Source organism: Pannonibacter sp. I15F10I1 (assembly GCF_900185665.1).
Lineage (GTDB): Bacteria > Pseudomonadota > Alphaproteobacteria > Rhizobiales > Stappiaceae > Pannonibacter > Pannonibacter indicus.
On record NZ_FYAN01000004.1, the window covers coordinates 54,391 to 285,076 of the forward strand.

Below are 230,686 nucleotides of genomic sequence, written 5' to 3' on the forward strand. Positions count from 1 at the left end.
ATGGCCGCCTGCCTTGATGTGCGCGTGCACCTGATCGAGCCGGCCGGCTTTCCCCTGTCCGGCAGCGCGCTCAAGCGGGCCGGGATGGATTATCTGGAGCGGGCCGCCCTCATCCGCCACCTCGATTGGGCCGCTTTCGAGGAGGCACGCAAGGCTGCCGGGCGGCGGCTGGTGCTGCTGACAACTAAAAGCACCCTGCCCTACACGGACTTCACCTTCGGGCCGGACGACATGCTGCTGCTGGGCCGCGAAAGCGCGGGCGTGCCCGATGCCCTGCATGACAGCGCCGATGCGCGGATCACCATCCCGATGGCTGCAGGCATGCGCTCGCTGAATGTCGCGGTTTCCACCGCCATGGTGCTGGGAGAGGCCCTGCGCCAGACCGGAACCTTTCCAATCCCGTCCCGTTGACCTCCGGCAGGACAGATCACCGCTTTGCAAATCGCGGCAGGGGCTTGATAAGAAGAGCCAGAATCAGCCGCCCCGGCTCAAGCGCATGGCGGCAACAGAAATGACGAAGGAGCGCCCATGACCAAGGCAGCCGAGCCCACACGCGGCGGACCCGTGCCCGCAGATATCGAGACCAAGAAGACTGTTGCGCCAGAGTGGTTTGCCAGCCTGCGCGACCGGATCTGTCAGGCTTTCGAGGATCTGGAGGACGAGATCGGCGCGAAGGGCGGACCGCTGGCGGATCAGCCGGCCGGCCGTTTCGTCCGCACCCCATGGGAGCGCACCGACAGCAGCGGCGCCAAGGGCGGCGGCGGCGTCATGTCGATGATGCACGGCCGGGTGTTCGAGAAGGTGGGCGTGCATGTTTCCACCGTCCATGGTGAATTCTCGCCCGAATTCCGGGGCCAGATCCCCGGCGCTTCGGAAGACCCGCGTTTCTGGGCGTCGGGCATCAGCCTGATCGCCCACCCGCAGAACCCGCATGTGCCGGCGGTGCACATGAACACCCGCATGGTGGTGACGACGCGCCAGTGGTTCGGCGGCGGCGCCGACCTGACGCCGGTGCTCGATGCCCGCCGCACCCAGACGGACCCGGATTCCATCGCCTTCCACAAAGCCATGGAAGAAGCCTGCGCCCCGCACAAGAATGCGGATTATCCGCGCTACAAGGACTGGTGCGACGAGTATTTCTTCCTCAAGCACCGCAACGAGCCGCGCGGCATTGGCGGCATTTTCTACGACTATCTGAACTCCGGCGACTGGGACGCGGATTTTGCCTTCACCAAGGACGCCGGCCTTGCCTTCCTCGGCATCTATCCCGAGCTGGTGCGGGCGAACTTCGAAAAGCCCTGGTCAGAGGCAGAGCGCGAGGAACAGCTGATCCGGCGCGGACGATATGTGGAGTACAATCTTCTCTACGACCGCGGCACGATCTTCGGCCTCAAGACCGGCGGCAACGTCGCCTCGATCCTGTCCTCCATGCCGCCCGTGGTGAAGTGGCCGTAAGCCTTCATTTTGCGGCAACCGCGGCAAGAAGCTCGTCGCGGGCTGCCCGGTAGTCCGAGGCGGCCCAGAGGCGGCGCAGGTGCTCCATCGCAGAGCCAAGCGCCGGGCCTTTCGGCACGCCTGCGGTGATGAGATCATGCCCCGTCAGCGGAAACACCGGAATGTCCCAGCTTCGGGCCAGCTCATGCAGGCCAACAAAACCCGCTTCATCCCGGGCGGCCGAACGGGTGCGGGCGTGGGCAAGAATGAGGGCTTCTTGCGCCGTCTCCCGCCCCCAGGCCAGCATCTGCGCCTTCAGCACGGCTGCAGGATCTGACGCCTGCCGCAGGGAAGCGGACCCTTCGACGGCGCGGAACATCACACTCCGCTCCTGATTGGACAGGCGCCAGCGGCGGGCGATGCGCCCGGCGTCTTCGCCGACGAAACCGGTAAGGCAGGCAAGTGCCAGAATGGGCGAGCGAGCTTCCGGCAGTTCATCACTGAGAGACTTCAGCGCGGCAAGGCTGGCAAGACGGGCCACACCACCCGTCAGCAGCGGCAGAATGCCCGTCCCTTCCATGACCGCGATCACCGGCGGGCAGGCTCCGACGGCAAGGATCTTCTTCATCTCCGCGCCGATCCGCTCCGCCGAAAGCTGCGTCAGCCCGTCACGCAGGCGCACGGAAGCGGACAGGCCCTCATCATCCGTCGGGCCGGCGCCATAGGTGGCATGAAAGCGGAAGAAGCGCAGGATGCGCAGATAATCCTCGCGGATACGGTCCTCCGCCCGGCCGATGAAACGCACCCGGCGGGCAAGGCAATCCTCCAGCCCGCCACCGAGCGGATCATGGATCGTGCCGTCAGCGCCGCAATAGAGCGCATTCATGGTGAAATCACGCCGGGCCGCGTCATGCGCCCAGTCCCGGCCGAAACGCACCACCGCGTGGCGGCCGAAGGTTTCCACATCCTCGCGCAGGGTGGTCACCTCAAAGGGCTCGCCGGAACTGATCACCGTCACAGTGCCATGGTCTATGCCGGTGGGCACAGCCTTCAGTCCGGCAGCTTCCGCCCGCTCCATCACCTGCTGCGGCAGGGCGGTGGTGCACATGTCCACGTCACGGATCGGCTCGCCCAGCAGCGCATTGCGCACCGCCCCGCCCACGGCCCGCACTTCGTCGCCATCCTTCTGCAAGGCATGGAAGACGCGCTGGATCGCAGCGCCGCGCAGCCATGGCACGGCAGAATCGGGGAGCTTGCGGGGCAAGGTCATGATGTCAGTCGCTTTCGGCGTCCGCGTTTCAGGCCCTATTCATAGCGGCCCGGCACCAGAACACCATCGCGGAATTCCACCGGGCGGTAGGTCTGGCCCTCATGGCCTTCCTTGAAGCTGGCCATCACCACGAAGCTGACAATGACCAGCAGCCCGCCCGCAACGGTCAACCAGAAGATATGGCCCCGGCTCCAGGCCTTGGCCGTCTCCGTTTTCTTCGAGAGCCACAGCCACAGGGCATAGACCGCGAAAGGCAGAAGGAAGAAACCGACCTGGGTGAGTGTAATGCGGAACATCAGGCATAGACCGTTTCATAAAGCGAGCGCACGATGCCGGCCGTGACACCCCAGATGTACCGGGTCTCATAAGGCATGGCATAGAAGTAGCGCGGGCGGCCCTGCCATTCACGGCTTTGGCGCTGGTGGTTTTCAGGCCGCATCAGAAATCCGAGCGGCACGTCGAAGATATCCGCCACTTCGCCCGGATTGGCCGTCAGTGGCGGCAGTTCATGCACGAGGCCCACGACCGGCGTAATCCGGTAGCCGGACCCAGTCAGATAGGGCGATAGGCGGGCGAAGGGCTCGACGGCCGACGGATCTAGCCCGATTTCCTCCTGCGCCTCGCGCAGGGCAGCGGCTTCCGGGCTGCCGTCTTCCGGATCGATCTTGCCGCCGGGAAAGGCGATCTGCCCGCCATGGGCATTGAGATGCGGCGTGCGCAGCGTGAAAAGCACCGAGGCCTCTCCCGGTTCCAGCCCCTGCAGCAGCGGCCTGGCGAGAACCGGGATCAGCACAGCCGCTTCGCGCGGATCCCCCGTCCACTTGGCATAAGGCCCAAGGTCCGGATTGAGAATATGGTCGCCCGTGTCCCGCTCGGCGGCAAAAGGCAGGCGCCGCAGCGCGCGGGAGCGGAAACCTTCAAGAGAAAACAGATCGTCTGCCGCGCCTGGCGTCCGTCCGGTCCGGGACCCGATTGCGTCCATCACGCTCATGACTGGTCTGCGCCTCCCCGTTCCGTCCCGCCCAATGCCCCCTCCGGCAGAGGGAAAAACGCGCCGCCGCTCCACACACCCGGCACCCCGTCCTTTTCCTCGATCAGCTCCGCCAGATCATAGAGCAGCGGACGTGTCAGCCGTGCTTCCAGCCGCCCTCGCACCAGAACATAGGGCACAAGACCATCATTTTCTTCATCCAGCCGGAAACGCAGCGGATTTTCCGGCCCCGCGGCCACCACATCGCCAACATTTGACCGGAACGTGAGCGTCCGTGAGTCGCCTTGTCCGAGGCTGTGCATCTCGACAGCGAGGAACGGCGCATCTGCGACGCGGATGCGGACCTTTTCCACAGGGGTCACAAGATAGTGACACCCGTCCTCGTCCTTCCGCAGCACCGAGGCAAACAGCTTGACCAGCGCCTCGCGGCCAATGGGGGAGCCCATGTAGGACCAGGAGCCATCTTCGTGGATCGCCATGTCGATGTCGCCGCAGAATGGCGGATTCCAGCGCTCTACCGGCGGTTTCTTGCCATCACCGCCGCCCGCACGGGCAATCAGCGCCGCCAGCGCGTCAGCCGGCCGGGCCGGGCCTGCAGAAGTGGAAAGCCGGGTTTCGTCTGTCATCAATCGGGCCGCTGCATCCGCCTTGCTGTTTCTGCCATGGTTCCGCCACCGGGGCACTGTGTGATCCACACTGATCTGGAGCATCGTAGGCCTGTGCACAACCCGGCGCACGGAAAAAAGGCTTATACCGGCCCGGATAAACTGTCAGAGTGAACGGATGCAGCAGCGATCTGCCTGCCGCATCAGGCCGCCGCAAGGATGGCCGGTATATGAAAGACGGAACGCCCTCCCTTTCCCGCCGGGCAAGGACACGGACAACGGCTTGAAGAGGTTTCCATGAGCGCAATCACCACCACGCCCGCCAGCTCCGTCAACATTGTTGAGCAGGCCGAAAAGGCCGTCGCCCGCATTGGTGCGGCGCGCGCCGATGTGGCCCGGGTGATCTTCGGCCAGGAAGCCGTGGTGGACCGCGCGCTCGTCACCATTCTCGCCGGCGGCCACGGGCTGCTGGTCGGCGTGCCCGGCCTTGCCAAGACCAAGCTGGTGGAAACGCTGGGCACGGTGCTTGGCCTCAACGCCCGGCGCATCCAGTTCACCCCCGACCTGATGCCCTCCGACATTCTCGGCGCGGAAGTGATGGAACAGGCCGCCGATGGCACGCGCGGCTTCCGCTTCATCCCCGGCCCGGTTTTCGCCCAGCTGCTGATGGCCGACGAAATCAACCGCGCCAGCCCGCGCACCCAGTCTGCCCTGCTGCAGGCCATGCAGGAATATCACGTGACGGTGGCCGGCCAGCCGCATGATCTGCCGCGCCCCTTCCACGTGCTTGCCACCCAAAACCCGCTGGAGCAGGAAGGTACCTATCCCCTGCCGGAAGCCCAGCTGGACCGCTTCCTGATGCAGATCGACGTGCATTACCCGACGCTGGAAGCCGAGCGCCGCATCCTGCTGGAAACGACCGGCTCCGCCGAGGCCAAGCCCACCGCCGTTCTGAACGGGGAAGAATTGATCGCCCTGCAGGCGCTGGTGCGCCAGATGCCGGTGGGCGAAAGCGTGGTCGATGCCATCCTGAAGCTGGTCCGCTCCGCCCGCCCGGCAGAACAGGGTGAAGGCGATGATCTGTCCCGGCTGATCGCCTGGGGCCCCGGCCCGCGCGCCAGTCAGGCGCTGATGCTGACCGTGCGCGCCCGCGCCCTGATCGAGGGCCGCCTTGCGCCTTCCATTGATGATGTGCTGGCACTGGCCGAACCGGTGCTGCAGCATCGCATGGCGCTGACCTTTGCCGCCCGCGCCGATGGCCACACCGTGCGCGAGGTGATTTCCCGCCTCAAGACCCGTATCGGCTGAGCCGGGAGGACCTGAATGGCAGGCACCAGCACGGCACCGGCAGCAGACACATCACAGACCAGCGGGCTGGGGCCGGGCATGCTCGCCTCCGCCCGCACCGTGGCCGAAGCCTTGCCCGAGCTGCTCGTGGAAGCGCGCCAGGTGAGCAATACGGTTGCCACCGGCTGGCATGGCCGCCGCCGTGCAGGTCCGGGCGAAACCTTCTGGCAGTTCCGCCCCTTTTCCATGGGTGAGCCCGCGCGCCGCATCGACTGGCGCCGCTCCGCCCGTGACGAGCATCTTTATGTGCGCGAACGCGAATGGGAGGCGGCCCACACCGTCTGGCTCTGGGCCGACCTGTCGCCCTCCATGAATTTCGGCTCGAAGCTTGCTCCGGTGGTCAAGCGTGACCGGGCACTGGTGCTGATGCTGGCTCTCGCCAGCATGCTCTCCGGCAGCGGCGAGCGTGTCGGCCTGCCCGGCCTCACCCGCCCCCTCACCAGCCGCGATGCACCGGAACGCATGGCAGCAACCCTTGCCCACGCCCCCCGCACCGATGCCCTGCCGGACACCACCGCCGTGCGCCGCTTCTCCGATGTGGTGCTGATCGCCGATTTCCTTGACCCCATTGCATCAATCACCGAATGGGTGGGCCGTGTGGCCTCGACCGGCGCACGCGGGCACCTGGTGCAGATCCTCGATCCCATCGAGGAGAGCTTTCCCTTCGACGGGCGTGTGGAATTCCGCGATCCCGAAGGCGGGCTGCGGCTGACCACGGGCCGGGCCGAAGGCTGGCGCGAGGCCTATCAGGCGCGGCTTGCCGCCCGCAAGGCGCAGCTGCGAGAGATTGCCGGGCGTGCCGGGTGGAGCCACATTCTGCACCACACCGACAGGCCCGCCACCGAGCCGCTGCTGGCGCTGCATGGCCGCCTGTCCGGCCAGCCGGGCGTGATGGCCTCCGGCATGGGAGGGCGGTGATCCATGTTCGGCCTTCCCATCGGCTTTGCCTCACCGCTGATCCTCTCCGCCCTCGCCCTGCTGCCGGTGATCTGGTGGCTGCTGCGGCTCACCCCGCCGCGCCCGCGTGAGGTCACCTTCCCGCCCACCCGGCTGCTGCTGGAGATCGAGAAGCACGAGGAAACCCCGCAGAAGAGCCCCTGGTGGCTGACCGCGCTGCGTCTGCTGCTCGCCGCCCTGCTGATTTTCGCCCTCGCCGGCCCGGTCTGGCGTCCCGCAGAACGGTTGGCGCTTGAGGGCGGGCCGCTGCTGCTGGTCATCGACAATGGCTGGACCTCCGCCCGGGACTGGGAGCGGCAGACCGCCACGGCGCAGCAAATCCTTGATACGGCGACGGAATCCGGCACGCCGGTGATGCTGCTCGCCACCGCCGAAGGCCCCAGTCAGACGCTCACGCCCTCCACCGCGGCTGCCGCAGGTGAGCGGCTGCGGGCGCTGGAGCCCCGCGCCTACGCCCACCAGCGCGCTGAACTGATCACCGCCCTGCGCAAGGCCCTGCAGGACAATCCGGTCGAGCAGGCAGTGTGGATCTCGGACGGGCTGGAAGATGACGCGCCGGGTGCTTTCCAGCGCGACCTCGGGTCAATGCTGGGAGCCAAACCGCTCACCGTCTACACCGGCCTCAGGACCCCCATGGGCCTTGCAGGCCTCAGCAGCAATGCCGACGCGCTGACCGTGACCGTGATCCGCAAGCCCGGCGAAGGCCCGGCAACCGTGCGCGTGCGTGCCGCCGACATGCGCGGCCTGACGATTGGCGAGACGGATGCCGCCTTTGCGGATGGCGCGACGGAGACAACGGCCTCCTTCTCCCTGCCGAGCGAATTGCGCAATGACATTGCCCGGCTGGAAGTCAGCGGCGAACGCGCTTCGGGCGCAGTCAAGCTGCTGGATGACAGCTGGCGGCGGCGCACGGTTGCGCTGATTTCCGGTGCGGGTGCCGACCAGTCGCAGCCGCTGCTCTCGCCGCTCTACTACCTGCAGCGCGCCCTTGCGCCCTTTGCCGATCTCAAGACGCCGCGCACGGCAGACCTCAGCGAAGCCATTCCGGATCTGCTCGCCGAAGGCGTCTCGGTGGTGATGCTGGCCGATGTCGGCCGCCTGCCGGACAATGCCGCCGCCGAGCTTGGCCGCTGGGTGGAAGGCGGCGGGCTGCTGGTGCGCTTTGCCGGGCCCAGAACCGCAGGCGGCACGGATGGCCTGCTGCCGGTGCGCCTGCGCGCCGGAGACCGCACGCTGGGCGGAAGCCTCTCCTGGGAGCAGCCGCAGAAGCTGGCGCCCTTCCCGCAGCAGTCGCCCTTTGCCGGGCTCACGATCCCTGAAGAGGTGGAAGTGACGCGGCAGGTGCTGGCCGAGCCCACCGCCGATCTGCCGGACCACAGCTGGGCCATGCTCAGCGACGGCACGCCGCTGGTCACCGCCCAGTCGCGCGGCACCGGCGCCATCGTGCTGTTCCACGTCACGGCCGACACCGGCTGGTCCAACCTGCCGCTCTCCGGCGTCTATGTGGAGATGCTGCGGCGGATCGTGGCCCTGTCCAACCCGGCAGCCGCAGCGCCCTCTGCAGAAGCGGAAGAAACCGGCACCAGCGCCGCGCTTGAAACCGACACCGCCGTGCGCAACGTTCTGCCGCCGCTGCGCCTGCTGGATGGCTATGGCGTTCTCTCCAGCCCGCGTGCCGATGTCTCCCCCATTGCCGTGGCCGACTTTGCCCGCACGAAAGCCAGCCGCGCCACGCCGCCGGGCCTTTATGGCGCAGATGACGGCTTCCGGGCGCTCAACCTTCTGGATCAGGGGGCCAAGCTCGTGCCGCTCGACATGTCCCTCTCCCCCAACGCGGAACCTCGCCCCTATGCGGACAGCGAACCGGCGGACCTGCGGGCGCCGCTGTTCCTTTCCGCCTTCGGCCTGATGGCACTGGACGCACTGATCGTGCTGCTGCTGGCCGGTCTCATCAGCCGCCTGCGCCTGCGCCGGATGGTCCGCACGGCAGGCGCGCTGCTGCTGGGTCCCGCCCTCGCCCTTTCGCTTGTGGCACAGCCGTCACCGGCCGGGGCGCAGGACAGCGCTGACGATGTAAAGGCGCTGGAAGCAACGCTGGAAACACGGCTCGCCTATGTGGTGACCGGCAATGCAGAAATTGATGCGGCATCCGCTGCCGGGCTGGAAGGCCTGTCGCGCTATCTTGCCGACCGGACCGCACTGGAGCCCGGCACGCCGATGGCCGTCGATATTTCCAGGGACGAGCTGGCCTTCTACGCCCTGCTCTACTGGCCGGTCGATCCTTCCACTGCCAAGCCCGATGAGCGCACGATGGCGCGGATCGACAGTTTCATGCGCAATGGCGGCAGCATCCTGTTCGACACGCGCGACAATCTGGCGAGTTCCGCCAGCGGCTTCGGCACGACGCCAGCGACGGCCAAGCTGCGCGAGATCCTTGATGGCCTCGACGTGCCTCCGCTCGAGCCCGTGCCCTTCGACCACGTGCTGACCAAGACCTTCTTCCTGCTGGAAACCTTCCCCGGCCGCTATGCCACAAGCCCGCTCTGGGTGGAGGCCAGCGAAGACGCCCCGGCAGATGACGGGCGCCCGGTGCGTGCGGGCGACGGCGTTTCGCCCATCCTCATCACCGGCAATGACATGGCCGCCGCCTGGGCCGTGGATGCCAATGGCACCTATCTTTACCCCACCGTGCCGGATGATCCGCTGCAGCGCGAATATGCCTTCCGCGCCGGGGTCAACATCGTCATGTACAGCCTGACCGGCAACTACAAGGCCGATCAGGTGCACGTTCCGGCGCTGCTGGAACGGCTGGGACAGTGAGGGGAACGCGGCGATGAACTGGTCCCTTTCCTTTGCTCCCTTCCTGCCCTGGCCGGTGCTGGGCGGCGCTGCCGTGCTGGTGCTGGGCTTCCTGGTGGCAGGCCTTCTGATGCGGGTGCGCGGCACATGGCTGCGAGCACTGGCGATGGCGCTCGCTCTTGCCGCCCTCACCAATCCGGCACTGGACCGGGAAGACCGGGAGCCGCTTTCAAGCGTCGTTGCGCTGGTGGTGGACAAGAGCCAGAGCCAGGCTTTGGAAAACCGCGCAGAGGTCACAGATCAGGCCGCCCGCGAACTGGAAGAGCGGCTGGCCGCCCTCCCCGGCTTCGAGCTGCGCCGCATCGAGGTCAATCCCGGCACGCAGGATGACGGCACGGCGCTGTTCAGCGCCCTTTCCGGCGGCCTTTCGGATGTGCCGCCCGACCGGGTGGCCGGGGCCATCATGATCACCGATGGTCAGGTGCACGACATTCCCGCCACGGCCGATGCGCTCGGCTTCAAGGCGCCACTGCATGCGCTGGTGACCGGACGGCCCGATGAGGGCGACCGGCGGCTGGCGCTGGTCCGCGCCCCGCGCTTCGGCCTTGTCGGCTCCGAACAGACCGTCCGCGTGGAAGTGCGCGACACGGGCGCGCTGGAAGGTGCCGGACAGCCGGCCACCATCCGCGTGCGCCGCGACGGGCAGCCCTTGGCCGAACTGCGGGTGCAGCCCGGCCAGACGGCTGACATTCCCGTGCAGATCACCCATGGCGGGCAGAACATCTTTGAATTCGAGACGGATACGCTTTCCGGCGAACTGACGCCTGTGAACAACCGGCTCGTGGTGACCGTTGACGGCATCCGCGAGAATCTGCGCGTGCTGCTGGTTTCCGGTTCCCCCCATGCCGGAGAGCGCACCTGGCGCAACCTGCTGAAATCCGATGCCTCGGTCGATCTCGTCCATTTCACCATCCTGCGCCCGCCGGAGAAGCAGGATGGCACGCCGGTCAACGAGCTGTCGCTGATCGCCTTTCCGGTGCGCGAGCTGTTCTCCGAAAAGATCGACGAATTCGACCTGATCATCTTCGACCGCTACGTGAACCGTGGCGTGCTGCCGATGCTCTATTTCGACAACATCGCCCGCTATGTGCAGGCAGGCGGCGCGCTGCTGATCGCCGGCGGTCCCGATTATGCGGAAGCGGCCACCATCTACCGCACGCCCATGGCCCCGGTCCTGCCGGCGCGGCCCACCGGCAACGTCATTGAAGGCCCGTTCTATCCGGAGGTTTCCGAGCTTGGCAGCCGTCACCCGGTGACCCGTGGCCTGCCCGGCGCCGGCACCGAGCCGCCGCAGTGGAGCCGCTGGTTCCGCGCTGTCGAGGCGGAAGTCGATGCGGGCGAACAGCTGATGACCGGCCCGAGCGATCTGCCGCTGCTGGTCCTCAGCCGTCAGGGCGAGGGCCGCGTGGCGACGCTGCTGTCCGACCACGTCTGGCTCTGGGCGCGCGGTTATGAAGGCGGCGGCCCCTATGTGCCGCTGCTGCGCCGCCTCGGTCACTGGCTGATGAAGGAGCCGGATCTGGAGGAAGAGGCGCTGCGCCTCTCCCTGCGCGGCCCGATGCTGCGGATCGAACGTCAAACACTTGGCGAAAGCGTTTCCCCCGTCACGCTGACGGACCCATCCGGCGCGCAGCAGCAGCTTGAGCTGGCGCAGGAAGAGCCTGGCCTGTGGACCAGCGGCCAGCGTGTCACCGGCCTTGGGCTCTACACCGTCACGGATGGCGAGCGCACTGCCCTCATCCACGTCGGACCGCAGAACCCGCGCGAGTTTGCCGATGTCATCTCCACGACGGCCAAACTCGCGCCCCTTGCTTCCCAGACAGGCGGCACGGCGGTGCGGCTGGCGGATGCGGGCGGCGACGTAAACCTGCCGCGCATCGTGCCCATGAACCGGGCCGACGGCTTCTCCGGCAGCGGCTGGATGGGGCTGAAGACATCCGAGGCAAGCGTGCTGAAGGGGATCGACCGCTACCCGGTCTTCAACGGCCTCTTCGGCCTCGCCCTTCTCCTCGGCGCCCTGTCCCTCGCCTGGTACCGCGAAGGCAGGTAAGGGGCTTGATACCAAGGCTTTAGATGCTGATGCATCACGCCTTGAAATTGCTCAGGCGCCACACAGGCTTATCCAACTCTCGATGAGCTTCACTCACCGGGAGTTGGCTTACGTCAGACTGAAGGTCAGCTTGCGGCCGACGGCGGCAGCGGCCTTCAGCAAGGTGTCGAGCTGCACCCTGTCATTCGACGGATCAAGGATACGCTCCAGCTGCGAGGCACTGGTGCGCATCCGGCGGGCCATCTCGGACTTGGTGATCTTCTGTGTCTTCATGGCGTGCAGAAGCTGGAGCGCCAGCGTGCGCTTGATTGCAACCGCCGTCACCTCTTCCAGCAGACCGTCTTCTTCGAGCAGACTGTTGAGGCTTGAACCTACATGCAGATCGAGCGCTGCACCGCTTTCAGATACCGTCATGATCTGAACTCTCCTGTTCAGCCAGCCGCTGCGGCAAGTCCGCGCGTGCTGTCTGTCTATCAAGATGAAAAGAGAAGCCCCTCACCGGGGCAGCGCTTACCTGCCGCCGCGCACTGCGCCGGAGGGCATGGGAGCATCTGTCAGGCAAGCCACCAGCAGGCGGGCCGGATCGACCGGTCCCGGCAGGGTGATCTGCCCGAAGGGCACCGGGGCAAAGCCGAGCGGGCCGTAATAGGGAGGATCGCCCACCAGCAGCACTGCCGTTTCACCCAGCCGCCGGGCTTCATCCAGCGCCGTGCGCAGCAGCAGCTTGCCAAGGCCCCGGTTCTTGTACTCGGGCGCAACGGTGAGCGGCCCCAGCAGCATGGCGGGCGTTTCGCCAATGCGGATCGGCGTCAGCCGCACGGACCCGGCGATGGACCCGTCAGCAGTGCCGACATAGCTCAGATCCGCGGAATGGGGCACGCCCTCGCGGATGCGGAAGGCCGTCCGGGCGAAACGCCCCGGACCAAAGGCTTCGGCTTGCAGGGCTTCAACGGCGGCCTCGTCGGAGGGCGCTTCAAGACGGACGAACCAGTTCTCAGTCTTCATGGCAGATGACATCTCAGGTGCATGGTATGGCGTTCTGGCGCCCTGCCCTGAAGATGCCAACGGACGGACCGGTCAGCAGCCAGATACAAGACGCGCGCGTGCGATCGGGAAAAAGTCCCGTGCGCTCCGTCGTCGTCGCTGTTCGTGGCTCGAAATCATCGTGTCTCGTCCCGTCTCCGGCGCAACTGCAGCCGGAATGGATCGCGAGTATCATGAAGCTAGCGGGGTGGTCCAGCAGTTTTTGCAAGAGCTGCCGGGAGCTGCCGGCTCACCAGTAGGCGCTGGGATGCAGCCGCCCGGAAATCTCGTCCACACGCCGCTGAGTCGCCCCGGTTATGTCCACCGGCAGCGCATTGGGCGAAAAGAACCGCGCTTCCTGGATTTCCTTGTTGGGGACGGGTGAGGAGACAGGCGGCTGCCAGACAGGGATCTCGAACAGGGCCACGTGGTCGCGGCTGGAGCCCTCACGGTTGTGATAAATCCCGAGCAGGTGCGGTTCAGCCTGGGCCACGATCCCGGTCTCCTCGAAGACCTCACGCACGGCCGCCTGCTGCAAGGTTTCGCCCACATCCACACTGCCCCCCGGCAGATACCAGCCGGGCAGATAGGTGTGCTTGACCAGCAGCACATAGCCATTGGCATCGCGGATGACCACGCGGACGCCGAGCGTATGAGCACTGCGGAAAAGATTGGCGGAATGGATGACGCGGCGCAGCAGAACTGGCGGCAAAATACGCAGAACCTTGTACATGCGCGGCAGTATGCTGAACATTGTGGTCAGGGCAAGCCCTTCCCGGAAAACGCGGTAAAAACCTGTTCACCTGTCATGCAGGAAACGCAGGGCAGCCCGCCACTTCCATGAGTTGTGCGCCCGCGAAGAGTGACTATATTCAGGTCATTCCGATGAAGAAATAGGCAGCCACTTGCGCAATGTCTGTGCGAGGCTCCCGCCGGAAAACCAGATGAGACCGACATGTTTACCGCCCTGTTCGCGCGCCGCACTCGCAACCGCCGCTTCGCATGGAAGCCCGCAGTTGACATGAGCAACCCGCGCATCCGCGCTGCTCTGACCACCTTCGCTGCCAACTGATACTGGCAATCTGGACGCTGCGCAGCAGGCCCTTTCAGCGGCCCGGACGCGGCACAGACCTGAAGCGAAGCCGCCGAAAGCGCCCCACCGGGGCGCTTTTTGCTTGACGGGTCAAGGCACACGGGGGAAGGAAAGGCATGTTCCGTCTTGCCCATCTTTCCGATCCGCACCTCGGCCCACTCCCCGAGCCAGAGCTGCTGCAGCTCCTGTCCAAGCGTATTCTTGGCTATGTGAACTGGCGGCGGAACCGGAACAAGGCCATGGGCGGCGGCTATCTGGCTGGCCTTGTCGAAGACATGCTGGCCGGGGCGCCCGATCACATTGCCCTGACCGGTGATCTCGTCAACATCGCCCTCCCCCTGGAAATCGAAGCCGCAAAAGTCTGGCTGGATGCGGTGGCGCCGCCGGAGTTGATGTCGCTGGTGCCGGGCAATCACGATGCCTATGTGCCGGGCGCGCTGAAGGCCGCCTTCAAGGCCTGGCGCCCTTACATGACCGGTGACCATCCCGCAGAACCAGACGACCGCAACAGCATCAAGGCACATTTCCCGTATTTGCGCCGCCGCGGGCAACTGGCCCTTATCGGTGTCTCGACCGCCCGCGCCAGCGCACCGGGCCTTGCCACCGGCCGCATCGGCGTGCCGCAGTCGCGCCGGCTGCAGGAGATGCTGGAGGAAACGGGCAAAGAAGGCCTGTTCCGTGTGGTGATGATTCACCACCCCCCGTTCAAGGGTGCCACACGCTGGCACAAGCGCCTGGAGGATGCCTCGCGCCTGCGCGCCGCCGTCAAGCGCAGCGGGGCAGAACTCGTGCTGCATGGCCACACCCATATCGACAGCCTGACCTCCATTGACGGCCTGAACGGCCCGGTCCCGGTCATTGGCGTGCCATCCGCCAGCCACGCTCCCGGCGGCCGCCATCCCGGCGCCCGCTACAATCTCTTCAGCATCACCCGGGAAAACGGCAGCTGGCGCTGCCTCATGCAGGAACGCGGCTTTCTGCACGCCGGCGAAGGCATCAGCACGATAGCAGAGCGGGAAATCGCGATTCCGGCGGGGCGGTAGTGCCGCCTTCAGACTGCGGACAAACCTGCGGCCTCTCCATCAGCCGGGCACGGCGCCTGCATGTGGTTTTGCCCCGCCCTTCAACCTCACTCAGGCGGTCGCCCCGGACGAGAGCGAAGCGGAGATCCGGGGACCACTCGTTTCCAGAGCGGTAAAAACGAGACCCGGAAAAGCTGCTTGCACGAGAAAAAATCACGCCTCTGGACCGCACCGGACAATGGCTGCTCTCTGCGAACGAGTGGGCCCCGGCTCGCGCTCCGCTTGGCCGGGGCGACGCCCCTGCGCAAAACTGGCCCCAGTCACAGCAGCAGACCGCCCCTCACAGCATCGGATAGGCAAACCAGGCGAAGGCGATCAGGCCTGCGGCTCCGGCGAGAGATCCCACGAGGAACGACAAGGCAACAGGCGCCCAGACGGATGCACCGGCAGGACGGGCTGAATTGCCTGCGATCGCTGCCTTCATGCGCTTGTCGAGCCAGTCGCCTTCCAGCGCCCGCTCCCGCTCGATGATGCGTTCCGCGATATATTCCGTCACGCAGTCCGCCATGTCGTCGATATCGGCCGTCTCCAGAATGACGAGACGTCCGAGACGAGTGTCCTTCAGGAAGCGGTAGGTCTTCAGGTCGCCGGCAACAACGATATGGCTCGTCACATCGATCCAGAGGCGCGGCGTCGAGCCTGGAATGATCTGGAAGGAAAACTGGTCGTCATCCTCCGGAACTTCCTTGAAGACATCCTGCAGTTCCTCGGCCAGCATCTTCAGGCGGACACGTTCGGTGTCCTGCAGATCGATGACCACATCGGCCCGCTCGGCCTCGCCAAGGCGCACCTTGCGCAGGGTTTCGCGCAGGCTGCGGACCTTGGAATGGGGCACCACGGTCGCGGCCGGTCTTGTGGTCTTCTGATCTGCCATGTGTTGTCCCGAGTCGTTTGCTGCTTTTGCCTTAAGCGGACTTTTACGGATCAGCGCCCTACTGGAAACCGGGGCAACCGGCCGGGAACCGCTCTTCCACTGGCAATGTCGCAGCTGTGGTTAACAAGTATTAATATATTCAGGTCCGCACGGCCAGACGCCGCGCTGCAAAAAACCGGAACAGCAGGATTTCACCCATGAAAGTCAATGGCATCCCCTACCGGACCATCTGGCGGAGCAAATCCGGCAAGAGTGTAACCATTCTGGACCAGACCATGTTCCCGCATGCGTTCGAAACGCGGGAACTCACCAGCGTGACGGAGGCCGCCGAAGCGATTCGCACCATGCGCGTGCGCGGCGCTCCCCTCATCGGCGCAACGGCCGCCTATGGCATGTGGCTGGCGATGCAGGCAGATCCGGGCGATGCGTCACTCGACGGGGCCGCCTCCATGCTGGTCGATACGCGGCCGACGGCCGTCAACCTCGCCTGGGCGGTTGATATCTCCCGCCGGTCTCTCATCCATCTGGCGCCGGAGTTGCGCGCCGAGAAGGCCCTGCAGGTGGCCGAGCGGATCTGCGACGAGGATGTGGCCACCAACATGGCCATCGGCCTGCATGGGCTGGACCTGATCAAGACGGCGCTCGCCCGTAAAAGCTTCGGCGAACCGGTGAACATCCTCACCCATTGCAATGCCGGCTGGCTGGCGACGGTGGACTGGGGCACGGCAACAGCCCCCATCTACATGGCGCATGATGCGGGCATTCCCGTCCATGTCTGGGTGGACGAAACCCGCCCGCGCAATCAGGGCGCCTTTCTCACCGCCTGGGAGCTGGGCAAGCATGGCGTGCCGCACACCGTCATCTGCGACAATGCAGGCGGACACCTGATGCAGCACGGCGCCGTGGACATGGTGATCGTCGGCAGCGACCGGACCACGGCCAATGGAGATGTCTGCAACAAGATCGGCACCTATCTGAAGGCGCTGGCAGCGAAGGACTGCAATGTGCCCTTTTACGTCGCCCTGCCCTCCTCCACCCTCGATTTCTCCATCAGCAACGGCCTGACGGGCATTCCCATCGAGGAACGGGATGGCAGAGAAGTGTCCACCATCGCAGGGCTTGCACTCGACGGCACCATCCGCCGCGTCTCCATCGTGGCGGAAGGCTCCGAAGTTGCAAATCCCGCCTTTGACGTTACGCCGGCGCGCCTGGTGACGGGGCTCATCACCGAGCGCGGCGTGATCGAAGCCTCGCGCCCGGCACTGGCCGCCGCCTTCTCTGACAAGATCCGGCACTGAAGCCGGCGTCAGTCCGCCAGGCGCCCCAGCACCGGCACATGCGGAGCGGCGGTTTCGGGCAGGTGACCGGCAAGACGCGGATCATCAATCACCTCAACCGCCCGCTTGTACGGCCGGAAGCCGCTCGCCTGATAGAAGCCCAGCGCCACCGGGCTGTCGCCGGTGCAGGTGTGGACGAAGAAGCGCTTCGTCTGCGGCCGCGACCAGGCGCGCCACAGCGCTTCCTGCATCAGCCAGCGGCCAAGCCCCTGCCCCGTGACCTCCCGCGTCAGCCCGAAGAAGGACAGTTCAACGTCCTGCGGATCGGCAAAGTCCAGTTCCAGCAGCCCGGCATCCACCCCGTCCTTGCGGACAATCCAGACCTCACGCGAGGGTTCGCAGAGAATTGCGGCCAGCTTCTCGCGCGGCATGATGAGCCGGGAGAACCAGAGCCATTCCTCGCCCACCTTGCGGAAGAGCTTGAGGAAACCATCCAGATCGGCCGCCTGAAACCGCTCCAGCGACACACCGGCAGGCGCCTTTGGTGCGGCGAGCCCTGCAGGCGCTCCGGTCATCTCCAGAAAGGTGACCACCAGCGCGATCTTGCTTTCGGGCAGGTCGGTGTAGCCGTTCATGTTGAGTGGGGTCATCAGAAGGTCCTTGTCGCGGCAGGCATCATGGCCCCCCGTGCCAGCTGGTGCAGCGCTGCATCAGCCGGCACGGGGGAGAGAAGCGGCATGGTGTCGGGGAAAAACGAGCCGGATGCAAGACCTGCCTGCGCTCTGTTCGCAGCTGTCATAACGGTATTGTGAAAGGACGGAAATCAGGCAATTCGCGGCAGGTTTACCTTTCGTTAACCATATGCGCCAAGACTGTTCCCATGTCTAAGATCGGAAACAACCCCAACCGCAACGACAAAAAGCCCAGTCTCAAAGACTACAATGACGCATGGGCAACAGTGCGCAGGCGCGCCGTTCAACGGACAATCAATCTCAACGCCCAGCTCAATCAGGCCTTCTTTGAGATCAACACCGGTGTCGTGCAGCAACAGGCGTCCAACGCCATTCGCGGCAACAACGTCAGCGCTGCCACAGCCATGTCACGGCTGAATATTCTGGTGTGATGACACGCACAAAGCCGGAGACTTTCACCTCTCCGGCTTTGCATCAGATTGACCCGACTGTCTTCAGCTTCGCCCGGGGATGAACCTCGTTCTGGCTCATCACCGTTGTATGCGCCCGGAAGCGTTCAACGATGGAACGCACAAAGGGCCGTGTCTGCGGTGAGGTCAGCAGAACCGGGACCTCGCCCTGGGTGGCCGCCTGCTCAAAGGCATCACGCACGAGGGTCACGAACTCCTGCAGCTTCGAGGGCTGCATGGCGAGCTGACGGTCTTCACCTTCCCCGACGATCGCTTCCAGGAACGACTGCTCCCACCGCGGGCTCAGCGCAATCAGCGGCAGATAGCCGCCGGGCGCCATGTTGGCCGCGCAGAGCTGGCGCGCCAGACGGCTGCGCACGTGCTCGGCAATCGTGTTGGTGTTGCGGGTAAAGCCAACCGCCTCCGCAATGCCTTCCAGAATGGTGCCCAGATCGCGCACGGAAACACGCTCGCCCAGCAGGGTCTGCAGCACGCGCTGCACGCCCGACACGTTGATCTGCGACGGGATGAGATCGTCCACCAGCTTGGCCTGATCGCCCTTCATCTCCTTCAGAAGCTTCTGCACATCGGCATAGGTCAGCAGTTCCGCCACATTGCCCTTGATCGTCTCGGTCAGATGGGTCGAGAGCACGGTTGCCGGATCCACCACCGTATAGCCGCGCAGCGAGGCATCCTCACGGTAGGCAGCCTCCACCCAGGTGGCTGGCAGACCAAAGGTCGGTTCGATCGTGTGCGTGCCCGGCAGCTTCACCTGACCACCGGCCGGATCCATGACCATGTAGCGGTTGGGATAGAGCGAGCCCTTGCCCGCATCCACTTCCTTGACCTTGATGACATAATCATTCGCGCCGAGCTGAATGTTGTCGAGGATGCGCACGGGCGGCATGATGATGCCCATGTCCGCCGCAATCTGACGGCGCAGAGCCTTGATCTGCTCGGTCAGCTGATCGCCGCCGCCGGTTTCCTTGCCATTGATCAGGGGCAGCAGGGCGTAGCCCAGCTCGATACGCAGCTCATCCATCTTGAGGGCATCGGTGATCGGCGGCTCCGGAGGCGGCTTCGGCGCTTCCTCGATCACCTTCTTCGCGACTTCCGCCGCCGCTTTCTGCTGTTTCACATTTCCGGTCTTGAAGGCCAGCCAGCCAGCTAGCGCCGCCAGCGAGACGAAGGGGATCATCGGCATGCCCGGCAGGAAGGCCAGCGTCAGCATGACGGCAGAGGACATGCCCAGCGCCTTCGGATAGCCGGTAAACTGGGCCACCATGGCCTTGTCGGCCGAACCGACCACACCCGCCTTGGACACCAGAATACCGGCAGCGGTCGAGACGATCAGCGCCGGGATCTGCGATACCAGCCCGTCGCCCACCGTCAGCAGGGTGTAGTTCTGCGCAGCCTCGCCGAAACTCAGCTTCATCTGCGCCACGCCGATGATGATCCCGGCAATCACGTTGATGAAGGTGATCAGCAGACCGGCGATCGCATCACCGCGCACGAATTTGGACGCACCGTCCATGGCACCGAAGAAGGTGGATTCTTCTTCCAGCTGCTTGCGGCGGCGGCGGGCCTCGCCCTCGTCGATCAGACCGGCCGACAGGTCGGCATCGATCGCCATCTGCTTGCCGGGCATGGCATCCAGGGTGAAACGCGCCGCCACTTCCGCGATACGGCCCGAACCCTTGGTGATGACGATGAAGTTCACGATCACCAGAATGGCAAAGACGATGATGCCGATGACGAAATTGCCGCCCATCACGAAGTTGCCGAAGGACTGAATCACATGTCCGGCCGCAGCTGTGCCCTCATGGCCGTTGGCGAGGATCAGGCGCGTTGAGGCAAGGTTGAGCGCCAGCCGCAGCATGGTGGCGATCAGCAGAACCGTCGGAAAGGACGAGAATTCCAGCGGCTGCTGGATAAACAGGCCGGTCATCAGGATCATCACCGAAAAGATGATCGAGATGGCCAGGAACATGTCCAGCATGACCGAGGGCATCGGCACGATGAGCAGGACGAGAATGACCATCACGCCGATGGCAAGGCCCAGATCGCCCTGCCTCAGCGCACGCCAGATATCGCCCATACTCGGCATCGCGGCGCCAGTCCCCGGTCCGCGCCCTCCGGGCGGCGGCGGCGTGCCGGTGCCATTTGCTGATGCTTCACTCATGCAGCGTCCTCAAAAATCTGCAAGCGCCTCAAACCCGCGCTTCGCCCGGTCCTGGCACATGGATGCCCTCATCCGTGTACTGGTTCAGCTTGTTGCGCAGGGTCCGGATCGAAATGCCGAGGATCTTGGCCGCGTGGGTGCGGTTTCCAAGGCAGTGGTCCAGCGTATCGAGAATGAGATCCCGCTCCACATCGGCGACCGTCCGCCCGACGAGCGAGCGGTTGACGGCCTCGGCCGCCTGCGCTGCCCGCTCCACCGGCCCGCGCGGTGCCGAAGCCAGCGGTGTCCCGTCGGGCATGCGGATCGCATCAACCCCGATTTCCGGCCCGATGGCGAGCAGCACCGCGCGGTGAATGGTGTTTTCCAGCTCGCGCACATTGCCCGGCCAGGGGCTGGTGGTCAGCGCCCGGCGCGCATCCGGGCTGATGGGCCGCACCGGGGCACCGTTCACCTGCGCATAATGGCGGGCGAAATAGTCGGCGAGTTCCAGAATGTCAGCCGGGCGCTGGCGCAGCGGCGGCAGCTTCAGGTTCACCACATTCAGGCGGAAGAGCAGATCCTCACGGAAGGTCCCCTGCCGCACGCTTTCCGCCAGATCCCGGTTCGACGTGGCGATGATACGGATATCCACCGGCACAGGCCGTGTGCCACCCACCCGGTCGATCACCCGCTCCTGAATGGCGCGCAGAAGCTTGGCCTGCAGGCGCACGTCCATTTCGGAAATCTCGTCCAGCAGCAGCGTGCCACCATCGGCTTCCTCGAACTTGCCGACACGGCGGGCAACGGCCCCGGTGAAGGCGCCCTTCTCATGGCCGAAGAGTTCGGATTCCAGCAGATGCTCGGGGATTGCCGCACAGTTGATGGAGATGAACGGCTTGCCCGAACGCGAAGAGCTGCGGTGCACGTGGCGGGCAATGACTTCCTTGCCCGTGCCGGATTCGCCGGTAATCAGGATCGAAGCATCGGAAGGAGCCACCTGTTCAGCCAGCTTCACCACGGCAGCCATGGCTTCGTCGCGGTAGATCAGGTCGCCGCGCTCTTCCGAAACGGCAGACAGAACCGCCGCGATCATATCCGGATCAGGCGGCAACGGGATATATTCCTTGGCGCCGGCCCGGATGGCCGCCACAGCCGCGCGGGCATCCGTATCCGTGCCGCAGGCAACGATCGGCACATGAATGCGCTCGTCCGTCAGCCGTGCAATCAGCGAGCCGATATCCAGTTTCACCTCGACCATCAGCAGATCGGCGCCACGGCCGGAGCGCAGCACCTTCAGCGCCCCCTCGATGTCATCCGCATGGGTGACCTGAGCGCCGCGCTGCATCGCGATTTTCGAGGCTGTCGTAAGCTGGCCGCCAAGCGTCCCAACAATCAGCAAGCGCATCTTCGTCTCCTGCCCGCTCTCAGCGGTCGGTCTTGATAATCTCGGTCATGGTCACGCCCAGCTTGTTCTCGACCACCACGACTTCCCCGCGGGCGACCAGCCGGTCATTCACATAGATATCGATGGCCTCGCCGACCTTGCGGTCCAGTTCCAGCACCGTTCCAGATGCCAGCTTCAACAAGTCCGCAACATGCATCTTGGAATGGCCCAGCACGGCCGAGATGCGCACCGGCACATCGAAAACAGCTTCCAGATCGGCGGCCGATGAAGCGTGGCCGATGTCGCCCCGGTCTTCCCGGCGCCGGCCTGGGCTTTCAAGTTCATCCAGCGGAATTCCGCCATCACCTGTGTTGCTCATGCCTCAGTCTCCCCGGTTGCGGCTGTCTCACGCGCCTGAGGCCGCGCACGGGCAGCAGCCTTGGCCTGGAAATAGCCGCGAATGATCTGGTCAATCTGTTTCTCAATGGCCTTTCGGTCCCGCAGGATGCCGCCATCGGCCCATTCAATCCGGCAATCGCCGCGCTCGACCTCGGGTTCTCCGAGGATGACGAGACGCCCCTCGAACCCCTTTTCCTCAATCAGCGGATCCATACGCTTCTTCAACGCATCGACATCCTTGGCCGCCACGCGGATGACCAGATGCGGAGCTTCCCGCAAGGGGCCGAGACATTCGGACACCAGCGCCACGATCTCTCCCAGCGGGCTGCGCGCGATCAGATGCGCGCAAAGCCGCCGCGCGACGAGAAAGGCGAGTGAAATCGCGTCCCGCTCGATCTCTTCCCGGAAGCCATCGATTTCGTCGAAAACCTGCTGAGCCACACTCACAAGACGGGCCGCCTCATCCGCAAGGCGGCGCTCCTCGCCGGCACGCGCCTCTTCCATGCCTTCAGCCCGGCCCTTGCTGCGTGCATCGGCAATGGCGGCCGCCAGCAGAGCTTCATGCTGGGCAACCGGCATCATCGGCACGACCGGCTCCTGCGGCAATTCGGCGGCCGGAGCCTCCGGAGCCGCAAAGTCCGTGCTGAACAGGAATTTCGACGGTGTCGTGAAGCGTGACATGCTTCCGCTCTAGACCTCGCTTGTCATCAGTAGATGATCTCGTCGTCGCTCTTCGACTTCGCGATCATGATTTCGCCGCGCGCAGCCAGATCCTTTGCTGTCGCAACCATGGCGGATTGGGCCTCATCCACATCGCGCAGGCGCACCGGCCCAAGAGCTTCCATGTCATCCCGGAGCATTTTTGCCGCCCGCGAGGACATGTTGGAGAAGAAGAAGTCGCGCACCTGATCGGTAGACCCCTTCAGCGCGATGGTCAGACGGTCCTTCTCCACGTTGCGTAGCAGGGTCTGGCAGCTGGCCGCATCGAGCTTCATCAGATCGTCGAAGGTGAACATCAGGTTCTTGATGCGCTCCGCCGATTCCCGGTTCTCTTCTTCAAGCGCCGCGAGGAAGCGGGCTTCGGTCTGCCGGTCGAAGTTGTTGAAGATATCCGCCATCATCTCATGGCTGTCACGGCGGCTGGTGTTGGTCAGGTTCGACATGAACTCCTTGCGAAGCGTCAGCTCGACCTTCTCCAGAACCTCCTTCTGGACCGCCTCCATGCGCAGCATGCGGTTGATCACCTCAAGCGCCAGATCTTCCGGCAGGATCGACAGCACCCGCGCGGCATGGTCCGAGTTGATCTTGGACAGCACCACGGCAACGGTCTGCGGGTATTCGTTCTTCAGATAGTTGGCGAGAACGTTCTCCTGCACGTTGGAGAGCTTTTCCCACATGTTGCGGCCGGCAGGACCACGGATTTCCTCCATGATCACCGACACCTTGTCCTGCGGCAGGAAGGCCGCCAGCAGGCGCTCGGTTGCATCCACGTTACCCATCAGAGAACCGCGCGAACTCAGGCGGCGCACGAAATCGGCAAAGAGCTCCTGCAGCATGTTCGGCGTGACAGGCCCCAGCTTGGCCATGGCCGCAGAAATCTGGCGCACCTCGATCTCGTCGAGACGGGCCCAGATCTGCCGTCCATGGACTTCGCCAAGGGCCAGCATGAGAACCGCAGCACGCTCGGCCCCCTTGAGCTCCCGCTCAATGCCGTCGTCACTGACGGTCAGCTGGTTCTGCAATTGACTTTGCGCCATGAGTTACGCTGCCTCTTCCAGCCAGCCGCGCACGATCGTGACGGCTTCAGACGGATAATCCTCGATCATTGCGCCCACCTTGGCGATGGACGAGGCCTGCATGGCACCTTCACGCTTGGCCTCTTCAAGCCATTCGATGACCACACCATCATCCTCGTCGTCCTGCTGCTGCGGCAGTTCGCTCTCCGCCACCAGCGTGCCATCCGGCGCAATGACCAGTTCCTGGGGCTGCTTTTCGTCCGGCGTCACAATGCGGCGCAGAAGCGGGCGCACCACGAAGAGGAGCAGCAGCAGCGCGATCAGCATCAGCACGCCCAGCTCGGCAAAGCGCATGATGTCATCGCGGGTGAAGTCGAACATGCTGGTTGATGCAGGCTCGAAGTCAGCTTCCGGCGCCTGGGCAAAGCGCAGATTGACGACCTCGACCACGTCACCGCGGGCAGCGTCGAAGCCCACGGCCGAGCGGACCAGCACGGCGATCCGGTCGAGCACTTCCTGCGTGCGCGGCTCATACTGGAGCACACCATCCGCATTCGGCGTGTAGACGCCGTCCACCAGAACAGCGACCGACAGCCGCTTGATGCTGCCCGCCTCGACCACTTCGGTCCGGGTCGCCTTGGAAATCTCGTAGTTGACGATTTCCTCGTTGAGGTTCGACGCTTCGACATCGCCGGTCCCCGCCCCGCCCTGATCCGCATTCGGGAGCTGGTTCCCGACAGTCACGGCATTCTGGCCAGCTCCGCGGGAGCTCGCTTCTTCCTTGGTCTGGGTCGAACGTACGACCTGACCCTCGGGATCAAAGCGCTCCTGCGTTTCCGTGACACGGTTATGATCGATCTGAGCGGCGACACGCACGCGGGCCCGCCCCGGCCCGACGACACTGTTGAGGATTTCCTCCACCTGATTGCGCAGCCGGTGCTCCACCTCGAAGGTGCGCTCCTGCAGCTGGGTGGAGAGCATCGCCTGCGCATTGTCGTCCGAACTGGAGGCCAGCAGCCGCCCGGCGTCATCGACGATGGAGACGCGTTCCGGCGTCAGTCCGTCGACAGCCGCAGCCACCAGATGCTGGATGGCCCGGATCTCGCCTGCCCCAAGCGAACCGCGGACCTTGACGGCGATTGAGGCCGAAGGCGGACGGGCATCACGCTGAAACAGCTGGCGTTCAGGGATCACGAGATGAACACGGGCGGAGACGATGCGGTCGATGGAGCGGATCGTGCGGGCCAGTTCCCCTTCCATCGCGCGCAGGTGATTGATGTTCTGGATGAAGCTGGTGGCGCCCAGCGTATCCGAACGGTCGAAGATCTCATAACCGATGGAACCGCCGGTCGGCAGGCCGTTCTCGGCAAGCCGCATGCGGACCCGGGCGATCTGCTCCTGCGGGATCATGATCGTCGACCCTTCGCGCCGCAGCTCGAAGGGAATCGCCTGCTGCTCCAGCGAGTTGATGATGGCCGACGAATCCTCCAGCGACAGGTCCGAATAGAGCTGTGCCATCTGCGGTGCCGTCACCCGCAGAATGATGAAGGCGAAAACACCAATGAGGATCGCCGCAACCGCCCCCATGGCGGCCACGCGCGCTGCACCCAGTGTTCTGATGAATTCGATCAATCCGTTCACGTTTGCCCGCTCGCGTTCGTTGGCCCTACCCGGCAGTTGAGGGAATCACGGCCCACTCTGACCCGAACCCCATTGTCCGATAGGCAAAATTTGCCCGCCAGAAGGTAAACAAGTTATTAACGAGTATTGACGTCAGCCGGAAAACCGGCGGAATTCCGCCACCAATTATTACCGCCATCGCTTGCAAATAGCGAAATTCTGCCGGTTTCTGTTAATCAGTGGGTAACTTTTGACGAGGCGGGCCATCTGGAGCGCGCCAGCTGAATCCGCTTCTAGCGGCCGGCAGCAGCATCGCGCCACCGGGAATCAGCGTCAGACCGGTTTGACCACAGATGGTTGCGGCCCCGCCTCCGCTGCCGGTCCGGGCAAGGGCAAAAACAGAAAGGCCGGCCCCTTTCGAGGCCGGCCAGTTTTTTGGAGGTACAGACCGTGCGTGCGGCAAGCCGCGCGCCGAACCGTCAGTTTCTATACTGCTGGATTCGGGTCGCTCTCAGACCCGCCAGCCCATGGCGCTCAATCGAGCTCTGCCATGACAGGAACTCTTCGACCGTCAGCGTGTAACGCTGGCAAGCCTCTTCCAGAGAAAGGAGTCCGCCGCGCACTGCTGCAACGACTTCGGCCTTACGCCGGATGACCCACCGCTTTGTACTAGGCGGCGGCAGATCGGCGATGGTGAGGGGGCTTCCATCCGGCCCAATCACATATTTCACACGCGAACGAATTTGCTCGGTCATTTTACTCTCACACAAACCATGACCAGGTCTTGAAGAGAGAATAGACAGCGGAGTTTAAAATTTACCTAAGCGCCCGGTTACATTGTATTAACTATGAAATTGCGATTTCTTGAGGTGGTGCTTAAGAAAGCACTTCAAAATAGTTCGCCTTTGTTTAGCCAAATTGAGAATTTGTTTACCATACGGTAATCTGTGGGCCACCCCTGCCCTCCCCGCTCTCTCTGACGGCAAACAAAAAAGCGCAGGAGAAAACTCCCGCGCTTCATATCAACACAGATTGCGCCTGCCCCCCCCGGAGCAGCCCGGTCCTGCAGCAAGGCTCCGGGATGCTGATGCATCATGCCCTTGAACTTACTCAGGCACCGCATGGGCTTGCGCTGCTGCCGATGCGCCATACCCATCGGCAGCTGGTCTTAACTCGCCTTGGAAACCGACGTGACAGAGCTGACCGGAATCGAGACGCCGCCAATCTCGAGATAGGGCGTGCCGCTCGACAGGTCGACACGGTCAACCTTGCCGGAGATCTGCGTGGTCGGCGTCACCTTGTTGCCTGCAGCATTGGTGAGCTGGAACGAGGCCGTGTAGGCACCATCAGGCAGGTTGACGCCGGTCGAGGTCTTTCCGTCCCAGACAAACGTGTTGTTGCCTCTCGAGAAGTCCACCTTGCCCTCGTAAACCTTGGCACCGGCGGAGTTCCGGATCTCGACGAGGCCCGTTGCAGCCTCGGAAACATTGGCCTTCCAGGAAGCTTCTCCGCCTGCCAGCACCGTGCTGGCACCGGAAGCAGTCACCTGCGCGCCAAGATAATTCACATAGGACGATGCCTGCCCCGCCTGCATCATGGTGAGCAGGCTCTCAAGATGCTGGTTGCTCTTGATGGCCTGTTCAACGCTGGAATATTGCACCAGCTGCTGGGTGTATTGCGAGGCATCCAGAGGCTCGAGCGGGTCCTGATTCTTGATCTGCGTGGTCAGCAGCGTCAGGAACAGGTCATAGCTGCCGAGCAGGGTCTGCTTGCTGGCTGCGCTGGAGCCCTGGGCCGCAGCAGCTGCGTTGTTCGTGGAAACCGTCGCCATTCTCTTCACTCCTGACACCGGCGGCCTTCAGCCAAGCCGGAGTTTGCACGCATACTAGATCCGGATATCGACGCCGCTGCGCCCGTTCTGGCGGTAAAGCTGCACCACGCGTTCGCTGATGCCGCGCTCTGCTGCCTGCCCGTCCTGTCCCTGCTGCTGATCCTGACGGCCGGACTGGCCGGAGCCATTGCCCTGCCCGTCCCCGGAGAAGGCAAACTGGCGGCCATTGCCTTCATCGCGCAGCGAAAACTGCAGGCCGCCCTGCTCGGCCTTCAGACCGATCTGTTCCAGCGCCCGTTCCAGGCCTTTCTGGTCGCGCATGAACATGTCCAGCGTTTCGGACTTGTCGACGATCAGATGGGCCTCGACTTCACCACCGGCCTTGACCCTCATATGCACCTCGATCCGGCCCAGCTCAGGCGGATCAAGCCGCATCTGGAAGCGGCTCTGCCCGGCGCGGGACTGCAGCTGGATCTGACCGGCGATCTGGCTGGCGGCAGCCTGGGCCTGCGCCTGCGTGGGCACTTGCCCGGAGACGGAGGCCTGCGAAGCGCTCGTGGCCGTTTGACCGTCAGCCCGGCCAAAGCCGGTAAAGTCCATCCGTCCGGCGCGGGCGTCCAGCGCCACCACCGGGTCGGTTCCCTTGTCCGCCTCGTCTCCATCCGGCGCAGCAGCATTTGCTGCAGCCTGACCCGCATTCACGGCAGCAGAAGCCCCCGCCAGATCAGCCGCCTGCGTGCCTTTCGTGGCCACAGGCTGTGTCACCGGCTTTTCAGACGAAGCCTCTCCTGCAGAGGCATACCGGCTGCCGGCGCCGTCCTTGTCCGCAGCCTGCTTCTGGGCCGCGAGCTGCATGGCCTCGTCAGCCTGGGCGGCCTGTTCCGCGGTTCCGGTAACAGCTGCCTCGGTCAGGCTGGCCGCAACAGAACCGGTCACTGAGGTGGCAACAGCCTGCTGGGCCACGACTTCCGGCCGGGCAGCGGGAGCACCGGCAACATCATCCGCACTGGCGGCGATGGCAAAGCGCAGTGTCTCCACCCCATCCGGCTGAGCATCAACCACAGGGGCAGATGCCGCTGCCAGCGGCTGAGACGGGGCGCTCTCAGCGGCCAGAGGCACGCCAGCTGCAGAAACCGGCTGCTGACGCACCAGCGGCTCAATCTGAGACTGAAGCTGAGGCGCGGCTGCCTGCTGCTGAGACTGAGACTGAGATTGGGCATCAGCCGAAGCAGCGGAGCCTGCCTTGGCGGCGGCTTCTGCCTGGGCGGCACTTGCAGAGCGAGCAAGCGCGGCCAGAACGTCCGGCTCCAGAGCTTCAGCCTCGTCCGGGGTCAGCCCAGCTGCGGCAAGCGCCGTTTCAAGACCGGCGCCAGCCTGCGGCAAGGCCGCTGTCAGTTGCGGCAAGACCTGAGGCGCGGCACCCGAAGCGGGAGCAGATGCTGAATCGGCAAAGGCAGGAGCTGCAGGAACACCCGGCTGCGCAACCACAGGCGCCTTGCCAGCGTCAGCGGAGGGCATATCCCCGCCAGCCGGCGCAAAGGGCGCGGACAGGGAGGCATCAACCTGCGGCTGGGTCATGCCGGGCGCGGCAGGCTGCGGCTGTCCGCCCGGCTGCGGCAGATCCGGCAAAGCCGGAGTGATGCTGCCGCGCAGGCCATCCACGCCATTCAGCGCCCCATCCTGAAGGCCATTCTGCACGGGAGCAGAGACAACCGGCTGCGGCGCCGGCAGAGGGGCAGGCATGACGAATGCCACCACCATTGCAGCCGCTTCAGCACCGTCTTCGCCATCCAGGCCCGGCGCATCCACAACCGGCAGCCCATCAGGTGCAGTTTCACCGGCCGCAGTGCCGGGAACCTGGGACGGCAGCTCACCGGGAGCTGCAACCGGCACCTGAGGCAGGGGCACAGGCAGCGCCGCATCCGCATCAATGGCCACCGGCTCCACCACGGCGCCGGGCTGCAGCACCTGCAGGCCCTGCGCATCAATGGCCTTCTGCACCGGAAGGCTGCCGGAAGCAGACGCATTCACCGGCGCAGGCTGCGCAGCCGGAAGCGGCGTTCCAGCGTCTTCCAGGCCCGCATTTGCCAGAACACCGGCGAAGACACCCTCCGCCGCCTGACCGCCAGCCAAAGGCCCGGCGCTTGCCCCAGCAGGCGCGCCCATGCCACCAAGATCGATCCGAAGCTGAAATGCCTGCACGGCAACCCTCGACGCTTGCCCACAAGGGGCGGATTTGTCCTTGCCAGTCAAAAGCAAGGACGGGGCCAGTTTCAGCACCCGCAAATTGTTGTTTTGAATCAAGAAAATGCCAGCCAAGAGCCATTTTCGCAGCGCGGCCAACCCGGCAAATCTTGCCCGGCGCGGCAAGGCTTGCCCGGTCACTTGCACCTTTTGCCGGGCCGATTGGCAGCAGCGCGCCTTGCCTGTATACTCCCCTCATCTCCCGGACGGCCTGACCGCAGTTCCGCCGGGCTGCCTGCGGCACATGCGGGACAGCCTGACTTGCGGCATTTCCGCTGTCATACCCTTCCGGCCAACGCCCATCCCGCCCCCGGCCCTTGACCCCGGCGGAACGAGAGGACGCAAAATGCTGAATACCCTTCATCTGCCGAAGCCCCCGGCAGAAACCCGTGTCGTTGTCGCCATGTCCGGCGGCGTCGACTCGTCCGTCGTCGCCGGCCTGATGAAGCGCGAGGGCTATGATGTCATCGGCATCACCCTGCAGCTTTATGACCATGGCGCGGCCGTGCACCGGGCCGGTTCCTGCTGCGCCGGGCAGGACATTCACGATGCCCGCCGCGTGGCCGAGCGCCTCGGCATCCCCCATTACGTGCTGGATTATGAGCGCCGCTTCAAGGAGCAGGTGATCGACCGTTTTGCCGACAGCTATCTCAACGGCGAAACGCCGGTGCCTTGCGTGGCCTGCAACCAGACGGTCAAGTTCTCCGACCTGCTGGCCACCGCCCGTACGCTGGGCGCCGATGTGCTGGCCACCGGCCATTACGTGCGCACCGCGCCCGGCGCTGACGGCCACCACCAGATGTTCCGCCCCGCCGACCTTGACCGGGACCAGAGCTACTTCCTCTTTGCGACCACGCAGGAGCAGCTCGACTTCCTGCGCTTCCCGCTCGGCGGCATGCCGAAGGCGGACGTGCGCGAGCTGGCCCGCGAATTCGGCTTGTCCGTCGCCGACAAGCAGGACAGCCAGGACATCTGTTTCGTGCCCAAGGGCAAGTATTCCGACGTGATCCAGAAGCTGCGCCCCGATGCGCTGGAGCCGGGCGACATCGTGCATCTGGACGGGCGCGTGCTGGGCCGGCACGAGGGCATCATCCACTACACCATCGGCCAGCGGCGCGGCATTGGCGTTGCCACCGGCGATCCGCTCTATGTGGTGCATCTGGATGCGGCGCAGAAGCGTGTACTTGTCGGCCCCAAGGAGGCGCTCGCCACCCGCACGCTGGAGCTGCGCGACCTCAACTGGCTGGGCACAACGCCTGCCACGGAAGGCATGCGCGCCGAAGTCTTCGCCAAGGTCCGCTCCACCCGCCCGCCAACCCCGGCGGTGCTGACCATCACCGATGGCATCACCAAGGTGGAACTGACTGACGGGGAAACCGGCGTTGCGCCGGGGCAGGCCTGCGTCTTCTATGACAGCGACGACAGCAGCGCGCAGGTTCTGGGCGGCGGCTGGATCGCCCGCGCCAGGCCCCTCGGCCTCACCAGCCCCGCCTTCACCCGCGAAGAAAACCGGACGCTGCCGGCAGCGTGAGACTATTTTCCTCTCCGTCCGCTGCGGACGGAGAGGAAAACCCCGGAAGCATCAGGCGGGTTCGCACACCTGCATCTCGATGCGCAAGCCCGCTGCGGCTGCCATATTCACCAGCGCATCAAGACCGAACAGATTGATCTTGCCGCGCATCAGGTCAGACACACGCGGCTGCGTCACGCCAAACATCTGCGCGGCCTGCGCCTGATTCAGTCCGGCACGCTCGATATGGCTCTTCAACGCCATCATCAGCATAGAGCGAAGCTTCATGTTCTCCGCTTCTTCCGGCGTGTCTTCGATGGCGTCCCAGACACTGGCAAACCGCTCATTGGCAAACTGCGGCTCATTCATCGGCCCTGTTCCTTCAGCAAGTCGCGGTAACGCTTCGCCGCGAGATCAAGATCGGACTTTGCCGTTTTTTCCGTCTTCTTCTGAAAGCAATGAAGCACGTAAACAGCATCAGCAAACCTGGCGGCATAGATGACGCGGAACGCACCGGACGCATCGCGGATCCGGATTTCCTTCACCCCTTGCCCCACCGTGTTCATCGGCTTCCAGTCATCCGGCTCATGACCGCTTTGTACCCGATCAAGCTGATACCCCGCGTCCCGCCGCACCTGTGGCGGAAAGGCGCGCAGGTCATCAAGAGAGCTGCCGCAGAAAGCGACTGGTTTGGATCCCGCCATAATCCGAATATACAAAATCTTGTATAAAAGACAAGCTGCAACAAGGTCTCTGTCAGCTCATCCGCAAACCGCGCCACACCCACCGCGCCGTCCCGGCCTCCGTGCCGGGACCTGTTGTGGGCGCAAAGCCCTCGCCCGCCGCACCATCCGCGCCGGAGGGTCATCCATACAATAAACTGAGTAAATCATGCATATGGTGCCACATCGCGCCTGCTGCATCAAAAGCCAGGCAACGCCATCAGCCCCCGCCCCAAGGCGCCAGAAATCCGCCATTTTCCCCGCATTTGCCGGACAGCCTCACCGCCGTCGTCCACAGGCCGGACAGCCACTTGTGCCGCCTGTCAAAATCCCGTCAAACCCCGCTTGACAGGAGCCCCCGCCCCTTCCTATAAGCTCCCCACACCGGCGCCACCGCGCCGCGCTCAAGCCTCTGCCCGCCGGACAGCCCAACCGCTCCGGCCTCATGAAACGGCAGACGGACGGATGGCGGAGTAGCTCAGTTGGTTAGAGCAGCGGAATCATAATCCGCGTGTCGGGGGTTCGAGTCCCTCCTCCGCTACCAAACTTTCCAAAAAAGTCAGATAGTGATTGACTGACGCAGTGTGTGCCAGATCTTGAGCTTTGCCAATTTGGCAATTTGTACCGACCCTGTACCGGCCGAACGGGCCATTGAACACGCAGCCAGTGGCGGCGGCGCGGGCTTCTGGACACAAAAACAGACAACCCATTAACTGCGGGGGAAAGCTGAGCCCTTCCCTCCCCTCTGGCTGACCGCCGGCGGGCTTCAGGCCTGAGGCCGGTGCTGACCCGTGCTTCCCTCTGCCCGGCAGGTCCGGGCTTTCAGCAACCCGGGTGCTAGCAGATGCGCGGCAGCTGTTCGCCGACCAGCATGTCTACGATGCGCATTCCGCCGAAGGGCGTGGTCATGCGCACCTGGCCCGGATGGGCGGCGCTCGCCCGGCCGATGGCCGCCGCGCCACGCCCCTCGGGCCGCGCGCGCATGGCCGCCAGGGCCGCGGCGGCCTCCTCCTGCGGAACGAACAGGACAAGCGTCCCCTCATTGGCGAGATAGAGCGGGTCAAGCCCGAGGATTTCGCACATGCCGCGTACTTCCTCGCGCAGCGGCAGGGCGGTTTCCTCGATGACAATGCCGACGCCGGCCGCTGCCGCCATCTCGTTGAGAGCGGAGGCAAGGCCGCCACGGGTGCAGTCGCGGGCCGCGCGCGTTCCCGGCGCGGCAGCGATCACCGCCTCCATGAGATGGCCAAGGCCGGCACAGTCGGAGCGGATGCCGGAGGACAGGGCAAGATCGCCGCGCGCCGCCAGGATCGCGGCGCCATGGTCGCCGAGGACGCCGTTGACGATGGCGACATCGCCGGGCTGCAGGAGGCTTGCGGCCAGTTCCCGCCCCGGCGGGATGATCCCGACCCCGGCCGTGGTGACGAAGACCCCGTCGGCCGCGCCGCGCCCCACGACCTTGGTGTCGCCGGTGACGATGCGCACGCCGGCCTTGTCCGCCTCCCCGGCCATCGCGGCAACGATGCGGCGCAGCAAGGCCACTTCCGTTCCCTCCTCGATGACGAAGGCGGCCGAAAGCCAGAGCGGCCGCGCACCGCCGACCGCAAGATCATTGACTGTGCCGCAGACCGCCAGATGGCCGATGTTGCCGCCGGGAAACTCCAGCGGCGTGACGACGAAACTGTCCGTCGTGAAGGCGAGACGGGCACCCGGCTCGGCAAGGGCCGCATGAGCAAGGCGGGCCTGGTCCTCCATCCCCGGTGGATCGAACACGCCGGTGAACACATCCTCGATCAGATCGCGCATGGCCCGGCCACCGCCGCCATGGGCCAGGGTCACATGCGTATCGCGAAGCGCCATTGCTGCTCCCGCCTTTCTGTCACTTTCTTGTCTGCACGCCGTCAGCCTCAGGAGGCCAGCGCCCGCGCCCCGCCATATTGCCAATAGGCGGCGCAGGCGCCTTCCGAACTGACCATCAGGGCGCCGAGCGGCGTCTCCGGCGTGCATTGGGTGCCGTAATGAGGGCAGGCCGTCGGCTTGATGCGACCGGTCATGACCGCCCCGCAGGCACAGCCTTCCGGCTCGGCGGTGCGGCGGCTCACTGCGCCATATCCGACGCCGAACTTCGCCTCCGCGTCATAGGCCGCATAGGCCGGGCGGATACGCAGGCCCGAGGCCTCGATCTCGCCGAGACCCCGCCACTCGAAACTCGGGCGCCGCTCGTAAACATCAGCGATGGCGGCGAGGCTGGCGGGATTGCCCTCCCGCGGGACGACGCGGGCATACTGGTTCTCCACCTCGGCCCGCCCTTCGGCGATCTGCCTCAGCACCATCAGCACGGACTGCAGCAGGTCGAGCGGCTCGAAGCCGGCGACGACGATCGGCTTGCCGAACTCCTGCGCGATGAACGCATAGGGCTCCAGCCCGATCACCATGCTGACGTGGCCGGGGCCGACAAAGCCGTCGAGCCGCATGTCGGGGTCCTGCAGCAGGACGCGAATGGGTTCCGGCACGGTGATGTGATTGCAGAAGACCGAGAAGTTCTCCAGCCGCTCCCGCGCCGCCTGCTGCAACGCCAGCGCCGTCGAGGGGGTGGTCGTCTCGAAGCCGAGGCCGAAGAAGACGACCTCCCGGTCCGGGTTGCGGCGGGCAAGCTCCAGGGCATCGAGCGGCGAATAGACCATGCGGATATCGGCGCCGCGCGCCTTGGCCTGCAACAGGCTGCCACGGGAGCCCGGCACCCGCATCGCATCGCCGAAGGTGGTGAAGATCACATTCGGCCGCTCGGCAATCTCGATACATTCATCGACACGGGTCATCGGCAGCACGCAGACCGGACAGCCGGGCCCATGGATGAATTCGATCCCCTCATGCACCAGCTTGTCGAGGCCATAGCGAAAGATCGCATGGGTGTGACCACCGCAGATCTCCATGATGTGCAACGGCTTTTCCCGCGTGGCGCCGATCCGGCCGGCAAGCCGGGCGATTTCGGCGAGCACGGCTCGCGCCGCCAGGGGATCGCGAAACTCCGAGGCAAACTTCATGTCCGTTCCTCCAGGGCACGCTGGCCCTCCGCCATCGCATCAAGAGCTTCCTGCACCTCGCCAAGATCGCGCAGAGCCGCAAGGGTCCGGGCCGCCTCGTCCTCGTCGATCAGGGCCATGGCGAAGCCGACATGGATGAGCACCCACTTGCCCACCAGGCTGTCGAGTGAGGTGCCCATGACGCAGGTGACATTGACCTCGCGCCGGACACCGGACACTTCGGCAAGCGCCATCAGCCTCTCGGGATCGGTGATCGCAACGATTTGTCCGGGAATGCCGAGACACATGGTCTAGTCCTCCTCTTCTTCGCCGCGCCCGCTCGGGTCGGCGATGCCGTAGCGGTCGAGCTTGGCCCTGAGGCCAACCCGGCTGAGGCCGAGTTCCGCCGCCGCCCGGCTCTTGTTCCAGCGATGGCGGGTGAGGGTTTCGCGCAGGATGCGCGTCTCCACCTCCTCCACCCGCTCCTTCAGCGTCGTGTCGCCGGTCAGGAGCATGTCGAGCGCTGCGTCGCGCTCGGCCTGAAGCCCGCCGGGCATCGCCTGCAGGATATGCCGGGAGATCAGGTCCGCCCCCAGCACATCGTCCTGGGCAAACACCAGCATGCGGGTGACCTCGCCGGTCAATTCACGCAGATTGCCGGGCCAGTCATAGGTTTCCAGAAATTCCAGCGCCGCATCGGTGAAGCCGCGGACCGGCTTGCCATGGGCGATGGAGAGATCGGCGGCGATCTGCTGCGCCAGGATGGCGATGTCGCAGCGGCGCTGGCGCAGCGGCGGAACGATGATGCGTCCGACGGCGAGCGCATGATAGAGGCCCGGCAGGAACTGGCCTTCCGCCACCCGTGCCGCCAGTTCGTTGGTCGCCCCTGAGATAAGGCGGACATTGGTGTCGATGAGTTCCTGCCCGCCGAGCGGCGTGAACGTGCCTTCGGAGACGACCCGCATCAGCGCCAGCTGGATCTCGGGCGAGGCCGTCTCCAGCCCGCTCAGATAGAGCGTGCCGCGATCGGCCCGCTGCATCAGCCCGACGCGATAGGTGCCCCCCGGCAGCACGCCGCGTTTGGCCCCGAACAGATGCAGCGCCGCCAGTTCCGACGGCACGCCGGTCAGGTCGAACGTGTAGAACGGCTTGTCCGACCGCAGCGAGCCCAGATGCATCGCCCGCGCGATCCGGCTCTTGCCGGTGCCGGCTTCGCCGGTCAGCAGCACCGGCAGGTCGAAGCTGGCATAGCGCCGCGCGTGATCGATCACCTGGTTCATCGGCGAGGCCGGAGCGCAGCTTATGGTCTCGAACCCCGCCCCCTCGCGCAGCGCCTTGCGCCGCCGTTCCAGCCGCTCCTTCGCGGTGTTGGTGAGGTAGCGCATTTCCAGCACCAGCCGCTCGTTCTCGCGGGCAAGCTGGAACAGGCGCACCGCATTGCGCGCGGCGATCATCAGATGGTCGGGATGCCAGGGCTTGGTCAGGAACTGGTGGATGCCCGCGTCGTTGATCGCCGCCATCATGGCACCGGGATCGGTATAGCCGGTGATGATGACGCGCACCGTCTCCGGCCAGCGCTCCCGCACATCCGCCAGGAACTCCACGCCGGAGCGGCCGGGCATGCGCTGGTCGCAGAAGATCGCGTGCACCCATTCCTTCTCCAGCGTCTGCAGCGCCTCCTCGGCGCCCGGCGCCGTCAGGATGTCGAACTCGTCCTCAAGCGCCATGCGCATCGCGGTCAGCGAATGCGGCTCGTCGTCGACGAGAAGCAGGGTTGGACGGGATGAGGGAGCTTTCATCTCGCGCGGCCTTTCACGAGGCCCTGGCCAGGCGCTTTTCGGCGCGGCGCGCGGCGAGCCAGGCAAGCCAGGCCTCCATTCCCTCGCCGGTGCGGGCCGAGACGAACAGCACCTCGATCAGCGGGTTCACCCGTTTCAGGTTCGCCTCATAGGCCTCAAGCGAGACGTCGCAATGCGGCGCAAGATCCGTCTTGTTGACCAGAGCAAGGCGCGCGGCAGTGAACATGTCGGGATATTTCAGCGGCTTGTCCTCGCCCTCGGTCACCGAGAGGATCGCCACCTTGGCATCCTCGCCGAGATCGAAAGCCGCCGGGCAGACAAGGTTCCCGACATTCTCGATGAACAGCAGGCTGTCGGGCGCGAGCGGCAGGTCGTCCATCGCATGACCCACCATATGGGCATCGAGATGACAGCCCTTGCCGGTGTTGATCTGGATCGCCCGCGCGCCGGTCTCCCGGATGCGGTCGGCGTCGTTCGAGGTCTGCTGGTCGCCCTCGATCACGGCGAGCGGCGTTGTTCCGAGTTCGCGGATGGTGCGGCACAGCAGCGCCGTCTTGCCGGAACCGGGCGACGACACGAGATTGACCGCGTAGACGCCGAGCGCTTTCAGCACCCGCCGGTTGCCGGCGGCATGGCTGTCGTTCTTCGACAGGATTGCGGTCTCCACCGCGATCAGCCGCTCCTGCGACAGGCCGGGCACGGAAACGCCTGCCGGCCCCGTGCCGTAGTGATGGTGGTCATGATCGTGATGGCCATGGTGGTGATGGTCATGAGAATGGTGATGATGATCGTGATGGTGGTGACCATGACCATGATCGTGAGGATGGTCGTGAGGATGATGCTCGCCGATCGGCACGCCGTCCTTCGTCACGCTGTCGCCGCAGCCGCAAACCGTGCACATTAGTTCACCTCCAGGTCTTTGATCCGCATTTCATCCCCGCCCACGGGCAACAGCCGCCCGCCGCCACAGCGCGGACAGGGCGCCAGCCGGTCGTCGAGATCGACCTCGGCGGCGCAATCGAAGCAGGTCGCCCGGCCGGGCAGGTCGATGATCTCCAGCCGGGCGCCGTCGGCAACCCCGCCCCGCATCACCACGTCGAAGGCGAAGTCGAGCGCGGCCCGCTCGACGCCGGCGAAGCGCCCGATTTCCAGCCGCACCACGGCGACCCGGGAAAAGCCATGCGCCTCGGCCTGTCCTTCGATCACCTGGCGGATGCCTTCGCAAAGCGACATCTCATGCATGGGCCACCTCCTCCACCTCGAACCGCTCGCACGGATTGAGCAGCCTGACCACCACCGGCGCAAGACAATGGCGCGACGGCGCGAGGCGCGCCAGGGCGCGTTCGATCGCCCCGCCGGGCGCGGCAAGATCATCCGTCGGCGTCAGCCGGTCGAGCCGGGTCAGCAGACCGCCGCTCGCGGTCGCGGTCAAGGCATAGGTGCCACGCGCGGCCGGGACCAATGCGCAGGACGGGGCGGCCAGTCCGGCGGCAAGATGTCCGGACACAGTCAGCGCCAGCAGGTCGGCCACAAGGCCGAGAGCCTGCCAGAGAGGCCCGTAACCGTAGCACCGGGCGGCTTCGGCCAGCACCGGATGCGTTGCCACCCGCGCCGCCGGCACATTCAGCGCCTCGCCGGGGCGCGGCGCCGCGCTGCGGCCGAGCGGCGGCAGGCCCGGATCCGCCTCCCCCGGTGGAAAGGCTTCGGCGATGCGCCGCATGAGTGGCGACACGCCCTCGCCCAAGGCCAGCCATCCCGGCAGGTCGCCTGCGGCAAAGCGCTCCGCCGCCCCGCCAAGCAGGGCGGTTTCGAGATCGGCGCGCGGCGGCGCCTGCGGCGCAAGCCCCAGCAGCGGCGGCAGATGGACGAAGAGCTGGGCGAGGTGATCGGTCCGGATCTCGGCCGCAAGACCGGCTTGATCTGGCGCACCGAGCCCGAGAGCGAGGTCCAGCGCGCCCAGATGGGCACAGCGGCACAGGCCGAACAGGCGGCCAAGGAGCTGGCGCGCCTCGGCCACCGGGCGGCCGAGCAGCAGGGCTTCCACCGGCATGGCGGGCGCGCGGGCAAGGCGGGCTTCAAGCCCGTCCCCCCGCCGCCTCAGCAAGATGGTCAAGCCCTGCCCGCTCATCATCAGTCGCGCTCCCCCGTTTCGGGCGCCGCGGCAACGGGCGCGGGCTCGCTGGCAAGGCCGGCAGTGATCAGCCGGCGCCGGCTTGGCGCCGTCTCCGTCACGCCCTGTTCACCGGCGGGATCCTCCTCACTGCCCGCCTCGGGCATCCCGGGCGGCGGCGCCAGTTCGGCCTCACGCGCCGCCCGGATATCGGCCGCGCGGTTGGTCTCGTCCCGGTTCGCCGGATCGAACAGCGCCATCATCACCGCCCGCGCAACGTCCTGCGCCTGCATCTGGCTGTTGAAGTCGCCCATGGGCGAGAACAGCGAACAGGCCTTGTAGCCGCCGGTGAGATCGCGCCGGTTATGCAGGAATTCGTAGTCGCCCGACGGGAAGCCGACGACCTCCTTCGTGCCCTGCACCAGTTCGCTCCAGTCGTCGCCGGGCCCCGGCAGCAGCACGAGGTTCATGAACCAGGGCGTGATCAGCACGCCGAGCGGGCGCCCTTCATGCAGGCGGAAGCCGATCGCCTCGACATGCAGCGCCTGATTGATCAGCGGCACGTCGCGCATCTTCGACAGCCAGACGTCCTTGAAGTCGGCGACCAGCATCGACGTGCGTCCGGCAATGTCCTGTTCGGCCATCAAGGCCGGCGAGCCCGGATCCTCCCGCACCATGAACTGGTGCTTGGGGGCATCGCAGCCGGGACATTTCCAGTCCTCCGGCAGCGCCTGGAACGGGGTGCCCGGCAGCACCTGCCGCGTGTCGTCCCCTTCCGCCGGATCGTAGGGCGTCCAGCAGATCTTGCATTCCATGATCGCCAGCGGACTGATCCGGTCGTTGGCGCCGAGATAGGATCCCTCGAACCGGGTCATCGGATCGCCTCCAGAACCTCACGGATGCGCTCGCCGCTGTCGGCAAGATCCTCCGGGGCGGCCAGCGCCACTTCGGGAATGGCCGTCACCTCGAATGTGTCGAGGATCAGCGTGTCCATCGAATTGAAGAACTGCACCCGCCAGACCTGCGGCAGGGCGCAGGCGCTGATCCGGCAGTTGCCGTAGCCGCGCGACAGGATGGTCACGGCCCCTTTGCCGAGCGCCGCATCCAGCCACAGGAGATCCTCCTCCGTATGCGGCAGCAGCGAGAGATTGACCACATGCGGCATCCCGCCAGACCGCCAGTTCGCGGACTGGTCCGCCAGTTCCGCCAGCAGGGCGGGCGCGTTGACGACGCCGGCCGGGCGCGGCGCGGAGAGCATCGGCGCCGGGGCTCCGCCGCCATGGGCGCGCCGGACCGCCTCGGCCGGGACAGGGCCGACCTCGATGCGGTCGATGCCCGCCCCCGCCAGCATCCAGACCCCGGCGAACACGCTTTCCTGAACCATCAGGGCCGGCACGCCCCTCAGCTTCATGGACACTTCGCCCTGTCCGAGCGTCTCGGCCATCAGGGCCCGGCTCGCCGGGTCCATAGCCGACAGGTCGAACTCGGCGCGCTCACCGCCGGCGGTGGCGGCGATCTCGCAGGCCCCGGCGATATCGGCCAGCGTCTTCAGGGCCGGCGTGACCTGCGAGGGATCTCCCACCTCGGGCAGATGCGGCACATAGGTGCGCATGCCCGACGGCAGCGCCATGTAGGACAGTTCCTCGTCGTCGAGAGGCTGCGAACCCGGCCCGAACCCGGCCGGAGGAAACAAGAATCCGTTGCTCATTGCATCCGCTCCGGAGTTCTGAGGCCAAGCAGGCGCGGCAGGTGCACCATGTAGTCGTCCCAATCGCGGATCTTCTGGATCGATCCGAGATAAGTCCCTTCTGCAAAGAACAGGAAACCCGGCGTCTTCAGGGCCTTGAAGATCTCGCGCACCTCCGCCTCCACCGCGTCATCGACGAGCGCGCAGTCGAACACGCCCTGAAACGCCATGCGCAGTTCCGGCAGGATCACCGCAGCATCGGCGGTCTCCAGATTGCGAACCGGATTGCCCGGGACGAGAAGGCAGTGGGTTCCGGGCCGGGCCGTGAAGGCTGAGACCTCATCAAGGCTTGCCAGCAGCGGCCAGCCCAGATCGTCGACGAGACGGCGCAGAAGCGGATGAGAGAGAGAGGCGCCGGAGGCAAGAGCGGCACCGGATGGATCGTGCATGAGGATCATCCCTGGCTGTGACCGGCCGCAAGAGCGGCCTGAAGATGGGGTGGCAGTTCAGGTTCCCGCGCATCCAGGTCGGCAAAGGCCGCGCCCGGATCCTGTCCGGCCATGACCCGCCGCAGCCCCTCCAGCGCGGCGGCGATCACCGCCGCCTCTTCCGGCTCCAGGATCTCACGTGCCGTGCCGAGAAAGCAGAGAAGCCAGTCCCCCGTCTTCGCATCGGGCGTCAGCGAGAGGTCGATCAGGGTCTCCCGGCCGTCGATCATTGCCACACCGGCAATCCCGCAGCGCGAGACGAGCCGCGCCGGCTCGCCGATGCACATCACAGGCTCCCGGGGAAGAAGCGGGCGTCGCCGGTGCGGCAGGCCTCCTCCGCCGAGGGGCGCCCCTGCTCATAGGCGGTGCGGCGGATCGACGGATCAGCAAGGTCTGCAGCGCTGCGGCCGGCAGCGATCTCCACGCCCCAGGCAGCCAGTTCGGCACGGGCAAGGTCCAGCGCGCCGGGAATCGCCGCGGCGACCTGCGGCCGCAGACCGCCGCCGTAATCCTCCAGCTCCACCGGCTGGCAGCCGATCAAGGTAAGCTTGTGCGGACAGCGCCCGAGCAGTTGCGCGGTGGCAATCACGTCCTGGAAACCGGTCTGGTGAAGGCTCATCTTCCTGGCGCCCATGAAGGCGGGCACCTCCCCGTCGCGCACCAGCTTCAGCGTGCCGGGCTCCAGGCCGTAGTCGATGGCATCGAAGACGAGAAGGGCCTCCGCCTCCTCCAGAAAAGGCAGGAGATAAAGCCCCTGCGTGCCGCCATCCAGCAGGCGGACGTGCTCCGGCAGCGCGACGGCGGAGGCCAGCGCCTCGACGCAGCGCACTCCGAAGCCCTCGTCGGCCCACAGGACGTTGCCAATGCCCAGAACAAGAATGGATGATGGATTGGTTGCTGGCATGTTCCCCTCCCCGGAACGGTGCTGGCATGCGGGCTTTCCGCCCTTTGAGGGAAGACTAGGCCAACCGCCGGTTCCGCGGCAGGTTTTTCCGCAAACCGGTGAAAATTATTATTTGTCAGTTATTACAATGAGATAGGAGATCTTCCCGCTCCTCGTGGCCGCAATAAGCCGAAAATTACTCTTCCAAAACTCATGCTCAATGGAAAGGAACTTTCCAGCATACCGGTATGATTCGGGTGACGGCATGCGGCCGCCACCCGAACGGGGCGTTCAGTCCGTGCGGTCGTCCTTGAAGGTCCTGTGACCGGAGATCATCGTCGAGACGATCGACTGCCGGCTCATGATGTCCTCGCGGATCGCGACATAGATATGCACGATCATGAAGATCACGATCCACCACATGCCGAGGTGATGCAGGGTGTGGAGCCGCTGGGTGTTGCCGGCAAGGCCGATGACCCAGCCGAACAGATCGTCATACAAAGATCCCTGGCCCGCCCCTTCCGCGTAGAGCGCCATGCCGGTCACGATCATGAAGCTGGTGCCGAGCGTGATGAAGAAGAACATGGCGAGCTGGGCCAGCGGGTTGTGGCCGATATATTTCTTCGGCTCGCTCTCCAGGAACAGGTACCAGCGGATCTCGAACCAGATCTCGCGCCACCAGTGCCCGTTCAGCACCGGCAGATAGAAGAGCTGCCGGGCGTGGTGATTGCCGAAGATCGCCCAGTAGATGCGGCCGAGAAAGCCGACGGTCAGGATCATCCCCGCGGCGAAATGCGCGAAGCGGATATAGCCGAAGAGGAACTGGTCATAGGCCTCGTGCTGGCCAGCCGAGGGCGGCGGGCTGCCGATGAAGTACCCGGTCATGCACAGGACCAGGATCGCCGACGCATTCACCCAGTGCCAGATCCGCACCGGCGCCTCGTAGACATAGACCGATGATTGCCGCTGGGCCGTGGCGAGTTCCGCCTCCAGCTCGAGGGCATGGCTGTCCTTGTTCATGTCCGCCTCCTCATGATGCGGCCAGCAGCAGGCCGGCGGCAGCGATGGCGCCGCCCAGGACGCGCTGCAGCACCAGCTTGCCGGCGATACCGCGCGCAACGCCGATGCCCGCCACATGCAGAAGCGAGGTGGCGATGACGAAGCCCGCGACATAGGCGATGGCACCACCCTCAGCCTCGCTGGCATGAGCATGGCCGTGACCGAGCGCGAAGAAGCCGATCGCGACGAGAGCCGCGGCCGTGAGTGCGGCCGGCATCTCGGGCTTCGCCACCAGCACCAGGAGGCCGAAGATCACCACCGAAGCGAGGATCAGCGTCTCGACCGCCGGCATGGTGACACCGGCGAAGGCAAGACCCGCCCCCGCCAGCATGGCGCCGAGGAAGGCGGCTGCCCCGCCCCAGGGATGCCGTGGCAGCGCAAGACCCGACCAGATCCCGACCGCCACCATCGCCAGCAGATGGTCGAGGCCGAGGACCGGGTGCAGGAGCCCGGCGAGGAGACCCGAGGTCCCGCCATGGCCGGTATGGGCCAGGGCTGGGGTCGACAGGAGCAAGGCTCCCAGAAAGACTGCGTAGTTCATGGGGTTCCCTCCTCAGCGGACCTTGACCGTCGTCAGCGTGCCGCCGTCGGGCGACATCACATGGGTGGAGCAGGCAAGGCACGGATCGAAGCTGTGCAGCGTGCGCAGGATCTCCACCGGCTCGTCGGGGCGCTCCATGTAGGTGTTCATGAGCGAGGCCTCGAAGGCCCCGATATTGCCCTTGGTGTCGCGCGGACTGCCGTTCCAGGTGGTGGGGACGACGCACTGGTAGTTGTCGATGCGGCCGTCCTTGATCCTGATCCAGTGGCCGAGGGCGCCACGCGGTGCCTCCGTCATGCCCACGCCCTTGGCCTCCTTCGGCCAGGTCTTCGGATCCCATTTCTCGACATTCGCCGTCGACTGGTCGCCGTTCTTGATGTTGGTGATCAGCTTGTCGAAGAAGTATTTCTGCAGGCGCCCGCAATATTCGGACTCCAGCGCACGCGCCGCGGTGCGTCCCAGGGTCGAGAACAGCGCGGAGACCGGCAGGTTCATCGTCCGGAGCAGGCCGTCGACCTGGTTCTTGATGTCCTCGTGCCCCTTGGCATAGCCGACGACATAGCGGGCCAGCGGGCCGACCTCCATGGCATGGCCGCGCCAGCGCGGTGCCTTGATCCAGCTGTACTTGGCGCTCTCGTCCAGTTCCTCGATGTTGGTGCGGGTGCCCTTGGCTTTCGGGCCGAGTTCGTATCGCGGCTCGGTGACGCCGTCCCAGGGATGCAGGCCCTTGCCGGGTTCGGCATAGGTGTACCAGCTATGGTCGACGAACTCCTGCACCTGCTCGGGATCGCGCGGATCGACGTCGTGAACCTCGTTGAGGTTGCCGTTGATGATGGCGCCACGCGGCAGATGCAACTGCCCTGCATCAAAATTGTTCGGATGCTCGGGGATGTCGCCATAGGCAAGCACCGCCTGGCCCGACAGACCACCGCCATAGAGCCAGTTCTTGTAGAAGCCGCCGATGGCGATCACGTCCGGGATATAGACGTTGCGGTTGAACGTGTTGCACAGGTCGATGATGGAACTGACCATGTTCAGCCGTTCCATGTTGATCGCCCCGACCGCGCCGACGCCGTCGATGTTGATCGGACAGGGAACGCCGCCGACAAGCCAGTTCGGATGCGGGTTCTTGCCGCCGAAGATGGTGTGGACCTTGACGATCTCCTTCTGCAGGTCGAGCGCCTCCAGATAGTGGGTCGTCGCCATCAGGTCGGCTTCCGGCGGCAGCAGATAGGCCGGATTGTCCCAGTAGCCGTTCTTGAACAGGCCGAGCTGGCCGGATTCGACGAACTTCTTCAGCCGGTTCTGCACGTCGCGGAAATAGCCCGGCGACGACAGGGGATGGCTCGGGCTGACCGCCTGCTGCAGCTCCGACGTCGCCTTCGGGTCGGCACGCAGGGCATTGATCGGATTCACCCAGTCCAGCGCATGCAGATGGTAGAAATGCACCACGTGATCGTGGATCTGCAGATTGAGCTGCATGATGTTGCGGATCGAGTTGGCGTTGTCGGGGATGGTGATCCCCAGCGCGTCCTCGACCGCGCGCACGCTGGTCAGCGCATGGGTGCCGGTGCACACGCCGCAGATGCGTTCGGTGAAGGCCCAGGCATCCCGCGGGTCGCGTCCCTTGAGGATCACCTCGAGGCCGCGCCACATGGTGCCGGTGGACACGGCGTTGCGGATCACGTTGCCTTCGTCGACATTGACCTCGCAGCGCATGTGCCCCTCGATCCGGGTCACCGGGTCGACGACGATACGCCGGCCCGAGGTGTCGAGGTTGAAACCATTCGGAGTTGCAGTCATCGTTTCAAGCCTCCACCTTGTCCTGGGTCTTCTTCTGCGCGCGCTTCAGCGCCGAGACCGCCGCATGCACCGCAACGGCGCCACCGACGACGCCCGCAGCCGTCATGCCCACCTGATCGGCGTTCGCTTCGACGCCGAACTGCTTGATGTTGGTCAGCCGGTCATAGAAGCTGCCCTGATCCCAGAACCCGTCCTCCGAACAGCCGATGCAGCCATGGCCCGACTGGATCGGGAAGGAGACGCCCTCGTTCCAACGAATGGTGGAGCAGGCGTTGTAGGTGGTCGGTCCCTTGCAGCCCATCTTGTAGAGGCAGAAGCCCTTGCGGGCGCCTTCGTCGTCCCAGGTCTCGACGAACTGGCCGGCGTCGAAATGCGGCCGGCGGTAGCACTTGTCGTGAATGCGCTGGGAGTAGAACATCGCCGGGCGCCCCTGACGGTCGAGCGTCGGCAGCCGGTCGAAGGTGAGCATGTAGGTGATGACGCCGGTCATCACCTCGGCGATCGGCGGGCAGCCCGGCACCTTGATGATCGGCTTGTCGAGGATCACCTTGTGAACCGGCGTTGCCCGGGTCGGGTTGGGCGCCGCCGCCTGGACGCAGCCATAGGAGGCGCAGGCGCCCCACGAGATGATCGCCTTGGCATGCTCCGCCGCATGGCGCAACTGGTCGACGAACGGCTTGCCGCCGACGATGCAGTACATGCCGTCCTCGTTGAGCGGCGGATTGCCTTCGACGGCCAGGATGTAGTTGCCCTTGTACCGCTCGATCGTGTCCTGCAGCGCCGCCTCGGCCGCATGCCCGGCCGCCGCCATCAGTGTGTCGTCATAGTCGAGACTGATCATCGACAGCACCACATCCTTGGCCAGCGGATGGGCCGAGCGGATGAAGCTCTCCGAGCAGCAGGTGCATTCCAGGCCGTGAATCCAGATCACCGGCGTGCGCGGCTTCGTCTCCATCGCATGGGCGATCTTGGGGACGAAAGACGGCCCGAGGCCGAGCGCGGCCGCCGTCAGGCTGCAGTATTTCATGAAGCTTCGCCGGGTAATGCCCTGGCGCCGCATCACGTCGTAAAAGGTTTCGACTTGCGACAAGGTGTCCTCCCTCGGTGCGTGAAATGTCGTGTTTCGACCGTACCGAGGCGATGATGCCGTGCCGGACATTCCCCGCGCCTGCACAAAAACGCCTGCCGCAGAAATAAAAAATATCTGTTTTATATCAATAGATTGATCTGATTTTTTGGATTTTTCGCGTCCGGCGCATGTCAAGACCCTGACCGCCGGACAGGGTCAGGCGGTCAGCCCGCTTCCGCCCCGGCGCGGGCAAGGCAGACGAGGGCCTGCCCCAGGGCAAGGCCGCCGTCATTGGCGGGAACCTGACGGTGGACCAGCACGGGCAGACCGGTCAGTTCGGCCTGACAGGCCTCCAGCAGCCGGGCGTTCTGGAAACAGCCGCCGGTGAGGGCGACGGCCCGCGCCCGTCCCGTCTCGACGAGGTGGCGGGCGGGCGCGCAGAAGGCGCGGGCAAGACCCGCATGGAACGCACCGGCGATCCGTGCCGGAGCCACGCCGCCCGCCAGATCCGCAAGCAGCGCGCGGATCATCGGTGCGGGGTCGATCTCCCCCGCGCTCGCCGCGAAAGGATAGGCGGGCGCGCTCACCGCCATCGCCTCCAGCCGCATCGCCGCCTCGCCCTCGTAGCTCTGCACTTCGGGGCAAAGGCCGAGAGCCGCGGCAACGGCATCGAACAGGCGCCCGGCGGAGGAGGACATCGGCGCGTTGATCCCCGCGCGCAGGGCGGCGCGCACCTGCTCCACCGGGCGGCCCGCCATCAGCCGCTGCGCGAAATCCTCCGCACCGCCGGAGAGCCCTGCCTGGTCGAGACGCGCCAGCAGGTTGCGCCAAGGCTCCAGCGCGGCGCGGTCGCCTCCGGCCAGCGCTGCGGGGCGCAGCCGGCAGATCCGTTCGAAATCGCCATAGCCGCCGAGCAGCACCTCGCCGCCCCACAGCGTGCCGTCGGTCCCAAGGCCGGTGCCGTCGAGCACGATCCCGGCCACCGGCCCCGCATCCGGGGGCCAGAGATTGTCGGCGAGGCAGGCGGCAAGATGGGCGTGGTGATGCTGGACGCGGGTCACCGGCAGGCCCATCGCCTCGCCCGCCTGGCTTGCCCGATAGTCCGGGTGCAGATCGATGGCGACCCGGTCGGGCCGATGGTCGAACAGCGCCGTGCAGTCGGCGATGGCCTTGTGGAATTCGTCCAGCGTCAGGGCATCATCGAGGTCGCCGAGATGCTGCGACAGCAGCGCCTGACCGTTCTTGACGAGGCAGACGGCGCCCTTCATCTGGCCGCCCAGCGCCAGAACCTGCGGCCCGGCCGCAAACCCGGGCGGCAGGGGCAGCGTGCCAGGAACACGGCCGCGGGCGCGGCGCAGTACCATCGGCGGCTCCGCCCGCTCCACCCCGTCGTCGAGACGGCGGAGGATGTCGCGGTCATGCAGCAGAAACCCGTCGGCAAAGGCGGAAAGCTTCTCGCGCGCCTCGTCATTGCCGGTCACCTGCGGCTCACCGGAGAGGTTCCCTGAGGTCATCACCAGCACGCCGCCGAACGCGGCAAGCAGCAGATGATGCAAGGGCGTGTAGGGCAGCATGACGCCGAGCGAGGTCATGCCGGGCGCCACCGCTTGGGGCAGCACCCGGCGGGAGGGAACGAGCACCACCGGCGCGGCGGGGTCGCGCAGCAGCGCCAGCGCCGCCGGAGACAGCTCGGCGATCGCCGCAAGATGCGCCTCTGCGGCCATCAGCGCGAAGGGCTTGGCCGGGCGGCGCTTGCGCCGGCGCAACAGCGCGATGCTGCCGGCATTCCCCGCATCGCAGGCCAGATGAAAGCCGCCAAGCCCCTTGACCGCGACAATCCCGCCGGCCCGCAGCCGCTCCACCGCCAGCGTCAGCGGATCGCCGGGGCATTCGCGCCCGTCCTCCTCATAGGACAGCCTCGGTCCGCAGGCCGGGCAGGCAATCGGCTGGGCGTGAAAGCGCCGGTCGGCGGGGTCGGAATACTCCGCCGTGCAGTCCGGGCACATGGCAAAGACCGACATGGCCGTGCGGGCGCGGTCATAGGGCAGACTGCGCAGGATCGAATAGCGCGGCCCGCAATGGGTGCAATTGGTGAAGGCATAGCCCCGGCGGCGCCCCGGTCCGGCGATCTCCGCCGCGCAGGCGGAGCAGGTGGCCGCATCCGGCGTCACCCGGGTCTCAGCGCCCGAACCGGCCGAAGCGCGGATATCGAAGGTCAGCGGCAGGTCACTGAAGCCGGCCGGCTGGCACTCGACCGCATCGACGCGGGCCAGCGGCGGCGCCTGTGTCCGCAACGCCAGGGCGAAGGCATCGAGACCCGGCTCATCGATGCCCGCTTTGGCGGCATGGATCAGCACCCCCTGCGGATCGTTCAGCACGAAGCCGCGCAGGCCATGCTGGCGGGCCAGCGTCCAGACGAAAGGCCGGAAGCCGACCCCCTGCACCTGGCCGCGCACCCGGATGATCCAGCCCTTGACCATGACCACCTCCTGCGTCAATGCACGGTGCAGACCATGCAGGGATCGAAGGAACGGACCACATGCTGGACCGCCACCGGCGTGGTCTCCCCGTCCTGCACCGGCGTGCCCACCAGCGCCGCCTCCAGCGGCCCCGGAACGCCGGCGGCATCGCGCGGGCTGAAATTCCAGGTGGTCGGGGCGATGATCTGATAGCCGGAGATCCGCCCGTTCTCGATCCGCAGCCAGTGCCCGAGGGCCCCGCGCGCCGCCTCCACCAGGCCCACACCAACGGCCCGCTGCGGCAGGCGGCCGGAGACCATGAAGCTGGCACTCGGCTCGATGGCCGCGACCAGGCGCTCCATCAGGATCTGGGTGCGGGCGATTTCAAGGAGGCGCGCCGCCACCCGCGCCAGAACGCCGCCCTGACGCGCGAGGTCGAGCGCCAGCGGATGGCCGTCGACCACCTGCCGCGCCAGCGCTCCCGTCTCCATCGGCAGCCCCGACAGGCGCGGCGCCTTGCACCAGCTGTAGGCGTCCTCGCGCATGTCCTCGTCCGGAAGGGTTGCCCCGGCCAGCGGATGCACCGCCTCGCCCAGCATCCAGGCATGACTGACATCCTCGATCACCGCACCCGTGTCGAGCGGCTTCAGCCCGCCCTCCCAGACGCCGGGGCGGAACCCGTAACCGCCGGCCAGCGGATAGGCGCCGAAGCTGAGATAGCGTCCGGCGCCGCGCCCCAGTCCGGCAAGCTGCGTATCGGCGGCGATCTCGAGGAAGAGGCCGGCATCTCCGCCCGCCCAGCGCATCAACTCACCGGCGGAGCCAAGCTCCGCGAAAGCCTCGACCTCCGCTCCGAACACCACTGTCTCCAGATAGCGGCGGAAGGCGCGCAGATGAGTTGCCAGCCGCACCTTGTCGCGGGGGCCGGGTGCGCGGGTGACCCCGCCCGGCTGGATCGCCAGCGTGTGCGGCCACTTGCCCGCCAGCATGCCGAGGATATGCATCAGCCCGGCCCGCGCCTCGACCGCCGCCCGCTGGGCGCTGCCCTCCATCGCCGTGAAGCGCGACACCGCCTGCCCGTGCCAGGGCCGCGCCGCATAGGCCGGGCGGGTGAAATCCGGCATGAAGAACAGGTTGAAATGGGTCAGGTGGTCGCTGACATTCTCCACCGCATGGATCAGTTGCGCCACCAGCAGGCCCTGCGGCGAGGGGGCAAGGCCCATCGCATCCGCCAGTGCACGGGCGGCGGCGGCTGACTGGCTGATCGAACAGATGCCGCAGATGCGCGGCGTGATGGTGAGCGCATCGCGCGGGTCCTTGCCTTCGAGCATGCGCTCGAAGCCCCGGTAGAGCGGCGCATTGACGCGGGCGCTGCGGACAGCCCCCTGCTCCAGATCAAGATGCACCTCAAGATCCCCCTCAACCCGGTTGAAGGGGCCGACAATCAGACGTCCTTCGCTCATTTGCGCGGCTTTCGGATCGTCGGCGGAACCATCACGCGGTCGGCGACCGCATTGCGGGCGATGCGCTGCGGCGTTGCCGCCTTGGACAGGGAAGCCAGCGCCATGAACCAGGCCTTGGGCATGTCGGACGGCAGGCCGACGGGGATACCGGCGATCTTCGGCGTCTCGGTGAAGGGGTGGCGTGGCTCCTCGAACTCCGGCGCTGTGCAGGCGATGCAGGGATAGCCGCCGCGCGTGCAGGAGCCCTCCCCGTTCCACGGCCGGATGTTGCAGTCGCCGACCGCCTGGGTGCCGACGCAGCCCAGATGCTCCATCATGCAGCCGATCTCGGACAGTTCCCGCGCGCTTGCCTTGTACTCGTAGAACTCGTTTTTCGGGCAGCCGTGATGCACCAGATGATCAGCATAGAATCTCGGCCGGCCGAGCGCGTCCATGTCGTCCGCGCCGAAGACGCCCGCCTTCAGCAGCAGCAACGTCTCGCTGACCCAGTCCGGATGGGTCGGGCAGCCGGCGACATTGACCACCGGGAGGCCGAACCGGCCCCGGAAATCCGGCGCCAGGATGCCGTCGGAGTGGGTGCCCTCGTATTGCAGGCCCGCCGCATCGGAGGGATTTCCACCAGCCGAAGTGATGCCGCCATAGGCCGCACAGGAGCCGACAGCAACGACATGACCGGCAAGCGGGGCGAGCTGGCGCACCCAGTCGAGCATGGAAACGCCCGTTCCGGAGAGCATCTGGTAACGGCCGGTGCCGCGCGGCCCGCGCGCGATGGCACCTTCCACGCAGAGGATGTCGAGCGCCAGGCGTCCCTCGACGATGTCGCTGAGCAGCGACCGGACCTCGGCACCCGTCTCCAGGCTGAGCGCGGGATGCCACAGCACCCGCAGCCCCGCGTCGGACAGAAGCTCGAACACGTTGGGATTTTCCGCGCAGAGCAGCGACATGGTGCAGCCGCCGCATCCCGCACTTTGCAGCCAAAGGAGGTTCATCGCCCGCCGTCCTCCGCAGGGGTCAGATCGAGTTGGAAACAGGCGCCGCGGCCCGCCGGGCACAGACGCAGGCGGCCGCCATGCTCTTCGGCGATCTTGTGGCTGATCGACAGGCCGAGCCCGGTGCCGCTGCCGACCGGCTTGGTGGTGAAGAACGGGTCGAAGATCTCGTGCTGCAGGCTGGGCGGCACGCCCGCGCCATTGTCGCTGACGCTGACCCGGGCGTATCCATCGGCCAGTTCGTGGCGGATCTCGATCCGCGCGTCCTCCTGCCCCTCCAGCGCGTCGACCGCATTCTGGACGAGGTTCATGATCACCTGCTGGATGTGCCCCGGCCGGCCGATGGCCATCAGACGCTCGCGGCCGGAGACCGCCACGGCGACCGGCCTGCGGGCACCGCGCAACACCCAATTCGCCGCAACCGCCGTCGTTTCAACCAGATCGAACGGCACCATCTCGCCCGTGCCGTCGGCGGACAGGCGCCGCAGGTCCTCGACGATGTCGCGCACCCGCTCGGCCCCTTCGCGCGCGCCCTGCACCGCCTCCCGCAGGTTGCGCACCTCGCGGTCGAGCCGCAATTGCTCGCGCAGCATGACGAGTTCCTCGCGCCCGGCCCCTTCCTGGACCCGCTGGAAATAGGTCTCGAACTTGCCGGTGTAGCGCTCGAGCGCATGAGCGTTGGCATAGACGAAACTGATCGGATTGTTGAGTTCGTGGGCGACACCGGCCAGCAGGCGGCCGAGCGAGGCCAGCTTCTCGTTGCGCACCAGTTGTGCCTGGGCGGATTTCAGCTCGTCGTGGCTGCGGGCCAGTGCCGAATAGGCCTGCCGGAGCTCGCCAACCGAGCGGCCGGACAGGACGAGGCCGGCCAGCCGGCCACGCTCGTCGAGACGCGGCGCCAGGTTCAGCTCCAGCGGCATCGCGCCGGCCTCCGCCACCAGATGCGCCTCGATGGTTTCCGGCTGGCGGGTCTGCATCACCCGCGTCATCGCGGCGGCCAGCGCCGCCTGCTCGTCCCGCGCAAACAGGCTGGCCACCGGGCGCCCGGTCACCCGGTCGTGGTCAACATCGAGATGGCGCAGCAGCGAGGCCGAGGTTTCCTCAATGTCGCCGTTGCGGTCGAGGATGATCAGCACGTCCGACACGGAGGCGAGGATCGAGGCCAGGAACCGTCGCATCGCCTCGAGTTCGGCATTCTGCCGCTCCAGGCGTCCCTGATACTCGACAAGGTCGGCATAAGTCCGGTCGACGGCGGACAGCACCTCCATCCAGACCTCGTCGCTGAGCGCGCCCGGGTGCTGCGCCGGATCAAATGATATCTGCTGGGCCATCGTTTCCTCCAGGCGGCACCTTACCTCTCCGGCGCGGCCGTGGAAATGGGCGCCGTGCACCGCATCGCTCAGACGTCATGCGAAACCCCCTCGACTGCCGGCAAATAGGTGCCCTTCAGCCCGAGAACAGCCTCGGCGACGGATTTCGCCGCCGGCCGGAGCGGATACTCCGCCCGGTGCACCAGAAACCAGTGGCGCAGGATCGGCAGTTGCGGCGCGGCCAGCATGACCAGTTGCCCGTGGCGCAGTTCCTCCGTCACCGTGTGCAGCGACAGGAACGCAAGCCCCAGCCCCGCCATCACCGATTGCTTGATGGTCTCGTTGGAGCCCATCTCCACCAGGCGGAACACCTGCCCGTCGCCCAGCCGGTCGAGATAGCGCGTCATCAGGATGCGGGTTCCCGACCCCGGCTCGCGGGAGATCAGCGTCTCGCCGAGGAGATCGGCGGCGGACAGGGCCTGGCGTCCGGCAAGCGGATGATCCGGCGGCGCGATCAGCCCGTGCGGATGCACCCCGAGCGCCGACGCCTCGACCAGCGGCTGGCGCGGCGGACGCCCCATGATGGCAAGATCGACCGCCCGATTCTCGAGATCGCGGATGACCTGGTCGCGGTTGCCGACGCGCAGCACCAGCTCGATGTTCGGGATCAACGTGTGCAGGATCTTGACCAGCCGCGGCGCGAAATACTTGCCCGTCGAGACGACCCCGAGCGTCACCCGCCCGGCCAGCCCCTCCGACAGGGCGCGGATTTCCTGCGCCGCCTGCGACAGCGCCGTATCGATCCGGACATGGGCTTCCAGCAATACCCGCCCCTCTTCTGTCAGGCTCGATCCGCTGGCGTCGGAACTGCGATGCAGCAGGGCAAGGCCAAAGGCCTGTTCCAGCGCCTTGAGCTGGCTGTGCACCGCAGGCGGGGTCAGGCCGAGCGCGGCGCCCGCCGCCGCCATGCTGCCGTGGCGATCGACCGCAGCCAGCGCCCGCAACTGCTTCAGCGTCACCGCGTCCAGATGGTACATTCAAAAATTCCTTCTCAGAAATAAGAATTATTAAATTTTCACGAAAGACCCGGCAAGGCAAGACTGCGCGACCAAGGCAGCACATCTGGGAGGAAACGATGCGGCCCGAGGAGCAGATCTTGCCGGCACTCGCCGTTCCGGCGGCGTTGCAGGACGTGCTGGAACGTCTTTGCCGCACCGGTGCGGCCCTGTCCCGCCTCATCGCGGCCGGAGACCCAGCCCGCGAGCTCGGCGCCAGTTCCGGCGAGGAGAACGCGGACGGCGACCGGCAGAAGCTGCTCGACGTGATCGCAGACGAAGCCTTCATCGACGGCTTGCGCGGTTCCGCCGTCCGCTACCTCGCATCGGAAGAGCAGGAGAGCATCCTGCAGATGTCGGATGGCGGCAGTCTGGCGCTTGCCATCGATCCCCTGGACGGCTCGTCGAACATCGACGTCAACATATCGATCGGGACGATCTTCTCGGTCTATCCCGCCGCCGGCAGCGCCGAGGCGAGCTTCCTGCGCCCGGCAAGCGAGCAGATCGCCGCCGGTTACATCATCTACGGCCCGCAGACCCTGCTGGTCGTCACCCATGGTGAGGGCGTGCTGAAGTTCACGCTGGACCGGGACCGGGGCTGCTTCCATCCGGCCGCCGCGAAGATGGCGATCCCGCCCCGGACCAGCGAATACGCCATCAACGCCTCGAACTACCATCACTGGCACGCGCCGGTCCGCGCCTTCATCGACGACATGGTGACCGGCGCCCTCAGCCGCAACGGGCAGGGTTTCAACATGCGCTGGGTCGCCTCGCTGGTGGCCGAGGCGCATCGCATCCTCACCCGGGGCGGGGTGTTTCTCTACCCGGCCGACCGGCGCAAGGGCTACGAGAAAGGCCGCCTGCGCTTCCTCTACGAATGCGCGCCGATCGCCTTTCTGGTCACCCAGGCCGGCGGCAGCGCCACCGACGGCGTCGACGACCTGATGCGGCAGTCCGCGGCCAGCCTGCATGGCCGCACTCCCTTCGTTTTCGGCAGCGCAGAGAAGATCGCCCGCGTCACCGCCTATCACGACCTTGCCGAGGCTGGCGATGCCGCCCTGTTCGGCAAGCGCGGCCTGTTCCGGAGCTGACCACTCATGAGCCAGAAGCATCCCATCATTTCGGTCACCGGCTCCTCGGGCGCCGGCACCTCGACGGTGAAGACCACCTTCGACCAGATCTTCCGGCGGGAAAGCATAACCGCGGTGTCGATCGAGGGTGACGCCTTTCACCGCTACAACCGCGCCGACATGCGCGCGGAACTGGAGCGCCGGGTCGCCGCGGGCGACTTCACCTTCTCCCACTTCTCGTTCGAAGCCAACGAGCTCAAGGAGCTGGAGAGAGTCTTCCGCGAGTATGGCGCGACCGGGCGCGGGCGCACCCGCACCTATGTCCATGACGAGATCGAGGCCGCGAGAACCGGCGTCGCGCCGGGCAACTTCACCGCCTGGGCGCCGTTCCAGGACCACAGCGACCTGCTGTTCTACGAGGGGCTGCACGGAGCCGTCGTTGCCGATGACGTCGACATCGCCCGCCATGCGGACCTGAAGATCGGCGTCGTGCCGGTGATCAACCTCGAGTGGATCCAGAAGATCCACCGCGACCGGGCGCATCGGGGCTACTCGACCGAGGCGGTGACAGACACGATCCTGCGCCGCATGCATGCCTATGTGCACTGCATCTGCCCGCAATTCACCCAGACCGACATCAACTTCCAGCGCGTGCCGGTGGTCGACACCTCGAACCCCTTCATCGCCCGCTGGATCCCGACGCCGGACGAGAGCCTCGTGGTCATCCGCTTCAAGAACCCGCGCGGCATAGACTTCCCCTACCTGACGACGATGATCCACGGCTCCTGGATGAGCCGGGCCAACTCGATCGTCATTCCGGGCAACAAGATGGATCTCGCCATGCAGTTGATCCTCACGCCGCTGATCGAGCGGCTGATCCGCGACGCCAAGCGGGCCTGACCCGCCTGGCAGCTGCCGCGCCCTCTGAAAAGGACAGATGATGATGACCCAGCTTCTGCGGGCCAACGAACGGCTCATGGCCAATGCCCTGCGCGCCCTTGCCATGGACGCGGTCCAGGCGGCCGGTTCCGGCCATCCCGGCATGCCGATGGGCATGGCGGATGTCGCGGCGGTGCTCTTCAACCGGTTCATCACCCTTGATCCGGCGGCGGCCGGCTGGCCGAACCGCGACCGTTTCGTGCTGTCGGCCGGGCACGGGTCGATGCTGCTCTATGCGATCAACCATCTGCTTGGCTATCCGGACATGGGGATGGACCAGATCCGCGCCTTCCGGCAGCTCGGCAGCCGCACTGCCGGCCATCCGGAATACGGCCATGCGCTCGGTGTCGAGGTCACCACCGGCCCGCTCGGCCAGGGGCTTGCCACCGCCGCCGGGATGGCTCTGGGCGAGCGGATGGGCGCCGCCCGCTTTCCCGGCCTCGTCGACCACTGGACCTATGTGATCGCCGGCGACGGCTGCCTGATGGAAGGGATCAGCCACGAGGCCATCGACATGGCCGGCCATCTGCGGCTCGGCCGCCTCGTGGTGCTGTGGGATGACAACCGCATCACCATCGACGGCAGCACCAGCCTCTCCACCTCCACTGACCAGGGCGCCCGGTTCGCCGCTGCCGGCTGGCACGTGGTCCACTGCGACGGACACGACCGGGAACAGATCGCGTGCGCCATCGAAGCGGCCCGCGCCGATCCGCGCCCCAGCCTCGTCTGCTGCCGGACCGTCATCGGTTACGGCGCGCCCAACAAGCAGGGCAGCCACGACGTGCACGGCGCCCCGCTCGGGCCGGACGAGATTGCCGCGGCGCGCCAGGCGCTCGACTGGCCGCACGCACCGTTCGAGATCCCCGCCCCTATCTACACGGCCTGGGGCGGGATCGCGGCACGGGGCGCGGCGGTGCATGCCGCCTGGCGCGACCGGCTGGCAGGCTCGCCGAACCGCGACACCTTCGCCGCGGCCCTTGCGCGGGACACCGGCGACCTGACGGCCGCCATGCAGGAGCACAAGCAGCGGCTGCTTGACGAGCAGCCGGCGGTGGCAACGCGCAAGGCCAGCGAGATGGCTCTTGAGGTCGTCGCCGGCGCACTGCCTTTTGTGGCCGGCGGCTCGGCCGACCTGACCGGTTCCAACCTCACCCGGCCGAAAGGCATGACCGCGATCCGGCCCGGCGACTATGCCGGCCGCTACATCCACTACGGCATCCGCGAGCATGGCATGGCCGCCGCCATGAACGGCCTCGCGCTGCACGGCCTGGTGCGTCCCTATGGCGGCACCTTCCTCGCTTTCGCCGATTATGCCCGTCCGTCGATCCGCCTCGCCGCGCTGATGGGCGTGCCGGTCGTCCATGTCATGACGCATGACTCCATCGGCCTTGGCGAAGACGGACCGACGCATCAGCCGGTCGAGCATCTCGCCAGCCTGCGCGCCATTCCGGACCTTCTCGTCCTGCGGCCCTGCGATGCGGTGGAGACTGCCGAGGCCTGGGAGATCGCGCTTGCCGAGACGCGGCGGCCGAGCCTGCTGGTGCTGTCGCGCCAGGCGTTGCCGCTGCTGCGCGGCAGCGCGGCGGTCAATGCCAGCGCCCGCGGTGCCTATCTGCTGCGCGCGCCGGCGCGGCGCGACGTGACGCTGATCGCCACCGGCTCGGAGGTGGAGCTTGCAGCCGCCGCCGCAGACCAGCTCGCCACGGCGGGCATTGCCGCCGCCGTGGTCTCCGCCCCCTGTTTCGAGCTCTTCGCCGCGCAGGACCCCGCCTATCGCGCCGAAGTGCTCGGCGAGGCGCCGCGCGTCGGCATCGAGGCCGCGCTCCGCCAGGGCTGGGACGGGACCATGCTGAGGCCAACTGACGCTTTCGTCGGCATGAGCGGGTTTGGAGCCTCGGCCCCGGCCGCCTGGCTCTACGAGCATTTCAACATCACCGTGGCGTCCATCGTAGCGGCCGCGCGGCGGATCGGGAGGGGATGAGATGCGCGCAAGGAGTGTAACCGGCGGCCTCGTCCGCACCGGATCGGAACGCGCCCGGCAGACGGGCGTGACCATCGCCGCGATCACCGGGGCCGAGGTGGCCGGCCGGCGGCTCGTGGTACGGGCGGACCTCAACGTGCCGATGGCCGGCGGACGGGTCAGCGATGCGACGCGCCTCACCCGCTTCGCGCAGGGCATGCGCCCCCTGCTGGCACGCGGCGCGGCACTTGTCGTCCTGTCACATCTCGGCCGGCCCACGGGCCGCGACGAGAGCGCGTCACTGGCCGCGATTGCCGGCGATCTTGCGGCGGCGCTCGGATGCGCCGTGGACTTCGCCACGCTGGACGAGGCGGGCAAGGCTGCGGCCCGGCTGCGGCCCGGCGAGGTGCTGCTGGTGGAGAACATCCGCTTCGAGGAAGGCGAGGCGCGCAACGACCCCGCGCTTGCGGCGCGTCTTGCGGCGCTCGGCGATTTCTATGTCAACGACGCCTTTTCCTGCGCCCACCGCGCCCATGCCAGCACGGCGGCCATCGCCGGCCTGCTGCCGGCCTTCGCCGGGCCGCTGATGATGGAGGAGCTCGCCGCACTCGCCGCCGCGCTCGAAGCGCCGGCACGCCCCTCGGTCGCAATCGTCGGCGGGGCGAAGGTGTCGAGCAAGATCGGCGTGCTGAAACACCTCGTCACCCGCCTCGACCATGTGATCGTCGGCGGTGGCATGGCCAATACCTTCCTGTTTGCCATTGGCATGCCGATGGGCCGTTCGCTGCACGAGCCCGGCCAGACCGGCACCGTCCAGGAGATCCTCGCCATCGCCGAGGCGCATGGCTGCCGCGTCCACCTGCCGCTCGATCTGGTGGTGGCACGCGAGTTCCGGCCCCATGCCCCGGCGGAGATCGTGCCGGCGGACGCCTGTCCGGCCGATGCAATGATCCTCGACGCCGGCCCGAAGGCCTTCGCCACCTTCGCCCGGATTCTCGATACGGCGCGCACCATCTTGTGGAACGGCCCGCTCGGCGCCTTTGAGATCGAGCCCTTCGACCGGGCGACCCTGGCGCTCGCCCGCCTCGCCGCCGGTCTTACCGATGCCGGGCAGACCGTCACCGTGGCAGGCGGCGGCGACACGGTTGCCGCGCTCAATGCAGCCGGGGCCGCAGAGAGTTTCACCTATGTCTCCACCGCCGGTGGAGCCTTTCTGGAGTGGCTGGAGGGGCGCCCGCTTCCGGGCGTCCAGGCCTTGCTGCGCGCCGATGCGGCGTCTTGACGGGAGAACGACATGGCACTGATCACCCTGAGGCAGCTCCTCGACCATGCCGCAGAGCATGGCTACGGCGTGCCCGCCTTCAACATCAACAACATGGAGCAGGGACTGGCGATCATGGAGGCGGCGCAGGCCGTCGACGCGCCGGTGATCCTGCAGGCCAGCCGGGGCGCCCGCAGCTATGCCCGCGACATCATGCTGGCCCGTATGGTCGAGGCGCTCGCGGCGCTCTACCCGGACATTCCCCTGTGCCTGCACCAGGACCACGGCAATGACGAGGCGACCTGCCTCTCGGCAATCCGCCACGGCTTCACCTCGGTGATGATGGACGGCAGCCTGATGGCCGATGCCAGGACACCGGCATCCTACGACTACAACCTTGCCATCACCGCCAGAGTGGCGGCCATGGCGCATGCAGTCGGCGCCAGCGTGGAAGGCGAGCTCGGCGTGCTCGGCAGCCTGGAGACCGGCGAGGGCGAAGCGGAGGACGGGCACGGCGCGGAGGGCAAGCTCGACCATTCGCAGCTCCTGACCGACCCGGACCAGGCTGTAGACTTCGTCGCCCGTACCGGCGTCGACGCGCTCGCCATCGCCTGCGGCACCTCGCATGGCGCCTACAAATTCACGCGCAAGCCCGACGGCGGCATTCTCGCCATGGACGTGATCGAGAAGATCCACGCGCGGCTGCCGGACACGCATCTCGTCATGCACGGCTCCAGCTCCGTGCCCCAGGAGATCCAGGACATCATCAACGCCCATGGCGGCGAGATGCCCCAGACCTTCGGCGTGCCGGTGGAGGAGATCGTCCGCGGCATCCGCCACGGGGTGCGCAAGGTCAATATCGACACCGACTGCCGCATGGCGATGACCGCCGAGTTCCGGCGCATCGCGGTGACGAGCCCACGGGAATTCGATCCGCGCAAATTCCTGAAGCCGGCAATGGACGCGATGCGCGACCTGTGCCGCTCCCGTTTCGAGGCCTTCGGCACCGCCGGCCATGCCTCGAGGATCAAGGCCGTGCCCATGGACGACATGGCCCGGCGCTACGCATCCGGCGCACTCGATCCACGGCGTTCCCCCAGCAAGGCAGCATGAAGGAGCAGATGATGGCCGACGACAGCAACACGCGGATTACCGACGCCTCGAAGCGCTACAAGGCCGGCGTCCTGAAATACGCCCAGATGGGCTACTGGGACGGCGACTACGAGCCGAAGGAGACCGATCTCCTCGCCCTGTTCCGCATCACCCCGCAGGAGGGCGTCGACCCGATCGAGGCGGCGGCGGCGGTGGCCGGCGAAAGCTCCACCGCCACCTGGACGGTGGTGTGGACCGACCGGCTGACGGCCTGCGACCAGTACCGGGCCAAGGCCTACAAGGTCGAGCCGGTGCCGGGCACGCCCGGACAGTATTTCTGCTATGTCGCCTACGACCTGATCCTGTTCGAGGAAGGCTCGATCGCCAACCTGACAGCCTCGATCATCGGCAACGTGTTCTCGTTCAAGCCGCTGAAGGCGGCGCGGCTTGAGGACATGCGGCTGCCCGTCGCCTATGTGAAGACGTTCCGCGGCCCGCCGACCGGCATCGTCGTGGAGCGCGAGCGGCTCGACAAGTTCGGCAAGCCGCTGCTCGGCGCCACCACCAAGCCGAAGCTCGGGCTTTCGGGCAAGAATTACGGCCGGGTCGTCTATGAGGGCCTGAAGGGCGGCCTCGACTTCATGAAGGACGACGAGAACATCAACTCGCAGCCCTTCATGCACTGGCGCGACCGCTTTCTCTACGTGATGGAGGCGGTCAACAAGGCCAGTGCCGAGACCGGCGAGGTGAAGGGGCACTACCTCAACATCACCGCCGGCACGATGGAGGAAATGTACCGCCGGGCGGACTTCGCCAAGCAGCTCGGCAGTGTCATCGTCATGGTCGACCTGATCGTCGGCTGGACCGCGATCCAGTCGATCTCGGAATGGTGCCGGCAGAACGACATGATCCTGCACATGCACCGGGCCGGCCACGGCACCTATACCCGCCAGAAGAACCACGGCATCTCGTTCCGCGTCATCGCCAAGTGGCTGCGGCTTGCCGGCGTCGACCACCTGCACACCGGCACGGCCGTCGGCAAGCTGGAGGGCGACCCGATGACGGTGCAGGGCTACTACAATGTCTGCCGCGAGACCCGCAACGAGGTTGACCTGCCGCGCGGCCTGTTCTTCGAGCAGGACTGGGCGGACCTGAAGAAGGTCATGCCGGTGGCCTCGGGCGGCATCCATGCCGGCCAGATGCACCAGCTTCTCTCGCTGTTCGGCGATGATGTGGTGCTGCAGTTCGGTGGCGGCACCATCGGTCATCCGATGGGCATCCAGGCCGGCGCCACCGCCAACCGCGTCGCACTGGAGGCCATGGTGCTGGCCCGCAACGAAGGCCGCAACATCGACGCCGAGGGGCCCGAGATCCTTCGCGCGGCGGCAAAGTGGTGCAAGCCGCTGGAAGCGGCCCTCGATACCTGGGGCAACATCACCTTCAACTACACCTCGACCGACACGTCGGACTTCGTCCCGGCGCCCGCGGTCGCCGTTTGAGGAGCAAGACCATGCGCATCACACAGGGCTGCTTTTCCTTCCTGCCCGACCTGACCGGCGAACAGATCGCCGCCCAGGTCGACTACTGCCTGTCGCGCGGCTGGGCAATCGGGCTCGAATACACCGATGATCCCCATCCCCGGAACACCTACTGGAACATGTGGGGCAACCCGATGTTCGACCTGCGCGACGCCAAGGGCGTGATGATGGAGCTTGAGGCGTGCCGCAAGGCGCATCCGCAGACCTATATCCGCGTCAATGCTTTCGACAGCACGCGCGGCGCCGAGACGGTGACCATGAGCTTCATCGTCAACCGGCCCGGCGACGAGCCGGCACTCGTGATGCGCCGGACCGAGGCAGATGGCCGCTCGATCCGCTACACCCATGACGTGATCCGCTGACCTCCCAAGCGCAAGACCGGCAGGGGACGGCCCGCCGCCCCCTGCCCCGTTTCAAAGGGTCCAGCCAAAAGGAAGTGACCGATGGATGCCGACACCGCCCCACCGCCCGCGACGGTCGACCTGCGCGGAGAGTTCGAGAGTTCCGGCGTGAAGGAGCTGCTCGATGAACTTGACCGCGACATGATCGGCCTGCGGCCGGTGAAGCAGCGTATCCGTGAAACGGCCGCTCTCCTCTTGGTCGAGCGGGCGCGCCGCTCGCTCGGGCTCAGCCATGAGACGCCGACGCTGCACATGTCCTTCACCGGCAATCCGGGAACCGGCAAGACCACCGTCGCGCTGAAGATGGCCGGGCTGCTGAAGCGGCTCGGCTATGTGCGCAAGGGGCATCTCGTCAGCGTCACCCGCGACGATCTGGTCGGCCAGTATATCGGCCATACCGCGCCGAAGACCCGCGAAGTGCTGAAGCGCGCCATGGGCGGCGTGCTGTTCATCGACGAGGCCTATTATCTCTACCGGCCCGACAACGAGCGCGACTATGGCCAGGAGGCGATCGAGATCCTGCTTCAGGTGATGGAGAACAATCGGGACGACCTGGTGGTGATCCTCGCCGGCTATGCCGACCGCATGGACCGGTTCTTCGGCTCCAATCCCGGCTTCCGCTCGCGCATCGCCCACCACATCGACTTCCCCGATTATACCGATGAGGAACTGCAGCGCATCGCCCGGCACATGATGGCCGAGCAGAACTACCAGCTGTCGGAGGCGGCCGGTGCGGCGCTGGCCGACTATATCCGTCTGCGCCGGACCCAGCCGCATTTCGCCAATGCCCGCTCCATCCGCAATGCCTTCGACCGGGCGCGGCTGCGCCAGGCCAACCGGCTGTTCGACGGCGCTGGCGGGCCGCTCGACGCGCAGACACTGAGCCTGATCGAGGAGAGCGACATCCGCTCCAGCCGGGTGTTCCGGGGCGGCCTCGACATCGCGCCAGCGGGCCAGGCCGGCGAAGGAGCGCAGCCATGAGCTTCCTCCGCCACATCAGGATCGCGCCGTCGATCCTGTCCGCCGACTTCGCCAATTTCGGCGCCGAGTGCCGCGCCATCGAGGCGCAGGGCTGCGACTGGGTGCATGTTGACGTGATGGACGGGCATTTCGTGCCCAACATCACCTTCGGCCCCGCCACGGTGCGCGCCCTGCGCCCGCATTTCGGCGGCACCCTCGACGTGCATCTGATGATCGCTCCGGTCGACGCCTATGTGGCCGGTTTCGCCGACGCCGGTGCCGACATCCTCACCGCCCACATCGAAGCCGGGCCCCATATCCACCGGACGCTGCAGGCGATCCGCGGCCATGGCCTGCGGTCGGGGCTCGCGCTCAACCCGGGCACGCCGGTGGAGGCGGCCGCGCCGCTGCTGGACATGGCCGACCTCGTCTGCGTGATGACCGTCAACCCGGGTTTCGGCGGACAGGAGTTCCTTCACTCCCAGCTGGAGAAGGTGCGCCGCCTGCGCCGCCTGATCGGCGACCGCCCGATCCATATCGAGGTCGACGGCGGCATCACGCGGCAGACGGCTCCCCTCGCCGCCGCTGCCGGTGCGGATGTGCTGGTCGCCGGCTCCGCCGTCTTCAAGGGCGGTTCGGTGGAGAGGCCCGAAGTCTACGGCGCCAATATCCGCGCCATCCGCGATGCCGCGGCGGCTGCCCTTCCCGGGGCGGAAGGATGAGCGGCGGGCGGCCGGGTCCAGCCGCGCTGATCTTCGATGTCGACGGAACGCTGGCGGAGACCGAAGAGCTGCACCGGGCCGCCTTCAACGCCGCCTTCGCCGCCCATGGGCTCGGCTGGCACTGGGACAGGACCACCTATGGCGGGCTCCTCGCCGTCACCGGCGGCAAGGAGCGCATCCGCGCCTATCGCGACCGCCATGCCCTCGCCCTGCCGCAGGACGTGGACATCGTTCGCCTTCACGCCGACAAGACCCGCCGCTACGGCCGGATGGTCGCGGAGGGCGCGCTGCGGGCCCGGCCCGGCGTCCTCTCCCTCCTCGCCGAGGCACGCGTCCACGGATTGCGGCTCGCCGTCGCCACCACCACCAGCCCGGAGAATGTCGACGCCCTGTGCCGGGCCCTGTGGCGACAACCGGCGGGCGAGATCTTCGACGTGATCGCCGCCGGCGACGAGGCCGGAGCCAAGAAGCCGGCTCCCGGCGTCTACCTTCTGGCGCTGGCGCGGCTCGGCATTGCCAGCGGCGCGGCCCTCGCCTTCGAGGACAGCGAAGCCGGCGTCGCTTCCGCCCGCGCGGCCGGACTGAAGGTCGTCGCCTGCCCGAGCCTCTACATGAGCGGCGGCGACTTCTCCGGCGCCTGGTGGGTCACCCCCAGCCTTGACGGCGCCTGGCGGCACATCACCGCCAGTTTCTGATCCCGGCGCGGTACAGGCGGATATGCCTGATACTTTTTGACCGCCCACTCAAACAAGGTTTCGGCCAGAGCATGTCTAGACGTCATGATGCTGCGCGCGAAAAAGACTGACCGACGCAAAACTGTAACAAAGCCCGAATAGGTATGCGGAATGTTACAGCCCCTACCAGTCGATCGCTCTCTGGCGCTGATCGCGACACAGATCGCAAAATCATTTGGCCCCAACAAGGTCTTGGGGAACATCGACCTTGCCCTCGCACCGGGTGAGGTCGTGGCCCTCCTTGGTCCGTCGGGCTGTGGCAAGACGACACTGTTACGGATCGCGGCAGGGCTGCTAAGCGCGACCAGCGGCCAGATGGAGATCGCGGGTCAGCGCGTGGTCGATGGCAGCGGTTTCAACGCCCCGCCCGAGGCCCGCGGTATCGGGATGGTGTTTCAGGATTACGCCATCTGGCCACATCTGAGCGTGCTCGACAATGTGGCCTTCCCCTTGCGGATGCGCAAGCTGGGACGCAACGACCGCGAAACGCGGGCCAAGCGCGCGCTTGAGCGCGTGGGATTGCAGCATCTGGCAGACCGCTTTCCCGGCACATTGTCAGGCGGCCAGCAGCAGCGTGTGGCGCTGGCCCGTGCGATTGTCGCCGAGCCGCCCCTGGTGCTGTTTGACGAGCCTCTGTCCAACCTTGACCGCGAGTTGCGTGAGGGGCTGGCGCTGGAAATCGGCGGGTTGCTGCGTGATCTGGGACTGTCGGCAATCTATGTGACCCATGACCAGTCCGAAGCCTTCACCATCGCCGACCGGGTGGCGGTCATGCTGGGGGGCGAAATCGCGCAAATCGACTCGCCCGAACAGCTTTTCTCGGCCCCGGCTTCTGTCGAAGTGGCGCAGTTCCTCAATATCGGGGCGCTGATCGAGGGGCATATATCCCGCCAGAACGGCTTTACCTGCAACCATGACCGGCTGAACCTGCCCCATCTGGCGAACTCGTCGCCCGAAGGGCCTGCGCGCGTCCTGATCCCGCGCACGGCTGTTCGCCCCGCCTCCGAGGGCGCGTTGATGGCGAAAGTGCTGCGCTGTCAGTTCCAGGGCGACCGGTACCTGCTGCATCTGGGACTGGACGAGACCACCGCAAGCCTGGTGTGCCCGGCAGATCGCGCGGTTGCACTGAACACGCAGATTCCGCTGTCGATTGATCCCGATCGCCTGCGTGTCTTTCCTCACTGACCCCACAAGGAAGAAACCCATGCTTCGCACGACTGCTTTTGCAACCTGCTTTGCTTTGATCGGAAGCTTTGCCCAGGCTGAGACGCTGACTTTCTACACCGCCGGCCCTGGTGGTCTGGCCGATGCGCTGGCTGAAGCTTTCAAGGCCGAAACCGGGATCACGGTCAATGTGTTCCAAGGCACGACCGGACAGGTCATGGCCCGGCTTGAGGCCGAAGAGGCCAACCCGCAGGCCGATGTCGTCGTGTCGGCAAGCTGGGGTTCGGCTGTGGAAATGCATGAACGCGGCCTCTTGATGGAATATGTCTCGCCCAATGCTGAAAATGTGCCGGATTTCCTCAAGCACAGCCATTACACCGCGCAAGGCATTTCGGCGCTGGCGATGGTCTGGAACACCCAGAGTGGCGCACCGCGCCCTGCCGAATGGACTGATCTGTCGGGCGAGGCTTACCGCGGTCTGGTCACCATGCCCGATCCTGCGCAATCGGGCTCGGCCTTCGACCTGATCGCCGGCCTGGAAACCGCGATGGGCGAGGAGGCATGGACCCTGCTCGCAGCGCTTGCCGCCAACGAGATGATTGTGCCCGGTCCGAATGCTGCGGCACTGAACCCGGTGCTGCAAGGCGCGAAGGCCGTGGTCTTTGGCGCGGTCGATTACATCAGCTACGCACAGGCCGCTGGCGGCGAAACCATCGAGGTGATCGTGCCCGAAAGCGGCACTGTGATTGCGCCGCGCCCGATGATGATCCTGAACTCGACCTCCAATCCCGACGCGGCCAAGGCCTTCGTGGATTTCGTTCTGTCCGACGCCGGGCAGAAACTGGTTGCCGCGACATGGATGATGCCCGCGCGTGCCGATGTCGCGGGCCTGCGTCCGGGCATTGCGGATCTGAAAGTGATCGAGGTGGATGAAAGCGCTGTTGCCGCACGGCGCGAAGAGATTATCGCACGGTTTAATGCAACCGTGACCAACCGCTGAGCAAACCCTAAAGCCATGTGTTTGGCCCCGGTGACGTCCGGGGCCAAACATATTTATGTATCAAAGGCCTGTTCATGGCGCGCGGACAATCATTGCTGACCTTTATCGCCGCCGCCGCGCTCGTGATCCTTGTCGGGCTGCCGGTGCTGTTCATCCTGCTGCAGGCGGTCTTTCCCGACTTTGCACGCGGATCTTTCGTGGGGGCCTTTTCGAAACTGGTCATCCTGACCGAAAACGACCGGCTGCTGATGCAGGCCCGCAATACGCTCATGCTGGCCTTTTCGGTGATGATGGGCTGCCTGATCTTCGGGCTGCCCATCGGCATCCTGCGCGGTCTGTTTCATGTGCCCGGTGCGCGGATCTGGGATGTGGTGTTCCTGATCCCGTTCCTGATCCCGCCCTTCATTGCCGCGATTGCATGGATGATGATCCTTCAGCCGCGCGGCTATCTGTTTCAGCTTGCGGGCTTCGACATGGGGCGGTTCCTGTTCAGCTTCGCGGGCGTGGCCTTCGTGATGACGCTGAACCTGTTTCCGCTGGTCTATTTCGCGGTCAGCCGCGCTTTGGAAATGGTCGGCGGGCGCTTTGCTTCGGCAGCCCGCGTGCATGGGGCAAAACCCTTGCAAGCATTCTTTCTGATTACCTTGCCACTGTCGATCCCGGCGATTGCCGCGAGCATGCTGATCGTCTTTGCCATGTCGATCGAGGAGTTCGGCACCCCCGCCGCCCTGGCCGCGCGCACGGGCTTCGAGGTGCTGGTAACTGGTATCTACACGCGCCTGTCGGACTGGCCCATCGACCTGTCTGGCGCGGCGCTCGGGTCCGTTCTGCTGATGGCGATGGTGCTCGCGGCTTTCATCTTGCAGAACTGGATCGCCACCCGCCGCTCCTACATCAGCCAGACCGGCAAGCCTGCGGATCTGGATAAGGCCGGTCTCGGACACTGGCGCTGGCCTGTGCTGGGGCTGTTTGCGCTTGTGGCCCTGATCGGCGTGGTGATCCCGCTTGCCGCGATTGCGGTCACCTCGGTCACGGGCACGATCTCGGGCGGGCTGCGCTGGTCGAATTTCGACCTGCGCCACTACGAGCCGCTCTTTCGCGCCGGCAGCCGCGCCACGCAGGCGCTGATCACGAGCGGCTGGCTGGCCGTTCTGACGGCCTTCGCAAGCGCCGCCATTGGGGGACTGGTCGCCTATATCGTGGTGCGCGGAACCGGGCGCGGACGGGCGATCATGGACGGTTTGTCGGTCTTGCCCAATGCGATCCCTGCCATCGTGCTCGCGGTGGGTATCATCCTGTTCTGGAATTCACCGTACCTGCCTGTCTCGCTCTATGGCACGGCAATGATCCTGCTGATCGCCTATACCGGCATTCTGCTGCCCTATCCGATCCGCTATGCCGTTGCGCGCTTGCGGCAGATATCGGGTTCGCTTGACGATGCAGCCCGCGTGGCCGGAGCCAGCCAGATTCAGGCGCTCAGACATGTCACGCTGCCGCTTCTGGCGCCTTCACTGATCGCGGCGATGATGCTGGTCTTTGCCATCGCCTCGCGCGAGCTGGTGGCGTCGATCATGCTTGCGCCCGCCGGAATGCGAACTGTCGGCACTTTCGTCTTTTCGCAGTTCGAGCAAGGCTCGGTCCAGACCGGAATGGCAATGAGCGTCATTGCGATCACCATCACCTCGGGCATCCTGTTGGCCGTCAACCTCTGGCTTGCGCGGCAGGGCAGCAGCGCATTCTCGGGCTAAGCCCATGGCCTTGATCGCACAGCTGACCGACCTGCATTTGCGTGATGATGGCACGGATCCGCTTCACGACCCGGAAGCAACGCTCCAAATGGCCTTTTCGACAATCGCCGCGATGGATCCCCGTCCGGACGCGATTGTGCTGACCGGAGACATCATCGACCGCAGCGCAAGAGGCTACGCGCATGCGCTATCGGTCCTGCATCAGACCCCGGTGCCGCTTTGGCCATTGCCGGGCAATCACGACGACCCGGTGGCCTTTCGAACAGCTTTCGATGGCTGGGTTCCATTTGCGCCCGGTCATTTGAGCTATACAGCCCGGATTGCCGGTCTGCGGCTGATCGCGTTGGACAGCACTTTGCCAGATGGCCGTCCCGGCCTCTATGCGGCGCAGCTGGACTGGCTCGCAGACATCATCGGCTCGTCGCAAGAGCCGTCGCTCCTGGCGCTCCACCACCCGCCTTTTGCAACGGGAGCGCCCCATATCGACAGCCCAGGCTTTCACAACGCGAATGCTCTTGCGCGCCTGATCGAGAACAGCAGCGTGTGCCGTATCATCGCAGGGCATAGCCATCGCGCAATTCAAACGGTCTGGGCCGGATGCCTTGCCAGCACGGCCCCCGCAATCGGCCATGGCCTTAGCTTGTCGCTATCCGGTGCGGAACCTCACAAACCCGTTCCCATGGCTGCGGCGTTCGATCTTCACATCGCTGGACCGGACGGTTTTGTCAGTCATCAGATAACGCTTGCAAAAAGTTCGGAAGAACCTGTTTGACTGGAATCGCGTGACCTTACAGTCAGCTTCCCGCCCGTTGCGGATGCAGTGGAAGCAGGCTCTGCTATCCCCGCCCCCGTTCGTTGCCACAATCCGGCGGGAGCGCGGCACCGCTTCGTTACAATCTGACGCTTTGCCGCAACAGACCCAGCCAGCTTGTTCTGCTTTTCCTTGTATCCGGATGCAATCGCTTGCCCCTGAACCCAACCCAGCAACGATATGCTGTTTGGCTGCGAAGATAGAGGAACAACGGTTATGCCGGAGAAGTGAGGGCTTCCCGGATCTGCAAGATTGGATCAGCCGGCGATGGTGAGCTTGGCCCGCTCGCTATGGAAACCGAGCTTCTCGGAGATTTCGTTGGCGGCCTTCAGCAGGCTTTCGAGATAAGCCGCGCGATTGCGCAAACCGTCTTCCCGGGGGGTGACCAGACACAGGGTCGCGATGCAGGCACCGTCAGCCTGGAAAACCGGGACAGCGAAGCAATGGGTGAAATTCTCCACTTCGCTATTGAAGGTGAAGAAACCGTCGCGGCTTGCCTGGCGAACCTGTGCAATGAAATCCGAAGGCTCCATGCGCCGGCCGCTCGGCAGAACAAAATCCTCCGGCGGAATGAGGTCGAGGATCTGCTGGTCGCTCAAATGGGAAACGAGCAAGCGGCCAGACGCTGTCCAGGCGATGGAGACCAGTTCGCCGACATTGGAAGAAATACGGAAGGGGCGGATGCCTTCACGCATCATTGCAACTGTGTATTTGCAACCTTCGAGCAGACACATCTGTGCTGTCTCGCGGGTTTCCTCGGCCAGCCGTACCAGCATACGGTCGCATTCCCGCATCAGGTCGAATTGCTCAGCATAGGCTGTGCCGAGAAAGTAGAGGCGGCGGCCGAGGAAGACCCGGCCGTCACCACCCTGGTGTTCAAGCATGCCGTGGCTGAGCAGCAGGTTGACCAGCTCATAAACCGACGAGCGGGGAGCGCCGATCTCAATCGCGATCTCGTTCGGCCGCATGGGCTGCCGCTTCACGCGAAGGAACTCCAGGATCTCGAAGGCCCGATCCAGTCCCCTCGTCCGCCGCGATACCGTATCGGCTGCCGCCTCGGTCATGCTTTTCTCCAGAATTTCCGTCAGGCGCGGTCGGCGCGATAGGCCACGCAGTCGACCTCTACCTTGCAATCGACCATCATCCGCGACTGAACACAAGCGCGAGCTGGCGGGTTGGCACCGAAGTACTCGGCATACACACCATTGAAGCTCCAGAAGTCACGCGGATCGTCGAGCCAGACGCCGACGCGAACCACATCTTCGATGCCGTAACCGGCCTCATGCAGAATGGCAATCAGGTTTTCGATCGCCTTGCGGGTCTCGGCGACGACGCCGCCGCGCACAATCTCACCCTTCTCCATCGGCACCTGCCCGGACACGTAAAGCCATCCATTCGCTTCGACGGCACGCGCGAAAGGAAGGGGCTGTCCGCCTGCGCCGGTTTCGCCTGCGCCGTAACGTTTGATCGTCATATCATTCTCTCTTTTCTTTTAGTTGAAGCTGGATGTCTTTAAAAACTCGGCCAGCCTCTCGGTCTTCGGCCGGATAAACATTTCCTTCGGATCGCCTTCCTCGCAGATCACGCCCTGGTTCATGAAGATCACGCGGCTGGAGACCTCGTAGGCGAACCGCATCTCGTGGGTCACGAGCAGCATGCTCATACCGTCGGCCGCGAGCCCCTTGATGACCTGCAGCACTTCACCGACCAGTTCCGGATCGAGCGCTGACGTCACCTCGTCGAACAACATCAGCTGCGGCGCCATCGCGATGGCGCGAGCGATTGCAACACGCTGCTGCTGGCCGCCCGAGAGCTGCCCGGGATAGTGCCCGCCACGCGAGGCGAGCCCGACGCGGTCGAGCCACTTCTCGCCGACGGCATGTGCCTCGTCACGGCTCATCTTCTTGACCTTGACAAGGCCAAGCATCACGTTCTGCAGCGCCGTCATGTGCGGGAAGAGGTTGAATTGCTGGAAGGCCATGCCGGTCATGGCGCGCTGGCGGGCGATTTCTCTTTCGCTCTTCCGCCTGCGGGCGGCGCCAGCATATTCATAACCGATCTCTTCTCCGGCGAGCCGGATATGACCGCCTTGGAATTCCTCCAGCATATTGATGCAGCGGAGCATCGTGGTCTTTCCGGAGCCCGACGAACCGATGATCGAAATCACCTCGCCCTCGCGCATTGTGCAATCGACACCCTTCAAGACTTCGAGCGGACCATATTGCTTGCGCAGCCCCTGGATTTCGAGAAGTACCTTGCTCATGACATGCAGCCTTAAGACGGAACGGCGGTCTTGCGCTCGACATATTTACCGAAGCGCTCGATGCTGTAGTTGACGACGAAATAAAGGAGGCCAGCTAAAAAATAGAATTGCAGGCTCATGAAGTTGCGGGAGATGATCTCCTGGGTACGCAAAAGAAGCTCAGCGACCCCGATGACCGAGAGAAGCGTCGAGGCCTTGACCATTTCGGCAGCAGTATTGACCCAGGCAGGAAGGAATTGCCGTAACGCTTGCGGCCAGAGCACATAGGCAAAGGTTTGGCTGAAGGTCAGGCCGATCGCCTTGGCGGCTTCCGTCTGGCCTCTTGGGATAGCCTGCAAACCGCCACGAACAATCTCACCCACATGCGATGAGCAGAAGATTGCCAGTGCCAGCACACCGGCCTGGAAGGGGCCGAGCTTGATGCCGATGGTCGACAGCACGTAATAACTCGCCAGAACCAGCACGAGCACCGGTGTTCCCCGGATGAAGTCGGTATAGGCGCGCACGACGAAGCGCAGTGCCTTGTTGCCGTAAACCAGCGACAGGCCCACGAAGACACCCAGGATGGAGCCTGCCATGATCGCCAGCAGCGAGATCGACACGGTGACGCCGAGCCCCTTGAGGATTACGGTGCGGGCCAGCCAGACCTGTTCGAAAAACGCGGAAAAGTCCGTCATCACATCACCTCGGAACGGCTAGGCGGCGCTCGGCGGCACGCATCAGCGCTGCAAGCACGGAACAAGTGGCGACGTAGAGACCCGACACGACGATCCAGGTCTCGATGACGCGGAAGGTCTCGACATTGATCTTGCGCGCCTCGAAGGTCAGTTCGGGAACCGCGATGGCGGCTGCAAGCGACGTGTCCTTGAACAGTGAGATGATCGTCGACGACAGTGACGGCAGCACGTTGCGGAACATCAGCGGCGCGATGATCGATTTGCGGATCTGCATCGGTGTCAACCCGATGGCCAGCCCGGCTTCGGTAAGCCCCTTGGGAATAGACAACAGGCCGGCGCGAAACACTTCGGCGAGATAGGCCCCCGAATAGATCGCGAGCACCGCAACGAAGCTCTCCATCTTGCCAAGCCGGACACCTATTTGCGGCAGCGCGAAATAGGCAAACAGGACCAGCACGAGGATCGGCAGGTTACGGATGATTGTGACATATGCCGCAGCTGGGGCTTTGACCCAGTTGCTCCTGGAGATCAGCGCGAAGGCGGCAAAGAGGCCGATCAGTGCGCCGATCAGAATGGAAACGAAAGCCAGGCCGAGACTGAGCAGCAGGCCTTCCAGAAGTTGGTCGAAGCTCCGCCACACGGCGGCGAAATTGAGCGAATAGCCCACGGCGTCATCCTGCCATAGCGGTGTCAGAATGGACGAAGGGCGACAGCCCTCCGTCCCAATGAAACAAGCCGGGGCTCACTTGTACTCGACCGGGAAGCCGATCTGCGGTGGCTCCAGTTCTTTACCGAACCAGGTCTTGTAGGAGTTGGCGTAGAAGTCGAATTCGACGCCGGTCATCGCTTCGTGGAGCGCGGTGTTGACGAAGTTCAGCCAATCCTGGTCGCCGCGCTTGACGCCGCAGGCATATGTCTGCGGGTTCCAGCCATAGCCTGCATCTTTGTAGCGGCCCTGGTTCTGAGTCATGTACCAGGCAAGCGAGGACTGGTCAGTGGCGGCGGCATCTGAACGGCCGGCCTCCAGTGCCTGGTAAATCATGTCGACAGATTCATACTGGTCGACATTGGCCTCCGGCAATGCGGCGTGGACCATGGCTTCGGCATAGACGTTCTGCAGGACCGAAATTGTAACGGATGAGCCGGCAGCCTTGAGTGCCGCGTAGTCGGCATATTTGCCGTCAGCCTTGAGCATCAGGCCAACGCCTTCGCGATAGTAGGGAATGGTGAAAGCGATTTGCTGAGCACGCTCGCCGGTCACCGTCATGAACTGGCAGGTCAGATCCACTTTGCCGGTGGTGATGTTGGGGATGCGGGCATCGGAGGACTGGTTGACATACTCGATCTTGTCCGGGTCCCCGAACAGCGCCTTAGCGACGATGCGGCCCATATCGACATCGAAGCCTTGCAGCTTGTCATCGGCACTCTTGAAGTGCCAGGGCGCATTCGTACTGCCGGTACCAAGGACGAGATGGCCACGCGCCAGGACCTCATCAAGCTTGCTGCCATTGGCAAGAGCCGGAGTGGAAAGGAAGGAGGCTGCGACCAGCAACACAATGCCGGCGCGACAGGACATGGTCATGATGTTCCCCTAGGATTATGCGTTTCTTTTAAATCCAATATACTGGACATATGTCTGTTTTATCGGATTGACATATCAACTCCCATGGAGGATGTCTTGTCAATAGGCATGGCCAATAATTGATGCAGCGTTGGAGAGCGGCGCATTTTTTGGCAATGTAGCATTTACGAGTATCGAGGATTTCATGCCGTTTTCGCCGTCAGACATCGCCGCCGCCAACACACCTGCCGTCCTGATCGACCTCGATATCGCCCAAGCCAATATCGAGCGCTTTCAGGATTATGCGGACCGGCACGGCTTGAAAGTCCGGCCTCATATCAAAACGCATAAGCTGCCCGTTGTGGCCGAGATGCAGCTGGCGGCTGGCGCAGCCGGCATTACGTGCCAAAAAGTCTCGGAAGCCGAAGCCATGATCGCTGGCAGTGCCACTGTCACCGACGTGTTGATCACCTACAACATCGTTGGCGCAGAAAAGCTTGCACACCTGAAGGCACTGGCGACGAAAGTGAAGCTTTCCGTGGTGGCCGACAGTCAGGCTGTCGCTGACGGCCTTTCCCGTATTTTTCAGGACGGGCCCCAGCCGCTTACCGTGCTGGTGGAATGCGACACCGGCGCCAATCGCTGCGGGGTTGTCTCACCTGCTGCGGCGGCGGATCTTGCTGCACACATACATAGATCGCCAGGCCTCGTCTTCGGCGGCCTCATGACCTATCCGCCAGCAGGCGGGGAGGTAGCAGTCGAGCGTTTCATGGCGGAGGCGAAAGCCCGGATTGAGGCGCAAGACATTGCCGTGCCGGTGATCACGTCGGGTGGCACGCCCTCAATGATGCATGCGGCAGAAGCACCGGTAACGACCGAGTACCGCCCCGGAACCTATGTCTATAACGACAGGTCCCTTGTCACGCGCGGCGTCTGCGGCTGGGACGATTGCGCCTTGACCGTACTCGCCACCGTTATCTCCGTCCCGGCGCCGAACCGGGCAATCATCGATGCAGGATCGAAGACGTTGACCTCAGACCTCCTCGGTCTCAATGGTTATGGCCATGTGCTGGGCCGCGATGATATTTTGATAGACCAATTGTCGGAAGAGCATGGCCGCCTCGTCAGTTCCGGCAATATCGGCCTGTCCGTCGGCGACCGGCTACGCATCGTGCCGAACCATGCTTGTGTGGTCACCAATATGGTGGACCATGTACTGGCAATCGGAGCCGGACGGCCCGTCCCTGAACTGCTCCCGGTTGCCGCGCGCGGAAAAATCGTCTGACATAAGGAAGCCCAAAATCTCCTTTCTGACAGCAGGTTTCCACGGTCAACCTCATGCAGAGAACCGTAACTGCACCCCGCGCCGCCGTCCGAAAACAAGAAAGCCGCCCCGCACCGGCATCACCGGCACAAAGGCAGCTTCAAAAACACATCCGGAAACCGGAAGACGGAAAGCCTCAGCCCCTCACGTCGCCTTTTTGACGAACTCGGACTTCAGGCCGATCGGGCCGATGCCGGGGATCTTGCAGTCGATGTTGTGGTCGCTGTCGACGAGACGGATGCCGCGGACCTTGGTGCCGATCTTGAGGACGCTGGAGGAGCCCTTGAGCTTCAGGTCCTTGATCAGGGTCACCGTGTCGCCATCGGCGAGCAGGTTGCCGACGCTGTCGCGCACTTCAAGGCCCGCCTCGGGTGCGGCGGCCAGCGGCCATTCATGCCCGCATTCGGGGCATGTCAGGGTGCCATCCACTTCATAGGTGAAGGTGGAGCGGCATTCGGGGCAAGGGGGCAAAGTGTCCATGGCCGGGGTATAGGCCCCGGTCCGGCAGATGGCAACATGAGGGTTTTCACGTATGCCGGCCGGGCTGCAGGATATGCTGCCGCCGCCCCCGGCACATCAAGCTCTGGAAAGACTTTGGCGTTGCGCGGACCTGACCCAGCCATGACGAGACAGGTCCCTCGGAAGCTGGCAGAAACCCGCTTTCCTGCGTCCGGGCTGGACAGGTCTGTAGTTTTCCGTAATCCTTGTCTCAAGAACAGTAATATCAAGGCTTTCGATGCTGACGCATCACGCCTTGAAAATGCTCAAGCGCCGCACGGGCTTAACCAATGCTCGATGAGTCAAGCTCATCGAGCATTGGTATAAGATCTCCTGCTGCAATGACAGGCGGTCAAGTCAAGCATAAGAAAAACACTGTTCCGAAATTGAAAACTCGCTGATCTGGGAGGATGAGAGGGTGAGTTTCGTCATAGACGGCAATCCGGACGGAGCGCGGGTTTTCTGTTCCAGCAGCATCGAGCCCAGCCTGCGCAAGAGCCGGTTCTGGGACGAGAAGATAGCCCCCGGCCTGATGCTGCGGCTCGTTGACCTGACGATCGAGACGCCTGGCTGGATGAAGGTCGAGCAGTCGGGCATCAACATTTCCTGCATGCATCACGGCAATTTCGCCAGCTCCTATTTCCGGCGTGGCGATGCGGATGCGCGTGGCGAAAGCCTGCGGATCTTCGCGCTGGAAGGCAGGCATCATCAGCTCGTCACCTTCACACGGCCCACCCGGCACCGGGTGATCCAGATCTGGCTCGACCCGGACAAACTGTCGGACCTTGCCTCGGACCTGGACGAAAGCCCGGGTGAGTTGCTGCGGACGTTTCACACCTCCTGCCATGTGCAGCACCGCTTTTCGGTGGCCAATCACCCGCTGCCGCTGGCTGTGGGACGGCTCACGGCCTCGCTGCTGGAGGGCCGCCAGTCCGGTTTTCTGCGGCGGCTCAGCCTTTATGGCCAATCGCTGGAAATCCTTGCCCAGACCTATGAGCTTCTGTCTGCCAGGACAACGCAGCCGGTTACGGCCGGCGACGGTGTGAGCGCCGCTCTGACGGCAGCGGAAATGATGCGGCTGGAATATGCAGGTGAGGTGAAGCTGCCGGAGATCGCCCGGCGTGCGGGTGTCAGCGAAGACAGCCTGCTCAAGGCCTTCCGCCAGCACTACGGCGTCACGCCCTCCGAATATCTGACGTCAATCCGCATGGCCGCAGCAGAAGACATGCTGCAGAACACGGATCTTCCCGTGAGCGAAATCGGCCGCCGGACGGGCTATTCCAACCCGGCCGCCTTCAGCCGCGCCTTCCGCCGCCATTTCGGGCACAGTCCTTCGGAACACGGCACAGACTGAAAGGCGGATGCCGTGCCCTCGCTCCCTTGCGGTTTGACAGACGAGTGTACGGCTTTTCCGCCGCCAGCCGGGAGTTCCGGCCTCTACCGGGGCAGCTTTCCACAAGCTCGCAATCTTGAGAAGAGTGCCGGTTGCTCGCCCGCATCTGCGGAAACCGGCACAGCCGGCGTGAAACGGCACATCAGCCGCGCTTGCTGACCCGTGGGAGGTTTGCAATCGTCGCCGCATCATCCAGACAGAACTTCGGGAGGAGGTTTCTGATGCGCAAAACACTGATCGGCGCGCTGATACTTGCAGGACTGACCGCAACTCCGGCCTTGTCGGCCACGGAACTTCGCACAAGCAGCGGCTTCGGCCCCAACCACGTCAATGCGGAAGGCTACAAGGTCTTCCTGAAGAAGCTCGAAGAGCTGACGGGCGGCAATTTCACCGGAAAGGACTTCCCATCCGGTCTCGTCAGCCCGGCAGAAATGGTGTCCGGCCTGCAGTCCGGCATGGTGGATATCGGCTCGGTGCTGATGCCCTATTTCCCGGCTGAGTTCGTCGAGGCAAACCTGCCTTCGGAACTCGCCCTGATCGGCACCAATGGCCGCGCGTCGTCGGCCGCCTCACTGGAATACATCCTCACCTGCCAGGAATGCCTTGCCGAATTTGACCGGGCGGGCGAGGTCTATCTGGCGGGCTCCGCCACTCCTGCCTATCAACTGCTGACGCTGAAGCCGGTGCGTGACACCGCAGACCTGACGGGCCTTCGTATCCGCACGGGCGGGGCCGCCTTCACCCGCTGGGCCGAGGCGATGGGTGCCATTCCGGTGCAGCTTCCGGCGCCGGAAATCTTCGAGGCCATGAGCCAGGGCGTCGTGCAGGCGCATTACAACACGCCTCAGGATCTGAAGTCCTACAATCTCTTCGAGGTCATCAAGTCGATCACCCTGATCAATCAGGGCACGTTCAACGGCGTCAGCCCGTTCAGCATGCGCGCTGATTTGTGGAGCGGCCTTTCCCCGGAAGAGCGCAAGCAGTTCGTTGAAGCTGCCCAATATGGTTCGGCAGCGATCCTCTACCGCTTCGAAGACTCGGTGAAGGCCTCGCTGGAAAAGGCAAGGGCGGATGGCATCGAAATCATCGAGCCGTCGGACAAGCTGGTAGAAGCCAACAAGGCCTTCGTCGAGAAGGACCTGCACGAGTTGCCCAAACGCCTGACGGACAAGGGCATCAAGGATGCTGAGGCCAAGATCGCCCGCTATCAGGCCCTCGTTGAAAAATGGAACGGCCTGATCGAGGACGGCACCACGGAAGAGGCCTATGTGGCGCTGCTGCAGAGCGAGATCTGGGACAAGCTGGACCTCGCCCAATATCCCAACTGAGCCTCGGGCCAGGCACTGGAAAATCATCAAGAACCAAACGTGCGCCGCTTCCTCACGGGAGCGGCCACACCGGACACGAGACACGCATGCGACAGATCGACAAGCTCCTGTCATCGGTGACGATCGGCGCCGGAGTCACCATCATTACCCTGATGATCCTGCAGATCTGCCTGGATGCGGCACTGCGCACCACCGCCGGACTGCCGCTGCCGGGAACGGTTGAAATCGTCTCGAACTACTACATGGTCGCGCTCAGCTTCCTGCCCGCTGCACTGGTGCAGCGGCAGGGGCGCAACATCGAGGCGACGTTTCTCTACAGTTCCCTGCCCCGCGTGCTGAAACGCGCGGCAGATCTCTTCGCCCGCCTGCTCGCCATCATCATTTACGGGCTGATCACCTGGCAGACGTTTCTGGATGCGATGACCAAGACACGGGTCAAGGCCTATGCCCTGGCCGGAACCATCGAGATCCCGGTCTGGCCCTGTTACTGGCTCGTGCCCCTGTCCTTCGGCCTGCTTGTCATCGCCCTCGCCCTTCCCCCCACGCCCCAGAATGCGGAAACCGGCATTGCGGAAGTGAGATAGAAGATGGACCCGCTTTTCATCGGCATCAGCGGCATCGTTCTGGTGCTCGTGCTCATTGCCATCCGCGTTCCCATCGCTGTGGCGCTGTTCTCCGTCTCCTTCGGCGGGCTGTGGCTTGCCTTTGGCAGCCGCATGGCCTTCGGCATCTTTTCGACGGTGCCCTATGGCTTTGCCGCCAGCTGGACGCTCAGTTCCGTACCGCTGTTCCTGTTCATGGGGTTCGTGGCCTATCACGCCGGGCTGACCAGCGGCCTGTTTGCAGCCGCAAGGGCATGGCTTGGCGCCCTGCCCGGAGGCCTTGCGGTGGCCTCGATCTTCGGCGCCAGCGGCTTTGCTGCCGTTACGGGCTCCAGCATCGCCTGTGCCGCCGCCATGGGCCGCATTGCCATCCCGGAAATGCTGAAGAGCGGCTATGACCCGCGCATTGCCAGCGGATCGGTGGCGGCAGCAGGCACCATCGGCGCCCTGATCCCGCCGAGCATCATCCTCATCCTTTTCGGCATTCAGGCGCAGGTATCCATCATCTCGCTGTTTTTCGGCGGCCTGCTGATCGGGCTTGCCACGCTGGCCATCTATTCGCTGGTGGTGATCGCCATTGCCGTAGCCCGTCCGGGCCTGCTGCCGCGCGGCACCATTCCGCCACGGGCAGAGCGGCTGGCCGCCCTGGTGGAGGTCTGGCCGGTTCTCGTCCTCATCCTCGGCATCTTCGGCGGCATGTTTGCGGGCTGGTTCACCACGACGGAAGCTGGCGCCGTTGGCGCGATGCTGACTGTCCTCATCGGCTTTGCCCGGCGCAAGCTGACCCGGCAGGCGCTTGTTTCCAGTGCCGTGGACACGCTCGTCGGCATGGCCAGCCTGGCACTGGTGGCCGCGGGGGCCAACGCCTTCACCCGCTTCATCGCCCTCACCGGCGTAACCACAGCCATCGGCGACTGGGTGGCCGCCATGGAACTCAGCCAACTGGCGCTGTTGCTGATGATCGCAGGCATCTATCTTGTGCTCGGCATGTTCCTGGAGCCCATCGGTGCCATGCTGCTGACGCTGCCGATCCTGCTGCCGCTGACGGTTGCCGCAGGCATTCCGACCATCTGGTTCGGCATCCTCGTCGCCAAGCTCCTGGAAATCGGCATGATCACGCCACCGGTCGGGCTCAATGTCTTCGTCATCAACAGTGTGACGGGGCGGGCCGTGTCGCTCGAACAAATCTTCCGTGGCACGCTCTGGTTCCTCGCCGCCGATGCGGTCATCGTCCTGCTGATGATCGCAACGCGCAATGTCTTCATGCCCCTGATCGGCTGAGGACTGGAGACGCACAGATGGCGGACAGGACAAGAGAAACCATTGCAATCATCGGTGCCGGCCTGATCGGCACATCGTGGGCCGCGCTCTTTGCCTTCGCCGGGCACCGGGTGCTTGTCTACGATCAGGATGAGGCAACCCGTGGAGCAGCCCCTGCCCGGATCAAGGTGGCCTTGGCAGAGCTTGCAGCCCTGCATGAGCACAAGAACCAGCCGGGAGAGGTACAGATCACGGCCACACTGGAAGAGGCCGCCATCAGCGCCGCGCTCATTCAGGAGTGCATCCGCGAGGACCTTGGCACCAAGCAGGCACTGTACCGCCAGCTCCGCCCGCTGGCACCGGCGGCCATCATCGCCAGTTCCACCTCAACCTTCCTGCCCTCCGCACTCTTCGAGGGCCTTCCCAATGCACAAGCCTGCCTGATTGCCCACCCCCTGCTGCCGCCACACCTGATCCCGGTGAGCGAGCTTGTGCCCGCTCCCTTCACCGCGCCGGAAGCCTTGCAGACAATGGAGCGCGTGCTGACACAGGCGGGACACAAGGTCATTCATCTGGCCCAGGAAGTTCCGGGCTTTGTGCTGAACCGGTTGCAGTTTGCCGTGCTGGGCGAGGCCATGCATCTGGTGGACAAGGGCATCTGCGAGCCTGATGCCATCGACCTTGCGATCCGCCACGGGCAGGGTCTCCGCTGGGCATCGATCGGCCTTTTCGCCAACAGCCATCTGAATGCTGCCGGCGGCATCGAGGGCTCCTTCACCAGCTACCGTGCAGCGCTGGAGCCCGTGCTGCAGGATCTGAGGCCCGCTCATCCATGGTCTGACGGCCTCATCAGCCGGATCGGTACAATCATGCGCCGCGAAGTGCCGGAGGACCGTATTCCCGCCGAGCGGCAGGAGCGCGATGCCCGCATCGCCGCACTGCGCCGGCTGCTCGTTGAGCTTGAGGCCAGTCCGCCAGCCGGGCCCTGAGCCAGACCGCTTCCTGCTTTTCATTCCCCCACCTGCCAGAACCGGACATGCCCATGCGCATGGCACCGGAGGGCGGTGCTTTTCCGGAAAGGTACATGCATGTCCAAAAGCGTCATCATCACCTGCGCCATTACAGGCTCGCTGCATACCCCGTCCATGTCGCCCCATCTGCCCATCAGCCCCAGCCAGATTGCGGAGGAATCCGTTGCGGCGGCAGAGGCGGGCGCCTCGATCATCCACCTGCATGCCCGTGACCCGGAAGACGGGCGGCCCACCGCAGACCCTGCCGTGTTTGCCCAGTTCCTGCCCCGCATCAAACAGCAGACGGCGGCGGTGGTGAACATCTCCACCGGCGGCGGCCCGGGCATGAGCCTTGACGAGCGCCTTGCCGCCGCAGAAGCGGCCAGCCCCGAGATGACCTCCCTCAACATGGGCTCGATCAACAACGGCCTGTTTGCGGGTGCCGGCCGCATCAAGGACTATAAGTACGATTGGGAGAAGCCCTTCCTGGAGAATGGCCGCAACACCGTGTTCAAGAACACCTTCGAGGACATCGAGGCGATCATGAACCGGCTCGGCAAGGGCCACGGCTGCCGCTTCGAGTTCGAGTGCTACGACATCGGACATCTCTACAATCTGGCCTATTTCATCGACCGCAAGATCTATGAGCCGCCGCTGTTCCTACAGTTCATTCTCGGTGTTCTTGGCGGCGTCGGGGCAGAGGCTGACCACCTGCTGCATATGATCCGCACGGCTCAGCGGCTGTTCGGACAGGACATCGAATGGTCGGTGCTGGGCGCCGGCCGGGCGCAGATGCCCCTGTGCACCCACAACGCCCTGCTTGGCGGAAATGTACGCGTCGGGCTGGAGGACAGCCTCAACATCGGCCCGCGCCAGCTCGCCACCTCCAACGCCCAGCAGGTCATGAAGATCCGCCGCATCCTGGAAGAACTGTCCTTCACGGTTGCCACGCCGGACGAAGCCCGCACACGCCTCGCCCTCAAGGGCGGCAGCAACGTGAGCTTCTGATCGCGGCAACCGCTGAGCCCGCTCCTTCCGGCCCCATCCCGGAAGGAGCGGGAAGTTTCATTCTCCGCTCATCGCCCGGATCAGCACATCGCGAAGGCCGTCCATGCCCGGCTCCTGGCCTGCTTGCGGCGTGGCGGCGGGCGTCATGCCGGGGGTGAAGCCATGCTCGAAAAAGCGGGAGACAAGCGCCCGGTCGCGGCTGACCACATGGACAGGCACGGCGCGCGAGGCCCCTTGTCCGGTGATGATCGCCGCCGGCTGGTGGTCGCCCAGAAACACATAGAGCGCCTCGCCGTCCGAGAGGGCGATATAGCTGCCGAGGGTTTCCAGCGCATAGTCGATGGTGCGGATATAGTGATCGCGCACCCGCTCCGGGTCGGCCCAGACCACGGCGGGACTGTCGCCGCTTTCGGCCTGAGCGTTGAAATTGCTGCCCTCTGCGGCATCCTCCCAGTCGATGAGGCTTGGCACCGGTGTCCAGGGGGCGTGGCTGGAGATGAGGGCGATTTCCGCCATCACGGGCTTGCCCTCTGCCGCTGCGGGCTGGCGCGCCAGCCTGTCGAAGGCCGAAAGCGTATACTGGTCCGGCATCGTCACCCAGTTGAAGGGCTTGCCGGTGTAGCCGAGGTCCTTGGCCGCCAGCACCGTGTCATAGCCGTAATAGGCCGATTCCGGCCAGTCCATGGTGATGGCGGGCATCACCACCACGCTCTGCCACCCGGCATCGCGGAACATGCGGTTGAGGCTCGGCCTTTCACTGCGCATCAGCAGGTCATAGCGCGCCTGACTGTCCACCCACAGGCCCGACAGCAGCGTGCCATGGGCGAACCAGCTGAGGCCGCCCACGGTCGGCGCGCGCGTCCAGCCGCTGGCCATGGCATAACCGGCGTCCTCCAGCTCTGCCTGCATCGCTTCAAGGCGCGGGCCGGTGAGCGGGGCATAGCGCGGGTCGTCGATGGCGCTGCGGCCATAGGATTCGATGAAGGCCAGCACCACATCCCGCCCCCGGACGCGGGCAAACAGCTGCTCGGGCTCCGGCAGATCCGCAGGCTGCACCAGTTCGGCCTCAAAGGCGCTGAGGTCGGCGATGGAACGGGCCACCACCTGCAGCCGCTCTCCGAGGCTGGCGCTCTGGAACCCGGCATTGCCGCCGGCGGCCAGCATCGCAAGCCCCCCCGCCAGCAGGATGGCAAAGGTGGCCAGCGAAGGCAGGCGCAAGGGGGCCCGCATGCGGATGAGGCAGACTGCCGACCAGAAGAACGCCGCCATCACCCCTGCCAGCAGGGCAATGGCCAGCGCCACCGCCAGCCCGGCGGTGAAGGTGCCGATGGTGCCGGACAGCAGGTTCCAGCCATCGCCCAGCATCCTGATGTCGAGATAGGGGTTGAACGGGCGCTGAAACGCCATCTGCACGCCGGTGTCGGCGAGCTTCAGGAACAGCAGAACGAAGACCAGCAGCGTCACCAGCGCAGCCGCAACATAGGCAAGCCGCCCCGGCAGCAGCAGCAAGGCAAGCCCTGCCAGCGGCAGCTCGAAGGGCAGCCGCGCGAAAGCACCCAGCGTGTAGCCGCCCAGGCGGACCGGCAGATTGCAGGCCGCAACGAAGACCAGAAGGAACACCGCCAGCGCCACAACAGGCTTCAGGTATGCGGCGCTGCCGCCATCGCCCTGCCCGTCCCTCGCCTTCGGGGTCTTGCCGCTCCATCTATTGCCTGTCATTCACTGCGCCTTCTCTTGTTCCGGAGCCACGCTTGTACCCTGCCCCATCCGACCGCCAGCCTGAGACTTCCCCTTGCGCAAGATAAGGCTGCTTGCGTCCCTTGCGGGTCTGGCGCTTCTGGCTGGCCTCATTGCGCTCTTGAATCCGGCCAGCATCGCGGCGGCCCTTGCCAAGGCGCCCCCTGGCCATCTGCTGGCCGGGCTGCTGCTCGTCCAGTTTCAGACCGTGCTGTCGGCGCTGCGCTGGCGTTTCACCGCTGCCCGCCTTGGCCACGCCATTCCGCTTGGCGCGGCCATCCGGGAATATTACCTCGGCGGCACGCTCAACCTGCTGCTGCCCGGCGGCATGGCGGGGGATGCGGCGCGGGTCTACCGGGTGAAGGACAGCGCGGACGGCGGCTGGAAACAGGCGGCCACGGCCGTGGCGCTGGAGCGGATGTCCGGCCAGCTTGCCTTTGCGCTTCTCATGGGCGGCGGGCTCCTCGCCTGGGCCTTCGTTCTGCCAGCGGGGAGCATCCCCGTCTTGCCGCAGGTTTCCGCGCCCTCCGCATCGCCCCTCGTCTGGCTGGCCGCTGCAGGTCTTGTGCTGGCTGCGCTCGCCCTGCCGCTGCTCTCCCCGGCCGTGCGCGCCCGCCTGCGCCGTTTTGTGCCGGCGGCTCATCAGGCGCTGCGTGCCGCCTTCTGGACCAGAGGCGCGCTGGCCGTGCAGGCGGGTCTCAGCCTGCTGATCACCGGCAGCTATGTGCTGACCTTCCTCCTCGCCTCCGATGCGGTCGGCGCCAGCCTGCCGCTTCTGGCAGTGGTCACCATCATTCCGCTGTGCCTTCTCACCATGCTGGTGCCGGTGGGTGTTGGAGGCTGGGGCACGCGGGAGGCTGCGGCAGCAGCCCTGTGGCCGCTGTTCGGCTTCACCGCAGCGCAAGGGCTGGCGGCAAGCCTCTTGTACGGGATGCTGTCGCTGGCCGGAGCGGCCTTGCCGGGGCTCGTTCTCCTGGCGCTGGAGCTTCTGCGCCAGAAACGCTGATCCCGCCAGCCGCATCAGCTCATCAGCCTTGCATAGATATCGCCCGAGGGGCTTTCCGGCGTCAGCCCTGCAATCTCCGCCAGCACTTCATCCCCTGTCACCCAGTGGCCGCTGACAAAGCGGTGCCGCTCGCCCACCACCCGGTTGAAGCGGTAGGGGCCGAGCTTCTCCAGCAGAGCCACCGCCTCGCGCGCCACCTCCGGCAGGGCCGGGATATATTCAAAAGCCAAGAGAGGGACAGGCTGCGACAGGCCGCGCAGGATATCGCTTTCCGCACCTTCCACGTCGATCTTGCAGAAGGCGGGGCAGCCATAGCGTTCGATCAGCCGGTCCAGCGTCGTCACTGGCAGGCGGATTTCGCTGTCCCACACCACGTCGCGGAAACCTTCCGTCTCGCGCACGCCATCGATGAACCGGTCCGAAATCGTCGTCACAGTCGGGTGGCGGCTGGAGATGTGCAGCACTGTCTCCCCCTCCTCAGCCCCCACGGCCACGGTCTCGAAGCCGCGCAGGCGGTGGGCGAGATGGCGCTCGATCATGCCGGCAAAAACGGGCTGCGGCTCCACCGCCACCACTTCGGCGCCAAGACCCAGCAGCGTGGCGCTGCGGCTGCCGACATGGGCGCCGATATCAAAGACGAGATCACCGGGAGAAATGAGCGAACGGTAGAAGCGCCGCAACTGCCGGCGCCGCCAGGGCTGGCCGTAATAGATGACAAGCGACCGGGCGAGGCCCAGCGCGGCACGGACTGAGATCCTTCCGGTCAAAGGCCAGCCTCCGGCTTGCGCAGCAGATAGGCCGTGTCCACCGCAAAGGACCAGGCGAGCGCAGCCAGCGCCACCACTGCGATCCAGACAGATAATGGCGCCGTGACGACCGGCAGCAGCAGCATGCAGAGCGCCGCCACCTGCACCACGCAGACCAGCTTGCGCCGGAAGGACGGCGGAAGCGGCGCGGCAAGGCGTGCTTCCGCATATTGCGCCAGCACGAAGCCGTAGCGCATCAGCCCGATCAGCAGCACCCAGGGCCCCGCCTTGTCCAGCTGCCACGCGGCAGCCGAAAGGCACAGGATCAGGAAGGCATCCACTTCCATGTCGAAGCGGGCGCCAAGATCCGATTCCTGATGGAGACGCCGCGCCAGATAGCCATCCAGCCCGTCCAGAGCCAGCGCCAGGCCCGCAAGCCCGGCCAGCGCCCAGTGAACCTCAACGCCGGCCCGGTGCATCTCCGCAAACAGCACCACCGCCGCAACAAGGCTGACCATCGCCGCGCGGATGGCGGTCACTGTATTGGCTGCGCCAAAGATCTGGAACGGGTGATGCATCAGCCCGCGTAGCACCAGACCAAACACCGCCAGCAGCACAGCGGATGCGGCCAGCGGCACATCGAGCCCCAGAGACAGGGAAACAGACACCGCCGCATAGGCCGCGACAGACAAAGCAAGGACGGCCGCCAGAACGCGAAGAGTATCCAGTCTCAAGGCGGACTGCTGAGCGGGTGCGCCCTTTGCTCCGCCCGCGAGCGGTATCGAGGCACCATGCCCTGTTGAGGCTTCATTCGACAACATCAGCAGCCACTCCAGCGAAAGGCTTTGCAGCGGGGCCCCACAGAGTTACGGGGCTCTCACATGCAATCCTTACGCAGGAACCTTGCTGTCAGATTGCTCAGCCGGGCAAGCTCTATCGCTCCGCCCGCCTTACCCCACAGCCATGATCTGCTGCCAGGCGTCATAGGCGGAAAGGACGGTTTCCATCTGGGCGGTGTGGCCGGTGATGAAATCCGGGCCGTAGATGGTTTCGTCCGGGTATTCGGTGATCAGCGTCACCGGCACCGTATGGCGCGCGTCCACCGAGCACAGGCACGGGAAGCCGTTGACCATCCGGAACCCGGTCTCCCCTGCATGGGCTTCATAGAGCGCGATCTGGCGGGCGTTTTCCTCCAGCAGGCCCGGGATGGCGGCAAGATGGCGCGTCACCCGGTCCATCAGGTCCTCGGCCTGCCGCTCCCAGCCGTCAAGATAGCGCAGGATCAGGAAGAAGCCTTTCGGTAGCGTCCACATGGCAAAATGCCGGGGCACATAGCCGGAAAGCGGCCGCGTCCACTCATGCGAGGGATAGCCATGCAGGTTGACGTGCAGTTGCGCGCCCGTGCGCGCTTCCGCATCAAGCCGGATGGCCTTTTCGAACAGATGATCACCAGCGGTTTCCGGCCGGCGGTATTCAAGGTCATCACCAAGCGCCGTGTAGCGGGCGGCGTGATGCATGTGCAGGGGATTGTCCGCAATCAGCCGCTGATGCAGGGCATAGCCATCCGGATTTTCCTGCGGCGACAGGGTGAAATGCGCGCCGTCGCGGGCTGCCAGAACCTGCCCGGCACGCAAGGCCCCCACAACCCCGGTCGTCTCGTTGGCATGCTGGCCGGCGCTGATCATCACCGGCACATCTGTGCCCTTCCGGTAACGGGCCTCGACCTTGCGGCCCGCGCGTGAAGACGCTGAGAAAGCCTCGCCGCCCACCCGCGCCAGCTCTGCGGAGATCTGCGCGGGAGACAGGGGCGCGGCCGCCTGCACCAGATCCTGCTCTGCCGGACTATGCACTGCCGCTGGCATGGTTCTGGCTGAGAGCGGACGCAACTCGATGCGCAGGTGATAGCCCTCCTGCCCGCCGCGCACTTCCGGCACGATCTGTCCCGGCTTCAGCCCCCGGTCGCCCTGCGGGCGGCCGGATTTCATCTGGAAGAATTCCAGCAGCGAGAAATAGAGATCCTCGTGCATCGCCTCGGCAAGGCTCATCACCTCATGCGCATGGGCAAGAGGCTGATCATTTGCGGGCAGGCGGACGGCAAGGTTCAGTTCCTCGAACCAGGGCTCGGCCACGCCCCAGTCATGGCTGCTGACGGCATCCAGCGCTTGCGCAAACAGCGCCTCGTAGGGCGTCTCAAAGGGCAGGCCCGATGCATCGCCATTCACTCTCACCCAGCCACAGGGAGAAAGGTTCGTCTGTCCGGCAAGATCCTGATGCTCCCGGTTGGGGGCAAGGACGGTGACGGTCTGTGTGCTGCCATCGTGATGAGTCAGCACCAGCTCATACTGCAGGCTGCCATCCGTCCGCGCCGCAAAGGTGAGCGGGCGCGGCGCGATCAGGGCAGCGAGCGGATAGGCCTCCAGCCGGAAGCGGTTTTCCGGCGCCAGCGGATGCACCGGATAGCGCAGCTCTGCGGCGGCAACGCCGTCCAGATCCACCTCCTCCAGCACCGCATGAACCAGCGGCTTGTAGGCACTGCGGATGATCGCCGTGATGCCCTGTTCCGCCAGCGCCGCTTCAATGGCGCGGCGGGTCTTCAGATCATCGAAGGTCCAGGCCTCCAGCGCCGTGATGCCCGGGCGCAGCAGCGCCGAGAGGCGGTCGAGCGTGGAGGAAAAGCCGGCGTCTTTCAGGCAGATGGTCGTGCTGGTCATCGGCTTACCTCGTGCTGCGTCCGGTGGGGTCGAGGCTGTCACGCAGCCAGTCGCCGAGAAGATTGAGGCCCAGCACCGTCAGCAGGATGGCAAGGCCGGGGAATACGCTGATCCACCACGCCGTCTGCAGATAGGTGCGGCCATCGGCCAGCATGCCGCCCCAGCTCGGCACCGTGCGGTCAACGCCAAGGCCGAGGAAGGTGAGGCTGCTTTCCAGCAGGATGTTGTTGGCCACGTTCAGCGTCATCAGCACGATCACCGGTCCCAGCAGGTTGGGCAGGAGATGCTGCAGGATGATGCGCCAGTCACGCACGCCAATGGCCTTGGCGGACTGGATGAACTCGCGCTCGCGCAGGGTCAGCACCGAACCGCGCACAAGGCGGGCATATTGCACCCATTGCGAGACGATCAGCAGGATGATGGTGTTGGTCAGGCTGCCGCCGACGATGGCGATGAAGGTGATCGCCAGCAGAATGAAGGGCATGGCGAGTTGCAGATCGGCAAAGCGCATCACCACCATGTCCCAGAAGCCCCGGTAGTAACCGGCGATCAGCCCCATGATGACGCCGAAGACAACGGCACCGGCCACCGACACGAAGCCGACCAGCAGCGAGATCTTGCCGCCGGCCACCACCCGCGCCAGCACGTCGCGGCCCAGCGCATCGGTGCCGAACGGATGCGCCCAGGAGGTGAAAGGCGCCAGATTGCGGGCCATGAAGTCGATCTTGTCCACGCCGCCGGGAAACAGCAGGCCGGAGAAGATGACGGCAAGGCAGATCACCGTGGTCAGGCTGGCGCCCAGCACGAATTCAAGGTTGGAGAAGCGCCACAGGCGCGAGGTTGCGGAAGCCATGGAGCTTACTCCGTCCGGATGCGGGGATCGACCAGCCCGTAGGCGATGTCGACCAGAAGGTTGATGCCGACGATCATCAGCGAGAGAACCGTGATGACGCCCTGCAGCAGCGGATAGTCTCGCGCCCCCACAGCATCGAAGGCGAGAGAGCCAAGGCCCGGCCAGTTGAACACCCGCTCGATGACGACGATGCCGCCGAGCAACCCGCCGAACTGCAGGCCGAAATAGGTGATCAGCGGAATGGCGCAGTTCCGCAGCGCGTGCTTGTAAAGCACCTTGCTTTCGCTCAGGCCTTTGGCACGGGCCACCATCACATATTGCGACTGCAGCGTTTCCAGCATGGCGGTGCGCACCAGCCGCACGTTGGTGGCGGTCAGGATGACGCCCATGGTCAGCGCCGGCATGATGTAGCTCTCGATGCCGCTCATGCCGCTGGGCGGCAGGATACGCAGGGTGATGGCGAAGAGCAGCACCAGCATCGTGGCCAGCCAGAAATTCGGAAAGGACAGGCCGATCAGCGAGAAGATGCGGATCACCTGATCCACGCCCTTGCCCCGAGAGATGGCGGCCTTGATGCCGAGCGGGATCGAGATGGCGATGGACACGGCCATGGAGATGAAGGCAAGCAGCAGGGTTGCCGGCAGTGCCGCGCCAATCAGCTGCGACACGGGCGTGCCGCCCACGAAGCTGCGGCCGAAATCAAGGGTAAGCAGCCCTTTCAGGAAACTGAAATACTGCACGAAGAAGGGCTGATCCGTGCCCAGTGCGGCGCGGATGCGCGCAAGGTCTTCCTCCGTCATGCTGCCGCCACCCTGGAACATCATCACGGCAGGGTCGCCGGTGAGGCGGATGGCAAACGAGACGACAAGCGTCAGCGCTATGACGACGAAAATGGCCTGCAGCAGGCGCTTGATGAGGAAACTGGCCACGTTCTTCTCCTTCAGGGCAGGAAAGCTGCCGCCCGCACGTGCAGGCGGCAGCCGCTGTCATGAGGTCACTCGACGGTGACTTCGTTGAGCTTCAGGCGCGTGTCCGGCGCCGGCACGAAGCCCTTCACCCGCTTGTTGATCGCGTAGATGGCGTTGGTGTTGTAGAGCGGCAGCTCCAGCGCCTTGTCGGCCACATAGGCACCGATTTCCTTCAGCACCTTCTCGCGCTCTGCGCGGTCGGTCATCGGGCGCTGGGATTCCAGCAGCTTGTCCAGCGTCTCGTCCTTGTCATACGGGTTCCACTTTTCGCCCGTGTGGTACATGGCGTAAGCGGTGTTGTCGTAGTCGAAGGTCCAGCCGCCCCACTTCTGCTGGAACATCGCGCCGGTCTTGCCCTGCGGGATGATGTCGTTGATCAGCGTGCTGGTCTCATGCGGAGTAACAGAGACGTTGAGGCCGATGGACTGCAGGTAGAAGGAAATGGCCTGTGCCACTTCGTTCATGGTCGCATCATTGCCGCGCACATCGATCTGCAGCGTGGCGCCTTCCTGGACACCGGCTTCCTGCAGCAGCTTGCGGGCGCCTTCCGGATCATAGGGCAGAGGCTTCAGCTCAGCGTCGTAACCGAAGGACAGAGCGCTCTGGAAGCTGGCGATCTCTGCGCCCTGACCGGCGAGGATCGACTGAACGATCGCGGCGCGGTCCACGGCCATGATGATGGCCTTGCGCACGCGCGGATCGGCGGTGATGCCGTCACGGGTGTTGAAGCGCAGGGCATCCACCGTCGGTCCGGGAACGCTGACGATCTCCAGGTTGTTGTCGCTCTCGATGGTGGGGATCATGCCGATCGGAATGGTGGGCGGGATCACCAGGTCGACGCGGCCGAACTGCAGTTCGGCAACGGCCGTCGCAGGCTCGGAGATGAAGCGGTATTCCAGCTCGGACAGCTTCGGCGCACCGCCCCAGTAATCCGGGTTTGCCGCCAGCGAGATGGAGGCCTTGGGCGCGTAGGAGACGAACTTGAACGGGCCGGTACCGACCGGATTGGTGTTGAAGAACTCCTCGCCCTTCTCGGCGATATACTGCGGCGGCACGATCATGGCGCCATAGCCGGCCAGCTTGGTCAGCAGCACCGGATCCGGGTTCTTCAGCTTCAGGTCCACCGTGTAGTCGTCGATGACTTCGACGCTGTCGATGACGATGTAGTTGGAGCGCTGTGGGCCCTTGGCACCTTCTTCGCCCAGCAGGCGGTCGAAGGTGAACTTCACGGCCGCGGCGTTGAAGGGTTCGCCGTTGTGGAACTTCACGTCCTTGCGCAGGGTGAAGCGGAGGCGCTTGCCCTCGTCCAGCTCTTCCCAGCTCTCGGCAAGGCCCGGCACCAGTTTCAGGTCCGGCCCGCGGTAGGTCAGGCCTTCAAAGATGTTGGTCGAAACGGCGGCCCAGGCGACGAGGAAGGTGTCGATCGGGTCCCAGCTGCCTGGATCCTGCGGGGAGGAAATCGTCAGCTTGCCAGCCGCAAATGCAGGCTGTGCCGTGAAGGATGCGCCGGAGATGGCCAGCGCAAGGGCGGCAACGCCCATGCCCCATGTCTTCAGTTTCATTTCCAAGTCCTCTGCTGATTGGCTTTGGGTCTGCGGGTCACGGTCAGGCGCCGCGGGCGGCAAAATGGCCGGGACTGATTTCCTCGTGGGTGAGGATGGCAGGCTCGTCCCCCACCCGGCGGACCGGGCTCGGGATTTCGCCCTCGATCAGCACACCGCCACGCGGACGCGACGGATCGGCGACCGGGACAGCGGCGAGCAATTTGCGGGTATAGGGATGCGCCGGCGTCTCGAAGACCTGGCGGCGGCTGCCCATTTCCATGATCTGGCCGAGAAAGAGCACCGCGACCCGGTGGCTCATCTTCTCCACCACCGCCATGTCGTGGCTGATGAAGAGATAGGCGAGGCCGCGCTCGGCCTGCAGATCCATGAAGAGATTGATGATCTGCGCCTGGATCGACACATCCAGCGCCGACAGGGCCTCATCGGCGATGATCAGTTCCGGGTTGGAGGCAAGGGCGCGGGCGATGCACACGCGCTGGCGCTGGCCGCCGGAAAACTCGTGCGGATAGCGCGCTGCATGCTCGGACCCAAGCCCCACGCGCTCCAGCAGCTCATCCACCCGGCGGCGCACGGCCTTGGGATCGGCGATCAGGCCGTGGGTGTGGATCGGCTCGGCAATGGAGAAGCCTACCGTCTTGCGCGGATCGAGCGAGGCGAAGGGGTCCTGGAAGATATACTGCACCTTCTGGCGCATGGCGTGGCGCTCGGCCCGGCTCATCTGCGCAAAGCTGCGCCCGCCGAACAGGATATCGCCCGACTGGGCTTCCTGAAGCTGCTGGATGGTGCGGCCGATGGTGGACTTGCCGGACCCGGACTCGCCCACAAGTGCCAGCGTCTCGCCCGGATAGATCTCAAGCGACACGTTGGAGACCGCGCTCAGCCGGTGCGTCGTGCGGCCCAGAAGATTGCGGCGCACATCGAAGCGCACGAACAGGTCCTTGACCGACAGGAGCGGCGCGCTGTCATAGCGGGCGGTGTCCTGCACCCGCTCCTCCTGCTTGCCCGCCATGCTGCCGTCAGCACCGGCAAGATCGGCGAGGCGCTTGGGAAAGTCCTGCCCCGTCATGCTGCCAAGGCGCGGCACGGCGGCCAGAAGCGCCTGGGTATAGGGATGCTGCGGGCTGTTGAAGATCTGCCCCACCGGACCTTCTTCCACCTTGCGCCCCTTCCACATCACCACCACGTCATCGGCCATTTCCGCGACGACGCCCATGTCATGGGTGATGAAGATCATCCCCATGCCGAGTTCCTTCTGCAGGTCCCGCAGGATGTTGAGGATCTGTGCCTGAATGGTCACGTCCAGCGCCGTCGTCGGCTCGTCGGCGATCAGCAGCTTGGGGCGGCAAGCCAGCGCCATGGCGATCATCACCCGCTGGCGCATGCCGCCGGAGAGCTGGTGCGGATAGCGTTTCAACTGCTCGGCAGCATCGGGCAGACGCACCATTTCCAGCAGGCGCTGCGCTTCGGCAAGGGCTGCCGCCTTACTGCTCTTTTCATGCAGCATCAGCACTTCGCTGATCTGGTCACCGATGGTGAAGACCGGATTGAGCGAGGTCATCGGCTCCTGGAAGATCATGGCGATCTCCTTGCCGCGAATGCTGCGCATGTCCTTCTGGGAGGTTTCCAGCAGATTGCGGCCGCCGAAGAGAATGCGCCCCGCATCGAAGCGCGCGCCCATCATGTCTGCAAGGCGCATGACGGAGAGGGAGGTGACCGACTTGCCGGAGCCGGATTCGCCCACCACCGCAACCGTGCGGCCCGGCTGAACCGAGAAGGACAGATCCTCAATGACCTTTGTGCTGCCGAAACGGACGGTCAGGCCCTCGATGGTCAGGAGCGGCGCTGCGGCCTGCGGGGTTTCCGGGCTCGTTGAAAGCGTCATGCCTTGGCCTCCGGCTGTGCCACTGCGGGCGAAATACGGGCAAGGATTGCATTGGCAGCCTGCGTGGAGCCTGCGGCAGCAAGTCCGGTGATACGCCCGGAACAGGGCGCGGTGACGGCGGTTTCCATCTTCATGGCGTCCATCATGGCAAGGACGGCCCCCTCCTCGACGGCGGCCCCTTCCTCAACGGCCCAATGGGCGAGCGTTCCGGCGACAGGCGCCCGCACGGCGCCAGCGTCTTCGATCTCCTCGCCGCCATCCCCGGCAACGGGAGCCGCCGCCCCCAGAAGGCGCAGAAAGCCATCGGGGATACCCACCTCGACCAGACGGCCATCAATCTCGATCCGGCCCCGCAGCAGCGGACGGGTGGCGGGCGCATCCGGGCGGGCCGCTTCCTCCAGGGTTCCGGCGAAGTCTGTCTCGATCCAGCGGGTGTGGACCTCGAAGTCGGCACCGGTAAAGTCCGGATGCTCCAGAACCGCCCGGTGGAACGGCAGCACCGAGGGCACGCCCTCGATGACGAATTCCGCCAGGGCGCGGCGGGCGCGGGCAATGGCCTTGTCGCGGGTGGGACCGCGCACGATCAGCTTGGCGCAAAGGGAATCGAACATCGGCGGAATGAGCGAACCGGTCTCCACACCGCTGTCCACCCGCACGCCGGGGCCCGAAGGCTCCCGCCAGCGGCGGATTTCACCGGCGGACGGCAGGAAGCCCCGGCCCGGATCTTCGATGTTGATGCGGAACTCGAACGCATGCCCCCTCGGCTCCGGCGTGGTGGCGAAGGAGAGCCGCTGTCCCCCGGCGATGCGGAACTGCTCGATCACAAGATCAAGCCCCGTGGTCTCCTCCGTCACCGGATGCTCGACCTGAAGACGGGTGTTGACTTCTAGGAAGGAGATCAGCCCATCGGTGCTCAGCAGGAATTCCACCGTGCCGGCGCCGGAATAGCCGGCCTCCGCGCAGATATCGCGCGCGGCCCGGTGGATCGTCTGGCGCTGTGCGGCGCTGAGGAAGGGCGCGGGCGCCTCCTCCACCAGCTTCTGGTTCCGGCGCTGCAGGGAGCAGTCGCGGGTGCCCACCACCACCACATTGCCATGCTTGTCGGCCAGAACCTGCGCCTCAATGTGGCGCGGGCGGTCGAGGAACTGCTCCACATAGCACTCGCCCCGGCCAAAGGCGGCAACAGCCTCGCGGGTGGCGGACTCGAACAGGTCCTCCACCTCGTCCAGATGCCAGGCAATCTTCATCCCGCGCCCGCCGCCGCCATGGGCAGCCTTGATGGCCAGCGGCATACCGAACTGACGGGCAAAGGCCAGCGCTTCGGCAGCACTCGACAGCGCGCCCTCGCTGCCCGCCACCAGCGGTGCGCCCACCTTCTGGGCGATGCGCCGGGCCTGCAGCTTGTCGCCCAGCACCTCGATCACCTGCGGGTCCGGCCCGATCCAGGTGAGGCCTGCGTCAATCACGGCACGGGCGAACTCGGCGCGCTCGGACAGGAACCCGTAGCCCGGATGCACCGCATCTGCGCCGGACTGGCGGGCGATGGCGATCAGCTTGGCGATGTCGAGATAAGTGTCCTTCGGCAAAGCGCCGTTGAGGGCATAGGCCTCGTCCGCAAATTCCGTAAACAGCGCCCCGGCATCGGCATCTGCGTAGACGGCCACGGAAGCGAGGCCATAATCCCGGCAGGCCCGGATGATGCGCACGGCAATCTCGCCGCGATTGGCAATCAGCACTTTTTTCATGGAGTGTCACCTGCGCAAAGGGAATAGGCCGTGAAGGGACGGACGGCCCGGAAACGGATGAAGGCACCGGGAGGGATCTGCCCGGCCAGATCAAGATGATGTGCCGCCACCGTGGCCATGACCGGATAGCCGCCGGTCAGCGGATGATCGGCAAGGAACAGCACCGGCTGGCCGTTGGCAGGCACCTGAATGGCCCCGCGCAGCGTACCTTCGCTCGGCAACTCGCCCGTGACAGCCCGCTCCAGCACCGGCCCTGACAGGCGCAGGCCTGTGCGGCTTGCCTGCGAGGTCGCGGCCCACGAAACGTTCAGGAACTGTTCGGCAGAGGCAGGCGTGAACCAGTCCGTGCGCGGCCCCAATACCACGTCCAGCACAATGGTTTCCCCGGCGCGCGGCATGGCGAAGGCGGAAAGCGCCTCTGGCTCGACGGCGGAGCGCTTCATCCCGGATGCCGCCCGCAGCCGCGCCCCGGACATCACCGCAGCAGGACCGATCTGCGCCAGCGTATCTGCCGAAGCACTGCCGAGCACCGGTTCAACCGCAAAACCGCCGCGCAAGGCGAGATAGCTGCGCAGGCCCGCCGTGGGCGCTTCCAGCGTCACGCGGTCGCCCGGCTCCAGCGCCAGAGGCCGGTTCATGGGCCCGGAAATGCGTGGACCGCGCTCCGGCTGGATGGTGATGGCCCGCTCCGCGCCCGTCACCGCGATCACGGCACGGCCGCTCACGCGGAAGGAGAAGACGGCTGGCGCGAGTTCGAGAGCTGCCGCGTCTGCCGGATTACCCGTAATGCGGTTGGCCAGCGACAGGCTGGCCCGGTCCGCCGCGCCCGAGCGGCTGATGCCTTGCGCTGCCAGTCCGGGACGGCCATGATCCTGAAACAGCGCAGGAAGCCCGGCACTCAGCACGTCGAGATGCAGGCCTTCAATCCCGCCTTGCGGCACGGCGGCGGCAGCCGTTGCGTCTTCTGCGGGGATCTTCGCCACCGGGTGAACCGTGGCTTCCGCCATGTCGTGGAACCGCACGTGCTGGCCCGGCTGCAGCAGCGCGGCAGGCTTGCGGGTCAGATCGAACATGGCGAGCGGTGTCGTGCCGATCAGCTGCCAGCCGCCGGGACTGACCTTTGGATAGATGCCGCTGAATTCGCCCGCCAGCCCCACGGCGCCCGCAGGCACATGGGTGCGCGGCGAGGCGCGGCGCGGCACATGCAAATCCGCGTCAGGCGCACTGAGATAGGCAAAGCCAGGCGCAAAGCCGGTGAAGGCGACGAGATACTCAGCCTCCACATGGCGGCGGATCACTTCTTGCGTGGAAATGCCCAGCAGCTCCGCCACATCGGCAAGATCCTCCCCGTCATAGCGGACGGGAATCTCCACCACCTCGGCTGCCCCCGCCTTGCGGGGCATGCCCAGCCGCACCACAGCCTCGGCGGCCACCTGTTCGGCAGAAATGGTCAGCGGATCATGGCTGATCAGCAGCGTCCGGGCCGCCGGAACGATCTCCAGCACCCCGGCCACCGGATCGGCTTCCAGCGCATCGAACAGGGCAAGCGTCACATCAAGGCTGGCGAGTTCGAGCAGCACTGCGCCCTCGCGCAGCATCAGCACCCGCATGGACCGGCGCGCCGGCATCTCAGGCCTTGCCTGCTGCTGCAAAGGGGGCAATGCGGTGGCCGGCTGCCTCCAGCACCTCGCGCACCCGGCGGGCCATGGCGACCGCATCCGGGCTGTCCCCGTGCACACAGATGGACCGGGCATCAACAGGGGCAAGGCTGCCGTCAATGGCTTCCACGGTTCCTTCCGTGACGAATTGCAGCATCCGCCGGGCAACCAGCTCCGGATCATGCAGCACGGCGCCAGCCTCGCGGCGTGACACCAGCTTGCCATCCGGCGTGTAGGCCCGGTCGGCAAAAGCCTCGCCAACCACGTCCAGGCCGGCCGCACGGGCCTGCGCGATCAGCGGCGAGCCTGCCAGCGCCACCAGCACCAGCGAGGGATCCACCGCCTTGATGGCATGGATGACATCAGCGGCCTGCCGGGCATCAAAGGCGATGGTGTTGTAGAGTGCGCCATGCGGCTTCACATAGGTGACCTGCGTCCCCGCAGCCGCCGCCAGCCCCTTGAGGGCACCGATCTGGTAGATCACGTCACCGGTCAGCTCTTCGCTGGACGGGTCCATGGTGCGGCGGCCGAAACCGGCCAGATCGCGGTAGCCCACATGGGCGCCAACCGTGACGCCGCGCGCGGCAGCGGCCTTCAGGGTGCGCAGGATACCGGCCGGATCGCCCGCATGGAAACCGCAGGCCACATTGGCGCTGCTGACGATGTCCAGCATCGCGCTGTCATCGCCCATGGTCCATGCACCGAAGCTCTCGCCCAGATCGCTGTTGAGGTCGATCACCCGCATCTGCCCTGCCTTGCCACGCAACCCTGACAGGAGGACAGCACGGCCCTCCCCTTGCTTCAAGGCGTAGCAAAGGCAAACAGGTCTGTCCATATTGTTGAACAATTTTATTGTATTGCACTGCAATGCGGCATGTTGACGCCTACAATTTTAGCAAATACTGCAGGTTTGCACATGCAGGCAGCAGAGGCGCCCGAAGGCCTGCGCATGCCGCTTGAAGCGGTGCGCAGTGCCTCATACCTTGCGCGGATATCCGATTCTCCGGACCCGGCACGGACATCAGACAAACGCGGGCACCGGGCAAACGGATGGGAGAGGGTGGCGGGGCAGCCATTCCGCAGGGAGCACACATGAAGAAACCCGCTCCGGCAGGCCTTGCGGCCCCGGCAGACGAACAGGCGCAACCTCTGGCGGACGTGATTGCCGGGCGCATGCGGCAGAAGATCATCGACGGCGTGCTGACACCGGGCAGCCATCTGTCGGAAGTGCAGCTGTGCGAAGCCATGCAGGTTTCCCGCAACACCCTGCGCGAAGTGTTCCGCCTGCTCACCAAGGAAGGCCTGCTGCGGCACGAGGCGAACCGGGGTGTTTTTGTCGTCACGCCGGACATGTCCACGATTGTGGATATCTACCGCATCCGCCGCCTGATCGAATGCCCTGCCCTTGCCAGCGCCCATCCGCTGCACCCGGCCGTGGCAAAGATGCAGGCCGCCATTGACGCCGCCCGCGCCCACCGTGAAGCCGGCGAATGGCTCAGCGTCGGCAGCGCCGACATCGCCTTCCATTCGGCCATTGTGGAGCTCGCCGACAGCCCCCGCCTGTCCGCCTTCTATGCGCAGGTTTCCGCCGAATTGCGTCTCGTCTTCGGCCTTCTGCACGATCCGGAATATCTGCATGGGCCTTATGTGGACCAGAACCAGATCATCCTTGGCTTGCTGACCGCAGGCGACGCCAAGGGCGCTGCGGCAAAACTCGAGGCCTATCTGCTACAGGCCGAGCGCTTCATCCTGGGCGCCTACGAAAGGCTGGAACGCAAACCGGCGGACAAGCGCTCGCGGTAAAGGAAATGCCATCAATCAGGACGCAGCCCAGGATTTCTCCCTGGCTTGAGCGTGCCAAAGACCATGGTAGGCCCCGCGCGATGCCAGAAGCGCGTCATGCGTGCCCCTTTCGGCCAGTCGTCCGTGCTTGAGCACCAGAATTTCATGTGCATGCCGTAGCGTGTGCAGACGGTGGGCGATGACAAGCGTGGTGCGTCCCCTCATCAGCCATTCGAGCGCAGTCTGCACCGCCTGTTCGCTTTCCGGATCAAGCGCCGCCGTTGCCTCATCCAGAATGAGAAGCGGTGCATCCTTGAGAATGGCACGGGCGATGGAGAGGCGCTGACGCTCCCCGCCGGACAGAGAATGGCCGCCATCGCCAAGCCGCGTCTCCCAGCCCTCCGGCAGGCGGGCAATGAAGTCCAGGCACTGCGCCGCCCCGGCCGCCCGCTCCACCTCGGCGCGCGAGGCCGAGGGGCGGGCCATGGCGATGTTATCGTAAAGCGAAAGGCCGAAGACATGCACATCCTGAAACACCACGGAGACAAGCCGGTTTAGCGCTTCGGGCGGCATGTGGCGCAGATCCGTGCCGCCGATGGCGATGCTACCGGACTGCGGATCAGCGTGCCTCTGCAGGAGGCGGGCAACCGTCGACTTGCCGGAGCCGGAATGGCCTGCCAGAGCCGTCACTGTCCCTTCCGGAAAATCCGCCGTGAACTCTGCCAGTGCCGGGTTGCCGCCAGTCTGATAGCGGAAAGTGACGTTGCGAAATGATACATCATGGCCCTGCGGCATCAGGTGCGGCTGTAATTGCGGCAGGGGCGGCGCGTTGAGAATGTCCTCCGCCTGCCGGAGCGCGCTGTCCATGATGGACAGCAGAACCGTGTAGCTGACAGCATCCCCCATGGGACCGGAAAACCGCGCCAGCATGACGGAAACCGCAGCCAGCACCGCAACCTGCTCCATCCCGCCGCCGCTCATAAATGTACCCGCCCACAGAAGCGCCAGGCACGCCGTTTCTATCACAGCAACGGTCACGGCATTTGGCCCGCCAACCTTGCGCCTATGCTCAAGCTGCAATGTCTCAAGATTGGCTAGTTCCCTGCGCAAGGCCGCCGCCTTTTCGCCTTCGCAGCGGCAGGTACGCAGAACTTGAAGGCCCTGCATGTATTCGGAAATCCCGGCGCTGACCCGCCTTTGGGCCGCCGCGAGCACATCACGCGCTTGCCCCAGCGCTGGCGACTGCCACCGGTAGAGCAGAAACAGCGCCGGAAAGCAGATGAACAGCACAAGCCCCAGCCTGACATCATACAGGCAAACACAAAGAAACGCGGCGGCAGGTGTCACGAGGGCAGATGCCAAGAGATTGGCCGCAGTCAGTGCCAGACCAAGCGCATCATCCACATCCCCCAGCAGCGTGGCATGCATCTCTCCGCTGCGCCGGTCCGCGACCCGCAGCAGCGGCATACGCCGCAGCTGTGCTCCGATGCGAAGGCGCAAGTCATGGACGGCAGCCGTCATGTGGCCATCGAAATCAAAGGCCTGGGCCTGCCACCGCAGCAAGGCGGCCGCCAGCATCAGGACGCTCATTCCGCCGGTCCACCGGGCCGCAGCGTAGGCGTCCTGACTGGCCAGCAGCGCGCTGAAAGCCGGCAACAGGCAGGCGAAGGCAAGCCCTTGCATCAATGCTGCCAGCACCATTCCCGCAAGGCTGCGGCGCAGACGCGGCGCATTGACACCTGCATGGTCCATGAGTTTGCGGAAGGTCAGCAGCACACCGCTCCGCTGTGCGGGGCTCAGCTTTGTATCATCCCCGGTCACAGCGCCCTGGCTCCTTGCGGGAAATTCATCTGGCTGCGCCACATCCGGGCATATCCCCCCTGCGCGGCCATCAGCTGATCATGGCTGCCGCATTCGGTCAGCCTGCCGCCTTCCATAAACAGGATCTGATCCGCATGACGGATCGATTGCAGCCTGTGAGCTGCAATAATCAGTGTCTTCCGGCCGCGCACAGCCGCAAGTGCGGCGATCAGCGCTTCCTCGGTTTCCGCATCGGCATAGGCGGTTGCCTCGTCCAAAACAAGAACAGGCCTCTCCTGCAGCAGCGCCCGGGCGATGGCTGCCCGTTGGCGCTGCCCGCCGGAAAGGCTCGCTCCCCGCTCCCCTACGGGTGTTGCATAGCCCTGCGGCAGGCTCATTGCGAAATCATGGAATTGCGCCAGCCGGGCCGCGGCCTTCATCTCATCCTGCGGAACGTCGCCCATGCCCAGACAGATGTTGCTAGCGATCGTGCCGGAGAACAGGTGATTGTCCTGAAACACTATCGAAATCTGCCCCGCAAGAACGTCCTGACCCATGTCCCGCAGATCCACGCCACCGATCGTGATCGCTCCGGAAGAGACATCATCAAACCGACAGAGAAGACGCATGAGCGTTGTCTTGCCGCTGCCGGAGCGCCCGGCGAGAGCTGTTACCGTGCCAGGCGCGGCCGAAAAACTGACCCGGTCCAGAACCCGCTCCCCCCTGCTGCCGAAGAAACTGGCCTCCCGCACCTCGACCCCGGCCCCGACCGGACTGCGCGCAGCCGCAGGCGTCGGATGCTGCAGCTGCGGCAGCGCCAGCACGTCGCCGATGCGAGCCATGCCGAGGCGCGCCTTGTTGACCATGTGGTTGAGCATCATCATCGGCATCACGGCTTCCGCCATGCCGGATCCTGTCAGCAGCACAGCCAGCCAGCGAGGCATGACGAGCAGTCCATACGCCTGAAGCAGCACGCCAGCACCCAGCAGAACGATCAGCGTCGGCAGAGGATTGAGTGCTGCGAGGGAAAAGCGCGCCGAAAAGCCGGCCTCCCGGTACCAACGGCTGACCACCTCCAGATGCCGGTCCAGCGCGGCCTGATACCGGCCGAAACTGGCGCTGCCGCCATCGAAGGTACGCACGACGGGCATGGCCTGCACGAATTCAGTGATCGCCAGCGTCACCTCCTCCCGCGCCGCGTTATAAAGCCCTGTCATCTGCCGGTAGTCACGCATGGCATAGGCCATGATGCCAAGCCCGGCTGCCAGGACCAGCAGCGCTGCCAGAGCCAGACGCCAATCCAGCACGAACAACAGCACCAGCGTCAACGGCGGCAACAGATAGGCACGAGCGGCAAGCGGAATGCTGTCAGCCACAAGAATATGCAGCTCCTTGACGTCCTCATGAATGACCTTGGCAAGCGCAGCATTTCCGAAGCGGTTGACCACGCCCAGCGGGACATGTGCCAGATGGGCAATCAGGTTCTCACGCAACAGCCGCTCCAGACGGAAAGCCGCTTTGTGAGACAGATCAAAGGATTGCAGCCGCAACAGGAAGCCCCCCGCCAAAAATACCGCTGCGCCCGCAAAGGCCCACTGCACCGGACCACCCCCCGCCAGGATGAAGGCATCGGCCAGCATTTGCCCCGCCAGCAAAGCGAGCGCCAGCGCAACAAACCCCAGACTGACAAGGCTCAGAAAACCGCTCAAGACGGAGAGCAGGATGGCACCGGCCAGCCCCCGCTGCACGGGTCTCAGAATGGAGATCAGGTCTCCTGCGCCGCGAAACAGATTCATGCCCGGCTCGCGGCCTGTTCTGGCAGCTGGTGCCTGAAGGAAAGGAGCGCGGCACAAACCGCAGCGATGGCACCGGCAGCGACGGCGCCGCCATATCCGGTCATGGGCACGAGCGCCGCACCAGCCGACATCATCATGATGGACACCAGCTGGTTGAGGCTGGACTGCAGCGTGTAGTCCGTTGCCGGGCTTCCGGCCGAAGCATAGTCCATCATGAGAATGGCCAGAACGGTGCTTGCCGGATTGTAACAGCAGAAGAACAGGATGACTGCGGCACCGCCTGCGATCTCACCCGTGTAACCTGCCGCTGGAATGGCAAGCGCCAGCACTCCGGCAACCTGCACGACCGCCGCACCCGTCAGCAGGCGTCTGCGGCTGACATGCCCGGCCAGCCAGCCCGTCGCCAGCGCCGCAGCAATTCCGGCGAGGGACCCGAAGGTGTTGGCGAGGAGCCCGATCCGCTCCAGCGGCCAGCCGGCATCGACCAGAAGCGGTGTCATAATGCCGTAAGCAATACCATTACCTACGGGGAAGAGCACCAGAAGCCCCAGCCACCCGCCCTTGCCCGGCTGCCGCCAGAAACGTCCGGCCCGCAGGAAAAGCGCACCAACAGACAGGTGCGAACGGGGCCAGAGCGGTTCCCGGAAGAACAGCAACTGCACAACGGGTAAGGCCGTGGCAGCAGCGAGCGCCAGCAGGCAGCCACGCCAGCCGAGATGCGGGTAGGCCATGAGCATGGCGCCGCCACCCAGCAGATTGCCGATGAGTCCGCCCGCCATCTGCACCCCATTGGCAAGGCCGCGCCTTGCGGGTGGCAACAGACGGCAGGCCAGACCATCAATGGCGACATCCTGCGTAGCAGACGAGAGCGCGACAAGGAAACAAAGTCCGAAGACCAGGCCAAAATCGGCACCCGGATCAAGCTGTCCGATGCTTACGAGCAGAATGACAACCAGTGACTGGCAGAGAAGCAGCCAGACCCGGTAATGCCCCGGGCGCCCGAAGGAAATCCGGTCGATCAATGGGGCCCAGAGCGGCTTCAGAGGCCAGACAAGGCCCAGCAGATAGACCAGGCCAACCGTCCCGATCGGAACATTCTGTTCTCTCAGGATCGCGGTGAGCGTAACGAGGAAAAATCCAAGGCTGAGGAATTGGGTGGTGTAGAGCGTGCTCATCAGAAGCCATACGCGCATACCTATACTCTGATCTTCCCCGGTCAGATCCGCATGGATGAGGCCGGGCGCAGAGCTGACCGAAGAATTCATGGATATCAGCTCCGGTCAAAACTTGTGTGTGAAGCCGGCGAAGACCGACCGCCCCCGGGCGGCAGCGCCATAGGCCGTGCCTGAAGCCGATGCGAAATAGCCGTAGAGGTCATATTTCTGATCTAGAAGATTATCGCCCCGGACATAGAACTCCGTACCGCCATGAGTGAGCGCAGCGCGTGCGTCCAGTTTGTGGTAGTCGCCCAGATCAAGGCTGTTCTGCGGGTTCGCAGAGCGCTCGGCCATGTATCGGTAACTGATGCTGGTGTTGAGCTGCGGCGCCGTCAGCCCCAGGATGTCCGGCAGCTCCAGTGAATAGGAGGCATTGGCGTGGAAGCTCCACGGAGCAACGTCCGGCACAGTGTTGCCCGCCAGCACGTCACCATCACCAATGCCGAAGACACTCGTTTCGATCCGGGCGTCGATATAGGCAACACCTGCTGTCAGGGAAAGACCGCCGGCAGGGCTCCAGGTCGCTTCCAGTTCCGTGCCATAGCTGCGCGTCTTCGCATTGAGGGCACTCACCACGAAAGTGGCGCTGTCATAGGACAGAAGATGGTTATCCTTCACCCAGTTGGCAAAGGCTGTGCCGCTGACCGAGAAAAGCCCATCAGCGAAACTGGAATTGAACCCTGCCTCGATCGTGTTCAGCTTTGCTCCCCGGTAAGGGGTGCCATCAGCAACCTGCGCACCGAAGATATTAAACCCGCCAGGCGTGAAGCCCCTAGCATAGCGGGCATAGATTTCGGTTTCTGGCAGCAGTTGATAGGTCAGGCCAAGCTTCCCGGTCAGGGCATCCTCGCGAAGCTTGCGGCTATCCCGCTCCAGTGAGCCCGTACGGTAGTAGTCGGCGTCAAAATCCGTTTCGCTCCAGATATATCGTAGACCTGCATCCACCTTCAGCTTCTCGCCCACCGGAACAGTGACATTGCCATAGGCGCCAAGCCGGTCTGTGGTGAAGTCACGGAAGGAACTGCAAACCCGTCCATAGGCACAGGTGTCGAACGACCGGGCCGCATGTTCTCCAAACAGACCTACTGTCCATGGCATGCCGGCATCCGGCAACGACGAAAGCTGGAAATCCTGATTGACCACATGCTCCTCAGCCCGCTCACGGGTCCAGTAGATTGAAGGAGAGCCATACAAGGCGGTCATCAGGTTCTGATCGTAGACGAGAAGTTCGGTGGCCGACGACCCGGTGTAGGAGGTGGCAGAAGTGAACCGCGCACTGGAAAAATCATGCGTAGCCTTCAGCCCATAGCGGCTGGCGACCTTGTTCACCTTATCGAAGAAATGAGAGGGCAGATCGAGCGAAGGCCTCCCGGCATAGGGTTTCAGCATCAGCAGGGTTGGCGTTTCACGGCTGTCCTCCCGCTCTCCCGTCACCTGCACTGATGTGCCGTTGCCACCATCCCACAACAAGCTGCCACGCCCGGCGAGTTGCTGCGGGTTGCTCACGGGATCACCCGTCTGGCTGTTGCGGACCCAGTGATCAGACCCTGAGTAGCGCAAGGCAAGACGGCCGCTCAGGGTTTCGGTAATTCCTCCCCCTACTGCCCCTTCCACGAGACGCTGCAGATCCGTGCCAATTTCACTGGAAACATAGCCAGAGAATTCCTGCGAGGGCTTCCGTGTTTCAATAACGACCGTGCCGGCGGCACCTGCCGCAGCTCCGGCCGTACCTTGAGCCCCTTTCAAGATGCTGACGCTCTCAACATCCAGCGTACCCAGCCCCAAGTGCCGCGCGCTGACCGGACTGCCGTCCACAGACAGGGTGACCATGCTGTCATCAAGGCTCATGGGATACATGCCGCCGACACCGCGAATGGAAACCGATGTAAGATGATTGCCGCCCCAGGAATTGATCGAGACGCCCAGTGTTTCGGCCAGCACCTCTTCGATGGTCTCCAGGCGGCGTTGAACCAGTTCATCCCCGCTGATCTCAGGATTGCTGACTGAGGCCTGGTTGGTCGTGGTGATCACGATCCGGTCAAGCTGCGTGGTGCTCCCCTTTCCGGATCCGGCAGCACTCCCTGCGTTCTGCGCCGCCGCAGCACTGGGAAAAACCGCAGCAGCTGGCAGCAGCACCAGGAGAGAAAGAGCCTGCCAGGAGACAGACCGGAGGAATCGTTCAGTGCGCATTTGGATCTCTTGCATTACCCCGAGAAAAACCGGAGTATTTTTATCAAATATATTGACCCCGATCCGCCCGGATCGGATCAAAGATCACCCCGCAACACTCACATGCACCGGTTCATGCCCAACACACAGCCTCCTGCGCCGAACGGACACCGCACTCACGTCCCTGTTTCGGCTGCACTTTCCAAGCTTCATCCATCCGTCCCTGCTGGCTGCGGCAGTCTCCGGTGCCAAGTTCACAAGCTGCAGGATGGTGTTGAATTGATCCTCTGGCAGGGCATTTTCGAGCAAACCGTAGAGCTGCCGTTGATGGACGATGCCGACCGCATCTATTTCAGTTTCAGTTGCGGCATGAAGGGTGGAGCAAGCTGCATATTTGACGCCAGCAAGCCCGCAGAGCACGAGATCCGGGACAACAGCGGCACCATCCAGTACGGCCCGGGACGGCGGGGAATCTACCGGCAGAAGGGCAGCTTGCAGAACCTGTCGGTCGTGGTGCGGCCGGATGTGTTTTCAGGATGGGCTGCAGAGGTTGATCCGGGCCTGTCGCACATCCTGCGGTCCGGCGGTTTTCTGGACGGGCACCGCAGCGGAGAATTGCTCGCCGCGGCCCATGCGCTTGCCGAAGCTCTGCGCGGGACCGGGGCAGACGGCACCACGGGACGCCATCCACTTTGGCTGCAGGCACAGAGCACATTGCTTGTTGGTCTTTTTCTGGAAGCGCGCGGACGGCCCGCGGACCCCAGGCTGCCGGAGGCGGCCCGGCACAAACTGCTTCAGGTCCGTGACAGGCTTCTGGCTGACCTGAGCCTGCCACCTGTTCTGTCGTGCCTTGCCCGGGAAGCAGGCCTCAGTGTCCCGACGCTGACGCGCGGCTTCCGGCGGCTTTTCGGCACAAGCCCCTATGAGCTCTTCCAGCAGGAGCGCATGCAGGCGGCACGCCTGCGGCTCATGCGCGGTGACGGATCGGTTTCTGCTGTTGCGGCAGATCTGGGCTATACCAACATCAGCCATTTCGCGTCCGCCTTCAGAAAACAGTTCGGCATCACACCCGGCGCCTTCAAACGGCAGTAAATCCGGACTGACCAGAAACCGGGATCCGGCAGCGGGATGACCGCGGGCCTTTCGGAAAAGGCCAGTTCATGATTAGCCCCTGCAACAGGCGGAGCACCGAACACCCCATCGCTTTCGGCAGCATCCCCCCTCTGGCTGGTTGAACTTGCGGCGCCGGTCATGCAAGTTGCGCCGGCATGCGGAGAGAGAACAGAGGGGCGCAATGACCACTCCCGTTTCATATGAAGTTCAGGACGGCATTGCCGTGATCACCATCGCCAACCCGCCGGTCAACGCGCTGTCGCAGGCGGTGCGGGCCGGGCTGCTGGAGGCGGTGGCGCGGCTGGCGGCGGATGACAATGCCGTTGCCGGCGTCATCACCGGCGCGGGCCGCATCTTCGTCGGCGGTGCCGACATCACCGAATTCGGCAAGACGCCGCAGCCCCCCTATCTGCCGGATGTGATCAATGCCATCGAGGACAGCGCCAAGCCCGTTGCAGCAGCCCTTAATGGCGCTGCCATCGGCGGCGGCTGCGAAGTCGGCCTCGGCGCCCATCTGCGCATTGCTTCTGAGACGGCCAGGGTCAGCCTGCCGGAAGTGACGCTGGGCCTGATGCCCGGCGCTGGCGGCACCCAGCGCCTGCCGCGCCTTGCGGGCGTGGAAGCCGCCCTCGACATCATCACCACCGCACGTCAGGTGAGCGCTGCCGAAGCGCTGTCCCTCGGCATTGTGGATGCCGTGGTGCCTGCGGCTGACCTGCTGTCAGCGGCAAAGGACAAGGTCCGCGCCGTGGCAGAAGGCTCTGCCGGCCGCCCCGTAGCCTCCGGCCTGCGCCCCCGTCCTGTTGCAGAAACTTCCGTCTTCGAGGCTGCCCGCAAGAAGGTGCGCGCCCGCAACCGTGGCGAGGTCTCGCATCTGGCCGCTATCGACGCGGTGGAAGATGCCACCCGCATGGACCGGACGGAGGGCCTCGCCGCCGAGCGCAAGCGCTTCCTTGACTTGATGCAGACACCCCAACGCGCCGCCCTCATCCACGCCTTTTTTGCCGAGCGCAAGGCCGCGCAGGTGAAGGAAATCGCCGGGCTGACCCCGCCGCCCTATGCCTCCACCGGTGTCATCGGCGGCGGCACGATGGGCGCAGGCATTGCCACCGCAGCGCTTCTGGCCGGTCTGCCCGTCACCCTGATCGAGCGCGAGGAGGCTTTTGCCGACAAGGCACGCGCGACCATCGCCCGCAATCTCGACGGCGCCGTCGCCCGCGGCAAGTTGAGCGCCGAGCAGCGCGATGAGATCCTCAGCGTCAAGCTGACAACCGCCACCACCTATGAGGCGCTGGCACAGGCCGACATCATCATCGAGGCGGTGTTCGAAAGCCTTGAGGTGAAGACGGACGTGTTCCGCAAGCTGGACGCCATCGCCAAGCCGGGCGCAACGCTGGCCACCAACACCTCCTATCTGGATGTGAATGCCATCGCTGCCGTCACCTCGCGCCCGCAGGACGTGATCGGCCTTCACTTCTTCTCCCCCGCCCATGTGATGCGGCTGCTGGAGATCGTGGTGGCGGAAAAGACCGCTCCAGCCCATGTCGCCCGTGCCTTCGATCTGGCCCGCAAGCTCGGCAAGACCGGCGTTTATTCCGGCATCTGCGACGGCTTCATCGGCAACCGGCTGATGATGCAGTACCGGCTTGCCTCCGACTACACAATGATGGACGGGGCCAGCCCCTACGAGATCGATGCCGCGCTGACGGACTTCGGCTTTGCCATGGGGCCGTTCCAGGTTTCGGATCTGGCGGGCATCGACATCGGCTATGCCTCCCGCCAGCGCCGCGCGCCCACCCGCCCGCCGGAAGAGCGGGTGGTGACCTTTGCGGACGGGCTCTATCACCGGGGCTGGCTCGGCCAGAAGACCGGGCGCGGCTTCTACATCTATGATGAACAGAGCCCCAAGGGCCGCCCGGACCCGGAAATCCTCGCCCTGCTGGAGGAGGCCCGCAAGGAGGCCGGCATCACCCCGCGCAGCTTCACGGCGGACGAGATCCAGCGCCGCTACATGGCGGCGATGATCAACGAGGCCGCCCGCGTGCTGGAAGAGGGCATCGCCCGCCGGGCATCGGACATCGACACGGTGCTGCTCACCGGCTACGGCTTCCCCCGCTGGCGCGGCGGCCCGCTGCATTATGCCGATACGGTGGGCATTGCCTCGGTGCTGGACGACATCAACCGCCTCTCGGCAGACGACGCCTACTTTTGGCGCCCCGCCCCCCTGATCGTCCGCCTCGCCGCCGAGGGCAAGACCTTCGCGGATCTGGATGCCGGAGAGGCAGGCTAATCCTCGCTTAGCCTGCCCCTGCGGCTCTCGCGCTGCTGGGGAGACGGCATGCAGGCAGATAGAGTGCTTGAAGCCGGAAACAGCTTGGGGAACGCCCACAGTCTGGTCATTCTGGTGCGGCGTATCAGCCCCCCTCCCCTTGGTGGCTACCGGTTTCACACATCAGGTTCGGAAACTGCCCGCAATGAGGCGTTTGCTTTTCGGGAGGACGCCTGCCGCCCCCTCCCCCTGGTGGGGAGGGGTAAGGGGTGGGGGGCTCTGAGCCGAAAACTATATGAAAGACAGATAGATGCCTGGAGCGACATCAAGAAGAACGGCTGTCCGGAACCAATGGACACTCTGCCAGACTGAAATGCTTTCCCCCCACCCCTAACCCCTCCCCACGAGGGGGAGGGGGGCTGAAACGCCGTGCCGGAATAACCAGACCACACCCTCTCCGGCTCAAAGCACGATGTGTGCATGCAGTAACCCTCGTGGGGAGGGGGGCGGAAAGGCTCTGCCACAGATCAGATGCATCACCGCGGGCGGCGTCAAAGCCTAACGCGTTAATCCAGAAGCCCCGCCTCGAAGGAGAGGACTTCGCACCTGGCTGGCTATCCGGATCAAACCCCACTCTTGCGGACAAAATGCTTCTGCAGATTCCCGTAAAAATGGCTGGCATCGGAAGGGCAAGGCGGTCTATCACAGGCTGAAAACCAGCCGGTGGCCCCTCAAGCCCCTCCCCCGCGCCCTGCCGCCCGTCAAGGCCATGCCTATCGCACCCAGTTCCGGGTGAAGGCAGCCTTGCAAGCGCCATAAGATGCGGAGCCAGCCAGAGGAACATCCACAGGACGGCACGCAACCCCGAGGGGCTTCATCCATGTTTCTTCCTGCCCATGTCCGCCAGTCCATCGCAAAGCTTGGCGCGGACAAGACCAATGGCCGCAGCTTCTTCGTCTATGACCTCACGGTCATGAAGGCCAAGATTGCCGCCCTCAAGGCCGCGCTGCCGCAGGAAGTCGGCATCTTCTATGCGATGAAGGCCAACCCGAACGGCTCGTTCCTCAAGGCGGCTCTGGCGGCGGATGTGGCAGGCGTCGAAATCGCCAGCATTGGCGAGGGCCGCAAGGCGCTGGAGGCGGGCTTTGCGCCGAAGCAGATCGTCTTCACCGGCCCCGGCAAGTCGCCGGAAGAGCTGGAATGGGCGGTCTCGACCGGCATCAAGCTGGTGCATGTGGAATCGCTGACCGAGGCGCACCGGCTGGAGCAGATCTGCGCCCGCCAAGGCGTGACGCAGGAGATCCTCGTCCGGGTCAACCCCAACTTCCATGTGCATGATGCGCAGGCCAGCTTCTCCGGCGACAGCTCCAAGTTCGGCATCGATCAGGAACTCTATTTCGGCCAGCTGCCGCAGATCGCCGCCCTGCCCCATCTCGCCTTCCGGGGCCTGCATGTCTATTCCGCCTCCGGCGTGCTGCAGCTGGATGATCTTCTGGAAAACTGCCGCCGTGTGTTCGAGCTGGCCAAGGAAACCGAAGCCCGCGTGCCCGGCCTCAAATGCAGCACCATCGACTTCGGCGGCGGCTTCGGCATCGATTATCTGGAAACCGGCCGCGGCTTCCAGCCGGAAGCCTATGCGGCGCGCCTGACGGCGCTGATCGCGGAACACGGCTTTGCCGGACGCCACTTCGTGCTGGAACTGGGGCGTTATCTCACAGCCGACAGCGGCTGGTACTGCACCGAGATCGTCGACATCAAGACCAGCGTCGGCATGAAGCAGATCGTCTGCCAGGGCGGCTCACACCATTTCCGCCGCCCCATCGCGCTGAAAATCAATCATCCGGTGGACGTGGTGCGCATGGATGCCCCCGCCGTGTTCGATGGCCAGCAGTCGGTGCGCAATGAAACCGCCTTCATTGGCGGCGCCCTGTGCAATTCCGCCGACAAGCTGACGGCAACCCCCGTGCATCTGGAAGCGGCCGATATCGGCGATCTCTTCGTCGTCGGGCTCGCAGGCGCCTATGGCTATTCCATGAGCCATCTCGACTTCCTGTCTCACCCGCGTCCGCTGGAAATCGTCATCGCAGAATAACGCATCCTCCGCGCCGCCCCGGCCCTGTGCCGGGGCCTGTCAGGGGGCGGCGGCCTGCAAGCCTGCTCAGCCGGCATCCCCCGGCAGGCGCGAGCGCTCTTCCAGTCCCGTGACAAAACGGTCGAGCAGAATGGCGAACCTGTCGAGATCCTCCGCGCTCCAGTCTGCGGTGATGTCGCGGATGAAGCCCTGCTTCACCCGGTCGGCAACGCGGAAATACTCGTGGGCGCGCTCCGTCAACTCCACGACGCTGCGGCGCGCATCCTCCTGCGACACAGTCCGGCGCAACAGGCCGCGCTGCACCAGATCCGCCACCAGCCGGCTGCTGCGGGAGGGGTCCACCCGGATGAATTCGGCAATCGCCCCGACCGTCACCTCGCCGTCCGGCGCGCGGCGGCGCACGGCGTCGATGACATCCAGATGGGTCAGCTCCAGCCCCGGCTCGGTCTGCTGCAGGGCGATGCGGCCAATGATGCGGCGGCCGATCATCATGCGCATGCGGCCGAGACTTGCGGAAATCAGCGCGAAATCCTCTTCCTGCCGTCCGCGGTCCTGATCTGCCATCTGCTCCGTCATCCCCTGCCTGTATCGATCCCAAAACCAGCATAATCCCGCTGCGTGCACTTGTCACTTATTTGACATTGACACATATATGCGAAAAGCACATATTTTCGCAATCATTCGCCCGAGGGACTGCGGGGTTTTCCGCAAGGGGCAGAATCTCTGGACGCGCCATTGCCATGAACAAACATCTTACGGAGCCGGCAGAGCTTGAAGCCGGTGCGGCTGCATCAGCGGCTCTTCCCCACACCACCCCGCCTGAAAGACCACCCCACCCGCGCAGGATCATCATTTTCCTGTTCCTGCTGATGGGCGTCTTCATGGCGACGCTGGACAACCAGATCGTCGCCACGGCCCTGCCGACCATCGTCGGCGAATTTGGCCAGATCGAGCGGTTCGGCTGGGTGGCATCCGCCTATCTTCTCGCCTCCAGCGCCGTGATGCCGGTCTATGGCAAGCTGGGTGATCTGTTCGGGCGCAAATACGTGATGCTGGCCGCCATCGCCATCTTCACCATTGGCTCGCTCACCTGTGACCTTGCCGTCTCCATGAACACGCTGATTGCCGCGCGCGTGCTGCAGGCCCTTGGCGGGGGCGGCATCATGGTGACGATCTTCTCGATCAACGCCGACCTCTTCGCCCCGCGCGAGCGGGCCCGCTACCAGAGCTATTCCAGCCTCGTGCTGATGCTCTCCGGTGCCATCGGCCCGGTGCTGGGCGGCACCATGAGCGATCTGTTCGGCTGGCGCTCGATCTTTTTCATCAACCTGCCGGTCGGCATCATCGTCCTCACCGCCCTTGCGATCATGCTGCCCTACAAGCGGCCGGACCGGAAGCCGAAGATCGACTATCCGGGCGCCATCCTGGCCGCCATGGTAACGGGCAGCATCGTGTTGTGGGCCGATGGCTCGGAACTGTTCGGCGGGCTTCTGTCGCCCACCGCCCTTGCGGTTCTCGGCACCGGCATGCTGGCCCTCGTTGCCCTCATCCTGGTGGAAAGGCGCGCGCCGGAACCGGTGCTGCCGCTCTCGCTCTTCCGCAACCGCCAGATCTGCCTGCTCCTGACCATCTCGGCGGCAAGCGGCGCCATCGGCATTGGTCTGGTCACCTATTATGCGCTCTACCTGCAGTCGGGCCTTGGCCTCAGCCCTTCGGCTGCCGGCGTATTCTTCATTCCGTTGACAGCCGGCATCGCCATCGGCTCGCTTTCCGCCGGGAGGCTGATGTCCGCTTCGGGCAACTACAAGATCTTCTCCGTGCTCTCGACGCTGACCGGGGTCATCATGCTTCTGGCCTACAGCTTCACCGGCAGCAACACCCCCACCATCCTGCTGGGGCTCATCATGCTGGCGCAGGGCATCGGTGTCGGCATCGGCCAGCAGGTGCCCGTGCTGGGCGTGCAGAATGCGGCAGACAGGCGGGACGTGGGCGCGGCCACCGGCAGCGTCACCCTCACCCGCATCGGCGGCGCCTCCATCGGCATCTCGATCTATGGCGCAATCCTCTCCGCAGGCCTCGGCCGCCACATGGGCGAGGTGCCGGGTGTCGAGCATCTGGAAAAACTGTCGCCTGCACAGACAGCGGCCCTGCCGGACACCGCAAGGCACCTGCTTGGAAGCATCTACCAGTCCGCCTTCCATCCGCTGTTCCTGACAGCCGCCCTCATCGCCGCAGTTGGTCTCGTTGCCGCCCTCGCCTTACGCAACATCCGCCTGCCGGTGGGGGATGCCAAGGGCTGAACCAGTCCGAAACACACAAGCAAAAGCCCCCGCCAGAGGATCACTGGCGGGGGCTTTTTTATCTTTACGGAGTGATCTTACTCGCCGGGCGTCATCCGCGTCGCGCCGTCACGCGCATCTCTCATTTCCCGTTCCAGACGGCTTTCCTGTTCCGCCTGCGGCTTGATGAAGCGGCCGAGCAGGAGATAGGCAACCGGGGTCAGATAGAGGGTGGAGAAGGTCGCAAGACCAAGGCCGCCGACGATGATCCAGCCCAGGGCGATGCGGGCCTCGGCCCCGGCGCCGGAGGCGAGAACCAGCGGCACGCCGCCGACGATGGTGCAGAGCATGGTCATCATCACCGGCCGCAGGCGGATGTTGGCCGCATTCTCCACCGCCTCGCGCACCCCAAGGCCCTTGTCCCGCAGCTGGTTGGCAAATTCCACCACCAGAATGCCGTTCTTGGCCATGATGCCCACAAGGAGCACAAGGCCGATCTGGCTGTAGACATTGAGCGAAGTGCCGCTGAAGGCCATGGCATAGACCGCGCAGGCCAGCCCCAGCGGCACGGTGAACATGATGATCAGCGCGCTGATGAAGCTTTCAAACTGCGCCGCCAGAACCAGAAGGATGATCAGCAGGGCAAAGCCGAAGGTGCGGGCCATGCTGGCCGACTGCTCGCCCAGTGTTGCGGCTTCCGCCAGCGGCACGATGCGCCCGCCCGGCGGCAGCAGCGGCGCAGCAATCTCCTGTGCCACCTTGTAGGCATCACCCAGCGCAAAATCCGGGGCAAGGCTGGAGGTAATCGCCACGGAACGCAATTGCTGCTCCCGGTCCAGCTGCGGCGGCACGGCCTTTTCGGTCAGCGTCGCAATGGTGGACACCGGCACGAAACGCCCGTCGCCGGTGCGCAGGAACACGTTCTCAAGATCCGTCGGGTCGTTGATCGGGTTGGTGGTGGAAACAAACTTCACATCGAAGCTGCGGTCTTCGATGAAGACCTGCCCGACGCGGCGTCCATCCAGCATCGCCTGCATGGCATTGCCAAGGCCGTTGATGTCGATGCCGAGATCGGACGCCCGTTCCCGGTCGATGGAAACGGAAAGCTGCGGCTGGGTTGCCTCGGTGGACAGGCGCGGCTGGGTGAAGCGGGGATCCTTTTCCAGCTCCGCAACGATCTTTGCAGCGCTCTCCCCAAGTGCCGCATAATTGCTGCCGGCCACGGCAAACTGAAGGCCTGAGCCCGCCCCGCGAATGCCAAGGCTGTTCGGCTGGAACACAAAGGCCCGCACGCCCGGCACATCCCGCACCAGCCGCGACACATCGGCAACGATCTCCTGCTGCGAGCGCGTGCGTGCCTCCCAGGGCGCCAGACGCATCACCATGAAGCCGTTGTTGGACCGTCCGCCCTGCCCTGCGACAGAGAAGGTGCTGGTGATTTCACCACTGTCGCGCAGCGGCTGGATCAGCTCCTCGACGCGCGTCATCTGTTCCGCAAGATAGTCAAGACTCACGCCCTGCGGGGCCGAAATCCGCATGAAAGCCATGGACCTATCCTCGGAAGGCGTCAGCTCGGACTTGATGGTGCCAAACAGAACCACCGCCGACATGGCGAAAAGCAGCGATACGGCAAGCACCACCATGGGCGCATCAAGGCAGGCTCTCAGGGTCCGCCGGTAGAGACCTGCCAGACCGCTATAGGCCTGTCTGGCCGGGACAGCTGCCTGCGGTGCTCCGGCATCGTCCTGTGCCTCTGTTTCGAGGATGACCGTCTCGTCCGCCCCCATATTGGCGACCTTGCCTTTGAGCAGGCGGGATGCCAGCATCGGGCAGAGCGACAGCGCCACCACAGACGACAGCAGCACCGCAATCGCCAGCACAAAGCCGAACTCCCGGAACAGGCCACCGGTCTGTCCGGGCAGGAAGGACAGCGGCACGAAGACAGCCGCCAGCGTTGCCGTCGTCGCGATCACGGCAAAGAACACCTCGTCCGTGCCCAGAACGGCGGCCGCCCGTGGCCCCATGCCCTGGTTGCGGCGGCGCACGATGTTTTCCAGCACCACGATGGCGTCATCCACCACGAGGCCCGTCGCCAGAACCAGCGCCAGCAGGGTGAGGATGTTGATGGAGAAACCGGCCAGATAGATCGCCGCCAGCGTGCCGATCAGGGCCACCGGCATGGTCACCGCCGGAATAAGCGTTGCCCGCCAGTCCCGCAGGAAGAGGAAGATGATCAGCAGCACCACGCTGACGGAAATCATCAGCGCAATCTCCACCTCATGGATGGAGCCGGTGATGAAGGTCGCATCATCGCTGGTGACTTCGATCTTGGTACCTTCCGGCAGGGTCTGCTGGATTCGTGCGGCAGCAGCTGCGACACCCTGCGAGATTTCCAGGGTATTGGACTGGGCCGCGCGAATGATGCCAAGGCCAATGCCGGACTTGCCATTGGCCCTGAGCTGGGACTGGCCGATATCCGGCCCCAGCGTAACCGTGGCGAAATCCCCCAGGCGGGCCCGGCGGTTCAGGATGATGCTCTCAAACGCTTCCGGCGTATCGATGGCGGCACTCGCCCGCACGATCAGATCCTGCGTCTGGCTGGTCAGCGAGCCGGCCGGCGTATCGAAGGCCATCGTGGACAGGGCCGAAGCCACGTCACCAACCGTCAGGTTGAGGCTGGCCATTCGTGCCTGATCGATATCGATGCGGAAGATCTTTTCCCGGTCGCCGGACACCTGCACATCGGCCACACCGGGCACGGCGGACAGAACGTCTGCGACCTCGTCTTCCACCAGTACCGTCATATCCTCGACGGACATGCTGTCGGAGGTCAGCGCCAGACGCACCACGGGCTGGGCGTTGGAGTCAGCCTTGATGATACGGGCAGCGTCGGCATCCTCGGGCAGGTTGTTGGTGATGCGGCCCAGCGCATCGCGCATGTCCGCCGCTGCCGCATCCAGATTGACGTTGGCATAGAACTCGACCGTCACACGGCTTTCACCGTAGGAGGACGAGGACGAGATCGACTTGACGCCGGAAACCCGCGACACCGCGCCCTCAATGACGCCAGTGACCTCCCGGTCGATGGTTTCGGCAGAAGCGGAGTTGTAAGTAGTGCGGATGGAGATGACCGGCTGGTCCACATCCGGCAGTTCGCGCACTTCCACGCCAAAGAAGGCGGCAAGGCCCGCGACGACGATCAGCATGTTCATCACGAAAGCCAGCACGGGGCGGCGGACGAACAGGGCGGTGAAGCTGCGGTCAGGCTTATGGCTGGAGCTCATCTTGGCCTCGTTCCGATATCCCGGGCAGCCCGCCGCATCAGGCGGTGCGGACTGCGGGAAGGATTGTCCTCAAAGGCAGGACCGCGGCGCCACACCATTTGGGGCACCAATGCGGTCATGCGCGGCAGCGGCCGGCCCTATCCGGCCGCGCGGGCTCTCAGGAACCGCTCGGCGCGGCGGCGGGCTGAGCTGTCTTGTCGCCTCCAGCTCGCGGCAATTGGCGGCCGGCGATGTTCAACGGCGCGCCTTCACGGGCCAGATGCAGCCCTTCCGTCACCACCTCGTCGCCAGGCTTCAGCTCGGCCTCCACAAGCACGTTGCGGGTGTTGCGCTGGATGATGCGCACCGGCGTGCGCTTTGCCTTGCCGTCCTGCACCGCCCAGACAAAGGCGCCATCCGCGCCCCACTGAACAGCCAGCGGATCAACCGCAGTGAAAATCTCGCCGGGGAACCGCATTTCCACCTGGAAGGACATGCCCGGCCGCAGCCGGTCGCCGTCGTTCCGGATCGTGGCCTGCACCTGCAGGGTCCGGCTTTCGGTTTCGACCCGGTTGTCCACGGCGCTCACTTCACCGTTGTAATATTCCCCCGGGCGGGCAACGGACACGGCTCTCAGAGGAGCACCGACGGCAATCCCGGCGAAGCGCTCAGGAACCCAGAAATCGACCAGCAGTTCGGAACGGTCTTCGACGGTGGCAATCACCGAGGACGAAGTGACATAGTTGCCATCCGTGATCGGCAGGATGCCGACGATGCCGTCGATGGGGCTTTCAACTGACCGGCGCGACAGGGCCAGCCGCGCCTCGCGCAGAACCAGCCGTGCATTGTCTGCCGCCAGTTCCGCATCGGTCACCTGCACGTCGCTGGCCGAGTTGGACTGGCGCAGCTGCCGGGTGCGGTTCAGCCGCGCTTCGGCATCCTTGAGCGCAATCTCGGCACGTTCGGCGGCAATTTCCTGCGCATCCGCATCCAGCTTGGCGATGATGTCACCCCGCTTCACAACGGCACCGGATCTGACCAGAATTTCCGTCATGCGGCCGGATTCAAACGGGCGCACCTCGACGGACCGGACTGCACGGCCCGTGCCGATGGCGGAGAGGCGGTCGTTGATCGTCTGCTGCGTGACCTGTGCCACATTGACGATGCCCTGCGGCCCGCGGCCACCCTGACCTGCTCCCTGGCCGCCGCCCTGCCCGCCCCCGGATGCCGGGGGTGTGGAGGCAGCTGCGAGCCAGCCAAGACCGGCAGGCGCCAGAATTTCACCTGCACCGGGATAGAACCTGGCCCAGAGGCCAAGACCAGCAACAATGATGACAAGGCTTAGAAGCGATTGTCTCCAAAGCGACACATGAAACTCCAGTTCAAATTTTCCGTTCGGCCGCCAAGCTCAAACCGGTCACGCCTGTAACATGCGAGATGTAGCGTGAACATTACATCGGGAAACATCAAAATTTTTTGACCCCTTTGCCAGCGGAAATTTGCAGCAAAGCTGGTCAATCTGGCGGCACAGGACGGCAAACCCCGGAAAATTTGTACCAGAGTGTATCAGGCAGCTCATTCCCTCCCGGTCATCGCGCTGCGCGCTGACCATATGCCTTGAAAGCCCGCCCAAGCGCGTCCTTGAACACACCAGCACTTCTGCGCGAAGGACTTCGGGAGAGTTCGAGCGTCACGAGCTCTATCTCGATGCGCTTCTCCAGAGGAATGACCGCCAGCCGCCCGCGGCCAAAGTCATGGGCGGTGATCTCGTCCGTCACGCTGCACCAGCCGGTGCTGGCCACGAGCCCGATGGCAAAGGACGGCGACATCGCCGACAAAACGCGTGACGGCACAGCACCAGCGGCCTCGAAGGCCTTGTGAACCAGTCCACCGATAGGCGCTTTAGGATTGGGCATCACACAGGGAAACCCGTCGAATGCCCGCAGATCGACCGTCTTGCGGTCCGCGAGCGGGTGAGACTTCGGCATGACCGCCACAAGCGTAGTCCGGCCAACATGATCCTGCCGCAAATCCGGACTGCCGGCGACAGGTGCCCCCACCGTGATGTCCGCCATGCCGCCGCGCAAGGCCATGAGCTGGGCGGCAGCACCGCCACCATCAACGGAAATGGCCAGATCAGGCATCTTTTGCTGCAAGCTGCCGACAGCCTCCGGGATCAGCGAGATGCACAGCGTGTTGGCCCCTATGATACGCAAGGAATCGGATGTACCGCGCTGCAACGCTTCAACGCTGCGCTCCAGCATCGCAACACGCTCAAAAAGTCCGCTGGTTTCCGCATAGAGCCGCTGGGCTTCCCAGGTAGGCTCGATGCGGCCCGCCACATTCGAAAACAGCGAAACCTTCAGCTCATCTTCGAAAACAGCAAGATGCCTGCTGACCGTTGGCTGGGACAGGTTCATTTTCCGAGCAGCTGCGCCAATGCCCGCAAGTTCATAGACCGTACGGAAGATCTGCAATCTGTGAAGATTGATCGCTTTCATGATCTCCTCTCAGCTTTCCCGGGGCAACAGGACACAGATTCAACGACTTATTCTTGAGCAGTTCGCACAAGATTTTTGCATATGCGAGATACAGCCGGAACTCAGGCAAAAATGCTCGCATCCATCGCAAGCGAGACTGCATCTTTCTCATACCAGAAATTAAAATAATAGTTTTAATTCAGTTTAAGGCATAGCTCGAAGCTATGAATCAAGAATAATTTTCGTATTGAAACGATGGGGCTGGAGTGATCCCCTGGAGCGACAAGGAGTCCCCCGATGCCGCTAGTCCCCGTTCTGTTCCTGATCATCTCGCTCATGGCGGGCAGCGCCATTGCCTATTTCGTCGGAAGCGCGACGATCATCGGATTCTTCGCCCTGGGAGAAACGCGCTACCTCGCAGCCCTTCCTCAGCGGGTAATGGGACAGCTTGACGTCTTTGCATTCCTCGCCATGCCGCTCTTCATCCTGACGGGGGAACTGATGAACCGTGGCGGCGTCACCGAAGCGCTGATCCGTTTCTCCATGTCCATGCTCGGCCGGTTCAAGGGCGGCCTCGGCCATGTGAACATTCTCACCTCCGTGTTCTTTGCAGGTGTGTCAGGCTCGGCAACCGCAGATGCGGCAGCGCTTGGCAACACGCTGGTGCCGGAGATGGAGAAGGCAGGCTACACACGCGATTATGCCGCTGCGGTGACGGCAGCCTCTTCTATCATCGGCCCGATCATTCCGCCGTCGATCATCCTGATCTTCTACGGCGCACTGATGGGTACATCCGTTGTGGCCTTGTTTGCCGCCGGCGTGGTACCGGGCCTGCTGCTGGCTGCAGTACTGATGGTGGTCAACGCCTATCTCGCCCACAAGCATGACCACCCGGGTGGCCGGGGCTCTGCAATCCCGGCATTCTTCCCTTCACTCTTTGCCGCACTTCCCGCGCTGACGCTGCCTGTCATCATCCTCAGCGGCATCCTGTTCGGCTTCATGACACCGGCCGAAGCCGCAGGCGTTGCCGTGGTGGCCGCCTTTATCGTCGGCCTCATTTACCGCCGCCTGACGCCGAAGGACGTGATCGAGTCGCTGGTGCGGACCATCACGCTCTCCGGCGCGGTGTTCATCATCCTCGTGGCCATCGCCACCTTCGGTTATCTGACCTCTATCGAACAGATGCCGCAAAAGCTGGGCGCGGCCATTGGCAACATGGGCCTCACCGCAACGGGCTACCTCGTGGTGCTCAATATCATCTTTCTGCTCGCCGGAATGGTGATGGATGTGAAAGCGGCGGTTGCATTGCTCGGGCCGCTGCTGATCCCTCCGGCGATCGCTCTCGGCGTTGATCCGGTGCACATGGGCATCCTCGTCGGCTTCAACCTGACGGTTGGCCTGCTGACCCCACCGCTCGGGGGCGTGCTGCTGATCCTCTCCACGGTGGTGAACATCGGATACTGGCGGCTCGTTCGCGCCGTAATGCCCTTCCTCCTGGTCGAGCTGATCCTGCTCGCCGTCCTGATCTATGTCCCCGCGCTCAGCCTCGCCCTGCCCCGCTATCTCGGGCTCATCAACTGACAAGAACTTCAGAAAGAGGAACAGACATGCTGAAAAGACTGATTGCCAGCACCCTTGCAGGCGCCTTCATGGCCGGCACCGCCCTTGCCGCAGACAAGGTTGTCATCGCCTTCGCCGGACAGGAAGACCTGAAGAACGACGCCGAATACGTCTTCATCCACGCTTTCAGCGAGAGCCTCAAGGAGCACGGCATCAAGACCGTCGTGCACCCGGCCAACACCATGGGCAAGGAGGAAGACCGGCTCGACCAGGTGTCGCAGGGCCTCATCAACGTCAACGTTGGTAATGTCAGCATGCTGTTCAAGGCATCCGACTTTTCGCGCACCCTGTTCCTGCTCTTCATCATGGCCGATGACGACCAGTTTGATGCGGTAATGGAAAAGTCTGGCGCCATGGACCGCGTGAACGAGGAAGCGGCAAGCATCGGCATCCGCATTCCCGGCTACGCCATGCGCGGCGGCACGCTTGGCCTCTTCAATACACAGAAGCCGGTTACGAAGCTGGAGGACGTGAAGGACATGCGCCTGCGTGCCCAGAACGGCGACCAGATCAAGTTCTTCGAGTCCTGGGGCGCCAAGGGCACCGTGGTCAGCTGGGCAGAGACCCCTCAGGCGCTTCAGACGGGCGTTGCCGTTGGCCACATCAACCCGCCATCGACGGTGGTGGCTGCCGGTCAAGTGGACCTGCTGAAGTACTACACCCCGCTTGAGGCAGGCCCGGTGCCGAAGGTGATCATGTTCTCCGACGACTGGTACCAGTCCCTTGATGACGAAACGCGCGGCTATGTGGATGAAGCGGCTCGCAAGGGCATTGCCGCCAACCGCGCCTGGGCCAAGGAGCAGGCAGCCTATTTCGAGAAGGTGATCGCCGATGGCGGCATCCAGATCACCCCGCTGGAGCCGGGCGAGCGCGACAAGTTCATTGCGGCCACCAAGGGTATCTGGGCCCAGACAGTGCCGCAGGACTACATCGACGTCCTCAGCCCCTACCTGCAGTAATCCCTGATCCCCCGTATGGAGCAGAAGGCATGAAGCACTTTACAAACATCCTTGGCCGGATCAGCGACGGGCTGGACCGGCTCATGCGGGGGACGGCAGTACTGTTCCTGCTGATCATGGTAGCGGCCATCTGCCTTCAGGTGGTCGCCCGTTACGGCTTTTCCTCTCCGCCAGCATGGACGGAAGAGGCCGCACGCTACGCCATGGTCTGGGTCGGCCTTCTGGGGGCGACCGTCGCCTTCAAGGCGAAATTCGATCCCACATTGATGACGGTGCCCGCGCATTTGCCGCGAGCCATGCAACTGGCAGCAGGTGCCGTGCGGGCACTCAGCGTATTCATCTTCCTTGCTCCGGTGCTCTGGTTCAGCTTCTTCGGCCCTGGCATGTCGACCACCCGCTCGTTCCTGTCCCGCAGCCTTCAGACAACGGCAGAGACCTTCCCGCTGCCGTCCATTTTCATCAGCATCACGGTGCCGCTCTTCATCATCGTCATCTTTATCCATGGCCTCGCCCGCATGGCAGAAGAACTGACCCGGCCGCACCGCGCAGACAATCAGGCACAGTCATGAAATTCACCAGCGCCGAGGCCATTGCCGCCGACACCCTTTTCCTCGAAAAGCTGACCTGCATCCGCCGCGATATCCATCAGCATCCGGAAACGGCTTTCGAGGAAGTGCGCACCAGCGATCTTGTCGCTGCAGCGCTGACGGAGCTTGGCATCCCCATCCACAGGGGGCTCGGCAAGACGGGCGTTGTCGGCACCTTGCAGGGCAAACGCCCCGGCCAGCGGCGCATCGGCCTCAGGGCTGACATGGATGCGCTGTTCATTCACGAAACAACTGGCCTGCCCTATGCCTCGAAGATTGACGGCAAGATGCATGCCTGCGGCCACGACGGGCACACCACCATGCTTCTGGGAGCCGCCGGGAAGCTGGCAGCTGATCCGGATTTTGCAGGCACGGTGCATTTCATCTTCCAGCCTGCCGAGGAAGGCCTTGGCGGTGGCCGCGTGATGATCGAGGACGGTCTGTTCGGCCTGTTCCCCTGCGATGCCGTCTATGGCGTTCACAATGCCCCCAAGTCGCCGCTGGGCAAGGTGGAAACCCGCCCCGGCGCCTTGATGGCAGCTGGCGACACGTGGGAAGTGATCTTCAAGGGCACCGGCGGCCATGGCGCGATGCCGCATATGGCAACCGATGCCACCGTTGCCGCAGGGCACTTCATCTCCGGTCTTTCCAGCATCATCTCGCGCAATGTTCCCTCAAACGAGCGGGCAGTCATCAGCGTCGGGCATATCCATGCGGGCGACTACAACAGCCCCAACATCATCCCGTCGCGTGTCATCGTCCGGGGCACAGCGCGCAGCTATATCCCCGCAGTGCGCGACACGCTGGAACGCAGGCTTGGAGAACTGGCCTCGGGCTGCGCAGCGGCGCAGGGCGTCGAAGCACATCTGATCTACACCCGCCGCTATCCGCCGCTGGTCAATGCTCCCGCCCAGACGGAGCTTGCCGTGCGCGCCGCAGCAGCCACCTCCGGCGCAGAGAATGTGGACGCAGACTGCGCGCCTCTCGGCGGCAGCGAGGACTTCTCCTTCATGCTGGAGAAGGTGCCGGGCGCCTATGTCATGATTGGCAATGGCGATGGGGAAAATTCCCATTTCGTCCACACGCCGGGCTATGATTTCAACGACGCGCTGATCCCCTACGGGGTCGCCTACTGGATGAACATCGTAGCGCTGGAACTGGGTGATGCAGCAGACTGAAAGCAAACCGGTGATGGTCCTGAGCCGCTGGGCCGCAGGTGTGACGCCTGCGGACACGGGCGGCCTGATGCCACGGGCAGCCGAGGCCTTTGCCGATACGCTCGCCTGCATGCACGCCGGCTGCGAGGATGCTGCCGTTCTGGCCGTCCTCACCGCCGCCCGCGCCGCAGAGGGGCCTGGCCGGGCGCCCGTCTACGGACATGACGTGACTCTGAGCCCGGCAGGTGCCGCGCTGGTCAATGCCACCGCCGCCCACGCGCTGGACTATGACGACAACTTCGCGCCCGGCATCACCCATGCCAGTGCCGTTCTGGTGCCTGCCCTCTCGGCTCTTTGCTCCATCCGGACCATCAGCGGAGCAAGGCTGCTAAGCGCCTATGCGGTGGGGCTGGAACTGCACGCCCGCATTTCCTCCGCCGTCAACCCGGACCATTACGGCAAAGGCTGGCACGCCACCTCCACCGTCGGCACCATTGGCACAGCAGGCGCGGCCGCGTGGCTGCTGGGACTGGATGCGGACGGCATCGCCCGCGCCATGAGTCTCGGCTTTAGTCAGGCCGCCGGTTCCAAACTGCAGTTCGGCAGCGATGCCAAGCCTCTGCATGCAGGTCTGGCCGCCAGAGCCGCGGTCCTTTCCGCACTGCTTGCGGAAGCCGGGCTTGGCGCGCAGCCGGAGTTCATGACCGGCCCCTGGGGCTTCGTCAGCCTCTACGGCGGCACAGCGCCCATGAACCTCGGCGATCTGGGCACCCGCTGGGCGCTCGCCGCCGATGGCCTGATGGTCAAGCGCTTCCCCTGCTGCGCCGCCGCCCACAAAGCACTCGATGCAGCGGAAATCCTCCATCAGCAAGGAATACGGCCGGATCAGATAGCTCAGATTGACGTGCATATGCCGGAACTGCTTGCCCGCAATCTGCGCTATGACGTGCCCGTCACCGGCGCAGAGGGGCGCTTCAGCCTCAGCTACCCCATGGTCGTGATGCTGACGGACGGGAATCTGACCCTGCGCCATTTTTCCGGCGAAGGCTTTACCACCGCCCCTTATGCCGGCCTGATGCAGAAGATCTGCCGCATTCCCTTTGATCCGGGCAGTGCAGGCGTGCATGCCCCCTACCGGATCGAGACCGGTCTCACCTCCGGCAAGACCATCAGCCTGATCCGCGACCAGCTCTGCGGCGCAGGCGATCTGCCTCTGTCTGAAGCGCAGATGGATGCAAAAATCCGCGACTGTCTCGCCTTTAGTAGGAGGCAGAATGCAGCAGGCCTGTTCACCCGGATCGCAGGGCTTGCCGGTTCGGCTGACGCGGGAGCCCTGCTGTCTCCGGAAGCATCCGGCTCATAAGGTCACGCCACCGCCCGCTCCTTGGCAAGCGCTGCCAGATCGAAGCCGCAGGCTTCCAGCTCGGCGCGGGAGGGCGGGGTTGCACCGGCCAGCAGCTTGCGGGCCTGCATGTGGGTCTTGGCGTCATTGACCGTCTCGACTGCCGAGAGAACACCATCGCGCAGGCGCAGCACGGCATCCGGCCCAAGGGCAAGGCTTTCATCTCCCGGCCCGGCAAGGCCTGCGATCTGCAACTTCCAGTCTGCCTGATCCGACCAGAACCACGGCACGGCAGCATAGGGCGCGCCCGCGCCCTTCATGAGGCGCCGGGCAATGTGGCGGGCGTGATCGGTCGCTGCCTGCACGCTTTCAAGGCGGATGCGCGCGCCCGTCACCGGCTCAGGGAAGGACGCGCAATCCCCCAGTGCGGAGATGGAAGGATCGGACGTCAGAAGCTGACCATCCACCGCAACGCCATTGACCACATTCAGACCCGCCTCTGCCGCAAGCTCCACATTCGGCACGACACCTGCGGCCAGCAGCACCAGATCCGCCGCGATGCCGGAGCCATCTGCAAGGGTGATGCCCTCGTCTGTCACCGCGCTCACCGGCCGGCCCAGCAGAATGCGAGTGCCCATGCCCTCGTGCATGGAGAGAAACCGGGCGGAAAGCTCCGGCGACAACACACGCGCCATCAGGCGGGGCGCGGCTTCCGCCACCGTCACCTCGTGCCCGGCAGCACGGGCAACGGCGGCAAATTCCAGCCCGATGAAGCCGCCGCCGATAATGGCGATGCGCCGGGGCCGCTCCAGCTCGCCGCGCAGCCTTGCCGCATCTTCCAGCGTGCGCAGATCCAGCGCCCGCTCCAGCCCGGGGATCGGTGGGCGCAGGTTGCGGGTTCCGGTGGCAAGGATCAGATGATCGTACGGATAAACCCTGCCGCCCGCATGCACCTCACGGCCTTCGCGGTCAATACGTTCCGCCCGGATACCGGAGACGAGCGTGATCTCATTCTTCTCGAAGAAGGCCGCCGGGCGCAGGTCCAGCCGCGCGCCGTCACCATCCTTGAGATAAGCCTTGGACAGCGGCGGGCGCTGATAGGGCAGGCCCGGCTCGGCACCAATCAGTGTGATGCCCCCCGCAAAGCCTTCCTGCCGGAGGCTCATGGCCGCCTGCAAGCCGCCCTGCCCGGCCCCGATGATGACGATCCGCTGCATAGTCTCTCCCTTCGTGCTCACATCTGCTCTTCGGGCAGATGCACGACGAGGCCATCCAGCGCCGGGCTCAACCGGATCTGACAGGACAGGCGCGAGTTCGGCTTCACCTCGGCAGCGCCGCAGTCCAGCATGTCTTCCTCGCCGTCGCGCCGTTCTCCGGCAGCGTCCAGCCACTCATCATCCACATAGCAATGGCAGGTGGCGCACATCATGGCCCCGCCGCATTCGCCGACGATGCCCTCCACGTCCTGGGCCACCGCCGTGTGCATCACGGTGTCGCCCTCCTTGCCGTCCACCTCGGTGCGCGTGCCGTCGTGGTGCACGTAGGTCACCTTCACCATGTCTCTCCCTCCTCCATTCGAGACGTTCTGAAAACCGGGCTGGTCAGCCTAGTTCAGCTTCACCGGCAGATTGATGGGCCCGCGGAAGCCGAAGCCTTTCCACTTCACCGCAGACGGGTCCGGCAGCTCCATGTCCGGGAACCGGTCAAACAGCAGCGGCAGCATGATCTGCCCCACAGTGCGGCGGGCGATATGAGCCCCTGCACAGTGATGCGGGCCGCTGCCGAAGGCCTGATGCGGGTTCTTGTCGCGGAAGACGAAGAACTCTTCGCCGTTCTGATAGATATCCTCATCCCGGTTGGCGGAGGCCTGAATGGTCATCACCGTGTCGCCTTTGGGAATCTCGAAGCCACCGATTTCCGTGTCCTCCAGCACCCGGCGGGACGAGGCCTGAATCGGCGCCACCCAGCGCACACCCTCTTCAAACGCTTGTTCCCAGGCCTCCTGACGGCGCACTTCGGCCAGCTGATCCGGGTTGCTCAGCAGCCCATAGATGATCGTCGCCAACGCATCGCGCGGCTCGTTGATGCCCCCGCCGATGGCAATCTTGATGTTGGCGTAGATCTGGCTGAGCGGGATCGGATCGGCGGCATTCAGCATGATCGAATAGGCCGATGCATTGGGCTCGGCCTTGTGGCGGGCCTGAAGCCTATCGAACAGGGCATTCATCTCCGCATTGGCCTTGTCGCTGGCCTCGAAAGGCTCCGGCCGCCAGCCGAAATTGCCTGCCCCGTCGATGAGAAGCTGCGACCAGCGCTGCATCTCCTCGTCGGTCGCTTCCTCGACGCCGAGAATATGCGCCAGAATGCGCGCCGCGACAGGGCCGCAAAGATCCGTGAACAGATCCACCGTCTGCCCGCGCGGCAGGCGGGAAACATAGTCCTCGGCGATGGATTGATAAAGCTCCGCCCAGTTGCAGCGGATCGCCTTCGGCGTGAAGGCCGGCTGCATGGCCATGCGCTCGCGCCGGTGCTCCTCCCCGTCCTTGCGCATCAAGGTATGGGCCTGAAAGGCCGGCTTCATCGGCGTGTTGGGATCATCGGAGCTGAACAGGTCCGGGTTGTCCTTCACCGCCTTGGTGTGGACCGCCTTGGTCAGGAACGTGCGCTTGACCGAAGCAACGCGGATGACAGGCGTTTCAGCCCGCATGCGGCGGTAGACCGGATAAGGGTCGTCCGTCAGCTGGGCAATCGTGGTGGTCTCGTCGAGTGGCGCGAGCGGCATGTGCAGTCCTCCTCCCTTGATCTGCAATCCGTGCCCCACGAAAGCGCATGCGCCTTGACGCGGCAATGCGGTTTCCCTGATACCTGAAATCGGGAAATTTGATGGAGCGATTGGGAGAGCGCGCCATGCTGGAGGAAAAGCCGGATAACAAACCGGGCACAGGCCGGGCCGGGCCGCTGGGGGTGGATTTTGCCGCGCTCAACACCCTGCATGTGGTGCATGCGCAAGGCTCCTTCAGCCGGGCGGCGGAAGTGCTGGGGCTGAACCAGTCCGCCGTCAGCTACACCATCGACAAGCTGCGCAAGGTCTTTGCCGATCCGCTGTTCCTGCGGGTCGAAGGCCAGCAAATGCCCACGGCGCGCTGCGAGCAGATTCTCTCCACCACCCGCACCATGCTGGATGACTTCCTGCGCCTTGCCGAGCCGGACCCGCTGGATCTCGCCCTTATCGAAGGGCGCTATGTCATCGCCTGCAATTACTATGAGCGGATGATCATCATCCCCGAGATCGTGCGCGATCTGCGCCAGGCTGCGCCCGGCTTCAGCATCGAGATCATTCCCTCCGCCGACATCGGCCCGGACCAACTGGTGCGCTCCCATGCGGACCTGCTGCTTGGCCCCTTCCGCCGCAACGATGCCGCCTTCTACAGCCGCAAGCTGTTCGACGAGCACTATGTCTGCGCCATGGACAGGGACCATCCGCTCGCCGGCAAGACGCTGACACTGGAAGATTATCTGGCGCTCGATCATGTGGCAGCCACCTATGGCGGCCTTTGGAAGTCCGGTTATCTGAGGGCGCTGGAGGCCATGGGCCACCGGCTGAAGCCCAGTCTCGAGGTGCCGAGCCCGGCGGGCCTGCCTCGCCTCATCCGCACCACCGGCTATGTCGCCACCATGCCGGGCCTGCTGGCGCAGTATTTTTCGGACGAGCTGCACATCACCCCCTGTCCGGTGCCAGCCCCCTTCGACGTGCTGATGGTCTGGACCGAAAGGGTGCACAAGTCCCCGCTCCACCGCCAGATCCGCGAAATCATCGCCCAGTCCGTCAGCCGCACGCTTGGGCGCGGCTGAGCATCAGGCCCCGGCTGGCGCCGGAAACACCAACGTCACCACCGTGCCTTCACCGGGGGCGGAGAGGATGCGGGCGTCGCCGCCGGACTGGCGCATGAAGCCATAGACCAGCGCAAGCCCAAGCCCCGCGCCGCCGCTGCCCGGGCGGGTGGTGAAATAGGGCTCGAAGGCCTTGTCGGCGACATCCGGCGTCATGCCCGTGCCGGTGTCCTTCACCTCCAGCACCAGCATGCCCGCCTCGGCCCGGCAGGCCAGAACGATGCTGCCGCCCTGCGGCATGGCGGCGGCTGCGTTGAGGCAGAGGTTGAGCACCGACTGCTCGAAGAGGGCCGCATCCGTCTCGATCCTCGGCAAGGGCTCCTCGCAGCAGATCTCCACCTTGCAGCTTTCGCCCACGGCGATCTCCAGCACATCGGCCATGCTGCGCAGCAGAGCGCCCACATCCACGCTGGCCGGGGTGATGGGCTGCTGGCTGCCGACGGACAGCATGCTGGAGGCAAGTGCCCGGCCCCGGTCTGCCGCCTTGCGGATGCGCGCGAGATGGCGGCGCTGGCGCTCGTTGAAGCTGTCGTCCCGCTCCAGCAGGCCAAGGCTGCCGGTGATGATGCCGATCATGTTGCCCACCTCATGGCTGACCTGATGGGTCATGCGCATGATGCCGTCGAGCCGCTGCGCCCGCGCCGCTTCCGCCTCCTGCCGGTCGGTCTGCGTCACATCCCGCGCCAGCAGCACGATGCCACCGTCGGCCTGCCGCGAGAGGGAGATTTCCGTCACCCGGCCGGTGCTGTCCCGGTGGCGCAGGGAGACAGGCCCCGCCAGCAGCCCCGGCCCGCCATCGCCCGGCAGAAGGCGCGGATCAAGGCCAGCGACTGGCGCCACAAAGCGCCGCGCCGGCAGCTTGCGCGCAGCGCCCTTGTGCCCGACCAGTTCGATGACCCGGCGGTTCATGGTGATGGGCTGCCCCTGCGGATCAAACAGGGCGATGCCTTCGTTCATGCTGCGGAAGGTGGAGCGGATGGTGCGTGCGGCCGCTTCCGCCGTCTTGCGCAGGCGCGTCACCCGCTCCACGCTGTCGCGGAAGGCGCGGAAGGCATCGAGCAGCTGCAACAGCTCGCTCTCCCCGCCCGCATAGGAAGGCGGGCCCACATCCTTCTGCCCCTTGGCCAGCGCCTGCATGCCCTGCGACAGATCGACAATCCCGCGCGACACCCGCATGGCCGAGCGGATGGAGAGGATGGCAAGTCCCAGCACCAGACCAGCCGCCAGCGCCACCATGATGAGCAGCCGCGTCAGCGCCTCGGAAGCGGCCAGAATGTTCTCGTTGAGGCTGCGCGTCACCGCATCCGACTGGGTTTCGGAGGCCAGCGACAGTTCCCGCGCCACCGCATGCAACCGGGAAACGGACGAGCGGATCGCATACATCTCAAGCAGATACCGGGTCTGCGCCTCGAACACCCGGTCATAGGGCGCCAGCAGCGCCGGTGAAACCGGCGGCGGGCCGGGCACTTCGGCAGAGCCTGCCGTTTCCTGCACATAGCGCCGTTTCAGCTCTCCCAGCTGGAACAGGCTGTCGGACCCTGCCGCCAGTTGCACAATGGCATTGAGGCGCCGCCGCACACCCGCATTGGCCACATCGCCCGCCACGGCGATTTCGCCCAGCGCGGCGGCGGCCCTTTCCTTGTGCTGTTGCGCGGCATCCGCATTGGCGGCCAGCACCAGCGTCTGCTCGCGGATCGCCTGCAGCAGCTCCACGATCCGCAGCTCTTCCGGCCCCGTCACCGGACCATCGGACGGCTGGCCGGCCATGGCGGCCAGCAATGTGTCCACCTGCTCCACCAGCGCCCGGCTCTTGCCCGAGACCCGGTAGGGTGAGGTGGCATTCATCAGCAGGGGCGCGCTGGAGACGAGATCCGACACCTGCCGCGACACCAGCGACGCCTTGGCAAGGCTCGTATAGGCATCGAGCCTGTAGGCCGCCATTTCATCGCGCGCCCGTACCAGCCCGAAGATCGCCACACCCGACAGGCCGAAAACCAGCGCGCAGATGAAGACGATGGCAAAGGGCAGCCGGAAGGCGATGGAGGAGAGATAGGGGCGGCTCAGGACGCGGGCGATCACGTGTGCGGTCCGCCTGCGCCCGTGTGCAGGATGTAGCCCTTGCCGCGCCGGGTCAGCACATGGCGCGGCAGATCGGGGTTGGGCTCGATCTTGCGCCGCAGCCGCAGCACCAGCACGTCCACGTTCCGGTCGATATGCCGGTCCGTTTCAGCACCCAGCCGGTCGAGAATCTGGGCGCGGCTGACAGGCGTGTCAGGCGTTGCGGCGAGGATCTCCAAAAGCGCGAATTCCGCCGCCGTCAGCGTGCGGCCCGGATCACTGCGGCAGATGGCCCGGCGGTTCTGCAGGTCGATGGACCAGTCTCCCAGAACGAGGGCTGCCCCATTCATCCCCTCCGCCATGGCCGCAGCCCTGCCCGCCTCTCTCGTGCTGCTGCCCGGCCGTTCGGTGCCTTCTCCGCCGCGCAGGGAGGGGTTCATGCGCCGCAGCAGCGCCTTGATGCGGGCCGTCAGTTCAATGGGTTCGAAAGGCTTCACCACATAGTCGTCCGCCGCCGTTTCCAGCCCCAGCACCCGTTCGGCCGCACTTCCTGCCGCCGTCACCATGATGATGCCAATATCCATGCTGGCCCGCAGGCGCTGCGCAAAGGCGCGGCCCGAGGTGCCCGGCAGATTGTGATCGATCAACACCAGATGCAGCCGCTCGCGACCCAGCACCTCCGCCGCCGCCTCGGCTGAAGCCGCATGTGCAGGTTCCCAGCCTTCCGCTTCGAGCAGATCGCAGATCAGCTCGGCCATGTCCGGATCGTCTTCGACGACCAGAATCCTCACTTTCTGTGCCAGCAATTTACAGTCCTCCCACTTGCACTATAGGAGGCACTTCGCTGTTATTCAAAACATCTGTTCACTATCAGGTTGTAATATTTGTAATCCTTGAAGCAATTGAAACAACCATTGCGCGACACTGCAACAACTGAAACCATTCTTTGATTGCATGGCTTCCGTTTCCTGCGCATGCTTCTTCTGTCCGGACATGGAGGATGTCTGGCGGGGAGGAACAAGGTGAAGGCAGCAACCGCTCTGGCGGCTGCGCTCGGCTTCTGGCTGGGCGGCACCGCATTGGCTGAACAGACCAGCCCGGCACCCGGCACGCTCAACGTGCTGTGTGGTGTGGATGAGGACTGGTGCGCCACCATGGAAGCGGCGTTCGAGCGCCACTCCGGCCTTGAGATCACCATGACACGGCTCAGCACGGGCGAAATCCTCGATGCCATCCGCATGGATCGCGCGGCGCCCACCGTCGACGTGTGGTGGGGCGGCACCGGCGACACCCATCTTCAGGCCGCTGCAGAAGGTTTGCTGGAAGCCTACACCTCGCCGCATGAAGCGGACCTGCTGCCCTGGGCGCAGAACTTCCATGCCATGTCGGGAAGCCTCAGCTCCGGCGTCTATGCCGGCGCGCTTGGCTTTGCCTATAACGCCGATCTTCTGGCGCAGCGCCGCCTGCCGGCCCCCTCCTGCTGGAACGATCTGACCGATCCGGCCTACCGGGGGGATATCCAGATCGGCAATCCGGAAACCTCCGGGACCGCCTATACCGCGCTGGCGACCCTGGTGCAGCTCTTCGGCGAGGACGAGGCCTTTGCCTATCTCGCAAGGCTTGGCGCCAATGTCTCCAGCTACACGAAATCCGGCGCGGCACCCGTCAAGGCCGCCGCACGGGGGGATACGCTGATCGGCATCTCGTTCATCCACGATGCCGTCACTCAGAAGCTGGCGGGCTCCCCGCTGGTCATCGTCGCCCCCTGCGAGGGGACAGGCTACGAGATCGGCGCCGTCAGCCTCATCAAGGGATCCCGCAATCCGGAACTGGCCCGCCTCTTTGCCGACTTCACCCTCAGCCCCGAGGGACAGGCCACCGGCGCACAGGCAGGCCAGAACCAGATTCCCGCAAACGCGAAAGCCGCTCTCCCGGCGGCCGCGCCGGACATTTCCCTCATGCGCATGGTCGATTACGACTTTGCCACCTTCGGTTCACCGGCAGAGCGAAGCCGCCTGCTCAAACGCTTCGCGCGGGAAATGCCCCTGACGCAATAGGGCCCCGCGCAAACCAACCGGTCCCGCACCGGCCAGTCTCACAGATCTGACAACTGACTGGCGGGCCGCCAACAGGCGGGCCGCACGGGACAGCCTTGCCCCGCGCCGCCCGCACAACAAGACCGCCTGCCAGGGCGGACCATAACGGAGGAGAACGACCCATGAAGACCACATCCGCATTCACGCTTCTTGCCCTTGCCGCAGGCACGGCTCTTGGCACCAGCGCTGCACAGGCCGCCGGAGACCTCAACCTCATCTGCTCTGCCGACGTGGTGATCTGCGAGCAGATGAAGGGCGATTTTGAGAAGGACCACGACATCAAGGTCAACATGGTGCGCCTCTCGTCGGGCGAGACCTATGCCAAGATCCGCGCCGAAGCCCGCAACCCGAAGACGGACATCTGGTGGGCCGGCACAGGTGATCCGCATCTTCAGGCTGCCGCTGACGGGCTGACGGAGGAATACAAGTCGCCGATGCTGGAGCAGCTGCACAACTGGGCACAGAGCCAGGCGAAAAGCTCCGGTTACCGCACGGTCGGCGTTTATGCCGGTGCACTTGGCTGGGGCTACAACACGGAAATCTTCGCCAAGAAGGGCCTCGCCGAACCCACCTGCTGGTCGTCGCTGCTTGCCCCGGAACTGAAGGGCGAAATCCAGATGGCCAACCCGAACTCCTCCGGCACCGCCTACACCGCGCTGGCAACGCTGGTGCAGATCATGGGCGAGGACAGGGCTTTCGACTATCTCAAGAGCCTCAACGCCAATGTCTCCCAGTACACAAAATCGGGCTCGGCCCCGGTGAAGGCGGCCGCACGCGGCGAGACCGGTCTCGGCATCGTCTTCATGCATGACGCCGTGTCGCAGGTGGCCGAAGGCTTCCCCGTCAAGGTCATCGCCCCCTGCGAAGGCACGGGCTACGAGATCGGCTCCATGTCCATCGTCAAGGGCGCGCGCAACATGGAAAACGCCAAGATCTGGTACGACTGGGCCCTGAAGCCGGAAGTGCAGTCGCGCATGAAGGAGGCCAAGTCCTTCCAGCTGCCGTCCAACAAGAGCGCCGAGATCCCCGAAGAAGCGCCGCGTTTCGAGCAGATCAAGCTGATCGACTATGACTTCGCCACCTTCGGCAGCAGCGAAACCCGCAAGGCCCTGCTGGAGCGCTGGGACCGGGAAGTCGGCGCCATCGCCCAGTGATGTTCCGCCTTTGAGCCTGCAGCACACGGGTTTTACCGCCCGGGTGCTGCTTCCGGCATTCCTTCCCGCTTAAACAACAGGCAGTTTCCATGCAGACGAGCAACCGGCGACTGGACTTGCTTCTGGCCCTCGGCGCAGCCGCCCTCATTCTTGTGCCGTGGTACAGGGTCGAAGGCGGCTTCTTCGGGCTGGGCTGGGTGTCCAGCTTTCTCTCCACCCCTGATCTGGAACCGGGCCTGCTGCAGGCAGCCGCCAACGGGCGCCCCTGGGTTTTCGTGGCCATCGCGCTGTTTGCAGCAGGCAGCGCATCGCGCCTGATGAGCGCCCAGCCCACCCGCGGCCGCCTTCTGGCGGCGGCAGGAGCCGCCGGAGTGCTGTTCATGAGCCTGCAAGGGCTTGCCATCGGTTTCACGGGCTGGAACTGGACGATCAGCGAAACCCTCTTCGGTGCCCTCTCCACCGGTCAGCCCGCCATGGGCGCCGGGGCCATCACGCTGACCACCGTCTTCGTCCTGATGTTCGCCTTCGGCTGCGCAGAACTCGGCGCCATGAAAGGCGACGCCTTCATCGCCGGAGCCATTTCGCTGCTGGTGTTTCTTGTCGCGGTCTTCGTCTTCTATCCCATCGGCAGCATGTTTGCCGGGTCGGTGCAGGACTTCGACGGCTCGTTCAAGCCGGACGGCTTCCTGCGCAACGTGGTGGACCCCAGCATCTGGAGCCTTTCCTGCCTGACCGGAGACGGCCGCTGCGGCGTTGCCTGGCGCACCTTCTGGCTGGCCATCATGACGGGCCTTGGCTCCACGCTGCTTGGCCTTGCCTTTGCGCTGGCCGCCACCCGCACGCGCTTCCCGCTGAAGAAGGGCCTGCGCCTCATCACGGTACTGCCGATCATCACCCCGCCCTTCGTCATCGGCCTTGCGCTGGTGCTGCTGTTCGGCCGCTCCGGTGTGGTCACGCAAGGCCTGTCGGACCTCTTCGGCATCGAGCCGGGCCGCTGGCTCTATGGCCTCACTGGCATCTGGATCGCGCAGGTGCTGTCCTTCACGCCCATCGCCTTCCTCGTGCTCATCGGCGTGGTGGAAGGGGTTAGCCCCTCGCTGGAAGAAGCCTCGCAAACCCTCAAGGCCGACCGCTGGCGCACCTTCTGGCATGTATCCCTGCCCCTGATGAAGCCGGGCCTCGCCAATGCCTTCCTCATCGGCTTCATCGAAAGCATGGCCGACTTCGGCAACCCCCTCGTGCTCGGCGGCAGCCATGGCGTGCTCTCGACCGAAATCTTCTTCGCCGTCGTCGGCTCGCAGAATGATCCCTCACGCGCGGCCGTGCTGGCGATGATCCTGCTTGGCTTCACCTTGACGGCCTTCCTCGCCCAGCGTTTCTGGCTGAAGGGCAAGAACTTCGCCACCGTCACGGGCAAGGGCGACAGCGGTTCGCACATTCCCCTGCCGAAGAGCGTTTCGCGCGTGGTCTATGCCATCGTGCTGCCGTGGATGGCCTTCACGCTGGTCATTTACGGCATGATCGTCTTCGGCGGCTTCGTGAAGACCTGGGGTCTCGACCACACGCTGACCCTTGCCCACTATGCCAAGGCCTTCTCGGTCAGCTTCGACGGCGGCAGCCTTGCCTGGACGGGCGTTGCCTGGAACTCCTTCTGGACCACCATCAAGATCGCCCTGCTGGCGGCTCCCCTGACGGCGGCTGTCGGCCTGCTGACGGCCTATATCATCGTCCGGCAGAAGTTCGCGGGCCAGAATGCCTTCGAATTCGCGCTGATGATGAGCTTTGCCATCCCCGGCACGGTCATCGGCATCAGCTACATCATGGCCTTCAACCTGCCGCCGCTGGAAATGACCGGCTCGGCGCTGATCCTCATCGCCTGCTTCGTCTTCCGCAACATGCCCGTGGGCGTGCGCGGCGGCATTGCGGCCATGAGCCAGCTGGACAAGAGCCTTGACGAAGCCTCCCTGACGTTGCGGGCCACCAGCGCCCGGACCCTGCGCAAGGTGATCCTGCCGCTGCTGCGCCCGGCCATCACCGCTGCGCTGGTCTATTCCTTCGTGCGGGCCATCACCTCCATCAGCGCGGTGATCTTCCTCGTCAGCGCGGAATACAACATGGCCACATCCTACATCGTCGGCCTTGTCGAAAACGGCGAGTACGGCGTCGCCATCGCCTATTCCACGATGCTCATCGCCGTGATGATCACGGTCATCGCCGGGTTCCAGTTCCTGGTCGGCGAACGGCGCCTGCGCCGCGAGAACCGGGTTTCCGGCCTTGCAGCATCTTCCGAACTCAAGTCCGCTCAGGAGAAAACCGCATGACATCCCACAAGCCCGGCTCCGTGGTCTTCGAGCATGTGCGCAAGGACTTCGGCACTTTCACCGCCGTTCCCGATCTGTCGCTGACGATCGAACCGGGAACCCTCGTCACCCTGCTCGGCCCTTCCGGTTGCGGCAAGACCACCACCTTGCGCATGCTGGCGGGGCTGGAGCACCCGACCGGGGGCAAGATCTTCATCGGCGGCAAGGACGTGACCATGCTGCCCGCCCATGCCCGCGACGTGTCGATGGTGTTCCAGTCCTATGCCCTGTTCCCGCACATGAGCGCCTTGGAGAACGTGGCCTATGGCCTTGAATCCTCCGGCCTCAAGGGCAAGCAGGCCCGCGAGCGCGCCGAAGAGGGGCTGAAGCAGGTCGGCCTTGCCGGCATGGGCCACCGGCTGCCGGCGGAACTCTCCGGCGGCCAGCAGCAGCGTGTTGCCGTTGCCCGTGCGCTGGTGCTGGAGCCGCAGGTTCTGCTGCTCGACGAGCCCCTGTCCAACCTCGACGCCCGCCTGCGCCGCCGGGTGCGCACCGAGATCCGCGAATTGCAGCAGCGCCTCGGCTTCACCGCCGTCTATGTGACGCATGATCAGGACGAGGCGCTGGCTGTGTCGGACACGATCATCGTGATGAAGGATGGCCGCATCGCCCAGTCCGGTGCCCCGCGTGAACTTTACGAGGCGCCCGCCTCCAGCTTCATCGCCGACTTCATGGGCGAGGCCAACGTGCTGCCCTGTGAGGTGATCGAGACCGATGGCACCAGCGCCCGCGTCCGCCTTGGCCCGCTGGAGCATCAGCTTCCCGCCACGGGGGCGAGAACCGGCAGCGCCCAGCTCGCCATCCGCCCCGGCGCCGTAAGCCTTGCTGCCGGAGAGGCCGCGCCGGGCAGCCTCGCCGGCCGCATCCTCACCTCGGCCTATCTCGGCGATCATGCCGAATATGAGGTGGAAACCGTTGCCGGGACGCTGTTCGTGGTAGACCATGAAACCCCATCTCCCCTGCCCGCCCGCACGGATGTGGCCATCCGCCTGCGCCAGCGCGGCATCGCCCTCATCGCAGCCTGATCCTGCCAGTTAAAGGACACAGTCCCCGAAATGACCGCAGACCCGCACTCCGCCGCCATTGCCGGCCGCTTCGATCTGGCCAGATCCATCGCAACAGAAGCCGCCGCCCTTGCGCTCGACTATTTCAACCGGCGCGAAACGCTGGTGATCGAGACCAAGGCGAACCTTCAGGACGTCGTCTCCATCGCCGACCGCAATGTCGAAAAGCTCATCCGCGAAAAGGTCGCTGCCGCCTTTCCCGATGACGGCTTCCTCGGCGAGGAATACGGCCAGACGGGCGGCACCTCGCCCTACACATGGGTGGTGGACCCGATCGACGGCACGGCGCCCTTCGTCAACGGCCTGCCCACCTGGTGCGTCTCCATCGCCGTTGCCCGGGAGAGTGAGCCGGTCATCGGCGTCATTCTCGCCCCCGTGCTGCAGGAGACTTTTGCCGCCGCCGAAGGCCATGGCGCCACACTCAACGGCAAGCCGCTGAAGCTAGACCCGTCCCGCACCATGCAGAACGGCCTCACCGGCATCAGCAGCAACAGCCATGTGACGCCCGAGCGCACCGGCGCGATCGTCACGGCGCTGACGGCAAGGGGCGGCAACATGATCCGCAACGGCTCGGGCGCGCTGATGCTGGCCTATGTTTCGGCCGGCCGGCTCGTCGGCTTTTACGAGCCTTACATGCACGCCTGGGACTGCATGGCCGGCTTCTGCCTCGTCAAGGAAGCCGGCGGCTTCCACGAACCCTTCCCCGCCACCGCCTTCGGCCTCGGCAAAGGCGCCCCTGTCATTGCAGCAGGACCGGGAGCGAAGGATGACATCTGGGCGCTGGCACAGGTGTGACGTAATATTTCGTAAAACTTCCGCATCATCCGTCATGCCATGACTTGATCATGGCATCCATTCCATTACAGAAGACCCGAAATTACCTTGTCAGACAGACAGATTACTCTCACTTATCAAGTCTGAATCAAACGGGGTGGATGCCATGATCAAGTCATGGCATGACGAAATACTGAAAAATTCGTCAACCTCCAAACACAAAGGCCGGGCATTTCTGCCCGGCCTTTGACGTTCCTATTCTGACGCAGCGGTCAGATGAAGGCGCGGATGGCGCGTTCGACGCCGCGCAACTCGGCAAGGCCGCGCAGGCGGCCGATGGCCGGGTAGCCGGGGTTGGAGGTCTTGCGCAGGTCATCCAGCAGCTGGTGGCCATGGTCGGGACGCATCGGCAGCTCGATGCCCCGGCGGCGCTCGGCCAGAAGCACGGCCTTGATCACCGCAACCATGTCCACGTCGCCATCAAGGTGAGCGGCTTCATGGAAGCTGCGCGGATCGGCCTCGCGCTTGGTGGCACGCAGATGCAGGAAATGCACCCGGTCCGCATGGGTTTCGAACATCTCGACCAGATTGTTGTCCGGCCGCACGCCATAGGAGCCGGTGCAGAAGGTGAAGCCGTTGGCGGGGCTGTCCACCATCGCTGCAATCGCCTTCATGTCGGCAGCGGTGGAGACCACCCGCGGCAGGCCGAACAGCGGGCGCGGCGGATCATCGGGATGGATGGCGAGCACGACGCCCTCCTTCTCGGCCACCGGAATCACGATCTTCAGGAAGGCGGCAAGGTTGGCGCGCAGGCGCTCCGCATCAACTTCGGCATAGGTGGCGAGGCGGGCGCGGAAGCTGTCGAGCGAATAGCTCTCCTCCGCGCCGGGCAGGCCGGCGATGATGTTGGCCATCAGCTTGGCCACGTCAGCTTCGCTCATGGCCGCATGGGCGGCCCGGGCCTGGTCGATCTCCTGCGCGCTGTATTCAGCCTCCGCGCCTTCACGCTTCAGGATGAACAGGTCAAAGGCGGCGAAGGCATCGGCATCAAAGCGCAGGCAGCGGGCGCCGTCCGGCAGCTCATAGGCCAGATCCGTACGGGTCCAGTCGATCACCGGCATGAAGTTGTAGCAGATGATCCGGACGCCGCAGCGGGCGAGGTTCACCATGCTCTCCACCCAGGCTTCGGCGTAACGCTCCCAGCCCGGCGCGGCGGTCTTGATGTCCTCATGGACCGGAATGCTCTCGACCACCGACCAGGTGAGTCCGGCTGCCTCGATCATGGCCTTGCGCTCGAGAATGCGCTCCACCGGCCAGACCGTGCCATTGGGCTGGTCATGCAGGGCGGAGACGATGCCGGTGGCACCGGCCTGACGGATATCGGCGAGCGAGACGGGATCGGCCGGGCCGAACCAGCGCCATGTCTGTTCCATGATGGGGTTCCTCAATTGGAGGCGGTTGGGGTCTTGGGAGGGAAAGCCGGAACGGCCAGCCCCTGCTCAATCCTGCGGGCGGGCCAGGTTCCGGCGGAAACTCGGTTCAGCGGGCAAATGCCCTTCGTCAGTGCTCCACTCTCTCCCCGCAGAGCCCGCCTTCAGGAGACGGCAGCTGCCGCGGGGCGGCTGTCGAACAGATAGCCGTCAAACTGCGGGTCATCCACGTCGGACAGTTCCATCAGGGTCTGGCGCACGTTTTCAAGGTGCTGCCACATCGCCTGCCGGGCTGCGCGCGGGTCGCGGCACTGCAGGGCGGTAAGGATCGCCTGATGATCCTCCAGCCAGCGGTGCCGGTAGGTCCGGTCGAAGATGCGCGCATGCAGGCGGGCCCACATGGGGCTTTGTTCGCGCTTGCGCCACAGCTCGTCGATCATGTCGACCAGCACGCTGTTCTGGGTGGCTTCGGCAATGAGATGGTGGAACAGCTCATCGCCGGAATAGTCACCCGTGTCCTCTGCGATGGCCCGGCGCTCCATCTCCATCGCCTCGCGCAGGCGCAGGATGTCGGCCTTGGTCACCGTGGTGGCTGCAAAGGCAGCGATGGAGCTTTCCAGCACCTGCCGCGCCTGCAGCAATTCGAAAGGGCCGATGTCTCCGCGCGTGCCGGTGTCGTCACCGGCGGGCACTTTCACCACATAGGTGCCGGAGCCCTTGCGCACATCGACAAGCCCTTCGATTTCGAGCCTCAGGATCGCCTCGCGCACGATGGAGCGCGAAACACCCAGCTCGTCAGAAATCTGCCGCTCGGGCTTCATGCGGTCGCCGGGCTGATAGGTTCCCCCGGCCAGCTCCCGCCGCAGGGCCTCCGCCACCTCCTCGTAGCGCCGCCTGCCGGATGCCTCGATCATCTTCGTCCTCCATCCGGCGTCAGGACCCGTTCATGTGGCCCCTCTCCTCCTGCCGGTCTGTCTCATCCCTCAAGTGTCCGGCAAACCGCCACCTTGCGTCAATTGCACGATGCAGCGCATCTGCCCACCTTCCCCCTGAAACATAAGAGGAATCCGGGTGCAGAACACCCGGATTCCGGTTGTCTTACTCGCCAGCGGCCTGAATGCGCTTGATGAGGTCAGCCACGCGCGGAGACTTGGCGGCAGCTTCCTCGATCATCGGCTTCACGGCTTCAGCGAACGGAGCCTTGTCGACGGTCACGAACTTCACGCCCATTTCCTTCTCGGCCTGCACCTTGCCGGCGGCAACCTGCTCGTTCCAGCTGGCGCGGTGCAGGTCCATGGACTCGTGGGCAGCCTGCTTCAGGGCAGCCTTTTCCTCGTCGGACAGGGTATCCCAGGTCTGGGTGGAGACCAGCACCACGGACGGAACCATGGTGTGCTCGTCTTCGGAGAAGATCTTGGCGACTTCACCATGACGGGCGGTGGTCAGAGCCAGCGGGTTGTTCTCGGCGCCGTCAACCACGCCCTGCTGCAGCGCGCTGTACAGCTCGCCATAGGCAATCGGGGTCGGGCTTGCGCCCATCAGCTCGACCATGCGGATGGCGGTCGGGCTCGGCTGCACGCGGATCTTCATGCCCTTCAGGTCGGCCGGGGACTTGATTTCCTTGTTGGCATAGAAGGAGCGCGCGCCTTCCACGTAATAGGCGATGCCAACGAAACCCTTGTCCTTCGAAGCTTCGAGAATGTCGGTGCCGATCTCGCCGGAGAACACCTTGTAGGCGTGCTCTTCGTCCTTGAACAGGAACGGCAGGTTCAGCGGTGTGTAGGATTCGTCGAAGGCTTCCAGCTCGCTGGCGTTGGAGCGGGCCATGTCGAGCGAACCGTTCTGCAGCATTTCCATGGATTCGCGCTGGTTGCCCAGCTGCGCATTCGCATAGATGCGGATCTTCAGGCTGCCGCTGGTCAGTTCATCGACGCGCTTGGCCATGAATTCCATCGACTTGTGCAGCGGATGGTCTTCCGGGTTGTTGTGGTTGAGCTTCAGGGTGCGGGCGTCGGCGGTTGCGGAAAAAGCCAGCAGGGCTGCACCAGCCAGAGCGCCGAGACGATAGGTCATACGCATGTCAAATTACCTCCCGATGATACTTCAGGATGCGCGCGGCGAGGAACCTCCCCCTGCCGGCCACATCGGAAACCGGCGGCACCCTCCGACCAGATTGGTTGATCAAAAAGGCCCGGCGCGCGACCAGAAATTTCGTCAAAGCACCGCCTTTGTCAACCGGTTTTGGAAATTGGTTGACCAATTCCCGGAAATAGGTTTTCTCTGACCAGCCGGTTAAGGAGGCAATCCGCCTCATTTTCCGGCATTGTCTGGGGGCTTCAACACCGGGACAGTTGTCAGCAGAGGCGGCCCAACCGCCATACCGAACCGCAGCATGCCCCTGCCCAACGAGGCACCGGCTGCTGCCAGGACATGCGGACAACCGGTGCAGCAGACCGGCAGACCAAGATTGAAAGGCAGGCCGGGACACAAAAGGTCCCGGGAGGAAACCGGGGCAGGCTGCCTGCCCCACGAGGAGGACATGCAGCCATGCATGCACTGAAAGCCCACGTTGACCGCGTGCTGGGCCTGTTCATCGCCGCGATGTTTGCCGTCATGACGGTTTGCGTCGTCTGGCAGGTGCTTTCCCGCTACGTATTGCCGACCCCAAGCGTCGTCATGGAAAGCATCGCACGCGTTCTGTTCATCTGGGTCGGCCTGATCGGTGCGGCCTATACCCTGGGCCAGCGCAAGCATCTGGCAATCGACTTCCTGATCCAGATGTCATCCCGGAAAGCCGCCCGCAACCTTGCGCTGCTGGTCACGGCCCTGATCGCGGCCTTTGCCGCCATCGTGATGGTCAAGGGCGGCATGGCGCTTGTGCAGCGGACGCTCTCATCCGGCCAGATCGTTCCTGTCCTCAACATTCTGATGGGCTACGTCTACGCAGCCGTCCCCATTTCCGGCGGCCTGATGCTCTACTACTGCGCCGATTTCGCCGCAGGGCTCATCACAGGCCGTTACGCCCCCGTTGAAGATCTCGACGCCGATGCCTCATCCGGCGCAGAACCGGGCAAAGGATAAGCGACGATGGAAACCGAAATGATGAGCGCCATCACCCTGTTTGGCGCATTCTTCCTGCTCATGTTCATCGGCGTTCCGATTGCCTTTGCAATCGGCATCTCGACGGTCCTGACCTTCACCCTGTTCCTGACCTACGACCAGTCGATCAACAACACAGCGCAGCAGCTGGCCTCGGGCCTCGATACATTCACGCTCCTGGCCGTGCCCTTCTTCATTCTGGCGGGCAACATCATGAACCGGGGCGGCATCGCCTTGCGTCTCATCGAGCTGGCCAAGGTTCTTGGCGGCCGCCTGCCGGGCTCGCTGGCCCACTGCAACGTGCTGGCCAACATGATGTTCGGCTCGATCTCCGGCTCGGCCGTGGCCGCAGCGGCAGCCGTTGGCGGCGTCATGGCCCCGCTGCAGAAGAAGGAAGGCTATGACCCGGCGTTTTCCGCTGCCGTCAACATCGCCTCCTGCCCGACCGGCCTGCTGATTCCGCCCTCCACCACCTTCATCGTCTTCTCGCTGATTTCCGGCGGCACCTCGATTGCGGCGCTGTTCGTCGCAGGCTACGTGCCGGGCATCCTCATGGGGCTCGGCATCATGCTCGTCGCCGGCATCGTGGCGAAGAAGCGCGGCTATCCGGTCGCCCCGCGCCCGAGCTGGAAGGAAGTGATCCGGAAGACCGGCGATGCACTGCTTCCGCTTGGCCTGATCATTGTCATCATGGGCGGCATCATCAAGGGCATCTTCACCCCCACGGAGGCGTCGGCCGTCGCTGTGGTCTACACGCTGCTGCTGGCTCTCGTCTGGTACCGGGAAATCAGCATCCGCGACCTGCCGGGGATCATGATCGATTCCGCCGTCACCACGTCCATCGTGCTGCTGATGGTCGGCTGCTCCATCGCCATGTCCCGCGTCATGGCCTTTGCCGACATTCCCTACACCATCTCCGATCTGCTGCTGTCCCTGTCCGAGAACCCGCTGGTGCTGCTGCTGATCATCAACATCGCCCTGCTGGTCGTCGGCATGTTCATGGACATGACGCCCGCGCTGCTGATCTTCACGCCCATCTTCCTGCCGGTGGTGAAGGATCTGGGCATGGACCCGGTCCACTTCGGCGTGATGATGACCTTCAACCTGTGCCTTGGCATCTGCACCCCGCCCGTCGGCTCTGCATTGTTCGTCGGCTGCTCCGTGGCCAAGGTCTCGATCGCCCGCGTCCTGCGCCCGCTGCTGCCGATGATGGCCATGCAGTTCGCCGTGCTGCTGCTGATCACCTATGTTCCGGACCTGAGCCTGGCGCTGCCGCGCCTGCTGCTGGGTTATGGCGGCTGACGCTGGAGACAAGTCATGAAGACGCTTGAGACATTCACCCTCACCCGTTCCATCGAGGCCGGCATCGAGCTGGCCATCGAAGGCCGCCACGTGATGACCGTGGAAGTGCTGGAAGACGCCCTGTTCCGCGTGCAGCTGCGCAAGAACGGAGACTTCCGCCTGGGCCGCAGCTGGACCGTGGCGCCCAAGCCCGAAGGCACGGCCACGCCTTGCGAGACCCCGTGGGAAGGCCGCTCGCGGCGTGATCTTTCGGGCTTCTCCTGCCCGGCCTTCAAGCTGACGGACAATGGCGAGGCCGGCATCGTCCTGACGACGGACAAGCTCCGCCTCACCATCACGAAGCCGCTCACCTTCGTATGGGAAGCAAAGCAGGCCGATGGCAGCTTCCTCGTCTTTGCCGAAGACCGCCCGACCGGCGCCTATCTGCTGGACGTGAAGTCCCACGCCCATGCCCATTTCCTGCTGCGCAAGACCGGCGAACGGGTCTACGGCCTTGGCGAAAAGGCAGGTGATGTGGAACGCTCCGGCCGCCGCTTCGAGATGCGCAACCTCGACGCCATGGGCTATGACGCCCGCTCGACGGACCCGCTCTACAAGCACTGGCCCTTCAGCGTCACCCGCACGGCCTCGGCCGGTGCCTTTGGCGTCTTCTACGACAACCTTGCAGGCAGCTGGTTCGATCTCGGCAACGAGCTGGACAACTACCACAAGCCCTACCGCGCCTACCGCGCCGAAGACGGCGACCTCGACTATTACATGAGCTGGGGCGCCTCGGTTCTGGATGTGGTCAAGGCCAATGTCCGCCTCACCGGCGGCACCGCCTTCCCGCCGCTGTGGACCATCGGCTACTCCGGCTCGACGATGCATTACACCGATGCAGAGAACGCGCAGGAGCAGCTGGAAGGTTTCGTCCGGCTGGTGGAAGAGCACGACATCCCCTGCGACAGCTTCCAGCTGTCCTCGGGCTACACCTCCATTGGCCTGAAGCGCTACGTCTTCAACTGGAACACGGCCAAGGTGCCGGACCCGGCGGGCATGTCGGCGAAATTTGCCTCCGCCGGTCTGCATCTGGCGGCCAACATCAAGCCCTGCCTGCTGCAGGATCATCCGATGTTCGCCGATGTGACAGCGAAGAAGCTGTTCGTTCTCGACAGCGAGAGCGACACGCCTGCCCGCTCCGTGTTCTGGGATGACGAGGGCGCGCACCTTGACTTCACCAACCCGGAAACCATCGCCTGGTGGCAGCAGAACGTGACCGAAAAGCTGCTCGGTTACGGCATCAACTCCACCTGGAACGACAACAACGAATACGAGATCTGGGACAGCCACGCCCGCTGCAACGGCTTCGGCGAGACCATCGATATCGGTCTCATCCGCCCGCTGATGCCGGTGCTGATGACCCGCGCCAGCTACGAGGCGCAGGTGCGCCACCAGCCGGATGTGCGCCCCTATCTCATCTCCCGCTCCGGCGCGCCGGGGCTGCAGCGTTACGCCCAGACCTGGTCCGGCGACAACCGCACCGCCTGGGAGACCGTGCGCTACAACACCCGCATGGGCCTCGGCATGTCGCTCTCCGGCCTCTACAACATAGGCCATGACGTAGGCGGCTTTGCCGGTCCGCGTCCCGAGCCGGAGCTGTTTGTCCGCTGGGTGCAGAACGGCATCTTCCATCCGCGCTTCACCATTCATTCCTGGAACGACGACCGCACGGTCAACGAGCCCTGGATGTTCCCGGAAGTGACGGACCACATCCGCGATGCGATCAAGTTCCGCTACCGCCTGCTGCCCTACCTTTACACGGTGCTGCATGCGGCAGTGACGGCCGACGAGCCGATGCTGCGTCCCACGTTCCTCGACCACGAGAGCGATGCACGCACCTTCGCCGAAAGCGACGAGTTCCTGATCGGCCGTGACCTGCTGGTGGCAAGCGTCATGGACAAGGGCGCAGCATCGCGCAAGCTCTATCTGCCGGAAAACGGCACCGGCTGGTGGAACTTCTGGACCGGCGAGTGGCATGCAGGCGGTCAGGACCTCACGCTGCCCGTCACGCTTGGCTCCATGCCGCTGTTCGTGCGTGCAGGCAGCGTCCTGCCGCTGGCCGAAGGCCTGACCCGCGCCGACAGCCGCAAGGACACGGCCCGCACCCTCGCCATTTTCCCGGCACAGGGGACGGCGTCGAGCGTCAGTCATGAATATGCGGACGACGGCTTTGCCGCCAACGCGCTGGACGGCAACCATGCCCTGATCCGCATGGAACTGACCAGCGATGCAGACAGCATCAGCCTCACCCTCTCCCGCACGGGCGCCTATTCCCCGGCATGGACAGAGGCGAAGGTGATCCTGCCGGCCGGCGAAACGCGCAAGCTGACCGTCAATGGCGTTGCGGCAGCAAACGGCGCCACGGTCACCGTTCCGGCCACCTGACATCAAAGGCGGGTGGCAACGCCCGCCAGAAACCCCGGCGGTCCGAGGACCGCCACAACAAGAAGAGCACGGACACCGGCCCTGCCGGCAAGCCCGGGCCTTTTTCAAAGTCCTCCCAAGACGCTCCTTGGCGCGGATGACCCCGGTCATCCGCGCTTTCTTTTTGTCCGGGGGACAAGGCTGGCAGGGCAGAAAACCGTGAACGAACGCCCCGCATAGGCTGCGGCTCAAAAAACTCACAGGCCCACAAAATATGAGTTTCAGAGTCTTGTTTACTTCAGCACGCACAGTTATAAGGCGCCAGCTTCAACAGCTTGGCCGGAACATCCCCATGAAATCTCTTCTGATCGCCTCGAGCGTCATCGCTTGCCTTGCCGCCGCGGCAACGCCAGCCTCCGCTGCACAGACCCAGTATCCGCTCACCATCGAGAACTGCGGCGTGCAGGTTACCTTCACCAAGGCGCCGGAGCGGGCTGTTGGCCTTGGCCAGAACAGCGCGGAAATCCTGCTGCTGCTCGGCCTCGAGGACAAGATGGTTGGCACCGCCTTCTGGCCGAACAAGGTTCTGCCTCAGCTGGAGGAAGCCAATGCCAAGGTGAAGGTGCTGACGGTCGAGTTTCCGACTTTCGAATCCATTCTGGCGGAAAACCCGGATTTTGTGACCGCCGCCCTGCCGAGCCTGATCGGCGCCTCGAGCAAGGTTGCAAAGCGCGAAGACTTTGAAAAGCTGGAAATTCCGGTCTACCTGTCGCCCAGCACCTGCGTCGCGGAAGGTGCAGCCAAGGACAAGTTCGGCTATGGCGACCGCTCCACGCTCTGGCAGATGGACACGCTCTTCAAGGAAATCGACGAACTCGCCCAGATCTTTGACGTGCAGGAGAAGGGTCAGGCCCTGATCGCCGACCTGAAGAAGCGCGAAGCCGATCTGCGCGCCGGCTCCCCCAAGGATGGCAAGAAGCTGTCCTACGTGTTCTGGTTCTCCAGCCCGTCACCGTCCGCAGATGCCTATCTGGGTGGAAAGTTCAGCGCATCCGGCTTCATCGCCGATGTCCTGGGCGGCACCAATGCCATTCAGTCGGAAGCCGAGTCTCCCGCTCTCGGCTGGGAGAGCATCATCGCCTCCAACCCGGATGTGATCGTCGTCGCCCGCGTTGACCGTAACCGCTGGGAACTGGACAAGGCCGAAGCCAAGATTGAGTTCCTGACCTCCGACCCGGCGACCAGCCAGATGCCCGCCGTGAAGAACAAGGCGATGGTGATCATGGACGGACAGGCCATGAACCCGACCGTGCGCACGATCTTCGGCGCCGAACAGGTGGCCGAGCAGCTCAAGGCACTCGGCCTGCGGTGAGCAATGTGATTAAGACGAGCCAGTCTGGCTATGCACTGCGGCAGACCCTGGTAACCCTGGGCCTGCTGCTTGCCAGCCTTGCAGCCATTACTCTGGTGGTCGGCATCAGCGTCGGGATCGGTGACATGCCGATCCCGCTTTCCACTACATACACTGCAATAACGAACAAGCTCGGCTGGACTGCGGTCGAGCTGAACCGCATCCATGAGTCCGTCATCTGGGACTACCGTCTCAGCCGTGCTCTTGTTGCGGCGTTCTGCGGGGCAGGCCTTGCGATCTCCGGCGCGATCATGCAGTCGCTGCTGCGCAATCCGCTGGCCGAGCCCTATGTGCTCGGCATTTCGGCCGGTGCATCGACCGGCGCTGTCTGCATTGTCATCCTCGGGATCGGCGCTGGCACGGTTTCCCTGTCTGCGGGCGCTTTTGCCGGTGCCTTTGCCGCCTTTCTCTTCGTCGCCCTGCTGTCCAACGGCACCAGAGGCGGTGCAGACCGCACCATTCTGGCCGGTGTTGCCGCCTCCCAGCTCTTCAATGCCGCCACGTCCTATGTGGTCACGACGGCGGGCAACGCCCAGCAGGCGCGCGACGTGATGTTCTGGCTGCTTGGCAGCTTCGGCGGCGTGCGCTGGCCGGAATTCACGCTCGTTTCCATCGTCGTCGGCCTCGGCCTCATCGCCTGCCTCGCCTATTCGCGCATTCTCGATGCCTTTGCCTTTGGTGATGAATCGGCCGCAGCGCTTGGCGTCAACGTCAGCCGCGCCCGCCTCAGCCTGTTCTGCCTGACCGCGCTTCTCACCGCCACCATCGTCAGCATGGTGGGCTCCATCGGGTTCGTCGGGCTGGTCATTCCCCATGCGGCGCGCTTTCTTGTGGGGCCGCTGCACATCCGGCTGCTGCCGGCATGCGCCATTGGCGGGGCCATCTTCATGGTGCTGGCGGACATTGCCTCGCGCATTCTCATCCCGCAGCAGGTTCTGCCGATCGGCGTCGTGACGGCCCTTGTCGGCGTACCGGTCTTTTCCATCATCCTCTACCGTTTCCAGCGTGCATCATGAGCATCAGGTCTGAAAACATCGCCTGGAAGATTGGCGCCAAAACCGTTCTGGAGGATATTTCCTTCGAGGCAATGCCCGGCGAAATGCTGGGCCTGCTGGGGCCGAACGGCTCCGGCAAGACCTCGCTGCTGCGCCTGCTGGCCGGGCTCAAGCAGCCCCATTCCGGCCGCGTGCTGCTGGAAGACCGGGACATTCAAAAGATTTCCCGCAAGACGGTGGCCCAGCGTGTGGCTTTCGTCGAACAGCACGCCACCACCAACGCCAATCTCAAGGTCGAGGATGTGGTCAAGCTCGGCCGCTTCCCGCATCGCTCCATGTTCTCCGGCTGGACAAAGGCCGATGAACACGCGGTGGAAGAGGCGCTGGAGCGCTCCGGCATGGCCGCCAAGCGGCACGAGCGCTGGCAGCATCTTTCGGGCGGCGAAAAGCAGCGCGCCCACATCGCCCGCGCCCTGGCCCAGAGCCCGCGCGAGCTAATCCTTGATGAGCCGACCAACCATCTGGACATCCAACACCAGATCAGCCTGCTGAAGCTCATTGCAGGCCTGCCCGTCACCAGTATCATCGCGCTGCATGACCTCAACCACGCCGCCATGTTCTGCGACCGCATCATCGTGCTGGAACAGGGCCGCATCGTCGCCAATGGCACGCCCGCAGAGATCCTGACCGAAGACCTGCTCCGCTGCGTCTTCTGCGTCAGAGCCCACGTCTGCCCCTCCGACCACCACAAAGGCCCGCATATCCAGTTTTTGAAGTAGCAGAGGAGCCCCCTCTAGCAATCGCTCATACCAAGGCTATGAATGCTGACGCATCACGCCTTGAAATTGCTAAGGCGCCGTATGGGCTTGACCAGCTCTTGATGGGTCAAGCTCATTGCGAGTTGGTAGCAGCGGCACAGCCCGTTCAGGGCTGCCAGCCGCCATAAAGCGGATGGTCTGCGGAGAGCGGCAGCTTGACGAGGCCTTCGCCGCGCGCAGAAGCATAGAGCGCCGTCATCAGCTCCACCGAATGGCGCGCCTCGGCGAGGCTGGGCAGGTAGAGATCCGGCTGGCCGCTGAGCCTTGCGTGAATGTCGGCAAGCTGCCCGGCGTAGCGCAGCGGCGGTTCGGCAGCGGCGGCCACAACAGCATCGATTTCCGCCTGACGGGCCGGATCCGTGGCCTCGAACGTCCAGGGACCGGCGCCGATCTGATAGGGATGCGTGCCGGATGTCGCGGTCACATGCTCGAAACAGGCACGGAAGCGGGACGAGTTTCCCGCCGCCCCCACCGTCACCGATGAGGTAGCCAGAGCGCCGCTGGCAAGCCGCAGGATGATGGCGGCGCAGTCTTCCGTCTCGATCGGGTTCACCCGCGTCTCGAGGAAGGCCGCCACCTCCTGCACATCGCCCATGAGGAAGGTGGCAAGGTTGTGGGCATGGCAGGCATGACTGACGATGACGCCGCCCATCTCGCCCGCCCAGGTGCCGCGCCAGGCCGGCGCGTAATAGGCTGCCCCGCGCTGCCAGTGGGTCTCGATGGACAGCGTATAGGCCTTGCCCAGCAGCCCCGCCTGCTTCAGCGCATGCACAGCCCGGTAGCCAGCGCCATAGCGGTACTGGAACACCGGAAACACCTGACGGCCAGAACGCTCCGCCGCTGCGATGATCTCGTCCGCCTCACGCAGGGACCCGGTCAACGGCTTTTCGCAGATGGCATGCTTGCCAGCTTCAAGCACTGCCAGCGTCACCGCATGATGCAGGCGCGGCGGCAGGCAGATAGCGGCAATCTCCACCTCAGGATCTGCCAGCACTTCGGCCATGTCCGTCACGGCCTTGCAACCCGGCACGGCGCTGGCCGCCTCTTCCGCCCGTGCCCTGTCCAGATCGCAGACATAGAGCAGGCTGTAGTGATCCGGCAGGCCGGCAATCGCCAGCGCATGCGCCTTGCCGATGCCAGCCCCCAGAACGGCAATACCTATCGGACGGCTCATTCTGCAGTCTCCCCCTGCCCTGCCGCTTCCGCCATCTGCTGTGCTGTCAGGGCCAGTTCCGTTGCCAGAAAGGCGTGCGCCTGCGGCATCGCGCTTTCGCCCCGCGCCAGAATGTCCGCGCAGAGCGCCGCGAAATAGGGTTTCCCGGCCCCTTCGGCGTTGAGATAGTGCGTGCCGCTACGGTCCGACAGGAACACGTGATCCTTGCCCGGACGGCCCGCGATGTCGATGTATTTGCGCAGCTCGATGAAGCCTTCGGTGCCCAGAATGGTCATGCGCCCATCGCCCCAGACCGGCAGGCCATCCGGCGTCAGCCAGTCCACCCGGGCGTAACCGCGCCCGCCGCTCCCCTCCAACAGAACCTCGCCGAAGTCCTGAAAGCCGGGCCGCTCAGCATTGGCCACATTGCCCGCATGGGCGCTGACCACCCTTGCAGTGGTGGAGCCGGTGAAGAACAGGAACTGGTCGAACTGATGCGCGCAGATATCCGTGAGGATGCCGCCAGAGCGCTCGCGGGCCCAGAACCAGTCCAGGCGCGTTGCCGCATTCAGCCGGTGGGGCCCAAGACCAATGGTCTGCACCACCTTGCCGATCCGCCCTTCCGCGATCAATTGCCCGGCCAGCGTGGCGCTTTCCACCTGCAGCCGCTCGGAGAAGCAGACGGACCAGATCCGCCCGGTTTCCGCCTGCACCTGCCGGATCTGCGCCAGCTGCTCCAGCGAGGTGCAGCCCGGCTTGTCCACCATCACGTCCTTGCCGTGGCGCATGGCGGCGATGGCGACCCGCGCCCTGTCCGCATTCACTGCAGCGCTCAGGATGATGTCGAGGCTGCCATCCTCCAGAATGGCGGCCTCCTCGCGCTGCGGCACGTCAGGAAACAGGCTGCGGAAGGCGGCGCGTTCCGCATCGCCCGTGTCCACGCCCGTGCTCCAGGCAACGATCTGCGCACCCGCCGCCCGCATGGACGCGGCCATGCCGAGAATATGGCCATGGTCAACGCCGATGACGCCAACCCGGATCACCCGTTCCATGACGGCCTCCCTGTTTCTCTTCCGGACTTAAAGCTTGATGCCGCGGGCCCGCAGCATGGTGGGAATGTTCACGGCGGAGCCGGTCTCGATGGACATGTTGGCGGCAATGCCGGTCAGGATCGACCAACCGCCCGCGACATGGTCCGAAGCACGGCCAAAGCGGTCGGGCTCCATGCCCTCTGGATCGAAGATATAGCCCAGCATCACCGGATCGGCGCCGCCGTGATGGCCTTCACCGTGCGGTACGTCGAGCATGCGCGGATGCTCTCCGGCCAGATGCAACTCGGTCGTCACCGCATCCCCACCCGCATGGGCACGCTCGCCGCCGAACACGCCATGCACTTCCACATGCCGGTGGGTGATGTCGCCCTTCGTGCCCTGGAACTTGATCTCCAGCCCCTCCCAGGGGGAATAGGCGGTCAGGGTGTAATTGGCTGTCACGCCGGAGGCATAGCGGATGTGGGCCTGCATCGTGTCCTCGATGCCGATATCCGCATCAAAGACGCAGCGGTCGCGGTAATAGCCATCCTCGTCCTCCGCCTCCCGGTAGAGGCTGCGCAGGTTTGCATCGCCGTCCATGTTCAGCTCGAAATCGCAGGACGAGGCAACCGCGCAGTCCGCGCAGCGGGTGCCGCGCCCGCCCAGGCCCAGCTCCACCGCCATCTCCGGCCGGTAGAAAGCCCGGCGGCCGGAGGCGAACACATCCACCGGCACGGAGCCGAGCCACCAGTTCAGCAGATCGAAATGATGGGTGGACTTGTGCACCAGCAGCCCGCCGGAATTTTCCTTCTGCCGGTGCCAGCGGCGGAAATAGTCAGCTCCGTGCACCCGGTCGAGATGCCAGCGGAAATCGACCGCCGTCACCGTGCCGATGGCGCCCGACATGATCAGCTCCTTGATCTGCGTGCGGGCCGGGGAATAGCGGTAGTTGAAGGTGACCATCACCTTGCGGCCGGTGCGGGCCTGCGCGTCGAGGATCATCTTCAGCCGCGTCAGGTCGATCGTCAGCGGCTTCTCGCAGATCACATCGCAGCCCGCCTCGAAGGCGCGGACGATATAGTCGCTGTGCAGGAAATCCGGCGTTGCCACCACCACCGTGTCCGGCTTCTGCTCGGTGATCAGCCGGTCGAAATCGCCCGCCAGATAGGTCGCAACGCCATTGGTGCCGGGCTGCGAGGCCGCTTCCGCCGCCAGCCGCAGCCGGTGGCCGTTGCTGTCGCACAGGGCGACGATCTCGTGCTTGTCCGAGTAATCCTCGACAACAGAATCGCGGAACATCTTGTGCCGCGATCCGCATCCAACGATGGCTATCTTCACTGGTTCTGGCTCTCGTTATACCAAGTCTTCCGATGCTGACGCATCACGCCTTGAAATTGCTCATGCCCGCACGGGCTTGACCGGCACTCAATGAGCGAGGCTCATTGAGTGCCGGCATTGGCAGCCCCGGTGCGCTGGCCCGAGGCATCGAAGTAATGAAGGTCTGACGGATCGAAGCCGACCGGCACCGCATCTCCGGCGCGGAAGGCGCGGCGGCTGGAATCGCTGACCAGCAGCACCTGGCCATTCGCCAGCACCACATGCAGCAGCGTCTCGCTGCCAAGATATTCGACAAGGCGAAGGCTGCCCTGCCCCTGCACTTCCCCTTCGCCGATGCGCATGGCCTCCGGGCGGATGCCAAGCGTCAGCTTGGCGTCACTGGTGGCCAGCTGCGGGATGGTGAAGCGGCCAAAGCCCTCCACATCCGCCGCAGACGCACCATCAACGGCAGAATGGCTGGCCGTCATCAGGTTGATCTTGGGCGAGCCGATGAAACCGGCAACAAAGAGATTGCGGGGCTTCGTGTAAAGCTCCTGCGGCGTGCCCACCTGCTCGATCTTGCCGCCGCGCAGCACGACGATCCGGCTGGCCATGGTCATGGCTTCCACCTGGTCGTGGGTCACGTAAATCATCGTGGTGCCGAGGCGGTTGTAAAGTGCGGCGAGTTCGGCGCGCATCTGCACGCGCAGCTCTGCGTCGAGGTTCGACAGCGGTTCGTCGAAGAGGAAGAGTTTCGGCTCACGCACGATGGCACGGCCGATGGCCACACGCTGCTTCTGCCCGCCGGACAGCTGGCGCGGCTTGCGCTCCATCAGCGCCTCGATCTGCAGGATGCGCGCCGCCTCCGCCACGCGCCGGGCCACTTCCGCTTTCGGCACATTGAAATTCTGCAGGCCGAAAGCGAGGTTCTTGGCGACGCTCATATGCGGGTAGAGCGCGTAGCTCTGGAACACCATCGACAGCTCGCGTTTGGAAGCGGGCAGATCGTTGACGATGGTGCTGCCGATGGAAATCGTGCCCTCGGAGATATCCTCCAGCCCGGCAATCATGCGCAGCAGGGTGGACTTGCCGCAGCCCGAAGGGCCGACGAGCACCAGAAATTCCCCGTCCACCACGTCGAGATCAAGCCCCTTGATGATGCTGAGCTTGCCGTAGCTCTTGCCGACGTTGCGAAGTGTCAATCCAGCCATAGTTATGTTCCCTTGGAGCCCTGCTCTCACTTCATTCCGGAGGTCGCGATGCCGCGCACGATCAGCTTCTGGAAGGCCACGAAGAAGATCAGCACCGGCACGAGCGAGAGCACCGACATGGCAAACATCTGTCCGTAGAGGGACTGGCCCTCCTGATCGAGGAACAGGCGAAGCGCCAGCGGCACGGTGTAGCTCTTGATGTCATTGAGGTAGATGAGCGGGGCGAGGAAATCCTCCCACACCCAGATCAGCGAGAAGATCGCCGCCGTGGCCATGGCCGGCAGGGACAGGGGCAGGATGATGGCCCAGTAGATCTTGAAAGGCGAACAGCCGTCGATCATCGCCGCCTCGTCCAGCTCCCGCGGCAGCTGGCGGAAGAACTGCACCATCAGGAAGATGAAAAAGCCATCTGCCGCCAGGAAGCGCGGCACCACCAGCGGCAGGTAGGTGTCCACCCAGCCAAGATTGAGGAACATCACATACTGCGGGATCAGCACCACGTGATAGGGGATCATCAGCGTCATCATCATCAGCGCGAAGAAGAAGCTGCGCCCCGTGAACTGCAGCCGCGCAAAGGCATAGGCCGCAAAGGAGCAGGAGATCAGGTTGCCGATGACCGACAGCACCGTGACGATGGTGGAGTTGATGTAGAAGGTGGTGAAAGGCACCGGCAGGGCAAACCAGCCCTTGGTGTAATTGTCGAACTGGAAGCTCGACGGCCACAGCGACAGGCTGCCGAAAATCTCGTTTTCCGGCTTCAGCGAGGAGGCCGTCAGCCAGAACAGCGGATAAAGCATCACGACCGAAAACAGCATCAGGAACAGATGCTTCAGGTAACGGCCGTTGCGCTCGCGCCGGTCGCGCTTCAGGCGCAGTTCGTGGGCGATGCGTGCGGCTTCATCGGCCTCGATGGCCTTGTCCAGGTCAGTCGCGGTCGTTGTCATAGTGCACCCAGTATTTCGAGGTGAAGAAGGCAAGCGCCGTGAAGGCCGCAATGATCAGCAGCAACACCCAGGCCAGTGCCGAGGCATAGCCCATGCGGAAGAATTTGAAGGCCTCGTTGAACAGATAGACCGTGAAGAACAGCAGGCTGTCCGCCGGAGCCCCGACACCGTTCGAAATGATGAAGGCGCTGGAGAAGGTCTTGAAGGCATCGATTGTCTGGAGGACCAGATTGAAGAAGATCACCGGTGCCAGCAGCGGCAGCGTGATGCGGGTGAACTGGCGCCATTTCGGCGTGCCGTCAATTTCCGCCGCCTCATAGAGATCCCTTGGAATGCCGCGCAAGCCAGCCAGGAAGATCAGCATCGGCGAACCGAACTGCCAGACGGCCAGCGCCACCAGCGTGTAGAGCGAGGTCTTCGGATTGGTGATCCAGTCCGTCCCGGAAATGCCGAAGAAGCCCAGCACCTCGTTGACGACGCCAGAGGCCGCAAACAGCTCGCGCCAGAGAATGGCGATGGCAACGGAAGCCCCGAGCAGGGAGGGCAGATAGAAGATCGCACGGTAAAGGCTGATGGTCCGCAGCCCCTTGTCCAGCAGCATCGCCACCGCCAGCGCAAAGGCCAGACGGGCCGGAACGGCCAGAACCACGTAGGTGAACGTCACCTCCAGTGCCTTCCAGAACCGGCGGTCGCGGCTGAACATGTATTCATAATTGCCAAGACCAACCCAGCGCGGATCACTCACCATGTCGTATCTGGTGAAGGACAGGTAGAGCGAGACGAGGATCGGCCCGAGGGCCAGAAGGAAGAAGCCGAGCAGCCACGGAGACAGGAACAAATATCCGGGCGCGTTGCGGGCGAGGAACCGTTTCATGAAAGGCAGGCCTTGTCTTGCAGGCATCCGCCCCGCCGGAAGGTGGGGCGGATGGTTCCAGGCAATGCGCGTATCAGCGTGCGCGTTCGATGATCGACTGGGCGTCGTCGATGAACTCCGCACCGGCATCGGCGGGTGTCTGCGTGCCGAGGATCACATTCGAGGCCGTGCGCATGAAGGCATCCCGCACCTCGCCCGCGCCCTTGGGCTGCGGCATCGGCAGCGGGCCGACCTTGTCCTGAATGGCCGTGAAGTAATCGACCGTGCGCTTCTCGATGGAGCTGAAGGACGGCGCCAGCGCCTCACGCACCTTCGGCGAGCAGGGAATGCCGCGTTCAAGGCCGAGAATGCCGGTGATCTCCGGGTCATTCACCCAGTCGTTCATATAGGCCATGGCCGCATCCACGTCCTTGGCATCGCGCGACAGGGAGAGGAACATGGACGGCTTGATGAACTGGCCCGGCTCGCCGCCGGCCAGATGCGGCAGCATGGCAGGACCTGCCTCGTCCTGCATCAGATCCTGCACACCCACGATCTGGTTCGACCAGATCAGCGACATGGCCGTATCGCCCTTGACGACACCGCGTTCGGCCAGTGCGGGATCCAGCATCAGCGCCCGGTCCCTGGGGGCCACGGCATCGGCCTTGCGCAGATCATCCCAGTACTGGAAGAAGGAAGCGGCGTCTTCGGCCGTCGCCGCCACGTTGCCATCGTTGTCGTAGAATTCGCGGCCGCGCTGGCGCACCCAGGCTTCCAGATATTCGATATAGGTGGAGAAGTCGTCCGTGCCCTTCACCCGGCCGCCGGACGCCTTGGTGATCTCCGCCGCGATCCGGGCGAAATCCTCATGGGTCCAGCTGTAGGGATCGAACTCGACGCGGGCGTCCTTGAAGACGCGGGCATTGAAGACGACCATCTGCGAGTTGGAGCCGATGTTCAGCGCATAAAGCTTGCCGTCCACCTTGCCGCCATCCAGCGGGCCCTGGTCGAAACCTTCGAGCATCAGCGTCTTGCCGATGTGATCATCCAGCGGCTGCAACGCGCCGCGGCCCACATATTCAAACAGGAAGCGGTGATCCATCTGCACCAGATCGGCCATGTTGCGGCCGGCCGTCTGGGTGGCCATCTTGGTCCAGTAGTCGCCCCAGCCGATGGTTTCGCCCGACACGGTGATGCCCGGATGCTTCTTCTGGAAGGCCTCGATCACGGCAAAGGTGCGCTTGTCGCGCTCCGGATTGCCCCACCAGTAGTGGCGGATCGTGCGGTTCTGGGCGAGGGCCGCGCCGCCAGGCATGGCAGCGGCCAGTGCAGCCAGACCCATTCCCCCAAGGACGGTTCTGCGTGTGACAGTCATTCTGGTCTCCTCCCTGTTTGGCCCGGAACCTCCATTCCGCGGCCTTTGTGCTCCGGCAGGGCTCCTCTCCCCGCCGCATTCCCCCGCAGCCCTGTCAGATGTAGCTGCGCAAAAGCTCCGTCAGGCACAACATGGCCATCGCCTGCCCGTAAGGCATCGAGGTCAGCTTGATCTCCCGGTAGAAATCGAGGTCACTTCCCATGGCAGTGCCAAAGGACACCTGCTGCAGCTCGCCATCCTCGCTGATGTTGGCAACAACACCGCGCATGGCACGCTCGGCCACTTCAAGGTATTCGCCAGGCAGATAGCGCTTGCGCACGCCCTTCATCAGGCCATAGGCAAAGCCCGCCGTGGCCGAGGCTTCCACATAGCTTGAAGGGTCGTCCAGCAGCGTGTTCCACAGGCCGCTTTCGTGCTGGTACTGCTTCAGCGCCGCCGCCTGACGGCCCAGCACCGACAGCAGATGGCGGCGCAGCGCGTCACCTTCCTTCAGGTCCAGCATCTCGATGAACTCAGGGATCGCAATGGTGATCCAGCTGTTGCCGCGCGCCCAGAGCGCCTGGGCAAAGTTGTGGTTGCCGTCAAAGCTCCAGCCGTGGAACCAGAGGCCGCTCTGCGTGTCCATCAGATACTGGGCATGCAGCAGGAACTGGTACTTCGCCTCTTCCACATACTCGGGGCGCCCCAGCACCAGCCCGGTCTTGGCCAGCGGCAGCACGCTCATCATCAGCGTGTCGTCCCACATCTGCTGGTCGTTGACGCTGTTGTAGACGATGTGCTGCAACCCGCCCTCGCGGGTGCGCGGCATCTCGTGCATCACCCATTCGGCCCAGGTTTCCAGATAGGGCACCCACTGCGGATTGGGCGCAAGCTCATGCAGCCAGGCGAGGGTGAAGAACGGGGCAACCGTGTTGATGTTCTTCGTCGGCGTGCCTTCCGCCAGCCGCGCCGAAAACCAGTCGCGGATGATGCGCATGGCCTGCGCATTGCCGGTCAGCTGCCAGTAGCGGAACAGGCCATAGAGCCCGATGCCATGGGTCCATTCCCAGCCGGCCCAACCCTTGGTATCAATGACGCGGCCATCCTCAAGGCGCAGCAGGAATTCCCCCGTCTTGTCCTCGATGCTGATGAGGTTCCCGGTCAGCCGGTCGATGAGGTCGCAGACCTCGTCCCGGGTGACAAACCTCTCCTTCTGCCGCAACAGCGGATGCATGCGCGATCTCCTCCCAGATACCGCTTGAAATTTTTTCGGAACGCAATTCCGTTATTGTCAGGCAACCACAATCCTGCAGCCTTGGCAATCAGTTAAACCGATTGAATCGTGATTTTCACGCGCCTGCATAAAGTTGCGCCATTTCCGGCTCGAGCCAGCTTGACAGGCAGAGATTCAAATTTCAGAATGGCATTTCAAAAAATACTGAACGAGAGAAATGCCCGACAGCAAGCCCAAGGCTTCTTCCAGAGCCGAACCCAAAACCGAAAATGCCGCTGCGGTCCTCAAGGTTTTCGCCGTGCTGGAGGCATTGGTTGACGAGCGGCAGGCAAGCCTTGCCGTCATCGCCCAGCGGGCCATGACGTCAAAGACCACGGCCCACCGTCTGCTGCAGACCATGGTGGACCTCGGTTATGCCGAGCAGGACGGGGACACGGAGAAATACCGCCTCACCCTCAAGCTCTTCAGCCTTGGTGCCCGCTCTCTCAACGAGGAATCGGACCTGATCCGCATCGCCGACAAGGTGATGGGACGCCTGTCCCGGGCGACGGGCGAATGCATCAATCTCGGCGTCATGGACGACCGGGAGCAGCGCGTCGCCTACATCCACAAATACGATTCCTTCTACAACCTCTCCACCCAATCCACCCTCGGCCGCCGCAATCCGCTGCACAGCACCTCGCTGGGCAAGGCCTTGCTCGCCTGGCGCAGCGACGAGGAGATCGGCGAGCGCCTCGCCCGCATGGAGATGCCGAAGCTGGCCCCGCGCACGATCACCGACGCAGACGCCCTTTTCGCCGCCATTCTTCAGGTCCGCGCGCAAGGCTTTGCCGAAGAGATCGAGGAAAGCGAGGCCGGCGTGCGCTGCATGGCCATTCCGGTTCTGGACCATCTGGGCCGCTCCATCGCCGCCATCAGCATTTCCTTCCCGCTGTTCCGCTTCGATGAAACCCGCAAGGCCGAATACGCAGGCCTGCTGAAATCTGCCTCCCGCGAAGCCTCCACCGCGCTGGGCTGCCCGCCGGACAAGCTGGTGTGATACCGTCCGGAGCGTGGCCGTGTTTGCATCGAACGGCAAGGAGAAGGAAGGCCGTCCTATAGCCTCGGCGCCCCTCTTCCCCCTTGAGGGGGAGATGTCTGCGATAGCAGACAGAGGGGGGTAGCAGCGCTTCACCATGGCCTTAACTTTCATTCAAACGGACAGTCCGTTACCCCCCTCTGCCCCCTGCCGGGGGCATCTCCCCCTCAAGGGGGGAGAAGAACTGGAGCCTGACTGGCAGCCCGGAAAAACATCACTCCGCCAGGAGGAGGGCTGAGAAGAAGACACTTGTCCCACGCCCTCAGTTCAGCCCTCAGCCACAGCCCCCCGCCACGCAGCGGCGTAGGCGGCAAGACCGTCTTCCGGTATGACAGCCGCCGCCTCATCCTGCGCCGTGCCTTCCCCCTCCCGCCCGTCATCTCCTGCCAGCAGCAGCGCCGCACCGATGCTGGTGCCGGTAACCGACCCGTCACCAACCTGCACCTTGCGGGCCGTGGAGCCTTCCAGCATGGCGAGGTAAAGCCGGTTGGCGGCAAACGGTCCTTCCACAATCACCGGCCCTTCCCCCCCGGTCATGGCAAGGCATTCCGCCGTCACAAGCGCCAAATAGAAGGACACCGCCGCGTAGCGCTGGCCATCAGACAGACCGGCCTCGTCCACGCTCCAGCGCTGCGCCCTGCCCTGAAACGGACCGGAGCGCGGTTCGACGGCGGGCAGAAGCAGGATGGAACGGTCCAGAACCTGCTGCACGTCAGCATCCGTGCTGGCTCTGTCATGCCCCTCCATCATCAGATCAAACTCGCGCCCGCCCATGAACCGGGCCGACGGCACCGCGCCACCCAGTGCATTGACATTGACCAGCGTGTCGCGGGCCGGATCGAGCGTTACGTGCCCGCCCCCAACGCTGAGCGAAATCACCCAGGTGCCGGTGGAGACGACGGAGAAAGCCCCCTGCCGGACCAGAAGATGCGGATAGAGCGAAGCGTTGCTGTCATGGATGCCGCAGGCAACGGGTAGGCCTTCCGGCAGCCCGGCCCGTTCCGCCACATCCGGCAGCAGCGGGCCCAGCACGTCACCAGCCTTGCGCACCGGCGCCATGCGGCCCTCAAGCCCGAGCCGTGACACCAGCGGCGAAAACACGCCCTCGAACGGGTTCCACAGATCCGTATGGCAGCCCAGTGACGTCACCTCGCAGGCGGTAACGCCCGTCAGGCGATAGGTCCAGTATTGCGGATAGGTGAGAACCTGCGCGGTGCGCTTCCGCAGGCCCGCTTGCGTTTCCATCAGCCAGTGAAGCTGCGCCCCCAGATTGAGCCCCATGGGCAGGCGCGGCGAGCCCGTCTGCGCAAAATCGGGCCGCAGGGCATCATATTGGCCGGCAAGGTCATCCGGGCCGGTGAACTCATAGTCGAGCACAGGAGTGGCCAGCTTGCCGGAGGCATCCAGCAGCACGGCAGACGCGCCATGGGTGGTGACGCTGACGCCGTCAATCCGGTGCTCTGCCGCCAGCTCCTTCAGGCTTTCCAGAAAGAAACTCCAGAGCCCTTCCACATCGAAATGCGGATAGGGCCCATCCGTCAGCACAAGGTTCGGCCGCCGCCGCACGCCCAGCTCCTGCCGGCGCGCGATGTCCACCACCGCCACCTTGGCGTTGGTCTTGCCGATGTCGATCACCGCGATGTTGCGCAAGCTGGTCATGCCGGATCAGTCCATGTGGAAGACGGTTTCGAGCGCAATCGCCACCGGCTCGTTGTCCGGCTTCGTTTCCATGATATCGGCCATATGCGCCCACCAGCGCTGCATCACCGGCGACGCCGGAAGGCTTGCCACCTTCTCGGCGCTCTCGCGCCACATCACGGCGAAGAGGATATTCGTCTCCCGGTCGAGATGGATGGAGTAGTCGCGGATGCCGGCTTCCTTCAGCAGGGCGGACAGCTCCGGCCAGATCTCGTCATGGCGGCGGCGGTATTCGGCCTCCATGCCGGGATTGAGCTTCATCTTGAAGGCATATTTCTCCATCTCACGCTCCCTTGCGGCGCTGCAGGATCTGGCGGGCAAGGCGCGGCAGGGCGATGACGCCGATCAGCAGCAGGCCGGTGAAGATCGACATGACGATGCCCGGCACGTTGAGAAGACCGAGACCGAAGGTGACCAGCCCCATCACCAGCGCCGCGATGACGACCCCGGCGATGCTGCCCGCCCCGCCCAGAATGCTGACCCCGCCCAGCACCACCATGGTCACCACCTCCAGCTCCATGCCCGAGGCGATGGACGGACGCGTTGCGCCAAGCCGCGAGGTGAGACACACGGCGGCAACGCCGGACATGAGGCCGGTGAGCAGGAACAGGGCAAATTTCACCCGCGCCACCCGGATGCCGGAGAAGAGCGCCGCCACCGGATTGTTGCCGATGGCATAGACCGCCCGGCCGAAGGTGGTGGCATGCAGCAGCAGGCCGAACAGCACGGCGAGCACGGCAAAGAGCACCAGCTCGAAGGAGATCACCCACCAGACATAGCCCTGCCCGAACCAGGCGAAGGACGCCGGATAGCCGGTAAAGGCCTTGTCGCCCAGCACGATGTAGGAGATGCCGCGGAAGAGGCTCATGGTGCCGATGGTGACGACAATCGACGGCAGGCCCAGACCCGTGACGAGTGCGCCGTTCACCACCCCGCACAGCAGCCCGGCACCGAGGCCGATGGCCACCAGCGTGGGCGTGTCGGCCCCCATCTGCACCGCATAGCCCATGGCGGTTGAGGCGAGTGCGATGATGGCGGCGACCGACAGGTCAATCTCGCCGGAGATGATCAGCAGCGCCATGGCAAAGGCGATCATCGCCTTTTCGGTGAAGTTGAACGTGGCATCCGACAGGTTCCACGGATCGAGGAAATAGGGCGAGGCCAGCGCATTCAGGATGAAAATCGCCACGGCGACGCCGAAGAGCATCAGTTCCCAGCTTGAGGTGATCCGCTGCAGCGGGCTGCGCAGCCGGTCGGGGATCTGCCGCCCGCCGCCGGGCGCCCCAGAGCCGGAGCCGGGGGTGGGAAGGGAAACGGATGTCATGCCGTGTGCTCCGCCGCTTTCAGGATGACCCGGCCCTTCGGCCGGTTCTGGGTAACATTGACCGCCACTGCAATCAGGATGGCCGAGCCGGAGATGGCGAGCTGCCAGAAGGGCGAGACATTGACCACCGGCAGCGCATTCTTGATGATGCCGAGGAACAGCGCCCCCAGCACCGCGCCTGCCACGCTACCCGCACCGCCAGCGATGGAAATGCCGCCGATGACGCAGGCCGCCACCACATCCAGCTCAAAGCCAGCGGCAATATCCACGTAAGCGACCGCATAGCGCGCCACCCAGAGATAGCCGGTGAGCCCGGCCAGCGCGCCGGACAGCACGAAGGCAGCGCATTGGGTACGGCCCGTGTCGATGCCTGCATATTGCGCCGCATGCGGATTGCCGCCCACCGCATGGAAAGCGCGGCCCAGCGCGGTGCGGGTGACCAGAATGGCAAAGCCGGTGACAACCGCAATCGCAATCCAGGACAGCACCGGCAGGCCCAGAACCGCCGTGCGCGGAAAAGCCTTGAAGGCATCGCTCATCTGATGCGCGTTGATCCAGCGCCCTTCGGAAATCAGGAAGATGATGCCCCGGAAGATGGTCATCGTTCCGAGCGTCACCACGATCGGCGGGATCGACAGGCGCCAGACCAGCAGGCCGTTGATCAGCCCGAGCCCCGCGCCCAGCGTGATGGACAGGAGAATGATCAGCGGCACCGGCAGATCCGGCATCATGGTGTTGACCAGCGCCGCCACCATGCCCGTGAGCGCCAGGTTGGCCGCCACCGACAAATCGATGCAGCGGGTCAGGATCACCGCCATCTGCCCCAGCGCCAGAATGATCAGCGGCGCCGTGTCATTGAACACGCTGGCGAGATTGGCAGGCGCGACAAAGCCGGGAAAGCGCGAGGCGATCAGCCCGGTCAGCGCCACCATTGCGCCCGCCAGCACCAGCTCGCGGCCATGGGAAAGACGGATGCTCATGCGTGGCCCTCCTCGATCCCGGCAGCGGCCCGGACCAGATTTTCCGGCGTCATCGCCTCTCCCTCGAATTCGGCGGCAATCCGCCCTTCGCGCATCACGATCACCCGGTCGGACATGCCCAGCACCTCCGGAATCTCGGACGAGACGAGAATGACCGCGAGCCCTTCGCCCGCCAGTTCCGCCATGAACTCATGCACCGCCGCCTTGGAGCCGATGTCTATGCCCTTGGTCGGCTCGTCCAGAATGATGACCCGGGGCCGGGTCGCCAGCCATTTGGCGATGATCACCTTCTGCTGGTTGCCGCCCGAGAGAAGGCCGATATCCTGATCGAGCGCAGCCGCCCGCAGGTCCAGCCGGCGGGTGTAGTCCCGCGCCAGCGCAAACTCTTCCGTCATCTTGAGAAAGCCCTTGCGGGAAACGGCCTGCAGCGACGGCAGGGTGACATTCTGGAAGATCGGCAGGCCCTTCACCGCCCCCTGCTTGCCCCGGTCCTCCGGCACATAGACGATGCCCTGCCGGATGGCCGCATTGGGGGAGCGGATCACCGCCACCTCGCCGTCAATGCGGATCGCGCCCTTGGAGGGTTTTGTGATACCGAACAGCGCCTGCATGAACTCGCTGCGGCCGGCCCCGACCAGGCCATAGAAGCCAAGGATTTCACCGGCGCGCAGGGTGAAGTTGATGTCCTCGAACTCGGTCGGGTGAGAGTAGCCCACCACCTTCAGCAGCTCCCCGCCCAGCTTCGGGATGCGCTTGGGGAACACCTGATCCACCGGGCGGCCCACCATCATGCGCACAAGGTCGCCCTCGCGCACATCGCGGATATGCCCGGCGCCGGCAAGCTCCCCGTCGCGGAAGACGGTGTAGCGGTCGGCGACGCGGAAGATCTCGTCGAACTTGTGGCTGATGAAGAGGATGGCCTTTCCTTCGGCCTTCAGCCGGTCCACCAGCTCGTAGGTTTCCTCGATTTCCTTGTGCGACAGTGCCGCCGTCGGCTCGTCCATGATGACGACGCGCGCGTCAATCGACAGGGCACGGGCAATGGCCACCAGATGGCGGCTGGCAATGCCGAGGTCCTTCAGCTGCACGTCCGGATCAATCTGCGCGCCGATCCGCTCCAAAAGGCGCCGCGCCTGCGAGCGCATCTTGCGCCAGTCGATGAAGCCGAAGCGGCTGCGCGGGGCATGGCCGATGAAGATGTTCTCTGCCACTGTCAGCTCGTCAAAGAGCACGGTTTCCTGATGGATTGCCGTCACCCCGGCCTTTGCGGCTGCTTCCGCTGCGGGAAAGGTCACCGGCTGGCCGTCGACGCGGATCTCGCCTGCATCCGGCTGGTAGATGCCGGTCAGAACCTTGACGATGGTGGACTTGCCCGCGCCATTTTCACCCACCAGCGCCGTCACCTGCCCCGGATAGAGATCCAGCGACACGCCCGACAGCGCCTTGACGCCCGGAAAGGACTTGGAAATACCGGTCAGCGACAGGACCGGCTGGTCCTTTGCGCTGGCCGGGTGCAAGGCTGCACCCGGCTGATCCGGGAAGTTGGCAAGCATGGCAATGCCCCGGTTATGCCGGGGCATGGAACCCCGGCGTCATGTGTGATGTTTCATCGGGATCGCGGACGGTGCCCGGCCAGTGACGGCATCAGTGACGGCATGTCACGGCCGGACACATCTCGAGGCCTGGGAGGTCTCAGAAAATGTCCTTGAACTCGTCGATGTTGGAGCTGTCATAGACAAACGGGTCCGCCATGGCCCCCGTGTTGCTGTCATCCAGCGTCAAGGTGCCCATGCGGCCCATCGGAATTTCTGCGCCCGGCTTGGCTTCGGCCTTGCCGGTGGCAAGGTTGTAGGACAGCATCGTCGCGGCATAGCCGAGGTCGATCGGGTTCCAGATGGCGAAGGACTTGGAGGCACCCGACTTGATGTGACCGGCCATTTCGGACGGCAGGCCGAGACCCGTCACATTGACTTGACCGGCCTTGCCCGCATCGGTGACAGCCTGCGCCGCCGCAACGATGCCGACGGAGGTCGGGGCAATGATCGCCTTCAGATCCGGATAGGTCTGCATCAGTCCCTGGGCCTCACGGTAGGACTTGTCGGCAAGGTCATCGCCATAGACGGTGGCGACCACATTGATGCCCTTGTAGGTGTCCTTGACCTTGTTCATCTCCTCGATCCAGATGTTCTGGTTCGTCGCCGTGGCAGAGGCCGACAGAACGGCCACATCACCGCCCTCCGGCAGGTGATCTGCCGCCAGCTTGATGATCATGTTGCCGATCAGCGGATTGGACGAGGGGTTGAGATGCAGCTGGCGGCCTTCCGGTGCCACGCCCGAGTCCCACGAAATAACGGTGATGCCGCGGTCCATTGCCTTCTTCAGGGCCGGAACCAGCGCGTCCTGATCATTGGCCGAGATGGCAATCGCATCCACCCTCTGGGCGATCAGTGCATTGATCACCTCGATCTGGCCTTCAGCCGTGGTGCCGGTCGGACCGGTGTAGATGATCTCCACATCGCCCAGTTCCTTGGCAGCTTCCTGCGCGCCCTTGTTGGCCGCCTCGAAGAAGCCGATGCCCAGCGCCTTCACCACCAACGCAATGCGCTTGGTTTCGGCATGGGCCGGAGCGGAGAATGCGAGAGCAGCAACAGCGGTTGCCGCCAGAAGCGTCTTCATGAATGTCATTGTCTTCCTCCCAGTCATTCCACCGGCTGTTCCTCCCGCCGGTCAGAAATCGTTGTTTCGTCAGCCCCCGCCGGCGGCACTCGCCTGAGCGGCCTCGACGGGCGCTGCAATCACCCGCACCCCGGCCTGCTCCAGCATTTGCGCAGCGCTGTCCGGAATGCCCTCGTCGGTGATCACCGTGGTGATGCGGTCCAGCGGGCACAGGATCAGGCTGGAGCGGCTGCGGAATTTGGATGAGTCCGCCAGCACCACCAGTTCATCCGCCTGCCCGATCAGTTTCTGCTCCGCCTGGATGAGAAGCGGGTCCGCCTCCATCAGCCCCAGCGGGCCCAGACCTTGCGCCCCCATGAACATGCGCCGCGCATAGAAATTGCGCGTCACGTCATTGTCGAAGGGACTCAGGATGATGTTCTGCTCCCGGTAGATCACTCCGCCGGAGAGGATGATCGTGTTCTTCGAATGCTTGAGCAGGTGCTCGGCAATCGGGAACGAGTTGGTGAAGATCTGCATGCGCTTGCTGGCCAGCGGATGCACCATCTGGAAGGTGGTGGTGCCACCGTTGATGATGATCGCATCGCCGTCAGTGCAAAGCTCCACCGCCACCCGGGCAATCGCCCGCTTCTGCTGCGCGTTGATCGCCTCGTTGACGCTGAAGGGGCGGCCCGCCAGCCCGACGAACTGCGGCGGCGTGATAGATTCCGCTCCGCCGCGCACCCGGCGCAGCTTCTTCTGCACATGCAGCGCCGCGATATCCCGGCGGATGGTCGCTTCCGAGGAATCGGTCAGCGCCACCAGTTCCGCAACAGTCACGACCGGACGGTCCTGAACGGCGGACAAGATGATCCTGTGGCGCTCTTTCTCGTGCATGCAATCCTCCCGACTTCCCGCTCAGGCTTCCATCAAATTCGCGCAGTGTCAATCATGATTCGTCATATTGCTGCAATGCAGCGTCATTTTTGATCGATCATGATTGAAACTGATTGACAACGAGATGTATCACGGCAAGTCTCCGGTCAAAAGCTGGCATCGGTCCAGCTTGTCCTTGGGAGGAAGACATGACTGATTCCGCCGCCGGTTCCCGGCTCGCAAACCTGTGGGATGAGGCCAAGGCCTCTGCCATGACCGAATCCGGCCGCCTGCTTTACCGCTCGAACCTGCTCGGGTCCGACAAGCGCATCACCAACTATGGCGGCGGCAACACCTCTGCCAAGGTGATGGAAAAGGATCCGCTGACCGGCGGAATGGCGGAAGTGCTGTGGGTCAAGGGCTCCGGCGGTGACGTGGGCACCATCAAGCTCGACGGGTTTGCCACGCTCTACATGGACAAGCTGCGGGCGCTGAAGGGCATCTATCGCGGCGTCGCCTTCGAGGACGAGATGGTGGGCCTGCTGCCCCACTGCACCTTCAATCTCAACCCGCGTGCCGCCTCCATCGACACGCCGCTGCATGCCTATGTGCCGAAAAAGCACGTGGACCACATGCACCCGGACGCGATCATCGCCATTGCTGCCTCCAAGGACAGCAAGGCGCTGACGGAAGAGATCTTCGGCAAGGACATCGGCTGGCTGCCATGGAAGCGCCCCGGCTATGAACTGGGCCTGTGGCTGGAAAAATTCTGCCTCGAAAACCCGGAGGCGCGCGGCGTCGTGCTGGAAAGCCATGGCCTCTTCACCTGGGCCGATGATGCGCGCACCTGCTACGAGACGACCATCGAAATCATCAGCAAGGCGATGGCCTGGTTCGAGGGCAAGCTGGCGGGCAAGGCCGCTTTCGGCGGCCAGAAGCACGCCATCCTGCCGCGTGATCAGCGCCGCGCCATTGCCGCGCGCCTGATGCCCGCCATCCGTGGCATGGTCAGTGGCCAGCAGCACATGGCCGGCCACTTTGACGACAGCGATGCCGTGCTTGAATTCGTCTGCGCTAAGGATATGGAAGCCCTCGCGGCGCTGGGCACCAGCTGCCCTGATCACTTCCTGCGCACCAAGATCCGCCCGCTGGTCGTAAACCTTGATCCGGCAAATCCGGATGTGGATGCGGTGCTCAAGGGCCTGCCGGATGCGGTTGCCGCCTACCGGCAGGACTACACGGCCTATTACGAGCGCTGCAAGCATGCAGACAGCCCCGCCCTGCGTGATCCCAATGCCGTTGTCTATCTGGTGCCCGGCGTCGGCATGATCACCTTCGCCAAAGACAAGGCCACGGCCCGCATCTCGGGCGAGTTCTACGTCAACGCCATCAACGTGATGCGCGGCGCTTCCGGCGTTTCCACCTATTGCGGCCTGCCAGAGCAGGAAGCCTTCGACATCGAATACTGGCTGCTTGAGGAAGCCAAGCTCCAGCGCATGCCCAAGCCGAAGAGCCTTGCCGGCCGTGTCGCCTTTGTCACCGGCGGGGGTGGCGGCATCGGCTCGGCAACGGCGGAGCGGCTGATGAGCGAAGGCGCCTGCGTGGTGCTGGCCGATATCGACGCCAACTCCCTCGCCCAGACGGCAGAGCGCCTGGCTGCCCGCCACTCCGGCGACGTGGTGCGCACGGTGGTCATGGATGTGACCAGCGAGGACGCGGTGGAGCGGGCCTATGCGGAAGCCTGCACCGAGTTTGGCGGCATCGACATTCTGGTGTCGAATGCGGGCATCGCTTCCTCGGCCCCCATCGAGGAAACCAGCCTCGAGCTGTGGAACAAGAACATGTCGATCCTTTCGACCGGCTATTTCCTTGTCTCGCGCAGCGCCTTCAAGGTGATGAAGGCGCAAGGGATCGGCGGCTCCATTGTCTTCATCGCCTCCAAGAACGGCCTTGCTGCCTCGCCGGGCGCCAGCGCCTATTGCACGGCCAAGGCCTCGGAAATCCACCTCGCCCGTTGCCTTGCGCTGGAAGGGGCGCCGGATGGCATCCGTGTCAACGTGGTCAATCCGGATGCTGTGCTTCGCGGCTCCAAGATCTGGTCGGGCGACTGGCTGAAGGAACGCGCACAGGCCTATGGCAAGGACACGGCGGATCTGGAAGAGCATTACCGCCAGCGCTCGCTGCTGAAGCGCTCCGTGCTGCCGGAAGACATTGCAGAGGCCACCTATTTCTTCGCCAGCGAGGCTTCGGCCAAGTCGACCGGCAACATCATCAACGTGGACGCAGGCAACGTCCAGTCCTTCACCCGCTGACGGAGGCCATCCATGACCCTGATGATCGGTTCCGATGTCCTTGAGAAGGACAATGCCGCCCGCAAAGCGGACCTCACGCGCGACTATGACAGCCTTGGCGAGCGGCTCGCCCGCCGGGGCATCGATATCAACGCGGTGAAGGCAAAGGTTGCCGCCTATGGCGTTGCCGTGCCCTCCTGGGGCGTCGGCACCGGCGGCACCCGCTTTGCCCGTTTCCCCGGCGCAGGCGAGCCGCGCCACATCTTCGACAAGCTGGAAGACTGCGGCGTCATCCAGCAACTGACCCGGGCAACGCCCTCCGTCTCCCTGCATATCCCGTGGGACAAGGCCGATCCGGCAGAGCTGAAGGCCAAGGCGGACAGCCTCGGCCTCGGCTTTGACGCCATGAACTCCAACACCTTCCAGGATCAGGCCGGACAGGCCCACTCCTACAAGTTCGGCTCCCTCTCCCACACGGATGCCGCCACCCGCGCGCAGGCGGTGGAGCACAACATCGAATGTATCGAGCTTGGCCGCGCCATTGGCTCGAAGGCGCTGACCGTGTGGATCGGCGACGGCTCCAACTTCCCCGGGCAGGCGCATTTCACCCGCCAGTTCGAGCGCTATCTGGAGGCAGCCCGGCAGATCTACGCTGCCCTGCCGGAGGACTGGCGGCTCTTCACCGAGCACAAGATGTACGAGCCCGCCTTCTATTCCACCGTGGTGCAGGACTGGGGCACGAACTATCTCATCGCGCAGGAGCTGGGCCCCAAGGCCTTCTGTCTGGTTGACCTCGGCCACCATGCGCCCAACGTGAACATCGAAATGATCGTCGCCCGCCTCATCCACTCCGGCAAGCTGGGCGGCTTCCATTTCAACGACAGCAAATATGGCGACGACGATCTCGACACCGGCTCGGTCGATCCCTACCGGCTGTTCCTCGTCTTCAACGAGCTGGTGGACGCGGAAACCCGCAAGGCGCCGGGCTTTGCCCCCTCGCACATGCTGGACCAGTCGCACAATGTCACCGACCCGATCGAAAGCCTGATGGTCAGCGCCATGGAGGTGCAGCGTGCCTATGCGCAGGCCCTGCTGGTGGACCGCAAGGCGCTCGACGGCTTCCAGGACGGCAACGACGCGCTGATGGCCACCACCACGCTGAAGACCGCCTTCCGCACCGATGTGGAGCCCATCCTCGCCATGGCCCGTCTGGAATCGGGCGGCGCCATCGACCCCGTCTCCACCTACCGCACCTCCAGCTACCGCGCCCGCGCCGCATCCATCCGCCCGGCGGTCTCAGGCGCTGGCGGGGGTATTGTGTAAAAGCGGGCAACGGACTGACCTGAAGCCCCTCCATCACCCCGGACATGCTTGCGTGATCCGGGGTGAACTGTTTTTGACGTTGGGAGGCTCTCCCTCTTGGCAACGCCCCCACAAAACAGCAGCTCTGCCTGCCGCCTTCCAAAGGAAATATCTTTCCCAAACATTCGCATGCCAATTGGCAAGCTGGCAAAACCGGGCTAACAGGCGGTTGAAACAACGCGGAACGGCTGCCCATGACGCATGAGCCCGCCTTTGCCCTTGAGGTGGAGGACGTCCACAAGAGCTACGGCCCCAACGAAGTGCTGAAAGGCATTTCGATGACCGCCCGCAAGGGCGACGTGATCTCCCTCATCGGCTCATCGGGAGCGGGCAAGAGCACCTTCCTGCGCTGCCTCAATTTTCTGGAACAGCCCGACCGGGGCCGCTTTGTCGTCAATGGCGAGGAAGTGGCGCTGAAGCCGGACCGGCATGGCCGCCTGCATCCGGCCAACTGGCGCCAGATCGAGCGCCTGCGCACCGGGCTGTCCATGGTGTTCCAGAACTTCAATCTGTGGGCGCACATGACCGTTCTGGAAAATGTCATCGAAGCGCCGGTGCATGTGCTGGGCCAGAACCGGCGCGAGGCCGTTGAGCGGGCCGAGGGGCTGCTGGCCAAGGTCGGCCTTCATGACAAGCGCGATGCCTATCCGGCCTTTCTGTCGGGCGGCCAGCAGCAGCGCGCCGCCATTGCCCGCGCCCTGTGCATGGAGCCTTCGGTGATGCTCTTCGACGAGCCGACCTCTGCGCTCGATCCGGAGCTGGTCGGCGAAGTGCTGAAGGTCATCCGCGATCTGGCCGCCGAAGGGCGCACCATGGTGCTTGTCACCCATGAGATGAGCTTTGCGCGCGATGTCTCCAGCCACGTCATGTTCCTGCATCAGGGCCGCGTGGAAGAGGAAGGCACGCCGGAGAAGGTGTTCGGCGCCCCGGAAAGCGTCCGCTGCCGCGAATTCACCGCCTCATTGAGACACTGAAAACCAATCACCAGCATAAACGGGGAAACTCCATGAAGAAGCTCCTGTCCATTCTCCTCACCGGCGCCGCGCTTGCGGCAAGCTCCGCCTCCGCCTCCGCCGAACTGCGCTTCGGCGTGATGAACGAGCCCTATCCGCCCTTCTTCACCAAGGATGCCTCCGGCAAGTGGGTGGGCTGGGAAATCGACCTGATGGATGCCGTCTGCGAGGAAATGAAGGAGCAGTGCTCGATCGTCGACATCGCCTGGGACGGGCTGATCCCCGGCCTGCAGGCCAAGAAGATCGATGTGATCTGGTCCTCCATGTCCATCACCGAAGAGCGCAAGAAGACCATTGCCTTCACGGACAAGTACTACAACACGCCCAGCAAGCTGATCGGCGCCAAGGACGGCATCATGGGAGCAGGCCCGGATGACGTCGCCGGTAAGATCATCGGCATTCAGGTCTCGACCATCCAGTCCGACTATTACGCCAAGTACTTCAAGGACAAGGCCTCGGAAAAGACCTACGCCACCCTGGATGAGGCCTTCCAGGACCTCGCCGCCGGGCGCATCGACTATGTGTTTGGTGATGCCATGCCGCTGGAAGAGTTCCTGAAGTCCAGCTACGGCGAAAGCTGCTGCGAGGACAAGGGCAACGTGGCCGATGACCCGGCCGTGCTGGGCTCCGGCATCGGCGGCGGCCTGCGTCAGGACGACACCGAGCTTCAGGCCAAGCTGAACGCCGCCATCGCCGCCGTCCGCGCCAGCGGCAAGTACAAGGAAATCTCGGACAAGTACTTCACGTTCGATCCTTACGGCGAGTGATACGAGGGAACACCGAGGCAGGAGGAGGCGTCAGCGCCTCTTCCGGCCTCTTCTGAGAGGCTGAGCGTGCAAACAGGCCGCAGCGCCCCTCTCCCCCCTTGAGGGGGAGATGTCTGCGCCAGCAGACAGAGGGGGGTAGCAGCGCTTCATCACAGCATCACCTCTCATATGAGCGGATAGTCCGTTACCCCCCTCTGCCCCCTGCCGGGGGCATCTCCCCCTCAAGGGGGGAGGAGTTGGAGCCTGGCTGACGGTCCGAAATCAACACCCCTCATTGGGGCAAAGGCCGCAGGCCAAAGACTTTATTGGATTGTCCCAGAGGCAGCATGGCGAACCTGACCTATCTTGAGCTTCTGGCACCCTCGCCTCCCGGCTGGGGCGGTGTGCTGCTGGCCGGGGCTGCGTCGACGCTCGCCATTTCGCTCGGCGCTTACCTCACCGGCATGGTGCTGGGCCTGCTGGGGGCCTGGGGCAAGCTCAAGGGCGGGCGCGTGACCTCGGCCCTGCTCGATGGCTACACCACCGCCATCCGCGCCATTCCCGAACTCATCCTGATCATCGGCCTTTATTATGCCGGCACCGACGGCCTGAACCGGCTGCTCACCGCCATCGGCTTGCCCACCATCGAGGTGAACGGCTTTGTGGCAGCCGTCGCCGTGCTCGGCATCGTGCAGGGCGCCTATATGACGGAGGTGTTCCGCGGTGCCATTGTTGCCGTGCCCATCGGCCAGATCGAGGCGGGAGCGGCCTTCGGCATGCGGCCTTCCCTGCGCTTCCGCCGCATCATCCTGCCGGCGATGATCCCCAATGCCATGCCGGGCCTTGCCAATCTGTGGATGTCCGTCACCAAGGACAGCGCCCTCATTGCCGTTGTCGGCTATCAGGAGCTGGCGCTGGCGACGCGCATCGCGGCGGGCAACACCAAGCAATATTTCCTGTTCTTCGCGGCGGCGGCGGTGCTTTATCTGATCATCAGCCTTGTCTCCACCCGTGTGTTCAACCTGCTGGAGCGGCGCGCGCGCCGGGGCCAGCCGGCCCACGGCCGGGCATAGGAGGGGCGGATGGATTTTTCCTGGCTTGGCAAATACGCCCCGCTGCTTCTGTCCGGCGCCTGGCAGACGGTTGCCCTGCTCGGCATTTCCGTCAGCATCGGCTTCGTCCTCGCCATTGGCCTGGCGCTGGCGCAGGTGTCCGGCCCCTTGTGGCTGCGGCTGCTGGCGCGCGGTTATTGCGGCTTCTTCCGGGGCACACCTCTGCTGATCCAGCTGTGGCTGCTCTATTATGGCGTCGGCTCGCTGCTGCCGATGGTGCCGGGCCTGCGCAGCAGTTTCCTCTGGCCCATCCTGCGCGAAGGTTTCTTCTTCGCCGCCGTCAGCTTCACGCTCAACCATGCCGCCTATCAGGCCGAGATCCTGCGCGGCGCGCTGCTGAGCGTGCCCAAGGGCGAGCTGGAAGCCGGGCGCGCCTTCGGCATGACACCCTTCCTGCTGTTGCGGCGCATCTGGCTGCCGCGCGCCATCCGCACGGCCCTGCCCAGCATCACCGGCGAAATCGTGCTGCAGCTCAAGGCCACACCGCTCGCCTTCACCGTCACGGTGATGGATCTCTACGCGGTCGCCTACAAGGTGCGGCAGGATACGCTGCTCGTCTATGAACCGCTGATCGTGGTCACGCTCTTCTATGTGGGCCTGACCATCATCCTCACCCGCATTTTCAAGCATGTGGAGGCGCAGGTGCCCGTGCGCCGCTGACGGCGCAGCCCTGCAGCCTCCGAACCCGCGAAGGAGCATTTCATGGCCAGCAACATCCGTATCCTCGACGGCGGCATGAGCCGCGAACTGGTGCGGCTCGGCGCCGAGCTGAAGCAGCCGGAATGGTCGGCCCTTGCCCTCATCGACACGCCCAACATCGTGCGGCAGGTGCATGAGGAGTTCATCGCTGCGGGCGCCGATGTCATCACCACCAACAGCTATGCGCTGGTGCCCTATCACATCGGCGAAGAGCGGTTTGCCAAGGAAGGCCGTGCCCTGATCGCCCTCTCCGGCCGCCTTGCCCGGGAAGCAGCAGACACGGAAACCACGCGCAGCGTGATGGTCGCCGGTGGCCTGCCGCCCATCTTCGGCTCCTACGAGCCGCAGAATTTCGATCCCGCCCGCGTGCAGGACTATCTCTCCGTCCTCGTCGAGGAACTCAGTCCTTATGCAGATGTGTGGCTGGGCGAGACCCTGAGCCTCATTGCCGAGGGCGAAGCCGTGCGCATCGCCACCGGGGACACCAACCGCCCCTTCTGGGTGTCCTTCACGCTGGAAGATGCAGACATGGAAGCGGCCATCGCCAACCCGAAGCTGCGCGGCGGGGAAACAGTGACGGATGCTGCCGAATGGGCAGCAGGGTCAGGGGCGGCGGCGCTCCTGTTCAACTGCGCCAAGCCGGAAATCATGGCCAGCGCCATCAAGGCCGCCTCAGCCGTCTTCGCCGCAAAGGGCGTGAAGCTGGACCTCGGCGTCTATGCCAATGCCTTTGAAAGCAACACCGATGACGGCGCGGCCAACGAGGCCCTGCACGGCACCCGCGCCGACCTGACCGGCGACCGCTACACCGGCTTTGCCTGCGACTGGGTCGGCGCCGGCGCCACCCTCGTCGGCGGCTGCTGCGGCATCGGCGCCAGCCATATCCACAACCTTGCCGCCCGCCTGAAGGGAAGAGCGGCCTGAGGCAGGCAAGCAGGGCCCTCTCGGACAACGGAGCACCGGCAGATTTGCCGGTGCAGTTCTGTTCAAACCTGATAAAGTTTTTTTCATGATGCGATTCCGGGCAGCCGCCCGGCTCTCCCGCGTCAGCCCCCTATCACGCCCTGTTTCTTTCCCACGGAACGCTGACATGAGCAGCCAGGAAACAGGGACCGGAAAGAAAACAAGCTGAGAACAGCAGAGAGGAACGGGACTACATGTTCGCCTATTTCAAGAGCGCCTTTACCGCCGCCGCAGTGACGGCCAGCCTCATGGCGCCCGCCGCGGCGCAGGATATCAAGTTCTTCACCATCGGCACGGGCGGCACGGCCGCCACCTATTATCCGGTGGGCGGCGTCATCGCCAATGCCATCTCCAATCCTCCCGGCTCGCGTCCCTGCGAGGAAGGCGGCAGTTGCGGCGTGCCGGGCCTGATTGCTTCGGCCGTGTCCTCGCGCGGTTCGGTTGACAACCTGAATGCCATTTCCTCGGGCCTGCGCAATTCGGGCTTTGCCCAGTCGGACGTTGCCTACTGGGCCTACACCGGCACCGGCACCATGCAGGGCCAGCCCCCGGCTGAAAAGCTGCGCGCCATCGCCGCCCTCTTCCCCGAGCATATCCATCTGGTGGCTCTGGCTGACAGCGGCATCAATTCCGTCGCCGACCTCAAGGGCAAGCGCGTCTCGCTGGATGAGCCGGGCTCCGGCACCTATGTCGATGCCAACCTGATCCTCGAAGCGGCCGGCCTTGGCGTTGCGGACGTTACCGCCGAAGCCCTGAAGCCGGATGCTGCCAGCGATGCCCTGCGCAACGGCCAGATCGACGCCTTCTTCTTCGTCGGCGGCTACCCGACCGGCGCCATCGTGGAACTGGCTTCCGCCGCCAAGATCAAGCTCGTGCCGATCGATGGCGAAACGGCTGCAAGCCTGACCGGCGCACATGCCTTCTTCGCCAGCTCCGACGTGCCGGAAGGCGTCTATGAAGGCGTTCCGGCAACCACGACGGTGGCCGTTGGCGCCCAGTGGATCACCAGCTCGGACGAAAGCGAAGACCTGGTCTACGAGATCACCAAGGCGCTGTGGAACGACAACACCCGCAAGCTGCTGGACACCGGCCACGCCAAGGGCAAGTCGATCACCAAGGAATCCGCTCTCGACGGCATCGGCATCCCGCTGCATCCGGGCGCCGAGAAGTTCTACCGCGAAGCCGGCCTCCTGAAGTAAGCCTGACCCGGCACAGCACGGCCCGGAACACCCGTTTCCGGGCCGATTGCTATTGTCGCTGGGGTTCAGCCCTTACCACGTCACCTTGATATTCTTCATTTGCCGCAAGGGCTTGGGCAGATCGGAACGTGTCACGCCCATTGCGCGCTGGTGTTACAGGACACACGATGACCACGTCCCCGGCTCCCGCGCTGACGGCCGAACAACTGGCCGAGATCGAGCGCAAATACGATCCCGAAACGGCCTTCCGCCCGACCGGGCCACGCATCGGCCATCTGATCACTGCCATCCTCGTGGCCATGTCGGTATATCATTTCTATGCTGCCGGCTTTGCCCTGATCCCGGAACTGATGCACCGGGCAATCCATATCTCCTTCGTCCTGTCGCTCGTCTTCCTGATGTTCTCCTGGCGGCGCAGCATGAACGACCAGCTGCCGCAAAAGGCATGGTACCGGATCGAGGGCGTGGCGATCCTCGATATCGCTCTGGCGCTCCTGGGCGTGGCCGCCGCCATGTACCTGCCGCTGCAATCGGCCCAGACGCTGGCCATGCGCGTCGGCAATCCGTCCACGCAGGACGTCTTCTTCGGCTCGGCGCTGGTGCTGCTGACGCTGGAGGCGACACGCCGCTCTGTCGGCCCGACGCTGCCCATCATCGCACTGCTGTTCATGGGCTTTGCCCTGTTCGGCCCCTGGATGCCCGGTGCGCTCAAACATGGCGGCACCTCCTGGCTGGGCCTCATCAACCACCTCTACATGACCAATCAGGGCATTTACGGCATCGCCATCGGCGTGATGGCGAAATACGTGTTCCTGTTCATCGTCTTCGGCGTGCTAGCCACCCGCATCGGCCTCGGCCAGCTCTTCATCGACGTGGCCATGGTGCTGGCCGGGCGCTATTCCGGCGGCCCGGCAAAGGTCGCCATCTTCTCCTCCGCCTTTATGGGCACCATTTCCGGCTCATCCATCGCCAACACGGTGACCACCGGCGCCCTGACGATCCCGGCCATGAAACGTGTCGGCTATCCGGCCCGTTTTGCCGCCGCCGTGGAAGCCACCGCCTCCACCGGCGGGCAGATCACCCCGCCCATTCTGGGTGCTGCCGCCTTCATCATGGTGGAATATCTGCAGATCCCCCTGCGCGATGTGCTGGCCGCAGCCCTGTTCCCGGCATTGCTGCATTATTTCGGCATTCTCATCATGGTGCATCTGGAAGCCAAGCGCCTCGGCCTGCGCGGCCTCACCAGGGACGAACTGCCGAAGCTCGGCATCGTGCTGAAGCAGCACTGGCTGTCGGTCATCCCGCTGGTCATTCTGGTCTATCTGATCCTCTCCGGCCGCACGCCCGATTATGCCGCCGTCTATGGCATCATCGCCTGTGTCGTCGTCGGCGTGCTCAACCCCACCGACCGGCTGAACCTGAAGGATCTCTATAATGCGCTGGCGGCCGGTGCCCGCAACACGCTCGCGGTCGGCGCTGCGGCAGCCACCGTCGGCATCGTCGTGGGTGTGGTGACGCTGACAGGCGTCGGCTTCCGCATCGGCTATGTCATCGTCCAGACCGCTGGCGACATCGGGGCAACCCTGGGCTCCCTGTGGCCGCTGTCGCTGTTCACCGCAGGCCAGTGGACCCTGTTTGTCTCGCTGATCCTGATCGCCATTGCCTGCATCATCATGGGCGCCGGCATCCCGACCACCGCCACCTACATCATTCTGGTCGCTGTCGCCGCCCCTGCCCTTGCCGTGCAGCAGGTGGAACCGCTGGTCGCCCATTTCTTCGTGTTCTACTACGGGGTTCTGGCCGACATCACGCCACCGGTGGCGCTTGCGGCCTATGCGGCGGCGGGCATTGCCGGGTCCAACCCGTTCCAGACGGGCAACACCGCCTTCCGCCTTGGCATCGCCAAGGCGCTGGTGCCGTTTGTCTTTGTCTATTCGCCGTCGCTGCTGCTGGTGAATGCGGACTTCACCTGGTCCGCCTTTGCCATCACGCTGACGGGCGCCGCCCTCGGCATTGCCTGCCTCGGCGTGGCCTTCTCCGGCTATTTCATCGCCCCGATGCGCAAGCTGGAGCGCTGGTGGACGGGTATCGTCTCGCTGCTGTTCATCTCGCCGGGCCTTGAGACGATGGCCGCGGGCATCGTCCTGCTGCTGCCGGTGGTGTTCCTGCAGATCAAGGCAAGGCAGAAACTGGCCGCATCCTGATACCAACACACAAGACAAAAAGCCGGGCTGCGGAGCACCGCAGCCCGGCTTTCTCATTGAAGAAAACCTTATTTCAGCAGCGCGGCCGAACGGTCCAGCGCGGCGGAGAAGCCCTTGAGGGAGACCTGCAGGTTCAGCGGATTGCCGGCAACGGCCTGAACGCCCAGCTTCAGGATGTTGCCCTTGCGGATGGCGGCAACCGTATCCTTGTTGAGGGTCAGCGGCACCACGCAGCCGACCGGCATGCAGGTCTGGAAACGGGCGTCGGTGCCCTTTTCCTGGTCATCGACGGTCAGCTTGACGCCGCCATCAAGGTTGAGGCCGAAAGGCAGAACCAGCGTGCCGTTGACGGTGCCATCAGCGGCCGGAGCGAACTCGGCCAGCAGCACCATCTGGCGGGTCTGCTGATCCTGCTGCTGCTGCGAGATGGCGCAGCGCTTGCCGCCTTCACCTGACAGGCAGGTCACAGTCCAGTCGTCGAAGGTCTCCTTGACGGAGGAAGCGCCCGACGGCAGGCCGCCTGCTGTCTGGGCGGTGGCCAGACCGGCGGAAAAAATCATTGCAGCACCAGCGAGGGTGGATGCCAGCTTTAAATTCATGAATCTCATCCCGATGACCGGAAAGCGGCGCAGCCGCCACCTTCACACAACACCCGCCTACCTAACCGGGCTTGCCCCTGCCTTGCAAGCAATGCCTGCAGCTGCTGGCGGGCAGCATTATCCCTTGCTGCAGTGTCCTGAAGGCCAGAATTTACAGACCGGCGGCACCCGGACTCACAATACCAAGTCTTGCGAAGCTGACGCATCACGCCTTGAAAAGGCTCAAACGCCGGACGGGCTTGACCAGATCCCGACGCGTCAGAGTCATCAGGATTTGGCATAAGCTCTCTCTCAGATCATTCCTCGGACGAGGAAGCTTATCCGTGCGCTTGAAGAATCACGCACAGAAATTTAGGGTCCGCCGCCCATTAGGATAAATCTTGAGGAAATCAATTCGTGAAACTTGTCAAATTTTTGCTCACTCTAACCATTGGCCTTGCCGTCATCGGCGGATACCTTGGCTTCCGCTGGCATCAGTATGTCACCAATACGGACAGCCCCTATGACGAAATCGGAATCACGCTGAACAGCTACATGCCCGCTCCGGTCAACCAGTGGGGCTGCAACCAGCTGAAAGTGAATTTCGGCAACCAGCTGCCGCCTTACGGTTGCCAGGCAACAACCGCCCAGCAGTGGAAGTGATACCAGCAGCAAGGCATGTTTCCCCGGAATGGCGCAGCCTTGCAGGATGACCGGATTTTCCGTCTCACGGCCGGCAGGCACAGGCCTGCCGGTTGTGCTTCAGCAGCCTTGATCAAACCTCCTTCGCCGGATCATAGGCCAGCAGCCTCAGCGCATTGAGCGTCACCAGCACTGTTGCTCCCGTATCCGCCATGATCGCCAGCCACAGGCCGGTGATGCCGAGAATGCTGGTGACGAGAAACACCGCCTTCAGGCCCAGCGCGATGGTGATGTTCTGGTGAATGTTGCCCATCGCCTTGCGGGCAAGGCGGATGAGGGCGGGCACATCGGTCACCCTGTCGCGCAGGACCGCAGCATGGGCCGTCTCCAGCGCCACATCCGTGCCCGAGCCCATGGCCACGCCAACCGACGCCTGCGCAAGGGCGGGCGCATCATTGATGCCGTCGCCCACCATCATCACGCCGCCGGAGGCCGCCAGCGCACGCACTTCACGCACCTTGTCCTCCGGCATCAGCTCCGCACGCTGCGTGAGGCCGAGACCGGTGGCAATCGCGGCCGCCGTGCGGGCATTGTCCCCCGTCAGCATGATGGCACCAACCCCCAGCCGTTCCAGCTGGGTGATCGCCTCGCGGGCGTCCTCCCGCGGTTCATCGCGCAGCGCCACAAGTCCGGCGAGATGTCCGGCCCGGATGACGCAGACCACCGTCTTGCCTTCGCCTTCCAGACGTTCCGCCTGCGCCGCAGCACTTTCCGGCAGCAGGCCGGTTTCGCTGGCATGGCGCGGAGAGATCACCTGCAGCAACTCTCCTGCGACCAGTGCCTCGACACCGCGCCCGGCCATGGCCCGCGCCCCGGATGAAGGGAGAACGGCCGCACCGGTCTCCTGCGCGCGGGTGAGGATGGCTTTCGCCAGAGGATGCGACGACCCGGCCTCGACGGAGGCTGCGGCAGAGATCACCTCCAGCACGTCAAACCCGCCAAAGGGAACCACGTCCACAACCTGCGGGCGGCCAGCCGTCAGCGTGCCGGTCTTGTCGAAGGTGACCGTCTTCACCTGCGCGATGGCTTCGATCACCGCACCGCCCTTCATGAGGAGGCCACGGCGTGCGCCTGCAGACAGGGACGAGGCAATGGAGGCCGGCACCGAAATGACCAGCGCGCAGGGGCAGCCGATCAGGAGCAGCGACAGGGCCCGGTAGATCCAGGTGTTCCACTCCCCGCCAAACCCGAGCGGCGGCACAACGGCGACTGTGGCGGCCAGCAGCACGATGAAAGGCATGTAGTAGCGGCTGAACCGGTCGATGAAACGCTCGGTCGGGGCGCGGGCGCTTTCCGCCTCCTCCACCAGCTTGATGATTCGGGCAATAGTGTTGTCCGCCGCCGCCCGGGTCACTTCAACGCTGAGGGCGGCTTCGGTGTTGATGGAGCCCGCGAAGACATCCGCCCCCTCGCCCTTGGTCACCGGCACGCTTTCCCCCGTGACCGGGCTTTCATCGATGCCGGAAATGCCGGAGCGGATGACGCCATCGGCGGGAATGCGATCTCCCGGCCGCACCAGCACCATCTGCCCCGGCGCAAGGCTTTCCGCCGCCACCTGCCGCGTTCCGCTGTCCGTTTCCAGAAGCGCGGTTTTCGGCACCAGCCGCGCCAGAGCCCGGATGCCATCGCGCGCCCGGTTGGCGGCAACGCCCTCCAGCACCTCGCCCACGGCAAAGAGAAACACCACCAGCGCCGCCTCTTCCGCCGCCCCGATCGCCAGCGCACCGGCGGCGGCAATGGTCATCAGCATCTCGATGGTGAAGGGCATTCCGGCAGCCAGGGCGGCAAAGGCACGCCGGGCGACGGGCGCAACGCCGATGACGCAGGCCACGGTGAAGACCCAGGCCCCGACCTGCGGCGGCAACACGAAATGCGCGGCCCAGGCGAGAGCCAGCAGCGCGCCGGTCAGAATGACCAGCCGCCCCTTACCCGTCTGATGCCACGCGCGGCGGCTGCCATCGGCCAGCGGCTTCTCGTCTTCGTGACCGTGACTGTGACTGTGGCTGTGCACGCCCCCATGGGCATGATCGTGGTGATGCTCATGCTCATCATCATGGTCATGGCTGTGATGCTCATGCCCGCAGCAGGCAGCGGTCTTGCCGGATTGGCCTTGCTCCTGTCCGGCGCGGGGGCTGATGCCGAAGCCAAGGGCACTGACGGCCTTCTCCACAGTCTGCCGCCCGGTCTGGCTTTCATCCAGGTGCAGGCGCAGCCGCTCGCTCATCAGCGCCACTTCGACGGCGCTCACCCCCGGCAGACGCTCCACGGCGCCCTTGATCTTCCCCGCGCAGGACCCGCAGTCCATGCCCGTCACGGTCCACTCAAGGATAGAAGCCGCCTCATGCTTGCTCATGGTCATCTCCTTGCCCAACGAACGGGCATTTCAGGTCATGCCCCATGGGCTAGCACCTCTAGCGGCTAGAGGTTCAAGAGGTTTTTTTTGGCACAGCGCCATGCCCGTTTTTCGAGGCGGAAAAGCCCCTGCCGGTGGTGGACTCATGCGTCTTATGCCAGCGGGCTTCGAAAAGAGCGGGGGGCCGCTGGGAAATGGATCTGGGCCGTTTCCACAGATTCGCGCCCGAGCCAACGAGCCAAAACGCGATCATGGATGGACCGGAGCAGCGGATGCAGGTGTCGGCGCATATCGGGTTCTTGACGTGGCGGCCCGGTCCTTCGTATCTAAAACCATGGGGATTGCGAGCTCCCCACGAGGCGCCAGCTGAAGATCGCGTTCCAGTACAACCCCGGCGACGGAGGAACGCACATGCCTGCGCCCAATGCCATTTCGTTTGACAAACTCCCCCGCCTCATCGGAACACCTCGAGCACCGCTCTTGCTCGATGTTCGGTCCGAGGAGGATTTCGCTGCCGATCCACGGCTGCTCCCCGGTGCCACCCGGATCAACGATCAGGCACTGGCTGCACTCGCGCCGCAGCTCGGCGGGCAGCCATCCGTCGCCATATGTCAGGCCGGTCACTGGCGCAGCCAGGGGACGGCAGCATGGCTGCGCGCTGAAAAATGCTCCTCGGAATATCTTGAGGGCGGGTTCGATGCTTGGCGTTCTGCCGGGCTGCCGCTCGTCGACCCGGCGAAGCTGCCCGCACGTGATGCACAGGGCCGCACCGTCTGGGTCACGCGCTCGCGCCCCAAGATTGACCGCATCGCGTGTCCCTGGCTGATCCGGCGTTTTCTCGATCCCCATGCGATCATCCTGTTCGTGGCCCCCGCCGAGGTGCAGGGCGTAGCCGAGCACTACAACGCCGCCCCCTTCGACATCGAAGGTGTGTTCTGGAGCCACAGGGGAGACCTTTGCACCTTTGACGTGATTCTGGCCGAGTTCGGCCTGAGCATTCCCGCCCTCGACCACCTGGCCACCATTGTGCGCGGCGCGGATACCGCCCGCCTCGACCTCGCTCCTGAAGCCGCTGGCCTGCTGGCGGCCTCGCTCGGCCTGTCGCGGATGTATTCCGACGATCTGGAGCAACTGGAAGCCGGAATGCTCCTTTACGACGCATTCTATCGCTGGGCGCGGGACGCAACCGGCGAGACCCACAACTGGCCCACGAACAAGCCGAAGGCCGAATGATGCAGAACCACACATATCCCACACTGGCTGCGGCCACCCTCATCTGGGCCCGCATCGGCCTCTTGAGCTTCGGCGGTCCCGCCGGACAGATTGCGCTCATGCACCAGATCCTCGTCGAAGAGCAGCGCTGGCTGGGCGAGAAGCGGTTCCTCCATGCGCTCAACTACTGCATGCTGCTGCCCGGCCCCGAGGCTATGCAGCTGGCCGTCTATATCGGCTGGCTCATGCACCGCACGCTGGGCGGCATCATCGCAGGTGTCCTGTTCGTTCTGCCCGGCGTGGTGGCGATCATGACACTCAGCTGGATCTATGCTCTTTATGGCAATGCCGGACCAGTCGAGGCGCTGTTCTTCGGGCTCAAGGCCGCAGTACTGGCCATCGTAGTGCAGGCGGTCATCCGCATCGGCTCGCGCGCCCTGAAGAACGGCGCAATGGCCGCCATTGCCGCGGCCTCCTTCCTGGCCATCTTCGGTTTCGCCGTGCCATTCCCGTTGATCATCCTGATCTCTGGTCTCACCGGGTTCTTTGGGGCCCGTGCGGGGATTCCCGCGTTCCGGGACGGAGGCGGACACGGGAAGGTGGGCAAGGTGCAGGTTCCAGACGCCGAAACTCTGCTTGGCGAAGAGTCACCCGATCACACGCAGATCAACCGAGGCTGGGCGTTTCGCATCTCGGCAGTGTTCCTCGCGCTCTGGCTGGTGCCAGTCGCCCTGCTGTTCGCCGTGTTCGGTCCAGCCAATGTATTCTCACAGATCGCGGGTTTCTTCAGCGTCATGGCCGTGGTGACCTTCGGCGGCGCTTATGCGGTCCTTGCCTATGTCGCGCAGGAGGCAGTGCAGAACTACGGCTGGCTCGCCCCCGGTGAGATGCTGGACGGGCTCGGCATGGCAGAGACCACGCCAGGCCCGCTGATCATGGTCACGCAGTTCGTGGGTTTCATGGGAGCTTTCCGCGATATAAGCGGTTTGCCGCCGCTGATGGCGGGAACGCTGGGTGGCCTCCTGACAACCTGGGTGACGTTCACGCCCTGCTTCCTCTGGATCTTCCTCGGTGCCCCCTTCATCGAACGCTTGCGCGGCAACAAGGTGCTGACAGCGGCCCTGACCGCAATCACGGCCGCCGTCGTGGGTGTGATCTTGAATCTTGCTGTCTGGTTCGGTCTGCATGTTGTTTTCGACAAGGTCCGGGTAATCACATCCTTCGGTCTCAATATCGATGTGCCCGTCTGGTCCACACTGAACCTGCCTGCCGCGGCGCTGGTGCTGGCCGCACTTGTAGCGGTGTTCCACTTCAGGCTCGGCCCGGTGACGGTTCTCGCCGGCTGCGCAGCGGCCGGCCTGATTCTCAGGATGGTAAACATCGCATAGTGGTCATCCGCTCCCGCGGCGGCGTCCGGGCAATTTCGAGCCGTGGTACGTCAGCATCCGAAGACTGGGCATAAGCTGCCAGCACCACTGTTCGCGGGGGGCTCTTTCGCAAAGACCGGATCGCAGCCCTGCTAACCCCAACTGGATTCCTCCGGGGCCTTGAGTTTTGTCGGCGAGGCCGATTATGCAGGGCATAAGCACGGCAATAGCCTGCAATTTCAGCAGGGCGCTTACGAAGCTGGCATAATGATCCGGCTCACGAAAAACGGCAGGACAAAAAGAAAGTGACGTACAAAACGGCATGCCTCGATATTCATCTTGCAGGTACAGTTTTGAACGCCTTACCATCCGGTCAAAAAGCAGGGACAGCGACAGAAGGAACTCCAGATGAAGAGCAGATCCAGTTTTGACGTCAGCCGCCGCGGCCTTCTTCTTGGCGCAGGCGCAGCCTTTGCAGGCAGCGCATTGCTGCCCCGGATTGCATTTGCGCAAACACCTCTCAAGGTTGCCGGGATCTACACGGTTCCCGTCGAGCAGCAGTGGGTGAGCCGCATTCATATCGCTGCGGAAGCGGCGAAGAAGGCAGGTCTCATCGAGTACACATTCTCGGAGAACACCAGCAACACCGACTATCCGCGCGTCATGCGCGAATATGCCGAGGGTGGCGCGCAGCTGATCGTCGGCGAGATCTTCGGCGTGGAGCAGGAAGCCCGTGAAGTGGCGGCCGACTATCCGGAAACCGCGTTCCTGATGGGCTCGTCCTTCAAGCCGGAAGAGAGCCTTGCCAACCTCTCCGTCTTCGACAACTACATCCAGGACGCGTCTTACCTTTCCGGCATCATCGCCGGTGCCATGACCAAGTCCGGCAAGATCGGCATGGTCGGCGGCTTCCCCATTCCGGAAGTGAACCGCCTGATGAATGCCTTCATGGCCGGCGTCAAGGAAACCCGCCCGGATGCCACCTTCCAGGTCAGCTTCATCGGCTCCTGGTTCGATCCGCCGAAGGCCAAGGAAACCGCCTTCGCCATGATCGACGGCGGCGCCGACCTTCTCTATGCGGAGCGTTTCGGCGTGTCGGATGCGGCCAAGGAGCGCGGCGTGCTGGCTATCGGCAACGTCATCGATACCCAGTCCGATTATCCGGAAACCGTGGTGGCCTCGGCCCTGTGGCACTTCGAGCCGACGCTGAACAAGGCCATCGAGGCCGTTGCCGCAGGCAGCTTCAAGGCGGAGGACTACGGCGTCTATTCCTTCATGAAGGAAGGCGGCTGCTCGCTCGCCCCGCTCGGCACCTTCGAGGGCAAGGTTCCTGCCGCCGCCATGGATCTGGTCAAGGTCCGGGAAGCTGCGATCAAGGACGGCAGCTTCGCCGTCACCATCAATGACGACGAGCCCAAATCCTCGTGAGTATCTCTGACAAGGAGGCGCAGGAGACCGTCCTGCGCCTCAACGGCATCACCAAGCGCTTTGGGGCCCTCACCGCCAATGACAGCATCAGCCTGACCCTGAACCGGGGCGAGATTGTCGCCCTGCTCGGGGAAAACGGTGCTGGCAAGACCACGCTGATGAACATCCTCTTCGGCCATTACACCGCCGATGAGGGCACGGTTGAAGTCTTCGGCAGGGAACTGCCGCCGGGCCGCCCGCGCGCCGCGCTCGCCGCTGGCGTCGGCATGGTGCATCAGCACTTCACGCTGGCCGAACACCTGAGCGTGGCGGAAAACATCGTGCTGGGCACGGCGCCTTTGTTCCGCCTGTCGCTCGGCCTTGGTGCCGCCCGCCAGCGCATCCGCGCCCTTTCCGAGGACTTCGGCCTCAAGGTCGATCCGGATGCCCGCGTCTCAAGCCTGTCGGTGGGTGAAAAGCAGCGGGTGGAGATCCTGAAGGCGCTCTACCGCAATGCCCGCATTCTCATTCTCGATGAGCCCACCGCCGTCCTGACGCCGCAGGAAACCGATGCCCTGTTTGCGACGCTGAAGCGCGCCGTGGCGATCGGCCTGTCCATCGTCTTCATCAGCCACAAGCTGCATGAGGTGATGGCCGTGGCAGACCGCTGCGTGGTGCTGCGCCATGGCAAGGTGGTGGCCGAACGCGGCACCGCCGCAACCTCCGCCCGCGAGCTTGCCGCGCTGATGGTCGGCGGCGATGTGCCGGAACTCGCTCCCTCCACCGCCAAGCCGGGCCGCACCATCTTTGCCCTGCGCAATGTCTCAACGCCGGACCGGGAAGGCGCGCCGGGCCTCAAGCGGGTGACGCTGGAGCTGAAGGCCAGCCAGATCACCGGGCTGGCCGGGGTATCCGGCAATGGCCAGGCCGCGCTCTCTGATCTCGTCGCCGGGCTCGCCAGCCCGGATCAGGGCCATATTCACGTGGAAGGCACCGTACCGCTGCGCTGGACGCCGGAAGCGGCCGTGCGCGCCGGGATCGCCCGCATTCCGGAAGACCGGCATAAGACCGGCACCATCGCCGATTTCAGCCTGACCGAGAACGCCATTCTGGAAACCTACCATCAGCGCCCCTTCTCCCGCGCCGGATGGATGAACCGGGCGGCGGCGGAATATTTCACACAGCACATCATCGACACCTATGACATCCGCTGCCCGGGGCCGGACACCCGCATCCGCCTGCTGTCCGGCGGCAACATGCAGAAGCTGATCCTCGGCCGCGTGCTGGAGCCGGGCCCGCATGTGATCCTCGCCAACCAGCCGGTGCGCGGGCTCGATATCGGCGCCATCACCTTCGTGCATTCGCGCCTGATCGCCGCCCGCGATGCAGGGGCAGCCGTGCTGCTGATCTCGGAAGATCTGGATGAGGTGCAGCGGCTTTCGGATGTCATTCACGTGGTCTACGAGGGCCGCCTTTCGCCGGGCTTTGCCCGCGGCAGCCTCACCACGGAACAGCTTGGTCTCTGGATGACCGGACAAGGATTTGATCATGCGGCTTGAGCCGGTCGCCAACCCCAGCCTCTTGCGCCGTGCAGGGCTTCCGGCCCTTGCGCTGGGGCTCACCGTGGTGGCGGGATCGCTGCTGGCGCTGATTGCCGGGGCAGACCCGTTCCAGACGCTGGGGCTCATCGTCAAGGGCGCCGCAGGCAGCAAGTTCGCTCTGCTGGAAACCCTCAACCGGGCAACGCCGCTGATCTTCACCGGCCTTGCCGTTGCCGTCGCCTTCCGGGCGCGGCTGTGGAACATCGGTGCCGAAGCCCAGCTTTATGCCGGTGCCATCGTTGCGGCGCTGATCGGCGCCCATGTCACCGGCCTGCCGCAACTGCCGCTGCTGGCGCTCATGGCCGGTGCTGCGATGCTGGCAGGTGCCGCCATGCTGCTGCCGCCGGTTCTGCTGAAAACCCGCTTCGGCGTCGATGAAGTCGTGACGACCCTGCTCGTCAACTTCATCATGCTGCTCTTCGTCTCCTACCTGCTGGAAGGCCCGATGAAGGACCCGGCCGGCATGGGCTGGCCGAAGTCGGCGGCGCTGGCCAAGGATGCCCGCCTGCCGCGCATCATGGAGGGCCTGCGCCTGCACTGGGGCTTTGCGCTGGCGCTGATGTCCGCCGTTGCGGTCTGGATCATCCAGACCCGCACCACCCTTGGCTACGAGATCCGCGCCACCGGCCTCAACCAGAAGGCCGCACGCTTTGCCGGCATTCCGGTCAATATGGTGCTGGTGAAGACGGCCCTGCTCTCCGGCGGGCTCGCCGCCATGGCCGGTTTCAGCGAGGTCTCCGGCCTCAAGGGCCACCTCAGCCTCGATCTGTCGGCCAACTTTGGCTACACGGGCATCGTCGTTGCCATGCTGGCCCTGCTGCACCCGCTTGCCGTCGTGCCCTCGGCCATCTTCGTGGCGGGCATATTCGTTGGCGCCAACAGCATGAGCCGTGCCGCCAGCGTGCCGTCCTACATCGCCGACATGCTGCTGGCCATCGCGCTGCTCTTCATGGTGCTGGCCATTCTTCTGACACGCTACCGGGTGAGGCGCGGATGAACGAGCTTCTGGACATCCTGCTCTCCGCCAGCCTCTGGGCTGCGGCCATCCGCATCGCTTCGCCGCTGATCTTCGCCACCATGGGCGAACTCATCTGCGAGCGGGCGGGTGTCCTCAACCTCGGCATCGAGGGCATCATGGTCATCGGCGCCTTCACCGGCTGGGTGGCCGTCTACATGGGCGCGCCGCTGTGGTGGGGCGTTGCGGCGGCCATGCTGGCCGGCATGGCCTTCGGCTTCATCCATGCGGTGCTGACCGTGCCCTTCGGCCTGTCACAGCATGTGGTGGGCCTTGGCGTCACCATGCTGGCCACCTCCTCCAGCTATTTCGCCTACCGCCTGCTGCTGCCGGAAGTCACAAGCCCGCCAAAGATTACCCCTTTCCAGCCGCTGCCCATTCCGGGCCTCTCCAGCCTGCCGCTGGTGGGCGAGGCGCTGTTCAGCCAGACCGCCCTCACCTATGCCGCCTTCCTGACGGCGCTGATCATCGCACTCGTGCTCTACCGCACGCCGCTCGGCCTTGCCGTGCGCGCTGCGGGCGAGAACCCGGCAGCGGTGGAGGCTCAAGGGCTTTCGGTCACGGCGCTGCGCATGGGCGCAGTCATCTTCGGCTCGGGCCTGATGGCAGTCGGCGGCTCGTTCCTGACGCTCTCGGCCTTCTCGTCTTTCTTCTTCGAAATGATCAACGGGCGCGGCTGGATCTGCATCGCCCTCGTCGTCTTCGGCGCCTGGAAGCCGGGCAAGGCGGTGCTGGGCGCCATCCTCTTTGCCGCCTTCGATGCGCTGCAGGTTCGCCTGCAACAAACGGGCTTTGGTGCCATCGTGCCCTATCAGGTGTTCCTGATGCTGCCCTTCATCCTCTCCATTCTGGCGCTCATCCTCATGTCCCGGCGGGCCGAAGTGCCAGCCGCGCTGATGCAGCCCTTCAACAAGGGGGAACGCTGATGTTCGACCTCATCATCAAGGGCGGCACCCTGCCCGATGGCACCATTGCCGACATCGCCATCACGGGCGAGCGCATCGCCGAAGTGGGCCATCTCGATGACGCAGCTTTTGCAAATGCGGCCCGCGTGATCGACGCCACGGGCGATCTCGTCTCCCCGCCCTTCGTCGATCCGCATTTCCACATGGATGCAACGCTGTCCTACGGCCTGCCCCGGGTGAATGCTTCCGGCACGCTGCTGGAGGGCATCTCGCTGTGGGGCGAATTGCGCGAAATTGCCAGCGTCGAGGACATGGTCTCCCGCGCCCTCACCTATTGCGACTGGGCCGTTTCCATGGGCCTTCTTGCCATCCGCACCCATGTGGACACGACACCGGACCACCTGCGCGGCGTGGAAGCCATGCTGGAGGTCAAACGCATCGTCTCGCCTTATCTCGACCTGCAGCTCGTTGCCTTCCCGCAGGACGGGCTCTACCGCACGAAGACGGGCCGCGAGAATGTGCTGCACGCGCTGGACATGGGCGTCGATGTAGTCGGCGGCATCCCGCATTTCGAGCGCACCATGGAAGACGGGATGGCATCGGTGAAGGATCTCGCCCGCATCGCCGCCGAGCGCGGGCTGATGCTGGACCTGCACTGCGACGAGACCGACGATCCGATGAGCCGCCATGTGGAAACGCTGGCCGCCGAAGTGACGCGCCATGGCCTTGGCGGGCGGGCGGCCGGAAGCCACCTCACCTCCATGCATTCCATGGACAATTACTACGTCTCCAAGCTGCTGCCGCTGATCGCGGAAAGTGGCATGGCGGCCATTCCCAATCCGCTGATCAACATCACCCTGCAGGGCCGCCACGACACCTACCCCAAGCGTCGCGGCCTGACGCGTGTGAAGGAGATGCAGGCCCACGGCATTACCGTGGGCTGGGGCCAGGATTGCGTGCTTGATCCGTGGTACTCGCTTGGCACGGCCGACATGCTGGACGTGGCCTTCATGGGCCTGCATGTGGCGCAGATGACCCATCCGGCAGAGATGGCCCGCTGCTTCCGCATGGTCACGGAAGACAACGCCAAGATCCTCAATCTGGACGGCTACGGCCTTGCGCCCGGCTGCAAGGCGTCGCTGGTCGTGCTGGATGCCGGCAACCCGGTGGAAGCCCTGCGCCTGCGGCCTGACCGGCTGGCGGTTGTCTCCAAAGGCAAGGTCGTGGCCGAGCGCCCCCGCAACAACGCCCGCCTCACCCTCCCCGGCCGCCCGGCCACCATCCGCCGCCGGCATGAGGGGTGATGAAGGAGGAACCTTTCCTCCTTCGTCATGCCATGGCTCGACCATGGCATCCACACCGTGACCGCTCCAGATGGCACGGTGCAAACTTAACTCATTGTACTTACTTGCACTTTCCCAGATCTGGCAAGTCAGGGAATGGATGCCATGGTCAAGCCATGGCATGACGGAGAGCGAGAGGCTAAGGGACCAACGCGCGATCCGCGCCCCTCAACGTCAGCCCCGATCCGTAACCTCAGGCGATGCCCAGAAACAATGCCAGCGAGCGGGTCACTGCAATCATGGTAGCCTCATCCAGCCTTCCGATGACCTGACCTATCCGGTCGCTGCGCACAGTGTGGATTTTGTCCACCATGATCTCTGACCGTTTGCGCAGACCGTTTGTTTCTGATGGCTCGACAGAGAGGCGGAAGATCGGCAAATCACGCAGATCGCTCGTCACCGGCAGCACGGTGACAGATGGCAGCGCCTCAAAGAAATCAGACTGAACGACCACAGCGGGGCGAGGCTTGCCATAATCGCCCTGCAGCGCAACGAGAACGATATCCCCGCGCTTCATTCCCAGCCCTGCGTCTCTGTTGCTTCTTCGATCCAGTCGAGGATTTCCGCTTCAGCCGGATCATCCCGCAAGGCAAGACACTGCCGCCGGATCTCCCCGGCAAAACCGGGCCTGCTGGTGTCCGGCACCCAGACCTGCACTGGCCGCAACCCGGCAGCGCGCAACGCCTCCCGGTGCTTGGCAACACGCGCCTTGACGGATGCACCCATGGCCTACGCTCCAATCCGTTACATGTAACAAACATACTGGATAGGAGAACAGCGATCAAGAGACTCGCGCCGCAGCCTATCCCCACCCTCCTCCTTCGTCATGCCATGACTTGATCATGGCATCCATACCGAGCCCTTTCCAAACGGCACCACGTAATCTTAACTCATTGTACTCACTTACACTTTTCCGACCTGGCAGGTCAGGGGATGGATGCCATGGTCAAGCCATGGCATGACGGAGAAATGAGAGTTTGAGGAAGACCGGCACGCTCTTCCCCGGCGCCATCACCTGCTCCAGAAAGCCAAAATCCGCTGCATGAGGGATGAGCACCAAGCCTGAGAAAAGCGCACCAGCCCCACCATCTTCGTCATGCCATGACTTGATCATGGCATCCACGCCGCACCCTCTCCAAACCACATCACGCAACCTTAACTCATTGTACTAACTTACACTTTCCAGATCCGGCAGGTCACGGGATGGATGCCATGGTCAAGCCATGGCATGACGGAAAACAATGGAAGGCGGGAAGGAGCCGCTTAAACAAAAGCCCCCGGCAATCGCTCGCCGGGGGCTTGGTGTTTCAGAGAACCTCTTGCCGGATCAGCGCAGGTCTGCGGGCAGAAGGGCTTCGGGGAGGTTCTGGTAGCTGACGGGGCGGAGCCAGCGGCGGATGGCCATGGTGCCGACCGAAGTGGCGCCGAAGTTGGTCGAGGCCGGATAGGGGCCGCCGTGAACCATGGCATCGCAGACTTCCACGCCGGTCGGGAAGCCGTTGGCCAGAATGCGGCCTGCCTTGCGCTCCAGCACCGGCATCAGGCTGCTGGCGAGTTCCACGTCGCCATCATCCATCTGCAGGGTCACGGTCAGCTGGCCCTCGAAGCTTTCAGCAATGCGGGCCAGCTCTTCCTTGTCCTTGACGCGCACGGCGATGCCGAGCGGGCCGAAGACTTCATGCGTCAGCGCCGGATTGGCGAGGAGCTGCGCACCGGTCGTCTCGAACAGGTGCGGTGCAGCCTGACGGGCCGGGCAGGTGCCGGTGAGGCGAGCCTTGGCAGCGCCCGTGCTGGCGATCTTTTCAGCGCCAGTGGCAAAGGCCGACGCGATGCCGTCCGTCAGCATGGTCTGCGGTGCGACGTCTTTGAGCGCTGCTTCTGCCGTGGCGATGAAGGCATCTGCCCCGGCCCCGTCCATGACCAGCACGAGGCCGGGGTTGGTGCAGAACTGGCCGACGCCCATGGTCAGGCTTCCGGCCCAGCCCTTGGCAATTGCCTCGCCGCGTGCTGCATGGGCTGCGGGCAGAACGAAGACCGGGTTGACGCTGCCCAGCTCGCCGAAGAAGGGGATCGGCTCGGCGCGCGCGGCACACAGATCAAACAGCGCACGCCCGCCGCCCAGAGACCCGGTGAAGCCGACGGCCTTGATCAGCGGATGGCGCACCAGCGCCTCGCCCAGCTCCCGCGAGGGGCCCTGCACCAGCGAGAACACACCGGCCGGCATGCCGCAGGCCTTGATGGCCGCGTCGATGGCCTGCGCCACCAGCTCGCCCGTGCCAGGATGGGCCGGATGGCCCTTGACCACCACAGGGCAGCCGGCGGCCAGCGCGCTGGCGGTGTCGCCACCCGCCGTGGAGAAGGCCAGCGGGAAGTTGGAAGCGCCGAACACGGCCACCGGGCCGATGGGGCGCTGGATCAGGCGGATTTCCGGGCGCGGCAGCGGAGCGCGGTCCGGCAGGGCCGCGTCCTTGCGCACGTCCAGATATTCGCCCTTGCGGATATGGGCGGCAAACAGGCGCAGCTGGCCGGTGGTGCGGCCACGCTCGCCTTCAAGACGGGCGGTGGGCAGCGCGGTTTCGGCGGCAGCCACTTCGGTGATTTCCGCACCGCGTGCCTCGATTTCCGTGGCGATGCGCTCCAGGAAGACGGCGCGCTCCTCACGCGAGGTTGCGGCATAGGCGGCAAAAGCTGCTTCGGCGGCCTTCACCGCCGCATCCACCTCCGCCGGGCCGCCAGCGGCGAACTGGCGGGGCTCGCCCGTGACGGGCGAGGAGGAAAAGACTTCAGAACCTGCAACCCAGGCTCCGGCGATCAGGTGCTTTCCGGTCAGCATGATCTCTCTCTTTGATTAGAAGTGGAACGGCTCGGTCACAAGCCGCCGTCCAAGGGTCATGGCATCGGACACATGGACCATGGGCGTCAAGTCCACATCCCGTCTCCCGCCACGCACCAAGTCTGCCATATGGGCATAGAGGCGCGGATATTCACGGTCCGGACCTTCAATCCGTTCACCGTCCGAGGTTTCCATCTCCGCCCCGCCCTTGCGCAGCACCAGCGATCCGGCGTCCGTCCCGACCTCGATATCCCAGGTCTGCGGGCCTTCCTGACGCCAGTCAAAGTCCGCCGAGACATTGCCGGAGAACGTCAGACCCGCTGCAATCGGCGTCTGCCGGTTTTCCGGGAAGGTCAGTTCGGCGCTGACGAGATGCACCGGCATGGGCAGGATGGCGGTCAGGATCGACAGGGCATTGATGCCCGGATCGAACACACCCATGCCGCCCGGCTCGAACACCCAGTCCTGACCGGGATGCCACTTGCGCACATCCTCGCGCCAGGTGATGTGCGCGCGGGTAACCTTGCGGGTGGAGAGCCACTGGCGCGCCGGCTCCACCGCATTGGCCATGCGGCTGTGCCAGGTGGCAAACAGCGTCAGCCCCCGTTCAGCCGCCAGAGCTTCCAGCGCATGCACTTCGGCAAGCGTGGCTCCCGGTGGCTTTTCCAGCATCACATGACGGCCGGCCTTCAGCGCCGCTTCCGCATAGGTGAAGCGCGGCACCGGCGGCAGGCACAGGGAAATCACGGAAATGTCCGGCCGCTCCGTCAGCATCTGCGAGAAATCGCGGTAGGACGGCACGCCGTCCACCTGCCCCTGACGGGAAACGGTTGCCTCAAGCCGCCAGTCGGAACTGGTGGCCAGAGCGGGCACATGCTGGTCAACGGCAATCTTGCCGATGCCCACCAGCGCAACGGGAAGGCTTGCGGACATCAGTGCGAGTCCCTGCCCACCGGGGCACCACGGCAGCCCTTGAGGAAGTCAAGATCAGCCCCGGTGTCGGCGCCCGTGACATGCTTGTGGTGCAGCATGGCATAGCCGCTGTCAGGCGGCGTGATGCGCGGCGTCCAGGCGGCAAGGCGGCGGTCCAGCTCGTCCTGCGGAATGTCGAGATGAATGCGGCGGGCTTCCACGTCCAGCTCGATGAAGTCACCATCCTGCACCACGGCCAGAGGGCCGCCGACGGCAGCTTCGGGCGAGGTGTGCAGCAGCACGGTGCCAAAAGCCGTCCCGGACATGCGGGCGTCGGAGATGCGCACCATGTCGGTGATGCCCTTGCGCAGCACCTTCGGCGGCAGGCCCATGTTGCCCACCTCGGCCATGCCGGGATAGCCGCGCGGGCCGCAGTTCTTCAGCACCATCACGCAGGTCTCGTCAATGTCGAGCGCCTCGTCGTTGATCTTGGCCTTGTAGTCGTCGATATCCTCGAAGACCACGGCCCGGCCACGGTGCTTCATCAGCGACGGGGTGGCGGCAGAGGGCTTCAGCACCGCGCCCTTGGGGGCCAGATTGCCGCGCAGAACGACGATGCCGCCCGACTGCGTCAGCGCCTTGTCGGCGGGCAGGATCACGTCCTCGTTGTGGTTCACAACGTCCTTGACCTGATCCCACATGCTTTCGCCCGAAACGGTCAGCGCGTCCTTGTGCAGCAGCCCCGCTTCGCCAAGCCGTTTGATCACCACCGGCAGGCCGCCTGCATAGAAGAATTCTTCCATCAGATACTTGCCGGAGGGCATCAGGTTGACGATCGTCGGGATGTCACGGCCACAGCGGTCCCAGTCGTCCAGCGACAGGTCGATGCCGACACGGCCGGCGATTGCCAGCAGGTGGATCACCGCATTGGTCGAGCCGCCGATGGCCGCATTGGTGCGGATGGCGTTCTCGAAGGCCTGCTTGGTCAACACGTCGGAGGGCTTCAGGTCGTCCTTCACCATCTGCACGATGCGGCGGCCGGTCATCTGCGCCATCACGCGGCGGCGGCTGTCCACTGCCGGAATGGCAGCATTGCCGGACAGGGCCATGCCGAGCGCTTCGGCCATGCTGGCCATGGTGGAAGCCGTGCCCATGGTGTTGCACGAGCCGGGGCTGCGCGACATGGAGGCTTCGGCCTCGGCGAATTCGGCAGCGGTCATCTCGCCAGCCTTCACGGCTTCGGAGAACTTCCACAGATGCGTGCCGGAGCCGACGCGCTCATTACGGTAGTAACCGTTGAGCATCGGCCCGCCGGTGACGACGATCGACGGCAGGTTGGTAGAGGCAGCGGCCATCAGCAGGCTGGGCGTGGTCTTGTCGCAGCCCACCATCAGCACGCAGCCATCCATCGGCTGGCCGCGCATCGCCTCTTCCACCGCCATGGCCGCAAGGTTGCGGAACATCATCGCGGTCGGGCGGAAGGCGCTCTCGCTGGCGGAGAACACCGGCACTTCCACCGGGAAGCCGCCTGCCTCGTAGATGCCGTTCTTCACCCGCTGCGCCAGATCATTGAGATGGGCGTTGCAGGGGGTCAGTTCGGACCATGTGTTGAGGATGCCGATGACCGGACGGCCATCAAACAGATCATGCGGGAAACCCTGGTTCTTCATCCAGCCGCGATGATAGATGGCATCGCGCGACGTGCCGCCGAACCATTCCTGCGAACGGAGCTTGCGGGGCCAGGGAGCGGGTTTGAAGGTCATCTCGGTCTCACAGTGCTTTGACAGTCAGGGCGCCGGTTTCTTTGGGCGCGAAGACCAGGGGATTGGCGAGCGGCAGACCGAAGCCTTCTGCCTCGATCTCGAAAACATCACCTGCCTGCGTGCGCACACCATCGGCGAAGGACAGGGTCGCCGTGCCGAACATGTGCACATGCACATCGCCCGGCTGGCGGAAGAGGCCGTACTTGAAGTGGTGGTGCTCCAGATTGGCGAGCGTATGCGACATGTTGGCTTCGCCCGACAGGAACGGCTTTTCCCACAGCACCTTGCCGTCACGGAGGATGCGGGACGTGCCGCGCACATCGGCTGGCATGTCACCCACCAGGATTTCCGGGCCGAAGGAGGCATGGCGCAGCTTGGAATGGGCAAGCCACAGATAGTTCACCCGCTCGGTCACATGGTCGGAGAATTCATTGGCCACCGCCCAGCCCACACGGCAGGGCGTACCATCGGGGGCGATCACATAGATGCCGGCAAGCTCCGGCTCCTCGCCACCGTCCTCGGCAAAGCCGGGCGCTTCCAGCGGCTCGCCGCTGGCAACGGCGGCAAAGCCGTTGCCCTTGTAGAACCACTCCGGCTGCGCGCCCACAGCGCCGCTTTCCGGGCGGCCGCCTTCCAGACCCATGCGGAACATCTTCATGGAATCGGTCAGCGTCTCGGCGCCTTCGAGCTTCGCGTGCATGGCATCGCGGGCCGAAGCCGAACCCAGATGGGTGAGGCCCGTGCCGGTCAGGTGCAGATGCGCCGGGTCCGGATGGGTGATCGGCAGCATCAGGCGGCCTTCGACGGCGGCTTGCGCCAGATCGACGGCCTCGCCAAGGCCGCGCTCTTCGATGACTGCCTTGAGGCCGCGTCCGCTGGAAGCCGCCGCCATGGCCAGTTCATAGGTGCTGGCCGTGCCGCGCAGGATTGCGGCCTTGTCTCCATCACGAACCACGACGGAGATGGAGCCATCCGGATTGCGGAGCTGGGAAATCAGCATGAAAGCCTCACTTGTTCTTGCTGTAGACGTCGAAGATGACGGCGGCGAGGAGGACGAGGCCGATGATCATCTGCTGATAGTCGATGCCGATGCTCATGATCGACATGCCCATGTTCATCACGCCCATGAAGAGCGCGCCGATGACCACGCCCATGATCTTGCCGGAGCCGCCCGTCATGGAGGCGCCGCCGATGAAGACCGAGGCGATCGCCACCAGCTCGAAGCCCGTGCCTGCCTTGGGCGTTGCCGAATTGAGGCGGGCCGTCACCATCATGCCGGCGAGGGCCGCCAGTACACCCATGTTGACGAAGCAGAAAAACACCAGCCGCTCTGTCTTGATGCCGGAGAGCTTGGCGGCCTTCTCGTTGCCGCCCACCGCATAGATGCGCCGGCCGAGGGATGTGTTTTCCGTCAGGAAGGCGTAGAGCACGGTGAGCAGCGTCACCACCACCAGCACATTCGGCAGCCCCCGGAACGAGGAGAGCTGATAGCCGACGAAAGCCAGCGCCAGCGCGATCAGCACATTGCGGCCCACGAAGAAGGCCATCGGCTCCTGCACCACACTGAACTGCTTCTCGCGTGCCCGGCCCCGCAGGCCGAAGAGGAACACAGCCAGAATGGCAACGGCAATGATCAGCAGCGTCAGCCCATGCGGACGGCCGATGCCCAGGAGATCCGGGATGAAGCCATTGGACATGGCCTGGAATTCCCGCGGGAAGGGACCGATGTTCTGTCCGCCCAGCATCCACATGGTGGCACCGCGGAACACCATCATCCCGGCCAGCGTCACGATGAAGGAGGGAATGCGCCAGAAGGCGATCCAGTAGCCCTGCATGGCGCCGATGATGCCGCCGACGATCAGCGTCAGCGGAATGACCACGTAATAGGGCAGCCCCTGCTGCACCGTCAGCCAGGCCGCGATGGCACCGGTGAAAGCTGCGACCGAGCCGACCGACAGGTCGATGTGTCCGGCAACGATGACCAGCAGCATGCCCAGCGCCAGAACGATGATATGCCCGTTCTGCAGGAACACGTTGGTGATGATCTGCGGCTGCAGGAAGTTGACCGGCTGATCCCGGAGCTGCAGCACGATGGTGAAGAAGGCAACGATGGCAACCAGCGCCATCAGCATACCGTTTTCCCTGAGATGTCCGCCCAGAAGCGTGCTCAGATCCTTGCGTTCAGATGCCGTTTGCCCCGCCATCACGCCACCTTTTCCTTGTTCACTGTCTTGAGGATCATGGCCATGATCCGCTCCTGGCTGGCTTCCGCCTTGCCGAGCTCGCCGACGATCCGTCCCTCGTTCATCACATAAATGCGGTCGCACATGCCCAGAAGTTCCGGCATCTCCGACGAGATCATGACGACCCCGCGTCCTTGCGCGACCAGTTCGTTCATGATCGTGTAGATTTCAAACTTGGCGCCCACGTCGATGCCGCGTGTCGGCTCATCCAGGATGAGCACCTGCGGATCGGTGAAGAGCCACTTCGACAGCACCACCTTCTGCTGGTTTCCGCCCGAAAGATTCACCGCCTTCTGGTGTACGCCCGGCGTGCGGATGGACATGGCGCGGCGGTATTCTTCCGCGACCTTCTTCTCGCGGTGCTTGTCCAGAACGCCCTTGGTGGCAATGCCTGCCAGATTGGCGAGGCTGATGTTGCGCACGATCGGCTCGTCCAGGATCAGCCCAAGTTCCTTGCGGTCTTCCGTGACATAGGCGAGCCCCGCGTCCACGGCCTTCGACACGGTCGAGGTATCCACCTCCTTGCCGCGCATGCGGACAGAGCCGGAGATGTTGCGGCCATAGGCCTTGCCGAAGATGCTCATCGCCAGTTCCGTGCGGCCCGAGCCCATCAGACCGGCAATGCCGACGATCTCGCCCTGACGGACGGTGAAGGCGGCATCCGAAATGACCTGACGCTCGCGCACTTCCGGGTGCCAGACGTTCCAGCCCGACACTTCCATCAGCATCTCGCCGGGCTTGTGCTCCCGGTCCGGATAGCGGTGCGCCATGTCGCGGCCCACCATGTCGCGGATGATCCGCTCTTCCGTGATATCCGCCCGGTCGATCGTGGACACCGTGGTGCCGTCGCGCAGGATGGTGATGCGGTCGGCAACGCGGGAAATCTCGTTGAGTTTGTGCGAGATCAGGATGGAGGTCACCCCTTGCGCCTTCAACTCCAGCATCAGGTCGAGCAGCTTCTGGCTGTCGTTTTCCTGCAATGCCGCCGTCGGCTCATCCAGGATGAGCAGCCGCACGTCCTTGGCCAGTGCCTTGGCGATTTCGACGAGCTGCTGCTTGCCAACACCCAGCTTCTCCACCTTGGTGGCCGGAGATTCGCTGAGGCCCACCTTCTTCAGATATTCAGCCGTGCGCGAGAAGGTCTGCGGCCAGTTGATCACGCCGTTGGTGGCGACCTCGTTGCCGAGAAACAGGTTCTCGGCGATGGACAGGAGCGGCACCAGCGCCAGTTCCTGGTGAATGATAATGATGCCCTTGGCTTCGCTGTCCTTGATGGAGCGCATCTGCAGCGTTTCGCCGGCATAGATGATATCGCCCTCATAGGAGCCGTAGCCATAGACGCCGGACAGCACCTTCATCAAAGTGCTCTTGCCCGCGCCGTTTTCGCCGCATATGGCGTGAATTTCGCCCTCTTCCACGGTCAGATTCACCCGGTCAAGCGCCTTGACGCCGGGGAAGACCTTGGAGATGCCGCGCATTTCCAGAAGGGTTGCCATCGAACCTCTCAGAGGAGCCTTGCAGGGGGAACCTTGCAGGATGCAGGAGGCCCGCCCCGGTCTCAGCGGAGCGGGCCCTGCATGCGGATGTCAGATCACTTCAGCTGATCGGCGGTGTAGTAGCCGGAGCCGACGAGGATCTCTTCATAGTTGCTGGCATCGACCGAGACCGGCTCGAGCAGGTAGGACGGCACCACCTTGACGCCATTGTCGTAGGTCGTGGTGTCGTTGATTTCCGGCTCGGAACCGCCCAGCAGGGCTTCGGCCATGCCAACGGTGACACGGGCCAGTTCGCGGGTGTCCTTGAACACCGTGGAATACTGCTCACCGGCAATCATCGACTTCACCGAGGGAACCTCAGCGTCCTGACCGGTAACGATCGGCATCTTCAGGTCGCCGGAACCGTAGCCCACGCCCTTGAGCGAGGACAGGATGCCGATGGACAAGCCGTCATAGGGAGACAGCACGCCGTTCACCTGACGGCTGCCATAGTTGGCGGAGAGCAGGTTATCCATGCGGGCCTGAGCCACGGCACCATCCCAGCGCAGGGTGCCGACAACATCCATGCCCATCTGGCCGGACGGAACGGCAACTTCACCGGAATCGATCAGCGGCTGCAGAACCGACATGGCGCCGTTGTAGAAGAAGTAGGCGTTGTTATCGTCCGGCGAGCCGCCGAACAGTTCCACGTTCCACGGCTTTGCATCCGGGAAACGCTCCTTCAGGCCCTTCACCAGGCTTTCCGCCTGCTGCACGCCCACCTTGAAGTTGTCGAAGGTGGCGTAATAGTCGACGTTGCCGCTGTCGCGGATCAGGCGGTCATAGGCGATCACCTTGATGCCGGCCGCATTGGCGTTCTCCAGCGCGTTCGACAGGGTGGTGCCGTCGATGGCGGCAATCACGAGCACATTCACACCCTTGGTGATCATGTTCTCGATCTGCGCCAGCTGGTTCGGGATGTCATCCTCGGCATACTGAAGATCGGTGCGGAAACCGGCCTTCTGGAACTGCTCAACCATCGAGTTGCCGTCGGAAATCCAGCGGGCGGACGACTTGGTCGGCATGGAAATACCAATGGACCCCTTGTCCTGTGCGAAGACGCTGGACGTCATCATGGCCGGAGCAGCAAGCAGGGTGCCGGCAAGGGTCAGCGCCATGAAGGCGCGTTTCGTCAGTTTCATATCAGTTTCCTCCCCCGCCCTAAGCGCATAGGGCGTCAAATGGTCTTTGGCCCCGCCGCTTCTCCGCAGCTTGGGGTCCATTCACCGCGGGAAGGCTTGCACCGGCCAAACATAACTGTCAAATTCGATTATATCCATCAAACATAGCAAATCAGATATGAATGACTCCTTCCGCACCAGCAGCCTGCACCAGCGCGGCCTGAAACTCTCACATCTTCGGCTGATGGCCACTTTGGGCGAGCGGCCGCAGGTCAGCGTCGCCGCAACACTTCTGGGGATGACGCAGCCCGCCGCCTCCCGGCTGCTTGCGGACGTGGAGCGCATTATCGGCCAGCCGGTGCACCAGCGCGAGGGGCGCGGCCTCTCGCTGACCAGCAGCGGACAGGCGCTGGCCCGCCGTGCCGCCCGCATCCTGCAGGAGCTGGATGATGCGGGCCGGGAGATCGAGGAACTGGCCGAAGGCAGCAAGGGCGAGGTGCGCATCGGCTCGGTGACGGCCCCGTCCATCGAGCACGTGCTGCCGGCCGTCCAGAGGGCCCGGGAGCTCAATCCGGGCCTGCTGATCGAAGTGATCGTCGATACGTCCGACAATCTGTGCAAGGCGCTGATGGCCGGCCGGATCGACTTTGCCGTGGGGCGCCTCGTCGGCATCAGCGATCCCACGCTGGTGGAGATGGAGGTGATGGAGCCGGAACCTGTCAGCCTGATGGTCCGCCATGACCATCCGCTTCTGCAGTCGGGCAATGCGGCCCTCGAAGACATCATCCGGCATGACTGGGTGATGCCAAGCCCCGACAGCGTGCTGGGCCGCGCCGTCATCCGCCGCCTGAGCAGCCTTGGGCTTCCCCCGCCGCGCCAACAGCTCTCCACCGCGTCCTTCCTGCTGACGCTCGCCATCATCCGCGGCAGCGATTCCATCGCGCCTGTCGCCAAGGCCGTCGCCGACGCCTTTGCGCAGGACGAAGGCACCGTCTACGGCGTGCTGCCTGTGGAACTGGGCATAGAGGTGGAACCCTATGGCCTCATCCGCCGCAGCGGCAGCACGCTGACGCCCGCCGCCAGCAAGATCGCCGGACTCATCCTCGAAGGCAGCCGGGTGAAGATCTGACCGCAGGATCTTGGGCGAAGAGGGGGTAATACGGCAGAATTTCCTGCCGTCCGGCAGCGGACGGCAGATCCCGCGTGCGGCGGGCGGGTCTAATGGCAGCGATCCTTCCCCCTCAGGAGCCTGTCATGAGCCTCATCAAAACCATCGACCACAACCCCACCTTCGAGCCCACCCACGCCCTGCCCGCCCCCGAGCGGCTGATTTCCGGCAGTCCGGAATTCTCCACCTGGGCCATGGACGAGTCGCGCGACGGCAAGATCAAGTCCGGCATCTGGCAGGCCACCCCCGGCCTCACCCATTCGATCAAGGGCGAGACCTTCGAATTCTGCCACATCCTGGAAGGCGTCGTCGAAATCACCGAAAACGGCAAGGAGCCCATCACCTACCGTGCCGGTGACAGCTTCGTCATGAAACCCGGCTTCACCGGCACCTGGCGCACCATCGAAACCGTGCGCAAGATCTACGTGGTTTGTTACTAAGTGATAGTGCGGCTGACGGTTCGCGAACTGTCAGCTGCATTCTACGGGCTGGTTGCCCTGTGCACACACGGCACTCTGCGCAAACAGCAACCCACCGCGCCGTCCCGGCCTCGTGCCGTCCCCCATGGCCGTACCACCTCCCGATCGTCATCCCGGACGCAGCGAAGCGAAGATCCGGGACCGGTGAGTCAAGGTCCATCGGCTAACGCTCTTGCTGGCAACCAAATGACACCCCGGCTCTCCGGTCCCGGATCGCGCGGAGGCGCGTCCGGGATGACGATGGAGAGGCAGGGCTTCCAGTGCCCCTATCCCGCCAGTTCCCCCGCCAGCCGTTCCAGCATGGCCATGCAGGCGGCGAGTTCTTCGCGCAGGATATATTCATCGGGCCGGTGGGCGCGGGTGATGGAACCGGGGCCGCAGATGATTGACGGCACGCCTGCGGCCTGAAACAGCCCGGCTTCCGTGCCATAACTGACCGACTGGATCGCTGCGCCGTCCGACAGCCGCTCCATCAGCGTGATGAAGCCAGCATCCGGCGTCGGGGCCAGCGCGGGATAGCTCGCCAGTTCCTGCCAGCTCGCCGACAGCGCCCGCCCTTCCGCCTGTGCCTGCGCCATCAGCGCATCGAGCTTTGCCAGCACCTTGGCGCTCACGTCCTGCGGCGCGGCACCGGGCACGGAGCGCACCTCGAAAGCCAAACGGCACAGATCGGGAATGATGTTGACGGCGCTGCCGCCGGACACAATCCCCGCCACCACCGTTGAGGAGGGCGGCGAGAAGCGTGCATCAAACGGGCCTTCTGCCTCCATCTTCGCCGAGAGATCGCGGATGAACAGCAGCAGTTCCGCCGCCGGATAAAGCGCATTCTCCCCCAGCGCGGGCTGGGAGCTGTGCGCCGCCTTGCCGGTAAAGGTGATTTCCACCGCCTGTTTGCCCTTGTGAGAGAGCACGGGCCGCATGTCCGAGGGCTCGCCGACGATGCAGCCCGCCGGCGGAGCGCACAGCTCCGGCAGTTCCGCAATCATGTGCGGCACGCCCCGGCAGCCGATTTCCTCATCATAGGAAAAGGCGATATGCACCGGCCGCTTCAGGCTTGCTGCCTTGAACTGGGGCACCGCCGCCAGCACGCAGGCGAGAAAGCCCTTCATGTCGGTCGCCCCGCGCCCCGTCAGGCGCCCGCCAAGGTCCGTCAGGCGGAAGGGATCAGCCGTCCACACCTGCCCCTCCACCGGCACCACATCCATATGGCCGGAGAGCACATAGCCCGGCACATCCTTCGGCCCGATGGTGGCAAAGAGGTTCACCCGGTCGCCCTCCGGCCCCGGCAGCACGGCACAGTCCACGCCATGGCCCGCCAGATAGCTGCGTACATAATCCGCAATCGTGCCATTGGCCGCCCCGGGCAGCACGTTGAAGCCAACCAGATCCGCCAGCAGTGCTTCCGCCGAATGCGCCATTCCCATTTTCTCCAGTCAGTCCACAAAGTCTCTGCCTGCCATCATCCGCGCTTTGCCGCGCAGTTCCTGCCGAAGAGACATGCCGCAGCAGGATATCCTGCGGCAGGCTGGCCTCCTGCTTGCGGATGGACTTTACCAGCCCCTCGGCCCCGCCGCACAGAATTGCGCCGAAGGGCTCCCGAACAGCGCAATCGGCCGCGCGCTGCAAACATATGGCGCATGGTTGTGCCGCCTGAGGCCTAGGATCGCTCCAGATTTACCGGAGCCTTGCAGTGTCCCTGTCCTTTCACCCCATCTATGGCCTTGCAGCCGGGGTCTATACCCGCGATGTTTCGCGGGCGCTGAAAAGCCTCAGGCACATCGAGGCCGGCGCCACCCGGATCAACCGCAATGGCCGGTCGCGCGTTTCCATCCTGCTGGCGGGGGTCTCCAAGTCCTCCGGCACCCGCAAGGATCCGGGCCGCGACGCCTACAACGCCAACCGCCGCTCCAAGAGCGTGCTCATCGACCTGTGAGAGAACATGGCCCCCTATCGTATTGCAGTCATCCCCGGCGACGGCATCGGCATCCCGGTCACGGAAGCAGCGCTCGCCGTGGCAGCCAAGGCCCTGCCGGGCAAGCTGGAAACCGTCACCTTCCCCTGGTCCTGCGACTACTACCTGCAGACCGGCCGGATGATGCCGGAAGACGGCATCGAGACCCTGCGCGGCTTTGATGCCATCTACCTTGGTGCCGTCGGCTGGCCGCAGAAGGTGCCGGATTCGGTGTCGCTGCATGGCCTGCTGCTGCCGATCCGCAAGGCCTTCGTGCAATATGCCAACATCCGCCCGCACCGCATTCTGGCCGGCGTCGAAGGCCCGCTGCGCAAGGGCGGCTTCGACATCCTGTGCATCCGCGAGAACACAGAGGGCGAATATTCGGGCGCCGGCGGGCGCGTGCATCAGGGCACGTCCGATGAAGTGGCCATTGAAACCGCCATCTTCACCCGTACGGGCGTCGAGCGCATCCTGCGCTTCGGCTTCGAGCAGGCCCGCAAGCGCAGCAAGCGCCTTGCCTCGGTCACCAAGTCCAACGCGCAGAAACACACGATGGTGTTCTGGGACGAGGTGACGAAGGAACTGGCCGCCGAATACCCGGATGTTGCTGTCAGCCACTACCATATCGATGCCATTGCCGCCCGCATGGTGATGGCACCGGAAAGCCTCGACGTGGTGGTCGCCTCCAACCTCTTCGGCGACATCCTCACCGATCTGGGCGCGGCCATTCAGGGCGGCCTCGGCTTTGCCGCTTCGGCCAACATCAACCCGGACCGCAGCGCCCCGTCCATGTTCGAGCCGGTGCATGGCTCTGCGCCCGATATCGCGCATCTGGGCATTGCCAACCCGCTGGCCGCCATCTGGTCCGCCGCCATGATGCTGGAGCATCTGGGCGAAGCAGAAGCTGCCAACCGCATCATGACCGCCATGGAACAGGCCACCGCGCAAGGCATCGGCACCGTGCCGGGGCAGAACAAGACCGATGAAATCACCCGTGCCGTGATGGCAGCGCTGGATTGAGGATAAAGCTATGACGATTGCAATCTCTGACCTTCTACCCGGTCTCAAGGATGCAGACCTGTTCCGCCAGCAGAGCGTGATCGGCGGCGTCTGGTGTGATGCCTCGACGGGCAAGACCATCGACGTCACCAACCCGGCCACCGGCAAGGTCATCGGCACCGTGCCGGACATGTCGGCAGAGGACACCCGCCGCGCCATCGAGGCCGCAGACACCGCTTTCCGCGCCTGGCGCAAAGTGCCCAATGGCGAGCGCGCCGCCAGGCTGGAGCGCTGGTTCGACCTGATGGAGGAGCATGCGGATGACCTCGCGCTCATCCTGACCTTGGAGCAGGGCAAACCGCTCAGCGAGGCCAGGGGCGAAATCACCTATGGCGCCTCCTTCGTGAAGTGGTTTGCCGAGGAAGCGCGGCGCATCGAGGGTGGCATCATCCCGGCCCCCACCAATGACCGCAAGATCCTGGCGCTGAAGGAGCCGGTGGGCGTTTCGGCCATCATCACGCCGTGGAACTTCCCCAATGCCATGATCACCCGCAAGGTCGGCCCGGCGCTGGCCGCCGGCTGCACCGTGGTGATCAAGCCGTCCGATTTCACCCCCTATTCGGCGCTGGCGCTGGCCGTTCTGGCCGAGCGGGCCGGCATTCCGGCGGGTGTCATCAACATCCTCACCGGCCAGCCGGCGGAGATCGGCGCGGAGCTGACCTCCAGTCCGGTGGTGCGCAAGCTGTCCTTCACCGGCTCCACCCGCGTTGGCTCCCTGCTGATGGCCCAGTGCGCCCCGACGGTGAAGCGGCTCAGCCTCGAGCTGGGCGGCAATGCGCCCTTCCTCGTCTTTGACGATGCGGATCTGGACGCCGCCGTGGAAGGCGCCATCGCCTCCAAGTTCCGCAACGGCGGCCAGACCTGCGTCTGCTCCAACCGCATCCTCGTTCAGTCGGGCATCTACGATGCCTTTGCCGCAAAGCTTGCCGAACGGGTGGCTGCGATGAAGGTGGGCGAAGGCCTTGAAGCGGGCGTCGCCATCGGCCCGATGATCAACCGCGCCGCCGTGGAAAAGATCGAGCGCCACGTGGCCGACGCCGTTGCCAAGGGCGCAAAGGTCGCCGCCAAAGCAGCCACGCCGGAAGGCAGCCAGTTCGCCGCCCCCGTGGTGCTGACCGGCTGCACCACGGACATGCAGCTGGCGAGCGAGGAAACCTTCGGCCCCGTCGCCCCGCTTTTCCGCTTCGAGACGGAAGAAGAGGCGGTGCGGATCGCCAACGACACCCCCTTCGGCCTTGCTGCCTATTTCTACACCCGCGACATGGCCCGCGCCTGGCGGGTGGGCGAAGCACTGGAATCGGGCATGGTCGGCCTCAACACCGGCGCCATCTCCATGGCCGTCTCCCCCTTCGGCGGCGTCAAGCAATCCGGCCTCGGCCGCGAAGGCGCCCGCGACGGCATCGAGGAATACCTCGAAACCAAATCCTTCCACATGTGCGGGCTTTGACAAGACCGGAGCGGGCCAAACGGCCCGCTCCTTTGGTTTTGGAATGCGGAAACTGGTGCGATCAGGCCGTGGCAATGTCGCAACACCAGCGTGTTATCCGCTTTCGCGTGCAATGCGTGGCTTGTAAAATATCAACGAAGTCCATAGCTCTGTAGTCACCGCACACAAAGCGGTCGGTAGTCTTTTGGAAACGGGAGCTAAAACATGATGACCATGTCTGGCATGCCCAAAGTGGCAGCAACCCTTCGCTAAACCGCGTTAACGGTGCGCCGGAGGCAGTTCAGGGCAACAATGCTTGCACCTGAGGCTTTCCTGTTTTCATAAAGAGAATCCCAGATGGGCACTTCTTCAAAGGAGGCTGCGCAGACAACAAGCGTCGCCTCCATTCATCGTTTTTATTCTGAAGACTCCTGGATAGAAGGAGCGGCAGAAGATCAGCTCCACGCCGTCGCCGCAATGAAGGGCGTCCTCAGCGTTGCTGCCTTCCCGGATCTTCACCCTGGCAAATATGGCCCAGTCGGCTGTGCAATGGTGTCCGACCGGATCTATCCGCAACTGATCGGGAATGACATCGGCTGCGGCATGTCGGTCTATGCGCTGGACATCCCGGCGCACAAACTGCGGCTGGACAAAGCCGCTGAGAGACTGCGTACGTTGGAAGACTTGTGGGACGGGAATGCCGGCGCCCGCCTCGCATCAGCAGGCCTGGATCCGGACCTGCACCCGCAATCCCTCGGCACTCTCGGAGGGGGAAATCACTTCTGCGAATTGCAAGTCGTTGATACCGTGCATGATGAAGCGGCACTGCGCGAAGCTGGACTGGTCAAGGGAGGGCTTGTGCTCCTTGTTCACTCCGGCTCCCGTTCACTCGGAACGTCCGTCTTCAGTTCCGTACAGAACCACTTTGGCGGCCTCGGTGTGGACAGTTCGATAGGACAGGCCTACATGGAGGCCCACAATCAGGCTGTTGCCTGGGCAAGCCTGAACCGGACACTCATTGCGGAACGCGCGGCCAAAGCTCTGCGCTCCGGCTTCCGGCAGGTCTGCGACGCGCCGCATAACCTTATTGAAAGCCATAAGGATGGGCTCCTCCATCGAAAAGGGGCCGCAAAGTCGGACAGCCCTGTGGTGCCGTTGGCTGGATCGAGGGATGCACTGAGCTTTCTCCTCAACCCCCTCCACAATAAGGCAGAAGCCTTGGCTTCACTGGCGCATGGCGCTGGACGCAAATATGACCGGCGCTCCATGATCGGCCGGGCGGGACTGACCCGCTCCGGCAGGGCAAGCTTGAGCCGGAACGCCTTCGGCGGCATGGTGATTTGTGACGATCGTCAGCTCCTGATCGAAGAAGCAGGGCAGGCCTACAAAGATCCTGCAAATGTGGTCAGAGAGCTCCAGTCAGCGGGGCTTGCAGAACCCATTTCCGAGTTGAAACCTTTGATAACATTTAAGAAAGCTGTGACTGAAAGCCATCAGACTGAAGTTCAGGAAAAACTCCAGCGCCTGAAAGACAGGAGGGCGGCAAGATGACCGTACCCGAAACCTTCCGCCTCCTTGTCTCAAGTGGCGATGGTCCACGTGAGTGCCGCCGGGCAGTCTCTCTCATATTGAACCGAATGGAACAGGAGGCGATCAGCTGCGGAATCCGCTTCAGCGCCGAAAGATCCAGTGCAGCAGCAAACGAGCAGGACCCCTCCTCGGCCCTTGTCACCTTGTCCGGGCCCAGCGCGGCAAAGATGGCAAATTCCTGGGCCGGAACGGTACAGTGGACTTGCCCGAGCCCTTTCCGCCCTCATCACAAGCGGCGCAACTGGTTTGCCGGTGTATTCGCCATCGAGATGCGGGACGCTGAAGAGGTCAATCCGAAACCTGAGGATTTGAAGATTGAGACCTTCCGTTCCGGAGGCCCAGGCGGGCAACATCAAAACACGACGGACAGCGGGGTGAGGATCACTCATCTGCCGACGGGGATCTCCGCCATCGCAACTGACGAACGTTCCCAGCACCGCAACAAACAAACGGCACTTGAACGCCTCGCCGCCAGGTTGGTTCTGGAGCAGCACGAAGCCCTGAGCCGTGACCGATCCGCGCAGAACCAGTTGCACAAGCAGTTGGAGCGGGGAAATCCGGTCAGGGTGTTCAAGGGCGAGGGCTTTACGGAGGTGAATTAGGCCCGCACCGACACCGCAACCCAAGCAATCCGGCCTCGCCCGCGAAGGCGCCCGCGACGGCATCGAGGAATACCTCGAAACCAAATCCTTCCACATGTGCGGGCTTTGATCAGACCGGAGCGGGCCAAACGGTCCGCTCCTTTGGTTTTCAGGGGCGACGAATGCTGCACTACCCTCCGCATTCGTCATGCCATGGCTCGACCATGGCATCCATTCCCTGACCTCGCAAACAGGGACAAACAAAAGAAAATACAGAGGGTTACGGGTCAACCGCGCCGACACGAGAGGCAACGGCGTGGATGCCATGGTCAAGCCATGGCATGACGGAGAGAGACGGAAAGGCGCTTGAGCAGGACCAATGCCCGCCACATAGGCATTGAAAGCCCAGCTCTCAGCTGATCGTGCCGCCGCGATCGGGCCTGGCGAATTCGATCAGATCCCACCGGTTACCCCAAGGATCGTTCCAGACGGCAACCCTGCCATAGGGTTCATCACGCGGCCCGGCTTCAAACTGCACGCCTTCGGCCAGCATTCGGGTGTAGTCGGCTTCAAAGTTCTCTGTTTCAAGAAACAGCCACACACGTCCGCCCCCTTGTTCTCCTATGGCAGCCGACTGCCTGTCACCCACGGCGCGGGCGAGCAGGATTTCTGTCTCGCCGCCGGAAGGAGCAATCCGGACCCAGCGTTTTCCATTACCCAGATCGGTATCTTCGCGGCATTCGAAGCCTATCCGGAGAAAGAAATTCAGAGCTTCGTCATAATCGGGAACGAGCAGGGAGAAGAGCGCAATACGTCTTGGCATGAAGACAGCCCGTCATTGAGTGATCAAATCTGCCTGCCGATGATCGTCCGAGTCGGCGATTGCCCAAAGACGTTTCTGACGCTGCCAGCACTTCCGTCATTCGCCCCTCTCCTCTTTCGTCATGCCATGACTTGATCATGGCACCCATTCCCTGACTTCTCAGACAAGAAAAGCGAAAGAAACTACAGAGGGTTGCGGGCCAACCACGCCGTCATGAAAGGCAACGCATGGATGCCATGGTGAAGCCATGGCAAGACAGAGAGAGACGGTGGGGCACCCGCCCATTTTACACAGCCGTCACGCAGCCACCGCTGCCGCCATGCGGCGCAACTCTGGCAGCATGGCGGGTTCGTCGGGTTCGACGATTTCGGAGGTGATATCCGCCACGATGGACTTGATGAGGGTGGTCCGGTTCAGCGCAGTCTCTCTGGCAAGTTTATCCAGTTCATCTCGCATTCGGCTGCTGACCTTCATGGAGATGCGTCTCACCGGCTCGTCACGCCAGCTTTTCCAGATTTCCCGCTGCGTTTGCGCATATCCGCACAGCCGCGCCAGAACCTCTGCGTCACTGGCAGCCCGGCGCAGGAAGTAAGTGATCAGCGGCTTGCGCAGGGACACGCCAGCTGATGGATCAATCCGGTAAGCAGCCAGATCCAGCGCGTCGAGGAACGGTGCGGGCACCATCACCTCCAGAGGCTCGGTGGCAAGGTCCCGCGCATCACGGATGGCAGGCGTGGACTGCGGCGGGATGGCCACGACGGTGCCGCAGCTGTCGCAGGTGGCCGCCATGATCTGCCGCGCCACACCGTGCCCGCTCTCAAAGGGCACGTCATGATAACCGAAGGTCGTTGTCACGATCTGCCGGCAGTGCTCGCACACTGCCTTGCCCTTGTCTCCCGCATGCCAGATCTTCATGTTGGTTACTCCGACAGATGCACGCTGATGAAAACCGTATCGGGGTCGACGAAATAGAACTTCACGTACCAGCCATCGCGCTTGAAGATATGGACCTCAAGTCCGCCGATCTCATGATGTACTGACCTGTGATGGTGCGCTCCGTTACATCTCTCGATGATCCGGATCAGTTGCTCCGGCGATATGCCACCGGTCAGCAGCGCATTCTTGTCCTCGATACGCCCACGGGCCGCGTGCAGATATGTCCCCTCGTGCAAGGCTTTGATAACGCGATGCTTGACCTCCCTGAACTCCATCGCAACCTCAATATACGAGAGTTATCGTAAAAAAATCAATCCGTATCGTTCCCCCCCCGGAGAAGATGGGGCACGTCCGTCTGCGAAGCCGGAGAAGACTATAAAAGCAATCAAAGCGTGTATTTCAATTAAACTACCATCCGGCCAAAACCTGACCTGAGCGCTCTTCACCACCCCCCCTCCGTATTCGTCATGCCATGACTTGATCATGGCATCCATTCCCTGCCCCTTCAGACCGGAAAAGCGAATGAAAATACAGATAGTTACAGAAAAGTCATGCGGCCATGAAAGGCAACGGCGTGGATGCCATGGTCAAGCCATGGCATGACGGAGAGAGATGGAGAGCCGCGAGCAAGCAGGCCTTGGCACAATAAAAAAGGCAGGCTCGGCGCCTGCCCTTTTCAGTGTCCTGCTTCCCGCCTGCCCCTCACCCGATCATGTCCTTGAACTTGTAGTAAGCCCCGACGAGCGGCAGGAACCAGGGTTGGCCGAGGTGGCCGGGGATGGCAGGCCAGGGGAGGCTGGCCCAGGGGTTGGTGCGGGCCCGGCCGAGGATCTGGTCCGCGATGATCTCGCCCATGTGGGTGGCGATCTGCGCGCCGTGGCCGGAATAGCCCATGGCGAAATATACGCCATCCGCCTCGCCGGCGCGGGGGAAGCGGTCCTTGGTCATGTCGACGAGGCCGCCCCAGCAATAATCCACCTCGACATCCCCCAGCTGCGGGAAGATGCCCTTGAGCGCGTCCTTGAGGATGCGGCCGCTCTTTTCGTCCGAGGTCTGGTTGGAGGTGGCGGAAAAGCGGGCGCGGCCACCGAAGATCAGGCGGTTGTCCGGTGCCAGGCGGAAGTAGTTGCCCACATTCAGCGAGGTGACGCAGGTGCGGTTGCCCGGCATCACCGACTGCACTTCCGTGTCCGTCAGCGGGCGGGTGGCCAGCAGGAAACTGCCGACGGGCACGATGCGGCGGCGGAAGAAGCCGAAGGTCTTGGGCGTATAGGCACCGGTCGCCAGCACCACCTTGGCTGCACGCACGGTGCCTTTCGGCGTTTCCAGCTCGTGGCCGGCAGCCGTCTGGCGGCGGCCGGTGACGGGCGTGTTCTCGTGGATCTCCGCCCCATGCCGGGCGGCGGCTTCCGCAAGGCCCACGACAAAGCGGCCCATGTGCATCATGGCGCTCTTCTTCTGCAGCATGCCGCCGTGGAAGATGTCCGAGCCGATTTCCCCGGCAAGCTCGGCTTTGCTCAGCATCGCCGTTTCGGGATCAACCGTACGGTTGATGGCTTCGAGGTTACGGGCCAGCACCTCGTAATGCTGCGGCTTGGAGGCGAGCTTCAGCTTGCCTGCGCGGCGGAAATTGCAGTTGATGCCCTCCTCCGCGATGATGCGTTCGATGGTTTCGATGCCATCGTCAAAGGCCTTGTACATGGCCTTGGCGGTTTCCACCCCATAGGTGGAAATGGCGCCGGTGAAGCTGTGGGCCACCCCGTTGTTGAGGTGGCCGCCATTCCGGCCCGAGGCTCCGAAGCCGACCGTTGCCGCCTCCAGCACGATGACCCGGCGGCCCTCCATGGCCAGACGGCGTGCCGCGCCGAGGCCGGTAAACCCGGCCCCGATCACCGCAACATCATAGAGGCCCGAAGGGGCGGCCGTGGCGCCGCCGGTGAAGGCGGGCGCCGTATCCTGCCAGTAGGATGCAAATTTCATGGGTCAGCTCCCGGAGCTTGCGCGGATCACAGCCGGATTTCAGATGCCGAACACGCCCGGCAGGTCATAAACACCCTTGATTTCGGTGTATTCGTAGAAGGGGTTGGCCGGCTCGTGCTGGCGGTTGACCCAGACCTTGGACTTGATGCCCAGATCATAGGCGGTCATCAGGTCATAGCGGAAGGAGGACGACACATGGGTGATGTCTTCCGGGCCGCAGCCAAGCACGTCGAACATATACTCAAAGCCGTTCATCTGCGGCTTGTAGCTGCCGGCTTGTTCTGCCGTGATCACCTTGTGGAAGGGCGCGCCGAGCTTCTCCACATTCGACATGATCTGGCTGTTCATGGCGTTGGAGAGGATGACGAGCGGGATTTCCTTCGCCAGTTTGGCAAGGCCTTCCGGCACATCCGGATGCGGGCCCCAGGTCGGCACTTCATTATAGATGCGCAGCGCATCTTCCTCGCGGAAGGTGACGCCATTGCGCTTGCAGGTGCGCTTGAGGGAGTTGTGCACCACATCCGCATAGGGCTTCCAGGCGCCCAGCACCTCATCCAGCCGGTAGGCCGAGAAGTCACGGATGAAGACGTTCATCTTCGCTTCGTCGAGCATTTCGCCATAGATGCGGCGCGCAGCGCCTGCCATGTCGAAGTTGATCAATGTGCCGTAGCAATCGAAGGTCACGAATTTCGGGCGGAAGGTCATTTGGGTCCCCGTGCTGAAAGTGCCGGAAGGAAGAAGGCTGAGGCAGGTCATCGCTTGCCTGCTGATCTATCCTAGACAGCCTGCAAAAAAGCCCTCGCCGCTTTCGCGCCGTCCCAAAGCACATTCCGCCGTATCACAAGGGCTCCACGGCACCTTATTGCGCAACGGCCATCTGGCGCCCCGGGCCGCCTCCCTCCTCTTCCCGCCTCCGTGGCAGATCATGCTTTTAAGCACCCGGCGAACAGCGGAAGATACCGCCAGCACAGAGGCCAAGGGCGGCAAGTTTGCCCGGATGGGACATAGGCTGAGAACATCACCAGTCTTCCAGCGCAGGTTCACATGCTGACCGATGACACACTGACCATCCAGCCGATGGAACCGGACCACCTCGCCGGGGCACTGCGCCTGTCGCAGGCCGAAAAGTGGCCTCACCGGGCTGAGGATTGGAGCCTCTTCCACAGCCTGTCGAAAGGCGCCGTCGCCATCGAGAATGGCGAGGTCGTCGCAACGGCCCTGACAACGCTCTTCGGCGATGCGGCAACCATCAACATGATCATCGTCGATGGGCGCATGCGCGGGCGCGGCCTTGGCCGCAAGATGATGACCAGCGTCATGAGCCTGATCCAGCCGAAGCAATGGCGGCTGGTGGCAACGAAGGACGGCCTGCCGCTTTATGAAAAGCTCGGCTTCCGTGCGGTGGGCGAAATCTTCCAGCATCAGGGCATCGCCCAGGCACCGGAAAATGTTCCGGCCCTTGCTGCAGAAGGCGCTGACGGGCTGCATCCCGCCGGTCCTGAAGATGCGTCTGTTCTGGCCCAGCTCGACAAGGCCGCAACCGGCATGGACCGGACCGTGCTGATCAGCGAGCTGTTCCGTCTCGGCCGGATCTTCGTCATCCGCGAGAACGGCCAGATCACCGCCTATGCCGCCCTGCGCCCCTTCGGGCGCGGCGAGGTGGCTGGCCCGGTCATCGCGCGCGATGCGGATCAGGCGCGGCGGCTGTTGTCCCATATCCTGAAGGAATGCGAAGGCCGCTTCCTTCGGGTGGACACGGGCGCCGAGACCGGCCTTGCCCCCTGGCTGGCAGAGCATGGCCTGGCCCATGCGGGCGGAGGGATCCCCATGCGCCTTGGGGCCACCAGCGAAGCTGCCGGCCCGGTTCACACATTTGCCCTCGCCGCACAGGCGCTCGGCTGAACGAATGATCCGGCGGCCGCAGAGCCGGCCGGAGCAGAAAGGACATTCCCATGCTTGCCAACTCGCTGGTCGAACTCGACCGTGCCCATCTCATCCATCCGGTTGCCAGCTGGCGCGGCCACGAGGCCGCAGGCGTGCGCGTGCTGAAATCCGCCAAGGGCGCCACGGTGACCGACGCCAGCGGCCACACCCTGCTGGATGGCTTTGCCGGCCTGTGGTGCGTCAATGCCGGCTATGGGCATGAAAGCATCATCGAGGCCGCCACGAAGCAGCTGCGCGAGCTGCCCTATGCCACCGGCTACTTCGGCCTCGGCTCGGAACCGGCAATCCGCCTTGCCTCCCGTCTTGCCGAACATGCGCCGGGCGATCTCAGCCATGTCTATTTCACGCTCGGCGGCTCGGATGCGGTGGACACCACGGTCCGCTTCGTACGCTACTACTGGCAGGCCAAGGGCCAGCCGCAGAAGGAGCATTTCATCTCCGTCGAGCAGGGCTATCACGGCTCCACCACCGTTGGCTCCGGCCTCACCGCCCTGCCCGCCTTCCATGCCGGTTTCGGCGTGCCCTACACCTGGCAGCACAAGATCCCCTCGCACTACAGTTACCGCAATCCGGTGGGTGACAGCCCGGAGGTGATCATCGCGGCCTCACTTGATGCCCTGAAGGCCAAGGTTGCGGAACTGGGCGGCGCGGAAAAGGTCGCGGCCTTCTATCTGGAGCCGATCCAGGGCTCGGGCGGCGTCATCGTGCCGCCGAAGGGCTGGGTCAAGGCCATGCGCGATGCCTGCAAGGAGATGGGCATCCTGTTCATCGCCGACGAGGTGATCACCGGCTTCGGCCGCACCGGCCCCATCTTCGCCTGCCTTGAGGAAGGCATCGTGCCGGACATGATGACCACCGCCAAGGGCCTTACCTCCGGCTATGTGCCGATGGGTGCGGTGTTCCTGTCCGACCACATGTATCAGGTGATGGCGGATGCGGCAGGCGCAGCCGCCATCGGCCACGGCTTCACCTATTCCGCCCATCCGGTGAGCGCGGCTGTCGGCCTTGCGGTGCTGGATCTTTATGAAAACGGCCTGTTCGACAACGGCGTGAAGATGGGCAACCTGCTGCAGCAGGGCCTTGCCTCGCTGGCAGACCATCCGCTGGTAGGTGAAGTGCGCGGGCGCGGCATGCTGGCGGCCGTGGAACTCGTCACCGACAAGGCGAAGAAGACGCCGTTCCCTGCAGCCGCAAAGCCTGCTAGCCGCATCTTTGACCGGGCGTGGGAGAACGGTCTCGTCATCCGCGCCTTTGCGCAGGGCGTGCTCGGCTACGCCCCGCCGCTGTGCTGCACGGAAGACGAGATTGCCCAGATCGTCGAGCGCACAAAGCTGACGCTGGACCAGACACTGGCGGACCCGGACGTCCGCGCGGCGATGGCCTGACCCGGTGGCGGTCCTCTACACCTCAGAGGCAAAGCGCGGCGAGATATTCGCCGCGCATTTTGCCGCCGAACTGCCCGCCCTGCCCTTCCACCGCGACAAAGCCCCCGATCCGGCGGCGGTGGAATATCTCGTCGCCTGGACGGCGCCGCAGGATGTCGGCATCCTCTATCCCAATCTCAAGCTGCTGTTTTCGGTGGGCGCGGGCGTCGACCAGCTGAACCTTGCCGGCCTGCCGCCGCAGGTGGGCGTGGTGCGCATGCTGGAGCCCGGCCTTGCCGAGCAGATGAAGGAATATGTGACGCTCGCCGTCCTTGGCCTGCACCGGGACCTGCCGCGCTACATCAGCCAGAAATCCGCCGGCCTCTGGCAAGCGGGACGCAACGTCCCGGCACGAGAGCGGCGGGTGGGCGTCATGGGCCTTGGCCAGCTGGGCAAGGCAGTGCTGGAAGCCCTTGCCCCCTTCGGCTTTCCGCTGACCGGATGGAGCCGCAGCCCGCAGGATCTTCCGGGCGTCGACACCTTCACGGACCTTCCCGCCTTCCTCGCCCGCACGGACATTCTCATCTGTCTGCTGCCGCTGACGGCAGAGACAACCGGCCTTCTGAACGCGGAGCTCTTCGCGCAGCTGCCGCACGGTGCGGCGCTGGTTCATGCCGGGCGCGGGCGCCAGCTGGACCACAATGCCCTGCTGGACGCACTCGCCAGCGGCCAGCTCTCCAATGCCTGGGTCGACGTGACGGACCCGGAGCCGCTGCCCGCAGAGCATCCCTTCTGGCAGCACCAGCAGATTGTGCTGACACCGCATGTCGCCTGCCAGACGCGCGCGGATGATGGTGCAAGGCATGTGATCGCCGGAATCCGGGCGCATCGGGCAGGATTGCCGGTGCCGGGACTGATCGACCGCGCCAAAGGCTACTGAAGCTCCATGCACGGCAAAATGCCATAAAACAGCAGATTGTGCCGAAGCACGATTGGATTCGGAGCATATGCCGCGCAAAAGACCCGCAAACTGATCTGCAGAAATCAAGGCAAAGCATACAAAATGCGAGCCAAGCCCGCAAAACAGACCGGGCCAACAAAACTGGCAGAAAATGCCGGAAACCAACCAGAGGACGCCGCAGCTTCTGCGGCAATACGGGACTCAGAATGACGGCACAGCCTCTCGCGTCGTTCCGCTATATGACATTTGATGTCGTCGGGACGCTCATCGACTTTGAAGGCGGCTTAATCTCCGCCCTTTCGCAGATTGCGGCAGATCAGGGCGTCAGCCTCGACGGAGAGGAGGCCCTCGCCCACTACCGCGCTGCCCGCTACATGCCGGAAGCGCAGCTCTTCCCGGATGATCTCGCCCGCGTCTACACGGTCATCGCGCCCAAGCTGGGCCTGGATCCGGACCCTTCGCATGGCGAACGCCTGCGGCAGGCAGTGGCGGACTGGCAGCCCTTTGCCGACAGCGTTGCAGCACTGGCGGAGCTCAAGAAGACCTATCGCCTGATCGCCATGACCAATGCGCAGCGGTGGGCCTTCGAGCATTTCAACGAAAAGCTCGGCTATCCCTTCCATGCGGCTTTCACCACCGATGACACGGGAACGGAGAAGCCGGACCCGGCCTTCTTCGAGCAGGTTTTCCGTTTTGTGGAGCAGGAAGGCGCGGACAAGAACGCGATCCTGCACGTGGCCCAGAGCCAGTATCACGACATCGGCGTCTCCCGCAGCCTTGGCATGACCAACTGCTGGATCCAGCGCAGGCACGCCCAGCCGGGATACGGCGGCACCATCGAGCCCGCGCAGTTCACGAAGCCCGATTACCACTTCACCTCCATGGCCGGGCTCGCCGCGGCCGCGGAGGCCGGACCCTCCTGACAGCCGGCAGGCAGGTTCGCGGCAATAAAAATAAAAAGCCGGGCATATCTACGACAAGGGGAACACTGATGAGCAAATCTGAAATCAACAACTGGACCCGCAACGACGATGCGATGGTCGAGGACGCAATCCGCCGCGGCGCCAGCCGCCGCGACATCATGCGCATGTTCCTTGCCGGCGGCATCGGCCTTGCGGCCGGCGGCTCGCTTTTTGCCCGCGCCACCTCGGCGCTCGCGGCAACCCCGGTCAAGGGCGGCCACTTCAAGGCTGCCGGCTGGTCCTCGTCCACCTCGGACACGCTGGACCCGGCCAAGGCCTCGCTCTCGACCGACTATGTGCGCTGCTGTTCGCTCTACAACCGCCTCACCTTCCTCAACGATGGCGGCACGCTGAGCATGGAACTGGCCGACAGCATCGAAAGCTCGGATGCCAAGGTCTGGATCGTCAAGCTGAAGTCCGGCGTCACCTTCCATGACGGCAAGTCCCTCACCTCGGCCGACGTGGTGTTCTCGCTGATGCGCCACCTCGACAAGGAGACCGGCTCCAAGGTCAATGCCATCGCCAAGCAGATTACGGGCGTCAAGGCCGTTGACCCGCTGACAGTCGAAATCACGCTGGAAGCTCCCAACGCCGATCTTCCGACCATCCTGGCCATGCATCACTTCATGATCGTGCAGGACGGCACCACCGACTTCAGCAAGGGCATCGGCACCGGCGCCTTCAAGCTGGAAAGCTTCGAGCCGGGCGTGCGCTCGCTGATGAGCCGCAACGAAAACTACTTCAAGCCGGGCGGCCCCCATGTCGACAGCTTCGAGTATTTCGCCATCCCCGATGAAATGGCCCGCGTCAGCGCCGTCATCTCCGGCGACATTCACCTCGGCGCTTCCATCAAGCCGCAGTCCATGCGCCTCCTCGAAAGCGCCAGCGGCGTTGATCTGGTGAAGTCCACCGCCGGTAACTACACCAACCTGAACTTCCGCATGGACATGGAACCGGGCAGCAAGTTCGACCTGATCGAGGGCGTGAAGTACCTGTTCGACCGCGAACTGATCCAGATGGCCGTGATGCGTGGCCTCGCCGAAGTCGCCAACGATCAGCCGATTTCTGCGATGAATGCCTATCACAACGCTGACCTGAAGCCGCGTGCCTTCGACCCGGAAAAGGCCAAGCATCACTTCGAGAAGGCAGGCCTTCTGGGCCAGACGATCCCGGTCGTTGCCTCCGATGCCGCAACCGCCTCCGTCGAAATGGCCACGGTGCTGCAGCAGGCTGGCAGCAAGATCGGCATGAACTTCGACATTCAGCGCGTGCCGTCCGATGGCTACTGGTCCAACTACTGGCTCAAGGCCCCGGTCCACTTCGGCAACATCAACCCGCGCCCGACGCCGGACATCCTGTTCTCGCTGCTCTATGCGTCCAACGCCCCCTGGAACGAGAGCCAGTACAAGTCCGAGAAGTTCGACAGCATGCTGGCCGAAGCCCGCGGCGAACTGGACAACGAGAAGCGCAAGACGATCTACGGCGAAATGCAGGTGATGGTGGCCAACGAAGCAGGCACCGTCATCCCGGCCTACCTCTCCAACGTGGATGCCAAGCAGACCAAGCTGAAGGGTCTGGAGCCGAACCCGCTGGGCGGCCAGATGGGCTATGCCATGGCCGAATACGTCTGGCTCGAAGCCTGACAGTCTGCCAGCATCGAACCGGAGGCGCTTGCCGCCTCCGGTCTCATCTTTCCCTATCTGCAGAGGCTGCCTGAATGTCGGGGCAAATCGCTTTCCTGGTTCTTGGACGGCTCGGCGTGACTATGCTCACGCTGCTGATCGTGTCCTTCGTCGTCTTCGGCGCAACCCTCCTGCTGCCGGGCGATGTGGCGGAGATCCTGCTGGGTCAGGCCGCCACGCCCGAAGCCGTTGCCGGGCTGCGCGAGGCCATGCATCTCGATTCCCCGGCGCTCATCCGCTACGGCCAGTGGCTTCTGGGTATGGTTCAGGGCGATTTCGGCGTCTCCTACGCCAACAACATGCCGATTGGCGACATGATCGGCACCCGTCTTGCCAACACCCTGCGCCTGGCTGCCGTCACCACCACCATTGCCGTGCCGCTGGCCCTGTTTCTCGGCATCACCATGGCCGTCTACAAGGGCTCGCTCTATGACCGGGCCGTCACGACCACCGTGGTTTCCGTCATCTCCGTTCCCGAATTCATGATCGCCACCTTCGCCGTGCTGGTCTTTGCCGTCTGGCTGCGCTGGCTGCCCGCCCTGTCGCTGGCCAATGACGTGAGCAGCTTCAGCCAGCTCCTGAAGGTCTTTGCCATGCCGGTGATCACGCTGACCTGCGTCATCTCGGCCCAGATGATCCGCATGACCCGTGCCGCCGTGATCGACGCGCTGAAGATGCCCTATGTGGAAATGGCGCTTCTTAAAGGTGCGTCTCGCAGCCGCATGGTGATGCGCCACGCCCTGCCCAATGCCATCGGCCCGATCGCCAATGCGGTTGCCCTGTCCCTGTCCTACCTGCTGGGCGGCGTGATCATCGTCGAGACGATCTTCAACTATCCGGGCATTGCCAAGCTGATGGTGGATGCGGTTTCCACCCGTGACCTGCCGCTCATCCAGAGCTGCGCCATGATCTTCTGCTTCGGCTTCCTGCTGCTGATCACCATCGCAGACATCATCGCCATTCTCTCCAACCCGAGGCTGCGCAAATGAGCCAGATGCCCGTTTCCTCGCCCCGCTTCGGATTCCGGATCAACACCACCGGCATCGTTGCTGGACTGATCATCCTGTTCTGGGCGCTCGTGGCCATCGCCGGCCCCTCGGTTGCCCCTTACGCTCCCGGCGATATCGTCGATTTCGATTTCTACGGACCCATCTCGGAAAAGCTGTGGCTGGGCTCGGACTATCTCGGCCGGGATATCTTCTCCCGCATCCTGCTGGGCACGCGCTACACCGTCGGCATTTCTTTTGCCGCCGTCTGTATCGCCTGTTTCTCCGGCGTGGTTCTCGGCATGACGGCGGCCGTCACCGGCGGCTGGTTCGACACGGTGCTGAGCCGCCTGCTGGATGCCCTGAACTCGATCCCGTCCAAGCTCTTCGGCCTCGTCATGGTCGCGGCCATCGGCTCGTCCATTCCGGTGCTGATCATCCTGCTGGCCGTCATCTATACCCCCGGCTCCTACCGCTTTGCCCGGGCCCTGGCTGTCAATTGCAACACGATGGATTACGTCACCGTGGCGCGGGCGCGCGGCGAGCGGACGCTGTATCTCATCTTCCAGGAGATCCTGCCCAACATCACCGGCCCGGTGCTGGCTGACCTTGGCCTGCGCTTCGTCTTCATCGTGCTGCTGCTCTCCGGCCTTTCCTTCCTGGGCCTCGGCGTGCAGCCGCCCAATGCAGACTGGGGCTCCCTCGTAAAGGAAAACCTCGGTGGCCTGCCCTTCGGCGCCCCAGCCGTGATTGCACCATGCCTTGCCATCGCCAGCCTGACGATCAGCGTCAACCTTCTGATCGACAACCTGCCAGTCAAGATCCGGGACCGCGCCTGATGACCAAACCTCTTGCCGAAATCCAGGACCTGCACGTCGAAGCCCGCACCGACTCGGGCCGCCGGGTGGAGATCATCAAGGGCGTCAGCCTGACCATCAATCCGGGCGAGATCGTCGCGCTCATCGGCGAAAGCGGGTCGGGCAAGACCACCATCGCCCTCACCCTGATGGGCTACACCCGTGCCGGCTGCAAGATCAGCGGCGGCAAGGTCCTGCTGGGCGGCCAGGATCTGGTGACGATGAGCGAAGCCTCGCGCCAGAAGCTGCGCGGCACGGATGTGGCCTATGTGCCGCAAAGTGCAGCCGCTGCCTTCAATCCGTCCCACCGGCTGATCGATCAGGTCGTCGAAGTCGCCAGCATCCACAAGCTGATGAGCCGGACGGAAGCCCGCGCCAAGGCCGTGGACCTGTTCCGCGCCCTCGCCCTGCCCGATCCGGAAACCATCGGCGAGCGCTATCCGCATCAGGTCTCCGGCGGCCAGCTGCAGCGCCTTGCCGCTGCCATGGCTCTCATCGGCGGCCCGCAACTCGTCATCTTCGACGAGCCCACCACCGCGCTGGACGTCACCACCCAGATCGAGGTGCTGCGCGCCTTCAAGTCCGTCATGCGCAAGGGCGGTATGGCCGGGGTCTATGTCTCCCACGACCTTGCCGTCGTCGCGCAGATTGCCGACCGGATCATCGTGCTCAAGGGCGGTGAAATCCAGGAAGAAGGCTCGACGCAGCAGATCCTGCATGCGGCCACCCATCCTTACACGAAAGAGCTTCTGGCCGCCTTCCAGCCCGTGCCCTTCGCAGCGCCGGCAGATGCTGCGGTGGACATGCCCGTCAAGCGGCCGATCCTCGAAGTCAGCGGCGTTTACGCTGGCTATGGCCCGATCGAACCGACCGGCCTGCCCTTCAAGACCGTGCTGAAGAACGTCAGCTGCAAGCTGGAGCGCGGGCATAACCTTGGCGTCATCGGCGAAAGCGGCTCGGGCAAATCCACCCTCGCCCGCGTCATCGCCGGTTTGCTGCCGCCGGTTCGCGGCCATGTGCAGCTGGATGGCCACGAGGTCGATCCGCGCGCAAGACAGCGCAGCAAGGAGGAACTGCGGCGCATGCAGATCGTCTTCCAGCTGGCCGACACCGCGCTGAACCCGTCCCGATCCGTCTCCGACATCCTTGGCCGTCCGCTTGCCTTCTACCATGGACAGAAAGGCGCTGCGCAGGAGACCCGTGTCAACGAGCTTCTGGACATGGTGCAACTGCCCCGCGCCCTGCGCCACCGCATGCCGGGTGAACTCTCCGGCGGGCAGAAGCAGCGCGTCAACTTCGCCAGAGCCCTTGCCGCCAAACCGGACATCATCCTGTGCGACGAAATCACCTCGGCCCTCGATACGGTCGTCGCGGCAGCCGTGATCGAGCTGCTGAAGGAGCTGCAGCGGGAGCTGGGCCTCTCCTACGTCTTCATCAGCCACGACCTCTCCACCGTCCAGTCGATCTGCGATCAGGTGATGGTGATGCAGCACGGCGAGATGGTGGAGCTTCTGGCCAACGACCAGCTGCCGGGCGGCGCCACCCACCCCTATTCCAAGCTGCTCTTCTCCTCCGTGCCGAAACTCGACACCGGCTGGCTCGACAGCCTGCCCGAGAACTTCGCCAGCACGGCAGCGTGAAAGGCAGGGCTTTGGGAGCACAAGTTCTCGCCGGAACAGATCCGGCGGGGACCTTCCCAGGCTCATTCCCATCCGCTCACCGGCCCCGGATCGCTCGGGGCGCATCCGGGATGACCGCGGAGAAGCACAACCAGCGATCTGATCGCCCCTCACATCGGGAAAATCGTCTTCAGCGGCAGGTGGGATTTCACGAAAGGCGACTTCATCACCACGAAGCTGAAATACTTGTCGATACCGACATCCATGTCGATCATCCGCTCCATGATCGCCTGATAATCGCCGATGCTGCCGGTGACGAATTTCAGCAGGTAGTCATAGCCGCCGGAGATCAGGTGGCATTCGATGATCTCCTCCACCTTTTCCGCCGCCTGCTGGAAGCGGTCGAAGTCCATCTTGCGGTGGTTCTTCAAGGTGATTTCGGTGAAAACCGTCAGCGTCGGGCCGAGTTTGGCAAGATCGATCTGCGCCGCATAGCCGGTGATATAGCCCGCCTGTTGCAGCTTTTTCACCCGCATCAGACAGGGGCTGGGCGACAGGTGCACAAGCTCGGCCAGCTCCACATTGGTGATGCGGCCATTTTTCTGCAGCTCGTGCAGAATGCGGATGTCGATCCGGTCCAGCTTCATGATGCCCTCTCGCAATCAGCCAAGAGTAAGCAGAAAATGCCGGATAGGCAATCAGCCAAATTTCCCTGAATACAAAAAGATTTCTCCACGGGACGAACACCACCCGCCGCCCACGCATCCAGTTTCAGCAGAAAATGCCGCATCATGGCATCACTGCAGTAGCCATGCCTGACAGGCCGCCGCTAGGCTGCAAGTCAAAGGAGCCTTCCATGCGCGTACCTCTACTGACAATCGAAACCGCCGATGACATGCCAGCCGAGGCCGATGTCGTGATCATCGGCGCCGGCATCGTGGGCACCTGCACGGCCTATTACCTCGCAAAGCGCGGGGTGAAGGTGGTGCTGGTGGAGAAAGGCCGCACCGGCGCCGAACAGTCGAGCCGGAACTGGGGCTGGTGCCGCCAGCAAAACCGCGATGAACGCGAGCTGCCGATGGCGACCCGCAGCCTCGCGCTGTGGGATGAGCTGATGGCCGAAATCGGCCCCGGCATTGGCTTCCGCCGCTCCGGCCTGCTGTATTTGTCCAACAACGAGGCAGAGATCGAGGGCTGGGCGCGCTGGCGCGATTTCGCCCGTACGCAGAATGTCATCACCCACATGCTCACCGCCGAAGAAGCCGCAGAGCGCGGGCGGGCCACAGGCAAGAGCTGGAAGGGCGGCGTCTTCTCCCCGACAGACGGTATTGCAGACACGTCCAGTGCCGTGCCGCTGATTGCAAAGGCTGTTGAAGCCCATGGCGGACGCGTGCTGCAGAATTGCGCCGTGCGCGGACTGGAGCTCTCCGGTGGCCGCGTCAGCGCTGTCGTGACGGAACGGGGCACCATCCGCACAAAGACTGCCGTTATGTCAGGTGGCGCCTGGGCCTCCAGCTTCTGCCGCCAGCTTGGCATCCGCTTTCCGCAAGCCTCCGTTCGCGCCTCAATTCTTGCCGTCAGCGAGGCCGCAGGCTTGCCGGATGCGCTGCACACGTCGCGCGTATCGCTGACAGCACGCAAGGGCGGACATACGCTCGCCATTTCCGGCCGCGCCCGCGTCGACCCGACCGCGCAGATGCTGCGCTTCGGCACCACCTTCATTCCGATGTTCCTGAAGCGGCACAAGTCCCTCGCCGTCGGCGGCCTTGAGGGCCTGCGCAGCGGTCATGAGGGTCTGTCACGCTGGCGGCTCGACCGGGAAACGCCAATGGAGCGCATGCGCATCCTGGATCCGACGCCTGATCCGTCGCAGATCCGCGACACGCTGGCCCGCGCCCGTGAACTGTTCCCTGCCCTGAAGGAAAGCCAGCTGACCGCTGCCTGGGCCGGCTACACCGACAGCACGCCTGACGGTGTTCCCGCCATCGGTGAAACGCAGATCCCCGGCTTCGTGCTTGCCGCAGGCTTCAGCGGTCATGGCTTCGGCATCGGCCCCGGCGCGGGCGACATGATCGCCGATATCGTTATGGGCCAGGAGCCCGTGCTTGATGCCAAGCCCTATCATCCCTCCCGCTTCAGCGAGAGTTCCTGGGGCAAGGTTGCCGATTTCTAAGACAGGGCCAGTCAGCCAGAATGGACAGAGCCCGGCGCACAGGCCGGGCCAGTCCGCATCTCTCAGTCTGCATCATCCCAAGGCGTGATTGACAAGGCCGAATGTGGTGACCGGACCGCATTCAGGCACGTTGCCCAGGGTCATGGTCGTCACCGTATCGAAAACGCCAAGTCCGGCTTCCTGCAGGAAACGGCGCAGCGGACCGTCTTCAGCTCTCGTGTCCATGCGCAGGAACACACCCTGATGAGCTGCCACATGCGGACGGATGAGGGCAATCGCATCCTCTTCCGTTTCTGCGACAACGGGCCCGATCACACGCCCGCGGCCAAACTCCCGGCTCAACGCAAAACCGGCCACCTTGCCTTCGCGCAGGATGACCGTGCCCTCGGAAAGCTCGAAGAGCCGCTCGAACACCTGACTGCGGTCTGCGCCATAGGCACTGGCATCAAGAGCAACGATCTCCGAAGCATGCTCCGGGAGCATCGGCACCGCGGTTTCAGGCCCATCAGGCAGTTTTACCGCCATGCCCTGATGCTGATAGACGGTCGCCCGGGGAATGAAGCCCAGCGACAGATAGAGCCGGTAGGCTGCCTTGGTGGCATTGAGCACCTTGCCCCGGTCCGCCGTATCCGCCAGCACGTGCTGCATCAGCCAGGCCCCCGCCCCATGCTCCTGCAGGCGCGGTGACGTGATGACCATGCCGATGGTTGCAAGCTCAGGACCAATGGGAAACCACATGGCCGAGCCCAGCACGCGGCCGATCTCGTCGCGGGCGACATAGCCATGGCCGAGGCCGATGGCGAGTTCCCAGTCCTTCGGACGGTGCGGCCAGTTGACGCCAATCGACAGCTCATGCAACCGGGGAATATCATCCGGCAGCATGTCCGTGCGGGTCACCTCGTAGGTGTCGAGCGTCTTGGTCAGACCGGCCTGCACGCGCTTGCTCCCTCAAGTTGCGGTCTGGACGAGTCTAACAGCTGACGGCGGAATTTCGTGCCATTTCCGGGTGTTATGAAGCAGATTCTGCCACAGCCCGTTCTCTGCCCCAGTCTGGCAACAGCGGACGCGTGGTGTTGCCCTCGATAATGCGCAATCCGATCTCCTGACCCGGACCGGGTGCACTCCTGCGGCAAAGCTGGAGGAGGCAGCAGGCCGCATCGCGCCCAAGCTGCAGGCGCGGCAGATCCAGCGTGGTCAGCCGCGTGCGGATGGAAAAGGCATGCGCGGTGCCGTTGAAGCCGATGACCGACACCTGCCCCGGCACATCGATCCCCGCCTCGAAGAGATAGCGCAGGCCGCCTGCCGCCATCGCATCATTGAGGAAGTGGATCCCTTCCACATCCGGCACGCTTCCCAGCAGCTGCTGGACCAGCAGGTTGCCGCTTTCCACCTGCCGCGGCAAAGTGCCGCCATCCAGAACGGTCAGGCGTGCACCGACGGCCGACACCTCCGCCGCAAATCCCTTGAAGCGCTCGCGGGCGCATAGATCGGCCTCCAGCTGCGAGCCGACATAGGCAAGGCGCCGGAGGCCCGCATCCAGCAGCCGCCGTGCCGCCATGCGCCCAGCCCCGGCGTGATCAACCCCCACCGCCGCATCAAGACCGGCATTGCGCTGATCCCACATCTGCACCGCCGGCACCTGCCGCCGCTCCAGCAGAACCCGCGCCTTTTCCGTGCGCAGGATCCCGCCCGACACCAGCAATCCTGCGGGCTTCAGCGACAGCATGGTCCGCAGCAGGCTCTCTTCCAGCTCGGGGTCGAAGAAGGTCTCGCCAATGAAGGTCTGCAGCCCCTCCGGCCGCAGCACCCCGTGAATGCCGCCCAGAACCTCCGCATAGACATGATCGCTGATCGAGGGGATGAGAACCGCCACAAGCTTGCTGGTGCGTGAGCTGAGCGCACCGGCAAGCGAGTTGGGCACATAGCCCAGTTCGTCGGCCAGCTGCTTGATTCGCGCCCGTGTCCCGGCACTCAGCCGCCCGGTATCCCGGAGCGCCTTCGACACGGTCATCGGGCTGACCCCTGCCCGCACCGCCAGATCGGCAATGGTCACGGGACGCTCTTCCGGAAGAGCTTGACGCTCAAATTTGTTATCGATATCATCCATGGTGGGTTAACGATAACCCAAACGCACAGCCCGTGCAATTTGAAGCATTCCAACTTCTGGGAGGAGGACGGATGCACAGCATAATCCGCCTCATCTGGCGCTCGATCGATCTCATCATGGCGGCGCTTCTGACCGCGATGATTGCCATCGTCTTTGCCAATGTCGTCCTGCGCTATGGTTTCTCCTCCGGCATCCGCGTTTCGGTGGAACTCTCGCGCCTGTGGTTCGTCTGGGTGGTCATGCTCGGTGCTGCCGTCACCCTGCGCCGGGGCGAGCATCTGGCATTGGCTGAATTCGCCGAAGCTGCCTTCCCGAAATACATCGGCCTCCTGCGCCGCGCCTGCTGGCTGGTGATCCTCGTCACCGTGCTGATGCTGTTCTGGGGCTGCATGAAGCAGGCCATGATGAACATGGCCAACATCTCGCCGCTGACAGGCCTGCCCTCAGGCCTCTTCTATCTGGCGGGCGTCGTGTCCTCGGTGCTCATGACGGCCATTGCGGTGGTCCGCATCATCAATCCTGACAGCGTGAAGCAAGTCCTTGCGGAGGATGGCGCGGAATGACCCTCATTCTCTTTCTGACCGTTCTGATCGGCGCAATCCTGCTTGGCCTGCCGGTTGCCTTTGCCCTGCTGCTCGCCTCCATGGCCTTGATGCTGCAGATGGATATGCTCAGCACCGACATTCTGGCGCAGAACCTCATCAACGGCGTCGACAACTTCCCGCTGCTGGCCATCCCCTTCTTCCTGGTTGCCGGTGAAGTCATGTCGCGCGGCGGATTGTCCACGCGCATCGTGCGTCTCGCCTCCTCGCTCGTCGGCCACCGCAAGGGCGGGCTTGGCTATGTGGCGATCATGACGTCCATCGTGCTCGCGGGCCTGTCCGGCTCGGCCGTGGCCGATGCAGCCGCGCTCGTCTCGATCCTTTATCCGATGATGCGCGACGGCAATTATCCCGAAGGCCGCAGCCTTGGCCTGCTGGCCGCCGGCGGCATCATCGCGCCGATCATCCCGCCCTCGTTGCCGCTGATCCTGCTGGGCGTTGCGGGCAATATCTCCATCGCCAAGCTGTTCCTGGCCGGTATCGCACCCGGTCTGATGATGGGCCTGACGCTGGTGCTGGTCTGGAGCTTCATGATCCGCAAGGAAAACCTGGAAGTCCTGCCCAAGGCCTCGGGAGCGGAGCGCTGGAAGGCCTTGAAGGAAGGCATCTGGGCGCTGCTTTTGCCTGTCATCATCATCGGCGGCATCCGCACCGGCGCCTTCACGGCGACGGAAGCGGCGGTGGTTGCGGCGGTCTATGCGATCCTCGTCTCCACGCTTGTCTACCGCGAGCTGACATTCCGCGACTTCCTGCAGGTTCTGATCAGCGCGGGCCGCTCCACGGCCATGGTGATGTTCCTGGTTGGCGCCGCCATGGTCGCCGCCTGGCTCATCACGGTTGCCCAACTGCCGCAGCAGCTCGCGGCCCTGCTGCAGCCACTGATCAACAGCCCGCGCCTGCTGATGCTGGTCATCATGCTGATCGTGCTGGCAGTAGGCATGGTCATGGATCTTTCACCAACAGTTCTGATTCTCGTGCCGCTGTTCATGCCCGTTATCAAAATGGCAGGGATCGATCCCGTGTACTTCGGGCTCATGTTCATCATGAACTGCTCCATCGGCCTCATCACCCCGCCGGTCGGAACTGTTCTGAACGTCATCTGCGGCGTGGGCCGCGTCCCGATGAGCCGCGCCGTCAAGGGCGTCTGGCCTTTCGTGATCGCCTACGCCCTTCTGCTCGGCCTGTTCATCCTGGTGCCCGAGCTGATCACCGTTCCGGCCCGTTTCATGGGCGGATAACCGTTACCCTGGCTCAATGCCATCATTCTGGGAGGAGTACAGCATGAAGAAAGTCCTGAAAGCCCTTGGCCTTGCCACGGCCCTGACCCTTGCCGCCGTCAGCGCACAGGCACAGACCACGCTGAAGCTGGCGCATGCCGCGCCGGAAACCGATCTGCAGCAGAACCTTTCCGTGTTCTTCAAGGAACAGGTCGAGGCCCGCACCAACGGTTCGGTCAAGGTCAACATTTTCCCGCAAGGCCAGCTTGGCAATGATGCGGCCATGATCGACGGCACCCGTTCGGGCATCATCGACATCGCCATGTCGGGCCTCAACAACTTCACCGGCCTCGTCAAGGAAGCCGGCGTGGTCGAGCTGCCCTTCATGTTCCCGAACCGCGAAATCGCCTACAAGGTTTTGGATGGTGAAATCGGCCAGGGCATCGCCGCCAAGTTCGAGCCGCTGGGCATGAAGGTGCTCGGCTTCCCGGAAAACGGCTACCGCAACATGACCAACAGCCGCGGCCCGATCAAGACCCCGGCTGACCTTGCGGGCCTGCGCATGCGAGTCAACAACTCCAAGGCTCTGAACGACATGTTCACCCTGCTGAGCGCAAACCCGCAGCAGCTGCCGGTGGCCGAACTCTACACCGCGCTGGAAACCGGCGTTGTGGACGCCCAGGACCATCCGATCGGCATCGTTCTG

At 64.3% G+C, this 230,686-nt stretch carries 201 protein-coding genes, 1 tRNA gene and 1 pseudogene (2 of these 203 running past the window's edge); 92 read left to right on the plus strand and 111 right to left on the minus strand.

Annotated elements, in window-relative coordinates:
* On the plus strand, nt 1-411 hold the 3' portion of the coding sequence (locus tag IF10I1_RS03260) for a tRNA (cytidine(34)-2'-O)-methyltransferase (protein ID WP_186424360.1). Its footprint begins 60 nt before the window's first position; only the last 411 of its 471 coding nucleotides appear in the window; its start codon lies beyond the left edge, outside the window; the stop codon is at nt 409-411.
* 117 nt (nt 412-528) lie between these two features.
* Entirely contained in the window at nt 529-1,455 is a 927-nt protein-coding gene (hemF, locus tag IF10I1_RS03265) for an oxygen-dependent coproporphyrinogen oxidase (RefSeq protein ID WP_122520600.1), read from the plus strand.
* Between the two features lie 4 nt (nt 1,456-1,459).
* On the opposite strand, the gene IF10I1_RS03270 is transcribed toward hemF, so the two are convergent.
* From IF10I1_RS03270 to IF10I1_RS03285, 4 genes are read right to left on the minus strand one after another with little or no spacing between them, the layout of a single operon-like run.
* Nucleotides 1,460-2,704 (minus strand): CCA tRNA nucleotidyltransferase, encoded by a 1,245-nt coding sequence (locus tag IF10I1_RS03270; RefSeq protein WP_186391183.1) that lies wholly within the window; start codon nt 2,702-2,704, stop codon nt 1,460-1,462.
* Between the two features lie 35 nt (nt 2,705-2,739).
* On the minus strand, nt 2,740-3,000 hold the full coding sequence (locus IF10I1_RS03275) for a DUF6111 family protein (protein WP_050474966.1): 261 nt from the start codon (nt 2,998-3,000) through the stop codon (nt 2,740-2,742).
* Entirely contained in the window at nt 3,000-3,686 is a 687-nt protein-coding gene (locus tag IF10I1_RS03280; protein WP_058900708.1) for a CoA pyrophosphatase, read from the minus strand. Before IF10I1_RS03280 ends, IF10I1_RS03275 begins: the two co-directional genes overlap by 1 nt.
* Nucleotides 3,687-3,691: 5 nt before the next feature.
* Nucleotides 3,692-4,321 (minus strand): DUF1285 domain-containing protein, encoded by a 630-nt coding sequence (locus IF10I1_RS03285; protein WP_050474964.1) that lies wholly within the window; start codon nt 4,319-4,321, stop codon nt 3,692-3,694.
* A gap of 276 nt (nt 4,322-4,597) precedes the next feature.
* On the opposite strand from IF10I1_RS03285, the gene IF10I1_RS03290 reads away from it, so the two are divergent.
* The 4 genes from IF10I1_RS03290 to IF10I1_RS03305 are packed head-to-tail and all read left to right on the plus strand — an operon-like array spanning nt 4,598 to nt 11,513.
* Nucleotides 4,598-5,608, plus strand: a complete 1,011-nt coding sequence (locus tag IF10I1_RS03290; RefSeq protein ID WP_050474963.1) for a MoxR family ATPase — start codon at nt 4,598-4,600, stop codon at nt 5,606-5,608.
* A 15-nt stretch (nt 5,609-5,623) separates the two neighbouring features.
* Complete coding sequence (locus IF10I1_RS03295; RefSeq protein WP_186391184.1) at nt 5,624-6,565, plus strand: DUF58 domain-containing protein; 942 nt, start codon at nt 5,624-5,626, stop codon at nt 6,563-6,565.
* Between the two features lie 3 nt (nt 6,566-6,568).
* Nucleotides 6,569-9,424 carry a DUF4159 domain-containing protein gene (locus IF10I1_RS03300; protein WP_186391185.1) on the plus strand — a complete coding sequence of 952 codons (2,856 nt, stop codon included), beginning with the start codon at nt 6,569-6,571 and terminating at the stop codon, nt 9,422-9,424.
* 13 nt (nt 9,425-9,437) lie between these two features.
* A complete protein-coding gene (locus IF10I1_RS03305) occupies nt 9,438-11,513 on the plus strand; it encodes a hypothetical protein (RefSeq protein WP_186391186.1) in 2,076 nt (691 codons plus the stop codon).
* A gap of 108 nt (nt 11,514-11,621) precedes the next feature.
* Here the strand turns inward: IF10I1_RS03305 and IF10I1_RS03310 are convergent, their stop codons facing one another.
* From IF10I1_RS03310 to IF10I1_RS03320, 3 genes are all read right to left on the minus strand, one after another.
* A complete protein-coding gene (locus IF10I1_RS03310) occupies nt 11,622-11,927 on the minus strand; it encodes a helix-turn-helix domain-containing protein (RefSeq protein WP_050474960.1) in 306 nt (101 codons plus the stop codon).
* Between the two features lie 96 nt (nt 11,928-12,023).
* Entirely contained in the window at nt 12,024-12,518 is a 495-nt protein-coding gene (locus tag IF10I1_RS03315) for a GNAT family N-acetyltransferase (RefSeq protein ID WP_019963908.1), read from the minus strand.
* 268 nt (nt 12,519-12,786) lie between these two features.
* Complete coding sequence (locus IF10I1_RS03320) at nt 12,787-13,269, minus strand: NUDIX domain-containing protein (RefSeq protein WP_208977564.1); 483 nt, start codon at nt 13,267-13,269, stop codon at nt 12,787-12,789.
* A gap of 476 nt (nt 13,270-13,745) precedes the next feature.
* Here IF10I1_RS03320 and IF10I1_RS03325 point away from each other — a divergent pair, with 476 nt between their 5' ends.
* Nucleotides 13,746-14,672 carry a metallophosphoesterase gene (locus tag IF10I1_RS03325; protein WP_186391187.1) on the plus strand — a complete coding sequence of 309 codons (927 nt, stop codon included), beginning with the start codon at nt 13,746-13,748 and terminating at the stop codon, nt 14,670-14,672.
* 319 nt (nt 14,673-14,991) lie between these two features.
* Here IF10I1_RS03325 and IF10I1_RS03330 read toward each other — a convergent pair whose 3' ends face one another.
* Nucleotides 14,992-15,585: a hypothetical protein gene (locus tag IF10I1_RS03330; protein ID WP_050474957.1), complete on the minus strand. Its 594-nt coding sequence runs from the start codon at nt 15,583-15,585 to the stop codon at nt 14,992-14,994.
* Between the two features lie 197 nt (nt 15,586-15,782).
* Between IF10I1_RS03330 and mtnA the strand changes: the two genes are divergently transcribed.
* Nucleotides 15,783-16,883 carry an S-methyl-5-thioribose-1-phosphate isomerase gene (mtnA, locus tag IF10I1_RS03335; protein WP_186415650.1) on the plus strand — a complete coding sequence of 367 codons (1,101 nt, stop codon included), beginning with the start codon at nt 15,783-15,785 and terminating at the stop codon, nt 16,881-16,883.
* 8 nt (nt 16,884-16,891) lie between these two features.
* On the opposite strand, the gene IF10I1_RS03340 is transcribed toward mtnA, so the two are convergent.
* Nucleotides 16,892-17,512 (minus strand): GNAT family N-acetyltransferase, encoded by a 621-nt coding sequence (locus tag IF10I1_RS03340; RefSeq protein WP_050475024.1) that lies wholly within the window; start codon nt 17,510-17,512, stop codon nt 16,892-16,894.
* A gap of 230 nt (nt 17,513-17,742) precedes the next feature.
* Here IF10I1_RS03340 and IF10I1_RS03345 point away from each other — a divergent pair, with 230 nt between their 5' ends.
* On the plus strand, nt 17,743-17,985 hold the full coding sequence (locus IF10I1_RS03345; protein WP_050474954.1) for a hypothetical protein: 243 nt from the start codon (nt 17,743-17,745) through the stop codon (nt 17,983-17,985).
* A 43-nt stretch (nt 17,986-18,028) separates the two neighbouring features.
* Here IF10I1_RS03345 and flhA read toward each other — a convergent pair whose 3' ends face one another.
* The 9 genes from flhA to IF10I1_RS03390 form a co-directional block, all read right to left on the minus strand.
* Nucleotides 18,029-20,185 (minus strand): flagellar biosynthesis protein FlhA, encoded by a 2,157-nt coding sequence (flhA, locus tag IF10I1_RS03350; RefSeq protein ID WP_050474953.1) that lies wholly within the window; start codon nt 20,183-20,185, stop codon nt 18,029-18,031.
* Nucleotides 20,186-20,213: 28 nt separating this feature from the next.
* Complete coding sequence (locus IF10I1_RS03355; RefSeq protein WP_050474951.1) at nt 20,214-21,569, minus strand: sigma-54-dependent Fis family transcriptional regulator; 1,356 nt, start codon at nt 21,567-21,569, stop codon at nt 20,214-20,216.
* Nucleotides 21,570-21,588: 19 nt separating this feature from the next.
* Complete coding sequence (gene fliN, locus IF10I1_RS03360) at nt 21,589-21,927, minus strand: flagellar motor switch protein FliN (RefSeq protein WP_050474949.1); 339 nt, start codon at nt 21,925-21,927, stop codon at nt 21,589-21,591.
* Complete coding sequence (locus IF10I1_RS03365; protein WP_186391189.1) at nt 21,924-22,628, minus strand: FliH/SctL family protein; 705 nt, start codon at nt 22,626-22,628, stop codon at nt 21,924-21,926. The genes fliN and IF10I1_RS03365 overlap by 4 nt, the downstream gene beginning before the upstream one ends.
* A gap of 26 nt (nt 22,629-22,654) precedes the next feature.
* Nucleotides 22,655-23,704, minus strand: coding sequence for a flagellar motor switch protein FliG (fliG, locus tag IF10I1_RS03370; protein ID WP_186391190.1), 1,050 nt, complete (start codon nt 23,702-23,704; stop codon nt 22,655-22,657).
* 3 nt (nt 23,705-23,707) lie between these two features.
* A complete protein-coding gene (gene fliF / locus IF10I1_RS03375; protein WP_186391191.1) occupies nt 23,708-25,324 on the minus strand; it encodes a flagellar basal-body MS-ring/collar protein FliF in 1,617 nt (538 codons plus the stop codon).
* Nucleotides 25,325-25,782: 458 nt separating this feature from the next.
* The gene (locus IF10I1_RS03380) at nt 25,783-26,058 is read right to left on the minus strand and encodes a DUF1153 domain-containing protein (protein ID WP_019963894.1); all 276 of its coding nucleotides are present in this window, start codon (nt 26,056-26,058) and stop codon (nt 25,783-25,785) included.
* 413 nt (nt 26,059-26,471) lie between these two features.
* Nucleotides 26,472-27,134 carry a flagellar hook assembly protein FlgD gene (locus tag IF10I1_RS03385; RefSeq protein ID WP_186424361.1) on the minus strand — a complete coding sequence of 221 codons (663 nt, stop codon included), beginning with the start codon at nt 27,132-27,134 and terminating at the stop codon, nt 26,472-26,474.
* A gap of 54 nt (nt 27,135-27,188) precedes the next feature.
* The gene (locus IF10I1_RS03390) at nt 27,189-29,336 is read right to left on the minus strand and encodes a flagellar hook-length control protein FliK (protein WP_186424362.1); all 2,148 of its coding nucleotides are present in this window, start codon (nt 29,334-29,336) and stop codon (nt 27,189-27,191) included.
* A gap of 388 nt (nt 29,337-29,724) precedes the next feature.
* Between IF10I1_RS03390 and mnmA the strand changes: the two genes are divergently transcribed.
* Nucleotides 29,725-30,909: a tRNA 2-thiouridine(34) synthase MnmA gene (gene mnmA / locus IF10I1_RS03395; protein WP_186424363.1), complete on the plus strand. Its 1,185-nt coding sequence runs from the start codon at nt 29,725-29,727 to the stop codon at nt 30,907-30,909.
* A gap of 51 nt (nt 30,910-30,960) precedes the next feature.
* On the opposite strand, the gene IF10I1_RS03400 is transcribed toward mnmA, so the two are convergent.
* Both IF10I1_RS03400 and IF10I1_RS03405 read right to left on the minus strand, forming a co-directional pair.
* Nucleotides 30,961-31,257 (minus strand): helix-turn-helix domain-containing protein, encoded by a 297-nt coding sequence (locus IF10I1_RS03400; protein ID WP_186391194.1) that lies wholly within the window; start codon nt 31,255-31,257, stop codon nt 30,961-30,963.
* Nucleotides 31,254-31,592, minus strand: a complete 339-nt coding sequence (locus IF10I1_RS03405; RefSeq protein ID WP_186391195.1) for a type II toxin-antitoxin system RelE/ParE family toxin — start codon at nt 31,590-31,592, stop codon at nt 31,254-31,256. The genes IF10I1_RS03400 and IF10I1_RS03405 overlap by 4 nt, the downstream gene beginning before the upstream one ends.
* A 485-nt stretch (nt 31,593-32,077) precedes the next feature.
* Between IF10I1_RS03405 and IF10I1_RS03410 the strand changes: the two genes are divergently transcribed.
* Nucleotides 32,078-32,154, plus strand: a tRNA-Met gene (locus IF10I1_RS03410).
* Between the two features lie 293 nt (nt 32,155-32,447).
* Here IF10I1_RS03410 and hypE read toward each other — a convergent pair.
* The 21 genes from hypE to cbbR all read right to left on the minus strand — a co-directional run bounded on the left by hypE (nt 32,448) and on the right by cbbR (nt 53,330).
* Nucleotides 32,448-33,470 (minus strand): hydrogenase expression/formation protein HypE, encoded by a 1,023-nt coding sequence (gene hypE / locus IF10I1_RS03415; RefSeq protein ID WP_122520616.1) that lies wholly within the window; start codon nt 33,468-33,470, stop codon nt 32,448-32,450.
* 47 nt (nt 33,471-33,517) lie between these two features.
* Nucleotides 33,518-34,654 carry a hydrogenase formation protein HypD gene (gene hypD / locus IF10I1_RS03420; protein WP_186391197.1) on the minus strand — a complete coding sequence of 379 codons (1,137 nt, stop codon included), beginning with the start codon at nt 34,652-34,654 and terminating at the stop codon, nt 33,518-33,520.
* Nucleotides 34,651-34,941 (minus strand): HypC/HybG/HupF family hydrogenase formation chaperone, encoded by a 291-nt coding sequence (locus IF10I1_RS03425; RefSeq protein WP_050474654.1) that lies wholly within the window; start codon nt 34,939-34,941, stop codon nt 34,651-34,653. The genes hypD and IF10I1_RS03425 overlap by 4 nt, the downstream gene beginning before the upstream one ends.
* 3 nt (nt 34,942-34,944) lie before the next feature.
* Complete coding sequence (locus IF10I1_RS03430; RefSeq protein WP_123194827.1) at nt 34,945-36,432, minus strand: sigma-54 dependent transcriptional regulator; 1,488 nt, start codon at nt 36,430-36,432, stop codon at nt 34,945-34,947.
* Nucleotides 36,433-36,445: 13 nt separating this feature from the next.
* Nucleotides 36,446-37,333 carry a hydrogenase nickel incorporation protein HypB gene (hypB, locus tag IF10I1_RS03435; RefSeq protein WP_058899194.1) on the minus strand — a complete coding sequence of 296 codons (888 nt, stop codon included), beginning with the start codon at nt 37,331-37,333 and terminating at the stop codon, nt 36,446-36,448.
* Nucleotides 37,333-37,674, minus strand: a complete 342-nt coding sequence (gene hypA / locus IF10I1_RS03440) for a hydrogenase maturation nickel metallochaperone HypA (protein ID WP_050474652.1) — start codon at nt 37,672-37,674, stop codon at nt 37,333-37,335. Before hypA ends, hypB begins: the two co-directional genes overlap by 1 nt.
* Nucleotides 37,667-38,545 (minus strand): HupK protein, encoded by an 879-nt coding sequence (locus IF10I1_RS03445; RefSeq protein WP_186391198.1) that lies wholly within the window; start codon nt 38,543-38,545, stop codon nt 37,667-37,669. The genes hypA and IF10I1_RS03445 overlap by 8 nt, the downstream gene beginning before the upstream one ends.
* Before the next feature lie 17 nt (nt 38,546-38,562).
* Nucleotides 38,563-39,417 (minus strand): [NiFe]-hydrogenase assembly chaperone HybE, encoded by an 855-nt coding sequence (gene hybE / locus IF10I1_RS03450; RefSeq protein WP_186391199.1) that lies wholly within the window; start codon nt 39,415-39,417, stop codon nt 38,563-38,565.
* Nucleotides 39,414-40,250, minus strand: coding sequence for a hydrogenase expression/formation protein (locus IF10I1_RS03455; protein WP_186415649.1), 837 nt, complete (start codon nt 40,248-40,250; stop codon nt 39,414-39,416). The genes hybE and IF10I1_RS03455 overlap by 4 nt, the downstream gene beginning before the upstream one ends.
* Nucleotides 40,247-40,678 carry a hydrogenase accessory protein gene (locus IF10I1_RS03460; RefSeq protein ID WP_186415648.1) on the minus strand — a complete coding sequence of 144 codons (432 nt, stop codon included), beginning with the start codon at nt 40,676-40,678 and terminating at the stop codon, nt 40,247-40,249. Before IF10I1_RS03460 ends, IF10I1_RS03455 begins: the two co-directional genes overlap by 4 nt.
* A gap of 5 nt (nt 40,679-40,683) precedes the next feature.
* The gene (locus IF10I1_RS03465) at nt 40,684-41,004 is read right to left on the minus strand and encodes a HypC/HybG/HupF family hydrogenase formation chaperone (RefSeq protein ID WP_186415647.1); all 321 of its coding nucleotides are present in this window, start codon (nt 41,002-41,004) and stop codon (nt 40,684-40,686) included.
* Nucleotides 41,004-41,621 carry a HyaD/HybD family hydrogenase maturation endopeptidase gene (locus IF10I1_RS03470; RefSeq protein WP_050474647.1) on the minus strand — a complete coding sequence of 206 codons (618 nt, stop codon included), beginning with the start codon at nt 41,619-41,621 and terminating at the stop codon, nt 41,004-41,006. The genes IF10I1_RS03465 and IF10I1_RS03470 overlap by 1 nt, the downstream gene beginning before the upstream one ends.
* Nucleotides 41,622-41,891: 270 nt before the next feature.
* Entirely contained in the window at nt 41,892-42,620 is a 729-nt protein-coding gene (gene cybH / locus IF10I1_RS03475) for a Ni/Fe-hydrogenase, b-type cytochrome subunit (RefSeq protein ID WP_186415646.1), read from the minus strand.
* 10 nt (nt 42,621-42,630) lie between these two features.
* On the minus strand, nt 42,631-43,200 hold the full coding sequence (locus IF10I1_RS03480) for a HupE/UreJ family protein (RefSeq protein ID WP_050474645.1): 570 nt from the start codon (nt 43,198-43,200) through the stop codon (nt 42,631-42,633).
* A 12-nt stretch (nt 43,201-43,212) separates the two neighbouring features.
* Nucleotides 43,213-45,003 carry a nickel-dependent hydrogenase large subunit gene (locus IF10I1_RS03485; RefSeq protein WP_050474644.1) on the minus strand — a complete coding sequence of 597 codons (1,791 nt, stop codon included), beginning with the start codon at nt 45,001-45,003 and terminating at the stop codon, nt 43,213-43,215.
* Nucleotides 45,004-45,007: 4 nt separating this feature from the next.
* Nucleotides 45,008-46,093 (minus strand): hydrogenase small subunit, encoded by a 1,086-nt coding sequence (locus IF10I1_RS03490; RefSeq protein ID WP_050474643.1) that lies wholly within the window; start codon nt 46,091-46,093, stop codon nt 45,008-45,010.
* Nucleotides 46,094-46,296: 203 nt separating this feature from the next.
* A complete protein-coding gene (gene hypF / locus IF10I1_RS03495) occupies nt 46,297-48,552 on the minus strand; it encodes a carbamoyltransferase HypF (protein WP_186415645.1) in 2,256 nt (751 codons plus the stop codon).
* A 14-nt stretch (nt 48,553-48,566) separates the two neighbouring features.
* Complete coding sequence (locus tag IF10I1_RS03500) at nt 48,567-49,994, minus strand: nickel-dependent hydrogenase large subunit (protein WP_186415644.1); 1,428 nt, start codon at nt 49,992-49,994, stop codon at nt 48,567-48,569.
* Nucleotides 49,991-50,983 (minus strand): HupU protein, encoded by a 993-nt coding sequence (locus IF10I1_RS03505; protein ID WP_123194837.1) that lies wholly within the window; start codon nt 50,981-50,983, stop codon nt 49,991-49,993. The genes IF10I1_RS03500 and IF10I1_RS03505 overlap by 4 nt, the downstream gene beginning before the upstream one ends.
* Entirely contained in the window at nt 50,980-52,161 is a 1,182-nt protein-coding gene (locus IF10I1_RS03510; protein WP_208977563.1) for a sensor histidine kinase, read from the minus strand. Before IF10I1_RS03510 ends, IF10I1_RS03505 begins: the two co-directional genes overlap by 4 nt.
* A gap of 221 nt (nt 52,162-52,382) precedes the next feature.
* Nucleotides 52,383-53,330 carry a LysR family regulator CbbR gene (cbbR, locus tag IF10I1_RS03515; RefSeq protein WP_186415643.1) on the minus strand — a complete coding sequence of 316 codons (948 nt, stop codon included), beginning with the start codon at nt 53,328-53,330 and terminating at the stop codon, nt 52,383-52,385.
* A 119-nt stretch (nt 53,331-53,449) separates the two neighbouring features.
* Between cbbR and IF10I1_RS03520 the strand changes: the two genes are divergently transcribed.
* The 14 genes from IF10I1_RS03520 to IF10I1_RS03585 all read left to right on the plus strand — a co-directional run bounded on the left by IF10I1_RS03520 (nt 53,450) and on the right by IF10I1_RS03585 (nt 68,709).
* Complete coding sequence (locus IF10I1_RS03520; protein ID WP_244293680.1) at nt 53,450-54,439, plus strand: class 1 fructose-bisphosphatase; 990 nt, start codon at nt 53,450-53,452, stop codon at nt 54,437-54,439.
* Between the two features lie 6 nt (nt 54,440-54,445).
* Nucleotides 54,446-55,318 (plus strand): phosphoribulokinase, encoded by an 873-nt coding sequence (locus IF10I1_RS03525; protein ID WP_186415642.1) that lies wholly within the window; start codon nt 54,446-54,448, stop codon nt 55,316-55,318.
* Nucleotides 55,319-55,355: 37 nt separating this feature from the next.
* Nucleotides 55,356-57,338, plus strand: a complete 1,983-nt coding sequence (tkt, locus tag IF10I1_RS03530) for a transketolase (RefSeq protein ID WP_186415641.1) — start codon at nt 55,356-55,358, stop codon at nt 57,336-57,338.
* Between the two features lies 1 nt (nt 57,339).
* Nucleotides 57,340-58,599 carry a phosphoglycerate kinase gene (pgk, locus tag IF10I1_RS03535; RefSeq protein WP_186415640.1) on the plus strand — a complete coding sequence of 420 codons (1,260 nt, stop codon included), beginning with the start codon at nt 57,340-57,342 and terminating at the stop codon, nt 58,597-58,599.
* A 12-nt stretch (nt 58,600-58,611) separates the two neighbouring features.
* Nucleotides 58,612-59,691 carry a class II fructose-bisphosphate aldolase gene (fba, locus tag IF10I1_RS03540; protein ID WP_186415639.1) on the plus strand — a complete coding sequence of 360 codons (1,080 nt, stop codon included), beginning with the start codon at nt 58,612-58,614 and terminating at the stop codon, nt 59,689-59,691.
* An 11-nt stretch (nt 59,692-59,702) separates the two neighbouring features.
* Complete coding sequence (locus IF10I1_RS03545) at nt 59,703-61,169, plus strand: form I ribulose bisphosphate carboxylase large subunit (RefSeq protein ID WP_058900703.1); 1,467 nt, start codon at nt 59,703-59,705, stop codon at nt 61,167-61,169.
* A gap of 11 nt (nt 61,170-61,180) precedes the next feature.
* Nucleotides 61,181-61,570 (plus strand): ribulose bisphosphate carboxylase small subunit, encoded by a 390-nt coding sequence (locus IF10I1_RS03550; RefSeq protein ID WP_186415638.1) that lies wholly within the window; start codon nt 61,181-61,183, stop codon nt 61,568-61,570.
* An 81-nt stretch (nt 61,571-61,651) separates the two neighbouring features.
* Nucleotides 61,652-62,590 (plus strand): CbbX protein, encoded by a 939-nt coding sequence (gene cbbX, locus IF10I1_RS03555; protein WP_186415637.1) that lies wholly within the window; start codon nt 61,652-61,654, stop codon nt 62,588-62,590.
* On the plus strand, nt 62,587-63,291 hold the full coding sequence (gene rpe, locus IF10I1_RS03560; protein ID WP_186415636.1) for a ribulose-phosphate 3-epimerase: 705 nt from the start codon (nt 62,587-62,589) through the stop codon (nt 63,289-63,291). The genes cbbX and rpe overlap by 4 nt, the downstream gene beginning before the upstream one ends.
* Nucleotides 63,288-63,986 (plus strand): HAD-IA family hydrolase, encoded by a 699-nt coding sequence (locus tag IF10I1_RS03565; RefSeq protein WP_186415635.1) that lies wholly within the window; start codon nt 63,288-63,290, stop codon nt 63,984-63,986. Before rpe ends, IF10I1_RS03565 begins: the two co-directional genes overlap by 4 nt.
* A 150-nt stretch (nt 63,987-64,136) precedes the next feature.
* Nucleotides 64,137-65,210 (plus strand): ABC transporter ATP-binding protein, encoded by a 1,074-nt coding sequence (locus tag IF10I1_RS03570; RefSeq protein ID WP_082206106.1) that lies wholly within the window; start codon nt 64,137-64,139, stop codon nt 65,208-65,210.
* Between the two features lie 19 nt (nt 65,211-65,229).
* A complete protein-coding gene (locus IF10I1_RS03575) occupies nt 65,230-66,189 on the plus strand; it encodes an ABC transporter substrate-binding protein (RefSeq protein ID WP_122520634.1) in 960 nt (319 codons plus the stop codon).
* Nucleotides 66,190-66,281: 92 nt separating this feature from the next.
* Nucleotides 66,282-67,937, plus strand: coding sequence for an iron ABC transporter permease (locus IF10I1_RS03580; protein ID WP_244284556.1), 1,656 nt, complete (start codon nt 66,282-66,284; stop codon nt 67,935-67,937).
* A 4-nt stretch (nt 67,938-67,941) separates the two neighbouring features.
* Nucleotides 67,942-68,709 (plus strand): metallophosphoesterase, encoded by a 768-nt coding sequence (locus IF10I1_RS03585; RefSeq protein ID WP_186391213.1) that lies wholly within the window; start codon nt 67,942-67,944, stop codon nt 68,707-68,709.
* A 296-nt stretch (nt 68,710-69,005) separates the two neighbouring features.
* On the opposite strand, the gene IF10I1_RS03590 is transcribed toward IF10I1_RS03585, so the two are convergent.
* From IF10I1_RS03590 to IF10I1_RS03615, 6 genes are all read right to left on the minus strand, one after another.
* On the minus strand, nt 69,006-69,812 hold the full coding sequence (locus IF10I1_RS03590; RefSeq protein ID WP_050474627.1) for an IclR family transcriptional regulator: 807 nt from the start codon (nt 69,810-69,812) through the stop codon (nt 69,006-69,008).
* A 20-nt stretch (nt 69,813-69,832) separates the two neighbouring features.
* Nucleotides 69,833-70,222, minus strand: a complete 390-nt coding sequence (locus IF10I1_RS03595; protein WP_050474626.1) for a RidA family protein — start codon at nt 70,220-70,222, stop codon at nt 69,833-69,835.
* A gap of 18 nt (nt 70,223-70,240) precedes the next feature.
* Entirely contained in the window at nt 70,241-71,011 is a 771-nt protein-coding gene (locus IF10I1_RS03600) for an amino acid ABC transporter ATP-binding protein (protein ID WP_050474625.1), read from the minus strand.
* Between the two features lie 11 nt (nt 71,012-71,022).
* Nucleotides 71,023-71,688 carry an amino acid ABC transporter permease gene (locus IF10I1_RS03605; protein WP_122520637.1) on the minus strand — a complete coding sequence of 222 codons (666 nt, stop codon included), beginning with the start codon at nt 71,686-71,688 and terminating at the stop codon, nt 71,023-71,025.
* A gap of 4 nt (nt 71,689-71,692) precedes the next feature.
* On the minus strand, nt 71,693-72,355 hold the full coding sequence (locus IF10I1_RS03610) for an amino acid ABC transporter permease (protein WP_186391214.1): 663 nt from the start codon (nt 72,353-72,355) through the stop codon (nt 71,693-71,695).
* 75 nt (nt 72,356-72,430) lie between these two features.
* Nucleotides 72,431-73,270 (minus strand): transporter substrate-binding domain-containing protein, encoded by an 840-nt coding sequence (locus tag IF10I1_RS03615; RefSeq protein ID WP_050474622.1) that lies wholly within the window; start codon nt 73,268-73,270, stop codon nt 72,431-72,433.
* 184 nt (nt 73,271-73,454) lie between these two features.
* Here IF10I1_RS03615 and IF10I1_RS03620 point away from each other — a divergent pair, with 184 nt between their 5' ends.
* The gene (locus IF10I1_RS03620) at nt 73,455-74,534 is read left to right on the plus strand and encodes a D-TA family PLP-dependent enzyme (protein WP_186391349.1); all 1,080 of its coding nucleotides are present in this window, start codon (nt 73,455-73,457) and stop codon (nt 74,532-74,534) included.
* 183 nt (nt 74,535-74,717) lie between these two features.
* Here the strand turns inward: IF10I1_RS03620 and IF10I1_RS03625 are convergent, their stop codons facing one another.
* Nucleotides 74,718-75,053 (minus strand): zinc ribbon domain-containing protein YjdM, encoded by a 336-nt coding sequence (locus tag IF10I1_RS03625; protein WP_186391215.1) that lies wholly within the window; start codon nt 75,051-75,053, stop codon nt 74,718-74,720.
* Nucleotides 75,054-75,489: 436 nt separating this feature from the next.
* Between IF10I1_RS03625 and IF10I1_RS03630 the strand changes: the two genes are divergently transcribed.
* From IF10I1_RS03630 to IF10I1_RS03655, 6 genes are all read left to right on the plus strand, one after another.
* Nucleotides 75,490-76,425 (plus strand): helix-turn-helix transcriptional regulator, encoded by a 936-nt coding sequence (locus tag IF10I1_RS03630; protein ID WP_186391216.1) that lies wholly within the window; start codon nt 75,490-75,492, stop codon nt 76,423-76,425.
* 260 nt (nt 76,426-76,685) lie between these two features.
* Nucleotides 76,686-77,792, plus strand: coding sequence for a C4-dicarboxylate TRAP transporter substrate-binding protein (locus IF10I1_RS03635; protein ID WP_186391217.1), 1,107 nt, complete (start codon nt 76,686-76,688; stop codon nt 77,790-77,792).
* An 86-nt stretch (nt 77,793-77,878) separates the two neighbouring features.
* Nucleotides 77,879-78,376 carry a TRAP transporter small permease gene (locus IF10I1_RS03640; protein WP_186391218.1) on the plus strand — a complete coding sequence of 166 codons (498 nt, stop codon included), beginning with the start codon at nt 77,879-77,881 and terminating at the stop codon, nt 78,374-78,376.
* A 3-nt stretch (nt 78,377-78,379) separates the two neighbouring features.
* Nucleotides 78,380-79,675 (plus strand): TRAP transporter large permease, encoded by a 1,296-nt coding sequence (locus tag IF10I1_RS03645; protein WP_186391219.1) that lies wholly within the window; start codon nt 78,380-78,382, stop codon nt 79,673-79,675.
* Between the two features lie 17 nt (nt 79,676-79,692).
* Nucleotides 79,693-80,643, plus strand: a complete 951-nt coding sequence (locus tag IF10I1_RS03650) for a 3-hydroxyacyl-CoA dehydrogenase NAD-binding domain-containing protein (RefSeq protein ID WP_186391220.1) — start codon at nt 79,693-79,695, stop codon at nt 80,641-80,643.
* Nucleotides 80,644-80,742: 99 nt separating this feature from the next.
* Nucleotides 80,743-81,672, plus strand: a complete 930-nt coding sequence (locus IF10I1_RS03655; protein WP_186391221.1) for a 3-keto-5-aminohexanoate cleavage protein — start codon at nt 80,743-80,745, stop codon at nt 81,670-81,672.
* A 57-nt stretch (nt 81,673-81,729) separates the two neighbouring features.
* On the opposite strand, the gene IF10I1_RS03660 is transcribed toward IF10I1_RS03655, so the two are convergent.
* Nucleotides 81,730-83,391, minus strand: coding sequence for a sulfatase (locus IF10I1_RS03660; RefSeq protein WP_186391222.1), 1,662 nt, complete (start codon nt 83,389-83,391; stop codon nt 81,730-81,732).
* 73 nt (nt 83,392-83,464) lie between these two features.
* On the opposite strand from IF10I1_RS03660, the gene IF10I1_RS03665 reads away from it, so the two are divergent.
* Nucleotides 83,465-84,415, plus strand: a complete 951-nt coding sequence (locus IF10I1_RS03665) for a lysylphosphatidylglycerol synthase transmembrane domain-containing protein (RefSeq protein ID WP_186391223.1) — start codon at nt 83,465-83,467, stop codon at nt 84,413-84,415.
* A 14-nt stretch (nt 84,416-84,429) separates the two neighbouring features.
* Here IF10I1_RS03665 and IF10I1_RS03670 read toward each other — a convergent pair whose 3' ends face one another.
* The 10 genes from IF10I1_RS03670 to IF10I1_RS03715 all read right to left on the minus strand — a co-directional run bounded on the left by IF10I1_RS03670 (nt 84,430) and on the right by IF10I1_RS03715 (nt 97,288).
* Nucleotides 84,430-85,182: an FkbM family methyltransferase gene (locus IF10I1_RS03670; protein WP_208977562.1), complete on the minus strand. Its 753-nt coding sequence runs from the start codon at nt 85,180-85,182 to the stop codon at nt 84,430-84,432.
* Nucleotides 85,179-85,895 carry a CDP-alcohol phosphatidyltransferase family protein gene (locus IF10I1_RS03675; RefSeq protein ID WP_244284558.1) on the minus strand — a complete coding sequence of 239 codons (717 nt, stop codon included), beginning with the start codon at nt 85,893-85,895 and terminating at the stop codon, nt 85,179-85,181. The genes IF10I1_RS03670 and IF10I1_RS03675 overlap by 4 nt, the downstream gene beginning before the upstream one ends.
* A gap of 216 nt (nt 85,896-86,111) precedes the next feature.
* Entirely contained in the window at nt 86,112-87,872 is a 1,761-nt protein-coding gene (locus IF10I1_RS03680) for a M14 family metallopeptidase (protein ID WP_186391225.1), read from the minus strand.
* Nucleotides 87,873-87,876: 4 nt separating this feature from the next.
* Entirely contained in the window at nt 87,877-88,725 is an 849-nt protein-coding gene (locus IF10I1_RS03685) for an ABC transporter permease (protein WP_019963881.1), read from the minus strand.
* 5 nt (nt 88,726-88,730) lie between these two features.
* Complete coding sequence (locus IF10I1_RS03690) at nt 88,731-89,654, minus strand: ABC transporter permease (protein WP_186391226.1); 924 nt, start codon at nt 89,652-89,654, stop codon at nt 88,731-88,733.
* Nucleotides 89,655-89,719: 65 nt separating this feature from the next.
* Entirely contained in the window at nt 89,720-91,255 is a 1,536-nt protein-coding gene (locus IF10I1_RS03695) for an ABC transporter substrate-binding protein (RefSeq protein ID WP_186391227.1), read from the minus strand.
* 43 nt (nt 91,256-91,298) lie between these two features.
* On the minus strand, nt 91,299-93,140 hold the full coding sequence (locus IF10I1_RS03700; protein WP_186391228.1) for an ABC transporter ATP-binding protein: 1,842 nt from the start codon (nt 93,138-93,140) through the stop codon (nt 91,299-91,301).
* The gene (locus IF10I1_RS03705; protein ID WP_186391229.1) at nt 93,137-94,885 is read right to left on the minus strand and encodes a biotin carboxylase N-terminal domain-containing protein; all 1,749 of its coding nucleotides are present in this window, start codon (nt 94,883-94,885) and stop codon (nt 93,137-93,139) included. Before IF10I1_RS03705 ends, IF10I1_RS03700 begins: the two co-directional genes overlap by 4 nt.
* Nucleotides 94,882-96,513, minus strand: coding sequence for a 5-oxoprolinase/urea amidolyase family protein (locus IF10I1_RS03710; protein WP_186424364.1), 1,632 nt, complete (start codon nt 96,511-96,513; stop codon nt 94,882-94,884). Before IF10I1_RS03710 ends, IF10I1_RS03705 begins: the two co-directional genes overlap by 4 nt.
* 1 nt (nt 96,514) lies before the next feature.
* A complete protein-coding gene (locus tag IF10I1_RS03715) occupies nt 96,515-97,288 on the minus strand; it encodes a LamB/YcsF family protein (RefSeq protein ID WP_186424365.1) in 774 nt (257 codons plus the stop codon).
* Nucleotides 97,289-97,635: 347 nt separating this feature from the next.
* Here IF10I1_RS03715 and IF10I1_RS03720 point away from each other — a divergent pair, with 347 nt between their 5' ends.
* Nucleotides 97,636-98,346, plus strand: a complete 711-nt coding sequence (locus IF10I1_RS03720; RefSeq protein ID WP_094463368.1) for a GntR family transcriptional regulator — start codon at nt 97,636-97,638, stop codon at nt 98,344-98,346.
* A gap of 15 nt (nt 98,347-98,361) precedes the next feature.
* Here the strand turns inward: IF10I1_RS03720 and IF10I1_RS03725 are convergent, their stop codons facing one another.
* From IF10I1_RS03725 to IF10I1_RS03740, 4 genes are all read right to left on the minus strand, one after another.
* Nucleotides 98,362-100,146, minus strand: a complete 1,785-nt coding sequence (locus IF10I1_RS03725; protein ID WP_208977561.1) for an ABC transporter ATP-binding protein — start codon at nt 100,144-100,146, stop codon at nt 98,362-98,364.
* A complete protein-coding gene (locus tag IF10I1_RS03730; RefSeq protein ID WP_186391232.1) occupies nt 100,143-101,921 on the minus strand; it encodes an ABC transporter ATP-binding protein in 1,779 nt (592 codons plus the stop codon). The genes IF10I1_RS03725 and IF10I1_RS03730 overlap by 4 nt, the downstream gene beginning before the upstream one ends.
* A complete protein-coding gene (locus IF10I1_RS03735) occupies nt 101,918-103,114 on the minus strand; it encodes an MFS transporter (RefSeq protein WP_186415633.1) in 1,197 nt (398 codons plus the stop codon). Before IF10I1_RS03735 ends, IF10I1_RS03730 begins: the two co-directional genes overlap by 4 nt.
* 87 nt (nt 103,115-103,201) lie before the next feature.
* Nucleotides 103,202-105,328: a TonB-dependent receptor gene (locus IF10I1_RS03740; RefSeq protein ID WP_186391234.1), complete on the minus strand. Its 2,127-nt coding sequence runs from the start codon at nt 105,326-105,328 to the stop codon at nt 103,202-103,204.
* Between IF10I1_RS03740 and IF10I1_RS03745 the strand changes: the two genes are divergently transcribed.
* The 3 genes from IF10I1_RS03745 to IF10I1_RS03755 all read left to right on the plus strand — a co-directional run bounded on the left by IF10I1_RS03745 (nt 105,329) and on the right by IF10I1_RS03755 (nt 110,781).
* Nucleotides 105,329-106,399, plus strand: a complete 1,071-nt coding sequence (locus IF10I1_RS03745) for an AraC family transcriptional regulator (protein ID WP_208977560.1) — start codon at nt 105,329-105,331, stop codon at nt 106,397-106,399.
* A 202-nt stretch (nt 106,400-106,601) separates the two neighbouring features.
* Nucleotides 106,602-108,710, plus strand: coding sequence for a 3-hydroxyacyl-CoA dehydrogenase NAD-binding domain-containing protein (locus IF10I1_RS03750; RefSeq protein ID WP_186424366.1), 2,109 nt, complete (start codon nt 106,602-106,604; stop codon nt 108,708-108,710).
* 859 nt (nt 108,711-109,569) lie between these two features.
* Complete coding sequence (locus IF10I1_RS03755; protein ID WP_058899168.1) at nt 109,570-110,781, plus strand: alanine racemase; 1,212 nt, start codon at nt 109,570-109,572, stop codon at nt 110,779-110,781.
* 66 nt (nt 110,782-110,847) lie between these two features.
* Here the strand turns inward: IF10I1_RS03755 and IF10I1_RS03760 are convergent, their stop codons facing one another.
* Nucleotides 110,848-111,345 (minus strand): MarR family winged helix-turn-helix transcriptional regulator, encoded by a 498-nt coding sequence (locus tag IF10I1_RS03760; protein WP_197717518.1) that lies wholly within the window; start codon nt 111,343-111,345, stop codon nt 110,848-110,850.
* A gap of 176 nt (nt 111,346-111,521) precedes the next feature.
* Here IF10I1_RS03760 and IF10I1_RS03765 point away from each other — a divergent pair, with 176 nt between their 5' ends.
* Complete coding sequence (locus IF10I1_RS03765) at nt 111,522-113,081, plus strand: MDR family MFS transporter (protein ID WP_208977559.1); 1,560 nt, start codon at nt 111,522-111,524, stop codon at nt 113,079-113,081.
* Between the two features lie 77 nt (nt 113,082-113,158).
* Here IF10I1_RS03765 and IF10I1_RS03770 read toward each other — a convergent pair whose 3' ends face one another.
* The 3 genes from IF10I1_RS03770 to IF10I1_RS03780 form a co-directional block, all read right to left on the minus strand.
* Nucleotides 113,159-116,344: an efflux RND transporter permease subunit gene (locus IF10I1_RS03770; protein ID WP_186391237.1), complete on the minus strand. Its 3,186-nt coding sequence runs from the start codon at nt 116,342-116,344 to the stop codon at nt 113,159-113,161.
* Nucleotides 116,345-116,501: 157 nt separating this feature from the next.
* On the minus strand, nt 116,502-117,692 hold the full coding sequence (locus tag IF10I1_RS03775; RefSeq protein ID WP_186391238.1) for an efflux RND transporter periplasmic adaptor subunit: 1,191 nt from the start codon (nt 117,690-117,692) through the stop codon (nt 116,502-116,504).
* A 220-nt stretch (nt 117,693-117,912) separates the two neighbouring features.
* Nucleotides 117,913-118,824, minus strand: a complete 912-nt coding sequence (locus tag IF10I1_RS03780) for a LysR family transcriptional regulator (RefSeq protein WP_186391239.1) — start codon at nt 118,822-118,824, stop codon at nt 117,913-117,915.
* A 276-nt stretch (nt 118,825-119,100) separates the two neighbouring features.
* Here IF10I1_RS03780 and IF10I1_RS03785 point away from each other — a divergent pair, with 276 nt between their 5' ends.
* Genes IF10I1_RS03785 through IF10I1_RS03805 form a run of 5 tightly spaced genes read left to right on the plus strand, consistent with a single transcriptional unit; the run spans nt 119,101 to nt 124,489 of the window.
* Complete coding sequence (locus tag IF10I1_RS03785; protein WP_186391240.1) at nt 119,101-120,384, plus strand: TRAP transporter large permease; 1,284 nt, start codon at nt 119,101-119,103, stop codon at nt 120,382-120,384.
* Nucleotides 120,385-120,410: 26 nt separating this feature from the next.
* On the plus strand, nt 120,411-121,382 hold the full coding sequence (locus IF10I1_RS03790; RefSeq protein ID WP_186391241.1) for a TRAP transporter substrate-binding protein: 972 nt from the start codon (nt 120,411-120,413) through the stop codon (nt 121,380-121,382).
* A gap of 29 nt (nt 121,383-121,411) precedes the next feature.
* Nucleotides 121,412-121,951, plus strand: coding sequence for a TRAP transporter small permease (locus tag IF10I1_RS03795; RefSeq protein WP_186391242.1), 540 nt, complete (start codon nt 121,412-121,414; stop codon nt 121,949-121,951).
* Nucleotides 121,948-123,147 carry a M20 aminoacylase family protein gene (locus tag IF10I1_RS03800; protein ID WP_186391243.1) on the plus strand — a complete coding sequence of 400 codons (1,200 nt, stop codon included), beginning with the start codon at nt 121,948-121,950 and terminating at the stop codon, nt 123,145-123,147. Before IF10I1_RS03795 ends, IF10I1_RS03800 begins: the two co-directional genes overlap by 4 nt.
* Entirely contained in the window at nt 123,134-124,489 is a 1,356-nt protein-coding gene (locus tag IF10I1_RS03805) for an MmgE/PrpD family protein (RefSeq protein WP_186391244.1), read from the plus strand. Before IF10I1_RS03800 ends, IF10I1_RS03805 begins: the two co-directional genes overlap by 14 nt.
* Nucleotides 124,490-124,491: 2 nt before the next feature.
* Here the strand turns inward: IF10I1_RS03805 and IF10I1_RS03810 are convergent, their stop codons facing one another.
* The 3 genes from IF10I1_RS03810 to IF10I1_RS03820 are packed head-to-tail and all read right to left on the minus strand — an operon-like array spanning nt 124,492 to nt 127,250.
* A complete protein-coding gene (locus IF10I1_RS03810) occupies nt 124,492-125,685 on the minus strand; it encodes an NAD(P)/FAD-dependent oxidoreductase (protein ID WP_186415631.1) in 1,194 nt (397 codons plus the stop codon).
* Between the two features lie 17 nt (nt 125,686-125,702).
* Complete coding sequence (locus IF10I1_RS03815; protein WP_050474603.1) at nt 125,703-126,026, minus strand: 2Fe-2S iron-sulfur cluster-binding protein; 324 nt, start codon at nt 126,024-126,026, stop codon at nt 125,703-125,705.
* 48 nt (nt 126,027-126,074) lie between these two features.
* Nucleotides 126,075-127,250, minus strand: coding sequence for a cytochrome P450 (locus tag IF10I1_RS03820; RefSeq protein WP_050474602.1), 1,176 nt, complete (start codon nt 127,248-127,250; stop codon nt 126,075-126,077).
* A 101-nt stretch (nt 127,251-127,351) separates the two neighbouring features.
* Between IF10I1_RS03820 and IF10I1_RS03825 the strand changes: the two genes are divergently transcribed.
* Nucleotides 127,352-128,320, plus strand: a complete 969-nt coding sequence (locus IF10I1_RS03825) for a LysR family transcriptional regulator (RefSeq protein WP_122520662.1) — start codon at nt 127,352-127,354, stop codon at nt 128,318-128,320.
* 3 nt (nt 128,321-128,323) lie between these two features.
* Here the strand turns inward: IF10I1_RS03825 and IF10I1_RS03830 are convergent, their stop codons facing one another.
* Together IF10I1_RS03830 and IF10I1_RS03835 are read right to left on the minus strand one after the other, a co-directional pair.
* The gene (locus IF10I1_RS03830; protein WP_186415630.1) at nt 128,324-130,438 is read right to left on the minus strand and encodes an ATP-binding protein; all 2,115 of its coding nucleotides are present in this window, start codon (nt 130,436-130,438) and stop codon (nt 128,324-128,326) included.
* Nucleotides 130,435-131,223, minus strand: coding sequence for a response regulator transcription factor (locus IF10I1_RS03835; RefSeq protein WP_186415629.1), 789 nt, complete (start codon nt 131,221-131,223; stop codon nt 130,435-130,437). The genes IF10I1_RS03830 and IF10I1_RS03835 overlap by 4 nt, the downstream gene beginning before the upstream one ends.
* A 216-nt stretch (nt 131,224-131,439) precedes the next feature.
* Here IF10I1_RS03835 and IF10I1_RS03840 point away from each other — a divergent pair, with 216 nt between their 5' ends.
* The 5 genes from IF10I1_RS03840 to IF10I1_RS03860 all read left to right on the plus strand — a co-directional run bounded on the left by IF10I1_RS03840 (nt 131,440) and on the right by IF10I1_RS03860 (nt 137,886).
* Nucleotides 131,440-132,474 carry an ABC transporter substrate-binding protein gene (locus tag IF10I1_RS03840; protein WP_163001318.1) on the plus strand — a complete coding sequence of 345 codons (1,035 nt, stop codon included), beginning with the start codon at nt 131,440-131,442 and terminating at the stop codon, nt 132,472-132,474.
* 161 nt (nt 132,475-132,635) lie between these two features.
* Entirely contained in the window at nt 132,636-133,667 is a 1,032-nt protein-coding gene (locus IF10I1_RS03845) for an ABC transporter substrate-binding protein (protein ID WP_186415628.1), read from the plus strand.
* An 89-nt stretch (nt 133,668-133,756) separates the two neighbouring features.
* On the plus strand, nt 133,757-135,988 hold the full coding sequence (locus IF10I1_RS03850; RefSeq protein ID WP_186415627.1) for an iron ABC transporter permease: 2,232 nt from the start codon (nt 133,757-133,759) through the stop codon (nt 135,986-135,988).
* Nucleotides 135,985-137,052: an ABC transporter ATP-binding protein gene (locus IF10I1_RS03855; RefSeq protein WP_186415626.1), complete on the plus strand. Its 1,068-nt coding sequence runs from the start codon at nt 135,985-135,987 to the stop codon at nt 137,050-137,052. Before IF10I1_RS03850 ends, IF10I1_RS03855 begins: the two co-directional genes overlap by 4 nt.
* A 30-nt stretch (nt 137,053-137,082) precedes the next feature.
* Nucleotides 137,083-137,886: an inositol monophosphatase family protein gene (locus IF10I1_RS03860; RefSeq protein ID WP_186415625.1), complete on the plus strand. Its 804-nt coding sequence runs from the start codon at nt 137,083-137,085 to the stop codon at nt 137,884-137,886.
* 251 nt (nt 137,887-138,137) lie between these two features.
* On the opposite strand, the gene uxuA is transcribed toward IF10I1_RS03860, so the two are convergent.
* The 3 genes from uxuA to IF10I1_RS03875 all read right to left on the minus strand — a co-directional run bounded on the left by uxuA (nt 138,138) and on the right by IF10I1_RS03875 (nt 141,374).
* A complete protein-coding gene (uxuA, locus tag IF10I1_RS03865; RefSeq protein WP_186391250.1) occupies nt 138,138-139,298 on the minus strand; it encodes a mannonate dehydratase in 1,161 nt (386 codons plus the stop codon).
* A gap of 161 nt (nt 139,299-139,459) precedes the next feature.
* The gene (locus tag IF10I1_RS03870) at nt 139,460-140,209 is read right to left on the minus strand and encodes an FCD domain-containing protein (protein ID WP_050474592.1); all 750 of its coding nucleotides are present in this window, start codon (nt 140,207-140,209) and stop codon (nt 139,460-139,462) included.
* A gap of 184 nt (nt 140,210-140,393) precedes the next feature.
* Nucleotides 140,394-141,374, minus strand: coding sequence for a TRAP transporter substrate-binding protein (locus IF10I1_RS03875; protein WP_186391251.1), 981 nt, complete (start codon nt 141,372-141,374; stop codon nt 140,394-140,396).
* A gap of 468 nt (nt 141,375-141,842) precedes the next feature.
* Here IF10I1_RS03875 and IF10I1_RS03880 point away from each other — a divergent pair, with 468 nt between their 5' ends.
* The 6 genes from IF10I1_RS03880 (at nt 141,843) to IF10I1_RS03905 (ending at nt 149,284) form a co-directional block, all read left to right on the plus strand.
* Nucleotides 141,843-142,376 (plus strand): TRAP transporter small permease, encoded by a 534-nt coding sequence (locus tag IF10I1_RS03880; protein WP_050474589.1) that lies wholly within the window; start codon nt 141,843-141,845, stop codon nt 142,374-142,376.
* Between the two features lie 6 nt (nt 142,377-142,382).
* Nucleotides 142,383-143,696: a TRAP transporter large permease gene (locus IF10I1_RS03885; RefSeq protein WP_058899156.1), complete on the plus strand. Its 1,314-nt coding sequence runs from the start codon at nt 142,383-142,385 to the stop codon at nt 143,694-143,696.
* A gap of 15 nt (nt 143,697-143,711) precedes the next feature.
* Nucleotides 143,712-146,120 (plus strand): TIM-barrel domain-containing protein, encoded by a 2,409-nt coding sequence (locus IF10I1_RS03890; RefSeq protein WP_186391252.1) that lies wholly within the window; start codon nt 143,712-143,714, stop codon nt 146,118-146,120.
* A gap of 331 nt (nt 146,121-146,451) precedes the next feature.
* Nucleotides 146,452-147,471, plus strand: coding sequence for an ABC transporter substrate-binding protein (locus IF10I1_RS03895; RefSeq protein ID WP_186391253.1), 1,020 nt, complete (start codon nt 146,452-146,454; stop codon nt 147,469-147,471).
* 35 nt (nt 147,472-147,506) lie between these two features.
* On the plus strand, nt 147,507-148,526 hold the full coding sequence (locus tag IF10I1_RS03900; protein WP_371328665.1) for a FecCD family ABC transporter permease: 1,020 nt from the start codon (nt 147,507-147,509) through the stop codon (nt 148,524-148,526).
* Entirely contained in the window at nt 148,523-149,284 is a 762-nt protein-coding gene (locus IF10I1_RS03905; RefSeq protein WP_186391254.1) for an ABC transporter ATP-binding protein, read from the plus strand. The genes IF10I1_RS03900 and IF10I1_RS03905 overlap by 4 nt, the downstream gene beginning before the upstream one ends.
* A 145-nt stretch (nt 149,285-149,429) precedes the next feature.
* On the opposite strand, the gene IF10I1_RS03910 is transcribed toward IF10I1_RS03905, so the two are convergent.
* From IF10I1_RS03910 to IF10I1_RS03945, 8 genes are all read right to left on the minus strand, one after another.
* Nucleotides 149,430-150,497, minus strand: a complete 1,068-nt coding sequence (locus IF10I1_RS03910) for a Gfo/Idh/MocA family protein (RefSeq protein WP_186391255.1) — start codon at nt 150,495-150,497, stop codon at nt 149,430-149,432.
* Nucleotides 150,494-151,528, minus strand: coding sequence for a Gfo/Idh/MocA family protein (locus tag IF10I1_RS03915; protein ID WP_186391256.1), 1,035 nt, complete (start codon nt 151,526-151,528; stop codon nt 150,494-150,496). Before IF10I1_RS03915 ends, IF10I1_RS03910 begins: the two co-directional genes overlap by 4 nt.
* Before the next feature lie 27 nt (nt 151,529-151,555).
* Nucleotides 151,556-152,845: a Gfo/Idh/MocA family protein gene (locus tag IF10I1_RS03920; RefSeq protein WP_186391257.1), complete on the minus strand. Its 1,290-nt coding sequence runs from the start codon at nt 152,843-152,845 to the stop codon at nt 151,556-151,558.
* Nucleotides 152,846-152,946: 101 nt separating this feature from the next.
* Complete coding sequence (locus IF10I1_RS03925) at nt 152,947-154,035, minus strand: ABC transporter ATP-binding protein (RefSeq protein ID WP_186391258.1); 1,089 nt, start codon at nt 154,033-154,035, stop codon at nt 152,947-152,949.
* Between the two features lie 26 nt (nt 154,036-154,061).
* A complete protein-coding gene (locus IF10I1_RS03930) occupies nt 154,062-154,850 on the minus strand; it encodes a carbohydrate ABC transporter permease (RefSeq protein WP_244284565.1) in 789 nt (262 codons plus the stop codon).
* A 109-nt stretch (nt 154,851-154,959) separates the two neighbouring features.
* Entirely contained in the window at nt 154,960-155,853 is an 894-nt protein-coding gene (locus IF10I1_RS03935; protein WP_186391260.1) for a carbohydrate ABC transporter permease, read from the minus strand.
* Nucleotides 155,854-155,926: 73 nt separating this feature from the next.
* Nucleotides 155,927-157,207: an ABC transporter substrate-binding protein gene (locus tag IF10I1_RS03940; RefSeq protein ID WP_208977558.1), complete on the minus strand. Its 1,281-nt coding sequence runs from the start codon at nt 157,205-157,207 to the stop codon at nt 155,927-155,929.
* Nucleotides 157,208-157,301: 94 nt separating this feature from the next.
* Nucleotides 157,302-158,420 carry a glycoside hydrolase family 105 protein gene (locus IF10I1_RS03945; RefSeq protein ID WP_186391261.1) on the minus strand — a complete coding sequence of 373 codons (1,119 nt, stop codon included), beginning with the start codon at nt 158,418-158,420 and terminating at the stop codon, nt 157,302-157,304.
* Nucleotides 158,421-158,637: 217 nt separating this feature from the next.
* On the opposite strand from IF10I1_RS03945, the gene kdgR reads away from it, so the two are divergent.
* Nucleotides 158,638-159,459, plus strand: a complete 822-nt coding sequence (kdgR, locus tag IF10I1_RS03950) for a DNA-binding transcriptional regulator KdgR (protein WP_186391262.1) — start codon at nt 158,638-158,640, stop codon at nt 159,457-159,459.
* Nucleotides 159,460-159,765: 306 nt separating this feature from the next.
* Here the strand turns inward: kdgR and IF10I1_RS03955 are convergent, their stop codons facing one another.
* From IF10I1_RS03955 to IF10I1_RS03985, 7 genes are all read right to left on the minus strand, one after another.
* Entirely contained in the window at nt 159,766-161,157 is a 1,392-nt protein-coding gene (locus IF10I1_RS03955) for an FGGY-family carbohydrate kinase (RefSeq protein ID WP_186391263.1), read from the minus strand.
* A gap of 6 nt (nt 161,158-161,163) precedes the next feature.
* Nucleotides 161,164-161,478 (minus strand): L-rhamnose mutarotase, encoded by a 315-nt coding sequence (gene rhaM / locus IF10I1_RS03960; RefSeq protein ID WP_019965533.1) that lies wholly within the window; start codon nt 161,476-161,478, stop codon nt 161,164-161,166.
* 1 nt (nt 161,479) lies between these two features.
* Nucleotides 161,480-162,520: an ABC transporter permease gene (locus IF10I1_RS03965; protein ID WP_186391264.1), complete on the minus strand. Its 1,041-nt coding sequence runs from the start codon at nt 162,518-162,520 to the stop codon at nt 161,480-161,482.
* Nucleotides 162,517-163,500: an ABC transporter permease gene (locus tag IF10I1_RS03970; protein WP_186391265.1), complete on the minus strand. Its 984-nt coding sequence runs from the start codon at nt 163,498-163,500 to the stop codon at nt 162,517-162,519. The genes IF10I1_RS03965 and IF10I1_RS03970 overlap by 4 nt, the downstream gene beginning before the upstream one ends.
* A complete protein-coding gene (locus IF10I1_RS03975) occupies nt 163,497-165,053 on the minus strand; it encodes a sugar ABC transporter ATP-binding protein (RefSeq protein WP_186391356.1) in 1,557 nt (518 codons plus the stop codon). The genes IF10I1_RS03970 and IF10I1_RS03975 overlap by 4 nt, the downstream gene beginning before the upstream one ends.
* 139 nt (nt 165,054-165,192) lie before the next feature.
* Nucleotides 165,193-166,185, minus strand: coding sequence for a rhamnose ABC transporter substrate-binding protein (gene rhaS / locus IF10I1_RS03980; RefSeq protein WP_050474835.1), 993 nt, complete (start codon nt 166,183-166,185; stop codon nt 165,193-165,195).
* Nucleotides 166,186-166,245: 60 nt separating this feature from the next.
* Nucleotides 166,246-167,052, minus strand: coding sequence for a DeoR/GlpR family DNA-binding transcription regulator (locus IF10I1_RS03985; RefSeq protein ID WP_186391266.1), 807 nt, complete (start codon nt 167,050-167,052; stop codon nt 166,246-166,248).
* Nucleotides 167,053-167,240: 188 nt separating this feature from the next.
* Here IF10I1_RS03985 and IF10I1_RS03990 point away from each other — a divergent pair, with 188 nt between their 5' ends.
* The 9 genes from IF10I1_RS03990 (at nt 167,241) to IF10I1_RS04030 (ending at nt 178,620) form a co-directional block, all read left to right on the plus strand.
* The gene (locus IF10I1_RS03990; protein ID WP_186424367.1) at nt 167,241-169,343 is read left to right on the plus strand and encodes a bifunctional rhamnulose-1-phosphate aldolase/short-chain dehydrogenase; all 2,103 of its coding nucleotides are present in this window, start codon (nt 167,241-167,243) and stop codon (nt 169,341-169,343) included.
* Between the two features lie 12 nt (nt 169,344-169,355).
* Nucleotides 169,356-170,645, plus strand: a complete 1,290-nt coding sequence (gene rhaI, locus IF10I1_RS03995) for an L-rhamnose catabolism isomerase (protein WP_186424368.1) — start codon at nt 169,356-169,358, stop codon at nt 170,643-170,645.
* 233 nt (nt 170,646-170,878) lie between these two features.
* A complete protein-coding gene (locus IF10I1_RS04000; RefSeq protein ID WP_050474831.1) occupies nt 170,879-171,658 on the plus strand; it encodes an ABC transporter ATP-binding protein in 780 nt (259 codons plus the stop codon).
* A 32-nt stretch (nt 171,659-171,690) separates the two neighbouring features.
* Nucleotides 171,691-172,464 carry a transporter substrate-binding domain-containing protein gene (locus tag IF10I1_RS04005; RefSeq protein WP_123194903.1) on the plus strand — a complete coding sequence of 258 codons (774 nt, stop codon included), beginning with the start codon at nt 171,691-171,693 and terminating at the stop codon, nt 172,462-172,464.
* A 326-nt stretch (nt 172,465-172,790) separates the two neighbouring features.
* Nucleotides 172,791-173,516, plus strand: coding sequence for an ABC transporter permease (locus IF10I1_RS04010; RefSeq protein ID WP_186391269.1), 726 nt, complete (start codon nt 172,791-172,793; stop codon nt 173,514-173,516).
* Between the two features lie 9 nt (nt 173,517-173,525).
* A complete protein-coding gene (locus IF10I1_RS04015; protein ID WP_186391270.1) occupies nt 173,526-174,215 on the plus strand; it encodes an ABC transporter permease in 690 nt (229 codons plus the stop codon).
* A 42-nt stretch (nt 174,216-174,257) separates the two neighbouring features.
* Entirely contained in the window at nt 174,258-175,178 is a 921-nt protein-coding gene (locus IF10I1_RS04020; RefSeq protein ID WP_186391271.1) for a homocysteine S-methyltransferase family protein, read from the plus strand.
* A 233-nt stretch (nt 175,179-175,411) separates the two neighbouring features.
* Nucleotides 175,412-176,416, plus strand: coding sequence for a TAXI family TRAP transporter solute-binding subunit (locus IF10I1_RS04025; protein WP_050474827.1), 1,005 nt, complete (start codon nt 175,412-175,414; stop codon nt 176,414-176,416).
* Nucleotides 176,417-176,583: 167 nt separating this feature from the next.
* A complete protein-coding gene (locus IF10I1_RS04030) occupies nt 176,584-178,620 on the plus strand; it encodes a TRAP transporter fused permease subunit (protein ID WP_186391272.1) in 2,037 nt (678 codons plus the stop codon).
* Nucleotides 178,621-178,688: 68 nt separating this feature from the next.
* Here the strand turns inward: IF10I1_RS04030 and IF10I1_RS04035 are convergent, their stop codons facing one another.
* Entirely contained in the window at nt 178,689-179,219 is a 531-nt protein-coding gene (locus IF10I1_RS04035) for an invasion associated locus B family protein (protein ID WP_186391273.1), read from the minus strand.
* Nucleotides 179,220-179,615: 396 nt separating this feature from the next.
* Here IF10I1_RS04035 and IF10I1_RS04040 point away from each other — a divergent pair, with 396 nt between their 5' ends.
* The gene (locus IF10I1_RS04040; RefSeq protein ID WP_050474824.1) at nt 179,616-179,861 is read left to right on the plus strand and encodes a hypothetical protein; all 246 of its coding nucleotides are present in this window, start codon (nt 179,616-179,618) and stop codon (nt 179,859-179,861) included.
* A gap of 112 nt (nt 179,862-179,973) precedes the next feature.
* Here IF10I1_RS04040 and IF10I1_RS04045 read toward each other — a convergent pair whose 3' ends face one another.
* Entirely contained in the window at nt 179,974-182,253 is a 2,280-nt protein-coding gene (locus IF10I1_RS04045; protein ID WP_186391274.1) for a heavy metal translocating P-type ATPase, read from the minus strand.
* A 411-nt stretch (nt 182,254-182,664) separates the two neighbouring features.
* Between IF10I1_RS04045 and IF10I1_RS04050 the strand changes: the two genes are divergently transcribed.
* The 7 genes from IF10I1_RS04050 (at nt 182,665) to IF10I1_RS04080 (ending at nt 191,064) form a co-directional block, all read left to right on the plus strand.
* Nucleotides 182,665-183,486 carry a sulfurtransferase/chromate resistance protein gene (locus IF10I1_RS04050; protein ID WP_186424369.1) on the plus strand — a complete coding sequence of 274 codons (822 nt, stop codon included), beginning with the start codon at nt 182,665-182,667 and terminating at the stop codon, nt 183,484-183,486.
* Nucleotides 183,486-184,853 carry a chromate efflux transporter gene (gene chrA, locus IF10I1_RS04055; protein WP_186391276.1) on the plus strand — a complete coding sequence of 456 codons (1,368 nt, stop codon included), beginning with the start codon at nt 183,486-183,488 and terminating at the stop codon, nt 184,851-184,853. Before IF10I1_RS04050 ends, chrA begins: the two co-directional genes overlap by 1 nt.
* A gap of 387 nt (nt 184,854-185,240) precedes the next feature.
* Nucleotides 185,241-186,260, plus strand: a complete 1,020-nt coding sequence (locus tag IF10I1_RS04060) for a BMP family protein (RefSeq protein ID WP_186391277.1) — start codon at nt 185,241-185,243, stop codon at nt 186,258-186,260.
* Entirely contained in the window at nt 186,257-187,798 is a 1,542-nt protein-coding gene (locus tag IF10I1_RS04065; RefSeq protein WP_186391278.1) for an ABC transporter ATP-binding protein, read from the plus strand. The genes IF10I1_RS04060 and IF10I1_RS04065 overlap by 4 nt, the downstream gene beginning before the upstream one ends.
* On the plus strand, nt 187,788-188,837 hold the full coding sequence (locus IF10I1_RS04070; RefSeq protein WP_186391279.1) for an ABC transporter permease: 1,050 nt from the start codon (nt 187,788-187,790) through the stop codon (nt 188,835-188,837). Before IF10I1_RS04065 ends, IF10I1_RS04070 begins: the two co-directional genes overlap by 11 nt.
* Nucleotides 188,834-189,781 carry an ABC transporter permease gene (locus tag IF10I1_RS04075; RefSeq protein ID WP_186391280.1) on the plus strand — a complete coding sequence of 316 codons (948 nt, stop codon included), beginning with the start codon at nt 188,834-188,836 and terminating at the stop codon, nt 189,779-189,781. The genes IF10I1_RS04070 and IF10I1_RS04075 overlap by 4 nt, the downstream gene beginning before the upstream one ends.
* A complete protein-coding gene (locus IF10I1_RS04080; protein ID WP_208977572.1) occupies nt 189,778-191,064 on the plus strand; it encodes an amidohydrolase family protein in 1,287 nt (428 codons plus the stop codon). The genes IF10I1_RS04075 and IF10I1_RS04080 overlap by 4 nt, the downstream gene beginning before the upstream one ends.
* A 232-nt stretch (nt 191,065-191,296) precedes the next feature.
* On the opposite strand, the gene IF10I1_RS04085 is transcribed toward IF10I1_RS04080, so the two are convergent.
* From IF10I1_RS04085 to chvE, 10 genes are all read right to left on the minus strand, one after another.
* The gene (locus IF10I1_RS04085; RefSeq protein ID WP_186391282.1) at nt 191,297-191,620 is read right to left on the minus strand and encodes a type II toxin-antitoxin system PemK/MazF family toxin; all 324 of its coding nucleotides are present in this window, start codon (nt 191,618-191,620) and stop codon (nt 191,297-191,299) included.
* The gene (locus tag IF10I1_RS04090) at nt 191,617-191,829 is read right to left on the minus strand and encodes an antitoxin MazE family protein (RefSeq protein ID WP_186391283.1); all 213 of its coding nucleotides are present in this window, start codon (nt 191,827-191,829) and stop codon (nt 191,617-191,619) included. Before IF10I1_RS04090 ends, IF10I1_RS04085 begins: the two co-directional genes overlap by 4 nt.
* A 220-nt stretch (nt 191,830-192,049) precedes the next feature.
* Nucleotides 192,050-192,226: a hypothetical protein gene (locus IF10I1_RS04095; protein WP_186391284.1), complete on the minus strand. Its 177-nt coding sequence runs from the start codon at nt 192,224-192,226 to the stop codon at nt 192,050-192,052.
* 204 nt (nt 192,227-192,430) lie between these two features.
* Nucleotides 192,431-193,936, minus strand: a complete 1,506-nt coding sequence (locus tag IF10I1_RS04100) for an aldehyde dehydrogenase (NADP(+)) (protein WP_186391285.1) — start codon at nt 193,934-193,936, stop codon at nt 192,431-192,433.
* Nucleotides 193,937-193,951: 15 nt separating this feature from the next.
* Entirely contained in the window at nt 193,952-194,869 is a 918-nt protein-coding gene (locus IF10I1_RS04105; RefSeq protein ID WP_186391286.1) for a Gfo/Idh/MocA family protein, read from the minus strand.
* Complete coding sequence (gene araD, locus IF10I1_RS04110) at nt 194,869-196,611, minus strand: L-arabinonate dehydratase (protein ID WP_186391287.1); 1,743 nt, start codon at nt 196,609-196,611, stop codon at nt 194,869-194,871. The genes IF10I1_RS04105 and araD overlap by 1 nt, the downstream gene beginning before the upstream one ends.
* 7 nt (nt 196,612-196,618) lie before the next feature.
* Nucleotides 196,619-197,611 (minus strand): AraD1 family protein, encoded by a 993-nt coding sequence (gene araD1 / locus IF10I1_RS04115; RefSeq protein WP_186391288.1) that lies wholly within the window; start codon nt 197,609-197,611, stop codon nt 196,619-196,621.
* A gap of 7 nt (nt 197,612-197,618) precedes the next feature.
* On the minus strand, nt 197,619-198,815 hold the full coding sequence (gene mmsB / locus IF10I1_RS04120; protein WP_050474814.1) for a multiple monosaccharide ABC transporter permease: 1,197 nt from the start codon (nt 198,813-198,815) through the stop codon (nt 197,619-197,621).
* Entirely contained in the window at nt 198,815-200,350 is a 1,536-nt protein-coding gene (gene mmsA / locus IF10I1_RS04125) for a multiple monosaccharide ABC transporter ATP-binding protein (protein ID WP_186391289.1), read from the minus strand. Before mmsA ends, mmsB begins: the two co-directional genes overlap by 1 nt.
* A gap of 95 nt (nt 200,351-200,445) precedes the next feature.
* Nucleotides 200,446-201,531: a multiple monosaccharide ABC transporter substrate-binding protein gene (gene chvE, locus IF10I1_RS04130; RefSeq protein WP_122520712.1), complete on the minus strand. Its 1,086-nt coding sequence runs from the start codon at nt 201,529-201,531 to the stop codon at nt 200,446-200,448.
* Between the two features lie 157 nt (nt 201,532-201,688).
* On the opposite strand from chvE, the gene IF10I1_RS04135 reads away from it, so the two are divergent.
* Nucleotides 201,689-202,639: a LysR family transcriptional regulator gene (locus tag IF10I1_RS04135; protein ID WP_186391290.1), complete on the plus strand. Its 951-nt coding sequence runs from the start codon at nt 201,689-201,691 to the stop codon at nt 202,637-202,639.
* Between the two features lie 125 nt (nt 202,640-202,764).
* Nucleotides 202,765-203,118 carry a cupin domain-containing protein gene (locus IF10I1_RS04140; RefSeq protein WP_186391291.1) on the plus strand — a complete coding sequence of 118 codons (354 nt, stop codon included), beginning with the start codon at nt 202,765-202,767 and terminating at the stop codon, nt 203,116-203,118.
* Nucleotides 203,119-203,423: 305 nt separating this feature from the next.
* Here the strand turns inward: IF10I1_RS04140 and argE are convergent, their stop codons facing one another.
* Entirely contained in the window at nt 203,424-204,575 is a 1,152-nt protein-coding gene (argE, locus tag IF10I1_RS04145; protein ID WP_186391292.1) for an acetylornithine deacetylase, read from the minus strand.
* Nucleotides 204,576-204,844: 269 nt separating this feature from the next.
* On the opposite strand from argE, the pseudogene IF10I1_RS04150 reads away from it, so the two are divergent.
* From IF10I1_RS04150 to prfH, 5 genes and pseudogenes are all read left to right on the plus strand, one after another.
* Nucleotides 204,845-205,090, plus strand: a pseudogene (locus IF10I1_RS04150) (aldehyde dehydrogenase family protein); the annotation flags it as partial.
* A gap of 6 nt (nt 205,091-205,096) precedes the next feature.
* Nucleotides 205,097-206,131, plus strand: coding sequence for a tartrate dehydrogenase (locus tag IF10I1_RS04155; protein ID WP_058899104.1), 1,035 nt, complete (start codon nt 205,097-205,099; stop codon nt 206,129-206,131).
* 10 nt (nt 206,132-206,141) lie between these two features.
* A complete protein-coding gene (locus tag IF10I1_RS04160; RefSeq protein WP_186391294.1) occupies nt 206,142-207,617 on the plus strand; it encodes an NAD-dependent succinate-semialdehyde dehydrogenase in 1,476 nt (491 codons plus the stop codon).
* A 336-nt stretch (nt 207,618-207,953) separates the two neighbouring features.
* Nucleotides 207,954-209,147: an RNA ligase RtcB family protein gene (locus IF10I1_RS04165; RefSeq protein ID WP_186391295.1), complete on the plus strand. Its 1,194-nt coding sequence runs from the start codon at nt 207,954-207,956 to the stop codon at nt 209,145-209,147.
* Complete coding sequence (gene prfH, locus IF10I1_RS04170; RefSeq protein ID WP_186391296.1) at nt 209,144-209,788, plus strand: peptide chain release factor H; 645 nt, start codon at nt 209,144-209,146, stop codon at nt 209,786-209,788. The genes IF10I1_RS04165 and prfH overlap by 4 nt, the downstream gene beginning before the upstream one ends.
* A 391-nt stretch (nt 209,789-210,179) precedes the next feature.
* Here the strand turns inward: prfH and IF10I1_RS04175 are convergent, their stop codons facing one another.
* From IF10I1_RS04175 to IF10I1_RS04195, 5 genes are all read right to left on the minus strand, one after another.
* Nucleotides 210,180-210,590: a VOC family protein gene (locus IF10I1_RS04175; RefSeq protein WP_186391297.1), complete on the minus strand. Its 411-nt coding sequence runs from the start codon at nt 210,588-210,590 to the stop codon at nt 210,180-210,182.
* Between the two features lie 297 nt (nt 210,591-210,887).
* Nucleotides 210,888-211,505: a hypothetical protein gene (locus tag IF10I1_RS04180; RefSeq protein ID WP_186391298.1), complete on the minus strand. Its 618-nt coding sequence runs from the start codon at nt 211,503-211,505 to the stop codon at nt 210,888-210,890.
* Between the two features lie 5 nt (nt 211,506-211,510).
* Nucleotides 211,511-211,801 (minus strand): hypothetical protein, encoded by a 291-nt coding sequence (locus tag IF10I1_RS04185; RefSeq protein WP_122520719.1) that lies wholly within the window; start codon nt 211,799-211,801, stop codon nt 211,511-211,513.
* A 427-nt stretch (nt 211,802-212,228) separates the two neighbouring features.
* A complete protein-coding gene (locus IF10I1_RS04190) occupies nt 212,229-213,506 on the minus strand; it encodes an FAD-binding oxidoreductase (protein WP_186391299.1) in 1,278 nt (425 codons plus the stop codon).
* 39 nt (nt 213,507-213,545) lie between these two features.
* Nucleotides 213,546-214,211: a haloacid dehalogenase type II gene (locus tag IF10I1_RS04195; protein ID WP_050474851.1), complete on the minus strand. Its 666-nt coding sequence runs from the start codon at nt 214,209-214,211 to the stop codon at nt 213,546-213,548.
* 342 nt (nt 214,212-214,553) lie between these two features.
* On the opposite strand from IF10I1_RS04195, the gene IF10I1_RS04200 reads away from it, so the two are divergent.
* From IF10I1_RS04200 to IF10I1_RS04235, 8 genes are all read left to right on the plus strand, one after another.
* Nucleotides 214,554-215,408, plus strand: a complete 855-nt coding sequence (locus IF10I1_RS04200) for a GNAT family N-acetyltransferase (RefSeq protein WP_371341191.1) — start codon at nt 214,554-214,556, stop codon at nt 215,406-215,408.
* Nucleotides 215,409-215,458: 50 nt separating this feature from the next.
* Entirely contained in the window at nt 215,459-216,835 is a 1,377-nt protein-coding gene (locus IF10I1_RS04205) for an aspartate aminotransferase family protein (RefSeq protein WP_186391301.1), read from the plus strand.
* A gap of 4 nt (nt 216,836-216,839) precedes the next feature.
* Nucleotides 216,840-217,754, plus strand: a complete 915-nt coding sequence (locus tag IF10I1_RS04210) for a glyoxylate/hydroxypyruvate reductase A (RefSeq protein WP_186415610.1) — start codon at nt 216,840-216,842, stop codon at nt 217,752-217,754.
* Nucleotides 217,755-217,981: 227 nt separating this feature from the next.
* Nucleotides 217,982-218,698: an HAD-IA family hydrolase gene (locus tag IF10I1_RS04215; RefSeq protein WP_186391303.1), complete on the plus strand. Its 717-nt coding sequence runs from the start codon at nt 217,982-217,984 to the stop codon at nt 218,696-218,698.
* A 68-nt stretch (nt 218,699-218,766) separates the two neighbouring features.
* Nucleotides 218,767-220,380, plus strand: a complete 1,614-nt coding sequence (locus tag IF10I1_RS04220) for an ABC transporter substrate-binding protein (RefSeq protein WP_050474796.1) — start codon at nt 218,767-218,769, stop codon at nt 220,378-220,380.
* Nucleotides 220,381-220,454: 74 nt separating this feature from the next.
* Nucleotides 220,455-221,408 carry an ABC transporter permease gene (locus IF10I1_RS04225; RefSeq protein ID WP_058899095.1) on the plus strand — a complete coding sequence of 318 codons (954 nt, stop codon included), beginning with the start codon at nt 220,455-220,457 and terminating at the stop codon, nt 221,406-221,408.
* Nucleotides 221,405-222,244, plus strand: a complete 840-nt coding sequence (locus tag IF10I1_RS04230; protein ID WP_122520726.1) for an ABC transporter permease — start codon at nt 221,405-221,407, stop codon at nt 222,242-222,244. Before IF10I1_RS04225 ends, IF10I1_RS04230 begins: the two co-directional genes overlap by 4 nt.
* Complete coding sequence (locus tag IF10I1_RS04235) at nt 222,244-223,902, plus strand: ABC transporter ATP-binding protein (RefSeq protein ID WP_186391304.1); 1,659 nt, start codon at nt 222,244-222,246, stop codon at nt 223,900-223,902. Before IF10I1_RS04230 ends, IF10I1_RS04235 begins: the two co-directional genes overlap by 1 nt.
* A gap of 149 nt (nt 223,903-224,051) precedes the next feature.
* On the opposite strand, the gene IF10I1_RS04240 is transcribed toward IF10I1_RS04235, so the two are convergent.
* Nucleotides 224,052-224,528, minus strand: coding sequence for an Lrp/AsnC family transcriptional regulator (locus tag IF10I1_RS04240; RefSeq protein ID WP_050474792.1), 477 nt, complete (start codon nt 224,526-224,528; stop codon nt 224,052-224,054).
* Between the two features lie 209 nt (nt 224,529-224,737).
* Between IF10I1_RS04240 and IF10I1_RS04245 the strand changes: the two genes are divergently transcribed.
* Nucleotides 224,738-226,054, plus strand: coding sequence for an FAD-binding oxidoreductase (locus IF10I1_RS04245; protein ID WP_186391305.1), 1,317 nt, complete (start codon nt 224,738-224,740; stop codon nt 226,052-226,054).
* 72 nt (nt 226,055-226,126) lie between these two features.
* Here the strand turns inward: IF10I1_RS04245 and IF10I1_RS04250 are convergent, their stop codons facing one another.
* Both IF10I1_RS04250 and IF10I1_RS04255 read right to left on the minus strand, forming a co-directional pair.
* The gene (locus IF10I1_RS04250) at nt 226,127-226,990 is read right to left on the minus strand and encodes a GNAT family N-acetyltransferase (protein WP_186391306.1); all 864 of its coding nucleotides are present in this window, start codon (nt 226,988-226,990) and stop codon (nt 226,127-226,129) included.
* 73 nt (nt 226,991-227,063) lie between these two features.
* On the minus strand, nt 227,064-228,107 hold the full coding sequence (locus IF10I1_RS04255; protein WP_244293684.1) for a LacI family DNA-binding transcriptional regulator: 1,044 nt from the start codon (nt 228,105-228,107) through the stop codon (nt 227,064-227,066).
* A 125-nt stretch (nt 228,108-228,232) separates the two neighbouring features.
* On the opposite strand from IF10I1_RS04255, the gene IF10I1_RS04260 reads away from it, so the two are divergent.
* The 3 genes in view from IF10I1_RS04260 to IF10I1_RS04270 are tightly spaced (at most 43 nt apart) and all read left to right on the plus strand, a layout consistent with a single transcriptional unit that may run on beyond the window.
* Nucleotides 228,233-228,724, plus strand: coding sequence for a TRAP transporter small permease (locus IF10I1_RS04260; protein ID WP_050474788.1), 492 nt, complete (start codon nt 228,233-228,235; stop codon nt 228,722-228,724).
* Nucleotides 228,721-230,001: a TRAP transporter large permease subunit gene (locus IF10I1_RS04265; RefSeq protein WP_186391308.1), complete on the plus strand. Its 1,281-nt coding sequence runs from the start codon at nt 228,721-228,723 to the stop codon at nt 229,999-230,001. Before IF10I1_RS04260 ends, IF10I1_RS04265 begins: the two co-directional genes overlap by 4 nt.
* A gap of 43 nt (nt 230,002-230,044) precedes the next feature.
* Nucleotides 230,045-230,686 carry the 5' portion of a DctP family TRAP transporter solute-binding subunit gene (locus tag IF10I1_RS04270; protein ID WP_050474786.1) on the plus strand. The gene runs 336 nt beyond the window's last position, so the window shows 642 of its 978 coding nt (coding positions 1-642); its start codon is at nt 230,045-230,047; its stop codon lies beyond the right edge, outside the window.

Bases quoted from the DNA above. Each gene is read 5' to 3' on its own strand.
- hemF (WP_122520600.1), top strand. From the start codon at position 529: ATGACCAAGGCAGCCGAGCCCACACGCGGCGGACCCGTGCCCGCAGAT.
- IF10I1_RS03270 (WP_186391183.1), bottom strand. From the start codon at position 2,704: ATGACCTTGCCCCGCAAGCTCCCCGATTCTGCCGTGCCATGGCTGCGC.
- IF10I1_RS03275 (WP_050474966.1), bottom strand. From the start codon at position 3,000: ATGTTCCGCATTACACTCACCCAGGTCGGTTTCTTCCTTCTGCCTTTC.
- IF10I1_RS03280 (WP_058900708.1), bottom strand. From the start codon at position 3,686: ATGGACGCAATCGGGTCCCGGACCGGACGGACGCCAGGCGCGGCAGAC.
- IF10I1_RS03285 (WP_050474964.1), bottom strand. From the start codon at position 4,321: ATGACAGACGAAACCCGGCTTTCCACTTCTGCAGGCCCGGCCCGGCCG.
- IF10I1_RS03290 (WP_050474963.1), top strand. From the start codon at position 4,598: ATGAGCGCAATCACCACCACGCCCGCCAGCTCCGTCAACATTGTTGAG.
- IF10I1_RS03295 (WP_186391184.1), top strand. From the start codon at position 5,624: ATGGCAGGCACCAGCACGGCACCGGCAGCAGACACATCACAGACCAGC.
- IF10I1_RS03300 (WP_186391185.1), top strand. From the start codon at position 6,569: ATGTTCGGCCTTCCCATCGGCTTTGCCTCACCGCTGATCCTCTCCGCC.
- IF10I1_RS03305 (WP_186391186.1), top strand. From the start codon at position 9,438: ATGAACTGGTCCCTTTCCTTTGCTCCCTTCCTGCCCTGGCCGGTGCTG.
- IF10I1_RS03310 (WP_050474960.1), bottom strand. From the start codon at position 11,927: ATGACGGTATCTGAAAGCGGTGCAGCGCTCGATCTGCATGTAGGTTCA.
- IF10I1_RS03315 (WP_019963908.1), bottom strand. From the start codon at position 12,518: ATGAAGACTGAGAACTGGTTCGTCCGTCTTGAAGCGCCCTCCGACGAG.
- IF10I1_RS03320 (WP_208977564.1), bottom strand. From the start codon at position 13,269: ATGTACAAGGTTCTGCGTATTTTGCCGCCAGTTCTGCTGCGCCGCGTC.
- IF10I1_RS03325 (WP_186391187.1), top strand. From the start codon at position 13,746: ATGTTCCGTCTTGCCCATCTTTCCGATCCGCACCTCGGCCCACTCCCC.
- IF10I1_RS03330 (WP_050474957.1), bottom strand. From the start codon at position 15,585: ATGGCAGATCAGAAGACCACAAGACCGGCCGCGACCGTGGTGCCCCAT.
- mtnA (WP_186415650.1), top strand. From the start codon at position 15,783: ATGAAAGTCAATGGCATCCCCTACCGGACCATCTGGCGGAGCAAATCC.
- IF10I1_RS03340 (WP_050475024.1), bottom strand. From the start codon at position 17,512: ATGACCCCACTCAACATGAACGGCTACACCGACCTGCCCGAAAGCAAG.
- IF10I1_RS03345 (WP_050474954.1), top strand. From the start codon at position 17,743: ATGTCTAAGATCGGAAACAACCCCAACCGCAACGACAAAAAGCCCAGT.
- flhA (WP_050474953.1), bottom strand. From the start codon at position 20,185: ATGAGTGAAGCATCAGCAAATGGCACCGGCACGCCGCCGCCGCCCGGA.
- IF10I1_RS03355 (WP_050474951.1), bottom strand. From the start codon at position 21,569: ATGCGCTTGCTGATTGTTGGGACGCTTGGCGGCCAGCTTACGACAGCC.
- fliN (WP_050474949.1), bottom strand. From the start codon at position 21,927: ATGAGCAACACAGGTGATGGCGGAATTCCGCTGGATGAACTTGAAAGC.
- IF10I1_RS03365 (WP_186391189.1), bottom strand. From the start codon at position 22,628: ATGTCACGCTTCACGACACCGTCGAAATTCCTGTTCAGCACGGACTTT.
- fliG (WP_186391190.1), bottom strand. From the start codon at position 23,704: ATGGCGCAAAGTCAATTGCAGAACCAGCTGACCGTCAGTGACGACGGC.
- IF10I1_RS03380 (WP_019963894.1), bottom strand. From the start codon at position 26,058: ATGACCGAGCAAATTCGTTCGCGTGTGAAATATGTGATTGGGCCGGAT.
- IF10I1_RS03385 (WP_186424361.1), bottom strand. From the start codon at position 27,134: ATGGCGACGGTTTCCACGAACAACGCAGCTGCTGCGGCCCAGGGCTCC.
- mnmA (WP_186424363.1), top strand. From the start codon at position 29,725: ATGCTGAATACCCTTCATCTGCCGAAGCCCCCGGCAGAAACCCGTGTC.
- IF10I1_RS03400 (WP_186391194.1), bottom strand. From the start codon at position 31,257: ATGAATGAGCCGCAGTTTGCCAATGAGCGGTTTGCCAGTGTCTGGGAC.
- IF10I1_RS03405 (WP_186391195.1), bottom strand. From the start codon at position 31,592: ATGGCGGGATCCAAACCAGTCGCTTTCTGCGGCAGCTCTCTTGATGAC.
- hypE (WP_122520616.1), bottom strand. From the start codon at position 33,470: ATGGCGCTTCGCGATACGCATGTGACCCTGGCCCATGGCGGCGGTGGC.
- hypD (WP_186391197.1), bottom strand. From the start codon at position 34,654: ATGAAGTTTGCCTCGGAGTTTCGCGATCCCCTGGCGGCGCGAGCCGTG.
- IF10I1_RS03425 (WP_050474654.1), bottom strand. From the start codon at position 34,941: ATGTGTCTCGGCATTCCCGGACAAATCGTTGCGATCACCGATCCCGAG.
- IF10I1_RS03430 (WP_123194827.1), bottom strand. From the start codon at position 36,432: ATGAAAGCTCCCTCATCCCGTCCAACCCTGCTTCTCGTCGACGACGAG.
- hypB (WP_058899194.1), bottom strand. From the start codon at position 37,333: ATGTGCACGGTTTGCGGCTGCGGCGACAGCGTGACGAAGGACGGCGTG.
- hypA (WP_050474652.1), bottom strand. From the start codon at position 37,674: ATGCATGAGATGTCGCTTTGCGAAGGCATCCGCCAGGTGATCGAAGGA.
- hybE (WP_186391199.1), bottom strand. From the start codon at position 39,417: ATGACCCGGTTCGAGGGATCCTATCTCGGCGCCAACGACCGGATCAGT.
- IF10I1_RS03455 (WP_186415649.1), bottom strand. From the start codon at position 40,250: ATGAGCAACGGATTCTTGTTTCCTCCGGCCGGGTTCGGGCCGGGTTCG.
- IF10I1_RS03460 (WP_186415648.1), bottom strand. From the start codon at position 40,678: ATGCACGATCCATCCGGTGCCGCTCTTGCCTCCGGCGCCTCTCTCTCT.
- IF10I1_RS03465 (WP_186415647.1), bottom strand. From the start codon at position 41,004: ATGTGCATCGGCGAGCCGGCGCGGCTCGTCTCGCGCTGCGGGATTGCC.
- IF10I1_RS03470 (WP_050474647.1), bottom strand. From the start codon at position 41,621: ATGCCAGCAACCAATCCATCATCCATTCTTGTTCTGGGCATTGGCAAC.
- cybH (WP_186415646.1), bottom strand. From the start codon at position 42,620: ATGAACAAGGACAGCCATGCCCTCGAGCTGGAGGCGGAACTCGCCACG.
- IF10I1_RS03480 (WP_050474645.1), bottom strand. From the start codon at position 43,200: ATGAACTACGCAGTCTTTCTGGGAGCCTTGCTCCTGTCGACCCCAGCC.
- IF10I1_RS03485 (WP_050474644.1), bottom strand. From the start codon at position 45,003: ATGACTGCAACTCCGAATGGTTTCAACCTCGACACCTCGGGCCGGCGT.
- hypF (WP_186415645.1), bottom strand. From the start codon at position 48,552: ATGGTCAAGGGCTGGATCATCCGGGTGCGCGGCCAGGTGCAGGGGGTC.
- IF10I1_RS03500 (WP_186415644.1), bottom strand. From the start codon at position 49,994: ATGAGCGAAGGACGTCTGATTGTCGGCCCCTTCAACCGGGTTGAGGGG.
- IF10I1_RS03505 (WP_123194837.1), bottom strand. From the start codon at position 50,983: ATGAACCTCCTTTGGCTGCAAAGTGCGGGATGCGGCGGCTGCACCATG.
- IF10I1_RS03510 (WP_208977563.1), bottom strand. From the start codon at position 52,161: ATGCGACGGTTCCTGGCCTCGATCCTCGCCTCCGTGTCGGACGTGCTG.
- cbbR (WP_186415643.1), bottom strand. From the start codon at position 53,330: ATGTACCATCTGGACGCGGTGACGCTGAAGCAGTTGCGGGCGCTGGCT.
- IF10I1_RS03525 (WP_186415642.1), top strand. From the start codon at position 54,446: ATGAGCCAGAAGCATCCCATCATTTCGGTCACCGGCTCCTCGGGCGCC.
- tkt (WP_186415641.1), top strand. From the start codon at position 55,356: ATGATGATGACCCAGCTTCTGCGGGCCAACGAACGGCTCATGGCCAAT.
- pgk (WP_186415640.1), top strand. From the start codon at position 57,340: ATGCGCGCAAGGAGTGTAACCGGCGGCCTCGTCCGCACCGGATCGGAA.
- fba (WP_186415639.1), top strand. From the start codon at position 58,612: ATGGCACTGATCACCCTGAGGCAGCTCCTCGACCATGCCGCAGAGCAT.
- IF10I1_RS03545 (WP_058900703.1), top strand. From the start codon at position 59,703: ATGGCCGACGACAGCAACACGCGGATTACCGACGCCTCGAAGCGCTAC.
- IF10I1_RS03550 (WP_186415638.1), top strand. From the start codon at position 61,181: ATGCGCATCACACAGGGCTGCTTTTCCTTCCTGCCCGACCTGACCGGC.
- cbbX (WP_186415637.1), top strand. From the start codon at position 61,652: ATGGATGCCGACACCGCCCCACCGCCCGCGACGGTCGACCTGCGCGGA.
- rpe (WP_186415636.1), top strand. From the start codon at position 62,587: ATGAGCTTCCTCCGCCACATCAGGATCGCGCCGTCGATCCTGTCCGCC.
- IF10I1_RS03565 (WP_186415635.1), top strand. From the start codon at position 63,288: ATGAGCGGCGGGCGGCCGGGTCCAGCCGCGCTGATCTTCGATGTCGAC.
- IF10I1_RS03570 (WP_082206106.1), top strand. From the start codon at position 64,137: ATGTTACAGCCCCTACCAGTCGATCGCTCTCTGGCGCTGATCGCGACA.
- IF10I1_RS03575 (WP_122520634.1), top strand. From the start codon at position 65,230: ATGCTTCGCACGACTGCTTTTGCAACCTGCTTTGCTTTGATCGGAAGC.
- IF10I1_RS03585 (WP_186391213.1), top strand. From the start codon at position 67,942: ATGGCCTTGATCGCACAGCTGACCGACCTGCATTTGCGTGATGATGGC.
- IF10I1_RS03590 (WP_050474627.1), bottom strand. From the start codon at position 69,812: ATGACCGAGGCGGCAGCCGATACGGTATCGCGGCGGACGAGGGGACTG.
- IF10I1_RS03595 (WP_050474626.1), bottom strand. From the start codon at position 70,222: ATGACGATCAAACGTTACGGCGCAGGCGAAACCGGCGCAGGCGGACAG.
- IF10I1_RS03600 (WP_050474625.1), bottom strand. From the start codon at position 71,011: ATGAGCAAGGTACTTCTCGAAATCCAGGGGCTGCGCAAGCAATATGGT.
- IF10I1_RS03605 (WP_122520637.1), bottom strand. From the start codon at position 71,688: ATGACGGACTTTTCCGCGTTTTTCGAACAGGTCTGGCTGGCCCGCACC.
- IF10I1_RS03615 (WP_050474622.1), bottom strand. From the start codon at position 73,270: ATGACCATGTCCTGTCGCGCCGGCATTGTGTTGCTGGTCGCAGCCTCC.
- IF10I1_RS03620 (WP_186391349.1), top strand. From the start codon at position 73,455: ATGCCGTTTTCGCCGTCAGACATCGCCGCCGCCAACACACCTGCCGTC.
- IF10I1_RS03625 (WP_186391215.1), bottom strand. From the start codon at position 75,053: ATGGACACTTTGCCCCCTTGCCCCGAATGCCGCTCCACCTTCACCTAT.
- IF10I1_RS03635 (WP_186391217.1), top strand. From the start codon at position 76,686: ATGCGCAAAACACTGATCGGCGCGCTGATACTTGCAGGACTGACCGCA.
- IF10I1_RS03640 (WP_186391218.1), top strand. From the start codon at position 77,879: ATGCGACAGATCGACAAGCTCCTGTCATCGGTGACGATCGGCGCCGGA.
- IF10I1_RS03645 (WP_186391219.1), top strand. From the start codon at position 78,380: ATGGACCCGCTTTTCATCGGCATCAGCGGCATCGTTCTGGTGCTCGTG.
- IF10I1_RS03650 (WP_186391220.1), top strand. From the start codon at position 79,693: ATGGCGGACAGGACAAGAGAAACCATTGCAATCATCGGTGCCGGCCTG.
- IF10I1_RS03655 (WP_186391221.1), top strand. From the start codon at position 80,743: ATGTCCAAAAGCGTCATCATCACCTGCGCCATTACAGGCTCGCTGCAT.
- IF10I1_RS03660 (WP_186391222.1), bottom strand. From the start codon at position 83,391: ATGACAGGCAATAGATGGAGCGGCAAGACCCCGAAGGCGAGGGACGGG.
- IF10I1_RS03680 (WP_186391225.1), bottom strand. From the start codon at position 87,872: ATGACCAGCACGACCATCTGCCTGAAAGACGCCGGCTTTTCCTCCACG.
- IF10I1_RS03685 (WP_019963881.1), bottom strand. From the start codon at position 88,725: ATGGCTTCCGCAACCTCGCGCCTGTGGCGCTTCTCCAACCTTGAATTC.
- IF10I1_RS03695 (WP_186391227.1), bottom strand. From the start codon at position 91,255: ATGAAACTGAAGACATGGGGCATGGGCGTTGCCGCCCTTGCGCTGGCC.
- IF10I1_RS03700 (WP_186391228.1), bottom strand. From the start codon at position 93,140: ATGACGCTTTCAACGAGCCCGGAAACCCCGCAGGCCGCAGCGCCGCTC.
- IF10I1_RS03705 (WP_186391229.1), bottom strand. From the start codon at position 94,885: ATGAAAAAAGTGCTGATTGCCAATCGCGGCGAGATTGCCGTGCGCATC.
- IF10I1_RS03710 (WP_186424364.1), bottom strand. From the start codon at position 96,513: ATGCCGGCGCGCCGGTCCATGCGGGTGCTGATGCTGCGCGAGGGCGCA.
- IF10I1_RS03715 (WP_186424365.1), bottom strand. From the start codon at position 97,288: ATGCGGGTGATCGACCTCAACAGCGATCTGGGCGAGAGCTTCGGTGCA.
- IF10I1_RS03720 (WP_094463368.1), top strand. From the start codon at position 97,636: ATGAAGAAACCCGCTCCGGCAGGCCTTGCGGCCCCGGCAGACGAACAG.
- IF10I1_RS03730 (WP_186391232.1), bottom strand. From the start codon at position 101,921: ATGAATCTGTTTCGCGGCGCAGGAGACCTGATCTCCATTCTGAGACCC.
- IF10I1_RS03735 (WP_186415633.1), bottom strand. From the start codon at position 103,114: ATGCGCGTATGGCTTCTGATGAGCACGCTCTACACCACCCAATTCCTC.
- IF10I1_RS03740 (WP_186391234.1), bottom strand. From the start codon at position 105,328: ATGCGCACTGAACGATTCCTCCGGTCTGTCTCCTGGCAGGCTCTTTCT.
- IF10I1_RS03750 (WP_186424366.1), top strand. From the start codon at position 106,602: ATGACCACTCCCGTTTCATATGAAGTTCAGGACGGCATTGCCGTGATC.
- IF10I1_RS03755 (WP_058899168.1), top strand. From the start codon at position 109,570: ATGTTTCTTCCTGCCCATGTCCGCCAGTCCATCGCAAAGCTTGGCGCG.
- IF10I1_RS03760 (WP_197717518.1), bottom strand. From the start codon at position 111,345: ATGGCAGATCAGGACCGCGGACGGCAGGAAGAGGATTTCGCGCTGATT.
- IF10I1_RS03765 (WP_208977559.1), top strand. From the start codon at position 111,522: ATGAACAAACATCTTACGGAGCCGGCAGAGCTTGAAGCCGGTGCGGCT.
- IF10I1_RS03770 (WP_186391237.1), bottom strand. From the start codon at position 116,344: ATGAGCTCCAGCCATAAGCCTGACCGCAGCTTCACCGCCCTGTTCGTC.
- IF10I1_RS03780 (WP_186391239.1), bottom strand. From the start codon at position 118,824: ATGAAAGCGATCAATCTTCACAGATTGCAGATCTTCCGTACGGTCTAT.
- IF10I1_RS03785 (WP_186391240.1), top strand. From the start codon at position 119,101: ATGCCGCTAGTCCCCGTTCTGTTCCTGATCATCTCGCTCATGGCGGGC.
- IF10I1_RS03790 (WP_186391241.1), top strand. From the start codon at position 120,411: ATGCTGAAAAGACTGATTGCCAGCACCCTTGCAGGCGCCTTCATGGCC.
- IF10I1_RS03795 (WP_186391242.1), top strand. From the start codon at position 121,412: ATGAAGCACTTTACAAACATCCTTGGCCGGATCAGCGACGGGCTGGAC.
- IF10I1_RS03800 (WP_186391243.1), top strand. From the start codon at position 121,948: ATGAAATTCACCAGCGCCGAGGCCATTGCCGCCGACACCCTTTTCCTC.
- IF10I1_RS03805 (WP_186391244.1), top strand. From the start codon at position 123,134: ATGCAGCAGACTGAAAGCAAACCGGTGATGGTCCTGAGCCGCTGGGCC.
- IF10I1_RS03810 (WP_186415631.1), bottom strand. From the start codon at position 125,685: ATGCAGCGGATCGTCATCATCGGGGCCGGGCAGGGCGGCTTGCAGGCG.
- IF10I1_RS03815 (WP_050474603.1), bottom strand. From the start codon at position 126,026: ATGGTGAAGGTGACCTACGTGCACCACGACGGCACGCGCACCGAGGTG.
- IF10I1_RS03820 (WP_050474602.1), bottom strand. From the start codon at position 127,250: ATGCCGCTCGCGCCACTCGACGAGACCACCACGATTGCCCAGCTGACG.
- IF10I1_RS03825 (WP_122520662.1), top strand. From the start codon at position 127,352: ATGGAGCGATTGGGAGAGCGCGCCATGCTGGAGGAAAAGCCGGATAAC.
- IF10I1_RS03845 (WP_186415628.1), top strand. From the start codon at position 132,636: ATGAAGACCACATCCGCATTCACGCTTCTTGCCCTTGCCGCAGGCACG.
- IF10I1_RS03850 (WP_186415627.1), top strand. From the start codon at position 133,757: ATGCAGACGAGCAACCGGCGACTGGACTTGCTTCTGGCCCTCGGCGCA.
- IF10I1_RS03855 (WP_186415626.1), top strand. From the start codon at position 135,985: ATGACATCCCACAAGCCCGGCTCCGTGGTCTTCGAGCATGTGCGCAAG.
- IF10I1_RS03860 (WP_186415625.1), top strand. From the start codon at position 137,083: ATGACCGCAGACCCGCACTCCGCCGCCATTGCCGGCCGCTTCGATCTG.
- uxuA (WP_186391250.1), bottom strand. From the start codon at position 139,298: ATGGAACAGACATGGCGCTGGTTCGGCCCGGCCGATCCCGTCTCGCTC.
- IF10I1_RS03870 (WP_050474592.1), bottom strand. From the start codon at position 140,209: ATGATCGAGGCATCCGGCAGGCGGCGCTACGAGGAGGTGGCGGAGGCC.
- IF10I1_RS03875 (WP_186391251.1), bottom strand. From the start codon at position 141,374: ATGCGTATGACCTATCGTCTCGGCGCTCTGGCTGGTGCAGCCCTGCTG.
- IF10I1_RS03880 (WP_050474589.1), top strand. From the start codon at position 141,843: ATGCATGCACTGAAAGCCCACGTTGACCGCGTGCTGGGCCTGTTCATC.
- IF10I1_RS03885 (WP_058899156.1), top strand. From the start codon at position 142,383: ATGGAAACCGAAATGATGAGCGCCATCACCCTGTTTGGCGCATTCTTC.
- IF10I1_RS03890 (WP_186391252.1), top strand. From the start codon at position 143,712: ATGAAGACGCTTGAGACATTCACCCTCACCCGTTCCATCGAGGCCGGC.
- IF10I1_RS03895 (WP_186391253.1), top strand. From the start codon at position 146,452: ATGAAATCTCTTCTGATCGCCTCGAGCGTCATCGCTTGCCTTGCCGCC.
- IF10I1_RS03905 (WP_186391254.1), top strand. From the start codon at position 148,523: ATGAGCATCAGGTCTGAAAACATCGCCTGGAAGATTGGCGCCAAAACC.
- IF10I1_RS03910 (WP_186391255.1), bottom strand. From the start codon at position 150,497: ATGAGCCGTCCGATAGGTATTGCCGTTCTGGGGGCTGGCATCGGCAAG.
- IF10I1_RS03915 (WP_186391256.1), bottom strand. From the start codon at position 151,528: ATGGAACGGGTGATCCGGGTTGGCGTCATCGGCGTTGACCATGGCCAT.
- IF10I1_RS03925 (WP_186391258.1), bottom strand. From the start codon at position 154,035: ATGGCTGGATTGACACTTCGCAACGTCGGCAAGAGCTACGGCAAGCTC.
- IF10I1_RS03930 (WP_244284565.1), bottom strand. From the start codon at position 154,850: ATGCTGTTTTCGGTCGTGATGCTTTATCCGCTGTTCTGGCTGACGGCC.
- IF10I1_RS03935 (WP_186391260.1), bottom strand. From the start codon at position 155,853: ATGAAACGGTTCCTCGCCCGCAACGCGCCCGGATATTTGTTCCTGTCT.
- IF10I1_RS03940 (WP_208977558.1), bottom strand. From the start codon at position 157,207: ATGACTGTCACACGCAGAACCGTCCTTGGGGGAATGGGTCTGGCTGCA.
- IF10I1_RS03945 (WP_186391261.1), bottom strand. From the start codon at position 158,420: ATGCATCCGCTGTTGCGGCAGAAGGAGAGGTTTGTCACCCGGGACGAG.
- kdgR (WP_186391262.1), top strand. From the start codon at position 158,638: ATGCCCGACAGCAAGCCCAAGGCTTCTTCCAGAGCCGAACCCAAAACC.
- IF10I1_RS03955 (WP_186391263.1), bottom strand. From the start codon at position 161,157: ATGACCAGCTTGCGCAACATCGCGGTGATCGACATCGGCAAGACCAAC.
- rhaM (WP_019965533.1), bottom strand. From the start codon at position 161,478: ATGGAGAAATATGCCTTCAAGATGAAGCTCAATCCCGGCATGGAGGCC.
- IF10I1_RS03965 (WP_186391264.1), bottom strand. From the start codon at position 162,520: ATGACATCCGTTTCCCTTCCCACCCCCGGCTCCGGCTCTGGGGCGCCC.
- IF10I1_RS03970 (WP_186391265.1), bottom strand. From the start codon at position 163,500: ATGAGCATCCGTCTTTCCCATGGCCGCGAGCTGGTGCTGGCGGGCGCA.
- IF10I1_RS03975 (WP_186391356.1), bottom strand. From the start codon at position 165,053: ATGCTTGCCAACTTCCCGGATCAGCCGGGTGCAGCCTTGCACCCGGCC.
- rhaS (WP_050474835.1), bottom strand. From the start codon at position 166,185: ATGACATTCATGAAGACGCTTCTGGCGGCAACCGCTGTTGCTGCTCTC.
- IF10I1_RS03985 (WP_186391266.1), bottom strand. From the start codon at position 167,052: ATGCACGAGAAAGAGCGCCACAGGATCATCTTGTCCGCCGTTCAGGAC.
- IF10I1_RS03990 (WP_186424367.1), top strand. From the start codon at position 167,241: ATGACTGATTCCGCCGCCGGTTCCCGGCTCGCAAACCTGTGGGATGAG.
- rhaI (WP_186424368.1), top strand. From the start codon at position 169,356: ATGACCCTGATGATCGGTTCCGATGTCCTTGAGAAGGACAATGCCGCC.
- IF10I1_RS04000 (WP_050474831.1), top strand. From the start codon at position 170,879: ATGACGCATGAGCCCGCCTTTGCCCTTGAGGTGGAGGACGTCCACAAG.
- IF10I1_RS04005 (WP_123194903.1), top strand. From the start codon at position 171,691: ATGAAGAAGCTCCTGTCCATTCTCCTCACCGGCGCCGCGCTTGCGGCA.
- IF10I1_RS04010 (WP_186391269.1), top strand. From the start codon at position 172,791: ATGGCGAACCTGACCTATCTTGAGCTTCTGGCACCCTCGCCTCCCGGC.
- IF10I1_RS04015 (WP_186391270.1), top strand. From the start codon at position 173,526: ATGGATTTTTCCTGGCTTGGCAAATACGCCCCGCTGCTTCTGTCCGGC.
- IF10I1_RS04020 (WP_186391271.1), top strand. From the start codon at position 174,258: ATGGCCAGCAACATCCGTATCCTCGACGGCGGCATGAGCCGCGAACTG.
- IF10I1_RS04025 (WP_050474827.1), top strand. From the start codon at position 175,412: ATGTTCGCCTATTTCAAGAGCGCCTTTACCGCCGCCGCAGTGACGGCC.
- IF10I1_RS04030 (WP_186391272.1), top strand. From the start codon at position 176,584: ATGACCACGTCCCCGGCTCCCGCGCTGACGGCCGAACAACTGGCCGAG.
- IF10I1_RS04035 (WP_186391273.1), bottom strand. From the start codon at position 179,219: ATGAATTTAAAGCTGGCATCCACCCTCGCTGGTGCTGCAATGATTTTT.
- IF10I1_RS04045 (WP_186391274.1), bottom strand. From the start codon at position 182,253: ATGAGCAAGCATGAGGCGGCTTCTATCCTTGAGTGGACCGTGACGGGC.
- IF10I1_RS04050 (WP_186424369.1), top strand. From the start codon at position 182,665: ATGCCTGCGCCCAATGCCATTTCGTTTGACAAACTCCCCCGCCTCATC.
- chrA (WP_186391276.1), top strand. From the start codon at position 183,486: ATGCAGAACCACACATATCCCACACTGGCTGCGGCCACCCTCATCTGG.
- IF10I1_RS04060 (WP_186391277.1), top strand. From the start codon at position 185,241: ATGAAGAGCAGATCCAGTTTTGACGTCAGCCGCCGCGGCCTTCTTCTT.
- IF10I1_RS04070 (WP_186391279.1), top strand. From the start codon at position 187,788: ATGCGGCTTGAGCCGGTCGCCAACCCCAGCCTCTTGCGCCGTGCAGGG.
- IF10I1_RS04075 (WP_186391280.1), top strand. From the start codon at position 188,834: ATGAACGAGCTTCTGGACATCCTGCTCTCCGCCAGCCTCTGGGCTGCG.
- IF10I1_RS04085 (WP_186391282.1), bottom strand. From the start codon at position 191,620: ATGAAGCGCGGGGATATCGTTCTCGTTGCGCTGCAGGGCGATTATGGC.
- IF10I1_RS04090 (WP_186391283.1), bottom strand. From the start codon at position 191,829: ATGGGTGCATCCGTCAAGGCGCGTGTTGCCAAGCACCGGGAGGCGTTG.
- IF10I1_RS04100 (WP_186391285.1), bottom strand. From the start codon at position 193,936: ATGCTGACCGGAAAGCACCTGATCGCCGGAGCCTGGGTTGCAGGTTCT.
- IF10I1_RS04105 (WP_186391286.1), bottom strand. From the start codon at position 194,869: ATGTCCGCAAGCCTTCCCGTTGCGCTGGTGGGCATCGGCAAGATTGCC.
- araD (WP_186391287.1), bottom strand. From the start codon at position 196,611: ATGACCTTCAAACCCGCTCCCTGGCCCCGCAAGCTCCGTTCGCAGGAA.
- araD1 (WP_186391288.1), bottom strand. From the start codon at position 197,611: ATGCTGATTTCCCAGCTCCGCAATCCGGATGGCTCCATCTCCGTCGTG.
- mmsB (WP_050474814.1), bottom strand. From the start codon at position 198,815: ATGGCGGGGCAAACGGCATCTGAACGCAAGGATCTGAGCACGCTTCTG.
- mmsA (WP_186391289.1), bottom strand. From the start codon at position 200,350: ATGGCAACCCTTCTGGAAATGCGCGGCATCTCCAAGGTCTTCCCCGGC.
- chvE (WP_122520712.1), bottom strand. From the start codon at position 201,531: ATGAAACTGACGAAACGCGCCTTCATGGCGCTGACCCTTGCCGGCACC.
- IF10I1_RS04135 (WP_186391290.1), top strand. From the start codon at position 201,689: ATGAATGACTCCTTCCGCACCAGCAGCCTGCACCAGCGCGGCCTGAAA.
- IF10I1_RS04140 (WP_186391291.1), top strand. From the start codon at position 202,765: ATGAGCCTCATCAAAACCATCGACCACAACCCCACCTTCGAGCCCACC.
- argE (WP_186391292.1), bottom strand. From the start codon at position 204,575: ATGGCGCATTCGGCGGAAGCACTGCTGGCGGATCTGGTTGGCTTCAAC.
- IF10I1_RS04155 (WP_058899104.1), top strand. From the start codon at position 205,097: ATGGCCCCCTATCGTATTGCAGTCATCCCCGGCGACGGCATCGGCATC.
- IF10I1_RS04160 (WP_186391294.1), top strand. From the start codon at position 206,142: ATGACGATTGCAATCTCTGACCTTCTACCCGGTCTCAAGGATGCAGAC.
- IF10I1_RS04165 (WP_186391295.1), top strand. From the start codon at position 207,954: ATGGGCACTTCTTCAAAGGAGGCTGCGCAGACAACAAGCGTCGCCTCC.
- prfH (WP_186391296.1), top strand. From the start codon at position 209,144: ATGACCGTACCCGAAACCTTCCGCCTCCTTGTCTCAAGTGGCGATGGT.
- IF10I1_RS04175 (WP_186391297.1), bottom strand. From the start codon at position 210,590: ATGCCAAGACGTATTGCGCTCTTCTCCCTGCTCGTTCCCGATTATGAC.
- IF10I1_RS04180 (WP_186391298.1), bottom strand. From the start codon at position 211,505: ATGAAGATCTGGCATGCGGGAGACAAGGGCAAGGCAGTGTGCGAGCAC.
- IF10I1_RS04185 (WP_122520719.1), bottom strand. From the start codon at position 211,801: ATGGAGTTCAGGGAGGTCAAGCATCGCGTTATCAAAGCCTTGCACGAG.
- IF10I1_RS04190 (WP_186391299.1), bottom strand. From the start codon at position 213,506: ATGAAATTTGCATCCTACTGGCAGGATACGGCGCCCGCCTTCACCGGC.
- IF10I1_RS04195 (WP_050474851.1), bottom strand. From the start codon at position 214,211: ATGACCTTCCGCCCGAAATTCGTGACCTTCGATTGCTACGGCACATTG.
- IF10I1_RS04205 (WP_186391301.1), top strand. From the start codon at position 215,459: ATGCTTGCCAACTCGCTGGTCGAACTCGACCGTGCCCATCTCATCCAT.
- IF10I1_RS04215 (WP_186391303.1), top strand. From the start codon at position 217,982: ATGACGGCACAGCCTCTCGCGTCGTTCCGCTATATGACATTTGATGTC.
- IF10I1_RS04220 (WP_050474796.1), top strand. From the start codon at position 218,767: ATGAGCAAATCTGAAATCAACAACTGGACCCGCAACGACGATGCGATG.
- IF10I1_RS04225 (WP_058899095.1), top strand. From the start codon at position 220,455: ATGTCGGGGCAAATCGCTTTCCTGGTTCTTGGACGGCTCGGCGTGACT.
- IF10I1_RS04230 (WP_122520726.1), top strand. From the start codon at position 221,405: ATGAGCCAGATGCCCGTTTCCTCGCCCCGCTTCGGATTCCGGATCAAC.
- IF10I1_RS04235 (WP_186391304.1), top strand. From the start codon at position 222,244: ATGACCAAACCTCTTGCCGAAATCCAGGACCTGCACGTCGAAGCCCGC.
- IF10I1_RS04240 (WP_050474792.1), bottom strand. From the start codon at position 224,528: ATGAAGCTGGACCGGATCGACATCCGCATTCTGCACGAGCTGCAGAAA.
- IF10I1_RS04245 (WP_186391305.1), top strand. From the start codon at position 224,738: ATGCGCGTACCTCTACTGACAATCGAAACCGCCGATGACATGCCAGCC.
- IF10I1_RS04260 (WP_050474788.1), top strand. From the start codon at position 228,233: ATGCACAGCATAATCCGCCTCATCTGGCGCTCGATCGATCTCATCATG.
- IF10I1_RS04265 (WP_186391308.1), top strand. From the start codon at position 228,721: ATGACCCTCATTCTCTTTCTGACCGTTCTGATCGGCGCAATCCTGCTT.